The following is a 223,203-nucleotide window of genomic DNA, read 5'->3' on the forward strand; positions in this document are numbered from 1 at the left end:
GCTTTCGGGCGCGTACCGCGAACAGGTGGGGCGGCAGCTGTTCGGCGCGGTGGCCCGGCTCACCGAGCTGGCCGGCTACATGGCGGTCGACACCGGCCAGCCCGGTCTCGCCCAGCGCTACTACATCCAGGCGCTGCGGCTCGCGCAGGCGGCGGGCGACCGGGCGTACGGCGGCTATGTGCTCGCCGCCTCGATGAGCCATCTCGCCGCCCAGCTCGGCAACCCCCGCGAGATCGCCCAACTGGCCCGCGCCGCACAGGAAGGCGCCCGGGGCCAGGTCACCCCCCGCGCCCAGGCGATGTTCTACGCGGCGGAGGCCCGGGGCCACGCGCTGCTCGGGGACGCCCGGACCTGCAACGCGGTGGCGGGGCGGGCGGTCGCCGCGCTGGAGCAGGCGGGCCCGGACTCCGGCGACGACCCGGTCTGGATCGCGCACTTCGACGCGGGCTACCTCGCGGACGAACTGGCCCACTGCCACCGGGACCTGGGGCAGCCGGAGCCGGCCGCCCGGCGGGCCAAGGAGGCGCTGGCCGCGCTGCCGGAGACCCGGGCCAGGCGGCGGGGCATCGCGCTGGTGCTGCTGGCCTCGGCCCAGGTGCAGCAGCGCGAGGTGGAGCGGGCGTGCCACACGGGGACCCGGGCGATGGAGCTGCTGTCGACGGTGCGCTCCAGCCGGGGCGCCGAATATCTCGACGACCTCCAGCAGCGGCTCACGCCCTTCGCCCAGGAGCCCGCGGTACGGGAGTTCGGCGAGCGGCTGGAGCTCCAGGCGGCCTGAGCCGAAGGCCGTCGCCGACGCGGTCCGGGCCGTGTCCGCGGCGGTCCGGCCGCCCGGCCACCCCTTAACAGCGTCGCCGGGCCGCCGGATGTTACCGGCCCTGTGAAGGGGTCGTGAGGGGCACCACGCGCTTGGCGGAGGCGGGCGGCCACCCGATAGCGTGAGCCGACGATTCCGTAGGTTCACACGTAGGAGTCCCGGTGACGCAGAGCGGACAGGGCGGACAGGGCGGCGAGCACCAGCTCCCCGCCGCACGACCCGCGCACGAGGGTGTCGTGCTGCCTGCCGACGGCGGCGCCCCCTGGACCCCGGGTGCGCCCGCGGCCGGGCAGGGCGGACAGCAGGGCGAGCAGGGCGCGCCCGCGGGCGGTCAGCCGTGGGGCGGGCAGTGGGGGCCGCAGTCCGCCGGACCGCCGCAGCCGGACCAGCAGGCACAGGGGCACTACGGCTACCCGCCGGCGCAGCCCCTGCCGCCCGCGCAGCAGTCACCGGGCGCCCCGGAGACGTATCAGCAGCCGGGGGCGTACCAGCAGCCCCAGCAGCCCCAGCAGCAGCCCGGCGGCTACCTGCCGCAGCCGCAGCAGTCCCAGCAGCCCGGCGCGTATCAGCCGCAGCCGTACGGGCAGCACGAGCAGCAGCACCAGCAGGCCCAGCAGCACCAGCCGCAGCCGTACGCGCAGCCGCTGCCGCCGGAGGCCGGGCCGGGCGGTCAGGCCGGTCCGGGTGTTCCCGGCGGTGACGCGGACGCCACGCAGTACATCGCGCCCATCCCGGGCGGCCCCGGCCCCGTGGCCCCCCAGCCGGGCGGGGACGCCGACGCGACCCAGTACATACCCCCGGTGCCCGGAGGAGCCCCGTACGGGATCAGGCCGGGCGCGCCGGGGGACCGGCAGCCGCCCGCGGAGTTCGACAACCTGTTCCGTTCGGAGGAACCGGCGGGCGCCACCCAGCAGATGCCGCAGTTCGACGCGGGGCAGCAGCAGCCCCCGCAGCCGTACCAGCAGCAGCCCCCGCAGCCGTACCAGCAGCAGGGCTACCAGCCCCAGCAGCAGCCCCAGGGCGGCGCGTTGCCGCCGCAGGCCACCGGGGGCTACCAGTCCGGTCTCCAGGGCCTCCAGGGCCGCGCGGAGCAGGACGGGCCGCCGCCGCGGCAGGACGAGGCTCCGCGCCGGCGGGGCGCGCACGTGCCGCTGATCGCCGCGGTCGTCGTGGGCTGCGCCGTCATCGGGCTCGGCGCGGGCGCGCTCATGAGCGGCGGCGACGACTCCGGCAAGGACGACAAGCAGCCGGTCGCCGCGCAGAGTTCACCGGCCGAGGCCGAGCCCACCGCCAAGGCGGCGCCGGACCCGGCGAAGCCGCAGGCCGAGGCGTTGGACAAGCTGCTGGCCGACAGCAACAACAGCCGGGCCGCGGTGATCAGCGCGGTCGAGAAGATCAAGTCCTGCAAGGACCTGGATCAGGCCAACACCGATCTCAAGGGCGCCGCCCAGCAGCGCCGGGACCTGGTGACCCGGCTCGAAGGCCTGACCGTCGACAAGCTTCCGCAGCACGCCGAGCTGACCTCCTCGCTGAACCGGGCGTGGAAGGCGTCGGCGGCCGCCGACGAGCACTACGCGACCTGGGCCCGGCAGGCCAAGAAGAACAAGTCCGTCTGCAAGGGCGGCCAGGCCCGGTCGACGAACGAGACGGCCAAGGCCAACCAGCAGAGCGGGGTGGCCACCCAGGCCAAGCGCGAGGCGTCCAAGCTGTGGAACGCCATCGCGGTGAAGTACGGCCTGACCAAGCACACCTACGTGGAGCTCTGAGCCCACAAGACCCTGACAGGCGCCCCGGAGGCTACGACAGGCCCCTAGCTGCGCGGGGCGTCCGTCAGGGCGTCGGCGACGTCCACGAAGCCCTTCTTCTGGGCGGTGAGACGGCCCTCGCGGACCACCTGGAACGTCACCTTCGTGTTGACGATGCGCGGGTAGCTCAACGTGCCGACCAGGTCCTTGAAGCGCCAGCGGAGCTTCGGGGTCAGGCCGCCGGTGTCGACCTCGACGCCCCGGTTGAGGGCGGCCACGACCCGCCCCGACGTGACGTCCTCGTCGCCGAGCGCCCGGACGGCCGCCCGCAGTGCCGTGTACGCGATCCACGTCGTCTGCACGGCTGTGTCGTCCACGTCGATGCGGTTGTCGCCGAAGGCGTACTTCCCGACCACCTCGCGCATCTCCGTCCAGCGCGCGTTCTTCGCGTCCGGGTACCAGCCGGTGACGTACGCGCCCTCGAAGGGGCTGTTCCGGCCGCCCGTGCGGTCGATGAGCGGCTGGCTGACGCTGCCCAGCACGGAGGAGATCCTGACCCGCTCGCCGTCCGGCTCCAGCCGGCGGAAGGAGTCGAAGAACGTTTCAGTACGGGCCCCGAGCACCGCCGTCACACAGCTGCCGGCGGACCGCTCCAGCGCCTGCGTGGCCTGCTCGTCGTAGGACGTGGCGTCCTCGGGGGCCACGATGTCGGTGGAGGCGGGCCGGTCGGCGGCCAGCAGCCCGTTGTTGAGGAGCGGCGGCATGCCGTCGCCGCCGATCGAGTCGGGCCGCACCAGCGAGACCCGCTCGCAGCTGCCGCCCAGCTGCCGCCCGTGACCGGCCAGCAGGGCCGGCTGGCCGCCGTTGACCGGGTACGAGAGATAGCTGCTGAACTCCTCGGTGGAGGCGCCGTAGCCGCCGATGTACGGGACGCCGCCCGCCTCCAGCGCGGGCATGAAGCTCTGCCCGTGGCGGCTGTACGAACCGACGACGGCCGCCACCTTCTTCTCGACGGCCTCCCGCGCGCACCGCTCGGCGCCGATCGCGGTGTCGCCCTCGTCGCAGACGATCACCCGCAGCTCGCGCCCGTCGATGCCGCCGGTGTCGTTGACCCAGCGGGCGTAGGTCTGGGCCATCGCCGGCACCCCGGACATCTTCACCGCGTTGATGTCGTCCGAGCGGTCGGGCGCCCACGTCATCACGGTGACGGGCTCCCTGGATCCCCCCGAGACTCCAGGGAGCACACCGCAGCCGGACAGCAGCACCGCCCCCGCCGCCGCCGCGCTGATGACGCCCGGGAAGGGGCGGGGAAAGGTGGGGCGTCGCCGTCCGGTCATGAACCAGGACACTTCCGGGCCCCGGGTAACGGCGCGGTGTGCTGTTCTCAACGCACGGTGACGTCCAGGTGAATTACGGGGGCCTGTGCGGGGGCGGTGTGAAGGAACGTACGATCGAACACCGTGCAGCAAGGTTCGGAGAACTCTTCCCGTCGCGGCCGTCGCTCCTCCACCATGGGCGGCATGCCGCTCACTGACATGCCGTGGTGGCGCTGGCGCACCAACGTGCGCTCGGCGCTGCACATGCTCTCCGACCCCGTCTTCCACCACGAGTGCTGGCTCGCCGGCCGGGAAGGGTACGGGGACGTCACCGACGCCGTGTACCGCCTGGTCGAGGACACCTGGCTCGACAACTGGTCCGCCGAGAAATACGTCGGCACCATATTCAGGGACTCTGCCGAGGCCGCCGCCGTGGACGCCGCCGCCCTGCGGGTGCTGCGGATCATGCACCAGGTCGGCGCGGACGCCCCCGTCTCCGCCTATCTGGAGCACCACGGCTGGCCCGAGGCCGTCCACGCGGCCCGCGAGGCCCATGTGATGCTCGCCACCAACGACGCGGAGGATCCGGACATACCGCCGCGCTCGCTGGACGTCATCCGCATCATGACCAGAGCGGCCTGACGCCGGGCGGGTGTGGCACCCTACGAGGATGACCGCGCAGCAGCCCGCCCCCTCCGCCACCTCGGACGCCGCCGCGACCGAGCAGTACGTCCTCACGCTCTCCTGCCCCGACAAACAGGGCATCGTGCACGCCGTGTCGAGCTATCTCTTCATGACCGGCTGCAACATCGAGGACAGCCAGCAGTTCGGGGACCACGACACGGGCCTGTTCTTCATGCGCGTCCACTTCTCGGCGGACGCCACCGTCACCGTGGACAAGCTGCGCGCCAGCTTCGCCGCGATCGGGGAGGCCTTCCGCATGGAGTGCAGATCCACCGGTCCGCGGAGCGCATGCGGATCTTGCTCATGGTCAGCAAGTTCGGCCACTGCCTCAACGACCTGCTGTTCCGCTCCCGTACCGGCGCCCTGCCGGTCGAGATCGCGGCCGTCGTCTCCAACCACACGGACTTCGCCGAGCTCACCGCCTCGTACGGCATCCCCTTCCGGCACCTCCCGGTGACGAAGGACAACAAGCCGGAGGCCGAGGCGGCGCTGCTGGAGCTGGTCCGCGAGGAGGACGTCGAGCTGGTCGTCCTGGCCCGCTACATGCAGGTCCTCTCCGACGACCTGTGCAAGCAGCTGAGCGGCCGGATCATCAACATCCACCACTCCTTCCTGCCGAGCTTCAAGGGCGCCAAGCCCTACCACCAGGCGCACGCGCGCGGGGTGAAGCTGATCGGCGCGACCGCGCACTACGTCACCGCCGACCTCGACGAGGGCCCGATCATCGAGCAGGAGGTCGAGCGCGTCGGCCACGACGTCACGCCGGACCAGCTGGTCGCCATCGGCCGGGACGTGGAGTGCCAGGCGCTGGCGCGCGCGGTGAAGTGGCACGCGGAGCGGCGGATCCTGCTCAACGGCCGCCGTACGGTGATCTTCGCGTAGCGCAGCCACCCACGGACGGCCCTAGAGCCTGCTGAGCGAGGCCGTCGCGAAGAGCACGTCGCGGATGGCCTCGCGGTCGCCCTCCTGGCCCGCGGCCGCTTCCACCGGCGAGATGTGGCCCGCGACGAGCCGGCACAGCTCCACCCCGTCCAGGGCCACCTGCGCCACCGCGCGGTCCGGGGAGCCGACGGCGGCCGGTGAGTCCAGCGCGATGTACCAGTCGCCCCCGCCGTGGCCCTCGATCTCCAGATGGAGCGAGCGGCCCGGCGCCCCGGCCGTGACGAGGTCCTTCGCCGGTGCGGCCAGCCCGGTGCGGCCAGCCCGGCGCGGCGGCGCCCCGCGAGGGCGGCCGGAAGCATCCGGGCCGCCAGGTCGATCATCCGGTGCAGATGGGCCGCCGACGGGTCCTGGTACGGGTAGTCGACGGCGTCGGCGATGTCCCCGCCGTGCACCCAGCACTCGAAGGCCCGCTCCAGCAGGGCGTCCTGGAGCGGCAGCGCGAAGGCCCCGTAGGAGACGGAGGCCTCGGCGACGTTCCGCCCGGCGAAGGACGCCGTACGGATCAGCTCGTGGCTCTGCGCCCGCCAGGCTTCGCGGACGGCCCGGGTGGGCGGCGGTCCGTCGGCCGACCAGTACGTCTCGGTGCGCTCGGTCGGGTCCAGCGGCACCTCGCCGCCGCCGAGCGGGTCGTCGAGGCCGAGCGCGGCGGACAGCAGCCCGTCGACCGCCAGCAGATGGCCGATCACCCCGGCGACCGTGGTCCGGCGGCTGACCGCGCGCTCCTCCTCGAACCACCGCAGACGCACCGGCGCATGCCATTCGGAGTCGCCGATGTCGCGGAGCAGCGCGTCGAGCCGGGCGGTCTCGGCGTCGTACGGGGCGGCCCATTCCGGCACCGGGATCCTGGCCGGGCGGCGGCCCAGGCAGCCGTCGATCACCCGGGTGCGCAGCGTCGGATCGAGGTCCAGCGAGCCGTCGGTGTGCAGCAGCCCCACCGCGTCCCGCAGCCGCAGGGCCTCGTCCGCGCACGGGGCGCACTCGGTGAGGTGGTCCTCCACGGCGGCGGTCTCCTCCGCCGAGCACGCGGACAGCGCCCAGGCGCCGAGCAGGGCCTTGAGGACGCGATGCGGGAGGACCGGGGCGGCGGAGCTCATGAGCGGCTCCGGGGCTTCCGCGTCGGAGGGCTCCGGCGCAGCGTCCGGAACCGCCTGCCCCTCCGCCGCCCCGGCCTGCTCCGGCACGGTCTCGGCGGAGGCGTTCGCGGAGGCGTTCCCGCCGGGCGGCGGCAGCGGAGGCAGCGGCACCGACTCCAGGTCGAGGTCGTCCGCCGCCCCGCGCGGCCCCGGTATCCGGCGAGCGCCGCGCACCTCCTCCTCGCCGCCCTCGCTCTCGCGTCCGTCGCCACTCACCGGACCCGTCCGTAACCGGGTGGCGAGGACCCTTCGAGCGGGCGGGCGTTCGCGGTGGACAGCAGCTGGAGGCCGAGCCGGAGCCGGCGGCGCGCCTCGTCCTCGGTGACCCCGAGATCGGCGGCGGTCTGCCGGTAGTCCCGGCGCTGGATGTACGCCAGCTCCAGGGCCTGCCGCAGCGGTGCGGGCATCGAGGAGACGATGTAGTCGGCGCGGGCGGCGGCCGTGGCGCTGCGCACCCGCCGCTCCAGCTCCTCCGGGTCGGGCGCCGTGCCCTCGCCGTGCTCCTCCTCGTAACGGGAGGCCGCGGCGCGGCGCAGCCGCTGGACGGACTGGCGGTGGGTGAGACGGGCCACCCACGAGCGCATCGAGCCCTGCTTCGGGTCGTACGCCTCGGGGTTCTCCCAGACCTGGGCGAAGACCTCGCGGGTCACCAGGTCGGCGGCGTCCTCGTCGTCGAGCATCCGGTGCGCCTGGCTGTGGACGAGGGCCGCGAACCGGTCGTAGAGCTCGCCGAGCGCGGCCGCCTCGCCGCGGGCCAGCCTCTGCTGCATCCTGCGGTCCCAGCGGGGTGCCGTGTCCTTCGCCATGAACCCCCCAGCCCCCGGCCTGTCTGCCCAGCTCCGTGATCCACCCTGTGCCCGTGAGGACCGAATGTAGTCCGCCCGGTGTGCGACGCACGCGCCTTTGCGTCAACTCTCTTCCCGCGACGCGTGGCCGACGACGGTAGTCGATTTTCGGCCCGAATGCCTCCCCGGCCGTTCTGATCAGCGGAAACGGGCCGAAGTGCGCCTTTCCACCGGAAACCTCCTGGGCTTGGATGGGCGCGTCGGTGTTTCATGGAGGTGCGGTTGGGCAGCCGCGAGGAGGAACGGAAACTTCCGGATTGCCGGAAGCCCCGGAACGAGAGGTCCAGTCGCGTGACGCTGAAGGTGGACGAGGCGGAGCAGGGCTCCTGGACCGTGCTGCGCATGAGCGGCGAACTCGATCTGGTGACGTCACCCGTCGTGCGCCAGTCCGTCCACGAGGCGGTGGCGGAGGGACAGCACGATGTGGTGCTCGATCTGTCCGAGGTGTTCTTCTGCGACTCCAGCGGCGTCGGTGTGCTGATCGCCTCGCGCCGGCTGATGAAGTCCTGCGGCGGCCGGCTGCGGCTGATCCTCCCGGCCCGGGGCGCGGAGGACGGTTCGCACGTCAACAAGGTGCTCGGCGCGCTCGGCGTGCGCCGGCTCTTCGACGTCTACCCGGACGCGCTGTCGGCCACCGACGAGGAGTGCAGGCCGCTCAGCGCCTGAAGCCGCGGGCGCCGATGCGAGGTTGTCACACAGGAAGAGCCGCGCGGTGACACGTGAGCGCTCCGGGCGTCGTACGCTCCCCGCATGGACAGCGCAGAGTACGAGCGAAAGATCGCGCACCGCTTCGCCGCCTTCGACCAGGACGGCAACGGCTACATCGATCGCGCCGATTTCAACGCCGCAGCCGCCCGTCTGCTCACCGAGTTCGGTACGACGGCCCGCTGCGACAAGGGGCAGGCCCTCTACACCGGGGCCGAGGCCTTCTGGCAGGGCATGGCGGGGATCGCCGATGTGGACGGGGACCAGCGGGTCACCCGTGAGGAGTTCGTGGGCGGGGCGGTGAAGCGGCTCCGGGACAATCCCGAGCGGTTCGCCGAGATCGCCCGGCCGTTCCTGCGGGCGGTCATCGCGGTCGCGGACGGCGGGAACGACGGCAGAGCGTCGGTGGCGGAGGTGGAGCGGGCGCTCCGGGTCCTCGGCGCGAGCCCCGAGATCGCGGGCATCGCCGCCCAGAGCCTGGACACGGACCGGGACGGCCGGGTCGCCGAGAGCGATGTGGTGGCGGCGTTCGCCGTGTACTTCACGGTGATCGAGCCGGACGCGTAGTCGCTCCCGGCGTTACGGGGACGGCGTCACGCGGCCGGCGTCACGGGGGCGGCGCGACCGCCCCCGTAACGCCTCGCTCACCTGCTGAACCGTTCCCGCAGCTGGTACTTGAGCACCTTGCGCAGCGTCTCGTTGCGGGGCAGCTCGTCCAGCAGCTCCAGTCGCTCGGGCACCTTGTGGACGGACAGGCCCGCTTCCCGCAGGTGGGCCGAGAGCTCGGCGAGCGTCAACGGCGGCGTGCCGGGCGGCTGTTCGACCACCGCGCAGACGCGTTCGCCGCGTTCCGGGTCGGGCAGGCCGATCACCGCCGCGTCGGCGACGGCCGGGTGGGTGTGGAGCAGATCCTCGATCTCCTTGGCGGAGATGTTCTCGCCCTTGCGGATGATGATGTCCTTCAGCCGCCCGGTGAGTGTGAGATGCCCGCTCTCCCCGACCCGGCCCAGGTCTCCGGTGATCAGGAACCCCTCGGCGTCGAAGGCCGCCGCGGAGGCCGCCGGGTCCAGATAGCCCCGGCAGACCGCCTCCCCGCGCAGCCGCACCTCGCCCTCCACGCCGTACGGCAGCGGCTTGCCGTGCTCGTCGGTGATCCGGATCTCCATGCCCTCCGGCGGCCGGCCCTCGGTCAGGGCCAGGTTCTCCGTGGTGTCGTCCGGGGCGCCCATGGTGATCATCGGGACCTCGGTCATGCCGTAGCCGTGGGTGAGCCTGACCCCCATCTCCCGGACCACCGCGTGGTAGACCTCCGGCGGCTTCGGCGCCCCGCCGCCCGCGAGGAGGCGGAGCGAGGGGATGAGCGGTGTGCCCGGGGCCTTGCGCTGCTCGGCCAGGAACATCGCGTAGAACGCCGTCGAGCCGCCCGCCACGGTCACCCCGTGACGCCGGTACTCCGCCAGCGCGTCCGGCAGCGCGAACTGCTCGAACAGCACCGCCGGGAACCCGTACAGCAGCAGCATCACCGTGTAGTCGGGCCCGGCGACATGGGCGTACGGGAACGCCATCGAGCCCACGTCGTCCGCGTCGAGCTTCAGCGCGTGGGCGAGGCAGGAGCCGCCCGCGATCAGGGAACGGTCGGTGTGCAGGACGCCCTTGGGATCGGAGGTGGTGCCCGAGGTCCAGTAGATCCAGCGGACCTCCTCGCCGCAGGCCGGTTCCGGCGGGGGCGGCAGCAGTGCCGGGTCGCCGTCGGGCAGGGCGTCGTACGCCTCGAAGACGCGTGGCGGGTCGGGGAGTTCGGCGGCGATCCGTTCGGCCATCGCGGTGTGGTCGAAGCCCCGCCAGACGCCGGGCACGGCGAAGAACGCGGCCCCCGACTCGCGCAGCGCGAACCGCACTTCGCGGTCCCGGTAGAACGGGATGACCGGGGTCTGCACGGCCCCGAGCCGGGTCAGCGCGAAGGAGAGCAGGGCCGTCTCCAGCCGGGTCGGCAGCTGCCAGGCCACCACGCTGCCCGCCCGTACGCCCATCCCGTACAGCCCGGCGGCCACCCGCTCCGCCCGGTCCCGCAGCTCGCCGAAGGTCAGGCTCCGGTCCTCCTGGAGCAGGACCGGGCGGTCCGGGGTGAGGGCGGCGCGGCGTTCGATCAGCTCCCAGAAGGTGCGGGAGGCGCCCAGGGCGTGGGCGGTCGCGGTCACGTCGTTCACGGCGGTCACAGGGATCCCTCCGAACTGACGGCCAGTCAGATATTGCGCAGAGCGTAGGGCTCCGCGCCTTGTCGGTCCAGGGGTGCGGGGCTAGCCTGAGTTCCGCAATCGCATCTGACGGACCATCAGAAAGCGTCCGGGGCCTGGAGTTCGCCGGGCGCTCCGGGTGCGCGGAGGGGACGGCACACACCATGACGGACACGGAACTGCCTCGGATCGTCAGCGTCGACGACCATGTGATCGAGCCCGCGCACCTCTTCTCCACCTGGCTGCCCGCGAAGTACCGCGAGCGCGGCCCGCAGCCGCTCACGGCGGGCATCGGGGAGCTGGCGTACACCGGCGGGAAGTACGTCATCACCATGGACCCGGACGGGCCGCCCACCGACTGGTGGATCTACGAGGACCTGAAGTTCCCGTACAAGCGGAACATCGCCGCCGTCGGTTTCGACCGCGACGACATGACCCTGGAGGGCATCACCCGGGCCGAGATGCGCCCCGGCTGCTGGGACCCGGCCGAACGCCTCAAGGACATGGACCTCAACCACGTCGAGGCCTCCCTCTGCTTCCCGACCTTCCCGCGCTTCTGCGGGCAGACCTTCGCCGAGGCGCACGACAAGGAGGTCGCCCTCGCCTGTGTGCGCGCCTACAACGACTGGATGGTCGAGGAGTGGTGCGGCGACAGCGGCGGCCGGCTGATCCCGCTCTGCATCATCCCGCTCTGGGACATCGACCTGGCGGTGGCGGAGATCAAGCGGAACGCGGCGCGGGGCGTGCGCGCGGTCACCTTCTCCGAGATCCCCACCTACCTCGGCCTGCCGTCCATCCACACCGGCTACTGGGACCCGTTCTTCGCCGTCTGCCAGGAGACCGGCACGGTCGTCAACATGCACATCGGGTCCAGCTCCCAGATGCCCGCCGCGTCCCCGGACGCACCCCCCGCCGTGCAGGCCTCGCTCTCCTTCAACAACGCGATGGCCTCGATGATGGACTTCCTCTTCAGCGGTGTGCTGGTGAAGTTCCCGACGCTCAAACTGGCGTACAGCGAGGGCCAGATGGGGTGGATCCCGTACGCCCTGGAGCGCGCCGACGACGTCTGGGAGGAGCACCGGGCCTGGGGCGGGGTGCGCGATCTGATCCCCGAGCCGCCGTCCACGTACTACTACCGGCAGATGTTCTGCTGCTTCTTCCGCGACAAGCACGGCATCTCCGCGCTGGACGTCGTCGGCCGCGACAACGCCACCTTCGAGACCGACTACCCGCACGTGGACTCGACCTTCCCGCACACCAAGGAGGTCGCCCTCGACCACGTCAAGGGACTGGACGCGGAGACCGTCCACAAACTGATGCGCGGAAACGCGATCCGCATGCTCGGCCTGGACCTGGACACGTAGGCGGGGACGGCGGTGGATCTCGCGTACACGGAGGCCGAGGAGGAGTTCCGGCGGCGGCTGCGGGAGTGGCTGGCCGGTGTCCTCCCCGGGCTGCCGCCGAAACCCTCGCCGGACGACTGGCCCGCGCGCCGGGCGTACGACACCCGCTGGCAGCGAATGCTGTACGACGCCGGGTACGCGGGTCTGCACTGGCCGGCCGACGCGGGCGGGCGGGGCGCCACCCCGACCCAGCACCTGATCTATCTGGAGGAGACGGAGAAGGCCGGGGCGCCCTATGTCGGCGCGAACTTCGTCGGGCTGCTGCACGCCGGGCCGACGATCGCCGCCGAGGGGACGGCCGGGCAGCGGGCCCGCTGGCTGCCGCCGGTGCTGCGCGGCGACGAGATCTGGTGCCAGGGGTTCAGCGAACCGGACGCGGGCTCGGACCTGGCCGCGCTGCGGACGCGGGCGGTGCGCGACGGGGACGACTACGTGGTCAGCGGGCAGAAGATCTGGACCTCGCACGCGGAGGTGGCCGACTGGTGCGAGCTGCTGGTGCGGACGGACCCGGACGCGCCGAAGCACCGGGGGATCAGCTGGCTGGCGATGCCGATGGACGCGCCCGGCATCACCGTCCGGCCGCTGCGCACGCTCGCCGGGTCCACGGAGTTCGCGGAGATGTTCCTCGACGAGGTCCGGGTGCCGGTACGCAACCGGGTCGGGGCCGAGAACGACGGCTGGCGGGTCACCATGGTCACCCTCTCCTTCGAGCGCGGCACCGCCTTCGTCGGCGAGGTCGTCGCCTGCCGCCGCACCCTGGACGCCCTCGCCGACGAGGCCCGGCGCAACGGGCGCTGGGACGACCCGGTGCTGCGCCGGCGTCTCGGTCGGCTGAACGCCGAGTTCCGGGCCCTGTGGCGGCTCACCCAGTGGAACGTGGCGGAGTCGGAGCGTACGGGCGGCGTCCCCGGCACCGGCGGCTCGGTCTTCAAGCTGCGCTACTCCGGGGCCCGTCAGGAGCTGTACGAGGCGGCGGCGGAGGTGCTGGGCGCGGAGGACGCCTTCGACCTGGACCGGGAATGGGCGCTGGACCGGCTCTCCTCGCTCTCCTACACGATCGCCGCCGGCACCTCCCAGATCCAGCGGAACATCGTCGCCGAGCGCATCCTCGGCCTGCCGAAGGGGCGCTGAGGCCACCGTGGACTTCCAGCTCTCGGACGACCAGCGGGCCCTGCGGTCCGGCATGCGCGACCTGCTCGGCGCGGTGTTCGACCGGGACCGGCTGCGGGCGGCGGTGGACCGGGGCGGGGCCCTGGACCGGAGGCTGTGGCGGGAACTGGGCGCGGCCGGGTTCTTCGCGCTCCGGCTGCCGGAGGAGACGGGCGGGGTGGGCCTCGGGCTGCCCGAGGCGGCGCTGCTCTTCGAAGAGGCGGGCCGGGCGCTGCTCCCGGGCCCGCTGGTCGCCACCCACCTCGCGGCGGGCCTGGTGAAGGGCGCCGCCGAGGGCGAGGCGGTGGTGACGGCGGTGGACGGGCGTCTGCCGGTGGCGCACCTGGCGGCGGCGGACGCGGTGCTGGTGGGGGCCGAGGCACTCACCGGGGAGGCGCTGCGGGACTTCGCGGCCGCCGCCCGGCCCGTACGGTCGACGGACCCGCTCACACCGCTGCACCGGGCGCCGACGGACGCGGAACGTGCCCCGGCCGCGACGGAGCGCACCCCGGCGTACGCGGGGCGGCTGCGGTACGAGGCCGCGCTGCTCACCGCCGCCGAACAGCTCGGCAGCGCCGCCCGGACCACCGAGGCGGCCGTTCAACACGCCGGGGACCGCGAGCAGTTCGGATCGCCCATCGGATCGTTCCAGGCGGTCAAACATCTCTGCGCCGACATGCTCGCCCGCACCGAACCGGCCCGCGCCGCCGTGTACGCGGCCGCCGTGACCGGCGATCCGGTGGAGATCGCGGCGGCCAAACTGCTCGCCGACGAGGCCGCCGTACGCAATGCCCGCGACTGTCTCCAGATCCACGGCGGCATGGGCTTCACCTGGGAGGCAGATGTTCACCTCCATCTGAAACGGGCCTGGCTCCGGGCCGCCTCCTGGCTCACCGGGGCCCGGGCGGAGGAGCTGCTGGCCGCCGCGCTGGGGGCCGCGCGGCCGCTTCCCGGCAGCTCGGCGGCGTACGGCCCGGGGGCCCCGGAAGCAGGGGGCGGAGGGTGACGCAACGCATCCGTGCCGTGCCGATACCGGCTTGTGTCCTTTGCGTGATTCGTCACCGGGTGGAGTCGGGGCCCGGCTCGGGTACGCTCCGTGGGATGCGAGTGGTTCTGGAACCGGGCGATCCGGGGGCGGCCTGTGCGGCGGCTCCGGTCCGGGGCGAGGGCGCTCGCCGGAGATGTGCCGGGCCTGCCCGAAGAGCGTTTCTCGCAGTCTCTGCGCGCTCCTGTTCGACTCCCCGCAGCGTGCGTCGCACAGTATGCACCACGCGTACTCCTTCGCGCTGGAATATGCCCGAAGCGCTTGTTGCGGTGACTGTACGTCAACCATGCTGTCGCGTAAGGGAATCACGTTCCGTGACCCTGAGGAGGCGCGAGGCGATGTGTCCGCCGGTTCGGATGGTGTGAGCGGTGCAGGTGCTTCAGGTTCAGCTGGAGGTCGGTCCGGATCCCGCAGAGGTGGGGCGGGCCCGTAGGTGGGCGCGGTCGCGCCTGGTCGGTTCCGGGATAGGGGATGACGAGCCGCTCGCCGAGACGCTCATCCTGCTGATCTCGGAGCTGGTCACCAACGCCGTCGTCCACACGGGCTGTCCCGCCGTGCTGCGGATGCTCTTCGGCGGGGCCGGGTCCTCCGGCGTGGCCGGGACCGTCCGGGTCGAGGTCGCGGACGCCAGCGACCGTCCGCCGCTCCAGCGGCACGCGGAGGGCGAGGACACCAACGGCCGGGGCCTGGAGCTGGTGGACGGCCTCGCGGACCGCTGGGGCTGGCTGCCGGAGGGCGCCGGGAAGCAGATCTGGTGCGAGGTCGACCGGAGCGGTCCGGTGCGGGGCGCGGAGCCGCCCACGGTGGTCGTCCAGGGCGGCGGCGAGGTGTGCGAACCGCCCTCGTGCGTCTTCACCGACCACCTGGCCTGAACCGCTCGTCGTTCTCCTCTACAGGACCGCGACCGGGGCGACCGGCGAACCGGTGGCCCCGGCGAACGGCTCCGGTGCGGCGGTGAGGAGGAAGGCGTACCGGCCCTCCTCCGCGCACGCCTCGGACAGCGCTTCCAGGTTCCAGTTCTGGCCCTGGAGCAGGCCCATCTCGACCAGATGCAGGGCGTGCACCGGCAGCCACAGGTCCTCGATCTCCGGCGGGAAGATCTCGAAGGTCAGGGTGTCGTTGGCGACCGCCGCCACGTCCCGGGCGTGGAACCACTCGGGGGTGCGCACCGAGAGCCCCGGCGACGGATAGCCGTACGCGTTCCGGTCCCCGGCCAGCGCGAGCCGCACCTGCCCCGTCCGTACGAGCACGATGTCCCCGGCCCGTACGGTCACGCCCCCGAACTCCTCCGCCGCCGCCAGGTCCTGTGGCGTCACGGCGTGATCGCCCGGCAGCCGGTCGACCCCCCGGGCGCGGGCCACGTCCAGCAGGACCCCGCGCGAGACGAGGTGCTCCACGGTGGCGATCGAGGAGTGCCTGGCACCGCCGTGGGCGGTGATCGTGTCCGCCGGGCGGCCGTTGTAGATCTTCCCGCTGTGCGAGACATGGGTCAGGGCGTCCCAGTGGGTGGCCGCCTGGAGCCCCATCGTGACGGCGTCGTCGCTGGTGGCGACCGTACCGGGGCCGAAGATCTCCTGGTTGATCTGGACCATCGTGTGCAGCGGATTGATCCGGCCCGGGATGAGCCCGCTCTGCACCCCGTCCTGCCGGAGCGGCAGCGCGAGCGGAATCCGGCGGCCGGTGCGGACGGCTCCGACGGCCTCCCGTACGACGGCGTCGGTGATCAGGTTCAGCGTCCCGAGTTCGTCGGCCTCTCCCCAGCGGCCCCAGTTGTTGACGCGCTTGGCGATCTCGTGGAACTCGGCCGGCAGGGACATGGGGACCTCCTGGGTCTTGTGCCGGAGTATCTGACTGCCCGTAAAATCTAACGGTCCGTCAGAAACCGCGGGAAGGGGCCGGGCATGGGGAACTTCTTGACAGGCAGGGTGGTCGCCGTGACCGGGGCCGGCCGGGGCATCGGGCGGGCGGTCGCGCTCGCCGCGGCGGCGGAGGGGGCGCGGGTCGTGGTCAACGACTACGGCGTCTCCGTCGAGGGCTCCGAACCGACCAGCGAGATCGCCCGGTCCGTCGTCAAGGAGATCGAGGCGGCGGGCGGCGAGGCGGTCGCGGTGGCCGACGACATCTCCACGATGGCGGGCGGGCAGCGGATCGTGGACACCGCGCTGGCGGAGTACGGGCGGCTCGACGGGGTGGTCTGCGTGGCCGGGATCCTCCGTGAGCGGATGCTGTTCAACATGTCCGAGGAGGAGTGGGACCCGGTGCTGGCCACCCATCTCAAGGGCACGTTCACGGTCTTCCGGGCCGCGTCGGCGGTGATGCGGAAGCAGGAGGGCGGCGGCACGCTGATCGGCTTCACCAGCGGCAACCACCAGGGCAGCGTCTCGCAGGCCAACTACAGCGCGGCGAAGGGCGGGATCATCTCGCTGGTCCGCAGCGCGGCGCTCGGCCTGCACAGGTACGGCGTCACGGCCAACGCGGTCGCGCCCGTCGCCCGGACCCGGATGTCGGCCGGCGTACCGATGGAGCTGAAGGAGATCGGGGAGCCGGAGGATGTGGCGGCGCTGGTCGTCTATCTGCTGAGCGAGCGGGCGCGGGCGGAGGGGATCACCGGGCAGGTCTACACGATCGCGGGCCCGAAGATCGCGGTCTGGGCCCAGCCGAGGGAGTTGCGGGCGGGGTACGCGGAGGGGGCGGCCTGGACCCCGGAGCGGATCGCGGACTTCCTGCCGGGGACGGTGGGGGTGGATCCGATGCCGATGCTGGCGCGGGTGGCGGAGATGGCGGCAGCGGCGAAGTCGGGCGACCGCCCGAACCGGTGACCCCTCGGGGGCTCCGCCCCCGAACCCCCGCTCCTCAATCGCCGGAGGGGCTTGGTTTTCCAGCCCCTGCGGCGATTGAGCAGCGGGGGTCTGGGGGCGGAGCCCCCAGGGACAGGAGGAACTCATGGACTTCCGTACCGAGGTGCGCGCCTGGCTGGCGGGCCGCCTCGCCGAGACCCCCGCCCCCGACCCCCGCGCGTGGGAACGCGAGCTGGGCAAGGCCGGCTGGATCGGGATCGGCTGGCCCGGCGCCGACGGCGAGACGTACGGCAACCGCCGCGCCACCCTCCCCGAACAGGTCGTCTGGGCCGAGGAGTACGCCCGCTCCGGAGCCCCCGCCCGGATGGGCCACATCGGCGAGAACCTCCTCGCGCCGACCCTCATCACCTACGGCACCGAGGAGCAGAAGCACCGCCATCTGCCCCCCGTCGCCCGGGGCGAGACCCTCTGGTGCCAGGGGTACAGCGAACCCGGCGCGGGCTCCGACCTCGCCGGTATCCGGACCACCGCCACCCCGGACACCACCACCGGCGGCTACACCGTGACCGGGCAGAAGATCTGGACCTCGCTCGCCCTGGACGCCGACTGGTGCTTCGTCCTCGCCCGCACCGACCCCGGCTCCACCCGCCACCACGGGCTGTCGTTCCTGCTGGTGGAGATGGATCAGCCGGGGCGGATCGAGGTGCGGCCGATCCGGCAGCTGACCGGCACCAGCGAGTTCAACGAGGTCTTCCTCGACGGGGCGCGGGCCACCGAGGCCGTCGGCGGCGAGGGCAACGGCTGGCAGGTCGCCATGGGCCTCCTCGCTCTGGAGCGCGGGGTCTCCACCCTCGCCCAGCAGGTCGGGTTCGCCGCGGAGCTGGAACAGGTGGTGGCCGCCGCCGTGGCGAGCGGGGCCGCCGAGGACCCGGTCATCAGGGCCAGGATCGTCCGCCAGTGGGCCGAGCTGGACACCATGCGCCGCCACGCCCTGCGCACCCTCGGCACCACCGGCGACCCGGGCGCGCCCAGCGTGGCGAAGCTGCTGTGGGGCGGCTGGCACCAGCGGCTGGGGGAGCTGGCGGTGGAGGTCGCCGGGGAGGCGGGGGCCGTCGGCCCGGAGCCCTGGACGACGCGGAGACCGTACGAACTCCACCCCGCACAGCACCTGTTCCTCTTCAGCCGGGCCGACACCATCTACGGCGGCTCCGACGAGATCCAGCGGAACATCATCGCCGAGCGGGTGCTCGGCCTACCGAGGGAGCCGAGATGAGAGGCGTCGTCTTCGACGGCACACGGACCGAGGTCGTCGACGACCTGGAGATACGCGAACCGGGCCCCGGCGAGGTGCTGGTGGCGGTCGCCGCCGCCGGGCTCTGCCACAGCGATCTGTCGGTGATCGACGGCACCATCCCCTTCCCGGTCCCGGTCGTGCTCGGCCACGAGGGCGCGGGCGTGGTGGAGGCGGTCGGGCCCGGCGTCGGCCACGTACGGCCCGGTGATCATGTCGCGCTGTCCACCCTCGCCAACTGCGGGGCCTGCGCCCAGTGCGACCGGGGCAGGCCGACCATGTGCCGCAAGGCGATCGGCCGGCCCGGGCGGCCGTTCTCGCGGGGCGGGAAGCCGGTGTTCCAGTTCGCCTCCAACTCCGCTTTCGCCGAACGTACGGTGGTGCGCGCCGTCCAGGCGGTCAGGATCCCGGCCGACCTGCCCCTCACCTCCGCCGCCCTGATCGGCTGCGGGGTGCTCACCGGCGTCGGGGCGGTCCTCAACCGGGCGAAGGTCGACCGGGGCGACAGCGTCGTGGTCATCGGCACCGGCGGCATCGGCCTCAATGTGCTCCAGGGGGCCCGGCTGGCCGGTGCGCTCACCGTCGTCGCCGTCGACAGCAACCCGGCGAAGGAGGCGGTGGCCCGGCAGTTCGGCGCCACGCACTTCCTGACGAGCGCGGAGGGCGTGCGCGACATCCTCCCCGACGGGGCCGACCACGCCTTCGAGTGCGTCGGCCGCACCGAGCTGATCCGCCAGGCGATCGACCTCCTCGACCGGCACGGGCAGGCCGTGCTCCTGGGCGTACCGGCGGCGAGCGCCGAGGCGTCGTTCCTGGTCTCCTCGATGTACCTGGACAAGTCGATCCTCGGCTGCCGCTACGGCTCCTCGCGGCCGCAGCGCGACATCGCCCTGTACGCGGACCTCTACCGGGAGGGCCGGCTGCTGCTGGACGAGCTGGTGACGGAGACGTATCCGGTGGAGGACTTCGCCAAGGCGGCCGACGACGCGCACCACGGGCGGGTGGCCCGGGGGGTGCTGGTCTTCTGACCGGTCACGGGGTCAGCAGGGCCGGGCCTCGGCGGCGGTCTTCAGCTCGGCGAGCCAGGCTTCGAGGCCCTGCTTCAGGATCTCGGTGGCGTAGGGGACGTTCGCGTCGACCTGTTCGCCGGTGTGGGTCTCCTCGGTACGGACGAGGACGCCGCCCCGGACCCGGGTGAAGGTCCACACGTGTACGCCGTCGATGTGCAGCCCCTCGCCGACGGCGGGTCCGGTCCAGCGGATGCAGGAGCCGCGCTTCAGCTGCTCGACGGTGGAGGTGATGTCCAGGCTGGTGGCGGGGGTCGCCGGGTTGGGCGGGACCGGGGTCGTCCACCGGAACGCCGAACCGGGGCGGAAGGGCCCGTGGTCGAGGCGGTCCATGCTCGTGACATGGGTCTGCCAGTCCGGCCAGCGCTCCACCTCGGTCTGGAGCTTCCACACGGTGCTCAGCGGCGCGTCGATGACGGTCTCGGTCCGGGCGCGGACCAGGGCGTCGGGGTCGACGCCCCGGCCCTGGCAGGTGAGCGACGGGGCCGGGCGCGCGGTGGCGGCCCCGGCGGGCGCGGCGGCGGCGCCGAGGAGTCCGGCGACGGCGAGCGGGAGGGCGAGCAGGGCAGCGGTGGCGGTGGCGGCGGTGGCGGCGGTGCGCGTCCGGGTCATCAGGGCTCCAGGTGTTAGTTCCTCATGTGTTCGTTAGAAGTTGTAACTCCTCGCGGGGTGAAGGGTCAAGGGGTGGGCGAGGGGTTCCGTGATATCTTCTAACGGAAATTTGAGTGAGTAGCTGACGTGGTGACGGAAGGCGGCACCCCATGGCGAAGTCCGACGCCGCGACCCCCCGGGAGCGCTACCGCGCCCAGGTCCGTACGGAGATCAAGCAGCACGCGTGGGAGCAGATCGCCACGGCCGGGGCGTCCGCGCTCTCGCTCAACGCGATCGCCAAGCGGATGGGGGTCAGCGGGCCCGCGCTCTACCGCTACTACGCGGGGCGCGACGAGCTGATCACCGAGCTCATCCGGGACGCGTACCGCAGCCTCGCCGACGCCGTCCGCGCGGCGGCCGCCACCGGCGCCGACCTGGCCGGACTCGCGCACGTCCTGCGCGACTGGGCGCTGGCGGACCCGCAGCGGTACTTCCTCATCTACGGCACCCCCGTCCCCGGCTACCACGCGCCCGAGGAGATCACCGGCATCTCGCAGGAGATCATGGCCGACCTGCTGACCGCCTGCGCGGCCCTCGAACCGGACGCGCCCGCCACCCCGTTCGCCGCCCATCTGGCCGGCCACCGCGACTGGGCCGGTGACCACCCCGCCCCGCCCGGGGCCCTGCACCGGGCCCTCGCGTTCTGGACCCGGCTGCACGGTGTGCTGTCCCTGGAGCTGGCCGGTCACTTCACCGGCATGGCCTTCGACCCCGCCCAGCTCTTCCAGGCCGAACTGGACGACCTGGTGGGGCGGCGCGGCTGAGGCCGGAGCCCTGGGAGGGGCCTCAGGAAACGCTGTCCGCCGAGGACCGGAACGTACGCCGGTAGACCGTCGGCGGCACGCCCAGGGCCGCCTGGAGGTGCTGGCGCAGCGAGGTCGCCGTGCCGAAGCCCGCGTCCCGGGCCACCTGGTCGATCGACAGGTCCGTCGACTCCAGCAGATGGCGGGCCCGCTCCACCCGCTGCTGGGTGAGCCACTGGCCGGGGCTGATCCCGACCTCCTCGCGGAAGCGGCGCGTGAACGTCCGTACGCTCATCGCCTCCTGCTCCGCCATGTCCCGCAGCAGGATCGGCCGGTCCAGCCGGGCCAGCGCCCAGGCCCGGGCGCCGGTCGTGGTCGCGAACTGCGGCTCGGGAACGGGCCGGTGGATGTACTGCGCCTGCCCGCCGTCCCGGTGCGGCGGCACGACCGTGCGGCGGGCGATCTCGTTGGCGACGGCCGTGCCGTGGTCGCGCCGCACCAGATGCAGGCAGAGGTCGATCCCGGCGGCGACCCCGGCGGAGGTGAGGACATCGCCGTCGTCGATGAACAGGACGTCCGGGTCGACGCGGACCTGCGGGAACGTCCGCTGGAAGTGGTCGGCGGACGACCAGTGCGTGGTGGCGGGGCGGCCGTCGAGGTAGCCGGCCGCCGCCAGGACGTAACTGCCGGTGCAGATGGAGACCATCCGGGTGCCGGGCCGGACCAGGGCGAGCGCGGCGGCCAGCTCCTCGGTGAGCCTGCCCTCCTCGAAGACCGGGCCCAGTTCGTAGGAGGCGGGGACGACGACCGTGTCGGCGGTGGCGAGCACCTCCGGGCCGTGCTCCACGAGGACGGAGAAGTCGGCATCGGTCCGGACCGGGCCCGGCGGCCGGACCGAGCAGGTCACCACGTCGTACAGCTTCCGGCCCGGGCCGCCCGCCTCCGTGCCGATGCTGCGGCCGAAGATCCGCTGCGGAATGCCCAGTTCGAAGGGGAGCAGCCCGTCGAGGGCCAGGACGACGACGCGGTGCGGCACGACGGCCTCCTCGAAGATCACAGGGGAATCCTGTAGCTGGTATAGACCACGAGCTGATACAGGTTAGCGACGTGAAGAAGAAGCCGACAGGGCGCGCGTCCATTCCCGGTGCCGTGCGCGACACCCGTACGTCCCCGGACCCGGACCCGGACCTGTATCCGGACCGGGGCCCTGACCGGGGCCCGAGCCCGAGCCCGGTCCCGCTCGATGGCGGCGGGTCCGCCGGGCTCGCCGGGCTCGCCGACCTCGCCGACCTCGCCGGGCCCGCAGGGTCCGCCCGGTCCGCAGGGCTCTGGAACCGTAACTTCCGCTACTTCTTCGTGGCCCGTACGGTCGCGCTCTTCGGCGACGGCATGATCCCGGTGGCCCTGACCGCCGGACTGCTGGGCGCGGGACGGCCCGCCTCGTCGGTCGGCTTCGCGCTCGCCGCCTGGATGGGGCCGCTGGCGGTGTTCGTCCTGTTCGGCGGGGTCCTCGCCGACCGCTTCACCCCGCGCCGCATGATGATCATCGCCGATGTGCTGCGGCTGATCGGCGCCTCCGTGCTGGCCGTGGCCTTCGCGACCGGCAACCCGCCGCTGTGGGTGGTGTACGTCCTCAGCTCGGTGGCCGGTGTCGGCGCGGCGCTCTTCCAGCCCGGGGTCGCCTCGACCGTGCCGCGCGTCTCCACCGACGTCCAGCGCGCCAACGCCGTCCTACGGGTCGCCGAGGCGCTGATGACCATGGCCGGGCCCGCCTTCGCCGGGGCGCTCGTCGGCCTCGCCAGCGCCGGGGCCGTCTACGCGGCCAACGCGGCGACCTTCGCGGTCTCCGGCGTCTGCCTCTTCCTGATGCGGCTGGCCCCGGCCCCGCACGACGACGCGGTACGCGGCACGTTCACCGCCGAACTGGTCGACGGGTGGCGGGAGTTCCGGGCCCGGTCCTGGCTGTGGGGCGTGATCGCGGTCTGGACGGTGTACGGCTTCGCGGTCCTCGGCCCGATGCTGCCGCTGACCGCCGTCCTGGTCACCGAGGCGCACGGCTCGGGGGCGTACGGAATGCTGATGGCGGTGAACGGCGCTGGCAGCGTCGTCGGCGGTCTCCTCGCTCTGCGGCTGCGCCCGTCGCACCCGCTGGCGGCGGGCGCGGTGGCGCTGCCGCTGGTGGCGGTGAGCCTGCTGGTGCTGGCGCTCGGGATGCCGGTGCCGGTGCTGGCGGCGGGGCAGCTGCTGGCCGGCGGGGCGGCCGCGTTCTGGCTGGTGATGTGGTCCACGACGGTCCAGACGCACGTTCCGCCGCAGGCCCTGAACCGGCTGCACGCCTACGATGTGGCGGGCTCGCTCCTGATGGTCGCGGCGGGCCGCGCGCTGGCGGGCCCGGTGGCCGAGGCGGTCGGGGCGCCGGAACTGCTGGTGGCGGCGGCCGTGATCAACATGGGGGTGGTGGCGGTGCTGCTGGTGGCCCGGCCGATCCGGCGGCTCAAGCGGATCGGGCACGTATGAGGCGCTCGACACGGCCACCCACGAAGCCCGCGTCCACGCCAACGCGTACGCCAACACCGACGCGTACGCCAACGCCCGTGCCACGTGCGGTCGCGGCGGTGGCGGCCGTCGCCACCGTCGCCGCGGGCCTCGGCGTGCGCGCCGGGGCGGACGGCGCGTTCGCCAAGTACGCCGGGAGCGCGCTCTACACGGTGCTGCTCTGCGCCCTCGTCGCCTTCTGCGCGCCCCGCGCGCGGCCGGCCGTGGTGGCGGGCGCGGCGCTGGCGGTGAGCTGGGCGGTGGAGTTCGCGCAGCTCACCGGCGTACCGGCGGAGCTGTCGGCTCACAGCACGGCGGCCCGGCTGGTGCTCGGTTCGACCTTCAACGCACCGGATCTGCTCTGGTACGCGGTGGGCGCGGCGGCGGCCTGGTCCGTCCACGCGGGGGTCACGAGGCTCCGCCGCTGACCGGTGGCGCCGCTGTGCGCGAAGCTCCGGCCCTCCGCACGCCGGACCGTGGCCCGATCCCTGCGAACCATGTCCTTCCGGCCACTCGCAGGGGGAGTCGCAGGCCAAGAAGCTGGTCCACGTGACCGAGACCATCGAAAGCGCCGCGCAGGACGACCGGCGGCCGCCCCGCGAGGCGCGCCGCCGCTTCCCCTTCTCCGTCCACCGGGCGTGGATCGTCGCCGCCGTCACCTTCGTGACGATCATCGGCGGCGCGGCCTTCAACTCCCTGCCCGGACTGCTCATCGAACCGCTCCACAGCGAGTTCGGCTGGTCGCGGGGCGAGATCGGGCTCGCGGTCTCCATCGACATGGCGCTGTACGGGCTGACCGCGCCGTTCGCCGCCGCACTCATGGACCGCTTCGGCATCCGGCGGGTCGTGGCGGTCGCGCTCACCATGGTGGCGGCCGGGGCGATCGCCAGCGTCTGGATGACCGCCTCCTGGCAACTGATGATCTATTGGGGCCTGTTGGTCGGCCTCGGTACGGGTTCGATGGCGATGGCGTTCGCCGCGACCGTCACCAACCGCTGGTTCGTGGCCCGCCGAGGGCTGGTCACCGGCATCCTCACCGCGGCGGGCGCCTCCGGGCAGCTCGTCTTCCTGCCGCTCTGCGCCTGGATCGTCGACCGGCACGGCTGGCAGCCCGCGTCGGTCACCGTCGCGCTGGCCGCCCTGGTCGTCGTCCCGTTCGTCTGGCTCCTGATGCGCGACCACCCGGCCGATGTGGGGCTCGCCCCGTACGGCGGTACGTACGTGGCGAAGCCGGCCCCGGCCCGGGGCGCCGCACGCCGGACGGTGCGGGTGCTGTTCGACGCGGCCCGCACCGGCCCGTTCTGGCTGCTCGCGGGCACCTTCGCGATCTGCGGGGCCTCCACCAACGGCCTGATCCGCACCCACTTCGTCCCCTTCGCCCACGACAATCACATGCCCATCACCGTGGCGGCCTCGCTGCTCGCGGTGATCGGGGTCTTCGACGTCATCGGCACGATCTTCTCCGGCTGGCTCACCGACCGCTTCGACGCCCGCAGACTGCTCGCCGTCTACTACGCGCTGCGCGGCATCTCGCTGCTGTTCCTGCCGCTGCTGATCGGCCCCGAGGTGCAGCCGCCGATGATCTTCTTCATCGTGTTCTACGGTCTAGACTGGGTCGCCACCGTCCCGCCGACCCTGGCCCTCTGCCGCGAGCAGTACGGCGAGGACAGCGCGATCGTCTTCGGCTGGGTGCTGGCCTCGCACCAGGTGGGCGCGGCGGTCGTGGCGTTCCTCGGCGGGGTCGCGCGGGACGTGTTCGGCAGCTACGACGTGGTCTGGTACGCGTCGGGGGCGCTGTGCGCGATGGCGGCGCTGATGTCGCTGGTGATCCGGCGGGTCCGGCAGCCGGAGGCCGGGCTCGGCCGCTGAACCGCCCGAGCTCCGGGCCCAGCCGCTGAACCGCCCGAGCTCCGGCTCAGCCGCTGAACCGGCCGAACGCGCCCCGGTGGAAGAGCAGGGGCTCGCCCTCCTCCGTCGCCCCCAGCGCCTCCACCCGGCCGACCACGATGAGGTGGTCGCCGCCGGTGTGGACGGCGTGGATACGGCAGTCGATCCAGGCGGGTACGGAGTCGAGCAGCGGTGAACCGGTCGCCGGGGCGTCCTCGTGGGCCACGCCCGCGAACTTGTCGGCCCCGCTCACCGCGAACCCCCGGCACAGCGCGCCCTGTCCGGCCCCCAGGATGTTCACGCAGAACGTCCCGGCGCGGGCGATGCGCGGCCAGGTCGTCGACGTACGGGCGACCATGAAGGACACCAGGGGCGGGTCCAGAGAGAGCGAGGCGAAGGACTGGCAGGCGAAGCCGGTCGGACCGGCCGCGTCGCGTGCGGTGATCACGGTGACGCCGCTGGCGAAGTGGCCCAGCACGCGCCGGAATTCGTCGGGTGCGACGGGTGGCCGCTCGTCGTCCCGGACCGCCCTCAGGTCCGGCCGGGGCAGCGCCTCGGCGCGTGCCCGCGGTGCGGCTGTCGTGGCGGCGCCGACGGACCTGAGGTACCGGACGGCGGTGGCGGCCATGCCTGCGTGTCCCATCACGCCGTCCATTAGAACTGACGGCTCGTCAGATGTGAAGTCGCGGGCGCGGGACGGGCGTCAGCTTCCGGAGCGCTTGGCGTAGTGGCGCTGGGCCTTCGCGCGGTTGCCGCAGCCCGCCATGGAGCACCAGCGGCGCGTGCCGTTCTTGGACACGTCGTAGAAGTGCAGGATGCACGCGTGGTTCGCGCAGGCGCGGATGCGGTCGGGTCGGTCCGCGATCAGGTGCAGCCAGTTCTCCGCCGCGTACCAGGCGGGGATCCAGGACGGGTCGTCCACCTCCACCACGGACTCCGGAACTCCGTCGGGCTTCAGTGTGCGGCGGATGCGCCCGTGGGAGAGGACCTCGTTGAGGTGGCCGGCGTCCTCGGGGGTGGCCGGATCCGGGCCGGTGGACGCGGCGGCCAGGGTGTCGAGCGCCGTGCGGGTCAGGAGCAGGCGGTCCAGTGCGGTGCGGTCGGCGGGCGGGGGCGGGGCGGCTTCCGTGGGGCGGAGGTGTTCGCGTACCGGCGGGCTGTCCAGCCAGAGGGTCAGGCCGGCCACGGAGTCCAGCAGGTCGTGCCGCCCGTCGCCGTCGATCCAGCGGGTGTTGAGCAGATCGAGGGCGAGCGGCTCGCCGGTCAGCGGCCGGGGGTCGGCCCCGGAGGGGTGTGGCACGGCTGGGCTCCTTCCGTGGGTGAGGGCGGCTGATCCAGCGATCATAACCAGTCAAGTGAAGATCACCGGTTGACGTCCGCCACTCTAACCCTCAAAATCGATATCAACGGTTACGAGATCACCTCGCGGCCCTGACCGAAGGAACGGGATCGACCATGGGCAAGGCGAAGAACCTCCAGACGGGTCATGTCGGCCTCAACGTCACCGATCTGGAGCGCTCGGCCGCCTTCTACCGCGAAGTCTTCGACTTCGAGCTGCTGGCGGAAGGCAAGGACGCCGATCGCCGCTGGGCCTTCCTGGGGCGCGATTCCCGGCTCGTGGTGACCCTGTGGCAGCAGAGCGAGGGCACGTTCGCGACGGCCCTCCCCGGTCTCCACCACCTCTCGTTCCAGGTGGACTCCGTCGAGGAGGTCCGGGCCACGGAGGACGTCCTGCGCGGGCTGGGCGCGGAGTTCGCCCATGAGGGCGTCGTGCCGCACGGCGAGAGCGGCACCTCGGGCGGCATCTTCTTCACCGACCCCGACGGCATCCGCCTGGAGGTCTACGCGCCCACCGGGGCCGACCCGGCGGACGCACCGACCACCGGTGCTCCCACCTGCGGGTTCTTCTAGACGACGAGCTGCGATCCGGCGGAAAGGCGGGCAGAGGCATGAACGGATATCACCGGGGTGAGGTCGCCGTGCAGGAGCGGGCGGGGCTCGCCCGGCGGGCGGCGGGTGCGGAGCGGGCCATCCGTTCCGACATTCCCGAGATCGCGGCGGACTTCCTCGGCCGGCAGCCCTTCCTGGTGGTGGGCGGTGCGGACGAGCGGGGGCGGATCTGGGCGACCCAGCTCACCGGCGAACCGGGGTTCCTGAGCGTTCCCGCGCCGGACACCCTGGTCGTCGGGGCCCTGCCCCGGCCCGGCGATCCGCTGGCCGGCCTGCTGTCCGGCGCCGGTGCGGGCGGTGCCGCCCCGGCCCGGATCGGCATGATCGCCATCGAACCGGCCACTCGCCGCCGGATGCGGATGAACGGCCGGGCGGTCCGCGCCGGCGACGGGCTCCGCGTCGAACTCGACCAGGCCGTCGCCAACTGCCCCAAGTACATCCAGGAGCGCCACCACCACCGCATCGCACCGGGCGAGGAGCGCGGGCAGCGGCACACGGTCACGGACGGCGACGCCCTGAGCCCCGCGCAGCAGGACGCGGTGCGGGCCGCCGACACCTTCTTCGTCGCCACCGCGTCCGACCGGGGCGACGCCGACGCCTCGCACCGGGGCGGCAACCCGGGCTTCGTCCAGGTGGTCTCGGACCGGCTGCTGCGCTGGCCCGACTACGCGGGCAACGGCATGTTCCTGACCCTGGGCAACCTCGAACTCAACCCGGCCGCCGGGCTCCTGGTGCCCGGCTGGGACACCGGGGTCGCCCTCCATCTGACCGGTCGCGCCCGCACCGTCTGGGACGCGGACGAGGTGGCACGGGTGCCGGGGGCGGAGCGGCTCGTGGAGTTCGAGGTCACCGCCGTACGGGAGGTCGCCGCCGCCTCCCCGCTGCGCTGGTCGGCCCCCGAGTTCCACCGCTTCAACCCGCCGGTGGCAGCCTGAGGTTCGGTGCTCCGGTCGGAGCCGCGGTGCCCCGGGGCTGCGGTGCCCCGGGGCCGCGATCAGTGGTTCCAGTACTCCGGTCAGTACCCCCGGTACTCCGGCGACCGGCGCTCGACGAAGGACGCCACGCCCTCGTTCGCGTCGCGCGTGGTCATGTTGATCTCCTGGGCGGCCGCCTCCGCCGCGAACGCCGTGGCCCGGTCGCCGTCCAGGGAAGTGTTCACCAGCTGCTTGGTCAGGGCCAGGGCCCGGGTGGGACCGGTGGCCAGCCGGCCCGCCCACTCCTTGGCCAGCGCCTCCAACTCCCCGCCCGGCACCGTGCGGTTGACCAGGCCGAGCCGCTCCGCGTCCGCCGCCGTGAGGGTGTCGCCGAAGAACATCAGCTCCTTGGCGCGCTGCGGGCCCACCAGCCGGGGCAGCAGATACGCGCCGCCGCCGTCCGGGACGAGCCCCCGGCGTACGAAGACCTCGATGAACGTCGCCGTGTCGGCCGCCAGGACCAGATCGCAGGCGAACGCCAGATGCGCGCCGATGCCGGCCGCCGTCCCGTTGACGGCGGCGATGACCGGCTTCTCGCAGTCCAGGACGGCCGCGATCAGCCGCTGCGCGCCCAGCCGGATCGTCCGGGCCACGTCCCCCGGGACCCGTTCGCGTGCGGGGGCCGGGGCGCCGCGCAGATCGGCGCCCGCGCAGAAGCCCCGGCCGGTGGCGGTGAGCACCACCGCCCGTACGCCGGGGTCGGCGGAGGCGTCGGCGAGGAGGGCGACGATCCGCTCGCGCTGGTCCCAGGTGACGGCGTTCATGGCCTCGGGCCGGTTGAGGGTGATCCAGGAGACGCCGCCGTCGAGGGAGTGCAGGACGGTGGCGTCCCGGGGGGCGGCCTCCGCCGCCTCCCCGCTCACCGGCACACCGCCAGCGCGTCCAGGGCCACCGCGCCCTGTCCGCGGCCCAGCACCACCAGCGGGTTGATGTCCAGCTCGGTCAGGTCGTCGCCCAGCTCCAGGGCCATGCGCTGCACCCGCAGCACCACTTCGACCAGCGCGTCCACATCGACCGGGGGGCCGCCCCGCACCCCCTCCAGCAGGGCCCGGCCGCGCAGTTCGCCCAGCATGTCCCGGGCCTGCTGCTCGCCGAACGGCGGCACCCGCACCGCCGCGTCGTGCAGCACCTCCACCAGGACCCCGCCGAGCCCCACCGTGACCGTCGGGCCGAACAGGGCGTCGTGGGTGACCCCGACCATCATCTCGACGCCCCGGTCGATCATCTGGCAGACCAGGATGCCGTCCAGGTCCACCGACTCGTACCGGGCGATGTCGGTCAGCTCGCGGTAGGCGTCGCGGACCTGGCTGGCCGAGGTGAGGCCGACCTTCACCAGGCCCAGCTCCGTCTTGTGGGCGAGCCGGGGGCCGGACGCCTTCATCACCACCGGGTAGCCCACCGGACCCGCCGCCCGGACCGCCGCCGCCGCGCTGGTCACCAACTGCTCGCGCGGCACCCGGATCCCGTACGCGCGCAGCAGCTGCTTCGCCGCGTGCTCGCTGAGCTGCTGCCCCGGCCGCAGCAGGCCCTGCGCCTTGCGGAAGGAGGGCGACGGGGTGCGCGGGGCGTCCTCGAAGGGGGAGCGGTAGCGGTCGGTGAAGCGGTGGTGGTCCAGATAGGCCTTCACGGCGGTGACGCAGTTGCGGGCGGTACGGAACGTGGCGAGGCGCGAGGAGCCCAGCAGGGTCGTCCGGTAGGCGTCCTCGGTGCCGACGGGGGAGCCCCAGACCACGCAGACCAGCTTGTCGGTGGCCTCCGCCGCGTCCGCCAGGTCCTGGGCGAGGCGGTCGCTCATCGGCGGGAAGGGGCCGGTGATCGGGCAGATCAGCACCCCGACGGACGGATCGGCGAGGATCGCGTCGATGATCTTCCGGCCGCGCCAGTCGCCGACCGGATGGCCGCCGTTGTCGATGGGGTTGGCGACGGTCAGGTACTCCGGTATCCAGGTGTGCAGCTCGTCCTGCTTGGCGGGGGAGAGCGTGGGCAGGGTGAGGCCCGCCGCCGTCGCCAGGTCCGCGAAGTGCGCGCCGGTGCCGCCGGAGATGGAGTAGACGGCCACCCCGTCGGCCTTCGGCGGGCGGGCCCGGGCCAGCAGGGCGGCGGTGTCCTGGAGCTCGTCCAGGCCGTCCACCCGGATCACCCCGAACTGCCGCATCGCCGCGTCCACCACCTGGTCCGCCCCGGTCAGCTTGCCGGTGTGCGAGGCGGCGGTCCTGGCCCCGGCCTCCGTACGGCCCACCTTCACGGCGACGACCGGCACCTTGGCGCGGGCGGCCCGGTCGGCGGCGAGCAGGAAGGAGCGGCCGTCCTTGAGCCCCTCGACGTAACAGGCGATGGCCCCGACCTCGGGGAGCTGGGCGAAGTACGCGAGGAAGTCCGCGGTCTCCAGATCGGCCTCGTTGCCCGTCGGGGCCCAGTGCGAGAGCCGGATGCCCAGCTCCTGGAGGGCGTGGAGCGGGCGGCCCTGGTGCCCGGACTGGGTGATCAGGGCGATGGCGGGGCCCGCCAGGTCGTCCCGGAACCGCTCGAAGGCGTTCAGGTTGGTGTTCGGTCCGAGCAGCCGCAGCCCGGAGCGTTCCACGGCCGCCGCCAGCCGGTCCTGGGCGGCCGCGCCCGCCTCCCCGGTCTCGGCGAACCCGGAGGCGAAGGCGACGGCGAAGGGCACCTTGGCCTCGCCGAGCTCCTCGATCACCGGGAGCGGGTCCGCGACGAGGAGGACCGCGAGGTCGACCGGCTCGGGGATCGCGGCGACCGAGGCGAAGCAGTCGCGGCCGAACACGGTTTGCCGGGTCGGGTGCACCGGGTGCAGCCGGGCCCCGACCCGTCCGGCCCAGTCGACGAGCTGCCGGGTGATGCCGGTGTTCGGGCGGCCCTCGGCGTCGGAGGCGCCGACGACGGCCACCGACCGGGGCCGGAAGAAGCGGTCCAGGTCGGGCACGGTCAGGTGCAGCGGTCGCCCGCTGACGTCGAGGCCGCCCGGGGCCGAGGCCGTCGGCAGGCTGACGACGGCGGCGTGCGGCTCCTCGCCGCAGGCCACCACCCGGGCGCGGAAGCCGGTGGTGAGGGTGCCGTGAGTCGATCCAAGCATCGTTCCGCCCACTCCTGCTCGATGGCCCGCCGGTGAACGGGCGGGGCCGGCCGGTTAACTGACACCCTGTCAGGTTACTGAACTGACGCTGCGTCAGGAATGGGTGTGCAGGCAAAGGCTCACATGGTCACGCAGGGCGATTCCGTGGCGTAAGGTGGTGTTCACCGACGCGGGGTGGAGCAGCTCGGTAGCTCGCTGGGCTCATAACCCAGAGGTCGCAGGTTCAAATCCTGTCCCCGCTACTGAAGAAGTACGCGACCGAGGCCCGGATCCACGAGGATCCGGGCCTCGGCCGTGTTCGTCTCCCCCCGGCCCTCCGACCCCCGTCTTACCGGCCGGCGGCGGACGTTCGGACATCCCTCCCGGACGCTGGGCCATGGGCGCGGGCCGCCCCGCCGCGTGAGGCTGGTGCCATGACGCAGACAGACGCGACCGCAGCAACGACCTCCGCGCAGGGCCCCGTACTGGTGACCGGCGGCACCGGCAAGACCGGCCGCCGGGTGGTGACCCGCCTCCGTGAGCTGGGAGTGGAGACCCGGGCGGCCTCCCGGTCCGGAGACACCCCGTTCGACTGGTCTGACCCCACCACCTGGCAGGCCGCCCTGGACGGCGCCGCCGCCGTCTACATCGTCCCGCTCGACGTCTCGCCCTCCCCGACGCCCGCCTTCGTCGAACAGGCCGTCGCGAGCGGGGTGCGGCGGCTGGTGCTCCTCTCGGCCCGGGGCACGGAGGTGCCCGGCTACTTCGGCCCCGCCTACGAGGACGGCGGACCGCACGGCGAGGGCGAGCGGGCGGTGCGCGCCTCCGGGGTGGAGTGGACGATCCTGCGGCCGGGCTGGTTCGCCCAGAACTTCAGCGAGGGCGTCTTCCTCGACGGCGTACGCGCCGGGGAACTGGCGCTGCCCACCCGGGACGGGAAGGCCGCGTTCATCGACGCCGACGACATCGCGGACGTGGCCGTCGCCGCGCTCACCGAGGACGGCCACGCGGGCGAGGAGTACGGACTCTCGGGCCCGCGCGCGCTCGGCATCGCCGACGTCCTGGACGAGATCGCGAAGGAGACCGGGAAGCGCGCCGCGTACGTCCCCGTCGAGGCGGCCGTCTTCCGGGCCGGGCTCCTCGCCGACCAGGGCTTCACGGACCAGGAGGCCGACCTCTGGACCGACGCGCTGGAGCCGATCACCACGAGCCGGGAGGCGCCCGTCCTGGACGGGGTGCGCCGGGCGCTCGGCCGGGAGCCGCGCGACTTCGCCGACTTCGTCCGGGACGCGGCGGCACAGGGGGTGTGGGGCTGAGGGACCCGGGGCCCCCACCCGGCGCCCGCCCCGGAGGCCCGCCGGGGCGGGCGGGGCGGCTCACCCCGCCGGGCGGCTCACCCCGCCGGGGCGGCCGCCTCCACCGTGTCGACGGCCGACGCCTCCTGCCGGAACGCGCTCGGGCTCCGGCCGCGCAGCCGCTTGAACGCCGCGCTGAAGCCGAACGCGTCCGCGTAGCCGACCCGCCGGGCCACGGCCGCCACCGTCAGCTCCGGGCGGGTCAGCAGGTCCGCCGCCAGCGTCATCCGCCACTCGGTGAGGTAGGCCACCGGGCCGTCCCCGACCAGCTCGGTGAACCGCTTCGCCAGCGTCGTCCGCGACACCCCCGCCCGGCTCGCCAGCTCCGCCGTCGTCCAGGGGTACGCCGGATCCTCGTGCATCGCCCGCAGGGCCGGCCCCGCCACCTCGTCGCCGAGCGCCCCGTACCACCCCGGCGGATCCGCCTCGGGCCGGTCGAACCAGTCCCGCAGCGTGCACACCAGCATCCAGTCCAGCAGCCGGTCGAGCACGATCTGATCGCCGGGCCGGCCGACGCCGATCTGCGCCTCCAGGTAGTCCCGCAGCGGCGCGCAGTCCTCCTCGTCGGGGACCACGAGGGCCGGGGGCAGCGCCCGCAGGAGCCGTTGGGGAAGCTGCTCCTGCACGTCATAGGTGGCGGCCAGCAGCACGGTGGGGCAGTCGAATTCGGGGCCGCGTTCCGGCGGGGCCCCGGCGTCCCGGACCTGGTCCCAGCGCACCTCCCGTACGCCGCCGGCCCGCCCCGGCCGCGTACCGTCCACCGGGTCGTCGGTGAAGACGAACGGGGCCGGGCCCCGGACGATCGCCGCCTCGCCGACCTCCACCCGCAGCGGCTCGCCGCCCTCCGGCACGATCCACCCCGCACCCCGCAACGGCAGGCACAGGGTCAGATACGCCCCGTCCGTGAACCGCAGCGACCACGGTGCGCACAGCACCGAACGGCCGAACACCGCGCCCCTGCCCCGCACGCCCCGCAACAGCTCGTCGAACACGTCCATGAGACCCAGCCTAGGCAGAGTCGCGGGCGTACCGGACGTTCACCTATGGACGACGGACGGTCACCCATGGGCCGGGACGGGCCGCGGCGACGGACGGGGCCCAGGGCGGCCGAATCCCGCCCCGGCCAGGGCGGCCGATGCTCGCCCCGGCCGTGGATTGACCCATGATTCCGCCCCGGAAATGCACCCTGTGCCGGGTCGCCTCCGCGCCTACGGTCGGTGCATGACCACGTACCAGGTACCTCAGCGCATGAATTTCTCCACCGTCGCCCCCAAGGTGTTCAAGGCCGTCCTCGCCCTCGACGCCGCCGCCCGCGAAGGGCTCGACCCCGCTCTGCTGGAGCTGGTGCAGATCCGCGCCTCGCAGATCAACCGCTGCGCGTACTGCATCGACTACCACGTCTCCGACGCCCGGAAGGCGGGGGAGTCGGAGGACCGGATCCACCAGCTCGCCGCCTGGGAGGAGTCGAGCCTGTTCACCGGGAAGGAGCGGGCCGCGCTCGCCCTGGCGGAGGCCGTCACCCTGCTGCCCGGGGGCGTGCCGGACGCGGTGTACGAGGAGGCCGCGCAGCACTTCGAGGAGAAGGAGCTCGCCCAGCTCATCGCGCTGATCTTCACCACCAACGCGTGGAACCGCATGAACGTCGCCACGCGCAAGACGCCCGGCACCCCGTGACCACCGTCGAGACCACGACGTCCACCGCGGCCGGGCGTTCACCGGTCAAGGGCTGGCTCGCCGTCCTGGCGGTGACCCTGGGCATCTTCTCGCTGATGACCTCCGAGCTGCTGCCCGTGGGCCTGCTCACCCCCATCGGTCACGCCCTGGACGTCTCCGAGGGCACCGCGGGGCTGATGATCACGGTGCCCGGACTGGTCGCCGCCGTCTCGGCGCCCCTCGTCACCGTCGCCACCGGACGTATCGACCGCCGCATCGTCCTGGTGGTCCTCATCGGCCTGATGGGCGCGGCCAATCTGGCCTCCGCCTTCGCCACCGGCTTCACGGTGGTCCTCGTCGCCCGGTTCCTGATCGGTGTCAGCGTCGGCGGCTTCTGGTCCATCGCCGGAGGCATCGCCCTGCGACTGGTGCCGGCCAGGCATGTCGCCCGGGCCACCGCCGTGATCTTCGGCGGTGTGGAGACCGCGTCCGTCCTGGGCGTGCCCACCGGAACGTTCATCGGCGACCTCAGCGGCTGGCGCACCGCGTTCGCCGTCGTGGGCGTCCTCGGGCTGATCTCCCTGACCTGCATGCTCTTCCTCATGCCGAAGGTCCCGGCCGGGCAGAGCCTCACCTTCTCCGCCCTGCCGAAGGTGTTCCGGGGCAACGCGGGTGTCCGTGCGGGGATCGCCCTGACCTTTCTGGTCATCACCGGCCACTTCCTGGCCTACACGTTCGTCCGGCCGATCCTCCAGGGCGACGGGGTCGACGACGGCTCGATCAGCGTGCTGCTGCTGACGTTCGGAGTCGCCGGCGTCTGCGGCAACTTCATCGCCGGAGCGCTCGTCGCCCGGCGGCTGCGGGCCTGTGTCACGGGCATCTCGGTGGTCCTCACCGTGGCCATGGCCGTACTCGCGCTCGCCGACACCGACGCCCTCTCGGCGGGCGCCGTTCTGGTCCTGTGGGGGCTGGGCTACGGCGCGGTGCCGGTCACCTTCCAGACCTGGATACTCGACGCCGCACCGGACGCCACCGAGGCGGCCACCTCGCTGTACGTCTCCGCCTTCAACCTGTCCATCGCGCTGGGCGCGCTCCTCGGCGGCTTCGCCGTCAACGGCGTCGGCACCACCAGCGTGCTGTGGACGGGCGCCGCCCTGACCGCGCTCGCGCTGGTCGTCGTGGGCGGCGCCCGTCGCGGCGGACCTCAGGCGGGGTGCACGAGCTGACCCACCTGGTAGCCCCCGGCCGGCTGCTGGAGGATCACGTTCAGCCGGTTGAAGGCGTTGATCAGCGCGATCAGCGAGGTCAGGGCGATGAGCTGCTCCTCGTCGTAGTGCTTGGCGGCGTTCGCCCAGACGTCGTCCGGGACCCCGCCCGCCGCGTCCGCGATCCGGGTGCCCTGTTCGGTCAGCTCCAGCGCGGCGCGCTCGGCGTCGGTGAAGACGGTGGCCTCCCGCCAGGCGGCGATCAGGTTGAGCCGCAGCGAGGTCTCACCGGCCGCGGCGGCTTCCTTGGTGTGCATGTCCAGGCAGCCGCCGCAGCCGTTGATCTGGCTCGCGCGGATCTTCACCAGCTCCTGCGTCGCCGCGGGCAGCGCCGTGCCCTCGACGACCTTGGCCGCCGAGACCAGGTGCTTGACGAGCTTTCCCGTGACGGGGCTGGCGAAGGCGTCGATACGGGCGTTCATGGTGTGCTCCTCTGCTGTCGTCAGTGGCTACACACACAGGACGGAACCGGGCCCGGAGGATGTGACATCCGGAAGCGTGACGGGCGTCACCCGACTCCGTGCCCGTATTGCATTCGTCGGCTCAGCGGTGGCCCAGCACATTGACCACCCGGCCGTTGGGGTCCCGGACGAAGAACCTCCGTACGCCCCACTCCTCGTCCTGCAGCGGGTGGACGATCTCCGCGCCGCTCTCCCGTACCGCCGCGTAGGCCGTGTCCACGTCGTCCACCTCGATGCTCATGTCGGGCACCACCGGGGCGGTCAGGTCGTGGGTCATGAAGCTGACCTGCTCCTGCGGACGGGACGGCGAGGCGACGGTCGTGATCCAGCCGAGGTTCATGACCTCCTCGAAGCCGAGCAGGCCGTAGAACTCCCGGCTCTCCTCCACCGCCTCCGAACGGACGTTGGGCACGACACGGCGAACGGTCATCATCGACTCCCCGGAAGAAGGTCCTGCGGCAGGTTGACCCGGCCGTCGCCGACCGGCAGCGCGCTCGGCGTCGGGTCCTCGTGCGCACGGTAGTGCCCGATTCCCGGAGCCGCGCTGTCAGCGGTGCGTCCGGGCCACCCGCTTGGCGATCTTCTCGGCGTCCAGGGCCAGTTCGCGGAGCATCCCGCTGATCGGGTTGGTGAAGCCGGTGAAGTAGAGCCCCGGGGCCCGCTTGGGCGAGCGGCCGCCGTGGGCGACCGGGCGGCCGCGTCCGTCCAGGACGTCCAGGTGGCCGAGCAGCGGCTCCAGGGCGCGGTCGTAGCCGGTGGCCGCGATGACGGTGTCCGGGGTGAGGCGGGTGCCGTCGGCCAGGACCACCGTGTCCCGGTCGAAGGAGGCGACTGTGGCGACGGGGGTCACCCGGCCGCTCCTCACCGCATCGATCAGGCCGACGTCCTGGACCGGGATCGCGCCCTGGCGGACCCGGGAGTAGAGCCCGGTGGCGGGGCGCGGGAGTCCCTGGGCCGCCAGGTCGGGCACGGCGATCCGGTTCATCACGGCCCCCGCGCGGTCGACGAGCCGTACCGGCAGCCGGCGGACCAGGATGCCGGTGGCCTGGGCCGGCCAGCCGGCGGTGGAGCGGCGGACGATGTGCGGGGCCGTCCGGACCGCGATGCGCACGGCGGACGCCCCGCCCTCCGCCAGGTCCGCAGCGATCTCCGCGCCCGTGTTGCCGATGCCGACCACCAGCACGTCCCGGTCCGCGTACGGGGCCGGGTTGCGGTACTGCGCCGCGTGCAGCAGCTCGCCCGTGAACGTGTCGCGGCCCGGCCAGTCGGGGATGCGCGGGGTGTGGTTGAAGCCGGTGGCGACGACGACCGCGCGGCCCCGCAGGACCCGGCCGCCCGTCGCGGTGAGCCGCCAGTCGCCGGAGCCGTCGGGGGCCGGGTCGATCCGGGTCACCTCGACGCCGGTCACCACCTCCAGCTCATGGTGCTCGCTGTACTTCTCCAGATACCGCACGACGTCGTCCCGGCCCACCCAACGCCCGAACCTGCGCGGCATCTTCAGCCCCGGCAGCGCCGACCAGCGCCGGGTCGTGTGCAGATGCAGCCGGTCGTAGTGGCCGCGCCAGGAAGCGCCGACCCGGTCCGACTTCTCCAGGACTACCGCCCGTACGCCCCGGGCGCGCAGCGCGGCAGCGGTGGCGAGACCTCCGGGGCCGCCGCCGATGACGTAGACGGGACGGTCGTCCGTACGGTCGGTGAGGGCGACGGCGTCGTGACTGGCTGCGGTGGAGGGGCTGTTGGGCATGGTTCGGAGCGTAATCGCCCACTCTGTTGATGGGTCTCGGTCAAGAGGGAAAACGATTGCGAATTGATCACGGGGGCCGTGATGCGGCACTTGACGGCTATTCGCACCGATTGTTCGTTCTAAGGTAAGGCTAACCTTGCTTGGGTTGATCGTGGAGTGACCTCGGGGGGCAGTCGCGCGGCGCCGTGCCGCGCGCCCACCCGGCGGTCGAAGGGGTGGGACGTACATGAACGGCAGACAGCTGGCCCGGACCGTGACCGGCCGTGGGGGATCCGGTGGGCTCCGGGCCCGGTTCAGGGGCGTGGCGGTGCTCGCCGCCGGTGTTCTCGCGCTGACCGCGTGCGGTGGCGGGGAGAGCGGCGCGGACGCCAAGGGCGGCGACAAGGCGGCCGCCGCCACCCGTTCCGTCAAGCACGACGCCGGGACCACCGCGAAGGTGCCCGCCCAGCCGAAGCGGATCGTCTCGGTCAGCGTCACCATGACCGGCCATCTGCTGGCCCTCGACGCCCCGGTCATCGCCTCCCAGGCCACCCCGCCCTCGGTCATCACCGACAAGCAGGGCTTCTTCACCCAGTGGTCCGAGGCCGCCGCGAAGAACAGCGTCAAGGTCGCCTACCAGGGCTTCGAGCCCGACGTGGAGAAGGTCCTCGCGCTGAAGCCGGACCTCATCGTGGGCGCATCCTCCGGTGCGGAGAACGCCGAGAAGTTCTACGACAAGCTCTCCGCCGTCGCCCCCACCCTCCTCTACCGCCACGACGACGTCTCCTGGCAGGACCTGACCGCCCGCCTCGGCAAGGACCTCGGCCTGGAGAAGCGCGCGGGCGAGGTCGTCGCCGCCCACGAGAAGCGGGTCGGCGAGGTCAAGGCCGCCATCACCGTGCCGAAGCAGTCCGCCGCCCTCGTCCGCGACAACCAGTCCGCGATGACCGTCTTCACCCCGGAGTCCGCCCAGGGCCGGCTGCTGACCGCCCTCGGCTTCACCGTCCTCGAACCGCCCGCGGGCAAGGGCCAGACACAGGGCGGGCGTTCGGACTTCGCGGAGTTCAGCCAGGAGAAGGTCGCCGACACCGCGAAGGACAGCTCGCTCCTCTTCGTCAGCCACACCCCCGAGGAGATCACCGCCGCCACCGCGCGCCCCGTCTGGAAGGACCTGGCCGCCGTCGAGGACAAGCGCGTGTACGACCTCGGCCTGGACACCTTCCGGCTGGACTACTACAGCGCGGGCAACCTGATCGACAAGATCGAGAAGGCCTTCGGCTGACAGTGGTCCGCCAGACAACCACCGCACGCGTGCGGTACGCCGCCGGGCTCACGGCGGGGCTGATCCTCCTGGCCCTCGCCGTGGCCGGCGGCCTCGCCGTGGGCGCGCAGCCCGTGCCGCCGGCCGACGTGCTCGCCGCGCTGCTCGACCCGGACGCCCCGCACGCCTCGATCGTGCGCGAGGTCCGGGTGCCGCGCACCCTGCTCGCCGTCACCGCCGGGGCCGCGCTCGGCCTCGCCGGAGCGGTGATGCAGGGGCTGACCCGTAACCCGCTGGCCGACCCCGGCATCCTCGGCGTCAACACCGGGGCCGCCTGTGCCGTGGTCGCCGCGACCGTGCTGCTCGGGACGCGTTCGCTGCACGCCGTCGTCTGGTGGGCGCTGCTCGGCGCGGCCCTCGCGGTGGTGGTCGTGTATCTGCTCGGCGGCCGAGGAGCGGGACGCGGCACCCCCGAAGGGCTCGTGCTCGCCGGGGTGGCCGTCACCGCCGTGCTCGGCGCGGTCGTCAGCGGCCTCGGAGTCCTGGACGCCGACGCGTACGGCACCCTGCGCATCTGGTCCGTCGGCACCCTCGCCGGCCGCGAACTCCCGGTGCTGTGGAACGTGTTGCCCTTCCTGCTGGTGGGCGCGGGGCTCGCGCTCGCCGTCGCGCCCGCCCTCAACGCCTTCGCCCTCGGCGACGAGGCGGGCCGTGCGCTGGGCGTCGCGCCGGGGCGGGTGCGTCTGCTCGGCACGCTCGCCACGGTGCTGCTCAGCGGCGCGTCCACCGCCGCCATCGGCCCGGTCGGCTTCATCGGCCTCGTCGCCCCGCACTGCGCCCGCCTGCTGACCGGCCCCGACCACCGCCGGCTGATGCCGTACGCGGTCCTCATCGGGGCCGGACTGCTGCTCGTCGCGGACATCGTGGGCCGGGTCGTCGCCCGCCCCGCCGAGATCCAGGTGGGCATCGTGACGGCGTTCGTGGGCGCGCCCGTACTGATCTGGCTGATCGGCCGCAACCGGCGGAGCCGACGCGGTGCTCCCCGGAAGGCGGGCCGGAAGGACCGGAAGGAAGTCCGGAAGGAGGTGGCGACGGCATGAGCGCTCCCGGCAGGCCCGTGGCCGTACGGGACCGGGTTCAGGGCCGAGGCCGGGTTCCGGGCCGGGGTCGGTCCCCTGCCCCCGCCCCCGCCCACCGCACCCTCCGCCTCGCCCCCGGCCGCCTCTCCCTCCGCGTCCGCCCCCGCCCCCTCGCGGTCACGCTGCTCCTCGTCCTCCTCGCGGCGGGCAGCGGGGCGCTCGCGCTGACCAGGGACGGTCTCGTACCGCCCGCCGAGGTGCTGGGCGCCCTGTTCGGCGCGGGCTCGGAGCAGGCCGCGTTCGTCGTCCTGGAGCTGCGGCTGCCCCGGGTGGCCCTCGGCCTCGTGGTCGGCGCGGCGCTGGGCGCGGCCGGGGCGCTGTTCCAGCAGCTCTCCCGCAACCCGCTCGGCAGCCCCGACATCGTCGGCTTCAACTCCGGTGCGGCGACCGGGGCGTTGCTGGTCCTGCTGCACGGCGACCCGGCGTACGTGGCGGCGGGCGCGACGGGCGGAGGCCTTGCCACCGCCGTCGTCGTCCAACTCCTCGCCCGACGCGGCTCGTTCCGGGGCAACCGGCTGATCCTCGCCGGGATCGCGGTGGGCTCGCTGCTCGCCTCGGTCAACGCGTATCTGCTCACCCGGGCCGCCCTCGACCACGCCCAGTCCGCCCAGCTCTGGCTGATCGGCAGCCTCGGCGGCGCCGAACGCCACCAGGTCCCGCCCGCCCTGATCGCCCTGGGGGTCCTCCTCATGGCCGCCCTCCCGGTCGTCCGCCGCCTGGACCTGCTGGAGATGGGCGACGAGGCGGCGGGGGGCCTGGGCGTGGACGCGGGCCGGACCCGGGTGCTCGTCCTCCTGATCGCGGTCGGGCTGAGCGCGGTGGCGGTCTCGGCGGCGGGACCGATCGTCTTCGTCGCCCTCTGCGCGCCTCAGCTGGCCCGCCGGCTCGCCCGCGGTACGGGAACGGGGCTGCTGCCCGCCGCCGCGATGGGGGCCCTGCTGCTCTCCGCGTCCGACCTGCTCGCCGTCACCCTGCCGACGGCCGGCCCGCTCCCCGTGGGCGTGGTCACGGGGGCGCTCGGCGGCCTCTATCTGGCGTGGCTGCTGGGGCGCGGACGGCGGCGGCCGAGGCGCGGCCCACGCGTGCCACAGGTGCGTGCGCGCCTCTTGCGCGGGACGGCCGGCATCCGCTGAACTGACGTACCGTCAGATATCTGAGGTGACCGGAGGCTGTCCGATGCAGACGATCTGGCTCAGCGGTGCGGAATGGCTCGCCGTCCTGCGCATAGGACTCGGCCTGTGGTGGCTGGAGAGCTGGCGGCACAAGGACCGGAAGGGCTGGTTCGAGCGCGGTACGGGCATCGCCTGGGCGGCGGACGTCGCGGGCAAGCACCGCTGGGGCGTGGTGCGTTCGGGCTTCCGGCGGGTCGTCGAACCGCGCCCGAAGGTGATGGCCTACCTCGTCGTCTACGCCGAACTCGCCCTCGGACTCGGCCTGGTGACCGGATTCCTGACCCCGGTCGCGCTCGTCGCGGGCCTGCTCCTCAACCTCCTCTACCTGACCCTGATGATCCACGACTGGGCCGAGCAGGGGCAGAACGCGATGATGGCGCTGATCTCGCTGGTGGCCCTGTTCGCCATGGCCTGGCAGACCTGGTCGCTGGACGCGGCGTTCGGGCTGTTCCTGTGAGCCCGCGCTTCGATCTGCCCGAGCCGGACGCCTTCACCCGCCCCTACTGGGACGCGGCGGGGGAGGGGCGGCTGCTGATCCGCCGCTGCGCCGGGTGCGGCCGGGCGCATCACTATCCGCGCGAGTTCTGCCCGTACTGCTGGAGCGAGGACGTGGGGTGGGAGCGCGCGAGTGGGGACGCCACGCTCTACACGTGGTCCGTCGTCCACCGCAACGATCTGCCGCCCTTCGGCGGGCGCGTGCCGTACGTCGCGGCCGTCGTCGACCTCGCCGAGGGGCCCCGGATGATGACGGAGATCGTGGAGTGCGCGCCCGGGGCGCTGCGCGTCGGGATGCGGCTGACCGTTGCCTTCCGGGAGGCGGGGGAGGACGGCGGGGAGACCGTGGCGGTGTTCCGGCCCGGCGGGCTCCGGTGACGGGCGAGCGGTTGGGGCCTGCTGCCCGCCGGTCATGAGGGCGCCCCGCCCACCGGCTCACGTACGTCGAGGCCACCCCACGGCATCACGCTGGACGCATGACGCCCGCAGGTCACAGACGCTGGACGCATGACGTCCGCAGGTCACAGATTCTGGACGCATGACGCCCGCGGGTCACAGCCCCGGTGCGCCCCACACCGGGAACCACCGCGACAGGTCCTTCTCCACCCGGAGGTCGTCCCCGAGCGCGCCCCGCACCTGGAGCTCCAGCTGGTTGTCCCGCTTCTCGGCGTCGCCGGGCAGCGGCGCGAACGGATAGAACGTGCCGCGCTTGTAGAGGTAGACGAGCGCCAGCGCCCGCCCGTCCGCGTTCCGGAAGCCGATCAGCGAGCAGAGCAGATGCGGGCCGAATCCGCCGTCCTGGAGCAGGGTGTTCACCGCGTGCAGGTCGTTGACCAGCCCCGCCGTGTCGTCGGCCGGGTGGCGGGCGAGCAACCAGGTGTAGCCGTACGTGTCCCGGCTGAACTCCACCGGGATGCCGCCGCGATCCGTGTCCGCGTCCAGCAGTTCGCGCACGTCCTCCTGGAGCCGGGCGAAGCCGCCGCCCTCGACGCCCGCGAAGCAGACCGAGCCCAGGCCGGTCGGCGTGAAGCCGGCGGCGGCCTGGAGGGTGAGGGCGGCGGAGGGCACCGCGAAGAGCTGGTCGAGGTCGGGGCGGACCGGTTTGCTCCGGCCGAGGATCGCGTCGAGCAGGCCCACGGACGTAACTCCTTCAACGCTCGATGGTTCGGGATCGGTTCAGCGGGACAGGTCGGTGGAGATCCGGGCCAGCTGGTCGAGGCGCTGTTCCAGCGTCGGGTGGGAGGAGAACAGCCGGCCCAGGCTCTCCTTCGCGGAGAACGCCGGCATGAAGTAGAAGGCGTTGTACGGCTCCGCCTTCCGCAGGTCCTCGGTCGGGATGCGGGCCATCTGTCCGCTGACCTTCGTCAGGGCGGAGGCGAGGGCGGAGGGCCGGCCGGTGAGCAGGGCGGCGGCCCGGTCGGCGGACAGCTCGCGGTAGCGGGAGAGCAGCCGGGTGAGCAGGAAGCTGATCGCGTACACGACGGCGCTGATCAGCGGGATCAGGAGGAGCAGGATGCCCGCCGGGTCGTTGCCCGGCCGGCTGCGGGCGAAGCCGCCCCACAGGGCGATCCGGGTGATGACGCCCGCCAGGACGCCGAGGAACGAGGCGATCGTCATGACGGCGACGTCCCGGTGCGCGACGTGCGACATCTCGTGGGCGAGGACGCCCTCCAGCTCCTCCGGCTCCAGTCGGCGCAGCAGGCCCGTCGTCGCGCAGACCAGGGCCGTCTTCTCGCTGCGGCCGGTGGCGAACGCGTTCGGTACGTCGCTCTCGGCGATGGCCACCTTGGGCTTCGGCATGTCGGCCAGCGCGCAGATGCGGTCGATCGTGCCGTGCAGTTCGGGGGCCTGCTCGGGGGTGACCTCCCGGGCGCCCATGCCGTACGCGGCGATGCGGTCGCTGAACCAGAACTGGGCGATGAACATGCCGCCCGTGATGATCAGGATGATCGGCCAGGAGCCCCGCAGGGCCGCGAGGAGCACGCCCACGAAGACGACGTAGAGCAGACCGATCAGGAACATGGTGGTGACCATGCGACCGGTCAGGCCCCGGTCGGGGGCGTAGCGCGAACGGGATCGTGGCATCGGTGCCTCCTGACGGCTCACCTCTCACCTGACTCCCATAGTGCCCCTTGACGGTGAGAACCGGATAAAAGTGCCGCCTACACCGGTCGTGGCGGGGCGGCTCCGGCCCGGCCCGGAGCCGCCCCGTTCAGGGCCAGAGCAGCTCGCGCGTCCAGTCGCCGCCTCCCGTACGGCGGTAGCGCAGCCGGATGTGGCGTCGCCGGGCGTCGCCCTGGAAGAACTCGGCCTCGGCCGGCTCGACCACGTACCGGGTCCAGGTCGGGGCCTCCGTGTCCGGCTCCGCCCGGGCCCGCTCCCAGGCGGCGTCCGCCGCCCGGTGCAGCTCCGCCACGGAGCCGACGACCTCGCTCTGGGCCCCGGTCAGCGCGGCGGCGAGCGCCCCGGTGGACCGGGCGTGCAGGTCGGCGTGGCTCTCGGCGGGCGTGCAGCGCAGGACGGGGCCCCGGACCCGTACCTGCCGCCCCTGCGCGGGCCAGTAGAAGCCGAGCGCGGCGTGCGGCCGGGCGGCGAGCTGGTGGCCCTTGGCGCTGGTGGCGTGCGAGGCGAAGTGGAAGCCCCGCTCGTCGGCCCCGTGCAGGAGCAGGATGCGCACGTCGGGCAGCCCCTCGGCGTCGGCCGTGGCCAGCGACATCGCGTGCGGCTCGGGCTGCCCCGCCGCGACGGCCCCGGCGAACCAGGTGCGGAAGAGGAGGACCGGGTCGGGCGGGGCGTCCGCCGGGTCGAAGTCCGGCAGCTCGACGTCCCAGACGCGCTGGGCGTGCAGGAGGTCGCGGAAGCCGGGGGAGGGGGGCTGGGCGGGCGCGGCGGTGTGGTCGGTCATGGAGGCCATTGGACCGTACGGGGCCGCCGACGGGCACGCACGCCGGGCCCACCCGCGGCTCGCCCCGGGACCGCCGGGCCCGGCGCACCCCCGGCCCCGGCTCACCGCGGGGCCGCTCCGGGCCCACCCGCTGTCGGCCCTCCGCTCACCCGCGCCCCAGCACCACCGTGCCCGACGAGCAGAACCAGCCGCCCGTCCCGGAGGCCACCGCCAGCTCCGGCAGGCCGCCGCCCGGCCGGTGGACCTGGCGTTCGCCGGCCTCGCCGCGCAGTTGTCGTACCGCCTCCACGAGCAGGAACAGCCCGCGCATCCCGGGGTGGCAGGCGGACAGGCCGCCGCCGTCCGTGTTCACCGGGAGCTCGCCGCGCAGCCCGGTGCGGCCCTTCTCGACGAACGCGCCGCCCTCGCCCTTCGCGCAGAAGCCCAGGTCCTCCAGCGTCACCAGCGTCATGTACGTGAACGCGTCGTAGATCTCGGCCAGGTCGATGTCGGCGGGCCGCACCCCGGCCCGTTCGAAGGCCAGGCGGCCGGAGACGGCGGCGGGGGAGACCGTGAAGTCCTCCCACTCGGACATCGTGGAGTGCGAGACGTGCTCGCCGGTGCCGAGGACCCACACCGGATGCTTCGCCGTGTCGGGCACGTACTCCTCGGCGGCCAGCAGCACCGCGCAGCCGCCGTCGCTGCGGATGCAGCAGTGCAGCTTGGTGAACGGGTCCGCGATCATCGGGCCGGAGAGCACGTCGTCCACCGTGATCGGCTCCCGGAACATCGCCTCCGGGTTCGCCGCCGCGTTCGCCCGCGCCGTCACCGCCACCTCGGCGAGCTGCTCCAACGTCGTGCCGTACTCGTGCATGTGGCGGCGGGCGGCCATCGCGTACTTGGCGATCAGCGAGTGCCCGTACGGCACCTCGAACTGCGCCGGCCCCCGCGCCCCGAACGACAGGTTCGACGTACGGCGGCCCGCCCTGATGTCGGCCCGGGCCGTCGACCCGTACACCAGGAGCACGGCACGGGCGCGGCCCGCGGCGATGGCGTCCGCCGCGTGTGCGGCCATCACCTCCCAGGTGGCGCCGCCCACCGCCGTGGAGTCGACCCAGGTGGGCCGGAGCCCCAGATACTCCGCGACCTCCACCGGGGCGAGCGTCCCGAGCCCCGCCGAGGCGAAGCCGTCGACGACCGAGCGGTCGAGGCCGGAGTCGGCCAGGGCGCGGCGGGCGGCCTGGGCGTGCAGGGCGTACGGAGTGGCGTCGTCGACGCGGCCGCAGTCCGCGAGTGCTACGCCGACGGCGGCGACCCTGCGCGGACGAGGGGAGGAGGCCCGGGCTGGCAGCATGAATCTGACGGTACATCAGATGACGGCCTCCGCAACCTCGTGCGTGCGACCTCTTCCTTCGGTCCCGGCGTGTGCGCGACCCTGGGAATTCCCCTGCCCCGCACCTAATATGACGGCTCGTCAGATCGGGAGCCGCCAGGCCCCCGGGTGGAAGGAGCCCGCAGATGGACGCCGCCTTCACCGCGGAACAGCACGAGATCCGCCGCACCCTGCGCGAACTGCTGGCCCGGGCCGCCGGACCCGGCGCGATCCCCACCGCCGTGGGCACCGCCGAGGGCTACGACCCGGTCCTGTGGCGCAGGCTCGCCCGGGAGCTCGGGCTGCCGGGCCTCGCGCTCGCGGAGGAGTACGGCGGGGCCGGCTGCACGGCCACCGAGCTGGCCCTCGCCTGCGAGGAGACCGGGCGCGCGCTGCTGCCCTCACCGCTGCTCGCCACCGCCGCCCTCGCCGCACCCCTGATCGCCGCCCTCGGCACTCCGGAGCAGCGCGCCGCCCTCCTGCCCCGGATCGCCGAGGGGGCCCTGACCGCCGCACTCGCCGTCCCCGGCGGCTCACTCGCCACCGCCCTCGGCCTCACCGGCGACAACCGCGACGGGGCCTGGGCGGGCGGCGGCCGGGCGGGCGGCATCCAGGCCCGCAGATCCGCCGACGACGGCGAGGGTGGCGGTGGCTGGCGGCTCTACGGGCAGGCCGAGCGGGTCCTGGACGGCCACGGCGCGGGGCTGCTGCTGGTCGCCGCGCACACCGGGGGCTATCCGCGCAGCCGTACGCTCCTGTTCCTGGTCCCCCGTGACACGGCGGGCCTGGTGCGTACCCGGCTCACCGCCCTCGACGAGACCCGCCCACTGGCCCGCGTCGAACTCCGCGACACCCCCGCCACGCTCCTCGGCGCGGACGACACCGCCGACACGGCCGACGCGCTCGCCGCCGTCGGGCGTACCGCCGCCGCGATCCTCGCCGCCGAGGCGGTCGGGACGGCGGCGAGCGCCCTGGAACGCACCGTGGAGTACGTGAAGACGCGCGAGCAGTTCGGCAGGGCCGTCGGCTCGTTCCAGGCCGTCAAGCACCGCCTGGCCGACCTGTACGTACGGGTCGAGGCGGCCCGCTCCGCCGCGTACCACGCCGCCCGGGAGCCGGAGGCCGGTCCGCTCGCACTCGCCCAGGCCCTGGAGGCGGCCCGGATCACCACCGGCGAGGCCGTCCAGCTGCACGGCGGCATCGGCTTCACCTGGGAGCACGAGGCGCACCGCTACCTCAAACGGGCGGCGGGCGACGAGCTGCTGTTCGGCCCGGTCCACCGGCTGCGCGACCACGCGGCACAGCGGGCCGGCCTCTTCGCGCCCGCACGGATGCCGCTCGCCGCAGCGCCCGGGGCGGGCGTCCGATGACCGGCGCCCGGGGCGCGCGCCTGATCCAGAAGGTCTCCTCCACCCGGGCCTTCGGGCGGATCGCCCCGCATGTGGTCCCCGTGCTGGACCGGTCCGTGCACCGGCTCACCCGGGGCAAGGTGCTGCTCAGCGCCCGGATGCTGCCGGGGCTCGTCCTCACGGTGCCCGGGGCGCGCACGGGCCGGCCGAGGACCACCCCGCTGGCCTGCATGCCGGAGGGCGCGGCGGAGAGCGGCTGGATCCTGGTCGGCAGCAACTTCGGCCGTACGGGGCATCCGGCCTGGACCGCGAATCTGCTGGCCCGCCCGGACGAGGCCGTCGTCAACTGGCGCGGCCGGGACATCCCGGTGCGCGCGACCCTGCTGGAGGGCGAGGAGCGGGCCCGGGTGTGGGAGGCCGCGCTGGCGTTCTGGCCGCCGTACGCGGCGTATCAGCGACGGGTGGAGCGGCAGATCCGGCTCTTCCGGCTGGAGCGGCGGTAGCGGCGGCACGGGCGTAGCGGCCGCGGTCGCCCGCCGGGAGGTATGCCGAAGCCGGTCAGGTCCTGCGGGAACGCCGACGGCGGACCACCCGCAGGGGTGCGTGGGTGGACCGCCGTCGGTGAGACAGGACGTGGGGCGTCCGGGCGAACGGGTGCCCGCCCGGTGGCGCGGGGCGTCCGGGGCCGGTGGGCCTCCGGCGCCCCGGCCTACTTCGTCGGCTTCTTGCCGGTGATGCCGAGGTGGACCAACAGGGCCAGGTTGGGCCGCAGTTCGGCCTGCTTCACACCCCAGGTGGTGAAGCCCTTCTGGTGCGAGGCGACCGCGGCCAGCATCGCCACCAGGGAGCCCGCCATCGCCGCGGGGCTGACGTCCTTGTCGACCTTGCCCTTGCTCTGGAGCTCCTTCACGGAATCCGTGAGGGAGTTGGTGACCGAGTTCAGGATCTTCATGCGGATCTTGTAGAACCGCTTGTCCCCCTCGGCCGCGCCGAGGTCGATCACCCGGAGGATCGCGTCGTTGTGCCGCCAGAAGTCGAGGAATCCCTCGACGAGTTGCTCGGAGGTCGCCCAGCCGGCCTTGCCGATCCAGGAGCGTCCGGCGACCAGTTCGGTCAGTCCGGCGCCCTCCTTGGCGACTTCCTCGGCGATTTCGAGGACGGCGCCCTCCACATCGGGGAAGTACTGGTAGAAAGTCGCGGGTGAAGTCCCGGCCTTCCGGGCGACGTCGATGACTTTGACGTCCCGGTACGGCGAGGAGCTGAGCATCTCGCTGAGGCAGTCGAGCAGCTTCTGCCGCGTCGCCTGACCGCGTCGACCGGCCACGCGGCCGTCGACGGTGCGTACTTGTCCTGTCATGCCGTCAGCTTACCGAGGGGTGCTGGGAGCGCGATTCGGCCGACTGCAAATGGGGAACGCCGCAGGACCGGCGGGGTGTGCGGGGGCGGTGAGCGGCGGTTTTCGGCCGCGGTGCGGGAGGCACCGGAGCTTGCGGGAGCCCTCGGAGCCGGGGTGCTGCCCGGTGTAAATGTTATCAACAGCCTGTGGACAACTTCGGTGGACAACTTTCGTCCACATGGTGGGCGCACCCTTCATCAATCGGTCAAAGGTTCTCTTTGGGTGCACCCGCCGCGCTTCGGGGCGCGCCGGGCCGGAGGCGACGTTACGTTGACTGTGACGGGCGTCACTGCTACGGAAGGACCCGGTTCCATGGCCGTATTCGCGCATTCCGCGCCGTGCTGGGCGGACGTGCAGCTCTCCGACCTCGAAGCGGGCAAGCGCTTCTACGGCGGGCTCTTCGGCTGGACCTTCCGGGCGGGCGACGGCATGCCCTTCGCGGACGCGCTCAGCGACGGCCGTCTGGTCGCCGCGCTCGCCGCCAAGAAGGACGGCCGGATGCCCACGGCCTGGGGCGTCTACTTCGCCACCGACGACATCCGGGCCACCGTCGCCGCGATCCGCGAGCACGGCGGCCAGATCATCACCGACCCGGTACGGGCGGGACGCGCCGGGATCGTGGCCCAGGCGGCCGACCCCGGGGGCGCGGTCTTCGGGCTCTGGCAGCCGGAGGAGCGCGCGGGCTTCGAGAAGCAGAACGACCCCGCCTCCTTCTGCTGGACCGAGGTCTACACCCGGCAGCCGGACCGGGTGGATCCCTTCTACGAGAAGGTCTTCGGCTTCCACGGCACCGACCTGGACGAGCCGGGCCACGACCTCGCCGGCGACTCCGAAGCGCTGGTGGACTTCCGGATGTGGTCCCCCGAGGGCGCCGAACCGGGCCCGGACACCGCCGTCGGCGGCCGCAGCGTCATCACGGACGCCTTCCCGGCCGAGATGCCGAGCTACTTCCTCGTCTACTTCGCCGTCGCCGACTGCGACGCCGCCGCCGAACTCGCCGTACAGCTCGGCGGCCGGGTCGCCCAGCCGCCCTTCGACATCCCCTCCGGCCGGATGGCCGTCCTGCACGACGACCAGGGGGCCGCCTTCGCCGTACTGCAGCCCGACGAACTGCTTCCGTGACCGTGCGGCCGACCGGTGCGGCCGACCGGTACGGCTGAACCCGGTGTGGACGGATACGGGATGAAGTGACATGGGACACCCCGATCCGCCCCCGGGTTCGCAACCGGAGCCCGAGCCAGGAAGAATCGGGGTGCGTACCGCCAGGTGATGCCCAGTGGTGAGACCCTGCACAGGGCGCGCTGCGCAGGGCGGGATTCGGCCGGGCAGCAACGGGCGGTAATTCGCGGACTTCGTCGCCGAGGTCCGGTGACGGGGAGGTGGCAGGCAAGTGGTGGAGCAGCTGACGCAGCACGACCCGAGACGGATCGGCCCGTTCGAGGTGCTGGGACGGCTCGGGGCCGGCGGCATGGGGCTGGTCTATCTCGCGCGCTCGGCGTCCGGCCGACGGGTGGCGATCAAGACGGTGCGGACCGAGCTCGCCGAGGACCAGCTCTTCCGGGTCCGCTTCACGCGCGAGGTCGAGGCCGCCCGTGCGGTCAGCGGGTTCTACACCGCCGCCGTGGTCGACGCCGACCCGCGGGCCGCCGTGCCCTGGCTCGCCACCGCCTATGTGCCCGCGCCCTCGCTCGAAGAGATAGTGAACGAGTGCGGCCCCATGCCGACCCAGGCCGTGCGCTGGCTGGCCGCCGGTATCGCCGAGGCCCTGCAGTCCATCCACGGCGCCGGCCTCGTCCACCGCGACCTGAAGCCGTCCAACGTGCTCGTCGTCGAGGACGGCCCCCGGGTGATCGACTTCGGTATCGCGTCCGGCGTCTCCAACACCCGGCTGACCATGACGAACGTCGCCGTCGGCACCCCCGCGTACATGTCGCCCGAGCAGGCCAGGGACTCCCGCAGCGTCACCGGGGCCAGCGACATCTTCTCGCTGGGCTCCACGCTCGTCTTCGCCGCCACCGGCCACGCCCCCTTCCACGGGGCCAACCCGGTCGAGACGGTGTTCATGCTGCTGCGCGAGGGCCCCGACCTGGAGGGCCTGCCGGACGACCTGCGGCCGCTGATCGAGTCCTGCATGCAGATGGACGCCACCCAGCGGCCCAGCCCCGCCGACCTCCAGGCGCAGCTCGCCCCGCACCTCTTCGCCTCCGGCAGCGACGACAGCGGCACGGCCTCGGCCTGGCTGCCGTCCCGGGCCACCGCGATGATCGAGCGGCGCAGGGGCGGCGGGCGCACCGCCCCGCCCGCCCCGGTGTCGCCCCCGCCGCCCCCGCGGCAGCCCCCCAGGGCCCCGGAGCGGGACACCGCCTGGCGCAGCGGGGCCGACCTCCGCTCGCCCTCCCCGCTGGCCTCGCCCTCGCCGATGTCCGGCGCGTCCGGCCCGGCCCCCTCGGCGGGCCCGTCCGCGGCCCCCGACAGCGGGCCCGTCCAGCTGCCCGGCGCCAAGGTGCCGATCGGACCGGGACCGCGTGCGGGGGAGGTGCGGGGCGCCGCCGCCGCGCACCCGGCCGCCGCCACCGGCTGGGTCCGCCCGCCCGCCGGAGTGAACGGTTCGCCGTCGGCGGCCATGGCGCCCACCGCGCCCGTCCCGGCCCCCGGGCCCGCCCAGGACGGCGCGGCCCCCGCCCCCGACCGCTGGCGGCCCTGGCGTTTCCGCATGTCCAACGACGTGTGGGGCACGCCCGTCGTCTCCGGCGATCTGCTGTACGTGACGTCCTTCGAGGTCCACGCGCTGGACGTGGGCAACGGCCGCCGCCAGTTCAAGACCCGGGACGTGGCCTGGGCGATGGCCGTCGAGGGCGGCCGCATCCACGCCTCGGACGGCCCGTCGCTGTACGCGCTGGACGCGGCGAGCGGCGCCGAGCAGTGGCGGCTGTCGACCGACGCCTGGGTGTACGCGCTCAAGGCCGACCGGGGCACGGTGCTGACCGCGACCCGGGGCGGCGGTGTCCAGGGCTGGGAGGCCTCCAACGGCGAGAAGCTGTGGGAGATCACCGGTGCGCAGAGCGACTTCGAGACGGCGGAGGCCGGGCCGGTCATCCACGACGGCACGGTGTACGTCTGGCAGGACGCCCGGCTGCGTGCGCTGGACGCGCGTACGGGCATCGAGCGCTGGTCGTACCCCATCGGCGACGCGGCCTCCTGCGGCGGCGTCCCGGTCCGGGTCACCCCGGCGCCCGACGGTTACGTCTACATCGCGGCGGGCACCCGGGTGCTGGCCGTGGAGACCGGCTCCGGGCGGGTGCGCTGGCACTTCGAGTCGCCCGCGGTCTTCCTCTCCCCGCCCGCGTTCGCGCCGGGCCCGGCGGTGACCGGCGGCGGGGTGTACCTCGCGGACTACCTCGGCACGGTGTACGCGCTGGACGCGGCGACCGGCAAGGACCGCTGGCGCATCGCCACGGAGGCCCGCTCCTCGATCGAACCGGTGCTGGTCGCGGTGGGCAACGTGCACGTCGGCAGCGGCAGCGCGCTCTACACCCTGGACGCGGTCACCGGCACCCCGAAGTGGCGCTTCGCGGCGGGCGGCGACGTGGTGGGCTCCCCGGTGGTGGCGGACGGCCGGGTCCACTTCGGCTCGGCGGACCACGTGCTGTACACGCTGGACGCGGCGGGGGGCCAACTGCGCTGGAAGCTGGCGACGGGCGGCGAGATCACGGGCTCGCCCGTGGCCCAGGCGGGTGTGGTGTACGCGTGCAGCAAGGACCGCTGCGTGTACGCGCTGGACGCGCTGAAGGGCACGGGCACGGGCAACAGAGCGAGAACCTGAGCCCTGTCTTCTGTCCTCAATCGCCGGACGGGCTTGGAGGGGCGTCCTCAAACGCCGGACGGGCTGAAAAGATGTCCTCAATCGCCGGACGGGCTTGTTTTCCCCGCCTGTCCGGCCCACTCCAGCCCGTCCGGCGTTTGAGGACGGAACCGTTGCTCGGTGGGGCGGCGACCAAGCGGATTTCCCCGCCCGTCCGGCCCGCCCCAGCCCGTCCGGCGTTTGAGGACGGAACCCTTGCTCGGTGGGGCGGCAACCGTGCGGACTACCAGCCCGTCCGGCGATTGAGGACGGAACCCTCGACGTGGTGGCCGTCAGATCTGGGGCGGCCGGTGCGGTGGATGTACCGGATCCCGGGGGTCGTCCTCCGGGTACGACCGCGTACGGGCGTCACGCGGATCCGGCCCCGTGTACGGCTCCACCTCCGGCTCCGGCCACGGCGACTGCTGCACCGACATCCCCGGCTCCTGCGTGGGCGGCCACGTGTCCACCTGATCCGCCGCCGGCGCGGCATACCGCTCCACCGGCTCCCGCCCCGCCCCCCGCCGGCTCCGCCGGCCACTCATCAACAACGCCCCGATCACCATCAGCGCCCCACCCGCCAACGCATTCGCCACCCCCACCTGCAACCCCGCCCCGTCCCCGCCCACCACCAGCGAACCCGCCGCCTGCCCCTGGCGGACCATCCACAGGATCGTGAAGCCCAGCACCACCACGCCCGCGAGGGCGACCACGAGCCGCGAGCGGAGCACCACGCCCGCGATCACCAGCAACGCCGCGACCAGGAACGGCAGCAGGATCGAGACCAGCACCCCCGACTCCGTGGCGGTGATCCCCTCGAACAGGTCCCGCACCCGGTACTCGTGCCCGGCCCGCCCGGCGTACCAGTCGCGGAACGGGCTCAGCACGGCGGAGGCCGCCCCGGCCAGCGCGACGACGGAGCCGAGGATGTTGCGGATCATCGTCAGGCCTCCAGGGGCGTACACGCACGGCCCCCGCCACCGACGCTACGCCGGGACGATCACCCCCGCCACGCAGACCATGACCGGACCGTGACAGGGTCATGACCTGAACGTGGAGTCCCGCACGGCATGCTGAGGGTCACAACGCACGCCACCGGCTCGACAAACGGCAACGAAACTCAAGGGGGGCTGCATCCATGATGCGGCGACAGATGAAGCTCGCGGCGGTCCTGGTCGTGGTGGTGCTCGCGCTCACCGGGTTCTCCACCTCCACCAGCGGCGGCAAGAGCGGCAAGAGCAGGAGCGGCAAGAGCAGCAGTTCGGGCGGCGGCTGCTCCAGCTCGAAGAAGAGCAACAACGGCTACCGCGACCACGACTACGACGACGACAACGACAGCTCGTCCTCCGGCTCGTCCGGCTCCTACGGAACCCCGACGCCCACCGCGTCCGACGCCCCCGCCGTCCGGGTCATCCGCTGTGCCGCGCCGCGCAAGGGCAAGCGCAAGGCGGTCACCGCCTCGCTGGTCGAGCTGCGGGCGAACGAGCCGGGCTCGCAGGCGTACGAGATCGACGTGCGGTTCGTCGACGCCCTGGGCCAGACCGTGGACACCGCCGAGACCACCACGAACCTGGACGGCGGCGAGGTGCGCACCCTCACCGTGCGGATGGACAGCCCCGGCAAGGTCTCCCGGGTCAAGCGCTGCGAAGTGACCGCGGTGGCGCTCTAGAGCCGGCCGGGGGCGGCCGCACCCGGGTCACCGCACCCGCGGCTGCCCGCCCCCGCCCCGCCCCGCGAACAGCTCCGCCTGCCGTTCCGGGGGCAGGTTGCCGAGGGCGATCAGCGCCGGGGCCTGGGCCATCGCCTGGGTCCTGGCCGCCTCCTTCGCGGACCACACCGCCCGGACCGTGCCCTGCACCGCCTCCGTCGGATATCCGGCGACCACCTCCGCCGACCGCAGCGCCGCCGCCACCGCGCGGCCCGGCTCCGTCACCTCGCTGACCAGCCCGACCGCGTACGCCCGCGCCGCGCTCACCCGCTCCGCGGTGCCCATCAGCGCCATCCGGGCCACCTCCCCGAACGGCATCCGCTGGGCCATCGCGATGGCCTCGTACGCCGAGACCATCCCGTACGTCGTGTGCGGGTCGAAGAACGTCGCCTCCCGGGACGCGACGACGAACTCCGCCTCGCCCAGCAGATAGAACGCCCCGCCGCACGCCATCCCCTCCACGGCCGCGACCACCGGCTTCCACAGGTCGTTGGCCTTGGGGCCGATACGTAGCAGCGGATCGTCGAGGGCGTACGGGGAGGGAGGCTGCGGGACCTCGACGCCCCGGTCGATCCCGGTACAGAAGGCCCGCGTCCCGGCCCCGGTGAGAACCACCGCCCGGATCGCCTCGTCGAACCGCAACTCCAGCCACAGTGCGGCCAGTTCACCGGCCGTCTCCAGGTCGATCGCATTGAGCTTCGCCGGCCGGTCCAGGGTGACGAGCGCGACCCCGGTCCGCTCGTCCCGCTCGGTGCGCAGGGCCATCGCTCACCGCTCCAGGACCCAGCGCACGAGCGTGACGTCGCCCCCGGGCCCGGCCGGGCAGAAGACGGCCCGCACCGGAGCGCCGATCCGCAGCCGTGCCGGATCCACCGAGTTCAGCGGCGCGTCGGGCGAGGCGACGACGTTCCCGGCGAGCCGGATCCGCGGGGCGTCCGCCAGCTCGACCAACACCGCGTTGTACGGGGCCTGTTCGGCGTAGGCGGGGAGCAGGGGCGGGTGCGGGATCACATACGACCAGAGCCGGCCGCGTCCGCTCATCAGCCGCCACGCGCTGTCGAAGGAGCCGCAGTGCGGGCAGCAGGGCCGGGGCGGGAAGCGCAGTTCGCCGCAGGCGGGGGCGGCGCAGGCCTGGACGCGGAGTTCGCCGCGCGCGGCGTACTCCCAGAAGGGTGCGCCGTCCTCGTCGACGACGGGCAGCAGCAGGGCGTCGGACATGCTCATGGGATCGCCTCAACTCCTCAGCAGGACAGCGGATGTCGGCACGCCCTCGCCCGCCGTGACCAGGCAGGTGGCGGCGTCGGGCACCTGGGCGGTGGAGGTGCCGCGCAGTTGCTTCACGCCCTCGGTGATGAGGTTGAAGCCGTGGACGTACGCCTCGCTCAGCCCGCCGCCGCCGGTGTTGACCGGCAGCCGCCCACCGCTCTCCAGCGCCCCGCCCTCGGTGAACGCCCCGCCCTCGCCGCGCCCGCAGAAGCCGTAGCCCTCCAGCGAGAGCGGGACGAGCGGGGTGAACGCGTCGTAGATCTGGGCCACATCGATGTCGTCCGGCCCGAAGTCGGCCTGTTTCCACAGCTGTCGGGCGGCCGTCCAGGCGGGGCCGGTGAGCGGGTCGTCGTTCCAGTAGTTGACCATTCCGTGGTGCTGGGCGGGCAGTCCCTGGGCGACGGAGTGGAGGTAGACGGGCCGCTGTCGGCAGTCGCGGGCGCGCTCGGCGGAGACGATGACGCAGGCCAACGCCCCGTCGGTCTCCAGGCAGTTGTCGAAGAGGCAGAGCGGTTCGCTGATCCAGCGGGAGTTCATGTACATCTCGCGGGTCAGCGGGCGTTCGTACATGATCGCGTCCGGGTTCTGGTTGGCCCGGTTGCGGCAGGCGAGGGCGACGTTGAAGAGGTGGTCGCGGGTGGCCCCGTACTCGTGCATGTAGCGGCGGGCCAACATGCCGATCTCGTCGGCGGGCCGGAGCAGTCCGTAGGGCCGGGTCCACTGGGCGGGGGTGGGGAGTTGGACGGCGGTGTTCTTCCACGGCCGGGGGCCGGATCCGCGTTTGCGGGACCGCCAGGCGACGCCGACGCTCGCCTGTCCGGTGGCGACGGCGGCGGCGAGGTGGGCGAGGGTGGCGCAGGAACCCCCGCCCCCGTACCCCACCTTGCTGAAGAAGGTGACGTCCCCGGCCCCGATCGCCTTGGCGACCTCGACCTCGTCGGTCTCCTCCATGGTGTACGAGGCGAAGCCGTCGACCTCCGAGGGGGCGATGCCCGCGTCGTCGAGGGCCGCCAGGATCGCCCGGCAGGCGAGCGTCTTCTCGGATTCCGGGAGCCGTTTCGCGAACGCCGTCTGCCCGATCCCGGCTATCGCCGTCGCGTCCTTGAGCGTTGCCATCCGCTGACCTCCCGCACCGTCGCGCCTGCTGACAGCGGCAGAGGCTACCGCTAATCTGACGGATAGTCAGCTAGTGCGGCGGCGGAAGGCGGGCGCGTGATGCGGGGCGACGAGGAGTGGGGCAGCATCCCGGGGCTGGTGCGGGCGGCGGCGGAGCGGTACGGCCCGGCCGAGGCGGTGGCCGACGGCCGCACCCGGCTCTCGTACGCCGAGCTCGGCGACCGGGTGGAGCGCGCGGCGGCCGCGTGCATCGCCTCCGGAGTGGAGCCGGGCGACCGGGTCGCGATCTGGGCCCCGAACACGACGGAGTGGATCGTCTCGGCGCTCGGGGCGGTGAGTGCGGGCGCGGTGCTGGTCCCTCTCAACACCCGCTTCAAGGGCACGGAGGCGGCGTACATCCTGCGCCGCAGCCGGGCCAGGCTGCTGTTCGTCACCGGCACGTTCCTGGGCACCTCGTACGTGGCGTCGCTGCGGCGGGCGGAGGTGAAGCTGCCGGATCTGGAGCGGGTGGTGGTGCTGGCGGACACGGCCCCGGAGGACTACACGAGCTGGCCGGACTTCCTGGCGGCGGGGGAGGGGGTGGCGCCCTCCGCCGTACGGGAACGAGCGGCGGCGATCGCCCCCTCGGACCCCTCCGACATCATCTACACCTCCGGCACCACGGGCGCCCCCAAGGGCGCGGTGATCACCCACGCGCAGACACTGCGCGCGTACGCGATCTGGAGCGACCTGGCGGGCCTGCGCGAGGGCGACCGCTACCTCATCGTCAACCCCTTCTTCCACACCTTCGGCTACAAGGCGGGGATCATCGCCTGTCTGATGCGGGGGGCCGTGATGGTGCCGCAGCCGGTGTTCAACGTGGACACGGTGCTGGCGAACATCGCGGCGGAACGGATCTCGGTCCTGCCCGGCCCGCCCACGCTCCACCAGTCGCTGCTGGACCACCCGGCACGCGAGGCGCACGACCTGTCGGCGCTGCGCCTGGTGGTGACGGGCGCGGCGGTGGTCCCCCTCCAGCTGGTGGAACGCCTGCGCAACGAACTGCACATCACGACGGTGCTGACGGCGTACGGCCTCTCCGAGGCGAGCGGCATCGTGACCATGTGCCGCCGGGGCGACGCGCCGGAGGTCGTGGCCACCACCTCCGGCCGGGCGATCCCCGGCACCGAGATCCGCGTCCTGGCGGAACCGGGCGTTCCGGGCGAGGTCCAGGTCCGCGGCTTCACCGTGATGAGCGGCTACTTCGAGGACCCGGACACGACGGCCGCCACGATGACCGAGGACGGCTGGCTCCGCACCGGCGACGTGGGCGTCCTGGACGGGGCGGGCAACCTGCGGATCACGGACCGGATCAAGGACATGTTCATCGTGGGCGGCTTCAACGCCTACCCGGCCGAGATCGAACAGCTCCTCGGCCTCCACCCGGACGTGGCCGACGTCGCGGTCATCGGCATCCCGGACCCGAGGCTGGGCGAGGTCGGCAAGGCCTACGCGGTCCGCCGCCGCGGCGCGACGCTCACCGCGGACGACCTGATCGCCTGGTCCCGCCGCGAGATGGCGAACTTCAAGGTCCCCAGGGCGGTGGAGTTCGTCCCGGAGCTCCCGCGCAACGCGAGCGGCAAGGTGGTGAAGGGGGAGCTGCGCGGACGGTAGCCGCCCCCCCCGGGACACGCGTGAGGGGCCCGAGCGCTTCCCCAGTGCTCGGGCCCCTCACACATTCCCCCGTACCGCGACCGCGGCGGCTCCCCCTCGGCGTCGCCGCGGTCGCTTCCCCCGTATCCCCGTCGGGAAGGTCTAGGCGGGCTCGCCCGTGGCGTGGTTGTCGAGCGGCTTGACGGTGCCGCCGGTCGCGTGGTTGTCGAGCGGCTTCACGGTGCCGCCCGTCGCGTGGTTGTCCTGCGGCTTGGCTTCCCCGCCGGTGGCGTGGTTGTCGAGCGGCTTGACGACCGGGTTCTTCTTCGCATCGCTCATGGTGTTCTCCAGCTTCCTGAATAGCTGTGCAACGGACTCGACGAGCCCGCCCGGCAACTCCCCCGTCGGGTTGCCGGGCGGGTGTCATCTGGCCGTTCAACGTACCTCTACGGCCACAGCCGGCCCGTCTGCCCCCCGACGCGACGGAACGACTGGGACCACAGTGTCGGGAAGCGATAAACGAATGATGAACGCTCACCACCGGCTCAGCCGGGCAGCGTTGGCACGAGCAACTTCCGTACGCTCTCGATCTCCGCCGAGCCGAGCGTCTCGTATATGTCCAGCGCCTCGCGCCAGCACACCTGGGCCCGGCCCGGCTGCCCGATCTCGCTCAGCGCCCGGCCCAGCACGGTCAGGACGTTGCCGCGCCGCCACTCGCCGCCGATGCCGCGCAGGATCGCCAGCGCCTGTTCGGACTTGGTGGCCGCCTGCGCCGGAAGGCCGGCCGCCAGGTCCACCTCCGCGAGACGGAACGTGGCCATACCCTCCCAGAGGCGCTGCCTGCTGTCCCGGAACACCGCCAGCGCGTCGTGGAGTTGCTCCGTCGCATCGGCGAACCGGCCGCTCTGCGTGAGAGCCAGGCCGAGAGCGTAACGGCCGTTCGCGCCGCGCAGCGCGTGGCCCAGCTCGTCGTAGATGTCTATGCCCTGCTGGGCCAGGGCCACCGCGCTCGTGGTGTTCCCCATCGCCAGATGGATACGGGAGAGGTTGCACAGGGCGCTCGCCTCGCCCGGGCGGTTGCCGTCGGCCCGGAAGTTGGCGATGGCCTGCTCCAGATACGCCTCTCCCTCGGCGTGGCGGTTCTGGTACAGCGCGATGATGCCGAGGTCGTTCGGAGCCCAGCAGCTCGGCAGCGGGTCGTCCACGGCGCGGGCGAGCCGCATGGCCCGCTGCGCGTCCCGCTCCGCCTGGTCGAAACGGCCCGCGACCAGACGTGCGTTGGTGAGGGTGATCAGCGCCCGCCCCTCGGCCCGCGCGTCGTCGCTGGACCGCGCCAGATCGCGCATCGTGATCGCCGCGGCCTCGTACTGCTTGGAGTTCGCGCCCGACTCCGCGAGGTCCTTGGTGGCCCAGAGCAGATCGACCGCCCGGCGCACCGCACCGGGCCCCGACGACTGACGTACGCAGGCGAGCAGGGAGTTGGCCTCCGTGTAGAGCCAGTCCTGAGCGCTGTGCCGGTCGGCGAACGTCAGCCCGCTGTACTGCGTGGGCTCCCGGTGATCGGCCAGCCGGTCCCCCGGCCGCTCCAGCGCGTACACCCCCGCCGCCGTCGCCAGATAGAAGTCCAGCAGCCGCGACAGCGCCGACTCCCGCTCCACCGGCTCCTCGTCCCGTTCCGCGCACGCACGCGCGTAGAGGCGCACCAGGTCGTGGTAGCGGTAGCGGCCCGGGGCCGCGGACTCCACCAGGCTCGTGTCGACCAGGGCCTCCAGGAGGTCCTCCGCCGTGTGCGGGTCCAGGTTCAGCAGGGCCGCCGCGGCGGCCAGCGAGATGTCCGGGCCGTCCGCGAGGCCCAGGAGGCGGAAGGCGCGGGCCTGGGCCGGTTCCAGCTGGCCGTAGCCGAGTTCGAACGTGGCCTTCACCGCGAGGTCGCCCGCCTGGAGCTCGTCCAGCCGGCGGCGTTCGTCGGCGAGCTTGGCGGCGAGGACCGAGACCGTCCAGGTGCGGCGGGCCGCGAGGCGGGAGGCGGCGATGCGGATCGCCAGGGGCAGGAAGCCGCACGCGGCCACCACGTCGAGGGCCGCCTCGCGCTCCGCGCCGACCCGCTCGTCGCCGACGATCCGGGTGAAGAGCTGCAGCGCCTCCTCCGGCGACATCACGTCCAGGTCCACCAGATGCGCCCCGGCCAGGTCCACCATCCGCACCCGGCTCGTCACCAGGGCCGCGCACCCCGGCGTACCGGGCAGCAACGGGCGGATCTGGGCGGCGTCGTGGGCGTTGTCGAGGAGGATCAGGACGCGGCGGCCGTCCAGCGTCGAGCGGTACAGCGCGGCCCGCTCGTCCAGGGTGTCCGGGATCGCCGAGTCCGCCGTGCCGAGCGCGCGCAGGAACGAGCCGAGGACCGTCTCCGGCTCCGCCGCCCTCGCCCCCGCGCCCTGGAGGTCGACGTAGAGCTGCCCGTCCGGGAAGTGCCGGCGGGCCTGGTGCGCGACGTGCACCGCCAGGGTCGTCTTGCCGACGCCGCCGATCCCGGCCACCGCGGAGACCGCCATCACCGAGCCCTCGGCGGTGGCCAGTCGGCCGCCCAGCTCGGAGACGAACGCGGACCGGCCGGTGAAGTCGGGCACGGTGGCGGGGAGCTGGGCCGGCTTCAGCGGCGCGGGCGCGGGCGCCGGTTCGTCCGCCGGGCGGGCCAGCTCCTCGTCGGCGCGCAGGATCCGCTGCTGGAGCTGGGCCAGTTCGGGGCGCGGGTCCACGCCCAGCTCCTCCGCGAGGAGCCGGCGGGTGTCCGCGTACACCGCGAGGGCCTCGGCCTGCCGACCGCTGCGGTACAGCGCCACCATCAGCAGTTCGCGCAGCCGCTCGCGCAGCGGGTGCGCGGCGGTCAGCGCGGTCAGCTCGGAGACGGCCTCCGCATGGCAGCCGACCTCCAGGTCCAAATCCAGCCGCGTCTCGGTGAGCTGGAGCCGCCACTCCTCCAGCCGGGTGCGCTGATTGTCCGCGTACGGGCCGGGCACGGAGGCCAGCGCCTCGCCGTCCCACAGACCCAGCACCTTGTTGATCAGGGTGCGCGCCTGGCAGCGGTCCCCGGCCGCCCGCGCCTTCTCGGCCTCGGCCGACAGGTCCTGGGCCAGGGTGAGGTCCAGCGTACCCCGGTCGGTGCGGATCGCGTATCCGCCGGACTCGCTCACCAGGGTGTCCTGGCCCAGGATCTTGCGCAGTCGGGAGGCGTACGTACGGATCGTGGCCAGCGCCTGCGAGGGCGGGTCCTCGCCCCAGAAGGCGTCGATCAGCTCGCCCGCGGTGGCCGTCCGGCCCTCGCGCAGCAGCAGCGCGGCGAGCAGGGCGCGTTGCTGGGGCGAGCCCGAGGAGAGCAGCTCCGAGCCCCGCCAGGCCCGTACGGGGCCGAGCACGGTGAACCTGAGGGCGTCCGCCGTACCCGGTTTCTCCGGAGCACGCTGCTCCGGTACGCGCACGCGTGGCCCGCTGTCACGGTCCATTGATGCCCCCTGTCCTGCTCGCCTGCCGGTCCCGCTCGTCTGCGGATCCTGCCGGTGGTGCCCGCGCCCGCATGTCCGCCCGTGCGTCATGTGCGGTGTGCATCCGGATGGCGCGGTACCGCTGGTATCGCGCTCAACAGTCTGCCTTGTCCCGGGCGGACTCGTCAGCAGTGGGTGACGCTCTGCACAAGCCCTCGACAACGATTCGGGAACCGAGCCCCGTGCCGGACCCGGCGCGAATGCCCGCACGCTAGCTGACGGTTCGTCAGATCGGCGCTACCGTGGAACACATGGAGACCTTCCCGAAGATCATCTCGGTGGACGACCACACGGTGGAGCCCGCTCATGTCTGGCGGGACCGGCTCCCGTCCAGATATGCGGACTCCGGTCCGCGCGTCGTTCGCGCACCGCTGAAGGAAATGACCTTCATGGGCGGAAAGTTCGCGCCCGTGATGGGTGCGAAGGGCGACGACGGGCCGGTCGGCGACTGGTGGGTGTACGAGGATCTGCACCGCCCGCTCACCCGTCTCGACACCGCCGTCGGCTACGACAGGGACGAGATCAAGCTGGAGATCATCACCTACGAACAGATGCGGCCGGGCTCCTTCTCGGTCCCGGACCGGCTCGCCGACATGGACGTCAACCATGTGCAGTCCGCGCTCTGCTTCCCGACCTTCCCGCGCTTCTGCGGGCAGACGTTCACCGAAGCGAAGGACCGCGAGCTGGGGCTCCTCGGCGTGCGCGCCTACAACGACTGGATGGTGGAGGAGTGGTGCGGCCCCGAGGCGCACGGCCGCCTCATCCCGCTCACCCTCGTCCCGCTGTGGGACGCGGAGCTCGCCGCCGCCGAGGTCCGGCGCAACGCGGCGCGGGGCGTGCGCGCGGTCGCGTTCTCCGAGATACCTCCCCATCTCGGACTTCCGTCCATACATGCGGACGACTGGGATCCGTTCCTCGCGGCCTGCGACGAGACCGGCACCGTGATCGCCATGCACATCGGCTCTTCGTCGAAGATGCCGTCCACCTCCGCCGACGCCCCGCCCGCCGTCGGCTCCACCATCACCTTCGCCAACTGCTGCTTCTCGATGGTCGACTGGCTGATGAGCGGCAAGTTCGAACGCTTCCCCAACCTGAAGATCATGTACGCGGAGGGCCAGATCGGCTGGATCCCGTACATCCTGGAACGCGCCGACGTGGTCTGGGAGGAGAACCGGGCCTGGGGCGGCGTCGCCGAGAAGGTCCACCGCCCGCCGTCCGAGCTGTTCGCCGAGCACGTCTACGGCTGCTTCTTCGACGACGCCTTCGGGCTGAAGAACCTCGACGCGATCGGCGTCGGCAACGTCCTGTACGAGACGGACTACCCGCACTCCGACTCCACCTGGCCCCGCTCCCGCGAGGTCGGCGAGGAGCAGATGGGCCATCTGGCTCCGGACGTCGTCGACCGGATCGTCCGGGGCAACGCGATCGACCTGCTGGGGCTCACGGAGGACGGGCTCTGGGCGGGGGCGTAGAGGCCAGGGCCTGCGTACGGGGAGGGGGCGGCGTGCCCCTCCCCGTACGCATCGGGCCGGTCAGGCCTTCGCCACCGGCTCCTGGAGCTCCGTCACCCACGCGCTCCGGTCCGCCGGGCACTCCAGGTTCACCTCGCGGGTGTAGCCCGTGGAGCGGTAGCCGTTGGCGTCCAGCCAGCGGGCCAGGGCGTGGGCCGTCGGCAGGACGTCGTCCATCGCGCCCCGGTGCACGATCGTCGCCGCCTCGAACGGCGGCAGCTCCACCACCCGCACCCCCGTGTCCCCGACCGCGCCCGCCGGGGCCGACACCGTCACCCCGGCGTGCACCGTGATCGCGCCGGAGCCCCCGGGGGCGTCCTCGTACCGGGCGATCCCGGGACCGGTGGGCCGGAGGCCGGCGCCCTCCAGGAGCGGGAAGAGCCTGTCGTACAGCGGGCCGATCACCGGACCGATGTCCTCCGGCTGGTAGCTCGCGGCCGTCCCGGTCAGCTCGGCCACCCGGACCGCCGGAACGGTCTTGATCACAACGTCGTCGGCAGGCATGCGCCCCTCGCTCTCGATCGACCGGAGCCTCGCCTCGACCCGGGCCAGCCGCGTCGACGCGGCCGCCACCGCCTCCGCCAGCTCGGCCCGGCGCAGCCGCAGCATCCCGCGCAGCTCCTCCGGGCCCACCTGCTCGTCCAGGACGGCCCCCACCTGCTGGAGCGTGAAGCCGAGGTCCTTGAGCGCGATGATCCGGTTGAGCCGTGCGAGCTGGGCCGCGCCGTAGCGGCGGTAGCCGGTGGCGGGGTCGGTGCGGTCGGGGTGCAGCAGCCCGATGGCGTCGTAGTGACGCAGCATCCGGGGCGACACCCGGCCGTACCTGGCGAAGTCTCCGATGGTGAACATGATGGCTCCACTGCACCCCTTCACACGGGGTCAAGGTCAAGCGGTACCGGGGTGCGGGCGTATACAGGCAGGAGCCCCGTTCCTCCGCCGAAGCGGGGGAGCGGGGCTCCTTGGGTACTGCTATGTACGGCCGCGATCGACCGACCCGGGCAACTAGGCCGGGGTGACGTTCTCAGCCTGCGGACCCTTGGGTCCCTGAGTGACGTCGAAGTTCACGACCTGGTTCTCCTCGAGGGAGCGGAACCCGGACGCGTTGATCGCGGAGTAGTGAACGAAGACATCCGGGCCGCCGCCGTCCTGGGCGATGAAGCCGAAGCCCTTTTCAGCGTTGAACCACTTGACGGTTCCGGTAGCCATAAGCCCTCCTTGGGCCAAAGGGTTGCCCTGCTCCAGAACCTGCAAACAAGTCTGAAAACTACAAAAGCCTGCGGGTTACATGCTCCGCAGGCTCTGTACTGCAAGGGAAACCAAACTGCAACTTGCGGGCGAGCCTAGCACGCAGTCTCTGGAGAGCGGTAGAGGGAAAGATCACTTCACCCGAATGTTTGACTGCCTCGTCGGGCATCCGGAGGAAGACCGCCCGAGAGCCTCCCGAAGAGGGGCGCGGAGCGGAGTGCGGGCGGGGGCGCGGGGCGGGGCGCGCGGGCCCCGGTGGTGCTCGTGGCCGGATGCGGGTCTAGCCTCGCGATGTGGACAATTCAACCGTCTCCCCCCGTGAAGGCGACGACGACCGTCGCAGCCGGCCCCGCGTCGGCCACATCCAGTTCCTGAACTGCCTCCCGCTGTACTGGGGCCTGGCCCGGACGGGAACCCTGCTCGACCTGGAGCTCTCCAAGGACACCCCGGAGCGGCTCAGCGAGCAGCTGATCAGGGGGGATCTGGACATCGGCCCGGTCACCCTCGTGGAGTACCTGCGCAACGCCGACGACCTGGTGGCGTTCCCGGACATCGCGGTCGGCTGCGACGGACCCGTGATGTCCTGCGTGATCGTCTCCCAGCTGCCGCTGGAGCAGCTCGACCGGGCCCGGGTGGCGCTCGGCTCGACCTCCCGCACCTCGGTGCGGCTGGCCCAGCTGCTGCTGGCCGAGCGCTACGGCGTCCGGCCCGACTACTACACCTGCCCGCCCGACCTGGGCCTGATGATGCAGGAAGCGGACGCCGCCGTGCTGATCGGCGACGCCGCGCTGCGCGCCAACCTCCACGACGCCCCCCGGCTCGGGCTCCAGGTCCACGACCTGGGTCAGATGTGGAAGGAGTGGACGGGGCTGCCGTTCGTCTTCGCCGTCTGGGCGGCCCGCAAGGACTTCCTGGCCGCGCACCCCGAGACGGCCGCCAAGGTCCACGAGGCGTTCCTGGCCTCCCGGGACCTCTCGCTGGAGGAGGTCACCAAGGTCGCGGAGCAGGCCGCCCGCTGGGAGGCCTTCGACGCGAAGGTGCTGGAGCAGTACTTCACGACGCTCGACTTCCGCTTCGGCCCGGACCAGCTGGCCGGCGTCCGCGAGTTCGCCCGCCGGACGGGACAGGACACCGGCTACCCGGCCGATGTCCGGGTGGAGCTGCTCGGCGGCTGAGCCAGGGCCCGGGAAAGGGCGGGAATTCCCTTTCCCGTTCCTGGGCAGGGAATTGACGGCGGGCGCCGGAACAACACATTCGCGCCTTTCCCCGGGGCGAAATGATCCCCTCCTGACCGGAGAGGGGGGAATGGTCCGGCCGTTTCCCGGTGACCGCGCCGGTGGCGCCCCCTAGGCTTCGGTCCGGGTCCGGACCGTCCACAGGGATTCCGGAGCGTCCAGAGGGATTGCCGTCCACGGGTTCACCGCCCGCAGGGTTCACAGGGGGAGTCCATATGCAGCCGCTGGAAGCGGGCGAACCGCACACCATCGGTGCCTACCGGCTGCTCGGCAGGCTCGGCGCGGGCGGCATGGGCCGGGTCTATCTGGGGCGCAGCGCGGGCGGCCGTACGGTCGCGGTCAAGGTCGTCCACCCCCACTTCGCCCTCGACGAGCAGTTCCGCGCCCGGTTCCGGCGCGAGGTGGAGTCCGCCCGGCGCATCGGCGCCCAGTGGACCGCCCCGGTCCTGGACGCCGACCCGGACGCGCCGGTGCCGTGGGTGGCGACCGGGTACGTCGCCGGGCCACCGCTCTCCCAGGCGATCACCGAGCACGGCCCGCTGCCCGAACACGCGGTGCGCACCCTGGGCGCGGGTCTCGCCGAGGCCCTCGCGGTCGTCCACGGCCAGGGCATCGTCCACCGCGACGTGAAGCCGTCCAACGTGCTGCTCGCCCTCGACGGCCCCCGCCTCATCGACTTCGGCATCGCCCGGGCCCTCGGCGCGACCGTCTCGCTCACCTCCACCGGCGTCTCCGTCGGCTCGCCCGGCTACATGGCGCCCGAGCAGATCCGGGGCCGGGACGTCTCCGGCGCGGCCGACGTCTTCTCGCTGGGCGCGGTCCTCGCGTACGCGGCGACGGGCGCGGCCCCCTTCCCGGGCGACTCCTCGGCCGTCCTCCTCTACAAGGTGGTCCACGAGGAACCCGAACTGGGCGAGCTGGAGGGTGAGCTGCACGAGGTGGTCGCGGGCTGCCTCGCCAAGGACCCGGCGGACCGCCCCGCCCCGGCCGACCTCGCCCGCGCACTCGCTCCCGAGGGGGCGGCGGCGATGGTGGCGGGCGGCTGGCTGCCGGGCCGGCTGGTGCGCGAGGTCAGCCGGTCCGCGGTGGCCCTGCTGGACCTGGAACCGCAGGACGCGCCGGTGCAGTCGGGTCCGGTGCCGTTCAGCAGCGCGTCTCTGGGGGCGGGGGCCGGGCCCCGGCCCTGGCCGGGGGAGGCCGCACCGGTCCGGCCCGGGGAATTCGGCCCACCCGCCCCGAACCCGCAGGAAGCGCCGTACGGGACGCCCCGTGCGCAGGAAGCCGCGCAGGAAGCGTTGCGGGAAGCACCGGGTCGGACACCGCAGCCGCAGGAAGCGCCGCGTGAAGCGGCGCAGGACGACGTGCCGTACCGGACCCCGCATCCGCAGGACGACGCGTACGGGACGCCGCATCCGCAGGACGAGTACGGGACGCCGCCCCCTCCGCCGCCGCCGATGCCGCCGCGCGCCAAGTCCGCCCCCACCGCACCCCCGCCCCCCGCGCACGCCGGGACCTACCGGCAGGGCGGCGACGGGACGCACAGCCCGCACGGCGCGAGCGGCCTGCCGGGGCAGCGCACCGGCGACCCCCGCCTCTCCCTGACCGTCAGCGCCGAGAACCGGCAGACCACCGGGGAGCGCCGCGGCCGCCGGGTCAGCTGCACGGTCGCCCTGGCCGTGGCCGGCGCGCTCGCCGTCGTCACCCTCGGCACGGGCCTGCTCGACGGACTCTTCCCGGGCGGCGGCGCCGACCAGGACCGGGGCAACGACGCCGCCGCGACCCCGTCGAGCTCCGCCTCCCCGCCCGCCTCCGGGAAGCCCTCGCCCGCCGAGTCCGACGACGCCGCGAGCGAGGCCCCGGCGGCCGCGCTGCCGAAGGCGTACGTGGGCACCTGGAAGGGTCCGCTCACCGAGAGGACGACCGGCCAGCCGCACGGCACCCTCACCGCCGTCTTCACCGAGGGGAAGCGCGGCGAGCGGGTCGTCCGGATGAGCACGACGATCTCCCAGCTCGGCATCACCGTCACCTGCAACAGCGTCGGCACCCTCGCCTCCGGCACCGCGAAGGAGCTGAACATCCGCGAGGCCACCGACCCGGACCGCCCCAGCACCCCCGGCCTCTGCACCACCACCGAGGCCGACCTGGTCTTCCGGCTCGCCGACGACGGCACCCTGGACTACCGCTCGAAGGAACGCGCCGCCGGTCTCCCGTACGGGAAGCTCACCAGGTCCGGCGGCTGACGGCGCACCGGGCTGGCGTACGCTGGATCGGTCCGAGGATCCGTAGAAAAACCGCCGAAAGGTGACAGCCCGGTGACCGAGAAGGCCGACCTTCAGCCCGTCCTCGACCGAGCCGCCGAAGGCGGTCGGATCACCCCGGAGGAGGCGCTCGACCTCTACCGGTCCGCGCCGCTGCACGCGCTGGGCGCCGCCGCCGACGCCGTACGCCGCCGCCGCTACGCCGGTACGGAGCACATCGCGACGTACATCATCGAGCGCAACATCAACTACACCAACGTGTGCGTGACGGCCTGCAAGTTCTGCGCCTTCTACGCCCCGCCCAAGGCCACCGACAAGGGCTGGACCCGCGACCTCGACGACATCCTGCGCCGCTGCGCGGAGACCGTCGAGCTCGGCGGCACCCAGATCATGTTCCAGGGCGGCCACCACCCGGACTTCGGCGTGGAGTACTACGAAGAGCACTTCTCCGCGATCAAGAAGGCGTTCCCGCAGCTGGTCATCCACTCGCTCGGCGCCTCCGAGATCGAGCACATGGCCCGGATCTCGAAGGTCTCCGCCGAGGAGGCCATCAGCCGGATCCACGCCGCCGGGCTCGACTCCTTCGCCGGTGCGGGCGCCGAACTGCTGCCCGCCCGGCCGCGTACCGCCATCGCCCCGCTCAAGGAGTCCGGCGAGCGCTGGCTGGAGATCATGGAGATCGCGCACGGCCTCGGTGTCGAGTCCACCTCCACCATGCTGATGGGCACCGGCGAGACCAACGCCGAGCGCATCGAGCACCTGAAGATGATCCGGGACGTCCAGGACCGCACGGGCGGCTTCCGCGCCTTCATCCCGTACACCTACCAGCCGGAGAACAACAAGCTGAAGGGCCGCACCCAGGCCACGCTCTTCGAGTACCTGCGGATGATCGCCATCGCCCGGCTCTTCCTCGACAACGTCGCCCACATCCAGGGCTCCTGGCTGACCACCGGCAAGGAGGTCGGCCAGCTGTCGCTGCACTACGGCGCGGACGACCTCGGCTCGATCATGCTGGAGGAGAACGTCGTCTCCTCGGCCGGGGCCAAGCACCGCTCCAACCGGCTGGAGATCATCGACCTGATCCGCAAGGCCGACCGCGTCCCGGCCCAGCGCGCCACGACGTACGAGCACCTCGTCGTGCACGACGACCCGGCGAACGACCCGGTCGACGAGCGCGTCGTCTCGCACATCTCGTCCACCGCGATCGAGGGCGGTACCGCCCACCCGGAGCTGAAGCTCCTCAGCGCCAACTGATCCTGCCGTGCTGACGATTCACGCCGCGCCCCTGGTCCTCCCGGTGGGCGCGGCGGCCGTCGCGGACGGGGCGGTCGCGGTGGACGGCGACCGGATCGCGGCCCTCGGCCCGTACGAGGAGGTCGCCGCCGCGTACCCGGCCGCCCGGGTCCGCCGCTGGCCCGGCCTCCTCACGCCCGGACTGCGCCAGGACCGGGCCCGTGAACTGCTCACCCGCTGCTACCACCCCGACCCGCGTGAGGCCGACGAGCTGGGCGAACTCCCTTTGTGGGGCGAGGCGTTCGAGCGGATCGCGGCGACGGCGGACGCGACCCGGCGGGCCGGCAGCGTGCGACGCGGGCTCCAGCGGATGCTGCGCCACGGCACCACCCAGGTGGCGGGCCCGTTCGGCGCGGACGACCCGGCGCTGCGCACGGCCGTCGCCCGGTCGGGTCTGGTCGTCCGGGTCGCGCCGTCGCCCGTTCCGGTACGGGAGGAGTCCGGGGAGCCTTTGCCCGTACGCGAAGGGGTGCCGGACCTGGACCCCTTCGCGGCGGGCGGCGATCTGGCCCGTACGGCACACGGACCGCTGACCGTGGGCGGCCGGGCCGACCTCGCCGTCTTCGACGTGCCCGACGAGGCGGCGCTGTACGGCGGAGGCCCTCGGCCCTGCGTGGCGACCGTGCTCGCGGGGCGGCTCGTGCACCGCGAGCGCTGAGGCCGCTTCCCCGGCAGGCGTCAGGGCACCTTCGGGCCGCCCAGGTAGCGCCCCTTCGCGTCGTACGGCCAGGCGTTGGCGACGCAGCCCTTCAGCCCGTCGATCTGCTGCATCATCGCGGGCGCGGGGCGGCCCTTCCCCGGGCAGGTCTCGTGGCCGCGCCCCAGCCAGTGGCCGACCTCGTGGTTGATGATCAGCGCCCGGTACTCCGCGACGGGCCCGTCGAACTGCGGCGAACCGAGCTGCCAGCGCTTCAGGTTGACCATCACCTTCTCGCCGCCCCGGCAGTTGACCTCGCCGCGCGTGTTCAGGCCGTACGCGCCGCACATCCGGTCCGTGGTCGCCGGGGTGGCGATCCTGATCACCAGCCCGGCCGATCCGTCGGCGACCTGGCGGAACGAGCGCTCGCCGCCGTGGCTCCAGCCGCGCGGATCGGCGAGCACCGCGGCGATGCCGGCGGCGGCCCGGTCCGGGTCGACGCCGATGCCGTCCTCCACCTCGACCCGGTAGGCGCTGCCCTTGCCCTTCGCCGTGACGCCCGCACGGGCCACGGTGAACGTGCCGGGCCCCGAGGCGGGGATGTCCTCGGCCCGGACGTCGTCCGGCTCCACCTCCGCTTCCTCGGTGGCGGACGGGGTCGGGGCCGGCGGGGGAGTGGGCTCGGGGGCGTTCTCCAGCGGCTCGGACGCGTTGTCCGGTCCGCCCTCCGGCGCCGTACGGGAGGGGGCCGGGGCGGCGTCCGCCGGGCCGCCGTCCTGCCAGGGGCGGCCGACGAGAAGCGCCGCGCCCGCGGCCACCGCGAGCGTCAGCACGACGAGGCCCACCGCCCGGCGCCGGTTCCGCTGCCGCCGCCGCACCCGGGTCCGCGCCGCGGACCGGGACCGGGGAGCGGACCGCGAGCCGCGCCGCGAGCCGTTCCGGGAGCCGCGCCCCGAGCCGTCCCCGGATCCGTCCCGGGAGCCGCTCCTCGGACCGCTCCCGGTCCGTTCCGGCGTCCGGGGCGGCGGCACGCGCAGCCGGAAGGTGTCCTCGTCGCGGTCCGGCTGCCCGTACCCGGGCGGCAGCGTGCCGGTCGTGCGGCGGCGCGTCACGAGGCGGCCCCGCTCCACGCCACCGGGTGCTCGCCGGCGTACGCGATCAGCTCCCGGAACCGCGGGCTCTGGGCGACCCGCACCAGGTCCCCCGCGGTGACGGCCGCACCGTCCGCCCCGGACCGCGCGGGCGCGACGGACAGCGCCACCGTGCTGCGGCCGGACCGGTAGTGGAGCGAGACCTCCGTGCCCGGCCGGTCCGCGCCGGGCTGCCGGAACGCCCGGGCCGGCGTGCCGTCGTCCAGGGTGACGGGCTCGCAGGTCAGCCCCTTCTCCGGGAGGTCGCGGCAGGCGGGCTCGGGGCTCCCCGGGTCCGGGCGCACCGACAGGCGGACGGTGTGCACGATGCCACCGCGCCGCCCCTCGTAGCGCTCCGGTCCGTCGCCGACGGGCCGGACGGCGCCGACCGACGCGGGCAGCAGGGCGTCCAGGGCCCGGGCCGCCTGCCGCCGGAAGTCCTCCAGCCGCCAGGCTTCTTGGGGGCCGAGCCCGGGCGGGACCGACAGGGCCGGCTCGGGCGGCCCGGGGGGTACGGGCGGCACGGCCGCGGACTCCGTCGGCACGGGGACGGCGGTGGGGCTCGGCATGTCGGTGGGGTGCTCCGTACGTCGGGGGGACGGGGTGGGCGTGGTGGCGGGCAGGGAGAGGGACGGTCCGGCGGGCGCGGCGGGTTCCGGGCCCGGCCCGGCCGACAGCCAGGGGCCGAGCACGGAGAGGCCCAGGGTCACGGCGGTGACCGCGACGAAGGCGCCCGCGACCGCGAACGCCCGGGCCCTGGCCCGCCGCCGGTGGCCCTCCCGTACGGCGTCGGCGACCAGATCCGGCTGGAGGGACAGCGGGTCGACGGTCCGGTGCAGGGCGTCCCGGAACAACTCTTCGTCCCGGCAGAGCTCTTCGTCGCGGTACAGCTCTTCGTCGCGCGTGCGGGGCGACGGGCGCTCGTACGGTTCAGGGGTCATGACCGGCCCTCAGCTTCCGGTGGAGTAGAGCTGGACGTCGCCCATCCGGGCGCGCAGACGGAGGAGCGAACGTGAGCACTGGCTCTTCACCGTCGACTCGCTGCACCGCAGCAGCGAGGCCACGGTCTCCACGCTCAGGTCGTCCCAGTAGCGCAGGACGACCATCGCCCGTGCCCGGGGCGGGAGTTCGGCGAGCAGGGCGAGCAGCGTGACCCGGAGGTCGGCGCCCGGTGCGGGATTGGGCTGCGGGCGGGGCGCGTTGCGGTTGTGGGCGAGCAGATCGCGTACGGTGCGGCGGCGTTCGGCCACGAAGGTGCGCACCAGCACGGTCTTGGCGTAGGCGTCGAGGTTGTCCGCCCGGCTCGCCCTGCGCCATTGCTGGAACAGCTTGGCGAGCGTCGTCTGCGTCAGGTCCTGCGCGCCCTCGACGTCCCCGCACAGCAGGTAGGCCGTCCGGTACAGCCGGCGCTGCCCGGTCCTGGCGTACGCCTCGAACGCGGCGCGCTCGCCGTCCGCCATGGCGGGCTCAGCCCCTGCCGGCATCCGCCCTCCCCTCTCTCCTCGACCCCCACCCCTTACAGAGCGCCCGTGTGCCGGAAAGGTTGAAGAGAAGTGAAGATCGGTTCGCGACGGTGTGTGCGCCGGTCCGGTACCCGTCCACGGACCGGTCCGAAGGCGTCTCACTCCCTGGCGGATCCTGGTGCCCGCGCGAAACGCTGTGCTAGAACAGCGCCCGTGCCAGTCGATCGTTTTCTGGTGGAGTGCCTCCACATCGATCTCTGCCGCGTCTCCAGCGCATCCTGTTGATGCCGGCCGCGGCATCCTCCGCGATGCCCACGTGATGCCTGCGCGCGTCCCCGGTATCCGCTTCCCCAGCGCCTGATCCCCTCCGGGTCCCGTCCCTCGCATCGTCGCGTACTCGCGTTCTCGCGTCCCCAGCGCCGCCCGCTCTGTGTCCTACCGGCCTGTTTCCGCAGGTCCGGCGAGGCTCCATGACCCCGGAGACACCTTCATGCCGACCACCCCGTCCGTGCGGGAACGGACCGCCGAACCCGCCGCACCCGTGACCCCGGGCCCGCCGGTCGCGGATGGTGGCCGCCGCCGTCCCGAACGCGCCGCCCTGCTGCGCCGTGTCGGACTGCGGGTCCTCGCGCTCGCCGTCCTGCTCGGCCTCTGGCAGCTGGTGACCGCGCTCCAGCTGTGGTCGCCGGTGCTGGTGCCCTCGCCCGCCGCCGTGTGGCGGGCGCTGCTGGAGACCTCCGGCACGCACGACGGCGTCCGGGGCTATCAGGGGCACACCCTGATCGAGCACCTCGGGATCAGCCTGCGCCGGATCTTCATCGGAGCCGGTGCGGGCGTGGTCGCGGGGCTCGTGCTCGGCGTCCTCATGGGGACGCTGCCGTGGGTGCGCGTCGTGCTGGAGCCCGCGGTGGCGTTCCTGCGCACCCTGCCCCCGCTCGCCTACTTCAGCCTGCTGATCATCTGGTTCGGCATCGACGAGGCGCCCAAGCTGTGGCTGCTGGCCATCGCGGCGATGCCGCCGGTCGCCGTCGCCACCGCGTCGGCCGTGGCGTCCGCGCCGACGGCCCTGGTCGAGGCGGCCCGCGCGATCGGGGCCCGGCGCGGACAGGTCGTCACCTCGGTCGTCCTGCCCTCCGCACTGCCCGAGATCCTGATCGGCGTCCGGCTCGCCTTCGGCATCGCGTACTCCTCCGTCGTCGCCGCCGAGACCGTCAACGGACTGCCGGGCATCGGCGGTCTGATCCGGGACGCGCAGCGCTACAACCAGTCCGACACCGTCGTGCTCGGCCTCTTCGCCATCGGCATCTCCGGCCTGCTCATCGACGCGGCCCTCAGGGTCCTGTCGGACCGGGTCGCCCCCTGGCGCAGCCACACATGACCGGCCCCCTCCTTCCGCCCGCCGACTCCCTCTCCCACGCCCATGCCCCCGTTCACTCTCGTACGAAGGACACCCACATGCCCCGATCACGCGGCCTGCTCCGCATCACCTCCCTCGCCGCGGCCCTGGGCTCCCTGCTGGTGATGACCGCGTGCGGCCAGGGCGGCGGCTCCGGTGACGGGGACGGCGGCAAGACGATACGCATCGCCTACCAGGCGTTCCCCAGCGGCGACCTGATCGTCAAGGAGAAGGGCTGGCTGGAGAAGGCGCTGCCCGGATACGACATCAAGTGGACCAAGTTCGACTCCGGGGCCAGCATCAACACCGCCTTCGTCGCCGGGTCCGTGGACCTCGCGGCCATCGGCTCCAGCCCGGTGGCCCGGGGGCTCTCCGCGCCGCTGAACATTCCGTACGAGGTCACCTGGGTGCTCGACGTCGCCGGGGACAACGAGGCGCTGGTCGCCCGTAACGGCTCGAAGATCTCCTCGGTGAAGGACCTGGAGGGCAAGAAGGTCGCCACCCCGTTCAGCTCCACCTCGCACTACAGCCTGCTCGCCGCGCTGGACAAGGCCGGGGTGGACGCCTCGAAGGTCCAGCTCCTCGACCTCGAACCGCAGGACATCCTGGCCGCCTGGACGCGCGGCGACATCGACGCCACGTATGTCTGGCTGCCGACGCTGGAGGAGCTGAAGAAGACCGGCGAGGTCATCGTCTCCAGCCGTGAACTCGCCGCCGGCGGCAAGCCCACCCTCGACCTCGGGGTCGCCTCCACCAGCTTCCTCAAGTCCCACCCCGATGTGCTGCCCGCCTGGCGCAAGGCCCAGGCGCAGGCGCTCGACCTGATCCACGACGACCCCGACGCCGCGTCGGCGGCCGTGGGCAAGCAGCTCGGCATCAGCCCGGCCGAGGCGGGGGCCCAGATCGAGCAGGGCATCTTCCTCAAGCCCGCCGAGCAGGCCGACGCCAAGTGGCTCGGGACCACCGGCAAGGTCGGCGGTCTGGCGGACAACCTCCACAGCGCCGCGCAGTTCCTCGTCGACCAGAAGCAGATCGACGCCGCACCGGACATCGAGGCCCTGCGCAAGGCCATCCACGTGGAAGGGCTCAGCGATGCCGTCAGCCCCTGACCTGAGCAAAGCCCCCGAGGCGGCGGCCGGTCCGCAGGAGAGCGCCGCGCCCGTCGTCTCCGTGACCGACGTCCGGCACTCCTACGGCCGGGGCGCGGACGCGGTGACCGCCCTCGGCCCGCTCTCGCTGGAGATCCCGGCCGGTGAGTTCCTGGTCCTCGTCGGCCCCTCCGGCTGCGGCAAGAGCACCCTGCTGCGGCTGATCGCCGGCTTCGAGCACGCCACCGAGGGCGCGGTGGAGGTGTTCGGCGAGCGCCCGGACCCGGGCAGCCAGGCGGGCATCGTGTTCCAGCAGCCGCGCCTCTTCCCCTGGCGCACGGTCGGCGACAACATCGGCCTGGCGCTGAAGTACGCGGGCGTGCCCCGGGCCGAACGGCCGGAGCGGACCGCCGAGCTGCTGGAGCGGGTCGGCCTCGCGGACACCGCGGGCCGCCGCATCTGGCAGATCTCCGGCGGCCAGCAGCAGCGCGTCGCCATCGCCCGCGCGCTGGCGGGCGGCAAGCGGCTCCTGCTGCTGGACGAGCCGTTCGCCGCGCTCGACGCCCTCACCCGGGAACGGCTCCAGGAGGACCTGCGCACGGTGAGCGCCGAGACCGGGACCACCTCGGTCTTCGTCACCCACAGCGTCGACGAGGCGGTCTTCCTCGGCACCCGCGCGATCGTCCTCACCAACCGCCCCGGCACGGTCGCCCTGGACATCCCGATCGACCTGCCCCGCACCGGCGCCGACCCCGACGAACTGCGCGGACTGCCCGCGTACGCCGCGCTGCGCGCCGAGATCGGCACGGCGGTACGGAACGCGGCCCGCTGACACCCGCGTACAGCGACCCGTACAACGGCATGCCCCGTCCAACGAGAGGAGAAGGATCATGACCACCGCGACGACGCCCGTCCTGCGCGAGGCCCGCATCCCCGCCGACGGTCTCTACGAGGGGCCGCGCGAGCTGCGCCGGGTCCCGGAGGGCTGGACCGACCGCCCGTACGAGCGCTTCCGGCTGGTCCCGCTCGGCCGGGTCATCGGCGCGGAGATCCACGGTGTCGACCTCTCCCGCCCGCTGGAGGCGGCCGTGCGCGCCGAGCTGGACCGGGCGCTGCTGGAGTGGAAGGTGCTGTTCTTCCGCGGCCAGCACCTCACCTCGCTCCAGCAGCGGGCGTTCGCCGGGCTCTGGGGCGAGCTGGAGACCAACCCGCTGCTCGCCACCGGCGACGACCCCGAGGTCGCCCGCCTCGACCGTGCCACCGTGCCCACCTTCGAGAACGTCTGGCACACCGACGTCACCTTCCGCGAGCGCCCCGCCCTCGGCGCGGTCCTCCAGCTCCGTGAGGTGCCGCCGGTGGGCGGCGACACGCTGTGGGCGGACATGGCCGCCGCGTACGACAACCTCGCCCCGGAGGTGAAGGAGCGCATCGAGGGGGCGCGGGCGGTGCACGACTTCATCCCCGGCTTCGCGCGCTTCTATCCGCCGGAGCGGCTGGCGGCGCACCAGGAGGAGTTCCCGCCGGTCGAGCACCCGGTGGTGCGCCGCCACCCGGTCACCGGCCGCCGCACGATCTTCGTCAACGCCTCGTTCACCACCCGGATCGTCGGTTTCGCGCAGGAGGAGAGCGACCGGCTGCTGCGGCTGCTGTTCCAGCAGGCGCACGCCCCGGAGTTCCAGGTGCGGTTCTCCTGGCGCGCGGGCGACGTCGCGTTCTGGGACAACCGGGCCACCCAGCACTACGCGGTCAACGACTACGCCCCGCACCGCCGGGTCGCGGAGCGCGTGGCCATCGCGGGCGACCGCCCTCACTGATCCCGGTGGTGCGGCTGCTTGAATGGAAGGGTGACCCGAGCCTCCCTGGAAAAGCAGCCGCACGAAGTCGCCTCGATGTTCGACGGTGTGGCGGCCAACTACGACCTGACCAACGACGTGATCTCGCTCGGCCAGGCCCGGCTGTGGCGCAAGGCGGTCGCGGCGGCGGTCGACGCCCGCCCCGCGCAGAAGATCCTCGACCTGGCGGCGGGCACCGCGACCTCCTCGCAGCCCTTCGTGAAGGCGGGCGCCTATGTCGTGCCGTGCGACTTCTCGCTGGGCATGCTCAAGGTCGGCAAGGAGCGCCACCCGTGGATGCCGTTCACGGCGGGCGACGGTATGCGGCTGCCGTTCAAGGACGAGACGTTCGACACCGTGACGATCTCCTTCGGACTGCGCAACATCCAGGACACCGATGTCGCGCTGCGCGAGCTGTACCGGGTGACGAAGCCCGGCGGCCGGGTCGTGATCTGCGAGTTCTCCCAGCCGACCTGGACCCCGTTCCGCACGGTCTACACGGAGTACCTGATGCGGGCGATCCCGCCGGCCGCCCGCGCGGTGTCCTCCAACCCGGACGCGTACGTCTACCTCGCCGAGTCCATCCGCGACTGGCCCGACCAGCCCGCCCTCGCCGCACTGCTCCAGAAGGCGGGCTGGTCGAACGTCGCCTGGCGCAACCTGACCGGCGGCGTGGTGGCCCTGCACCGGGGCACCCGCGCCTGAGTCACCCGCGGGTTCTCACAGCTCCAGCCGGAAGCAGACCGCCTCCTGGCCGCGCGGGGTGTCGTACGACTCCGCGCGCCGCATCCCGAGGCGCTCCGCCACCGCCATGGACCGGGCGTTGCGCGAGTGCACCATCGCGACCACCTCGCCGACCTCCGCCGCCCGCAGCCGCTCCAGCGTGATGCGGGCGGCGGCGGAGGCGTATCCGCGGCCCCACGCCGCACGCCCCAGCCGCCAGCCGATCTCGGTCGCGCCGACCGGCCCGTAATGCGTGTGCGGCCACGGCTGTGCCCCGGTGAAGCCGAGCACGGCGTCCTTCTCGTCCAGGACGGTCCACAGGCAGTAGCCGAGCTCCGCGTCGTGCCGGCGCTGGCGCGCGGTGAGCTCCTCGTACACGGAGAAATCCGCCCGCCGGCCCCCGAAGAACTCCATCACCTCGGGGTCGTCGAAGACCCGGTGCCAGGTCAGGGCGTCCTCGTCGGTCGGAACACGGAGGCGTACGGCGGGGGCCGAAGCATGGGGCGTGGCAGGCGCGATCGACATGAGGGAGCCCTTCGGAGGGTTGGTTCGCAGGCCCCCATAGACTGCACGGGACATGTGCCGCGCGGCACGCGAATTCGAGTCTTCGGGAGATCCGACCGTGACCGAGCCCCTCTCCGAGCACAGCGCGGATGTCATCGTCGTCGGAGCGGGCCCTGCCGGCTCCACGACCGCGTACTACCTCGCCAAGGCCGGACTGGACGTCCTGCTCCTGGAGAAGACCGCCTTCCCCCGCGAGAAGGTCTGCGGCGACGGGCTCACGCCCCGCGCCACGAAACAGCTCGTCGCCATGGGGATCGACATCTCCGAGGAGGCGGGCTGGCTGCGCAACAAGGGCCTGCGCATCATCGGCGGCGGCGTCCGGCTCCAGCTGGACTGGCCGGACCTCGCCTCCTACCCGGACTACGGACTGGTCCGCAAGCGCGACGACTTCGACGAGCAGCTGGCCCGCCAGGCGCAGAAGGCCGGCGCCCGGCTGTACGAGCGCTGCAACGTGGGCGCGCCCATCCGCGACGAGCGCACCGGCCGGATCACCGGCGTCGAGGCGAGGATCGGCGAGGAGAAGACCCCGGTCACCTTCCACGCCCCGCTCGTGGTCGCCGCCGACGGCAACTCCACCCGGCTCTCGCTGGCGATGGGCCTGCACCGCCGCGAGGACCGCCCGATGGGCGTCGCCGTCCGTACGTACTTCACCTCGCCCCGCCACGACGACGACTACCTGGAGTCCTGGCTGGAGCTGTGGGACAAACGCGGCGCCGAGGACCGGCTGCTGCCCGGCTACGGCTGGATCTTCGGCATGGGCGACGGCACCTCCAACGTGGGCCTCGGCATCCTCAACTCCTCCTCCGCCTTCAAGGAGCTGGACTGGCGCGAGGTCCTCAAGGCCTGGTGCGCCTCGATGCCGGAGGACTGGGGCTACACCCCGGAGAACATGACGATGCCGATCCGCGGCGCCGCCCTCCCGATGGCCTTCAACCGCCAGCCGCACTACACCAAGGGCCTTCTGCTCGTCGGCGACGCGGGCGGCATGGTCAACCCGTTCAACGGCGAAGGCATCGCGTACGCCATGGAGTCGGGCCAGATCGCCGCCGACGTCATCGTCCAGGCCCACGCCCGCGCCACCCCCGCCCAGCGTGAACTGGCCCTGAACAACTACCCGAAGGTGCTCAAGGAGACCTACGGCGGCTACTACACGATGGGCCGCGCCTTCGTGAAGCTGATCGGCAACCCCAAGATCATGAAGCTCGCCACCCAGCGCGGTCTGACCCACCCGCTGCTGATGAAGTTCACCCTGAAGATGCTGGCCAACCTGACCGACCCGCAGGGCGGCGACGCGATGGACCGCATCATCAACGGCCTGTCGAAGGTGGCCCCGAAGGCTTGAGGCCGCTCGGGACGTTTTACGAGGGGTCCGCCGCGCGGGTGCGTTCGTAGTGGCGGGCCACCCTCGCCCGGTTGCCGCAGGACGGCTTGCACCACTCCTGCCGGCCGTGGCTCCTGACGAAATACCGTACGCAGCGCGGCGCGTGGCAGGCCCGTAGCCGCTCGCGCTCCGGCCCGCTCAGGAAGTCGACGGCGTCGCGTGCCAGCGCCGCGACCAGCCGTACGCGTGGATCGGCCTCGGCCGACAGCAGCCCGGCCGTGGGCGGGCCTTCGGTGGGCCAGCGCAGTTGCGGGGCCACGGGCTCCCGGGCGGCGGCCGCGTTGAGGAGGGCCAGGGCCTCGTCGGCGGGCATCAGACGGTGGGCGTCGGCCGGGCTGGGCGGGGCCGGGCTGACCACCCGCGCGAACAGGGCCCGTACGGCCCGCCGTACACCGATGACCGCGTCCCTGAACTCCTCGTCGACGGCGAACTCCGGGGCGTGTACGGGCTCCTCGGCGCCGAGGGGCTCTCCGGCCGGGGCGAGGCCGCCCAGCGGCCCGGTCTGCCGCCGGATCCACCGGGCCGCCCCTTCGAGCGTGCCGAGGTCGTCGAGGACGCCGCCGTCCCCGTCGTGGCGGATGGTGCCCGCCAGTTCCATCACGGGCCGCTCGCTCACCGGCCGCTCCTCTCACGCCTCTTGAACGTCTGTCGCCTCTTGAACGTCTGCGCTCCCCACCCTAGAGTCCTAATGGAAGAAATGGGAATGAGCGTTAGAGGGGGAGGGGCTGCTCATGTTGCTCGCTCAGATCAGCGATCTGCACCTGGACGGCAGCGAACGCGCTACGCGGCGGGCCGTCCGCGTCATGGACCATCTGCGGGCGCTGCCCCGGCCGGTCGACGCGCTGCTGGTCACCGGGGACATCGCCGACCACGCGACCGAGGCCGAGTACGAGGAGGCCGTACGGCTGCTGGACGCGCCGTTCCCCGTGCTCGCCTGCCCCGGCAACCACGACGCCCGCCCCGCCTACCGCAAGGCCTTCCTCGGGGAGGCCCCGGACACCGCGCCCGTCAACCGGGTCCACCACATCGCCGGAACCGCCGTCCTGATGTGCGACTCCACGATCCCGGGCCGGGACGAGGGCCGCCTCGACGCCGGGACGCTCGCCTGGATCGACGCCACGCTCACCGGGCTGCCCGACGGCGTTCCGGCGCTGATCGCCTTCCACCAGCCTCCCGTCGCACTCCACCACCCGCTGCCGGACGCCGGGATGCTCCAGGAGCCCGAGCGGCTCGCCGCCCTGCTCACCGCCCATCCGCGGGTCGTCGCCGTCCTCACCGGACACGCCCACACGGCCGCCGCATCGGTCTTCGGCGGCCGCCCCCTGATCGTCGGCCCCGCCGTCACCTGGACCCTGCGCATGCCCTGGGAGGGCGACCGGCCGGCGGACCGGGACCAGCCCCCGGGGCTGGCCTTCCACGTCCTGGGCGAGGACCGGAGGCTGACCACCCACTTCCGTGTCGTCCTCTGATCCGGACCACAGGCTTTAATCCTCGGCCCCCCGGGTGATCGTGTGCGATGATTTGCGCGCCCCCGGTCGTCGGCAGTCCGGACCGGGCGGCGCCCGCCCGCCCCCGCCCACCGTGGCGGCACGCGGTGCGTGCCACTCTCTTTGACGCACTCTCATATCGAAACCATCGAACGCAGGCCGGCGGGGCACGGAACAAGCCGCTACAGCGCTGCTCGACCCCAAGGACTGACAGCCATGACCACCGCCTCGCTGCCCCAGCACCAGGACCTCTTCCTGGAGCCCCGCTTCGCCGTGGACCTGACCACGCCGGACGACGACGAGGACTTCGACGCCGCGTACGAAGCGCTTCCCGCGCCCACCACCTCGGCCAAGGAGCCGGAGCGGCCGAACCGCCGCCCGCGCCGCCGCTGATCCGGCAGCCTCCCGTCCCATGACCTGCCCCGAGTCCGACAGACTCCGGCCACCGGTGCGCCGGTGGCCGTGTCCGTGCTGAGCTCCACCGACTGACCCCTCGGGTCGCCGGTCCCTCCATCACGGTTCCACGCCCCGCCGGATCACCGCGGGCACGGGCCGTTCTCTTCCGCGTACGTGCCGAACCACCGCCGTACGCGGTTCGTGCCACCGGCCGATCGACGCCGGGCACTTCTTCGCGCCATGCCGCCGCCGGATCTCCGGCGGGGGCCGTCCGCGCGGCCCTCATCCCCGCACACCGGTCTGTCTGTCCATCCGACGGTTCCGTCCAAGGGGCTACTCACCCATGCCATTCGCCGTCTACGTCCTCGGGCTCGCGGTCTTCGCCCAGGGCACCTCCGAATTCATGCTGTCCGGGCTTCTCTCGGGCATCGCCGCCGACCTCGGCGTCTCCCTCTCCGCCGCCGGCCTCCTCACCTCCGCCTTCGCCGTCGGGATGGTCGTCGGCGCACCCCTGATGGCGCTCACCAGCCGCACCTGGCCGCGCCGCCGCGCCCTGCTCCTCTTCCTCGCCGTGTTCGTCGCCGTCCATGTGATCGGCGCACTCACCCCGCACTACGGCGTGCTCCTCGCGACCCGGTTCGTCGGAGCCCTCGCCAACGCGGGCTTCTGGGCGGTGGCCCTGACGACGGCCGTCGCGCTGGTCCCCGACCGGCTGAAGGGCCGCGCCACCGCCGTGGTGGTCGGCGGTGTGACCGTCGCCTGCGTGGTGGGCGTACCGGCCGGGGCGGTGCTGGGGGAGCACTGGGGGTGGCGGTCGGCCTTCTGGGCGGTCGCGATCGTCTCGCTGCCCGCCGTCCTCGCCGTCCTGCGCTGCATCCCGGGCGGCCGGGGTACGGGCGTGGCGGCCGCTCCCGTACCCGTACGGGACGAACTGCGCGCGCTGACCGGCCCCCTGCTGCGGCCGACCCTGCTCATGATGGCCCTGGTGCAGGGGGCGACCTTCTGCACGTTCTCCTACCTGGAGCCGCTGCTGACCCGGGTGACGGGACTGGGCGCGGGGTGGGTGCCGGTGGCCCTGGCGCTCTTCGGGGCGGGCTCGTTCGCCGGGGTCGCGGTGGCGGGCCGGTTCGCCGACGCCCGTCCGGTCGCCGTCGCCGCCACCGGCATGACGGCCCTCACCGCCGGCTGGGCGGCGCTCGCCCCGGCGGCGGGCAGCCCGGTGCTCGCCCTGGCCCTGATCCCGCTCCTCGGCATGCTCGCCTTCGGTACGGGCACCGCCCTGATCACCCGGGTGCTGGGCCTCGCCCCCGGGGCCCCGACGCTGGCCGGCGCCTTCTCGACGACGGCGTTCAACCTGGGGGCGACGGTGGGTCCGTGGGCGGGCGGACTGGCCCTGGACGCCGGGTTCGGCTACCGGTCGCCGGTCCGGGTGAGCGCCCTGCTGATGGTCCTGGCGCTGCTCGTCGCCGCGACGACGGCGAAGGGCCGCCGCCCCCGAGCGGGGGAGCGGCGGCCCTCAGCCGTGCACCGAAGCGCCGACGGGCGCTTGTGAATCAGAGAACGCGGACCGCGCCGGTCGGCCGGTCGTAGTCCAGGGAGCGCTGCACCGTGCCGGTGCTGGAGTTCTGCGCACCGACGAACTCGCCGCCGCCGACGTAGATCGCGACGTGGTACGCGCTGCCCGCGCCGCCCCAGTACAGGATGTCGCCGGGCTGGAGGTTGTCCAGGGAGACCTGGGTGCCGGCGGTCGACTGGGACTGCGAGACGCGCGGCAGGTCGATGCCCGCCGTGCGGTAGGCGGCCTGGACCAGGCCGGAGCAGTCCCACGCGTTGGGGCCGGTGCCGCCGGAGACGTACGCGTCGCCGACCTGGGCCTTGGCGAACGCCACGATGGAGGCGGCGGAACCGCTCACGTTCGAGGAGGAGGACGGGGCGGAGGCGGAGCTGCCCGTGGAGTCCGAGGAGCCGGAGGAGGCGCTGAGCGTCGTGCGCTCGGCGGTCCGGGAGGCGCGCTCGGCGCGCTCCTTGGCCTCCGCCTCGGCCCTGGCCTTGGCGGCGGCTTCGGCCTTCTTCTTGGCCTCGGCCTTGCGGACGGCCTCGGCGTGGGCCTTCTTGGCCGTCTTCGCGGCCTTCTCGGCCGCGGCGTCCTCGTCGGCCTGGGTCTCCAGGTCGAGGGCGACCTGCTGGGTGGCCTGAGCGGAGGCGGCCACAGCGGTGGAGAAGCCGGACGTGATGGTGGGCATCTCGATCGTCTGGGTCACCGGCTCGGCCTGGGCCGGACCGGCGGCACCCGCGACCGCGATGGTGCTGAGGACGCCACCGGCAACTCCGGCTCGCAGTGCCGACTTCGAGGCGCGCTGGCGGGGCTTCCGGTGGCTGGGTATGTGAGCGGTGTGGGACATGAGTACTAGCGCTATCAGGGCTGTAGGGGTCCCATCAAGAAACGTGTGTTGCGACACAGTTACGTTCGGAATCTGTGAATCCGCTTTCTGAGCGCCTTTATTGACGCCGTAACGGGCAAATCGGGCGGCCGTGATCAGGCCCGTGATCACTGCCTTTCGGTAATACGCCCGAATTGCCCGTCGCTTACCATCCGTTCACACCGATGGCCAAGCCCGGTTTCCCGGGGCGCGGGGTCGAGTGGCGCAGGTCACAGTGTGGGTCCATCGCGACGGGCAACCCTCGCGCCCGCGACCCGCGTGGGCGCCCGTGGCCGGAACCGGGGTGCGGCACATGGCCGGAACCGGAGCGCGGGGCGTCGTCGAATCCGTCGTGCCGGCGTCGTCGGGTGCCCGATCCGGAAGTTCGTGAATGCGGGCACATGTCCCCTTCGGTCCCGACCGCCCCTCGTCCGGGTGAGCATCGGGATCGGACAGCGCTCTTATCACCTCCGGGCCGTCCACCGCCAATTTGCTTGTACAGGCCGTCGATTGATAGCGCCGCGCGCCTTTGACCAGCGGTAACACCATCGAATGTCACGTCTCGTGATCACTCGGCCGCTTCGCGTACGAAGATCACCGCTCATACGACTTCATGATCCTTCGTCAGGTGGTGGAGATCACAAAGCCGTTGTCGTACCCCGTGTCGCAGATCACAGGGGACCAGGCATAGGATGCGGGGCAGTCGGGCTTGTGAACTGCCTCACATGTGCACGATCTTGGTGAGGTGGCGAGCCGGTCGCCCGATGCGGTCCAAAGGTCAAGGACGACTGGAAGGAGCGAGGAGCGTGAATGCCTACGCGCCCATCCTCGTGCTCGGCGCCCTCGGGGCAGGGTTTGCGATCTTCTCCGTGGTCATGGCCACGCTTATCGGCCCCAAGCGCTACAACCGGGCAAAGCTCGAAGCGTACGAGTGCGGTATCGAACCCACCCCGACTCCGGCCGGTGGCGGCCGCTTTCCCATCAAGTACTACCTGACGGCGATGCTTTTCATCGTCTTCGACATCGAGATCGTCTTCCTCTATCCCTGGGCGGTCTCCTTCGACGCCCTGGGGATCTTCGGGCTCGTGGAGATGCTGCTCTTCGTGCTCACCGTCTTCGTCGCCTATGCGTATGTATGGCGTCGCGGCGGCCTGGAATGGGACTGAGGGGCTGAGGGGCACACCATGGGACTCGAAGAGAAACTGCCGAGCGGCTTCGTTCTGACCACGGTCGAGCAGGCCGCGGGCTGGGTGCGGAAGTCCTCCGTCTTCCCGGCCACGTTCGGACTGGCCTGCTGCGCCATCGAGATGATGACGACCGGCGCCGGCCGCTACGACCTCGCCCGGTTCGGGATGGAGGTCTTCCGCGGGTCGCCGCGACAGGCGGACCTGATGATCGTCGCGGGGCGGGTGAGCCAGAAGATGGCACCCGTCCTGCGCCAGGTCTATGACCAGATGCCGAATCCCAAGTGGGTCATTTCCATGGGGGTTTGCGCGTCATCGGGTGGAATGTTCAACAATTACGCCATTGTGCAGGGTGTTGATCACATTGTCCCGGTCGATATCTATTTGCCGGGTTGTCCGCCCCGTCCCGAGATGCTGCTGGACGCCATCCTCAAGCTCCACCAGAAGATCCAGGACGGCAAGCTCGGGGTCAACGCGGAGGAAGCCGCCCGCGAGGCCGAGGAAGCGGCCCTCAAGGCACTGCCCCTGATCGAGATGAAGGGGCTGCTGCGGTGAGCGACCACACCCACGGCGAGGGACAGAACGGCAACGCCGTACCCGCCCCGCGCGACACCGGCGGCGAGGTCATCCGCGTCCGCAAGGGCATGTTCGGCGCCAACAACGGCGGCGACACCTCCGGCTACGGCGGCCTCGTCCGCACCGTCACCCTGCCGGGAGCCTCCTCCCGGCCGTACGGCGGCTGGTTCGACGAGGTGGCCGACGAGCTCGAAGGGGCCCTGGAGGAACAGGACCTGCTGCCCGAGAACGCCATCGAGCGGACGGTCGTCGACCGCGACGAGCTGACCTTCCACATCGCCCGCGAGCACCTCGTCCAGGTCGCCCGCACCCTGCGCGACGACCCCGCCCTGCGCTTCGAGCTCTGTACGGGCGTGAGCGGCGTCCACTTCCCGGGCGACAAGGGCCGCGAGCTGCACGCCGTCTACCACCTGCGCTCGCTCACCCACGGCCGGCTGATCCGGCTGGAGGTGTCCGCCCCGGACAGCGACCCGCACATCCCGTCGCTCGTCGAGATCTACCCGACCAACGACTGGCACGAGCGCGAGGCGTACGACTTCTTCGGGCTCGTCTTCGACGGGCACCCGGCCCTCACCCGGATCATGATGCCGGACGACTGGCAGGGCTTCCCGCAGCGCAAGGACTACCCGCTCGGCGGCATCGCCGTCGAGTACAAGGGCGCCCAGATCCCGGCTCCGGACCAGCGGAGGTCGTACTCCTGATGACCACTCCCCACGCAACACCTCGCGCCACGACCGAGGGGACTGTATATACAGTCACCGGCGGCGACTGGGACGAGGTCGTCGAATCCGCGGTGAAGTCCGACGACGAGCGCATCATCGTCAACATGGGCCCCCAGCACCCGTCCACGCACGGGGTGCTCCGCCTCATCCTGGAGATCGACGGCGAGACCGTCACCGAGGCCCGCTGCGGCATCGGCTATCTCCACACCGGCATCGAGAAGAACCTCGAATTCCGCAACTGGACCCAGGGCACCACCTTCGTCACGCGGATGGACTACCTGACGCCGTTCTTCAACGAGACGGCGTACTGCCTGGGCGTCGAGAAGCTCCTCGGCATCGAGGACCAGATCCCCGACCGGGCCACCGTCATCCGCGTACTGCTGATGGAGCTCAACCGGCTCGCCTCGCACCTGGTGTGCGTCGCCACCGGCGGCATGGAGCTCGGCGCGACCACGATCATGATCTACGGCTTCCGCGATCGTGAACTGGTTCTCGACCTCTTCGAGCTCTTCACCGGCCTGCGGATGAACCACGCGTTCGTCCGTCCCGGCGGCCTCGCCCAGGACCTGCCCCCGGGCGCGGTCGACCAGCTGCGCGAGTTCATCAAGACCATGAAGAAGAACCTGCCGGAGTACGACAAGCTCGCCACCGGCAACCCCATCTTCAAGGCCCGGATGAAGGACGTCGGCTACCTCGACCTCACCGGCTGCATGGCACTCGGCGCCACCGGCCCGGTGCTCCGCTCCGCCGGACTCCCGCACGACCTGCGCAAGAGCGACCCGTACTGCGGCTACGAGACCTACGACTTCGACGTCCCGACCGCCGACACCTGCGACTCCTACGGACGCTTCCTCATCCGGCTGGAGGAGATGCGCCAGTCGCTGCGCATCATCGAGCAGTGCATCGACCGGCTGGAGCCCGGTCCGGTCATGGTCGCCGACAAGAAGATCGCCTGGCCCGCCCAGCTCGCGCTCGGCGCCGACGGTCTCGGCAACTCGCTCGACCACATCAGGAACATCATGGGCACCTCCATGGAAGCCCTGATCCACCACTTCAAGCTGGTGACCGAGGGGTTCCGGGTCCCCGCCGGACAGACGTACACCGCCGTCGAGTCCCCCAAGGGCGAACTCGGCGTCCATGTCGTCTCCGACGGCGGCACCCGCCCCTACCGGGTCCACTTCCGCGACCCGTCCTTCACCAACCTGCAGGCCATGGCGGCGATGTGCGAAGGCGGCCAGGTCGCCGACGTCATCGTCGCCGTCGCGTCCATCGACCCCGTGATGGGAGGCGTCGACCGGTGACCACCTCACGCCAAGACGTCAGTCTGGGGATGCCGCAGCTCCCCGCCACCCCCTACCCGGCCGAGGTGCGCGCCCGGCTCGACGCGGACGCGAAGGAGGTGCTCGCCCGCTACCCTGGCAGCCGCTCCGCCCTGCTGCCGCTGCTGCACCTCGTGCAGTCCGAGGAGGGCTACGTCTCCCGTACGGGCGTCGCCTTCTGCGCCGAGACGCTCGACCTCACCACCGCCGAGGTCACCGCCGTCGCCACCTTCTACTCCATGTACCGGCGCAGGCCGAGCGGCGACTACCAGGTCGGCGTCTGCACCAACACCCTGTGCGCGGTCATGGGCGGCGACGCCATCTTCGACACGCTCAAGGACCACCTCGGCGTCGGCAACAACGAGACCACCGAGGACGGCAAGGTCACCCTCGAACACATCGAGTGCAACGCCGCCTGCGACTTCGCGCCCGTCGTGATGGTCAACTGGGAGTTCTTCGACAACCAGACGCCGGAGAGCGCCACGCAGCTCGTCGACGACCTGATCGCCGGCCGGACCGTCGAGCCCACCCGCGGCGCGCCGATCTGCTCGTACAAGGACACCGCCCGCATCCTGGCCGGCTTCCCCGACGAGCGCCCCGGCGCCGTCGAGGCGACCGGCGGCGCGGGCCCCGCCTCCCTCGTCGGGCTGAAGCTCGCCAAGGGCGAGGCGCTCCCGAAGGCGCGCGTGGTCTCCCCGCGCGCCGGGCAGCCGCAGGACGCGCAGCCGCACGACCCTTCGCCGTCCGAGCACCTCAGCTCGCACGACGCACCGCAGCAGACCTCGGCCTCCGACCCGGAGCACCCGGCCGGGCCCGCAGCCGAGGAGGGGGAGTGATGACCTTGGCCGCCGAGATCGACCACAACGGGACGAGCCCCGAGAAGCTGCTCGCACCCGTCCTCTCCGCCTTCTGGGACCAGCCCGAGTCCTGGACGCTGGACACCTACCGCCGCCACGAGGGCTACGAAGGGCTGCGCAAAGCGCTGGCCATGGACCCCGACGACCTCATCGCGTACGTCAAGGACTCCGGTCTGCGCGGCCGCGGGGGCGCGGGCTTCCCCACCGGGATGAAGTGGCAGTTCATCCCGCAGGGCGATGGCAAACCGCACTATCTGGTGGTCAACGCCGACGAGTCGGAGCCGGGGACCTGCAAGGACATCCCGCTCCTCTTCGCGAACCCGCACAGCCTCATCGAGGGCATCGTGATCGCCTGTTACGCGATCCGTTCCTCGCATGCGTTCATCTATCTGCGCGGTGAGGTCGTCCCCGTGCTGCGACGACTGCACGAGGCCGTACGAGAGGCGTACGAGGCGGGCTATCTGGGGACGAACATCCTGGGTTCAGGACTCGATCTGGAACTCACGGTGCACGCGGGCGCCGGTGCGTACATCTGTGGTGAGGAAACCGCGCTGCTCGACTCTCTCGAAGGACGGCGTGGCCAGCCCCGGCTGCGGCCCCCCTTCCCCGCGGTCGCCGGTCTGTACGCCTGCCCCACTGTGGTGAACAACGTCGAGTCCATCGCCTCGGTTCCCGCGATCCTGAACAAGGGCAAGGACTGGTTCAAGTCGATGGGCAGCGAGAAGTCCCCGGGCTTCACGCTCTACTCGCTCAGCGGCCATGTCACCAGCCCCGGCCAGTACGAGGCCCCGCTCGGCATCACGCTCCGTCAGCTCCTCGACATGAGCGGCGGCATCCGGGCCGGTCACCGCCTCAAGTTCTGGACCCCGGGCGGCTCCTCCACCCCGATGTTCACCGAGGAGCACCTCGACGTCCCCCTCGACTACGAGGGCGTCGGCGCCGCCGGGTCCATGCTCGGCACCAAGGCGCTCCAGTGCTTCGACGAGACGACCTGTGTCGTGCGGGCCGTCACCCGCTGGACCGAGTTCTACGCCCACGAGTCCTGCGGCAAGTGCACACCCTGCCGCGAAGGCACGTACTGGCTGGTCCAGCTGCTCCGCGACATCGAGGCCGGCAAGGGCGAGATGGCCGACCTCGACAAGCTCAACGACATCGCCGACAACATCAACGGCAAGTCGTTCTGCGCGCTCGGCGACGGCGCCGCCTCGCCGATCTTCTCCTCGCTGAAGTACTTCCGCGAGGAGTACGAGCAGCACATCACCGGCAAGGGCTGCCCCTTCGACCCCGCCCGGTCCACGGCCTGGGCCGACGACAAGAACACCGACGGCAAGAACGCTCACCGGGGGGTGAACGCATGACAGTCACCACGAGTGCGCCCTCCGGGGGCGGCGAGGCGGCGGTTCCGCCCGAGGACCTGGTCACGCTGACCATCGACGGCATCGAGATCAGCGTCCCGAAGGGGACCCTGGTCATCCGGGCCGCCGAACTCCTCGGCATCGAGATCCCGCGCTTCTGCGACCACCCGCTCCTCGACCCCGCGGGCGCCTGCCGCCAGTGCATCGTCGAGGTCGAGGGCCAGCGCAAGCCGATGGCCTCCTGCACCATCACCTGCACCGACGGCATGGTCGTCAAGTCGCAGATCACCTCTCCTGTCGCCGAGAAGGCGCAGAAGGGCGTGATGGAGCTGCTGCTGATCAACCATCCGCTGGACTGCCCGGTCTGCGACAAGGGCGGCGAGTGCCCGCTGCAGAACCAGGCGATGTCGCACGGCGGCGCCGACTCCCGCTTCGAGGGCAAGAAGCGGACCTTCGAGAAGCCCGTCCCGATCTCCACCCAGGTGCTGCTGGACCGCGAGCGGTGCGTGCTCTGTGCGCGCTGTACCCGGTTCTCCAACCAGGTGGCGGGCGACCCGATGATCGAGCTGATCGAGCGCGGCGCCCTCCAGCAGGTCGGCACCGGCGAGGGCGACCCCTTCGAGTCGTACTTCTCCGGCAACACCATCCAGATCTGCCCGGTCGGCGCGCTGACCTCGGCGGCGTACCGATTCCGCTCCCGCCCCTTCGACCTGGTCTCCACCCCCTCGGTGTGCGAGCAGTGCTCGGGCGGCTGCTCGACCCGGACCGACCACCGGCGCGGCAAGGTCATGCGACGCCTCGCGGCCAACGAGCCCGAGGTCAACGAGGAGTGGATCTGCGACAAGGGGCGGTTCGGCTTCCGTTACGCCCAGCAGCGCGACCGGCTCACCACCCCGCTGGTCCGCAACGCCGAAGGCGTCCTGGAACCGGCGAGCTGGCCCGAGGCGCTGGAAGCCGCGGCGGCCGGACTCCTCGCCGCCCGCGGCCGCACCGGTGTTCTGACCGGCGGCCGGCTGACCGTCGAGGACGCCTACGCGTACAGCAAGTTCGCCCGGGTCGCCCTCGACACCAACGACATCGACTTCCGCTCCCGCGTCCACAGCGCCGAGGAGGCCGACTTCCTGGCCGCCCGCGTCGCCGGACGCGGCCGGGACCTCGACGGCGAGGGTGTCACGTACACCGCCCTGGAGAAGGCCCCCGCGGTCCTGCTCGTCGGGTTCGAGTCCGAGGAGGAGGCGCCCGGCGTCTTCCTGCGGCTGCGCAAGGCCCACCGCAAGAGCGGCCAGAAGACCTTCGCGCTCGCCTCGCACGCCACCCGGGGCCTGGTGAAGGCGGGCGGCACCCTGCTGCCCGCCGCCCCCGGCACCGAGACCGAATGGCTGGACGCGCTCGCGGGCGGCGTCGGCCTGGAGGCCGAAGGAGCGGCGGCCGCCGAGGCGTTGCGCGGTGAGCATGCGCTGATCATCGTCGGCGAGCGGCTCGCGGGCGTGCCCGGCGCACTGTCCGCCGCGATCCGCACCGCCACCGCCACCGGCGCACGCCTGGTGTGGATTCCGCGCCGGGCGGGCGACCGGGGCGCGGTCGAGGCGGGCGCACTCCCCTCGCTGCTGCCCGGCGGCCGCCCGGCCACGGACCCGCGGGCCCGCGACGAGGTCGCGGAGCTGTGGCGGGTGGCCGAACTGCCCACCCGTCACGGCCGCGACACCGGCCAGATCGTCGAGGCCGCGGCCACCGGCGAACTGGGCGCGCTGCTCGTCGCCGGGGTCGGCGTCGAGGACCTGCCCGACCCGAACCGTGCCCTCCAGGCGCTGAACGAGGTCGGCTTCCTGGTCTCGCTGGAGCTGCGGCCGAGCGCGGTCACCGCCCGCGCGGACGTGGTCTTCCCGGTCGCCGCCGTCGCGGAGAAGTCCGGCACCTTCCTCAACTGGGAGGGCCGGGTCCGGATGTTCCAGGCGGCGCTGAAGCCCGAGCAGATGTCCCGGACGCTCGCGCCGACGGACTCCCGGGTCCTGCACATGCTGGCCGACGCCATGGACGTGCACTTCGCCCTGCCGGACCTGACCGCCGCCCGCCGCGAGCTGGACCGGCTCGGCGGCTGGGAGGGCGGCCACGCGGACGACCCGCGCGAGAGCGCGCGGCCGCTGCCCCGGCCCGGCGACGGCGAGGCGGTCCTCGCGGGCCACCGGATGCTGCTCGACCTGGGCCGGCTCCAGGAGGGCGACACCGCGCTCGCCGGTACCCGGCACGCGGCCGTCGCCCGGCTCTCGGCGGTCACCGCCGCCGAGTCCGGCGTCAAGGACGGCGACCTGCTCGCCGTCACCGGCCCCGCGGGCACCGTCGAACTGCCCCTCGCGGTCACCGACATGCCGGACCGGGTGGTCTGGGTGCCGCTGAACTCGGTGGGGCGCGGCATCCCCGCCGACACCGGCGTGAACCCGGGCGGCCTGGTGCGGATCGGCCCCGCCGCCGCACCGGGTGCTCCCGTCGAACCATCGGAGGTACGAGCGTGACTGGCCTCGCCGCACTCACGACGGCGCCCGAGCGCGCCGTCCTCGCCGCCGAGGATCTCTCGATGTTCGGCACCGACCCCTGGTGGCTCGTCGCCATCAAGGCGGTCTTCTGCTTCGCGTTCCTGATGCTGATCGTGCTGTTCTCCATCGTGTGGGAACGCAAGGTCGTCGCCTGGATGCAGCTGCGCATCGGACCCAACCGGCACGGCCCCTGGGGGCTCCTCCAGTCGCTCGCCGACGGCATCAAGCTGATGCTGAAGGAAGACGTGATCGTCAAGCGCGCGGACAAGGCGGTCTACGTCCTCGCGCCGATCCTCGCCGCGATCCCGGCCTTCATGGCGATCGCCGTGATCCCCTTCGGCCCGGCGGGCAACGAGGTCTCCATCTTCGGGCAGCGCACCGCGATGCAGCTCACCGACCTCCCGATCGCCGCGCTCTACATCCTCGCCGTCGGCGCGGTCGGGGTGTACGGCTTCGTGCTCGGCGGCTGGTCCTCGGGCTCGACGTACCCGCTGCTCGGCGGAATCCGTTCGTCCGCCCAGATGATCTCGTACGAGATCGCCATGGGCGCCGCCTTCGCCTCGGTCTTCCTCTACTCCGGCTCGATGTCCACCTCGACGATCGTGGAGGCGCAGGCGGACCGCTGGTACATCATGCTGCTGCCGGTCTCCTTCATCATCTACATGGTGACCATGGTCGGTGAGGCCAGCCGGGCCCCGTTCGACATGCCGGAGTCCGAGGGCGACCTGGTCGGCGGGTTCAACACCGAGTACAGCTCCATCAAGTTCGCGATGTTCATGCTCGCCGAGTACATCCACATGGTGACCGTGTCGATGATCGCGGTGACGCTGTTCCTCGGCGGCTGGCGGGCCCCGTACCCGGTCTCCGCCTTCTGGGAGGGCGCGAACCACGGCTGGTGGCCGATGCTCTGGTTCTTCCTGAAGCTCCAGCTGCTGATCTTCTTCTTCATCTGGCTGCGCGGCACCCTTCCCCGGGTGCGCTACGACCAGTTGATGAAGCTGGGCTGGAAGGTCCTCATCCCGGTCTCGGTGGTCTGGCTGATGCTCGTCGCCACCGTCCGCGCCCTGCGCAACGAGGGCTACGACTTCTCCCGGATCGTGCTGTACGTCGCCGCCGTCGTGATCTCGATCCTGCTGATCTCCTTCGTCGTCGACATGTACCGCGACCGCAGGCGCAGGACCGAGGAGGAAGCGGCCGGACCCGAGCCCGCCTTCGACCCGATGGCGGGCGGGTTCCCGGTGCCGCCGCTGCCCGGACAGACGCTGCCGCCGGTGCCCAGGCGCAGGCCACGACGGGACCGGGAGCTCGTTGTCAGTGGCGGGGCGGATACTCAGAGTGACGAAAGCGCGAGTGACGGAAAGGAGGCCGGCGGTGTCTGAGAAACCAGAGCTCACGGGCTCATCGGGATCCGCCGAGCCCTCGGGGGGCTCGGGCGACAAGTTCCAGAACCCCGTGGCCGGCTTCGGCGTGACCTTCAAGGCCATGTTCAAGAAGCGGCTCACCGAGCAGTATCCGGAGACGCCGAAGGTGACGGCGCCCCGATTCCACGGCCGCCACCAGCTCAACCGCCACCCGGACGGCCTGGAGAAGTGCGTCGGCTGCGAGCTGTGCGCCTGGGCGTGTCCGGCCGACGCGATCTACGTGGAGGGCGCGGACAACACCGAGGAGGAGCGCTACTCCCCGGGAGAGCGCTACGGCCGCGTCTACCAGATCAACTACGCGCGCTGCATCCTGTGCGGACTCTGCATCGAGGCGTGCCCCACCCGGGCGCTCACCATGACCAATGAGTTCGAGCTCGCCAACACCACCCGCGAGAGCCTCATCTACACCAAGGACGAGCTGCTCGCGGGCCTGGACGAAGGCATGGTCGACAGCCCGCACGCGATCTTCCCCGGCATGGACGAACAGGACTACTACCGGGGCGTGGTCACCGAGGCCGCCCCCGGTACGGTCCGTCAGACGGCCGTGTCCAAGGGCGAGAGCGACAAGCCCGACGAGGACCCCATCGAGTCCACCCGGGCCGCCGACGCCCGGCAGGACAAGGGGGTGGAGGCATGAACGCCCTGGCCGCGGCCACCACCACCTCGACCGGCGAGGCCATCCAGTTCTGGATCCTGGGCACCGTCGCCGTGATCGGCGCGCTCTCCACGGTGCTGATGAAGAAGTCCGTGCACAGCGCCCTGTCGCTCGCCGGGACCATGATCATCCTCGCGGTCTTCTACCTCGCCAACGGCGCGTATTTCCTCGGCATCGTCCAGATCGTCGTCTACACCGGCGCGATCATGATGCTGTTCCTCTTCGTCGTCATGCTCGTCGGCGTCACCGCGGCGGACTCCCTCAAGGAGACCCTCAAGGGCCAGCGCTGGCTGGCCCTCGGGTGCGCCCTCGGGTTCGCCGTCCTGCTGATCGCGGGCATCGGCAACGCCTCGCTGAGCACCTTCAACGGGCTCGGCGCGGCCAACGCCCTGCACGGCGGCAACGTCGAGGGAATCGCCAACCTCATCTTCACCAAGTACGTCTTCGCCTTCGAGATCACCGGTGCCCTGCTGATCACCGCGACCGTCGGGGCGATGGTGCTCACGCACCGCGAGCGCACCGAACGGGCCAAGACCCAGCGGGAGATGTCCGAGGAGCGCGTGCGCGGCAAGCACCTCCCGCCGCTCCCCGCCCCCGGCGTCTACGCCCGGCACAACGCGGTGGACATCCCCGGTCTGCTCCCCGACGGCACGCCGTCCGAGCTCACCGTCATGCAGACCCTGCGCGAACGCGGTCAGATCCGCGACGTCTCGCAGCAGTCCCTCGCCGATCTCAAGGCGCTGGAGCAGCGCTCCGGGGAGCGGCTGGGGCGCAAGGACGTGGAGAATTCGGAGGCCGCCCAGTGAACCCGGTCAACTACCTCTATCTCGCGGCCCTGCTGTTCTCGATCGGCGCCTCCGGGGTGCTGATCAGGCGGAACACGATCGTGCTGTTCATGTGCGTCGAGCTGATGCTCAACGCCTGCAATCTGGCGCTCGTCACGTTCTCGCGGATGCACGGCAACCTCGACGGGCAGATCGTCGCGTTCTTCACGATGGTCGTCGCCGCCGCGGAAGTCGTCGTCGGACTCGCGATCATCGTGTCGTTGTTCCGCTCCCGCCACTCGGCCTCGGTCGACGACGCCAGCCTGATGAAGCTGTAAGGGGTCGGAAACGTGGAGAACCTGATTGCGCTGCTCGTCGCGGCGCCCCTGCTCGGAGCGGCGGTCCTGCTCTGCGGCGGCCGCCGGCTGGACCGGACGGGCCACTGGCTCGGCACCGCACTCGCCGGCGCCTCGTTCGTCGTCGGACTGATCCTCTTCACCGACATGCTGGGGAAGGGCGCCGAGGACCGGGCCCTGCACCAGCATCTGTTCAGCTGGATTCCGGTGGAGGGCTTCCAGGCCGACATCGCCTTCCAGCTCGACCAGTTGTCGATGACGTTCGTCCTGCTCATCACCGGTGTGGGCACGCTGATCCACATCTACTCCATCGGCTACATGGAGCACGACGAGCGCAGGCGCCGCTTCTTCGGCTATCTCAACCTGTTCCTCGCGGCGATGCTCATCCTGGTCATCGCCGACAACTACCTGCTGCTGTACGTCGGGTGGGAGGGCGTCGGTCTGGCGTCGTTCCTGCTCATCGGCTTCTGGCAGCACAAGCCCACCGCGGCCACCGCCGCGAAGAAGGCCTTCCTGGTCAACCGGGTCGGCGACATGGGCCTGTCGATCGCCATCATGCTGATGTTCACCACCTTCGGCACCTTCGCCTTCGGGCCGGTGCTGGAGTCGGCGGGCGAGACGAGCCAGGGCAAGCTGACGGCCATCGGTCTGATGCTGCTGCTGGCCGCCTGCGGCAAGTCGGCGCAGGTGCCGCTGCAGTCCTGGCTCGGCGACGCGATGGAGGGCCCGACCCCGGTCTCCGCCCTCATCCACGCCGCGACCATGGTCACCGCCGGTGTCTATCTCATCGTCCGCTCCGGCGCGATCTTCAACGCCGCCCCGGACGCCCAGCTGGTCGTCGTCATCGTCGGCGCGGTCACGCTGATCTTCGGTGCGATCGTCGGTTGCGCGAAGGACGACATCAAGAAGGCCCTCGCCGGGTCCACGATGTCGCAGATCGGCTACATGATCCTCGCCGCGGGCCTCGGCCCCATCGGCTACATCTTCGCGATCATGCACCTGGTGACGCACGGCTTCTTCAAGGCCGGGCTGTTCCTCGGCGCGGGCTCCGTCATGCACGGCATGAACGACGAGGTCGACATGCGTAAGTACGGCGGCCTGCGGAAGTACATGCCGGTCACCTTCGTCACCTTCGGTCTCGGCTATCTGGCCATCATCGGCTTCCCGGGTCTGTCCGGCTTCTTCTCCAAGGACAAGATCATCGAGGCGGCCTTCGCCAAGGGCGGCACCGAGGGCTGGATCCTCGGCTCCGTGGCCCTGCTGGGCGCCGCGATCACCGCGTTCTACATGACGCGCGTGATGCTGATGACCTTCTTCGGCGAGAAGCGCTGGCAGCCCGACGCCGAGGGCCACGAGCCGCATCCGCACGAGTCCCCGAAGTCGATGACGATCCCGATGATCGTGCTGGCCTTCGGCTCGGTCTTCGCCGGCGGGTTCTTCGCGATCGGCGACCGGTTCATCAACTGGCTGGAGCCGGTGACCGGTTACGACCACGGCCACGCCCCGCTGAGCGCGGCCACGGTCACCGGAGCCACCGTGGTGGCCCTGGTCCTCGGCGTCGGCATCGCCTGGGCGATGTACGGGCGCAAGCCGGTCCCTGTGGTCGCCCCGCGCGGCTCGGTCCTCACCCGGGCCGCCCGCCGCGATCTCCTCCAGGACGACTTCAACCACGTGGTCCTGGTCCGCGGCGGCGAGCACCTCACCCGGTCGCTGGTCTACGTGGACCACTCCCTGGTGGACGGCGTCGTCAACGGCACGGCCGCCTCGGTCGGCGGGCTCTCCGGCCGGCTGCGCAAGCTGCAGAACGGCTACGCCCGCACCTACGCGGTCTCGATGTTTGGCGGTACGGCGGTCGTCATCGCCGCGACCCTGCTGATGAGGGCGGTCTGATCACATGTCCTTTCCCCTCCTGACCGCGACGGCGGCGCTCCCGGCGATCGGCGCCATCGCCACCGCCGCCGTCCCCGCCGCACGGCGCACCGCGGCCAAATGGCTCGCGCTGCTCTTCTCGCTCGGCACGCTCGTCCTGGCGGCCGTCGTCTTCCTGCGCTTCGAGCCGGGCGGCGACCGCTACCAGCTCACCGAGTCCCGTTCCTGGATCGCCGACTTCGGCGTCCGCTACGAACTGGGCGTGGACGGCATCGGGGTGGCGCTCCTCGGCCTCACCGCGCTGCTGATCCCGTTCGTCATCGCGGCCGGCTGGCACGACGCCGACCCTCTGGAGACGAAGTCCTCGCGCTGGCGTCCGACACAGGGCTTCTTCGCCCTGATCCTCATGGTCGAGGCCATGGTGATCCTGTCGTTCGTCGCGACCGACGTCTTCCTCTTCTACATCCTGTTCGAAGCCATGCTCATCCCGATGTACTTCCTCATCGGCGGCTTCGGCGACCGGGCCCACGCGGGCACCGACGAGAGCGCCGCGACCCAGCGCTCGTACGCGGCGGTCAAGTTCCTCCTCTACAACCTGGCCGGCGGCCTGATCATGCTGGCCGCCGTCATCGGGCTGTACGTGGTCGCGGGCACCTTCTCGCTCTCCGAGATCGTGGAGGCCCGCGCCAACGGCTCCCTGGAGATGGCGACCAGCACCGAGCGGTGGCTGTTCCTCGGGTTCTTCCTCGCCTTCGCGATCAAGGCCCCGCTGTGGCCGCTGCACACCTGGCTGCCCAACGCGATGGGTGAGGCGACCGCCCCGGTCGCCGTGCTGATCACCGCGATCGTCGACAAGGTCGGCACCTTCGCGATGCTCCGCTTCTGCCTCGGGCTCTTCCCGGAGGCCAGCAAGTGGGCGACGCCGGTGGTGATCGCCCTGGCGCTCGTCTCCATCGTGTACGGGGCGCTGCTCGCGGTCGGCCAGCGCGACATCAAGCGGCTCATCGCCTACGCCTCGATCTCGCACTTCGGCTTCATCATCCTGGGCATCTTCGCGATGACGAGCCAGGGCCAGTCGGGCGCCACGCTCTACATGGTCAACCACGGGATCTCCACGGCCGCGCTGCTGCTGGTCGCCGGATTCCTCATCACCCGGCGCGGATCGCGGCTCATCGCCGACTACGGCGGGGTCCAGAAGGTCGCCCCCGTGCTGGCGGGCACCTTCCTCATCGGCGGTCTGGCGACCTTGTCGCTGCCGGGGCTCGCCCCGTTCGTCAGTGAGTTCCTGGTCCTGGTCGGCACGTTCAGCGCGTATCCGGTGGCCGGCATCATCGCCACCACCGGCATCGTGCTCGCCGCGCTCTACGTCCTGGTCCTCTACCAGCGCACGATGACCGGGCCGGTGAAGGAATCGGTCCGGTCCATGCCGGACCTCAAGGCCCGTGAGCTGGCGGTCGCGCTTCCGCTGATCGCCGTGCTGATCTTCCTGGGCGTCTTCCCGAAGCCGCTCACCGAGGTCGTCAACCCGGCGGTCGAGCACACCATGTCCGACGTACAGAAGAAGGACCCCCAGCCCGAGGTGGAGGCCGCCAAGTGAGCGCAACAGCTGTCCACAGTCTGTGGACGACGGCGAGCGGGGTGACATCGGCGGCACCGGGCACCTCGTTCACGGCGCCGAAGATCGAGTACACCCAGCTGATGCCGGTCCTGATCATCGTGGGCGCCGCCGTCCTGGGCATCCTGGCGGAGGCCTTCGTGCCGCGCCGGGCCCGCTACCACGCCCAGCTCTTCCTGACCGTGGTGGCGGTCGCCGCCTCGTTCGCCGCGATCGTCGGCCTCGCGGCCGGCGGCTACGGCACCACGAAGGCCCAGATCGCGGCCATGGGCGCCATCGCGATCGACGGCCCCACGCTGTTCCTCCAGGGCACCATTCTGCTGGTCGCCATGGTGGCGGTGTTCACCTTCGCCGAACGCCGGCTGGACCCCACCGCCCACGGCAACCGGGTCGACTCCTTCGCCGCCCAGGCCGGAGCCGTACCGGGCGGTGAGGGCGAGAAGGCCGCGGTCCGGGCCGGCTTCGCCACCACCGAGGTCTTCCCGCTGCTCCTCTTCTCGGTGGCGGGGCTGCTGGTCTTCCCGGCCGCCAACGACCTGCTGACCCTGTTCATCGCGCTGGAGGTCTTCTCCCTCCCGCTCTACCTGCTGTGCGCCGTGGCCCGCCGCAAGCGGCTGCTCTCGCAGGAAGCCGCCGTGAAGTACTTCCTGCTCGGCGCGTTCTCCTCGGCGTTCTTCCTCTTCGGGATCGCCCTCCTGTACGGCTACGCGGGCTCCCTCGCGTACGCCGACATCGCCAACGTCGTCGACGGCTCGGTCCTGGAGATCGACCCGGCCCTCGCCGACACCATGGGCAACGACGCGCTGCTGCTCATCGGCGGCGCGATGATCCTGGTCGGCCTGCTCTTCAAGGTCGGCGCGATCCCGTTCCACATGTGGACCCCGGACGTCTACCAGGGCGCCCCGACCCCGGTGACCGGCTTCATGGCCGCCGCCACGAAGGTCGCGGCGTTCGGCGCGATGCTGCGCCTGCTGTACGTGGCGCTGCCGGGCCTCACCTGGGACCTGCGGCCGGTCATGTGGTCCGTGGCCATCATCACGATGCTGGGCGGTGCGATCGTCGCGATCACCCAGACCGACATCAAGCGGCTGCTGGCCTACTCCTCGATCGCGCACGCGGGCTTCATCCTCGCGGGTGTCATCGCGGCCAGCCCGGAGGGCATCTCCTCCGTCCTCTTCTACCTGCTGGCCTACTCCTTCGTGACGGTCGGCGCGTTCGCCGTCGTCACGCTGGTTAGGGACGCGGGCGGCGAGGCCACGCATCTGTCGAAGTGGGCCGGGCTCGGCCGCCGCTCGCCACTGGTCGCGGCGGTCTTCGCGGTGTTCCTGCTGGCCTTCGCCGGCATCCCGCTGACCTCCGGGTTCTCGGGGAAGTTCGCGGTGTTCAAGGCGGCCGCCGAGGGCGGTGCGGGCGGACTGGTCGTCGTCGGTGTGCTCTCCTCGGCCGTCGCGGCGTTCTTCTACATCCGGGTGATCGTCCTGATGTTCTTCAGCGAGCCGAAGGCGGACGGCCCCACGGTCGCCGTCCCGTCCCCGCTGACCATGACGACGATCGCGGCCGGCGTCGTCGTCACCCTGGTGCTGGGCCTGGCCCCGCAGTACTTCCTGGACCTGGCGAGCCAGGCGGGAGTCTTCGTGCGGTAGCCCGCGCGGATCCCCCGCAGTATGAGCGACAGCAGCGCCGGACGGTCGGTTATCCACAGACCGTCCGGCGTTGTCGTAGGAGCCGCCTATCGTGGACGGGGACGAGAGCAGGACGGACAGGGCCGGGCGTGCGGACCCTCGGGGGACAGAGCATTGGGCGTGACCATGGATGAGACCACCGGGACGGTGACCGGCACCGGCACCGACACGGGCGGCGAGAGCGAGGCGCAGCGGACGCTGCACCGCGTCTTCGGGTACGAGTCGTTCCGCGGCGAGCAGGGCGCGGTCATCGAGCATGTGGTGGCGGGCGGCGACGCGGTCGTGCTCATGCCCACCGGCGGCGGAAAGTCCCTCTGCTACCAGATCCCGTCCCTGGTCCGCCGGGGCACCGGTGTGGTCGTCTCGCCGCTGATCGCCCTCATGCAGGACCAGGTCGACGCCCTGCGGGCGCTCGGCGTCCGGGCCGGCTTCATGAACTCCACGCAGGACTTCGACGAGCGGCGCTCGATGGAGGCGCAGTTCCTCGCGGGCGAGCTGGACGTCCTCTACCTGGCCCCCGAGCGGCTGCGGCTGGACTCCACGCTCTCCCTCCTGGCCCGGGGCGAGATCTCCGTCTTCGCGATCGACGAGGCGCACTGCGTCGCCCAGTGGGGCCACGACTTCCGCCCCGACTATCTGGCCCTGTCGGTGCTCGGCGAGCGCTGGCCGGACGTGCCGCGCATCGCCCTGACGGCGACCGCGACGAACGCCACGCACGAGGAGATCACCCGCCGCCTCGGCATGCCGGACGCGAAGCACTTCGTCGCGAGCTTCGACCGGCCGAACATCCAGTACCGGATCGTGCCGAAGTCCGACCCCAAGAAGCAGCTCCTGACCTTCCTCAAGGAGGAGCACGCCGGGGACGCGGGCATCGTCTACTGCCTCTCGCGCAACTCCACCGAGAAGATCGCCGAGTACCTCTGCCGCAACGGCGTCGAGGCCGTTCCGTACCACGCGGGTCTGGACGCCTCCACGCGCGCCACCCACCAGGCGCGGTTCCTCCGCGAGGAGGGGCTCGTCGTCGTCGCGACGATCGCGTTCGGCATGGGCATCGACAAGCCGGACGTCCGCTTCGTCGCCCATGTCGACCTCCCCAAGTCCGTCGAGGGCTACTACCAGGAGACCGGCCGCGCGGGCCGTGACGGGGAGCCGTCCACGGCCTGGATGGCGTACGGACTCCAGGACGTCGTCCAGCAGCGCAAGCTCATCCAGGGCGGCGAGGGCGACGAGGCCCACCGCCGCCGGGCCGCCGCCCACCTGGACTCGATGCTGGCGCTCTGCGAGACGGTCCAGTGCCGCCGGGCGCAGCTGCTCACCTACTTCGGCCAGGAGCCCACGGCCGCCGCCTGCGGCAACTGCGACACCTGCCTGACCCCGCCGGAGACCTGGGACGGCACGGTCGTCTCGCAGAAGCTGCTCTCCACGGTGGTGCGGCTGAAGCGCGAGCGGAACCAGAAGTTCGGCGCGGGCCAGATCATCGACATCCTGCTCGGCCGCAAGACCGCCAAGGTCATCCAGTTCGACCACGACCAGCTCTCCGTCTTCGGCATCGGCGAGGAGCTGGCCGAGGCGGAGTGGCGCGGCGTGGTGCGCCAGCTGCTGGCCCAGGGCCTGCTCGCGGTCGAGGGCGAGTACGGCACGCTGGTCCTCACCGACGAGAGCGCGACGGTGCTCGGCCGCGAGCGGGACGTGCTGCTGCGCAAGGAGCCCAAGAAGCCCACATCCCGCTCGTCGTCCTCCGCGGGCGGAGCCAAGGGCCGGGGCAAGGCGGCCGCCGCCGACCTCCCCGAGTCCGCCGTCCCGGTCTTCGAGGCGCTGCGCGCCTGGCGCGGGGCGACGGCGAAGGAGCAGGGCGTCCCGGCGTACGTCATCTTCCACGACGCGACGCTGCGGGAGATCGCGACGCTGCACCCGGCCTCGCTCGCGGAGCTGGGCGGCGTCAGCGGCCTGGGCGAGAAGAAGCTCGCGACCTACGGCGAGGGCGTGCTGGAGGTCCTGGCCCAGACGCCCCCGGGGGCGCCGGAGGCCCCCGCACCCGCGGCCCCGGCATCACCTACGACGGCCCCCGCACCGCGTACCCCGGCCCGCACCAAGGCCCCGGCCCCGCAGCACAGCGACCCCGAGTTCGGCTGGGACGAGGAACCGCCCGAGTACGAGTGAGTCGCGTACCGGGCGGCGAGGAGGAGGGCGGCCGGACCTATCCCAGGTCCGCCGCCCGGCGGCGGGCCATGATCGCCGTGAGGTCCAGGTCGACGGGGAAGGGCACCGACACCTTCATCCGGTCGTGGAAGATCCCGGTCGAGGTGTAGGCGCCGGTGGCCGGCTCCCGCTCGAAGACGTACACCACGGCACGCCCGTCGTGGTTCTCCACCCGCCAGTAGTGGGGGATCGTCGCGCGGGCGTACTTCACGGGCTTGGTCTCCCGGTCGCGGGACCGGGATTCCGGGGAGACGACCTCGATGGCGAGGTGCACCGACTCGGCGGGAAACCGGGTCTGGTTCGGGTCCTGGATGACGTCACCGTCGATGACGATCACATCGGGCTCGGGCCGGTTGTAACGGTCGATGTCGATGGTGAACTCGCGCACGACCTCCAGCTCGGGCGGCGCCAGGGACTGCAGCTGCCACTCGAAGAAGCTGACCGCTCGCGAATGGAACAGGGTCTGCGGACTCACGAAAACGAGGCTCCCGTCGATCAGCTCCGTGTGCGGAGGCAGATTCGGGAGTGTGTCCAGGTCATCGGCGGTCCAGCCGCCCTCGGGCGGGACCGCCCACCGCGGCTCGGAGGCCTCGGGTTCGATGCTCATCATTGCTCCCATGGGGAGGAGTCTCGCGGGCCTGGCCAGCGTATCCGCCGTGAACCGGATCCGGATGCCCCGAACGCGTGAACGCCTCTCGCGCCGCTGACCTGCACCGCACCCCAGCGCACCGCCTAGTCCCCGCCTCCTCCTCCGCAACTGCTTCCTCCGCAGCTGCTTCCGCCGTCGCTGTCGCCCAGTCCGCCGTCGCCCCAGCCGCCGCCACCGCTGTCGCCGCCGCTGGACCGGGTCTGGCGGACGTTGTGGTGGACGGCTGTGGCGGCCCACTGGGTGCGGCGGATCGCCTTCATCGTGGTGCGGCCCGCGCGGCCGTCGGGGCTCAGGGTGCCCGCGAGGCCGATCGCCGAGATCAGGGAGGCCAGGGCGCGGTTGCGCCGGTCCGGGAAGCCCAGGGCTTCCGCCTGGTTGAAGCGCCGCCGGGCCGCACCGGTCAGGTCCGGGTCGGCCGGGAAGTGGCGCTGGTAGGGGAGTATGCCGAGGAAGCGGCGGGTCTCGCGGCGCAGGAGGCCGCGCTCGATCAGGGTGTCGAGGTGACGTTCCTCCGCGTCGCGGCCGTACTGCCGTATCCAGGCCTTGGCGCTGGTCCCGGAGCGGAAGCGGCTCTTGGACGGCGGGTTCAGCGTGCGGAGCAGCGAGGCGAGCAGCGGGTGGGCCGGGTCCAGGGGGTTGACCACCTGGACCCGGCCCCGCTTCTCGCTTATCCGGCCCTGGAGCTCCAGCTCGGCGAGGACCGCGCCGGCCGTGCCGTACCGCAGATACGTGCGGTCGCAGAGCGGCTTGCCGCGCAGCGGGTCCAGCGTCAGCAGGAGCAGTTCCTCGGGCAGTGTCAGCTCGGAGGCGTCGTGCGTCATGGCGCGGTGACGATCCTTCCGGTCACATCGCCGAGGCCCACGCGGGTGCCGTGCGGGCCCGGGGCCCAGGCGGTCAGCGTGACCGTGTCGCCGTCCTCCAGGAACGTCCGCTTGCCCTCGGGGAGTTCGAGCGCGTCGCGGCCGTTCCAGGTGAGCTCCAGGAGCGAGCCGCGCTGGGCGGGCTCGGGTCCGCTGACGGTGCCGGAGCCGTACAGGTCGCCGGTGCGCAGCGAGGCGCCGTTCACCGTCATGTGCGCGAGCTGCTGGGCCGCCGTCCAGTACATCGAGGCGAACGGCGGCTCGGCGACGACCTGGCCGTTGATCTCGACGGTGATCCGGATGTCGAAGCCGCCCGGCTCTTCCTCGTTCGCGTCGTCGAGGTAGGGCAGGAGCGGGAAGTCGCGGGCCGGGGGCGCGGTGCGGGCGGCGTCCAGGGCCTCCAGCGGGGTGACCCAGGCGGAGACGGAGGTGGCGAAGGACTTGCCGAGGAACGGGCCGAGCGGCACGTACTCCCAGGCCTGGAGGTCGCGCGCGGACCAGTCGTTGAGGAGGAAGAGCCCGAAGACGTGCTCGCGGAAGTCGGCCAGCGGCACCGGGGCGCCGTGCGCGGAGGGGACGCCGACGACGAAGCCGACCTCGGCCTCGATGTCCAGCTTCACCGAGGGCCCGAAGACGGGGGCCGGGTCGGTGGGCGCCTTGCGCTGGCCGCTGGGGCGTACGACGTCGGTGCCGGAGACCACGACGGTGCCGGAGCGGCCGTGGTAACCGATCGGCAGGTGCTTCCAGTTGGGCGTGAGCGCGTCGCCGTCCGGCCGGAAGATCTTTCCGACGTTGGTGGCGTGGTGCTCGCTGGCGTAGAAGTCGACGTAGTCCGCCACCTCGTACGGCAGGTGCAGGGTCACCGCGTCCACCGGGTGCAGCAGCGGCTCGATGTCCGCGCGGTGGGCGGGGACGGTCAGCCAGGCGGTGAGCGCGCGGCGCACGTCCCGCCAGGCGGTGCGGCCCGCCGCGAGCAGCGGCGTCAGGCTCGGCTGCGCCAGCAGCCCCGCGTACGGGGAGCCCAGCGCGTGGGCGGCGGCCCCGGCGTCCAGGACGTGGTTGCCGATGCGGACGCCGACCCGGCGGACGTCGGGGTGGTCAGGGGTGGAGAACACACCGTACGGAAGGTTGTGCGGGCCGAAGGGGTCGCCCTCGGCCAGATCGAGCGGGCTGCTCTGCTCGGGCATGTGGTGCTGCCTCGCTTTCCAGGTCGCGTGGAGGACACGTTACGTCGGGGCTCCTACCCAGCGGCAGTGCCCTGACCATCCCCAACTGTGCGTATTGCCCGGAAAGTTCACCGGTTACCGTCGGTTCCCCCGGAAATCCGGGGGAACCGAGCGGGAAACACGCGCGCCGATCAGCCCGCCGTGCGCGGGATGCGCTTCTCCCAGGTGCGGTGGAAGACGACTTCTCCGCCGTCCTTGCAGATCACCTCGTCGGAGGTGATGAAGTCCTGGCCGTCGGCGGCGATCTCGGAGCGGGTCTCGATCTCCACGTCCCAGGCCATCTCCGGGCGGTGCAGCCGGATCCGCCAGTCGGAGCGGGTCCGCGCGGAGAGCGGGTCGTCCTGCTGGATCGTGTACGTCTCCAGGGCGTCCTCGGTGAATTCGAGGCCGTCCGGGTAGACCCGCGTACCGCCGTAGCGGGGGTCGACCTCCAGGCGCCATTCACCCTTGGCGACATCGCGGACCACGAGGCGTTCGGGGCGCGGCTCCTCCAGGGTGACCGGGTAGACCACGCCGAGCGGTTCGGACTGTTCCGGTTCGCCGAAGGTGATCGCCGGGTCCTCGGTGTGGCGGCGCACCGGCAGTTCGACGAAGCTGCCGTCGGCGTCCAGGGTGAAGCCCGCCGAACCGGCCTGCGGCCAGATCCACGGCCAGTACGAGGAGGAGACGGCGAGCCGGATGCGGTGGCCGGGCGGGAAGGTGTGGCCGATGCCGTTGAGGTCGAAGACGACGTCCTCACTCTCGCCGGGCGTCCAGTCGTCGGTGCGGTCGCGGCCGTGCCGGGCGGCGAGGTTGAGGACGCCCCGGGTGACGAGCGTCGAGGAGCCGTCCGGGGCGACATCGCAGAGCCGGGCGATGGCCTGGCCGCGCGGCACGTCCATCCGGATGCGGAGCTTCACCCGGGGACGGCCGAGGATCTCGATCGGCGCCTCCGTGACCGGGAATTCGAACGACACCGACTTGGCGTCCTCGTCGCGCTGGTCCGGCGGCAGGTCCGCGTCGTTGCCGAACGGGAAGAAGCGGCCCGCGTCCAGGCCGGTCTGCTGCGGCGAGGCGACGATCCGCTCGCCGCCCTGGAGGGCGTACGCCACCGGGTTCACGTTCTCCGACGGCCAGGAGGCGTCCCCGACCCAGCGTCCCGGAAGCGTCTCGTACATCGTGGCGGGCGGGTGCGAGCCGCTGATCCAGGACCGCAGCAGCGGCTCCCGCATCACGCCCGTCTCCTTGCCCTTGAGGTGCTGGTCCCACCAGCGCAGCGTCTCCTGGAGGAAGCCGACCGCGGGCCCCGGCGGCAGCCCCCGGTCCGGATACTGGTGCGACCACGGCCCGATGATCCCGCGCACCCGCCCCGGGTCGAGGTGCTCCACCAGCCGCAGGACGGTGTCGCGGTACGGGTCGTGCCAGCCGCCGACCGCGAGGACGTTCGCCTTGATCGCGCCGTAGTCCTCGCAGACGCTGCCGTGCTTCCAGTAGGCGTCGCGGCTCTGGTGGGCCAGCCAGGTGTGGATGAAGGGGTCGACGGCCTCCAGCCGCTTCAGCCACATCTCCTTCCAGTCGTCGCCGACCTGCGCCGGGTCCGGCGGCCGGCTGACGAAGGCGAGCATGGTGGCCGCCCAGGCGTGCATGTCCACGGCGAGGACCGAGCCGCCCATGTAGTGGACGTCGTTGTCGTAGCGGTCGTCGGCCGAGCAGACGGTGACGATCGCCTTCAGCGGCTCGGGGGCGAGCGCGGCGATCTGGAGCGAGTTGAAGCCGCCCCAGGAGATGCCGAACATCCCGACCCGGCCGGAGCACCACTCCTGCTGGGCCAGCCAGTGGATGACGGCGACCCCGTCCTCCAGCTCCTGCGCGTCGTACTCGTCGCCCGGCAGCCCCTCGCTGTTGCCGTGGCCCCGGACGTCGACCCGTACGGAGGCGTAGCCGTGGCCCGCGTACCAGGGGTGGCGCTGCCAGTCGCGCGGTGCGGTCCAGTCGCCGAGCCGGTACGGCAGGTACTCCAGCAGGGCCGGGACCGGTTCGTCGGTCAGCGGCCGCCAGATCCGGGCGTAGAGCCGGGTGCCGTCGGGCAGCGGGATACGGACGTCCTCGCGGGTGGTCTCGTACGGGAACTCGGTCGTGATGTTCATGGGTCACCTCGGTGGGGGACGGGGTGCTTTCAGGCGTACGGGTCAGTGGACGGGGTGCATCGTGCGCTTCAGCCAGGGCGCGGCGAGGATCATCGCCACACCGGCCGCCACGGCGATGGCCCCGTTGACGCCGAAGTACGCGGGGTTGGAGACCTCGCCGTACAGCTTCACCGTCTGGGCCTGGATGCCGTTGGCGACGGCCAGGGAGAGGAACCACAGGGCCATGGTCTGGCTGGCGAAGGCCTTGGGAGCGAGCTTGCTGCTGGCCGAGAGGCCGGAGGTCTCCAGCAGGACGTCGCCGAGGCCGAGCAGCAGGTAGGAGCCGACGATCCACCAGACGGCCATCTTGTAGGTGTCGTCCGCGTGCCCGGAGGTCGGCAGCACCATCAGCAGGAACGACAGTCCGCCGAGGATCACACCGAAGGCGATCTTGTTGGAGGCGTGCGGCTGGCGGCGGCCCATCCGCACCCAGGTGGCGGCCACCACCGGCGCGAGCGCCACCTCGAAGGCGCCGAGCGCGGAGGCGTACCAGCTGGCCGGGAAGGTGAAGCCGAAGATCTCGGTCCGGGCGTTGGTCGACGCCAGCAGGATCATCGTCGAGTAGGCCTGGAAGAGGATGAAGTTGAAGAAGACCGAACCCAGGAAGAGCACGACGTACGGCCGCAGCCTGCCGCGCTCCTCCGCGGTGACCCGGGGGCTCTTGAACATCACCACGAAATAGGCGATCGGGGCGATGATCGAGATCACCGTCAGCACGTCCACGAACCGGTCGATGGTCAGCCATCCCACCAGCGCCAGGACGGTCGCGACGAGGGCCACCGCGACGGCCCCGCCGATGATCAGGCGCACCGCCCGCCGCATCGCGTCGGGGGCCAGCGCGAATTCCGCGCCCTCCTTGCGGCCGACCAGGTGACGGCGGCCCGCGACGTACTGGATCAGGCCGAAGGTCATGCCGATCGCGGCGGCCGAGAAGCCCCAGTGCCAGCTCCAGTGCTCGCCGAGCCAGCCGGTGATCAGCGGGCCGGCGAACGCGCCGATGTTGATGCCCATGTAGTAGAGGGCGAAGCCGGCGTCGCGCCGTTCGTCGTCGGTGCGGTAGAGCTTGCCGACCATGGAGGCCACATTGGGCTTGAGCAGGCCCGTTCCGGCGCTGATCAGGCCGAGGCCCACCCAGGTCATGGCGTCGGTGGGGACGGCCATGCAGTAGTGGCCGCAGGCGATGAGGATGCCGCCGTACAGCACCGCCCGGTACGAGCCGAGGATCCGGTCGGCCAGCCAGCCGCCCGCCACGGAGACCAGATAGACCAGCGTCCCGTAGGCGGCGGAGACGGAGGCGGCGGTGCCGGGGTCCATGTCCATGCCGCCGTTCGCCACCGTGTCGGCGAAGAACAGCACCAGGATGGCCTGCATGCCCAGGAACGAGAACCGCTCCCACACCTCCAGGCCGGACAGGGTCATCAGCCCCCGTGGCTGCCCGAAGAAGGCGTGATCGTCCTCGGGCGGGGGCTTGGCCGGCTCGGTGTCGGCGGTGCTGTGGGACAAAGCGGAGACTCCTGATCGTATGAGCTGATCCCGAACATACCGGCGGTGATGGGAAGCCGCCCACGGTGATCCATAGCGGACCGGATACGCTGAAGTTGCTAGGAGAGACAGCGACACATCGACATTGCGTGTGATCGTCAGCAGACAGGAGATGCCCTCGTGACCGTCGTCGGGCCGTTCGGACTGCACGTGCGGGACCAGGCTCTTGAGGCCGGTGTCCAGTCGGGCCTGGCAGCTGTCGAGGCGGGTCTGCTCGAAGCCACCAAGAGCGACGTGCCCTTCATCACGGACGCCGCCCAGCACCTGGTGCGGGCGGGCGGCAAGCGGTTCCGTCCCTTGCTGGTCATGCTCGCGTCACAGTTCGGCGATCCGGACGCGCCGGGAGTCGTGCCCTCCGCCGTCGTCGTCGAGCTGACCCACCTGGCCACGCTGTACCACGACGACGTGATGGACGAGGCCGACGTGCGGCGCGGGGTGCCCAGCGCCAACGCCCGCTGGGGCAACTCCGTCGCCGTCCTCACCGGCGACTTCCTCTTCGCCCGCGCCTCCCACATCCTGGCCGACCTCGGCCCCGAGGCCGTCCGCATCCAGGCCGAGGCCTTCGAGCGGCTCGTCACCGGCCAGATCCTGGAGACCGCGGGCCCGCGCGACGGCCGCGATCCGGTCGACCACTACCTGGACGTGCTCAGCGGCAAGACCGGCTCGCTGGTCGCCGTCTCCGGCCGGTTCGGCGCGATGATGTCCGGGGCCGACGAGCGGACCGTGGACATCCTCACGCAGTACGGGGAACGGCTCGGCATCGCCTTCCAGCTCGCCGACGACGTCCTCGACATCGCCTCCGACTCCCACGAGTCCGGCAAGACCCCCGGCACCGACCTGCGCGAGGGCATCCCGACCCTCCCGGTCCTGCGGCTGCGCGCCCAGGCGGCGGAGGACGGCAAGCCCGACGACCTGGAGCTCGTCGAGCTGCTCGACTCCGACCTGAGCGGCGACGACGCCCTGGCCGAGGTGCTGCGCCGGCTGCGCGCCCACCCGGCGCTGGAGCAGGCCCGCCAGGACACCGTGCGCTACGCCCAGGAGGCGCGCGCCACGCTCGCGCCGCTGCCCGAGTGCTATGCGAAGTCGGCGCTGGAGGAGCTGTGCGACGCGGTGGTGCACCGCGCGGGCTGAGTCCGTACGGTGCTGTGAGGCGTCGTTCCGGCGCGGGGTGACGTGGCGTCACCCGGTGGCCTACCCCTACTGGATGGCCCGGGTGCCCCGTCCGGTTGTCATACCGGAGCAGTAGGCGGAGTTGATCCCCCGGGCTGACGCTTCAAGCCGTCCGTTTTGGTCAGATGGATACCAACGGAAGCGCCGACCACGGAGGTAGGGCACACATGGACCCGAACGACAGCGCACAGACCACCGGCGAGGCCACGGGCACTGTCGTGGGCCGCCGGAAGGCGGCGCGCTACATCGTCCCCGTCGCGGTCGCGGGGGTGGCGGCCGCGACCATCGGACTCGTCCCGGCGCTCGCGAACTCCGGCGACCCGGACCTGCCGAAGATCAGCGCACAGGAACTCATCGAGAAGATCGCCGCTTCCGACGAGGAGCAGCTCTCCGGCACGTTCAAGATCAGCACCGATCTGGGCCTGCCCCTCGACGGCCTCGCGGGCTCCTTCGTCCCGGGCGGCAAGGGCGGCGACAAGGACGGCGGCGCGGCGGCTCCGCAGGACAAGCTCATGGAGCTGACGTCCGGCACGCACACGCTGCGGGTGGCCGCCGACGGCCCGGAGCGGCAGAAGCTCTCCATCCTCGGCGACGCGTCCGAGTACAGCCTCATCCACAACCAGGGCGAGGTCTGGGCGTACGACAGCAAGTCCGACGAGGTCTACCACGCCGAGGCCCCCGAGGGCCGGGACGGCGGCGGCCACGCCGAGAAGGCCCCGAAGGCCCCCAAGGGCGCTCCGGCGACCCCGAAGGACTTCGCCGAGCAGGCGCTGGCGGCGGCCGGGGACACCACATCGGTCACCGTGGACGGCACGGCGCAGGTCGCCGGGCGGGACGCGTACCAGCTGCTGATCAAGCCGAAGCAGTCCGGTTCGACGATCGGCTCGGTCCGGATCGCCGTGGACGCCGAGAACGGCGTACCGCTGAAGTTCACCCTGTCCGCGGCGAGCGGCGGCAAGGCCGTGGTCGACGCCGGGTTCACCAAGGTCGACTTCTCCCGGCCCGCCGCGTCCACGTTCTCCTTCACCCCGCCCAAGGGCGCCAAGGTGACCGAGGCCGACGAGCTGGAGACCGGCAAGGACGAGCACGGCGCGGCACAGAAGGCGCTGCCCGGCCAGCTGGCCGAGCTGGACGGCTTCGAGGGCCTCAACGTCATCGGCAAGGGCTGGACCTCGATCGCCGAGATCAGGACCCCGGGCGGCAAGGGCCTCCCGGCGGCCGGCTCCGACGAGGTCCCGGCCGAGGCGCAGGGCTTCCTCGACGCGCTGGGCGACAAGGTCACCGGGAAGTTCGGCTCGGGCACGGTCTTCAAGACGCGCCTGGTCAACGCCCTGCTGACGGACGACGGCTCGGTGTACGTCGGAGCGGTGACGAAGGACGCGCTGGTGCGCGCCGCCGACGCGGCCTCGAAGTAGGAACCACGTAGGACACGCCGGGCAACCGGCGCCGGACACCCGCCCCGTCGCACACTGTGCGGCGGGGCGGCGACGCCGTAAGGACCTGGCAGCCGCGCGGACGGAGAGGTGCGACCGGGATGACGACGGAGACGACGGGCACGGCAGGGGACGTCGCGGCGGATGCGGTGGGCGTGGCGGATGCGGTGGACGGGGCGGGCGCGCCGGTCATCCGTACCCGTGGCCTGACCAAGCGCTACCGGGGCGGCCAGCTCGCCGTCGACGGCCTCGACCTGGCGGTGCCCGCCGGCAGCGTCTTCGGCTTCCTCGGCCCCAACGGCTCCGGGAAGACCACCACGATCCGGATGCTGATGGGCCTCATCGACCCGACGTCCGGCACCGCCGAGGTGCTCGGCCGCCCGATGCCGGCGGCCGCCCGTACGGTGCTGCCGGAGGTCGGCGCGCTGATCGAGGGGCCCGCGCTGTACGGCTTCCTGAACGGCCGCGACAACCTCCTGCGGTACGACCGGGCCGACCCGACCGCCGACCCGCGCACCCGCCGGGCCCGGGTCGAGACGGCCCTGCGACGGGTCGGGCTCGCCGCCGCCTCCGGCAAGAAGGCCAAGGCGTACTCGCTCGGCATGAAACAGCGCCTCGGCCTGGCCGCCGCCCTGCTACGGCCGCGCCGGCTGCTGGTCCTGGACGAGCCGACCAACGGCCTCGACCCGCAGGGCATGCGGGAGATCCGCGCCCTGGTCCGGGAGCTGGCTGCCGAGGGCACCACGGTGTTCCTCTCCTCCCACCTGCTGGACGAGATCGAGCAGGTCTGCACGCACGCCGCGGTGATGGCCCGGGGCCGGCTGATCGTCCAGGGCCCGGTCGCCGACCTCGCGGCGGGCGCCCGCGGCCGGCTAGCCGTCACCACCCCGGACCCCGGGGATGCCGCCCGCATCCTCCGGGAACACGGGCTCACCGGCCTGAGCGCCGACGGCGACCGGCTCACCGCCGACGCCCCGCCCGCCGCCGTGGACCTCGCCGACCTCAACGCGGCGCTGGTGACCGGCGGGGTGCGGGTGCGGTTCTTCGGCGTCGAGCGGGGTTCGCTGGAGGACGCCTTCGTCGCACTCACGGGAGAGGGATTCGATGTCGCAGGCTGAAGCCGAACAGGTGCGCTCCCGCAGTCCGCTGTGGACGCTGGGTCTCCTCCGCTCCGAGATCACCACACTGCTCCGCCGCCACCGCACCTACGCCCTCCTCGGCGTGCTCGCCGCCGTACCCGTCCTCATCGGGATCGCGGTCCGGATCGAGACGGGCGGCGGCGGTGGCGGCGGTGCGGGCGGTCCGGACGGCGGGGCGGGGCCGGCGTTCCTCGCCCAGGTCACCAACAACGGCCTCTTCCTCGTCTTCGCCGCCCTCGCCGCGACCCTGCCGGTCTTCCTGCCGATGGCCGTCGGCGTGGTGGCGGGCGACGCCGTCGCGGGCGAGGCGAGCAGCGGCACCCTGCGCTATCTGCTGGTCGCCCCGGCGGGCCGGACCCGGCTGCTGCTCGTGAAGTACGCCTCCGTCCTCGTCTTCTGCCTGGTCGCGACCCTGGTCGTGGCGGCGTCGGCGCTGGCGGTGGGCGCGCTGCTGTTCCCGGTGGGGGAGGTCACCACGATCTCCGGCACCCGGATCGGCTTCGGCGAAGGGCTCGTCCGGGCGGCGCTGACGGCACTGGTCGTCGCGGTGTCCCTGACCGGGTTCGCCGCGCTCGGGCTGTTCGTCTCGACGCTGACCGGCAGCGGGATCGGGGCGATGGCGGCCACGGTCGGGCTGCTGATCACGGTGCAGATCCTGGACAGCATCCCGCAGCTGAGCGGCGCGCATCCGTATCTGTTCTCGCACTACTGGATGTCCTTCGCGGACGTCCTGCGCGAACCCGTCCACTGGGACGACCTGGTCAAGAACTTCCAGCTGCAGGGGCTGTACGTCGCGGTGTTCGGCTCGGCGGCCTGGGCCCGCTTCACGGCCAAGGACATCACGGCCTGAGAGGTCCTGAGCCTTCCGGAAGGGAACGCAAGGGGCCTGGCCGGATCGGATCGGCGGAGGCCGCACGCGCCGTCGGCCGGGCGAGCCGTCCCCCGATCGGCTCGTCGCGGCACGAACGGCACGAACGGTGCGGACAACGGGAACGACACGACACGGTACGTTCCGTTTCCGCCTGGGTATGGTGCGGTCTTTGACGACGAGATGTCAACAAGAGATTGGCTGGAACCCCCCTATGCTCACCGAATGATCACATCGCCGAGCAGTGTGCGACGCAGCGAACGATCACGCCGCGCGATCCTGCGGTCCGCTCTCGACCTCTGTACGGAGCGGGGATACGGGCACGTCACGATAGAGGCCATCGCGGCCGAAGCGGGGGTCAGCAAGAAGACGATCTACCGCTGGTGGCCGTCGAAGGGCGCGGTGCTGCTGGAGGCGTTCACGGACGCCCTGATCGACGCCACCCCGTTCGTGGACACCGGCGACATCGGCGCCGACCTGCGCACCCATGTCGCCGGCGCGGTGAACCTGCTCTCGGTCCCGCCGTTCGGCCCGGCCTACGCGGGCATCCTCTCCGAGCTGCACCACGACGAACTTCTGGCCCAGCAGTTGCGGGAACAACTGGTCGACCCGCGCGTCGAGGAGGCGATCGGCCGGCTGCGCAGCGCCCAGGAGCAGGGCCAGATCCCGCCCGACGCGGACCTCCCGCTGGCCGTCGAGATGCTGTACGGCCCCGTCTACTACCGCCACGTCCTGCGCAAACCCATCCAGGACGAGGCGACGATCGCCACCCTCGTGGACCACGTCCTGCGCTCGCTGCGCGCGCCGGGGTACTGAGGCGCTACCGGAAGCACACGCCGATACGTTCCGGCAGCCCGCCGCCGTCCGCCCCGTGCACCATGAGGCTGAACGCCCCCTGTGATCCGGCGGTTCAGTATGCCGCAGGCCACCGGGGCGCCCCGGCGGCAGTCTTTGCCGAACGGTCGACCACACGCGGCCCCGCCCCGGATAGCGTCCCCGTATCTCTTGAGCAGTTCCCTTCAATTCCCTTCCCTTCCCTTCCGTTCGAGGCGCGGGCCTCTCCGGCATGCCCGGAGCGCCCGCCGAGAGGTGTGTGCGATGAGTGTGGTCACGGTGTCGGAAGCGGCGGCGGCCCTGCCCCGGGCGTGGAGTTCGGCGGTGCTCGGCCGGGTGGGGACGGCCGCGGTCAAGGTGCTGCGGATGGACGCGCTGCCGGTCGAGGAGGAGCGGCACGACGAGGCCGAGGTGCTGCTCGTGCTCGACGGCCGCCTCGAACTGTCCGTGGCGGGGGCGGCGGTGTCGGTGGGGCCGGGCGAGATGTACGTGGTGGGCGCGGGCGTCGCCCACGCGGTGCGGCCGGGCAGCCGGGGGACGCTGATCATCGTGGAGCGCGGCTCCCGCACGGCTGAGGCGTGAGGGCAGGGCCCGCCCGCCTCCGTTGGCCGTCCACCGGTGGCCGGGCCCCGGGAGCCGGGTGATGCTGGACCGGCGCGCGCCGGCTCCGGTGCGACGGCGCGCCGGAGCCGGAGGGCGGGTGGAGCCGTGTCGGACGCCGAGACCCCGGCCGCGCCCGAAGGGCCACCGGGTGGGCCGGACCAGCTGGACGAGGCGGTGCTGGCCACGCTGTTCGCCCAGTCCGCCGTCGGCCTGGTCGTCCTCGACCCGCAGCTCCGGCTCGTACGCGCCAACTCGCTCGTCGAGGGCGTGGAGACCGGGGAGTTCATCGGCCGCCGGTTCACCGAGGTCTTCCGGCTCGACGACCCGGACGGCGCCGAGCAGATCATGAAGCGGGTGCTCGCCGGTGAGGGGCCGATCCGCGACCACCTCGTCCGGGGCCGGCTGCGCCAGGTCCCCGGCGACCGGGAGTTCCTGGTCTCCGCGTACCGCATCGACGGCTCCAGGATCGGCCTCGGCGGCTCCGGTGACGGGCCCGCCGGACCCCCGGCCCTCGGCCTGCTGACCGCGGTCGTCGACGTCACCGAGCGGGAGCGGGCCCGCGCCCGGGAGGCCGCGCTCGCCGCCGTGCGGGACGCGGTCGGCGGCTCCCTCGACATCGCCGCCACCTGCCGCGCCTTCTCCGACGCCCTGGTGCCCGGTTTCGCCGACCTCGCCGTCATCGAGGTGGTGGACGAGGTCCTGCGCGGCGCCGACCCGCCGGTGGGCCCGCTGCCGCCCGACACCCCGCTGTGCCGTGCGGCGAGCGGCCGGTGCGACGCGGTGCGGGACGCGGTGGAGGCCGGGAGCGGGCCCGGGGCCCGGCGGGCGCGGGCCGGGGTGACCCGCCGCCTCCCCGCCCGTACGCCGTACGCGCTCGCCGTCACCGATCTGCGGCCCCGGCTCGTCGCGATCGGCCCCGACACCCCGTGGCTGGACGCCGACCCGGACGGGGCGGGAGCCGTCGCGCAGGCCGGTGCGCACTCCCTGATCGTCGTGCCGCTCACCCTGCGCGGCGCGGTCCTCGGGCTGGTCAGCCTCTACCGCTGCGCGGCGGCCGAGCCCTTCGACGAGCACGACGTCACCCTCGCCACGTCGGCGGCCACCCGCGCGGCGCTCGCCGTCGACAACGCCCGCCGCTACGAACGCGAGCACGTCATCGCCTCGACCGTCCAGCGGCGGCTGCTCCCGCAGGCCGAGCGGCAGCAGGCGGCCGTCGACACCGCGCACGTCCTGCTGCCCGGCCGGGACAGCGGCTGCTGGTTCGACGCCATCGCCCTGTCCGGCGCCCGTACCGCGCTCGTCGTGGGCGGCGTCGACGGCGAGGGCCTCCAGTCGGCCATCGCCATGGGCCAGTTGCGTACGGTCATCCAGGCGCTGGCGGGTCTCGACCTGGAGCCGGAGGAGGTCCTCGCCCGGCTCAAGGACACCGCCGACCGTCTCGCCGGCGAACGCGCCGCCCTGCCCCCGGACGACTCGCTCCACGGCGAACCCCTGAGCGCGGGCTGTGTGTACGGGGTCTACGACCCGTTCACCCGCACCTGCACCGTCGCCCGTGCCGGACACCCCGCGCCGCTGATCGTCGGCCCCGACGGGCGGACGGTCGACCTCGACGTACCGGAGGGGCCCGGACTCTTCTCCGCCGACAGCGCCCTCTTCGCCCCCGCCACCGTCACCCTGGAGGAGGGCAGCCTGCTCGCGTTCTGCACCGCCGAACTGCTCTCCGGCGACCGGGCCGTCGAACGCATCACGCAGACCCTCGCCCGGCCGGGCCGGAGCCTTCAGGAACTGGGCGACGACATCGTGTACGCACTGCCGGACGACACCCGCTCCGCCGGTGCGGCCCTGCTCCTGGCCCGTACGGGTACGGTCTCCGAACACCGGGTCGCCACCTGGGATCTGGCCCAGGACCGCGCGACGCCCGCCACCGCCCGGGTGCTCGTTCGCGACCGGCTCCAGGGCTGGGGCCTGGACGAGGACACCGTCGACGCGACCGAGCTGATCGTCAGCGAGCTCGTCACCAACGCCGTCCGCTACGGCACCCCGCCGCTGCGGCTGCGCCTCCTGCTGGACTCCACGCTCACCTGCGAGGTCCACGACGGCTCCACGGCCGCCCCGCACCTGCGGCACGCCCGGACCGTCGACGAGGGCGGCCGGGGCCTGTTCATCGTCTCCCGTCTCGCCTCGCACTGGGGCGCCCGGCACGGGCCGGACGGCAAGGTGCTGTGGACCGAACAGGAGCTGTCGAGCGACGACTTCGAGCCGCCCCGGCCACCGCCACCGCCGGGCTGAGTGCGTGCGTACGGGCATGTCGGCCGCGCCGATCGAGCAGAGTGGTCCGTATGACGACACCCGCAGAGCTGCTTCGCTCCTTCGCCCGCACCCGCGCCTCCCTCGACGGCGAGGAGGTGACGTACTGGTGGTCCGGAGATGTGTACTCCTGGGCCCCCGACGAGCCCTACCAGCGCGTCTTCGGCTTCGAGGGCCTCAATGTCTCGCGCCTGGTCCAGGACGCGGAGGCCGGTCCTGACGCGTATCAACTGCTCACCCGTGAGGCCGCGTTCTACCTGGATCCGGTCAGCCGCGAGATCCTGGAGACCTGGCAGGACCTGCCGGTGGTGCATGTCTGGAACGACCCGGCGAACCAGAAGTGGCGCCCCTTCCCGATCCCGACGACCGACCTCGGGGACCAGGTCTGCTTCAGCCTGGAGATCCCGCTCGCCTACCCGTCGCCGCTGCCGGTGGCCGAGTATCCGGTGCACTCGGCGGGGGACACGTACAAGGCCCTGGAGCTCTTCCAGTTCTTCGCGGACCGCGCCGATCTGGCGGGAGCGGCGCCCAGTGTTCCGGCCACCATGTCGTGGAGCCGGATGTCGCCGTGGCTGCCCTGGATGGCCCGGGGGCAGCGGCCCGGCGGTCTCACCTTCCACTGCCGGGGCCGCAAGCTCGGCGCGTACACCGAGGTGCCCGAGCGCACCCGCGCCCATATCGCCGACCGCCACCCGGAGTTCGCCCACGCCCCGGAGAAGTGGAGCGAGCCGAACGAGACCAGCTGGACGTACTTCCGCAAGCTCAACCCGCCCCAGGGGTAGGGCCGTTCCCGGGGGCCGTTTCCCAGGGGCCGTTCAGGGGAGTGTGATGTTCCGGCCCGGGCCGCCGTTGACCGTGTCCTTGCCGGGGCCGCCGACGATCAGGTCGTTTCCGTCCTCGCCGTGCAGCATGTCGTCGCCGGAGCCGCCGAACAGGAGGTCGTCGCCGTCCCCGCCCATGACGTGGTCGTCGCCCGGGCCCGCGTACACGACGTCGTCGCCGTCGTACGCCTCGATCATGTCGTCGCCCCGGCCGCCCCACAGCCACTGGTCGCCGTCGACGGCCATCAGGTGGTCGTCGCCGTCGCCGCCGTCGAGGACGACGCGCCCCATGACCATGTCGTCGCCCTCGTCGCCGCGCACGGTGTGCGCGGTGTGGGCGTGCAGCATGTCGTCGCCGGGGCCGCCGCTGACGGTGGCGACGCCCGGGTCGCTGGTGGCGATCTCGTCGTCGCCGTCGCCGAGGAAGACGTCGATCCGGTCCGGCCGGGCGCTGTCGGTGGGCAGTTCGCAGACGACGTACGTCTCGTCGCCCGGGGTGAGGTACGTGCAGTGGTCGCCGGGCAGGAGCGGCACCGCGTCGCGGAAGCCGATGCGCCGGACCCCGTCGCCCTGGTCCATCGGGACCACGTGGAGGTCGTTGACCTGGCCCGGGGCGGCGGTGAAGGTGATGGACTGCTTCGCCCAGTCGGCGCCGACGCGGGCCTTGCCTTCGGCGGAGGCGGAGGCGGCAGCGGGGGCCGCGACTGCCGGGGACGCGGCGAGGCCGGTGGCGAGCAGGGCCACGACGGCGGACATCATCTTGCGCTTCACGACAGCTCCTCGGTGGGTCCGTGGGGGTCTCCCGCCCGCAAGGAGTGGGGCGGGCAGGTGCATGTCAAGCAGCACGCGTGGCGGTGGGGTCGCCACGTCGGCGACCGCAGCCTACCCGTCTTGGTCTAGACCAAACTAGGGTCCGTTACGTCACTCGGGGGCCGGTGCGACCCCGGCGCCGAACAGCCGCTCCAGGACCACCGCGACCCCGTCCTCCGCGTTCGACAGGGTCACCTCGTCGGCCGCCGCGCGCAGCTCCGGATGCGCGTTGCCCATGGCCACCCGGTGGCCCGAACCGGCGAACATCGGCAGGTCGTTGGGCATGTCGCCGAACGCGATCGTCCGCTCGGCCCCGATCTCCAGCAGCTCGGCGGCCAGCGCCAGCCCCGTGCCCTTGTCCACCCCGCGCGGGGCCAGCTCCACCGTGCCGGGCCCCGCCATCGTCACCGTCGCCAGCTCGCCCACGGCGGCGCGCGCGGCGGCGGTCAGCTCGTCGTCGCCCAGCTCCGGGTGGCGCACCAGCACCTTGATCACGGGCTGCGCCCACAACGCGTCGCGGGAGCCGACACGTCGGGCGGGAAGCGTCGGGTTCGGCATCCGGTACCCGGCCTCGATCAGGGTCACCCCGTCCACGCCGTCCTGGTCCACGGCGGCGAACACCGCCCCGACCTCCGCCTCGATCTTGCCGAGCGCGGTGTCGGCGGCCTCGCGGTCCAGGGTGGCGGACCGCAGCAGCCGCCCGCTCCCGGCCTCGTACAGCTGGGTGCCCTGCCCGCAGACGACGAGCCCGGTGTACGCGAGGTCCGCGAGCAGCGCCCGTATCCCGGGGACGGGCCGCCCGGTGACGATCAGATGCCGGGCGCCCGAGGCGGCGGCGCGGGCGAGCGCCGCGCGGGACCGGGCGCTCACGGTGTCGTCCGGGCGGAGCAGGGTGCCGTCCAGGTCCGTGGCGATGAGGGCATATGCGGGTGGCGTGGGCATGGGCCATAGCCTAGGAGCCCCCGGACGGCCGCTTGCCCGCCAGGGGCGGATCGGCTATACGGACCGGCCGGGCGGGGGCGCGGGGACCGCTGTCAGGCGGCCGTCCCGCCGGCGTTGCGGATGAGCCGCTGCAGCACCTTCACCGTGGTGACGTAGTCCGCGTCGGAGATGCCCTCGTGGAGCGCAGCGCGGATCGCGGGTGCGTTGCGCGCGAGATCGACCCGCGCCTGTTCCCCCGCCTCCGTGAGCCACAGCCTGCCGCCCGTGTCCCGGTTCAGCCAGCCCCGCTCCACGAGCGCCTCGGCCTCGACCGCCAGGTCGTCCTCGGGCCGGATGTACGAGGCCATGGCCTGCTGGAGCTCGGGGAGGGCCATCCCTTCGCCGTCGGGCGAGATGTCGTTCGCCGACAGATGGCGCAGAAGCCAGAACTGGGGCTGGGTGTAGCCCTTCTCGGCCTGCCGGTCCCGGGTGTACGTGATCAGTGCCTCGTAGGCGACGCCGGTCCAGTAGGCGGCGGGCTGCCCGGCGAGTTCGGCATCGGAAAGCTGGTGATCGGTCATGACGTCTTCTCCCTCATGCGCTTCGGGGGCCTTGCGGTGGCCTCGCGGCAACCGTAGAACCTCAAGCGTTGTTGAGGGCAAGAGGATCGTCTTGCCCGGCCGGCGGGGGACCGTGTCGGCCCGGTCCCCCGCCGGCCCCGGCCCAAGCCCGGCCCGGCGCGGGCGTCAGGCGAAGATCCCGCTGTAGGCGTTCAGGGCCGGCTGGCCGCCGAGGTGGGCGTACAGGACGTTGGAGTCCTTGGGGATCTCGCCGCCGCGCACCAGGTCGATGAGTCCGGCCATGGACTTGCCCTCGTAGACCGGGTCGATGATCATCCCTTCGAGCCGGCCGGTGAGCTTGATGGCGTCCACCGTGGACGGCACGGGTATGCCGTAGAGCTCGCCGGCCCAGCCCTCCAGGACGGTGATCTCGTCGTCCTTCAGATCCCTGCCGAGGCCGATGAGTTCGGCGGTGGCGCGGGCGATCCTCGCCACCTGGTCACGGGTCTCGGCGAGCTTCGCCGACGCGTCGATGCCCAGGACCCGGCGAGGCCGGTCCTGGCCCGCGAACCCGGCGATCATGCCCGCCTGGGTGCTGCCGGTGACGCTGCACACCACGACGGTGTCGAAGAACACGCCCAACTCCTCCTCCTGCCGCTGCACTTCGCGCGCCCAGTTCGCGAAGCCGAGGCCGCCGAGGGGATGGTCGGACCCACCGGCCGGAATGGCGTACGGGGTGCCGCCCGCGGCCCGTACGTCGTCCAGGGCCTGACGCCAGCTGTCCTTGACGCCGATGCCGAAGCCCGCCTGCACCAGGCGCACGTCCGCGCCCATGATGCGGGACAGCAGGATGTTGCCGACCTTGTCGTTGACAGCGTCGGGCCAGTCCACCCAGCTCTCCTGGATCAGGACCGCCTTCAGGCCGGCGCGGGCGGCCACGGCCGCCACCTGCCGTGTGTGGTTGGACTGCACGCCGCCGATGCTGACGAGCGTGTCCGCGCCCTGCCGCAGCGCGTCGGGAAGCAGGTACTCCAGCTTGCGGGTCTTGTTGCCGCCGTACGCGAGACCGGCGTTGCAGTCCTCCCGCTTGGCCCAGATGCGCGCACCGCCGAGATGCTCGCTGAGCCGGTCCAGCGGATGCACCGGGCTGGGGCCGAACAGCAGGGGGTAACGCTCGAAGTCGTCCAGGGACATCGCGGGCTCCTCGTGTGCGTGGGCGTGGGCGGTAGGAGTGGATAGGTCCGGCGCGGCCCGGTGACGAGCCGCGTGGCACGGGCGTTCAGGAAACTTCGGTTGCGCCGCTCGCCGATCTGCCGCCGGTCCCCGATCCGCCGGGCCGCGACGTGCCGGGCCCCGGCCCGTCGGCTTCCCCGGTGGCGGCCTCCGTTCCGGCCCCCGTTCCGGCCTCCGGCCAGGCGTCGAGCAGCGGCAGCAGCGTCTGCCAGTTCGCCCGGGTCGCGGCCACCGCGCCCTCGACGTCCCCGGCCGCGCACAGCGCGATGATCCGGTCGTGCTGGGCGACCGACCCGCGCCCGCTCAGCGAGGAGAAGCGCAGCCGCTCCAGGCGTCGCAGTACGGGCGTGAACTGGTCGAGAACGGTGGCGACGGCCGCGTTGGCGCAGGCGGTCACGGCGACGCGGTGGAACGCGTCGTCGGCCTCCAGAGCCCCGTCCGCGTCGTTGCGCCGCAGGGCGTCGGCGAAGCGCGCGTTCGCCTCGCGCATCGCGTCGAGTTCCACCGCGCCCAGCTGCGGGACCGCCTCGCGCACGGCGAGTTCGTGCATGGCGGAGGTGACGGACTGGGCGGCCCGGACGGCGCGCACGTCGAGCGGGCTCACGAGGGTGTGGCGGCCGGGCTTCGTCTGCACGAGCCCCGCCTGCTCCAGCCGCGCCAGCGCCTCACGCACCGGCGTACGGCTGACCCCGAGCCACTCGGCCAGGTCACCGTCGTTGAGACGCTCGCCGGGCGCGAGCGTGCCGTCGACGATGGCGTCACGGATGGCCCGGTAGGCGCTCTCGCGGAGGAGCGACCGGGAGACGAGACCTCGGTTCTGCGGAACTGGCATGCAATATATTGCATGCCGCATGGGGGTGAGCTGTCAAGGGCGGTGAGCACGCCGTCGTGCGTCGTCGTGCGCGGCGCGGGTCACGGCCCGGCCCACTGCCCGCGAACGCGCCGCGAAAGAAAACGAGTTCGCCGGAATGCAGAAACTGACGCATGCTCACCGAGCTCATTAGGAGGAAACGACCTCCTCGATTGGAGAAACCTCCCAGGTTGTGCGGCGGCTCGGATTCGTCAGTTCCCGCTGGTTGACGCAAAGACCGATGACAACGTTGTATTTGGCGCAGCCCGCGTGACCAGTGGGTCACATGAGCCCTTCTGACCAGAGGGCCAAAGGGAGTACAGAAAACACATCATGGGGGATACGCATGCTTTCCATGCGTCGCAGAACGATAGGCCAGGCTCTGGTTACCGCGTCCGCGCTCGTCGCCGGAACGCTCGCCACCCTGACACCCGCCACGGCTGCCGAGCAGCCGTCTCCGCCGTCGGCTCAGGAATACCTTTCCTGGCTCGCCGAGCAGGACGATCCCGGGGCGGCCCGGACGGCCACAGAGTTCACGGCCCTGTCCGAGGCCGACCAGAAGAAGTTTCTCGCCTACTTGGTGGACAAGGAGGCCATGGCCGCTCTCGCCCAGGCCGCTACCGGTGACCTCGACGGCGATCCCGCCGACGAAACCGGCGGCCCGGTGCAACGCAAGCGTGCCGTGCTCGCCGGCGGCGACATCGAGGTCACCTCGGAGCAGGGGGTGAAGCCGGAGTCCCCCGACGGGCAGGCTTCCACCTTCGCCGCGGCTCAGGACTGGTCCTGCTGGTACAACGCGAAGCAGAAGGTGCTCGGGGTCACCATCACGAGCCTGAACTTCAAGCAGTGGTACCACTCCACCGGAACCAAGGTGGACAAGGTCTACAACGCGTCGGCCTCGCACACGAACTACAACGTCGGTGTGTCGATCAGCCACGAACCGGAGGAGCAGTGGATCTCCGCTGCCGGTAATGCCCTGGCCTATGTGACCTGGCACGGGAACATCATCTACAAGGGGTTCGGTGTGAGCCTGGACAAGCGCCACCATCTGCGGTGCGACGAGACCGGGCTCAGGTACCACTACCTCAAGAACGTCTAAGGAGTGCCCATGGCATCCACTGCTCGACGGCTCTGGTTGTTCGTCGGCGTGGCTTTGGCCACGCTGCTGGTGATAGGCGTCGTGGGTATGGCCCTCTGGGCTCAGCTCTGACATCGGAAAGGGAGACGGTATGCCGAACGCCATTGTCCAGGCGGCCTACTGGGGGGCACCCAGAAATTCCTCTGCGGCTTCTCCGGCCGCAGTCGCAGGCTGGGTGCTGCTGGTCCTCCTGGCGCAGGTGATCTTGGCTGCCGTCCCTCTCGCCGTGATTCTGGCGTTCACCAAGCTGCGGAACAATCGGCTTTCGGTGCGCCTGGGCGTGATCGTGTGGAGTATCGCGGTCACCGTCGCCATGTTGGTCATGGCCACAACGACAGGAGTGGCCGGATCCGCTTAGCGAAGAGGAGAACGTGGTCCCCGGCCCGCCGATCCGGTGCCGGGGATTACGTGCGTATGTAGCGGCGAACCGGGGACGCGATGATCGTCTACGCCCGGTTCGACCGGCGATCGGCGGACTGGGGCCGTGTCCCCGTTCGGCCACGCACGCGTCGTCGTGCGCGGTGCGGTCATGATTCGGTCATGATCCGGTCCGCCGCTGTGGGCAGGGCAGTTCGGGTGCGCTGCGGTTCGGGGAGCAGGTCACCAGGGCGACGGAGTGGAAGACCGTGCCGTTGAGGTAGTGGCCGAGGGACACGTCTCCGCCCCACGCGATCCGTTCGACCGCCGCCCTGACGAGCAGCACCAGCCTCGTCGCCTCCCGGTCCTGCGCGGAGGCGAACCGGGGTGCGAACTCGGTGAGTTGCCGCCCCAGCCACGCGCCGGCCTCCTTCGGCTCCTCCCAGGTGCCCCGAATCATCGAGGCCGGTTTCATGAGCCAGTGCGCCGTCTGGATCGGCGGTACGTCGGAGCCCGGGAACACGGCCACCGCCTCCCGGTACCGCTCGTGCACGTCCTGCTCACTGGTCGCCGTCGGCGCCTGGCCCGGTGGCCTGCGGATGCTCTCCTTGTCGAACGTCCGCTTCTCCCCGAGCCAGGCGTAACCGTGGTGGTGCACGGCGGCTCAGGCGGAGAGGTCGAAGCGGGCGGGGTCGATGCCCGCCGCATCCAGCTCGGCCGTCGTGAACCGCAACGGCTCGGCGTCGTCGATGGGGAGGTCGTACAAGTCGGTCATTGCTCGCGCCTTTCCCGGTCCGTGGCGGCCCCGAGGAGGCCGTCGACTGGTCGCATCGGCAGCAATGGTCTCCGAATGAGGACTCGGGTCCTAGCCGGTTTCCTGCTCGCGCAAAAACTCGTCCCGGATGCTTTCGAGCCGAGCGCGCATGTCGTCACCGGAAAGGGCGGATCTGCCGAACCCGTCGAACTTGTCGATGTACTGAGAAACATCCCTCGGGTCCGTCACCACGGTCTCTGCGTGAACCAACTCGACGGTCACCGTCCGGGTGTCCTTGATGGAAAAGGAGTGTCCGGGGAAATCGTGTTGAGGGACGGAAAGCGGTACGACGCGGATGTCGACGGAGGGCAGGCGGGAGGTCGAAATCATCCGGTCGATCTGTACCGCCATCGGAAGGGGAGGGAGAATCCGCCAGCGAAGAACAGGCTCGGTGACGATGAAACGGAATTCCTTTCCCTCCGCGTACAGGGCGGATTGTCGTGCCAGCCTGGCGCCGATGGTGCGCTCCAGCTGTATGGCCGGGAGGTTCTTGCGAGCGAATACGGCGCGTGCGTACTCGGGAGTCTGGAGCAGTCCGGGAACGAGCGAGGGCTGAAACAGGCGTAGCAAGGCTGTCCGGGACTCCAGGGCCTGGACCTGCTGCTGCTTGCGGCTGTAGCCCAGGCGGCGCACGAGCCGCCAGGCCGTGACCTCCGTGCCGGCCGCTCTCGCGGCCTCCATGTACTGCCCCTTGACGTCATCCGATACGCCTACGGCCGAAAGGATGCAGTCGACGTCCGTGATGCTCGGTATGACGTTCCCGGTCTCGATCTTGGAGAGCTTGGACCGGGACATGGCAGCGCCACGGGCAACCGCTTTGGCTTCCATACCGGAAGACTCCCGCAGTTCCCGCAGTGCTGCTCCGAGGTCGGACCTGTTCACTCGCCGTACTTCGCCCACCAGTCGGAGAACGGCACGGCCTGGGCCATGGCGGTGTCCCTGTACGCCAGGAGCCCGGAGACCTGATCGCCCTCGACGAGTTCGGAACCCAGGAAACGGCCTTCGCCGTCGTATTCCATGACCCCGGCGACCTGCTCATCGAATAGCCAGAAGTCCGGCGCTTCCGGCATGGGGTGCTCTCGATCGGTCACGTCCAGGATGAAGAACTCTTCCCCGGCCGTCATGTTCGTCGTGTAGCCCCAGCCCAGTTCGTACCGCAGATAGGGCGTGAGCGGGCGTGATACCACGTGCACGCGGTACATCCTCCGTCCGGCGTCGACATGCTTGCGTACCTCGTCGAGCCAGTCGGAGTTGTAGCCCTGAGGCTTCGGCTGCGCGTCGAGGAACAGCCGGTAAGCATCCGCGTTGCCTGACCGGCCGTAATCGTCGAGCGTTTCCAGCCGGAACGCCTCGTGCGTGAAGTCGTCGAACATGTCTCCCAAAGTCTTAGGCACTTGGCTGCTCTCCGGACGCTTTGCGGATCAGTTCCATGGTGATCTCGACGAGGGTTTCGTGGGCCGGAATCGTCAGCCCATGGCCGGTGGTGATGTTTCTCCCGATCGTTCCGGTCTGCGGAGCCGGGAGCAAGACCTTCTGGTTTCCGGAACGGGAAACCGGGACGCTGCTCGCTGCTCGGGCACCAGCAAGCCCCACCGTGCCTGCACGGTGGGGCTGTTGTTCTGTCGGCTCGCGTGGCTCAGGCGGTGCCGAAGTCTCCGGCGCGGACGCCCGCCACGAAGGTGGTGAACGCGGTGGCGGGGATGGTGAGGGCCGGGCCGGTCGGGTTCTTGGAGTCGCGGACGGGGACGATGCCGTGCGGGGCGGCGAGGTTGGTGGCGACCTCGACGCACGCGCCGCCGTTTTCGCTGTAGGAGGACGTGAACCAACGGGGGGTCTCGGTTGTCACGGGGTGCCCTTTCGCAACTGCCTGAACATGTCTACGGACGCGGCCTGGGAGGGGGCCAAGGCCTGCATCTGATGGTAGGCCGTCAGATGCTGCACCACCGAGCCACTTTCGCGCTCCAGATAGCCCTGTTGCGCCGACTTCGCGTACGACATGAGCGAGCGGTCCGGCAGGGTCAGGATGTAGAGCGGCAGGCTGAACGGGCGGTGCTCTCCCATGGTGAACGGCACCACCTGGATCACGGTGTTGGGCTGCTCGGCGAACTCGATGAGGCGGTCCATCTGCGCCTTCATGACCTCCGGCCCGCCGACCGGCCGGAGGAGGCAGCTCTCGTCCAGCAGCGCGAAGACCAGCGGCGGCTTCTCCCGGACCAGGGCCGCCTGGCGTTCCGCGACCAGAGCGACCCGCTCCTGGGCCTGGTCCGCGGTGATCACCTGCCGCCTGATGACGCTGTCCGCCAGGACCGTCGCGTACTCCGGGGTCTGGAGCAGCCCCGGGATGACGCCGACCTCGTACAGCCGGATCTCCGCCGCCCGGCGCTCGTAGTTGAGGAACTCCGGGAAGCCCTCCAGCAGACTGCCGTGCTTGATCTGGCTCAGCTCGCGCTCGAACGACGCCTCGGTTCCGGTGAGGCCCAGCGCCCGGTCCGTACTACGCGAAAAGCGCAAGGTCGCGAGTTTGCGACCAGTTTCCACGGACGAGATGTGCGTGCTGGAGTAGCCGTTGTGGCTGCCCAGCTCCTCCTGCGTCCAGCCCCGCTTCTCCCGTAACTCGCGCAGACGTGCACCGTAGGCCGCCTGCGCGGAGCTTTCCGGGTTCAGTTCCTTGACGTTCACGGACCCCGCCCCGATCTTCCGTGCCGAATAGGCAAGTTGAATGGCTCCTCACGGTAGGTCACGCTGAATCGCCCCGGTAGTCATACGGCTACAGAGAGGAGCGATAGGTGTACGGCGAGAACGTTTGCCCGAATGCGCAGCAGCCTCCCGAACTCCCGGCCCTCGGCGCGCTCATGGTGGACGCCGGGCACGGTGACCGTGTGGGCGAGTTCCGTGGGGTCGCCGGCGCCCGCTGGTCGCTGCGGCCCGTGGGTGGCGGGGTCGAGTGGGAGGCCGAGCCGCGCCGGGTCCGGCCCGCGCTCCTCATAGAGCAGCTTCGGGCCAGGACCGCCCGGCTCAACGCCCGCAGCCGGGGTGAGGTCCTGTGAACACCCGGCAGCGGCACGCCACTTGGTACGTCGCCGAGAGTCATGGCGGCGACGCGGCGCGGTCCGTCCGGCTCGGCGGGGTCCTCGTACCGACGCGGCGGCTGGCGCTGCGCTGGCTGCGGCGGCAGGCCCGGCGCTTCGCGGACGCGCTCGATCCGGACCCGTACGCCCCGTGGGTTCCGGGCCGGGCGCTGTACCCGGTCGGCGCGGCCGGCCGGCGCGACGCACCGGCCGAACTCCGTTCCTGGGTAATCAGTTTCCGTGAGCACGACTACGCGCTGGGGCGGCTCGCGGACGGGCTGCCGTACGAGTTCGTCGCCCGGGACGCCACGGCCTGGTACGGGCTCGTCATGCGCCCGCTGGTCGCCGCCGCCCGTACCCCCTCCCCTTCTCACCGGCAAGGATGAGCGCCATGTTGCAGTGCACCGCCTTCACCGAACTCCCCGAGATGGGCGCGCGGGTCGCGCTCATGGGCCTGGAGGATGAGCCCGGCGAGGCGACGGAAGCCCCCGAACTGGACGAGTTCCTGCTGTGCGAGCTCGGCGAGCACGAGGAGGGGGTCGAACACGCGGCCCAGCTCCCGTCGGTGTCGGCTTCCGGCGGGCGTGACCTGTGGATGTTCTGGAGCGAGGGCGACGGACGCCGGAAGTTCCGGTTCAAGGAACTGCTGCCGTGCCCGGCCGTCATCCACCGGCTGTCCGTCAAGGACGGCGAAGCCTGCGTGCTGTACGACCGGCACCCGGCCGCGCACTCCTGGGACGTCACGGATCCGCTCGCCGATCTGATGGCGGAGCGGATCCGGGAGGACGTACGGCGCGACCGGGAGGGCGGCGGGGCCTCCTCCTAGGGCCTGTCCGGCGTGCAGAGGGTCCTGGTCAGCGCCATCAGCCGCTGCCGGGCCCCGGTGTCGTACGCCTGCTCATGGGCCCGGGCATCGGTGAACTGGTCGAAGTAGCGGCCGGTGGTCGTCTCCAGATCCGGATGGAGGAGCAGCCGCACCGTCGGCCGTACGCCTTCGTCGACCGTGGTCGCAGGGGTCAGGCCGTAGGCACGGACCCCGCCGGTGTCCATCAGGTGGGCGGGATGAAGCGCGTTGACGGTGACGCCGGTGCCGTCCAGTTCTGCGGCCAGCTCGAAGGTGGCCATGATCAGGGCGAGTTTGCTCCTGCAGTAGGCGCGCAGCCCTTCATAGCCCAGCTCCAGCATGACGTCGTCGAAGTCGATGGCCTCCTGCCCGATCGAAGCGATGTTTACCACGCGGGCCGGAGCCGAGTCGGTCAGCAGCGGCAGCAGGCCGCGGGCGAGTGCGTAGGGGGCGAGGTGGTTGACCGCGAAGCGCAGTTCGTGGCCCTGCCGGCTGAGCTGCCGCACGTGCGGATCGGGGCCGCCGCCGACGACGGCGTTGTTCACCAGAGCGTCGAGCCGCGGTTCGGCCTCACGGATCCGCGCCGCGAGCGCGTGTATCTGGTCGAGGTCGGCAAGATCGGCGAGATACGTGCGTACGGTCGCATCCGGCGCGGCAGCCCGCACCTCGGCCGCGACGGCGTCCAGCCGGGCCCGGTCGCGGCCGTGCAACAGGACGGTCTGGCCACGGGCGGCCAGGTCGAATGCGATGCCGCGGCCCAGCCCCTGCGTGGCCCCGGTGATCAATGTCGTGCGTCGGTTCATGGCATCAGCCTGGCAGCGCCTCACCGAAACACCGGGGAGTGCGTTGACCCTGGTGTTCCCGCCACCAGGCAACCGGCCTCGCCGTGGTCCGAGAGAGAGGCCGCCGGACAGGTCTCGGGATATCTGCCGATCGGCAGATGTACGCAGGGGGCCCCGCGCGACAGCCTTGGTCTTCCGACGGCAGATGCGGATGCAGATGCCGCAAGACCAGGGGGAGTTCGTCATGTCCGACACCGTCACCGAGACGTCCGCCGAGGCCTCGGGAAGGGCCGCCCCGGACTCCGGGCCACGGCGTCGCCGCTGGTGGTCCCGGTGGCCGGACCTGGCCGGGTATCTGGCGGTCGCGTGGTCCGCACTCTACGGGACGGCGGCGCTGTACTGGGCCCTGGGCGGCGGCGGTTACCCCTTTCGGCGGGTCGACGAGGACCGTTCGTCGGGGTCGATCCTGGAGCCGAGCCGGGCCGAGGCGGTCGCCCCGGTGCTGGCCGTGTTCTGCGCCCTCGGTGTGGTCGCCGGACTGCTGATGGTGCGGAAGCTCGGCACCGGCCGGGTCCGCACGGCCCTGCTCGGCTACGGGTGGGTGGCCGGAATCGCCCTGACCCTCCTGATCCCCGACTACTCGCTGCTCGGCCTGCTGGCCTTCTCGCCGGTGCTGCTCGTGTTCGTCTTCACCGGGGTGCCGGGGCCGCAGGACATGGGCGACATCCTGTACTGGCACCGCGGGAACCTGATGATCGTCTTCATCGGCGGGCTGCTGTGGGTCGCCGCGACGCTCGCGTACCAGCGGCGCACCGGCGGGCGGTGCGTCCACTGCGGCCGGGCCCCGCACGGATCGGGACGGCGGAGTGACCCCGTCAGGCTGCGGACCTGGGGGCGTCGGGCGGTCTGGGTGGCCGTGCTCTCGACCCTCCCGTACGACATCACCCGTATCGCCTGGTATTTCGACGTGCCGCTCGGCATCACCGACGCGTTCCTGAAGGAGATGCGGGACACGCCGAACATGCTGGAGATCGGGCTCGGGCTGGGCGTGGTGTCGACCCTGGGCAGCCTGCTGATGCACGGGCTGATCGCCAGGTGGGGCGAGGTGTGGCCCCGTTGGGTGTGGTGGAGGAAGGGGCGGACGATCCATCCGGCGACCGCCGTCGTGCCGGCCGGGTTCGTCGCGGTGGTGCTCATTCCGGGCGGCCTGATGGCGGTGCGCGGCTTCGAGGCCGCCTCGTGGGGGATCACGGGGCCCGCGATCCTCTGGGTGGTGTGGGGCGCCGCGCTCGGCGCCGCCACCTTTCTGTACTACCTGCGCCGCCGGGGCGTCTGCGGCAGCTGCGGGCAGGGGTGAGGTCGAGGCCCGGCCCCGGTACGAGGTGCTGCCCGCCGCCCTGCGCGGCGAGCTGCACCTCGTACCGTCGCCCCGTCCTCATCCCTCCTTCGACTCGACCCGGCCGAACGCGTCCGGGCCCGACGTCAGCGCCTCGCGGGCCGTCTGCCAGTCGGTGTCGTCCGCGTACAGCCGGCTGCGCAGATAGGCCCAGCTGAGACGCGCGAGCGCGGCCACCCGCGCCGGGCTCTCGTCGGTCGTCTCGGCGACGTCGTATCCGGAGATCCCGCCGAGTCCGTGCTCCGCGCCGAAGAGGGTGAGCAGGGTCTTGGGGCCGGGGGAGAGGGTGTAGGGGTCGGTGTGCCAGGCCGGGCCCCGGACCGTCAGATGGGTGGATCCGTCCTTCTCGCCGTTGACCACGAGCGTGGGTGTCGCCATCCGGGAGAAGTCCGTGGTGGTCAGGAAGGGCAGCATCTCGGCCATGGCCGGTACGAGGGCGTCGCCGCCCCGGCCGGGCCCGGCCAGCAGGACGCCCGCGCCGATCCGGGAATCGGCCAGGTCCACCTCCGTACCGTCGTCCGGATCGGTGAGGCGCGCGCCCAGCAGGAGGCTCGCGGTGTGGCCGCCCATGGAGTGTCCGGCGACGGCGATCCGGTCCCGGTCCAGGCGGCCGGCGAGGCCGGGCACCGCCGCCTCGATCTCGTCGAGCCGGTCGATGAGGCGCGAGATGTCCTCGGCCCGGGAGCGCCAGTGCATGGGCGCGCCGGGGGTGTCGGCCGGCAGCTTCAGCGTCGTCGAGCTGAGGTGGGTCGGCTGGATCACGGCGAACCCGTGCGCCGCCCAGAAGCTGACGAGCGGTGCGTAGCCGTTGAGCGAGGAGAGGTTGTTGGAGAAGCCCTGGCCGTGCGAGAGCAGGATGACCGGAAGCCTGCCCTCTCCGGTCAGGGGTACGGAGACGCGGACCTGGAGGTCCACGGCCCGGTCGGGGGCGGGCAGCGTCACCGGGGCGACGGACAGGACGGGGGAGGCGGGCCCGAAGGCATGGGTGGTGCGGGGTGTCGGCGTGCTCATGGGGGAGAGAGTTCCTTCCCGGGGGTCCCTGCCACGGGTCCGAACGGGGACGGGGCAGGGGAGGTGGAAGCGTCCGGCTTCGGCTAAAGTGAAGCGGAGCGTTGTTCCATTTACGATACGGAGCACTGTTCCGCTTTGTCAACGGCTCGCTGTGCGGTGCCGGCGGAACGGGCGAGGAAAGGGGTGTGCGGTGGCTGCCGCCGATGAAGCCGCAGGGGCGTCGGCCCGACCCAGGAGGGCCGACGCGGTACGCAATCAGCAGACGCTGCTCGCCGCCGCCTCCGAGGTCTTCGTGGCCTCCGGGGTCGACGCGCCGATCCGCGAGATCGCCAAGAAGGCCGGCGTCGGCATGGGCACGATCTACCGGCACTTCCCGACCCGGGCGGACCTGGTGGTGGCCGTCTACCGCCACCAGGTCGAGGCCTGCGCCGAGGCGGGCCCGGCGCTGCTGGCCGAGGAGGAGTCGCCGTTCGTCGCGCTGGAGAAGTGGGTGGACCTCTTCGTCGACTTCCTGGTCACGAAGCACGGGCTCGCCGACGCGCTGCGCTCCGACAGCGGCGGCTTCGAGGCGCTGCACGCCTACTTCCTCGACCGGCTGGTGCCCGTCTGCGGGCAGTTGCTCGACGCGGCGGTCGCGGCGGGAGAGGCCCGGCCCGGCATCGAGCCGTACGAGCTGATGCGGGGCGTCGGGAACCTCTGCGTCGGGCGGGACGACGATCCGCGCTACGACCCGCGCCGGCTGGTGGAGCTGCTGCTGCGCGGGCTGCGGCCCTGAAGCCTGTCGTCGTGGCTGCTCGGTGGTGACGCTCGTCGTGGTCGCTCGGTGGTGGCGGGGTCAGTTCAGGCAGAACTCGTTGTCCTCGGGGTCCGTCATGACGATCCAGCTCCCGCCCTGCTCGTCGACCGTACGCAGCACCCGCGCGCCCAGTCCCACCAGCCGGTCCGCCTCCGCGTCGCGCTGCCCCGGCGCGGAGTGCACATCGATGTGGAGGCGGTTCTTGACCGTCTTCGGCTCCGGCACCCGCTGGAACAGCAGCCGCCGCCCCTGACCCGTACCGCTGACCTCGTCGTACGGGTCGTCGGGATGCCGGGCCGCCGCGAGGTCGAGCCAGGCGCGGCGGCCGTGGGCGTGGGTCGTGATGGCCTCGGGCACGGCTCCGGCCGCGAGCAGCCGCTCGACGAGCGGGCTGTTGTCCTCGATCAGGTAGCCCAGGGCCTGCGCCCAGAATCCGGCCTGCGCGTGCGGGTCGGCGCTGTCGATCACGAGCTTCCAGGATAGGGGCTGTGGCCGGGGCTGGGGCTCTGTCTGTGCCTGTGCCTGTGGCGGTGTCTGTGCCTGTGGCGGTGTCTGCGTCATGGAAACCGTTTATAGTGGTTACATGAGTGAAAAGGCAACGGACGCGCCGGGGTTGCTGCTGCGGCATCCGGACGGCAGTTCGTTCCGGTTCGATCCGGGCGCGCTGTGTCTGGAGCTGCTGCCGACCGGCGGCCCGGGCCCGCTGGCGTACTTCGAGGTGCTGCGCGAACCGGCCGATCTGGTGCGCTGGGCGGAGGAGAGCCGGCTGCCCGACGGGCTCGCTGCCGGAGTGGGCCACGGGCTTGCGGTGACCAGGGCCGAGGTGGCGGACGCGCGTGCTCTGCGCGATGCGCTCTGGCGGCTGACGGAGGGGCACGTGCGCGGTGCGCCGCCCGGCCCGGACGACCTCGCCACCCTCAACGACGCGGCGGCGCACCCGCCGCTGACGGCCCGGCTGACCGCGGACGGCGGCCGGGCCTGGGCTCCGGGGAGTACCGGGACCGGGCTGCTGTCCACCGTCGCCCGTGATGCGGTCGACCTGTTCACCGGGGCGCACGCCCACCGGATCCGTACCTGCGGCGCGCACGACTGCCGCCTGCTGTTCGTCGACACCTCACGCCCCGGCAAGCGCCGCTGGTGCTCGATGGAGCGCTGCGGCAACCGCGCCAAGGTCCGGGCCCACCGCGCCCGGCTCACCGCCGCCGACGAGTGAGGCTCTTACGCCTCGCGCGGGGGAGGGGCGGGGCAGGCCGGGCAGGCCAGGTATTGGTGCCGGTCGATCGCGGCGAGCAGGCGCGCGGCGGCCGTGCGTACGGCTTGCGCGCCGGGTGTGTCCGCTGAGCCCGGCGCTTCCGGTGCGCCCGGCACATCCGGTGCTTCAGGTGCGGCGGCCAGGCGGGCGGCCGTGGCGCGGCCCGCCGCCACCGCGTCGTGCGCCGCGCGGGTCCACGCCGGGTGCTCCGCGTTTCCGGCGGCCAGGATCGTGGCGAGCAGGTCCAGGACGCCCGCCCGGTCCCGGACCGTGTCCGTCGCCGCCAGCTCCCAGAGGAACGGCACCGTCGCCGCCGTCGAGTCGAAGACGGGCGGGGTGCCGATCCACCGTTCCAGATCGCTCAGGGCCTCGTCCGAGGTCGGCGCGTCCCCCCAGGCGATCCGCGACAGCACGCCGGGAACCTGGGACGCGGAGCCGTACGCGTGCTGCAGCTCGTGCCACCGCACGTTCCTCATGGCCCCCAGCACAGTCCCCATCCGGGCACTCAATCAGCCTTTACCGCACGGCGTCCACCATGCCGGGTGACCCGTCCGTGGGCCGGTCCGGTGACTGGTCCGGTGACCGGTCCGGTGTCCGGTCCGTGCGCGTGCCTTCGGGACGGCCCGCGGACGCGCCCGTTCCGTGGAGCCGGCGCAGATACTCCCGTACGGCATCGGCATCGTCCGCCGGTGCGTACACGCCCACATGGTGGTCGGGCCGGACGACCACGACGGTGCCCGCGCCCGTCTCGCCGGAGGTTCCCGTTCCGTACGCGGCGGCCGCGTGGCCCGCGTCGTCGACCACCGCGCCCGGTTCCGCTTCGGCCCGCTCCTCGTGCGCCGCGTACACCCGGCAGGTCCGCACCCCGGCCTCGCCGTACGCGGCCGCCACCTCGCGCAGGACCGCCGCGCCGCCGGGGCCGAAGCCGAGCACGGTCGTGCCGGGCCCCGCGAGAACGCGGTGCAGCCGGGTACGGGCTCCGGTCGCGGCATCGGTGCAGGGGGCGTCCGGCGCGCGGTCCCCGGCGTGCGGGGCGCCGTCCTCCGCCTGCGACGTGTCGGTGCGGGCGGCGGCCAAGGAGCTCCAGCGGTAGCCGACGCCCAGGCCGGTGGTGTCCGAGGTGATCGCCGCGTCCAGGCCGCCGCCGGGCCGGCGGATCGCCTCCAGCGTGGCCCGCAGCCGCTCCGATGTGAGGTCCAGGGTCCGGGCGGCCACCGGAAGCCGCTCCTCCTCATAGCTGTCCAGCAGCCTCGCGTCCGTGTGACCGGCGAGCACCAGGCCCAGCTTCCAGCCCAGGTTGAACGCGTCCTGGATGCCGGTGTTCATCCCGAGGCCGCCCGCGATGGCGTGCACATGCGCCGCGTCGCCCGCGAGGAAGACCCGCCCCGCCCGGAACCGGTCCGCCATCCGCGCATTGACCCGGTACGTCGACAGCAGCTCGGCCCGCGTCAGGTCCTCGCCGGACAGCGCGGTGTGGTGGGCGAGCAGCCGGCGGAACCCGTCGGCGTCGGGCGCGAGCGGCCGCCCCCGCCCGTCCCGCTCCGGCCCGGCCTGGAACCACCAGCCCGTCCGCGTACCGGGGATCGGGCAGAGCATCACCGCGCCGTCCTCGTCGAACCACTGGTGCCAGCGGGCACGGTCCAGGGCGCCCTCGGCCAGGTCGACATCGCCGCAGACCATCACCTGGTCCTCGTCGGTGGTGCCGTCGAACCCGATCCCGAGCAGTTTCCGTACGGAGCTGTGGGCGCCGTCGCAGCCGACGACGTACCGCGCGCGTTCCGTCCGGCCCTCCGCGAACGTCACGTCCACCCGCCGCCCGTCGGCCCCCTCCGCCAGCCCCACGACCTCGCGGCCCAGCTCGACGTGGACGCCGTGAGCGGCCAGCCGGTCGCGGAGGATGCCCTCCAGCCGCCACTGGGCGATCAGCCACCCCCGGTCGTAGTGCGCGCCCGGGGCCGGGGCGGAGTCCGCCCACGGATCGGCCTCCGCGACCGGGAGGCGGTCGCGGTACTTGAGCATCGGCAGCGGCGCCGAACCGGCGGCGAGCACCTCCTCGGCCACCCCGAGATCGTCCAGGATCTCCAGCGACCGGGGGTTGGGGCCCTTGGCGCGCGAGGTGCGCGGCGGCGCGGGGGACCGGTCCACGATCCGTACGGCGACACCGCGCCGGGCCAGATCGCAGGCCAGCACCAGCCCGGTGGGTCCAGCTCCCACGACGAGTACGTCGGTCATGCCCATGCCCATACCCATGCCCATGCCCGTGTCCACGGCTCTCCTTCGGTCACACTTCGGGTCGTCCAGGACCAGAGAAACGTAACCGAGTTAGAAAAGCAACTAGGTAATCTTTTGTTGTGCGGGGTCCGGGGCCGTGGTCGCCGGGGTTGTGGTCGTCGGCGTCGTGGTCGGGGGCGGGGTCGCGATCGTCGGCGTCGCGGTCGCCGGGGCGGCGGCCGCCGTCGCCAGCAGCTCCGCCGCCAGCGCCCGGTTGCGGCGAGCGGTCCGCAGCGCGTCCCAGGTCAGCAGCGACAGCGCCAGCCAGACCAGGGCGAACCCGGCCCACCGCTCGGGCGGCATCGACTCGTGGAAGTAGAGGACGCCCAGGCCGAACTGGAAGACCGGGGCCAGATACTGGAGCAGCCCCAGCGTGGACAGCGGCACCCGGATCGCCGCCGCGCCGAAGCAGATCAGCGGGACCGCGGTGACGATGCCCGTCGCCGCGAGCAGGAACCCGTGCCCCGCGCCCCCGTACGTGAACGTCGACTCGCCGGTCGCGGTCAGCCAGAGCAGGAAGCCGAGCGCGGGCACGAACAGCACGGCGGTCTCGGCGGCCAGGGACTCCAGGCCGCCCATGTTCACCTTCTTCTTCACCAGGCCGTACGTGGCGAAGGAGAAGGCCAGCGTCAGCGAGATCCACGGCGGCCTGCCGTAGCCGATCGCCAGCACGAGCACGGCGGCCAGACCGGTGGCGACCGCGACCCACTGGACCGGCCGCAGCCGCTCGCCCAGCAGCAGGACGCCCATGGCGATGGTGACCAGCGGATTGATGAAGTAGCCGAGCGAGGCCTCGACGACCTGGCCGTTGTTCACGGCCCAGATGTAGAGGCCCCAGTTGACGGTGATGGTCGCCGCCGCGACCGATATGAGACCCAGCTTGCGCGGATCGCGGGCCAGTTCGGCGATCCAGGCCCAGCGGCGTACGACCAGCAGGGCGACGGCGACGACGCCGAGCGACCAGACCATCCGGTGGGCGAGGATCTCGATCGCCCCGGACGGCCTCAGCAGCGGCCAGAAGAGGGGGACCAGGCCCCACATCCCGTAGGCGCCGACTCCGTACAGCAAGCCTGCCCGCTGTTCGTTCTTCCCCTTCACGTGCCCTCCCGGCCCACCCGCGCCGGCGCGACCGCCGACGGCACGACGGTAGCGCCGGAAGAGCGTCGTGTCATAGCCGTCTCACGGAAACACTCATGACAGTGCTGGGTGCGGGCGGGGCGTGCGGAGGCGCGGCCGGGGTGCGTCGGGGCTCAGGCGGCGGACAGGGCGGCGCGTACGGTCTCGGCGAGCGGCGTTGTCGGGCGGCCGATGAGCCGGGCGAGGTCGCCGCTCGTCCCCGCGAGCCGGCCGCGCCCGATCGCCTCGTCCACGTCGACGAGGATCGCCGCGAAGCCCTCGGGCAGTCCCGCGCCGACCAGGACCTCCTGGTGCGCGGCGGCCGGGACGTTCTTGTACGCGATCTCCTCGCCGGTCAGCTCGGACAGCAGCGCGGCGTACTCGGCGAGCGACCACGCGGTGTCGCCGCTCAGCTCGTAGGCGGTGTTCAGGTGGCCGTCGCCGGTCAGTACGGCGGCCGCGGCGGCGGCGTAGTCGGCGCGGGAGGCGGAGGCGATGCGCCCCTCGCCCGCGTTGGCGACGACCGCGTGGTGCGCCAGGACCGGGGCCAGGTTGGCGGTGTAGTTCTCGGTGTACCAGCCGTTGCGCAGGAAGGTGTACGGCAGTCCGGAGTCGAGGATCAGCTGCTCGGTGGCCCGGTGCTCGTCGGCCAGTGTGAAGTCCGCGTCCGGGCCGCCGAGGATGCCGGTGTACGCGAGCTGGGCGACGCCCGCCGCCTTCGCCGCGTCGATGACCGCCGCGTGCTGCGCCACCCGCCGGCCCACCTCGCTGCCGGAGATCAGCAGCACTCGGTCGCCGGACCGGAAGGCTCCGGCCAGCGTCTCGGGGCGGCTGTAGTCCGCGATGCGCAGCTCCACGCCCCGGGCGGCGAGCGCGGCGGCCTTCTCCTTGTCGCGCACGACCGCGACGACCTCGTCGGCCGGAACGGTGGTCAGCAGGGTGTCGACGACGAGACGGCCGAGTGCGCCGGTGGCTCCGGTGACAACGATGCTCATGGGGGGTTCTCCGATGCAGAGGTGGGCCGGGCGGTTCCGCCCTTCGGTCGTTGCCACCCTACGCACAGCGCTAACTGTAAGAAAGTACCCACTTTGAAGTAAGGTACGGGTATGGGAGTAAGTGCAGACGCAGCCACATCACGTCGTCCGGACGTCAACCAGCGCATGTGCCCGTCCCGGCTGATCCTGGAGCACGTGACGAGCCGCTGGGGCGTACTCGTCCTGGCGGCGCTGCTGGAGCGCTCGCACCGCTTCAGCGAACTGCGCCGCGCGGTGGGCGGCGTCAGCGAGAAGATGCTGGCCCAGACCCTCCAGACGCTGGAGCGCGACGGCTTCGTCCACCGGGACGCGAAGCCGGTGATCCCGCCGCGGGTGGACTACACGCTCACCCCGATGGGCATCGAGGCGGCCGAACAGGTGTGGGCGCTCGCCCGCTGGACCGAACGGCAGGTGAACGCGGTGCGGACGGCGCGCGAGGCATACGACGAGGCCCGGGCCTGATCCCGTGAGGGACCGGACCCGGGCCGGCCCGGGAGCGGTTCCGCTTCCGGTCGTTCCGTTCAGCCGTTCTGTTCTGCGGTTCTGTTCTGCCGTTCCGTGCTGGTTCCGTTCGGCTGTTCCGTGCCGTTCCGCCGTGCCTCAGCCGACGACCGTCCAGGTGTCGTTGCCCGCGAGGAGTGAGGCGAGGTCGCCCTTGCCCTCGCGCTCGATGGCGGCGTCCAGCTGGTCCGACATCAACGTGTCGTAGACGGGCCGCTCCACGCTGCGCAGCACCCCGATCGGGGTGTGGTGCAGGGTGTCCGCGTCGGCGAGCCGCGACAGCGCGAACGCCGTCGTGGGCGATTCGGCATGGGTGTCGTGGACGAGGATCTGCGAGCGGTTCTCCTCCGTGACGGCCACCACCCGGAGATCGCCGGTCGCCGGATCGCGGACGACGCCCTTGGGCTCCTGGGAGCCGAAGAGGATCGGCTGGCCGTGTTCGAGGCGGATGACGGCCTCGGCGGCCTGCTCCTTGTCCTTGAGGACCTCGAAAGCGCCGTCGTTGAAGATGTTGCAGTTCTGGTAGATCTCCACCAGCGCCGTGCCCGAGTGCTCGGCGGCCGCGCGCAGCACGCTCGTGAGGTGCTTGCGGTCGGAGTCGACCGTGCGCGCCACGAACGTGGCCTCCGCGCCGATGGCGAGCGACACCGGGTTGAAGGGCGCGTCGAGCGAGCCCATCGGCGTCGACTTGGTGATCTTGCCCAGCTCGGAGGTGGGGCTGTACTGGCCCTTCGTCAGCCCGTAGATCCGGTTGTTGAACAGCAGGATCTTGAGGTTGACGTTGCGGCGCAGGGCGTGGATGAGGTGGTTGCCGCCGATGGAGAGCGCGTCGCCGTCACCGGTGACCACCCACACCGACAGATCGCGGCGGGAGGTGGCGAGCCCGGTCGCGATGGACGGGGCGCGGCCGTGGATGGAGTGCATCCCGTAGGTGTTCATGTAGTACGGGAAGCGGGAGGAGCAGCCGATGCCGGAGACGAAGGTGATGTTCTCCTTCGCGAGCCCCAGCTCCGGCATGAAGCCCTGGACGGCGGCGAGGACCGCGTAGTCGCCGCAGCCGGGGCACCAGCGCACTTCCTGGTCCGACTTGAAGTCCTTCATGGACTGCTTCGCCTCGGCCTTGGGCACCAGCTGCAGCAGTTCGTTGTGCCGCAGTTCGTCGGTGTCAGGCATCGATGGCCTCCTTGAGAGCCGTGGCGAGCTGCTCTGCCTTGAACGGCATTCCATTGACCTGGTTGTAGCTGTGGGCGTCCACCAGATACTTGGCCCGCAGCAGCATCGCGAGCTGGCCGAGGTTCATCTCCGGCACGACGACCTTGTCGTAGCGCTTCAGCACCTCGCCGAGATTCTTCGGGAAGGGGTTGAGGTGGCGCAGGTGGGCCTGGGCGATGGGCGCCCCCGCGGCCCGCAGCCGGCGTACGGCGGCGGTGATCGGCCCGTACGTCGACCCCCAGCCGAGCACCAGCGTGGCGGCCCCGGCCGGGTCGTCGACCTGGAGGTCGGGGACCTCGATGCCGTCGATCTTGGCCTGGCGGGTGCGGACCATGAAGTCGTGGTTGGCCGGGTCGTAGGAGATGTTGCCGGTGCCGTCCTGCTTCTCGATCCCGCCGATGCGGTGTTCGAGGCCGGCCGTCCCAGGGACCGCCCAGGGGCGGGCCAGGGTCTGCGGGTCGCGCTTGTAGGGCCAGAAGACCTCGGTGCCGTCGGCCAGGGTGTGGTTCGGGCCGGTGGCGAAGGAGGTCTTCAGATCGGGCAGGGCCGCCGTCTCCGGGATGCGCCAGGGCTCGGAACCGTTGGCCAGATAGCCGTCGGAGAGCAGGAAGACCGGAGTCCGGTACGTCAGGGCGATCCGGGCCGCGTCGATCGCGGCGTCGAAGCAGTCCGCCGGGGTCTGCGGGGCCACGATCGGGACCGGGGCCTCGCCGTTGCGCCCGAACATCGCCTGGAGCAGATCCGCCTGCTCGGTCTTGGTCGGCAGCCCGGTGGACGGTCCGCCGCGCTGGATGTCGATGATCAGCAGCGGCAGCTCCAGGGAGACCGCGAGCCCGATCGTCTCCGACTTCAGCGCCACCCCGGGGCCGGACGTCGTCGTGACGCCCAGCGCCCCGCCGAACGCGGCACCCAGCGCCGCCCCGATCCCGGCGATCTCGTCCTCGGCCTGGAAGGTCCGTACGCCGAAGTTCTTGTGCCGGGACAGCTCGTGCAGGATGTCCGAGGCCGGGGTGATCGGATACGACCCCAGGTAGAGCGGCAGGTCCGCCAGCTGCCCGGCGGCGATCAGGCCGTAGGACAGGGCGAGGTTCCCCGAGATGTTGCGGTAGGTGCCGGTGGGGAAGGCCTGCGACGCCGGGGCGACCTCGTAGGAGACCGCGAAGTCCTCGGTCGTCTCCCCGAAATTCCACCCGGCCCGGAAGGCCGCCACATTCGCCTCGGCGATCTCGGGTTTCTTCGCGAACTTCTGCCGCAGGAACGTCTCCGTCCCCTCGGTCGGCCGGTGGTACATCCACGACAGCAGCCCGAGCGCGAACATGTTCTTGGAGCGCTCGGCCTCCTTGCGGGGGAGCCCGAACTCCTTCAGCGCCTCCAGCGTCAGCGTCGTCAGCGGCACCGGGTGGACGTTGTAGGCCTCCAGCGAACCGTCCTCCAGCGGACTGGTCGCATAGCCCACCTTCGCCATCGGCCGCTTGGTGAACTCGTCGGTGTTCACAATGATTTCCGCGCCGCGCGGTACGTCGTCGATGTTCGCCTTCAGGGCGGCGGGGTTCATCGCGACCAGGACGTTGGGGGCGTCGCCGGGGGTGAGGATGTCATGATCGGCAAAGTGGAGCTGGAAGGAAGAGACCCCCGGCAGCGTGCCTGCGGGGGCACGGATCTCGGCGGGAAAGTTCGGCAGGGTGGAGAGATCGTTGCCGAAGGAGGCGGTCTCCGAGGTGAACCGGTCACCGGTGAGCTGCATACCGTCACCCGAGTCACCCGCGAAACGGATGATCACCCGATCCAGGCGGCGGATCTCCTTGCCGTCGCCGCCCGTGGTTCCCGTCGTACCTGACAGGGGGGCTCGCTGACCCCCGAGGACGGCGTCATTGGCCTCATCGGCCTTCTCTGCCGCGCTACTGACCTGGCTCGTCACTGAACTGGACCTCCCTTGGGGCGGCGGTTCGGAACCGTCCGGCCAGCCGGCGATCCCAGAGGCCACCCTACGTCCGCGTAAGGGGCCCTCCAGGGACCGATCATATGGTGGACGCTGTTTTGAGACACCCTTTTGGTGCGGTTTGTCACCTTTCTCAAGCCCCCGATCGTGGGATGGAAGCGGCCGCGCTCTGCGTCTTTGGTCCTAAGCCCCGCGGTTGTCTCTACCGCCCCCCGGTCGTTTCCTGGTGGACCCGCCGTCGTCCTTGCTCCTCGGTCGTCTCTTGATCAGAGGTGCCCGTCCGGTGCTCGCCGGACACCCCCGGGCCTGCGCAATGCCCCCGGAGCGCTCCCGGTGCGCCCCCGAAGTGCCGCAAGTGCCGCGGGTGCTGCGGCCGCCGCATCCAGCACTATCTGACAGAGTGTCAGATCGCTAGGAGTTCAGATAGGTCAGCACGGCGAGGACGCGCCGGTGGTCCCCGTCGCTGGGCGAGAGCCCCAGCTTCAGGAAGATGTTGCTGACGTGCTTCTCGACCGCCCCGTCGCTCACCACGAGCTGCCGGGCGACGGCGGAGTTCGTCCGGCCCTCGGCCATCAGACCGAGGACCTCCCGCTCGCGCGGCGTCAGCCCGGCCAGCACATCCTGCTTACGGCTGCGGCCCAGCAACTGCGCCACCACCTCCGGGTCCAGCGCCGTCCCGCCCTGCGCCACCCGGACCACGGCGTCCACGAACTCGCGGACCTCGGCCACCCGGTCCTTCAGCAGATACCCCACCCCGCGGCTGCTGCCCGCCAGCAGCTCGGTGGCGTACTGCTCCTCCACGTACTGGGAGAGGACCAGCACCCCGATGTCCGGATAGTCCTTCCGCAGCCGCACCGCCGCGCGCACGCCCTCATCGGTGTGCGTCGGCGGCATCCGCACATCGGCGACCACCACATCGGGAAGGGCCTGCTGCCCGTCGAGCTCCGCCACGGTCTTCAGCAGCGCCTCGGCGTCCCCGACCCCGGCGACCACCTCGTGCCCGAGATCGGTGAGCAGACGGGTCAGCCCTTCCCGGAGCAGGACCGAATCCTCGGCGATGACCACGCGCACCCTGTTCTCCACGTTCTCCACGACTGCGAGTCCCCCACTGTTCCGAATATGCCGCGTTCCCCACGACCTCGCACGCACCACGCCCGACCACCGCGCACCGCGCCCCGACCGCTCAAGCATCCCAGGACCCGGACACGGATGGGGAGCCTGTGGATAACCCACCCGACACGCCCCGTCGCCCGGACCGAGGGTCCGGGCGACGGGGCACAGGTGAGAGGCACAGGTGAAGGGGAGAGCCGGAAGGTGGAGGAGGGCGGCGGAGCCGGGGTCTCGGCCCCGCCAGGGCAGTTCGCGGGGCCTCAGCCCCGCCAGGGCAGCTCGGCGGTGACCGTCGTCGGACCGCCGGCCGGGGAGTCGACGACCAGGACCCCGTCCACCGCGTCCAGCCGCTCCGTCAGCCCGGCCAGGCCACCGCCCGCGGCAGACGATGCCCCGCCCCGGCCGTTGTCCGTGACCTGGAGCATCAGCCGGTCGGCCGCCCGCCACACGTCGACCGTGGCCCGGGTCGCCCGGGCGTGCTTGCTGATGTTCTGGAGCAGCTCCGAGACGGTGAAGTACGCGATCCCCTCGATCGCCTGCGCGGGCCGTGAGTCCAGGTCCACCTCGACCGTCACGGGCACGGTGCAGCGGGAGGCGATGGCGGAGAGGGCGGCGTCCAGGCCCCGGTCGGTGAGGACAGCGGGGTGGATCCCGCGGGCCAGGTCGCGCAGCTCCTGGAGAGCCACCTTCACCTCGCCGTGCGCCTCGTCCACCATGCGGGCCGCGGCCTCCGGGTCGTCGGTGAGCTTCTCCTTCGCCAGGCCCAGATCCATGGCGAGGGCGACCAGGCGGGCCTGGGCGCCGTCGTGCAGGTCGCGTTCGATGCGGCGCAGGTCGGCGGCGGCGGTGTCCACGACGACGCCCCGGTCCGACTCCAGCTCGGAGACCCGGGTGGCCAGCCGGGACGGGCCCAGCAGACCGGTGACCATCAGCCGGTCCACGCTCAGCAGCCCCCGCACGATCCAGGGCGCCGCCAGCACGAGCACCAGGCCCACCGCCCCGGTCACCGCCAGCTCACCGGGCGAGTCCAGATACTCCTGATGGGTGCGGTCCCCGTACAGCTGGAGGCCGCCCTGCCCGCCGAACACCGGGAAGAGCCAGAACCACAGCGGGTACGTCAGCGCCGCCAGGCCGTACGTCCAGAACGAGATCGCCACGACGAACGTGAACGTCGCCCACGGGAAGTGCAGCAGCGCGTACAGCAGGTGCCGCCAGGACGCCCCGCTCTTGAGGATCGCGCCCATCCAGGACATCGGGCCGCCGGTCTTCCCCCGCACCGGCTCCGGATCCGCCACCTCGACCCGCAGCAGCCCACGCGCCCGGTGCCGCTCCAGCGCACCGAAGCCCCGGCAGACGGCGAGACCGACCGCGAGGACCGGTATCCCGATGAAGGTGACCAGCAGGCCCGCGCTCATCGACGTCATGGTGACCGCGAAGACGAACATCACCGTGCTGAGCGGGAAGCTCAGCAGCGCGTAGAGAAGCTCGCGCCAGGCGCGGGCCTCCAGCGGGGCCCGCAGCGGCGCCGGGAGGAAGTGCTTCGCCGGGGTCCTCGCCCCGAAGCCGGGGCCGGAACCCTGATGCTCCCGGTCCCGCGTGTCCGGTCCGTATGCCGTGGCCATGAGTTCCGTCCGTTCCGTCTCTGTTCTCAGTCTCTCAGTGGGCTGTGCGGTGGTGCGCGGGCAGTGGTGCGTGGGACGTGGGCGTGGGGCGTGCGGCGCGGTGGCGCCGGGGCGGCCGGTCACCACGGACCGTTCTCCCTCAAGAGTGCTGGCCGGCCGTCTTCCGCACCATGAGGCCCCTCTCCGTATCCGACCGGGGGTTTTCCCCACCCCCGGGCCGTGCCGGGCATCGGGAACACGGCCGGTCAGGCGCTGCGGTCGCGCCAGGGCAGCTCGGCGGTGACGGTCGTCGGCCCGCCCTCCGGCGAGTCCAGGACCAGCACCCCGTCGACCGCGTCGAGCCGCTCGGCGAGCCCCGCCAGCCCCGTACCGCCGCCGTCCGTCCGGGCTCCGCCCCCGCCGTCGTCCGTGACCTGGAGCATCAGCCGGTCGGCCGAACGCCACACGTCGACGGAGGCCGACCGCGCGCCGCTGTGCTTGCTGATGTTCTGGAGCAGCTCGGAGACGGTGAAGTACGCGATCCCCTCGATCGCCTCCGCCGGACGCTTCCGAAGCCCCACCGACACCTTGACCGGGACCGTGCAGCGGGAGGCGATGGCGGAGAGGGCGGCGTCCAGGCCTCGGTCGGTGAGGACGGCGGGATGGATGCCGCGGGCCAGGTGGCGCAGTTCCTGGAGGGCCACCTTGATCTCGCCGTGCGCCTCGTCGACCATGCGGGCGGCGGCCTCGGGGTCGTCGGTGAGCTTCTCCTTGGCGAGGCCGAGCCCCATGGCGAGGGCGACCAGGCGGGCCTGGGCGCCGTCGTGCAGGTCGCGTTCGATGCGGCGCAGGTCGGCGGCGGCGGTGTCCACGACAACGCCCCGGTCCGACTCCAGCTCGGCGATACGCCGCTCCAGCTCGTCCGAGGGCGACAGCAGCCCGCGCACCATCGCCCGGTCCACCGTCGTCAGCCCCCGCGCGATGAACGGCAGCACCGGCCACAGGACGAACAGGCTCACCAGCGTCACCGCGAACGTCAGCACCCCCCAGGGCAGTCGGATGAACCCGTACAGCAACGTCCGCCAGCCCACCGGGTCCTTCAGCCCCGCCCACAGCCGGGCGAAGAACCCCTGGTCCCGGTGGCCGCGCGCCAACGGACTCGGCTCCTCCACCCGTACGCCGAGCATCCCGCGCGCCCGCCGCCGTTCCAACCGGCCCAGCAGCCGGGCGCCCTGGAGCCCGGCGACCAGCAGCGGCAGACCGATCACCGTCACGGAGAGCCCGACGCCGACGGCGATCACGAGGACCGTGTAGACGAACCCGACGACGGCCAACGGCAGATCGGCGAGCAGATGTGCGATCTCCCGCCAGGTCCACCGGTCGATGGCGAAGCGGGCGGGCGGCAGCCGGCCGGGGTCCGGAACGGAAGGGCTCATGGTCATACCCACAGCCTGCCGGGCCGCACCCGCGCACACCATGGGGCTCATGGGCGGGTCGAAGTAGGGATAACCCCACCTGATGCCCGACGCGGCTGCTTACGCTCCGTTTAGCAGGCCCTAGACTCCCGTGCGTAACTCCCGCGCGTACAGAACGGGCACGTGGGACCGATGCGGCCGAAGTGGCGGCAGCAGCGGCGGACGAAGCAGCGGACCAAGCGACGGACGAAGAGGGAGCGAGGGGCGGACGTGGCCGACGTTACGGACGTGACCGGCGTGGCGGACGCGGCGGGAACGACCGGCGTGTCCGGCGTGTCCAGCGGTACGGGTGTCCTGGGCGGCCAGGGTGCCCAGGGCGTTTCGGGTGTCCCGGGTGTCCCCGGTGTCCCGGCGGACGGACCCACCGCACTCGCCTCGGAGTACTTCCAGAGCTACTCGGTCATCGGCCTGCTCGCCCTGATCGGCGTCCTGTTCGTCGCCGTGGCCTTCGGGGCCGGGCGGCTGCTGCGCCCCGTCGTCCCCACCCCGGAGAAGCTCCTCACCTACGAATGCGGCGTCGACCCGGTCGGCGAGGGCTGGGCGCACACCCAGGTCCGCTACTACGTCTACGCGTTCCTGTACGTGATCTTCGCGGTCGACTCCATCTTCCTGTTCCCGTGGGCCACGGTGTTCGCGGCGCCCGGATACGGCGCGACGACCCTGGTCGAAATGTTCATCTTCCTCGGCTTCCTGGCCGTGGGACTGCTCTACGCATGGAAGAAGGGCGTCCTCGCATGGGCCTGACGAGCCGGCCGACCCCCGCCCCCGGGTCGCAGCAGCCCGCGTCCCCGCCCCCGTCCGATCCGGTCCTGCTCCCCGAGCCCAAGCGCCTGGGCGTGCTCTCCCGGCTGGCACCGGAACCGATGAAGGTCGTCCTCAACTGGGGCCGCCGCTACAGCCTCTGGGTCTTCAACTTCGGACTCGCGTGCTGCGCCATCGAGTTCATCGCCGCGTCCATGGCACGCCACGACTTCATCCGGCTCGGCGTGATCCCGTTCGCCCCCGGCCCCCGGCAGGCCGACCTCATGATCGTTTCCGGCACGGTGACGGACAAGATGGCCCCGGCCGTGAAGCGGCTGTACGAGCAGATGCCCGAACCGAAGTACGTCATCTCCTTCGGCGCCTGCTCCAACTGCGGCGGCCCCTACTGGGACTCGTACTCCGTGACCAAGGGCGTCGACCAGATCATCCCCGTCGACGTGTACGTACCCGGCTGCCCGCCCCGGCCCGAGGCGCTGCTCCAGGGCATCCTCAAGCTCCAGGAGAAGATCGCGCGCGAATCCCTCGCCGAGCGGTACGCCTCCGGGGCGACGGGCGGCGGTCCGTCCACCGATGCCCTGCGCAGCGGCCTGGTCGCCGCACCGGCACCGGCTTCGCGACCGGATGGGGAGGGGCGGCGATGAGCGACCGCGACCAGCACGCGGAATCCGCAGCGGCCGCGGTGGCCCAGGCGGCCGAGGCGTTCGACCGGCTGCCGGACGCGGTCACCGACCTGTTCGGCGACGAGGCCACGGCGGAGTCCGCGTACGACCTGCTGACCGTCGACGTCCCCGCCGCCGCCTGGCTCACCGCGCTGCGGACCGCCCGTGACGAACTCGGGTGCACGTACTTCGACTGGCTCAGCGCCGTGGACGAACCGGGCGTCGGCTTCCGCGTCTGCGCCCATGTCGCGGCCCTGGGCACGGGTACGGTACGGCGGCTGATGGTACGGACGACCGTGCCGCACGACGCGGCGGTGCTGCCCAGCGCCATCGACGTGTACGCGGGGGCGGCGTGGCACGAGCGCGAGACGCACGAGATGTTCGGCGTCGCGTTCGAGGGCCACCCCCATCTCGTACCGCTGCTCCTGCCGGAAGGCTTCGAGGGCCACCCGCTGCGCAAGGACTTCGTCCTGGCCGCACGGGTCGCCAAGGCCTGGCCCGGGGCGAAGGAACCGGGGGAGCCGGCGGAGGGCCACACCGGCCCCAAGCGCCGCGCGATGCTCCCGCCCGGAGTCCCCGACCCGAACGAATGGGGCCCCCTGAAGGGCCAACTCCCCCCGGCAGCCGCCCGCCCGGCCCGAGCCGCCCGCACAGCAGCCGACCGCCCACCCCGCCGCACACGCACGGCGAGCGAGGGCTCAGCGGCACAGCGGCCTGTGCCGCCGCCCGGCACGGAGGCCGCGACACCGTCTGGTGCGGAGACCCCCACCTCCGTGTCTCCGGAGACGCCCGAGGCACCGGGAACGCCGGGTACGCCGGAGACACCCGCGGCGGCCCGCCCGCGTCGTTCCCGGTCGGCGTCGGAGGGTTCGGCGAGCCAGCGCCCGGAGCCGGACGGGCCGGGGACCACCCCTGCCCGGCCTGCCCGCCGTTCCCGCTCGGCGTCCGACGGCTCGGCCAGCCAGCGCCCGGCGTCGGACGACCGGCCCGCGCCCCCGGCGCCGGACGCCCCCGAAGGCTCGCCGTCGCGTCCGCCCCGGGTACGCAGCACGGACGCCCCGTGGCACGACGCGCAACCGGCCTTCGACGAACCGGAGGGCCCGGAGACCGAGTCCCCGGACGAGCCTTCTCAGCCCCTCCGGCGTTTGAGGAGCGGGGGCACGGGGGCGGAGCCCCCGGTTCGGGAAGGGGCGGGCAGGGGAGAAGCCCCGCGCAGCGGCCCCACCCCCACCGAAGCCACCCCCACCGAAGCCACCGACTCCGAAGACGAACCCGCACCCACCCCCGACAAGCCCACCCCAGAGCACCCCACCCCAGACCACCCCGCCGGAGGCGATCCCGAGTGAACGACGTACTCGACATCGCCCTCCGCCTGGCCATCGTCTTCGTCGTGTTCCTGGTCGCCCCCCTCCTCGTGGGCCAGACGGAGCACAAGGTGATGGCCCACATGCAGGGCCGCCTGGGCCCCATGTACGCAGGCGGCTTCCACGGCTGGGCCCAGCTCGTCGCGGACGGCGTGAAGTTCGCGCAGAAGGAGGACGTGGTCCCGGCCGCCGCCGACCGCCGCGTCTTCCAGCTCGCCCCCGCCGTCGCCCTCCTCCCGTACCTCCTCGTCCTCGTCGTCATCCCCGTCGGCCCCGACGGCGCGGTCGGCCAGGCCGTCGACGCGGGCATCTTCTTCGTGCTCGCCGTCATGGGCATCGGCGTCCTCGGCTCGCTCATGGCGGGCTGGGCCTCCGCCAACAAGTTCTCGCTCCTCGGCGGCCTCCGTACCGCCGCGCAGCTCCTCTCCTACGAGCTGCCGATGCTCCTGGCCGCCGCCTCCGTGGCCATGGCGGCCGGTACGGTCTCGCTCACCGGCATCCTCGACGCCTTCGCGTGGTGGTGGCTGCCCTGGCAGATCGTCGGCGCCCTGGTCTTCTTCGTGGCCGGTCTCGCCGAACTCCAGCGCCCGCCGTTCGACATGCCGGTGGCCGACTCCGAGATCATCTTCGGTGCGTACACCGAGTACACCGGTCTTCGCTTCGCCCTGTTCCTCCTCGCCGAGTACGCGGGCATCGTCATCCTCTGCGCCCTGACCACCGTCCTCTTCCTCGGCGGCTGGCACGGCCCGTTCGGCGCCGACGGACTCGGCTGGCTCTGGACCCTCCTCAAGACCGCCCTCCTCGCGTTCGTCGTCATCTGGCTGCGCGTCAGCTACCCGCGCCTGCGTGAGGACCAGTTGCAGAAGCTCGCCTGGACCACCCTCGTCCCGCTCGCCCTCGCGCAGATCGCGCTGACCGGCATCGTGAAGGTGGCGATCAACTGATGCCCCCGATCCCCGGATCCGGCCTGGCCAAGGGCCTTGCCGTCACCCTGCGCACGATGACGAGGAAGACCGTCACCGCGCAGTACCCGGACACCCAGCCCGAACTCCCGCCCCGCTCCCGCGGCGTCATCGGGCTGTTCGAGGAGAACTGCACGGTCTGCATGCTCTGCGCCCGTGAGTGCCCCGACTGGTGCATCTACATCGACTCCCACAAGGAGACGTCGCCGCCCGCCGCCCTCGGCGGCCGTGAGCGCAGCCGGAACGTCCTCGACCGTTTCGCCATCGACTTCTCCCTCTGCATGTACTGCGGCATCTGCATCGAGGTGTGCCCCTTCGACGCGCTGTTCTGGTCGCCGGAGTTCGAGTACGCGGAGACGGACATCCACGAACTCACCCACGAGCGCGACAAGCTCCGCGAGTGGATGTGGACCGTGCCGGAGCCGCCCGCCCTCGACCCCGGGGCCGAGGAGCCGAAGGAGATCGCCGCCGCCCGCAAGGCCGCGGACAAGCTCGCCGCCCAACGCGCACAGGAGCAGCGGGAACAGCAGCTCATGCAGGAGAAGCAGCAGGAGCAGCCGGAGAAGCAGGAGCAGCAGGACCAGCCTGACGAGAAGGGAGGAACCCCGTGACGCTGCACACCGCATCCCCGCTGCTCACCGCGACCGCCGCAGCCACGGGCGACCACCCCGGTTTCCTCTCCCCGTCCGGCGTGGAGATCGCGTTCCTCCTCGTCGGCCTCGCCACCCTCGGCGCAGCCGTCATCACCGTCACGACCAAGCAGCTGGTGCACGCCGCGCTCTGGCTCGTCGTCGCGCTCGGCGGACTGGCCGTCGAGTACCTCCTGCTCACCGCCGAGTTCATCGCCTGGGTGCAGGTACTGATCTACGTCGGTTCCATCGTCGTCCTCCTCCTCTTCGGCCTGATGCTCACCCGGGCCCCCATCGGCCGCTCCCCGGACGCCGATTCGGGCAACCGGTGGGTCGCGCTCGGGGTGGCCGCCGCCGCGGCGGCCGCTCTCGTCTGGGTCGTGGTCGACGCCTTCCGCACCACCTGGATCGACCTCGACGGGCCGGCCCAGGGCTCCACCGAAGTCACCGGCGCCTTCCTGTTCCGGAACTGGGTCCTGCCCTTCGAGGCGCTCTCCGTCCTGCTGCTCGCCGCCCTCGTCGGCGCGATCGTCCTGTCCCGCAAACGCGACACGGACACCACGGTCCGCCCCGGCCCGTCGAGCCCGTCAGGCCCGTCGAACTCGCTCGGCTCATCCGGCCCGTCCGGCAAGGAGGAGCAGCGCTGATGCACCTCGCCTATCCCGCCGTACTCGCCGCCCTCCTCTTCTGCGTCGGCCTCTACGGCGTCCTCGCCCGCCGCAACGCGATCCTGGTCCTGATGTCCGTCGAGCTGATGCTCAACGCCGTCAACCTCAACCTCGTCGCCTTCGACGTCTGGCTCCGCGACACCCTCCACTCCGGCCAGGCCCTCACGCTCTTCACCATCGCCATCGCCGCCGCCGAGATCGGCATCGGCCTCGCGATCGTCCTGGCCGTCCACCGCAACCGGGGCACCTCCGACATCGACCGGCTCCGCGACACCGCCGAGACCGACGAGGCCGAAGCGCTCCCCGACACCGCAGAGACCGACGACGCAGAGACCGACGACGCAGAGACGGCCCCCGGCCGGGCGGACGGGAAAACGGGAAAGACCAAGAAGGCAGAGGCCACCACGTGACCACCACGACCCTCGCCGCCCTCGTCCCCCTCCTCCCGTTCCTCGGCGCCCTCGCCGGGCTCGCCGTCGGCCGCACCGCCCCCGGCTTCGTCCGGCCGCTGGCGATCCTCCCGACCCTCACCGCGGCCGTACTCGCCGTGCTCGTCGCCGTCCGGCAGGGCGGCGGCCGGGCCATCGACGCCGCGACCCAGCTCACGCCCACCGGCTCGGTCCCGATCGACCTGGCCCTGCACCTCGACGGCTTCGCCGTGCTGGTCGCCGTCCTCGTCACCGTCGTCGCCACCTGCGTACAGCTCTACTCCACGGCCTACCTCCGCGACGACGCCCGCTACCCCTCCTACGCCGCCCTCGTCTCCCTCTTCACCTCCGCGATGCTGCTGGTCGTCTACTCCGGCGACCTGATGGTGCTCCTGGTCGGCTGGGAGATCATGGGCATCTGCTCGTACTTCCTCGTCGGCCACTACTGGGAGACGCCCGAGGCCCGGGCCGCCTCCCTCAAGGCCTTCCTGGTCACCAAGCTCGGCGACGTCCCCTTCCTGATCGGCCTGTTCGCGCTCGCCGCCGACACCGGCAGCTTCCGGATCACCAAGATCCTCGCCGCCGTCGGCAACGGTGGACTCGACCACCCCACCCTCATCGCCCTGCTGCTCCTCGCGGGCGTCGCGGGCAAGTCGGCGCAGTTCCCCCTGCACACCTGGCTGCCCGACGCGATGGCCGGCCCCACCCCCGTCTCCGCGCTCATCCACGCCGCGACGATGGTCGCCGCCGGCATCTACTTCGTGGCCCGCCTGCTGCCCGTCTTCGCCGCCTCCGGCGCCGCGCTCGTCGTCCTCGCCGTGATGGCCGCCGTCACGATGATCGGGTCCGGGCTCGCCGCCCTCGCCCAGGACGACATCAAGCGCGTCCTCGCCTACTCGACGATCGGTCAGCTCGGCTACATGTCGGGCGCCCTGGCCGTCGGCGACCGGGGCGCCGCCGTCTTCCACCTGATCTCGCACGGTGCGTTCAAAGCCGTCCTCTTCCTCGCCGCGGGCGTCGTCATCCACGCCGCCGGCACCAACTCACTGGCCGCCATGTCCCGGATGGGCGGCCTGGCCCGCCGTGTCCCGGACGCCTACTGGACGATGACCGTCGCCCTTCTCGCGCTGGCCGCCATCCCGCCGTTCGCCGGCTTCTTCTCCAAGGAAGCCGTCCTCGTCGCCGCCGAGCACACCGCCCTCGGCGACCGGACCGTCGCCCCGGCCGCCGCCGGCTGGACGATCCTGATCGCCGGGCTCCTCGCCGCCGTCCTGACCGCCGCCTACGCCGTACGCCTCTGGCTCCTCGCCTTCCGCGGCCGCGGGGCCGAAGTCCCCGACCACGGCAGGCAGCCCCTCGCCATGACCTCCGTCCTGTGGATCTTGGCCGTCCCCACCATCGGCTTCGGCCTCACCGCCGGCATGCTCGGCGACTGGTTCGACGGACACGCCCTCACGCCGTCGCTCACCACCGCCGTCCTGTCCACCGGCGTCGGCCTCGTCGGCGGCCTCGTCACCTACGGCGCGTGGCGGCACACCACCGCCCTCGCCGCCCGCACCCCCATCGGCGCCGTCGCCGCCCACCCCGGCGCCGAACCCGCCCTCGTCGAAGCCGAGGCCATGACGTCCCATACCGCCGCCTACGGCACCATCGCGGACGCCCCCGACCCGGCCGACCCCGGCAGGCTCCTCCTCGGGCCCCTGCACCGCCACGCGGTCACCGGCTTCCACCTCGACGCCCTGTACACGGCGCTGTTCGTCCGGCCCGTCCAGGAAGCCGCCCGCCTCGTCCGCTTCCTGGACCGCGAGGTCATCGACACCTACGTCAACGGATCGGGCGCCGTCACACGCCTCCTCGGCACCGCCGTCCGCCGGGCCCAGACCGGCAATGTGCAGACCTACGCCGGCGCCCTGCTCGCCGGGTCACTCGTCCTGGCGATCGCCGCCGTCGTCTTCGCCAACGTCAACGCGGGGTCGTGACCGTGATCGATATCAGTGCGTCCGTGATGCAGTTCCTTCTGGCGTTCATCGTCGTCGCCCCGCTCCTCGGCGCCGTCGCGGCCCTGCTCCCCGCCCCGCCCGGGCTCAAGGGGAAGAACCCCGACCAGGCCGTGCTCCGCCACGGCGTGACCGTCACCGGCGCCGTCCTCCTCGCCGCGATCGTCCTGGCCGTCGGCTTCGACCACGACCACCCCGCCACGATGCAGGCGACCACCGACATCAGCTGGATCCCGGCGCTCGACGTCCGCATCCACCTCGGCATCGACGGCATCTCCCTCCCCCTCCTGCTCCTGACCGCGCTGCTGACCTTCCTCTGCGCGCTGTACAGCTACTTCAAGCTGCCCGCGGGCCCCTCACCGAAGGCCTTCGTCGCCCTCGTCCTCGTCCTGGAGTCCGGCACCCTCGCCACCTTCGCCGTCCTCGACCTGCTGCTCTTCTTCCTCGCCTTCGAGATGGTCCTCATCCCGATGTACTTCCTCATCAATCGCTGGGGCGGCGGCCAACGGCAGGCGGCCGCCTGGAAGTTCATCCTCTACACGCTGCTCGGCTCGGTCGTCATGCTGCTCGGCCTCCTCCTCATCGGGCTGAAGAGCGGCACCTTCGACATGGTGGCACTCGCCACTGACAACGGCCGGGGCCTCACCACATCCGTGCAGGTCATCGCCGTACTCGCGATCGGTATCGGCCTCGCCGTGAAGACCCCGATGTGGCCCCTGCACAGCTGGCTCCCCGACGCCCACACCGCCGCCCCCACCGTCGGATCCGTGCTCCTCGCGGGCGTCCTGCTGAAGATGGGAACGTACGGATTCGTCCGGATCCTGCTCCCCGTCGCCCCCGACGGCATGCGGACCTTCGCGCCCTACCTCGCCGCGTTCGCCGTCGTCGGCATCGTCTACGGATCCCTCGCCTGCCTGGCCCTGGCCCGTACCGGCGCCAAGGGCGACCTCAAGCGGCTCATCGCCTACTCGTCCGTCGGCCACATGGGCTTCGTCCTCCTCGGCATCGCCACCATGACCCCCACCGGAGTCAACGGCGCGCTCTTCGCCAACATCGCCCACGGCCTCATCACCGGCCTGCTGTTCTTCCTGGTCGGCGCCATCAAGGACCGCTACGGCACCGCCGACCTCGACACCCTCGCCGGAGCGACCGGGGCCGCCCTCTACGGCCGGGCCCCCCGCCTCGGCGCGCTGCTCGCCTTCGCCGCCATCGCCTCGCTCGGGCTGCCCGGACTCGCCGGATTCTGGGGCGAGATGCTCACCCTGTTCGGCGCGTACAGCCCCGCCGAAGGCCTCAGCCGCCCCGCGTTCCGCACCTTCATGGCCATCGGGGCGTTCGGCACCCTGCTCACCGCCGCGTACATGCTCATCGTCGTCCGGCGCGTCTGCATGGGCGAACACACGCCCCACTCCCGGCTGTCGCCCGACGACCCGGCCCGGCGAACGGCCGACGGCCCCGAGCCGTCCGCAGCCCCCGACGGCCCCGAGCCGTCCGCGACCGCCGGAGCCCGGCCGGCCACCACCCCGCAGCTCGCCGACATCCGGACGTACGAAGCCGTCGCCTGGACCCCGCTCGCCGCGCTCACCGTCCTCGCCGGTCTCTGGCCCGCCGTCCTCCTCGGCCTCACCGACCCGGCCGTGCAGCAGCTCCTCGCAGGAGGCAAGTCGTGACCGCGGACATCGCCACCACCGCTGGAAGCCCCGTCGCGTACACCGCCGCGGCCGACGCCCCCAGCCTCGTCCAGTCCATCGACTGGCTCGCCATCGCGCCGCCCACCCTGACCGCGCTGGCCGCCCTGGCCGTCCTCGTCGCCGACCTGTTCCTGCCCGCGCACCGCAAGCGGCTCCTCGGCCTCGGCGCGCTCACCGCCCTCGCCGCCGCCCTGGCCCTGCTGCTCCCCCTGCGCGCCGGGGACCGGGCCACCTTCTGCGTCACCACCGGCACCCGGGCCTGCAGCTACACCGCCGACCACTTCACGCTCGTCATCCAGGCCCTCGTCCTCGGCGGCGCGTTCCTCACCGTCCTGCTCTCGCTCGACGACACCCGCAAACTGCCGGCGGGGGAGTACTGGTTCCTGCTCCTGGCCTCCGCCGCCGGGGCCGCCCTGCTGCCCGCCTCCCGCGACCTCGCCACCCTCGTCGTCGCCCTGGAAGTCGCCTCGCTGCCCGCGTTCGCCCTCGTCGGCATCAAACGCGGTGACCGGCGCTCCTCCGAGGCCGCGCTGAAGTTCTTCCTCTCCTCCGTCGTCGCCACCGCCGTCATGCTGCTCGGCGTCAGCTTCGTGTACGCGACCACCGGCACCCTGCACCTCACGGAGATCGCCGTCCGCCTCGACGACGTGTCCCCGGTGCTCGACACCCTCGCCAAGACCGGGGTCGCGCTCACCCTCGTCGGCTTCGCCTTCAAGACCGCCGCCGCGCCCTTCCACTTCTGGGTCCCCGACACCTACGTCGGCGCGCCCCTCCCGATCGCCGCCTATCTCTCCGTCGTGGGGAAGGCCGTCGGGTTTTCGGGGCTCATCCTGGTGAGCGTCATCGCGTTCCCCTCCTATGCCGACGTCTGGGGGCCCGCGCTCGCCGTCCTGGCCGCGCTCACCATGACCGTCGGCAACGTCGCGGCCCTCCGTCAGAGGGCCGACCGCGCCCGCAGCGCCGTCCGCCTCCTCGCCTGGTCGTCGGTCGCCCAGGCCGGCTACCTTTTGGTCCCGATCGCCGCCGCCGCGTACTCCAGCGACGAACAGATCGGCTCCACGGTGGCGTACGCCCTGATGTACGCCGTCGTGAACCTGGGCGCGTTCGCGGTCGCCGCCCTCGTCGCCCGTACGCACCCCGGCAACCGGCTCTCCGACTACCGGGGTCTGTACGCCACCCGGCCCCTCGCGGCCCTGGCGCTCGGCTTCTTCCTGCTCTGCCTGGCCGGACTGCCGCCCGGCATCATCGGGCTCTTCGCGAAGGTCACCGTCTTCTCCGCGGCGGTCGACGCGGGCCTCGGCTGGCTCGCCGTCGTCATGGCCGTCAACGTGGTGATCGCTCTCTACTACTACCTTCAGTGGACCGCGATCCTCTTCCGTACGCCGGACGGAGCCCCGGAAACGGCCGGGGAGGCCACCGCTGCGGCGGCCTCGGCCCCGCCGCGCCGATTCCGCGCCCCCGCCCCTCTCACCACGGCGATCGTCCTCACCACCGTCGCCGGAATCCTGCTCTCCGGGGCTCCGCAGACCGTCCTGCGCTTCGCCTCCGTGAACCTTTTCTGAGCCCTCAGGGGCCCGCAAGATCGGTTTGCCCACGGCCCCCGCCACAGGGCATGGTCTTGGCTGCACACGTCACGTAATAGGCGTGGACGTGTCAAGAACAAGAGGGAGAGAAAGCAGTGCTGAACGGGTTCAAGGACTTCATCCTGCGCGGGAACGTCATCTCCATGGCGATCGGTCTCGCGGTCGGGGCCGCGTTCACCGCCGTCGTCACGGGCTTCAGCAACGCCTTCATCACCCCGCTGATCGGCCTCGCCACCCGCGGCACCGGCGACTTCAGCAAGTCCGCCTACACCGTCGACGGCGTCAAGTTCCCCTACGGCCTCTTCGTCAGCGCCACCATCGCCTTCCTGATCACCGCCGCGGTCCTCTACTTCTGCGTCGTGGTCCCCATGGCCAAGGTGCAGGACCGTTTCGCGAAGCAAGAGGCCGTCGACATCAAGGCCGCCCTCCGCGACTGCCCGCGCTGCTTCAGCGAGATCCCCGCCGTCGCCTCCCGCTGCGGCCACTGCACCAGTGAGGTCGAGCCCGACCCCGAGGCGCTCTCCCTCGCCAAGCTCCCCGCACAGCAGCACTGACCGCACAGCAGCACTGACCGCACAGCGGTACCGCACCTCCGCATCACCCCGCACCACCAGGACGGCCCGCCGCCACCCGTACGGCCCAGCGTCACTCCGTACGGGGCCGGGGGCCCGACCGGCGCGAACACGCGGCACAGCCCCCGCCCTCCGGCCGCACGCACAAGGGAACTAGCTCCTCTCGCCTGGCGTTGACCAGTACGGGAGGCTCCACTGGGGAGTGGAGCACCACCATGCAAAGGGTTCCCCTGCTGCACCACTTGGAGGGCGTACCGTGCACCGCCGGCACAACGGGCTGAAGACCGCCGTACTCCTCGGGGGACTGTCCGCACTCATCATCGTCATCGGCAGTTTCTTCGGACGTACGGGCCTCGTCGTCGCGCTCCTCGTAGCCGTCGGCACCAATGCGTACGCGTACTGGAACAGCGACAAGCTCGCCCTGCGGGCCATGCGCGCCCGCCCCGTCAGCGAATTCGAGGCGCCGCAGCTCTACCGCACGGTCCGCGAGCTCTCCACGGCGGCCCGTCAGCCCATGCCGCGCCTCTACATCTCCCCGACGCAGGCGCCCAACGCGTTCGCCACCGGCCGCAATCCGCGCAACGCCGCCGTCTGCTGCACCGAGGGCATCCTCCAGATCCTCGACGAGCGCGAGCTGCGCGGCGTCCTCGGCCACGAGCTGAGCCATGTCTACAACCGGGACATCCTCATCTCGTCCGTCGCCGGAGCACTCGCCTCCGTCGTGATGTTCCTGGTCAACTTCGCCTGGCTCATCCCGGTGGGCCGCTCCAACGACGACGAGGGCCCCGGCCTCCTCGGCATGCTCCTGATCATGATCCTGGGGCCGCTCGCCGCGTCCGTCATCCAGCTCGCCGTCAGCCGCTCCCGCGAGTACGAGGCCGACGCCTCCGGGGCCCAGCTCACCGGCGACCCGCTGGCTCTCGCCAGTGCGCTGCGCAAGCTCGACGCCGGTACGAAACAGCTCCCGCTGCCGCCCGAGCCGAGGATCGAGACCGCGAGCCACATGATGATCGCGAATCCCTTCCGTCCCGGCCAGGGGATGGCGAAAATGTTCTCCACCCACCCGCCGATGGCGGAGCGCATCGCCCGACTAGAACAGATGGCAGGTCATCGCCCGTGAAAACCATCCTGAACATCATCTGGCTGATCCTCTGCGGATTCTGGATGTTCCTCGGCTACTTGCTCGCGGGCGTCCTGCTCTGCATCACCATCATCGGGATCCCGTTCGGCGTGGCCGCCTTCCGGATCGGCGTCTACGCCCTCTGGCCGTTCGGCTACACCGTCGTCGACCGCCGGGACGCCGGCTCGCCCTCCTGCGTGGGCAACGTCCTCTGGCTGATCCTCGCCGGATGGTGGCTCGCCCTCGGCCACATCACCACCGGCATCGCGCTGTGCATCACGATCATCGGCATCCCCCTGGGCATCGCCAACTTCAAGCTGATCCCGGTTTCCCTCATGCCCTTCGGCAAGGAGATCGTCCCCACGGACCAGCCCTTCGCCACCCGCTAGCCGCCGAGCGAGCCCGCCGAGTCCGGCGAGCGCGAGAGCAACCGAACACCTGCCCGCCGCGTCTTGGATTTCAAGACGAAACAAGGGGTAGGTGCAGCGACATGGGCATCATCAGTTGGATCATTCTCGGCCTGCTCGCCGGCCTCATAGCCAAGATCCTCCTCCCGGGACGTGACCCGGGCGGCATCATCGGCACCACTCTCATCGGCATCGCCGGGGCCTTCGTCGGCGGCTGGCTCTCCAGCCAGTTCCTCGACCGGCCCATCAGCAACGACTTCTACGACACCGCGACCTGGATCGCCGCCATCGCCGGTTCGCTGGTCCTGCTCATCGCCTACCGGCTGTTGTTCGGCAACTCCCGCGACCGCCGCTGACCGGGGGGCGAGCCCCGCCTTCCTAGGCGTCCTCCGACGCCATCCCGGTCTCCCGCAACGTCAGATTCAACCGGCCGGCCCGCAGCCCAGCGGCCGGGTCGGCCGGTCCCGCATACACCTTCGGCACCCCGTGGAACGCGTAACGCGACGGCCCGCCGAAGACGAACAGATCCCCGGACGCCAACTCCACGTCCGTGTAGGGCTGCCCGCGGCCTTCCGTGTTCCCGAAGCGGAACACGCACCTCGCCCCGATGCTCAACGACACCACAGGAGCGCTCGACCGCTCCTCCTTGTCCTGATGCATGCCCATCCGCGCCGTGTCGTCGTAGAAATTGATCAGCGCGGTATCCGGGGCGAACGCCGCCGCCGCACCCTCGTCCCCGTACGCCTCGGCCACCGCCGCCCGCCCCAGATCGCCCAGCCACTCCGGGAACGCGGCCACCCGGGCGCCGTTCACATCGTCCGCCGTGCGCGCGTACCGGTACGGCTGCCAGTGCCACCCCAGGCACACCGTCCGCACCGACATCACCCCGCCGCCCGGCAGCACGGTGTGCCGCAACGGGACCGGCCCCCGCGCCCACCGACGGCACGCCGCCACCAACTCCGCCCGGCGCTCCATCGGCAGCCACTCCGGCACATGCACGGCCCCCGGCGCGACCACCTGGCGTGGCCGCCGGAACAGCCCGTCCGAGGAGAGCGGAGGATCCTGCTCCACGGCTCAGCCCACCGGAGCTTCGACGCCTTCGAGCCCCAGCAGCAGCTTCTTGCGCTCCAGGCCGCCCGCGTACCCCCGCAGCGCCCCGTCCGCCCCGATCACCCGGTGGCACGGCCGCACGACCAGCAGCGGATTGCGCCCGATCGCCGTGCCCACCGCCCGTACCCCCGCGCCCGATGCGCCGACCTGCGCCGCGACCTGGCCATACGACACCGTGCTCCCGTACGGGATCGACTCCAGCACCGCCCAGACCCGCCGCTGGAACTCCGTGCCCGCGCCCTCGGCCACCGGTACGTCGAACCGCGTCGAGCGTCCCGCGAAATAGGCTTCCAACTGCCGGGCGACCTCCGCGAACGCCTCAGGAGCGTGCCTCCAGCCGTCCTGGACGACCACGCCGCCCTTCTGACCGGGCATCGACAGCGACCGCAGCCGGACACCGGCGCCTCCGGCCGAATCCGGCCCCTCCACCGCCGCCTCGCCGACCAGCAGCAGTTCGCCCAGCGGGCTCTCCACCCGCGCGTACACCGTCGTCGTCATGGCCTCTCACTTCCCCGGTCCGTACGGCCAGTCTGCGCTGCTCGCCGCAGCGCCACCGGCGGTATTCGGACATCGCGCCCGCACGCCCCGCACGACCGCACGGGCCGGAAACACGAAGAGGCACGCCGTCGAGGTCGGCCTCGGCGGTGTGCCCCGTTGCGTGTGGCAGTCGGCTGCCGCGACTACCGGTAGTTCACGAACTGCACCGCGAAGTCGAAGTCCTGACCCTTCAACAGCGCCTGCACGGTCTGCAGGTCGTCCCGGCTCTTCGAGCTGACCCGCAGCTCGTCGCCCTGGACCTGCGCCTTGACGCCCTTCGGGCCCTCATCGCGGATGATCTTCGCCACCTTCTTGGCGTTCTCCTGGGAGATGCCTTCCTCGATCGTGGCGAAGATCTTGTACTCCTTGCCGGAGAGCTGCGGCTCACCGGCGTCCAGCGACTTCAGCGAGATGCCGCGCTTGATCAGCTTGGACTGGAAGATGTCGAGGATGGCCTTGACGCGCTCCTCGCCGTTCGCCTCCATCAGAATCTTCTCGCCCGACCACGAGATCGAGGCGCCCGTGCCCTTGAAGTCGTAACGCTGGGAGATCTCCTTGGCGGCCTGGTTGAGGGCGTTGTCGACCTCCTGCCGCTCGACCTTCGAGACGATGTCGAAACTGGAGTCGGCCATGACGTGTGGCTCCTTGCGTCGAATGCTGGGTTACAGCTGCTGGGGATACAGCCCAAAGCCTAGCCACCGCCACACGCTCCGGTCGCTGATCAATCAGGTGGCGGAGCACCCCTGGCCATCAGGTATTGTTTACGTCGTCGCCAAGGAGCTCACCACGAGATCCAACGCGTCGTTCGAGGCGGTGTGCCCGAGTGGCCAAAGGGAGCAGACTGTAAATCTGCCGGCTCAGCCTACCCAGGTTCGAACCCTGGCGCCGCCACGCGAACGAAGCCCCCGACCAGTCTTCTGGCCGGGGGCTTCCTCGTTGTCCGGGCGGCGTTCTCGGCGCGGAGTCCCGGTGCGGATCAGTTGCCCGCGACGTCCTTCACGGCCACCGTCACCGGCACGTTCCCGGAGATCGCCTCCAGGGTGAGGCCCGCCGTCGCCGGGGTGTCCAGCAGCTCCAGCAGCGTGGCCGCCACATCGTCGCGGGGGATCGGGCCGCGGCCCGTCGAGGAGGCCAGCAGGACCTGCCCGGTGCCCGCGTCGTCGGTCAGCATGCCGGGGCGCAGGATCGTCCAGTCCAGCGCGGTACGGGAGCGTACGTCGGCGTCGGCGGCGCCCTTGGCCCGGAGGTACACGTCGAAGACCTCGTCGCCGGGGTGGTCGGGGTCGGCGCCCATCGAGGAGACGACGAGATAGCGGCGGACGCCCGCCGCCTCGGCCGCGTCGGCGAACAGCACGGCCGCGTCGCGGTCGACGGTGTCCTTGCGGGCGGTACCGCTGTTCGGCCCCGCGCCCGCCGCGAAGACGGCCGCGTCCGCGCCGCGCAGCACCTCCGCGGTCTGCTCCACGGTGGCCGATTCGAGGTCCAGCACGGCGGGTTGGGCGCCGGCGTCGGTCAGGTCCTGACTCTGTTGGGGGTTGCGGATGATCCCTACGGCTTCATCCCCGCGTGCGGCGAGCAGCCGCTCCAGCCGCAGTGCGATCTGTCCGTGTCCACCTGCGATGACAATGCGCATACCTCCGACCGTACGCCCGGGGGCGGGCTTCCGCTCAGTTCCTGGGCCCGGGACCGGAGTCGGGTCGTCCCTGGCGCGGAAGGCCGCCGAGGCCCGCGGTGGCGTCGGCGTCGGAGTCGCAGTACTCGCGCACGGCGCTGGTGCGGGCGACGATCCGGCCGCGGTGGATGACGATGCGGCTGTAGGCGAGGGAGAGCACTCCGGAGAGCCGTTCGCCGCGTACGGCGAGGAGTTCGGCGGGAAAGCCCGCCTCGACGCGTACGTCGGGAAGGCCGATGGCCGCGCGCGCGGTCGTGGAGACCAGGGCGTACGCCTGTTCGGCGCGTAGCCCGGCCTGCGAGGCGAGGAGGTAGGCCGCTTCGAGCGGATCGCCGCGGCCGACCGGATTGGCCGTGTCCCGCAGCGCGCCACTGCCCGCCGCGACACGGACGCCGGCGGAGCGCAGCAGGCGTACGGGGGCGGTCGTACGGCGCTCCGCACCGGCGCAGCCGCCCTGGGGCAGGCAGACCACGGTGATCCCGGCGGCGGCCAGCCGGTCGGCGGCGCGGGTCGCGGCGTCCAGCGGCAGATGGGCCAGACCGGCGCACGGGCCGAGGGTGACACCGGGGCGCAGACCGGCGGCCATCGCGGCGAGCCGGGCCAGCCGGGCGGGGTCGTCGCCGTCGGTGTGCAGGTCCACGGGGCAGCCGTGCTCGGCGGCGATCTCCAGGACGGCCTCGGTGTAGCCCGTGGGGTCCGGGTCGAGGTCGGGGCAGCCGCCGACGACGGCCGCGCCCATCTTCACCGCGTCCCTGAGCATCGCGAGGCTGTCCGCCCCGGCGACGCCGGTGAGGATCCGGGGGACCGCGACGGGCATCACGTCGGCGAGGCCGCGCAGGGCGCGCCGGGTCTGCAGGACGGCTTCGAGCGGGACGAGGCCCTGGACGTCGCCGACGCGGACGTGGGTGCGCAGGGCGGTCGCGCCGTGGCCGAGCTGGAGGAGCGCGGCCTCGGTGGCGCGGCGCTGGATGTCCTCGGCGCGGTGGGAGGCCGGGCCCGGGCTGTCGGGGCCCGCGCTGTCCGCCGTGAGGGCGGTGTCGCTGTGGGCGTGGGGTTCGGCCGGGGCGGGGAGCAGGAGATAGCCGCGGAGGTCGATGCGGGGGCCGCGGGCGGTGAGGCTGCCTGCGGTGCCCACGGCCTCGATCCGGCTGCCGCTCAGGCGTACGTCGACGGCCCGGCCGTCGGCGAGGCGGGCGCCGCTGAGGACGAGGGCGGGGGTGTCGGCGGTGGTGGCTGCGTCGGCGCTGTCGGGCGCGTTGTCGTCGGGCCGCCGTGGCTGGCTGTCAGGCATCGCGCTCCTGGGAGGGGTGCAAGATCACACGGAGTGACCACACCCTAGGGGCGTGCGGGGGCGGCTTCCGGGAGGAGCGGAATAGTCGTACCGGTGCGCCTGTGCTGTCGGCCGGCCGGGCCCGGTCCTGAGGCGGATGCGGCCTGGATCAAGGCCTGATCAGGGGGTGTGGGCGGCCCCGGACTGAGGGCCGGAGCGTGCGGAACAAACGGATTTGGGCAACCGGCGGGGGACCGTGTAATGTCTTCATCGCTCGCCCCAATAGCTCAGTCGGTAGAGCGTCTCCATGGTAAGGAGAAGGTCTGCGGTTCGATTCCGCATTGGGGCTCTGGTGATCGGGAAACCCCGCTTCGGCGGGGGGACTCATTCATCAAAGCGGTGTAGCTCAGTCGGTAGAGCAAGCGGCTCATAATCGCTGTGTCACCGGTTCAAGTCCGGTCACCGCTACTAACGGTAGCCGATTGTTGGGTCGGTCCTTCGATCGGCTACCCTTTCATGCGTTCATCCGTCCATCGTCCGTCCAAGGAGCACTCACGTGGCTGCCACCGACGTCCGCCCGAAGATCACGCTGGCCTGCGTGGAGTGCAAGGAGCGGAACTACATCACCAAGAAGAACCGGCGTAACAACCCGGACCGTCTTGAGATGAAGAAGCACTGCCCGCGCTGCAACTCGCACACCGCGCACCGCGAAACGCGCTGAATCAGGCTCGTACACGAGGCCGTCCCCTCTGGGGGCGGCCTCGTGTCGTTGTGTTCGTCTTTCACCAGGTTTCTCAGGAGGTAGCGAGCTCATGGCGCTCGACCAGTCCTTCGTGGGGCGGACCTATCCGCCCACTCCGGCGTACGAGGTCGGCCGGGAGAAGATCCGCGAGTTCGCCGAGGCGGTGGGCGACCCCCACCCGGCGTACGTCGACGTGGAGGCCGCCCGAGCACTCGGTCACGCCGATGTGATCGCGCCGCCCACCTTCGTCTTCTCGATCACCTTCCGGGCCGCCGGAGAGGTGGTGCAGGACCCGCAGCTGGGCCTGGACTACAGCCGGGTGGTGCACGGGGACCAGAAGTTCTCCTACGTGCGTCCGGTGCGGGCGGGGGACCTGCTGACGGTCACCTCGACGATCGAGGCGATCAAGTCCCTCGCGGGCAACGACATCCTGGACGTCCGCGGGGATGTCCACGACGAGGCCGGCGAACTGGTCGTCACGGCGTTGACGAAGCTGGTGGCGCGCGCCGCCGAGGAGGCGTGATGACGGCGAAGGTCTCTTACGGGTCGGTCGAGGTCGGCACCGAACTGCCGGCGCGGTCGTTCCCGGTGACGCGGGCCACGCTCGTGCAGTACGCGGGCGCCTCGGGTGACTTCAACCCCATCCACTGGAACGAGAAGTTCGCGCGCGAGGTCGGGCTGCCGGATGTGATCGCGCACGGCATGTTCACGATGGCCGAGGCGATCCGGGTGGTCACGGACTGGGCCGGCGACCCGGGCGCGGTCGTCGACTACGGGGTGCGTTTCACCAAGCCGGTCGTCGTGCCCAACGACGACAAGGGCGCGCTGATCGAGGTCAGCGGCAAGGTCGCCGCGAAGCTGGACGACAACCTGGTCCGGGTGGACCTGGTCGCCGTGTGCGACGGCAAGAAGGTGCTGGGCATGTCCCGCGCCGTGGTCCGACTCGCCTGAGACGTACCGGCGCGTCGGCCGGAGCCGGTGGCCGTCCGAGCCCCGGACCCCGGCGTACGGTCCGTGGCCCGGCACCGGCGGCCGGGCCACGGACCGTACTCTTGTCCCCGTGCAGGAACTCCACGACGCCCCCCTCGCCCCCCTGACCACCTTCCGGCTCGGCGGCCCCGCGGCCCGGCTGCTGACCGCCACGACCGACGCCGAGGTGATCGCCGCCGTACGCGAGGCCGACGCGAGCGGCACCCCGCTGCTGGTGATCGGCGGCGGCTCCAACCTGGTCATCGGGGACAAGGGCTTCGACGGCACCGCGCTGCGCATCGCCACCCAGGGCTTCGCACTCTCGGGTACGTCCCTGGAGCTGGCGGCCGGCGAGGTGTGGACCGACGCCGTCGCCCGGACCGTCGAGGCGGGTCTGGCGGGCATCGAGTGCCTGGCCGGAATCCCCGGCTCCGCCGGCGCGACGCCCATCCAGAACGTCGGCGCGTACGGGCAGGAGGTGTCCACCACCATCACGGAGGTCGTCGCCTACGACCGGCGCACCGAGGAGACGGTGACGATTCCGAACGCGGAGTGCGCGTTCTCGTACCGCCACAGTCGCTTCAAGGCCGAACCCGACCGCTTCGTGGTGCTGCGTGTCCGATTCGAGCTGGAAGAGGCCGCCGGGCTTTCCGCGCCCCTCAAGTACCCCGAAACGGCCAGGGCCATGGGCGTCGAGCAGGGCGACCGCGTCCCGCTGGAGGCCGCCCGCGAGACCGTGCTGCGGCTGCGGGCAGGCAAGGGCATGGTGCTGGACCCGGAGGACCACGACACCTGGTCGGCGGGGTCCTTCTTCACCAACCCGATCCTCGAACCGGCCGCGTTCCAGGACTTCCTCGACCGGGTCCGCGAACACCTCGGCCCGGACGTGACGCCCCCCGCCTTCCCCGCCGAGGACGGCCGCACCAAGACCTCGGCGGCCTGGCTGATCGACCGGGCCGGATTCACCAAGGGCTACGGCAGCGGCCCCGCCCGGATCTCCACCAAGCACACCCTCGCCCTCACCAACCGGGGCGCGGCCACCACCGAGGACCTGCTCGCCCTGGCCCGCGAGGTCGTCGCCGGAGTGCACCGGGCCTTCGGCGTCACCCTGGTCAACGAGCCGGTGACGGTCGGCGTCAGCCTCTAGGAACGTACGTACGCGGTCAGCCTCCGGGAACGTGACCACGCGGTCAGTACGCGACGCCCACGCCCTGCCGCACGGCCGCCGGGTCGTCGATCAGCGCGAGCATCGCGTGCGCCACGTCCGCCCGGGAGATGGACCGGCCGCTGCGCGGCGTACCGCCCACGACCTTCCGGTAGACGCCCGTACGCGCCCCGTCCGTCAGCTTCGGCGGGCGCACCGAGGTCCAGTCCGTGGCGCTGCGGGCCAACGCCGCCTCCATCCGGGCGAGATCGGCGTACAGCTCCGCCAGGACCGCCCCGATCGCCCGGCGCATCAACCGGTCCACCAGCGGATCGTCCGCCGGCTCCGGCCCGACCGGCGCCGCGCTCACCACCAGCAGCCGCCGGACGCCCTCCGCCTCCATCGCCGACACGATCCGGCCGGTCAGCCGCTCGGCGACGCCGTTCGCCTTCCGGCCGCGCGAGCCGAGCCCCGAGAGCACCGCGTCCCGTCCCGCCACCGCCGCCCGCACCGCCGCCGGATCGTCCAGCCGCACGACGGCGTGGAGCGCCGCGCGATCCAGCGACGCGGGCAGCCGGTCCGGGTCGCGGACCACGGCCGTCACCTCGTGCCCCGCCGAGAGTGCCTGCCCCACGACCTCCCGGCCGACACCGCCGGTCGCTCCGAACACGGTGATTCTCATGGTGCGCCCCCTGGTGGGTGAGTGTTCACTAACCTCTAGGATGGGTGGCTTCCCACCCGGGCGTCAAGATTTCCGGGTCCCGGCCGGTTGGAGCACGCATGGACCAGAAGCCCGCCCGCGTCCGGATCGTCGACGCGGCGCACGAGCTGATGCTCTCCATCGGCCTCGCCCGGACCACCACCAAGGAGATCGCCAAGGCGGCCGGCTGCTCGGAGGCGGCGCTCTACAAGTACTTCTCCGGCAAGGAGGAGCTGTTCGTCACCGTCCTCGCCGAGCGGCTGCCCCGGCTCGGCAATCTGCTCGGCGAACTGAAGGCCGGCGAGGGCAGTGTCGAGGGCAACCTCACCGAGATCGCCCGGGTGGCCGCCCTGTTCTACGAGCAGACCTTCCCCATGGCCGCGTCCCTCTACGCCGAGCCCCAGCTCAAACGCCGCCACGAGCAGGGCGTGGGCGGGCTGGAGGCCGGGCCCCACCTGCCGATCCAGTGGCTCGACGCCTATCTGCGCGCCGAACAGGGCGCGGGCCGCATCCGGGCCGACGCGGACACCTACGCCGCCGCCTCCCTGCTGATGGGCGCCTGCGCCCAGCGGGCCTTCGCCTACGCCGCGCTCCCCGGCGGCGAGCCCCCGCAGCCCCTGGACGACTTCGCCGCCTCCGTCGCCCGCACCCTGCTGGGCGGAATCAGCTAGCCAGCCAGTCGTCGATCCCGGACAGCAGCTTCTCCCGTACGTCCACGGGGGCCGCCGAGCCGCGCACCGACTGCCGGGCCAGCTCGGCCAGCTCCTCGTCGGTGAAGTCGTGGTGGCGGCGCACCAGCTCGTACTGGGCGGCCAGCCGCGAACCGAACAGCAGCGGGTCGTCCGCGCCCAGCGCCATCGGCACGCCCGCGTCGAACAGAGTGCGCAGGGGGACGTCGGCGGGCTTCTCGTAGACGCCGAGCGCCACATTGGACGACGGGCAGACCTCGCAGGTGATCCCGCGCTCGGCGAGCTTGCGCAGCAGCCGGGGGTCCTCGGCGGCCCGGACACCGTGGCCGATGCGCGAGGCGTCCAGGTCGTCGAGGCAGTCGCGCACGCTGGAGGGCCCCGACAGCTCCCCGCCGTGCGGAGCCGCCAGCAGACCGCCCTCGCGGGCGATGGCGAAGGCCCGGTCGAAGTCGCGCGCCATCCCGCGCCGCTCGTCGTTGGAGAGCCCGAAGCCGACGACGCCCCGGTCCGCGTACCGCACGGCGAGCCGGGCCAGGGTGCGGGCGTCCAGCGGGTGCTTCATCCGGTTGGCGGCGATCACCACCCGCATGCCCAGGCCGGTGTCCCGGGCGGCGCTGTCCACGGCGTCGAGGATGATCTCGATGGCCGGGATCAGCCCGCCGAGCAGCGGGGCGTACGAGGTGGGGTCGACCTGGATCTCCAGCCAGCCCGAGCCGTCCGCGACATCCTCCTGGGCGCTCTCGCGCACCAGGCGGTGGATGTCCTCCGGGGACCGCAGGCACGACCGGGCGATGTCGTAGAGGCGCTGGAAACGGAACCAGCCGCGCTCGTCGGTCGCCCGCAGCTTCGGCGGTTCACCGCCGGTCAGGGCGTCCGGGAGGTGGACCCCGTACTTGTCGGCGAGTTCGAGCAGGGTGGTGGGCCGCATCGACCCGGTGAAGTGCAGGTGCAGGTGGGCCTTGGGCAACAGACGTACATCACGCTCCATTGGAAGATCCTGCCGCACGGGCGGGCCGGAGCGGTAGCCGCTTTCCCCTACGGAGGGCGGCTCGAACAAAAAAGTGCCCCCGGCCGGTGGTGTTCCGGCGGCCGGGGGCACTTCCCGTGAGCGGCTGTGCGCGACCGGTCAGGCCTTGGCCTCGCCCAGCAGCTTCTGGATCCGCGAGACGCCCTCGATGAGGTCGTCGTCGCCCAGGGCGTAGGAAAGGCGCAGGTAGCCGGGGGTGCCGAAGGCCTCGCCGGGCACGACGGCGACCTCGGCCTCGTCCAGGATCAGGGCGGCCAGCTCGACCGAGGTGGCCGGGCGCTTGCCGCGGATCTCCTTGCCGAGCAGGTCCTTCACCGTCGGGTAGGCGTAGAACGCGCCCTCGGGCTCCGGGCAGAACACGCCGTCGATCTCGTTGAGCATCCGCACGATGAGCTTGCGGCGGCGGTCGAAGGCGGTGCGCATCTCGGCGACCGCGTCCAGCGGGCCGGAGACCGCGGCGAGCGCGGCCACCTGGGCGACGTTGGAGACGTTGGAGGTGGCGTGCGACTGGAGGTTGGTCGCGGCCTTCACGACGTCCTTCGGGCCGATGACCCAGCCCACCCGCCAGCCGGTCATCGCGTACGTCTTGGCGACGCCGTTGACGACGATGCACTTGTCGCGCAGCTCGGGGACGATCGCCGGGAGCGAGGTGAACGTGGCGTCGCCGTAGACGAGGTGCTCGTAGATCTCGTCGGTGAGCACCCACAGACCGTGCTCGACGGCCCAGCGGCCGATGGCCTCGGCGTCGGCCTCGCTGTAGACGGCGCCGGTCGGGTTGGACGGCGAGACGAAGAGAACGACCTTGGTCTTCTCGGTGCGCGCGGCCTCCAGCTGCTCGACGGAGACCCGGTAGCCGGTGGTCTCGTCGGCGACGACCTCGACCGGGACACCGCCCGCGAGCCGGATCGACTCGGGGTAGGTGGTCCAGTACGGGGCGGGGACGATGACCTCGTCGCCCGGGTCGAGGATCGCGGCGAAGGCTTCGTAGATGGCCTGCTTACCGCCGTTGGTGACCAGGATCTGGCTGGCGTCGACCTCGTAGCCGGAGTCGCGCAGCGTCTTCTCTGCGATGGCGGCCTTGAGCTCGGGGAGCCCGCCGGCCGGGGTGTAGCGGTGGTACTTCGGGTTGCGGCAGGCCTCGACCGCGGCGTCGACGATGTAGTCGGGCGTCGGGAAGTCGGGCTCGCCGGCCCCGAAGCCGATCACCGGACGCCCGGCGGCCTTGAGGGCCTTGGCCTTGGCGTCGACGGCGAGGGTCGCGGACTCGGAGATCGCACCGATGCGGGCGGAAACCCGGCGCTCGGACGGTGAAGTTGCAGCGCTCATGGCCCCATGCTCCCAGACCGTAAAAGCCGTCGGCACAGGGGTTTCAGGGACCGGACAGGACCCGGACAGCATCCGGACAGGACCGGTCGGTAGTTGTCTGTTCGACGCAGCGGCCCTGAACACGTACACTCACCTGTCGTTGGCCTTCACCAGCCGCACCGTTCCTGCACCCGGTCACCGGGAAAGATGCGGTAGGTTGGTGGAAACCACAAAGGGTCGTAGCTCAATTGGTAGAGCACTGGTCTCCAAAACCAGCGGTTGGGGGTTCAAGTCCCTCCGGCCCTGCTACACACTCCTTCGCCAGGATGTGTGCGCATGTACGTACTTCATTGCACAGCCGTGCGGCTCCACCGGGCGCGGCACGGCCACGACCCGGAATCAGGTGAGTAGCGTGACGGACGCCGTGGGCTCCATCGACATGCCTGATGCCGATGATGAAGCTCCTGAGTCGAAGAAGAAGACTCGGAAGGGCGGAAAGCGCGGCAAGAAGGGCCCTCTGGGCCGTCTCGCGCTGTTCTACCGCCAGATCGTCGCCGAACTTCGTAAGGTTGTCTGGCCGACGCGTAGCCAGCTGACGACGTACACCTCCGTGGTGATCGTGTTCGTCGTCGTCATGATCGGTCTTGTTACCGTTCTCGACATGGGCTTCGCCCGGGTCATCAAGTACGTCTTCGGCTGATCTCGCGGAAGGCGTCCGACCCGGCGCCCCTTTCGCACGTTCCACCCTTTGTATCCAGGAAGAAGCAGCCATCGTGTCTGACCCGAACCTGAACGACGCCGTCGAGCCCGAGGCCGGCGCCTCAGAGTCCGCCAAGGACGAGCTCGACATCGTTGAGGCTGCTGACTCCGTGGACCCGGACCAGGCCGAAGCCGCCGACCTCGCCGCGGGCGAGCCCGCCGAGCAGGCCGCCGTGAACGCCGAGGCGGAGGAGTCCGACGAGGACATCGCCGCCGAGGACGCCGTCGCCGAGGCCGACGACGAGAGCGCCGACGAGGAAGAGGCCGAGCCGGCCGCCCCCGTCGACCCCGTCACCGCCCTGCGCGAAGAGCTTCGCGGTCTCCCCGGCGAGTGGTACGTCATCCACACGTACGCCGGTTACGAGAAGCGCGTGAAGGCCAACCTGGAGCAGCGCGCCGTCTCGCTGAACGTGGAGGAGTTCATCTATCAGGCCGAGGTGCCTGAGGAGGAAATCGTCCAGATCAAGAACGGCGAGCGCAAGAACGTCCGGCAGAACAAGCTCCCCGGCTACGTGCTGGTGCGCATGGACCTGACGAACGAGTCCTGGGGCGTCGTGCGGAACACGCCGGGCGTCACCGGCTTCGTGGGCAACGCCTACGACCCGTACCCGCTGACCCTGGACGAGATCGTCAAGATGCTCGCCCCGGAGGCCGAGGAGAAGGCCGCCCGCGAGGCCGCCGAGGCCGAGGGCAAGCCGGCTCCGGCCCGCAAGGTCGAGGTCCAGGTGCTGGACTTCGAGGTCGGCGACTCGGTCACCGTCACCGACGGCCCGTTCGCCACGCTGCAGGCCACGATCAACGAGATCAACGCCGACTCGAAGAAGGTCAAGGGCCTCGTCGAGATCTTCGGCCGCGAGACCCCGGTCGAGCTCAGCTTCGACCAGATCCAGAAGAACTAGCGCTTCCCGCCGGTTTCTGGACACATGCCTACCCAGCAGGTCAGAGGGGCTTCGCGGCCGCTCTGACCTGCTTGGTTTTTGGTCGCACAGCTATACCCGTTATCGTTGTGCGGTATGCCTCCATCCGGATGACCGGAATCGGCGGCGAAACACTCTCACTAGGACCCGGAGAGAGCAATGCCTCCCAAGAAGAAGAAGGTCACGGGGCTTATCAAGCTCCAGATCAACGCCGGTGCGGCGAACCCGGCCCCGCCGGTCGGCCCCGCGCTCGGTCAGCACGGCGTCAACATCATGGAGTTCTGCAAGGCCTACAACGCCGCGACCGAGTCGCAGCGTGGCATGGTCGTGCCGGTGGAGATCACGGTCTACGAGGACCGCTCCTTCACCTTCATCACGAAGACTCCGCCGGCCGCCAAGCTGATCCTCAAGGCCGCGGGTGTGGACAAGGGCTCCGGCGAGCCGCACAAGACCAAGGTCGCCAAGCTGACGGCCGCCCAGGTCCGCGAGATCGCCACGACGAAGCTCCCCGACCTGAACGCCAATGACCTCGACGCCGCGTCGAAGATCATTGCCGGCACCGCCCGCTCCATGGGCATCACGGTCGAAGGCTGATTCAGCCCCGTAGCCCTCAGTGGTAGGACCAAGCGCTGGTCCGCACCACGACTCCACACTCTGAAACCACAGGAGTAGAAGTGAAGCGCAGCAAGAACCTCCGCGCTGCGGACGCCAAGGTCGACCGGGCGCGTACCTACGCCCCGCTCGAGGCCGTCCGTCTCGCCAAGGACACCTCGTCCACGAAGTTCGACGGCACCGTCGAGGTCGCCTTCGCGCTGGGTGTCGACCCGCGCAAGGCCGACCAGATGGTCCGCGGCACCGTGAACCTCCCGCACGGCACCGGCAAGACCGCCCGGGTCCTGGTCTTCGCGACCGGTGACCGTGCTGCGGCCGCGGAAGCCGCCGGAGCCGACATCGTCGGCGCCGACGAGCTCATCGACGAGGTGGCGAAGGGCCGTCTGGACTTCGACGCCGTCGTCGCGACCCCGGACCTCATGGGCAAGGTCGGCCGCCTGGGCCGCGTGCTCGGTCCGCGTGGTCTGATGCCGAACCCGAAGACCGGCACCGTCACCCCCGATGTCGCGAAGGCTGTCAACGACATCAAGGGCGGCAAGATCGAGTTCCGCGTCGACAAGCACGCGAACCTGCACTTCATCATCGGCAAGGTCTCCTTCGACGAGACCAAGCTGGTGGAGAACTACGCAGCGGCGCTGGAGGAGATCCTCCGTCTGAAGCCGTCCGCCGCCAAGGGCCGCTACATCAAGAAGGCCACCCTGGCCACCACGATGGGCCCCGGCATCCCGCTGGACTCCAGCCGCACCCGCAACCTCCTCGTCGAGGAGGACCCGGCCGCCGTCTGAGCCACCGTGCTCACCCGGTAGCCGCGTCGCACGCGTGCACTGTGTGAACGGGCCCCGCAACCTTTCGAGGTGCGGGGCCCGTCCTCGTTTCCGTAAGACCCCATGCCTGTCAGTGCCCTATGACACTGTTGTGCGGGGGACGAAAGACGAATACGAGGGGTGGACGGGTACATGAGGACGAGCACGGCACGACGCATGGGTACGGCGCTGGCCGCCGCGGCGGCACTGACGTCGATAGCGGCCTGCAGTGGCTCCGACAGCTCGGGCGGATCCGGTTCGGACAAGGCGGGCGCCGTCTCCAAGGCGAGCCCCGTGGCCGCGCTGAAGCAGGTGCAGCAGAAGACCGGCGGCGCTCAGTCCGCGAAGGTCGAGGGCACCACCGAGATGGGCGACACCATGTCCATGAAGCAGTCCGGGGCCATCGGCTGGTCCGACGGCCTCTCGGGCGCGCTGACCATCACGTACACCGGCGGCACCATGGGCGACGCCCTGAAGCAGGCCGGCGGCGACGGATCGGTGGAGGCCCGCTACTTCAAGGACGAGTACTACGCCAACATGGGCGACGCCATGGCGGCCAACCTCGGCGGGAAGCACTGGATCCGGTATTCCTACGAGGACCTCGCCGAGCTGGGCGGCGCCTCCGGCGACGTCATGAAGGACCAGATCCAGAACAGCACGCCCGAACAGGGTGTGAAGGCGCTCCTGGCCTCCGGGGACGTCAAGAAGGTCGGCCAGGAGGACGTCCGCGGGGTCTCCGCGACGCACTACTCCGGCACGGTCGACGTGGCCGACCTGACCGCGAAGAACAGCGAGCTGGACGCGGAGCAGCTGGCCGCGTTCAAGGAGCAGCTCGCGCTGGCCGGGGTGACCACCCAGACCGTCGACATCTGGGTCGACAAGAACGACCTGCTCGTGAAGAAGACCGAGCGCGGCGAGATGAAGACCGGCACGTTCAACTCGACGCTCTTCTACAGCGACTACGGCACCGAGGTCCCCTCCGAGAAGCCGGCGACCTCGGACACCGTGGACTTCAAGGAGATGCTGAAGCAGGGCGGTACCCCGGGCGGCACCGCCTGACACCTCCCGCAAGGGACGAACAGGGACGGATTTGCTCGTCCCCCTTCCGGTCGCGTACTCTCACCAGGAAGCCAAAGACCGCTGGTCGTCACTGTGTCTCGTCAGAGGGACGGTGACCGAAGGTTCCGCTAGATCGGACGACCTGCGCAGGTGACTGTGGAACGCTCCCGGACTCTGTTCGGTCGAGCTGCGCCCTGGCACTTGTGCTGGGGCGTTTCGTCTTTCCCGGCCCCTTCTGAGCGGTCCTCATCACCCGGAAGGAGGCCGACGCTCATGGCAAGGCCCGACAAGGCTGCCGCGGTAGCCGAGCTGACGGACCAGTTCCGCAGCTCGAACGCCGCCGTGCTGACCGAGTACCGGGGTCTCACCGTGGCACAGCTCAAGGAGCTGCGCCGTTCGCTCGGTGAGAACGCCCAGTACGCCGTGGTGAAGAACACGCTGACCAAGATTGCGGCCAACGAGGCCGGGATCGACACGCTGGACGACCTGTTCTCGGGTCCGACGGCGGTTGCCTTCGTCACCGGTGACCCGGTGGAGTCGGCGAAGGGTCTTCGTGACTTCGCCAAGGACAACCCCAACCTCATCATCAAGGGCGGTGTCCTTGACGGTAAGGCGCTGTCCGCCGATGAGATCAAGAAGCTCGCGGACCTCGAGTCCCGCGAGGTTCTGCTCTCCAAGCTGGCCGGTGCTTTCAAGGGCAAGCAGACGCAGGCGGCGCAGGTCTTCCAGGCCCTGCCCTCCAAGTTCGTCCGCACCGCGGAAGCTCTTCGCGCCAAGAAGGAAGAGCAGGGCGGTGCCGGTACTCCGGCTCCCGCCGAGGCCGCCGAGTAATTTCGCTCAGCGGTCCAGCGGGCTCCACGTACGCCCGCCGACACATACACCCGGCACCTGCCGAATAGTGGAAGGACGCCTGTCATGGCGAAGCTGTCCCAGGAAGAGCTGCTCGCGCAGTTCGAAGAGCTGACCCTCATCGAGCTCTCCGAGTTCGTCAAGGCCTTCGAGGAGAAGTTCGACGTCACCGCCGCTGCGGCCGTCGCCGTCGCCGGTCCCGCCCAGGGCGGCGCCCCGGCCGAGGCCGAGGCCGAGCAGGACGAGTTCGACGTCATCCTCACCGGCGCCGGCGAGAAGAAGATCCAGGTCATCAAGGTCGTGCGTGAGCTGACCTCGCTGGGTCTGAAGGAGGCCAAGGACCTCGTCGACGGCACCCCGAAGCCGGTCCTCGAGAAGGTCGCCAAGGAGGCCGCCGAGAAGGCTGCCGAGTCCCTCAAGGCCGCCGGCGCTTCCGTCGAGGTCAAGTAACACCTCGGGAGTCCTCCGGACTCCCTGGGCACGTCACGTGCCCGCGCCAAGGGCGATCACCCATCCGGGTGGTCGCCCTTCGGCGTGCCCGGGGCGGGTGCCTTGCTCTTCCGCCGACGACGAGTAGGGTGATCTTCGCCGTGCGCCTCTCGCGGGGCCCCTCAGGGGCGTCCTGCGGGTATCCCGGGGGTGGCCGGTGAAGGCTCCTGGAGGTCCGATCGGACCGGCGGGCCTTGACGAACCGGACGCGGCGCGCAATTCTCAGGACGCGTCCTCACTTCGATCCGTATCCGAGGCATGGATCGAGAGTGAAGAGGGCAGTAAAGAAGAGCGCACCCCGCGCGAGGGCTAGGGCTAGACATAGGTGTTGAGAACAGCTGTTGAGAGCAACGTGGGTCTCTGAGAACCCCGACTGGACATCAGTGTGCCGCTTGGCTACACTGACCCTTTGCGCTGCCTGTTAGCTGCCTCCTGCCCGTCACCAGGGGCATGCCCACGCTGAAGCACCGATGACCGACCCCCTCCGACCTGGTCGTTTGCGACCGATTCGGAACGGCCTGTCTTTGTGTCCAGAGTGGGACCGGTACGCGCGTAGTGAGTCCGAGCCCTCGGAAGGACCCCCTCTTGGCCGCCTCGCGCAACGCCTCGACCGCGAATACGAACAACGGTGCCAGCGCCGCCCCGCTGCGCATCTCTTTTGCAAAGATCAAGGAGCCCCTCGAGGTTCCGAACCTCCTCGCGCTGCAGACCGAGAGCTTTGACTGGCTCCTGGGCAACGCCGCCTGGAAGGCTCGCGTCGAGGCTGCTCTGGACAGTGGACAAGACGTCCCCACCAAGTCCGGCCTGGAGGAGATCTTCGAGGAGATCTCACCGATCGAGGACTTCTCCGGGTCGATGTCGCTTACGTTCCGCGACCACCGCTTCGAGCCCCCGAAGAACTCGATCGACGAGTGCAAGGAGCGCGACTTCACGTTCGCCGCGCCGCTCTTCGTCACGGCCGAGTTCACCAACAACGAGACCGGCGAGATCAAGTCCCAGACGGTCTTCATGGGCGACTTCCCGCTCATGACCAACAAGGGCACCTTCGTCATCAACGGCACCGAGCGTGTCGTCGTGTCGCAGCTGGTCCGCTCGCCGGGTGTCTACTTCGACTCCTCCATCGACAAGACGTCCGACAAGGACATCTTCTCGGCCAAGATCATCCCGTCCCGGGGTGCCTGGCTGGAGATGGAGATCGACAAGCGCGACATGGTCGGTGTCCGCATCGACCGCAAGCGCAAGCAGTCCGTCACCGTCCTCCTCAAGGCTCTCGGCTGGAGCACCGAGCAGATCCTGGAGGAGTTCGGCGAGTACGAGTCGATGCGCGCCACCCTGGAGAAGGACCACACCCAGGGCCAGGACGACGCACTGCTCGACATCTACCGCAAGCTGCGTCCGGGCGAGCCGCCGACCCGCGAGGCCGCTCAGACGCTGCTCGAGAACCTCTACTTCAACCCGAAGCGCTACGACCTCGCGAAGGTCGGCCGCTACAAGGTGAACAAGAAGCTCGGCGCCGATGAGCCGCTGGACGCCGGGGTGCTCACCACCGACGACGTCATCGCGACCATCAAGTACCTGGTCAAGCTGCACGCCGGCGAGACCGAGACGACCGGCGAGTCGGGCCGGGAGATCGTCGTCGAGACCGACGACATCGACCACTTCGGCAACCGTCGTCTGCGTAACGTCGGCGAGCTCATCCAGAACCAGGTCCGTACGGGCCTGGCGCGGATGGAGCGCGTCGTGCGTGAGCGCATGACCACCCAGGACGTCGAGGCGATCACGCCGCAGACCCTGATCAACATCCGGCCGGTCGTCGCCTCCATCAAGGAGTTCTTCGGCACCAGCCAGCTGTCGCAGTTCATGGACCAGAACAACCCGCTGTCGGGTCTCACCCACAAGCGCCGTCTGTCGGCTCTTGGCCCGGGTGGTCTCTCCCGTGAGCGGGCCGGCTTCGAGGTCCGAGACGTGCACCCGTCCCACTACGGACGCATGTGCCCGATCGAGACCCCCGAAGGCCCGAACATCGGTCTGATCGGTTCGCTCGCCTCGTACGGCCGCGTCAACGCGTTCGGCTTCATCGAGACGCCGTACCGCAAGGTCGTCGACGGCCAGGTCACCGACGACGTCGACTACATCACGGCCGACGAGGAGGACCGCTTCGTCATCGCCCAGGCGAACGCGACGCTCTCCGACGAGCTGCGCTTCACCGAGCCCCGCGTCCTGGTCCGCCGTCGTGGCGGAGAGGTCGACTACGTGCCCGGCACGGACGTCGACTACATGGACGTCTCGCCGCGCCAGATGGTGTCCGTCGCCACCGCGATGATCCCCTTCCTGGAGCACGACGACGCCAACCGTGCCCTCATGGGCGCGAACATGATGCGGCAGGCGGTGCCGCTGATCAAGTCGGAGGCCCCGCTGGTCGGCACCGGCATGGAGTACCGCTGCGCCACCGACGCCGGTGACGTCCTCAAGGCCGAGAAGGACGGTGTGGTCCAGGAGGTCTCCGCGGACTACATCACCGTCACGAACGACGACGGCACGTACACCACGTACCGCATCGCCAAGTTCATGCGCTCCAACCAGGGCACCTCGGTCAACCAGAAGGTCGTCGTCTCCGAGGGCGACCGGATCGTGGCCGACCAGGTGCTCGCCGACGGACCGGCCACCGAGAACGGTGAGATGGCCCTCGGCAAGAACCTGCTCGTGGCGTTCATGCCGTGGGAGGGTCACAACTACGAGGACGCGATCATCCTGTCGCAGCGCCTCGTGCAGGACGACGTCCTCTCCTCGATCCACATCGAGGAGCACGAGGTCGACGCCCGTGACACCAAGCTCGGCCCGGAGGAGATCACCCGGGACATCCCGAACGTCTCCGAAGAGGTCCTCGCCGACCTCGACGAGCGCGGCATCATCCGGATCGGTGCCGAGGTCGTCGCCGGCGACATCCTCGTCGGCAAGGTCACGCCCAAGGGCGAGACCGAGCTGACCCCCGAGGAGCGCCTGCTCCGCGCGATCTTCGGCGAGAAGGCGCGCGAGGTGCGCGACACCTCGCTGAAGGTGCCGCACGGTGAGATCGGCAAGGTCATCGGCGTCCGCGTCTTCGACCGCGAAGAGGGCGACGAGCTGCCGCCGGGCGTGAACCAGCTGGTCCGCGTCTACGTCGCGCAGAAGCGCAAGATCACCGATGGTGACAAGCTCGCCGGCCGTCACGGCAACAAGGGCGTCATCTCCAAGATCCTGCCGATCGAGGACATGCCGTTCCTGGAGGACGGCACCCCGGTCGACATCATCCTCAACCCGCTGGGTGTCCCGTCCCGAATGAACCCGGGACAGGTCCTGGAGATCCACCTCGGCTGGCTCGCCAGCCGCGGCTGGGACGTCTCCGGCCTCGGTGACGAGTGGGCCCAGCGCCTGCAGGCCATCGGCGCCGACCAGGTCGCCCCCGGCACCAACGTCGCCACGCCCGTCTTCGACGGTGCGCGCGAGGACGAGATCACCGGCCTCTTCCAGGCCACGATCCCCAACCGCGACGGCGACCGGCTGGTCCAGCCCTCCGGCAAGGCCCAGCTCTACGACGGCCGCTCCGGCGAGCCGTTCCCGGACCCGGTCTCGGTCGGGTTCATGTACATCCTCAAGCTGCACCACCTGGTCGACGACAAGCTCCACGCGCGTTCGACCGGCCCGTACTCCATGATCACCCAGCAGCCGCTGGGTGGTAAGGCGCAGTTCGGTGGTCAGCGCTTCGGTGAGATGGAGGTGTGGGCCCTTGAGGCATACGGCGCCGCATACGCCCTCCAGGAGCTCCTGACGATCAAGTCCGACGACGTGACCGGCCGCGTGAAGGTCTACGAGGCCATCGTCAAGGGCGAGAACATCCCCGAGCCCGGCATTCCCGAGTCCTTCAAGGTGCTCATCAAGGAAATGCAGTCGCTCTGCCTCAACGTGGAGGTGCTGTCCTCGGACGGCATGTCCATCGAGATGCGCGACACGGACGAGGACGTCTTCCGCGCGGCGGAGGAACTCGGTATCGACCTGTCCCGGCGCGAGCCGAGCAGCGTCGAAGAGGTCTGACGGGCCGGCCGGCCGCCTCATCCCGAGGCGGCCGGCCCTCCCCGGACCCGTTCAGACCATTGATTGAGACGAGACCCCGAAAGAGGGATTGACGACAAGTGCTCGACGTCAACTTCTTCGACGAGCTGCGGATCGGCCTTGCCACCGCGGACGACATCCGGACCTGGTCGCACGGCGAAGTCAAGAAGCCGGAGACCATCAACTACCGCACGCTCAAGCCCGAAAAGGACGGACTCTTCTGCGAGAAGATCTTCGGTCCGACCCGGGACTGGGAGTGCTACTGCGGCAAGTACAAGCGTGTCCGCTTCAAGGGCATCATCTGTGAGCGCTGCGGCGTCGAGGTCACTCGCGCCAAGGTGCGTCGTGAGCGGATGGGCCACATCGAGCTTGCCGCTCCCGTCACCCACATCTGGTACTTCAAGGGCGTTCCCTCGCGCCTCGGATACCTGCTGGACCTCGCGCCGAAGGACCTCGAAAAGGTCATCTACTTCGCCGCGTACATGATCACGTTCGTGGACGAGGAGCGTCGTACCCGCGACCTGCCGTCCCTGGAGGCCCACGTCTCCGTCGAGCGCCAGCAGACCGAGAACCGCCGCGACTCCGACCTGGAGGCCCGCGCCAAGAAGCTCGAGACCGACCTGGCCGAGCTGGAGGCCGAGGGCGCCAAGGCCGACGTGCGCCGCAAGGTGCGCGAAGGCGCCGAGCGTGAGATGAAGCAGCTGCGCGACCGTGCGCAGCGCGAGATCGACCGCCTCGACGAGGTGTGGAGCCGCTTCAAGAACCTCAAGGTCCAGGACCTGGAGGGCGACGAGCTGCTCTACCGCGAGCTGCGTGACCGCTTCGGCACGTACTTCGACGGCTGCATGGGCGCCGCCGCGCTGCAGAAGCGGCTGGAGTCCTTCGACCTCGACGAGGAGGCCGAGCGCCTCCGCGAGATCATCCGTACCGGCAAGGGCCAGAAGAAGACCCGTGCGCTCAAGCGCCTCAAGGTCGTCTCCGCGTTCCTGCAGACCAGCAACAAGCCCAAGGGCATGGTGCTCGACTGCGTGCCGGTCATCCCGCCGGACCTGCGTCCGATGGTGCAGCTGGACGGTGGCCGCTTCGCGACCTCCGACCTGAACGACCTGTACCGCCGTGTGATCAACCGCAACAACCGCCTCAAGCGTCTCCTTGACCTCGGCGCCCCCGAGATCATCGTGAACAACGAGAAGCGGATGCTGCAGGAGGCCGTCGACGCGCTGTTCGACAACGGCCGCCGCGGTCGCCCGGTCACCGGTCCCGGTAACCGCCCGCTGAAGTCCCTGAGCGACATGCTCAAGGGCAAGCAGGGTCGTTTCCGTCAGAACCTCCTCGGCAAGCGCGTGGACTACTCCGCGCGTTCCGTGATCGTCGTCGGTCCGCAGCTCAAGCTGCACCAGTGCGGTCTGCCGAAGGCGATGGCGCTGGAGCTCTTCAAGCCGTTCGTGATGAAGCGCCTGGTGGACCTGAACCACGCGCAGAACATCAAGTCGGCCAAGCGCATGGTCGAGCGTGGCCGCACCGTCGTGTACGACGTCCTCGAAGAGGTCATCGCCGAGCACCCGGTGCTGCTGAACCGTGCGCCCACCCTGCACCGCCTCGGCATCCAGGCCTTCGAGCCGCAGCTGGTCGAGGGCAAGGCCATCCAGATCCACCCGCTCGTCTGCACCGCGTTCAACGCGGACTTCGACGGTGACCAGATGGCCGTGCACCTGCCGCTCTCCGCGGAGGCGCAGGCCGAGGCCCGCATCCTGATGCTGTCCTCGAACAACATCCTGAAGCCGGCCGACGGTCGTCCCGTCACCATGCCGACCCAGGACATGGTGCTGGGTCTCTTCTTCCTCACCACGGACGAAGAGGGCCGCAACGTCAAGGGCACGGACCGCGCGTTCGGCTCCACGGCCGAGGCCACCATGGCCTTCGACGCCCGCGAGCTGTCGCTCCAGGCGAAGGTCGACATCCGCTTCCCGGTCGGCACCATGCCGCCGCGTGGCTGGGTGCCGCCGGTCGCCGAGGAGGGCGAGCCGGAGTACCAGCCCGGCGACACCTTCCGGCTGCGAACCAGCCTGGGCCGTGCGCTCTTCAACGAGCTGCTGCCCGAGGACTACCCGTTCGTCGACTACTCGGTGGGCAAGAAGCAGCTCTCCGAGATCGTCAACGACCTGGCCGAGCGCTACCCCAAGGTCATCGTGGCGGCGACGCTCGACAACCTGAAGGCGGCGGGCTTCCACTGGGCGACCCGTTCGGGCGTCACCGTGGCCATCTCCGACGTCGTCGTGCCCGAGGCCAAGAAGGCCATCGTCAAGGGCTACGAGGACCAGGACGAGAAGGTCCAGAAGCAGTACGAGCGCGGTCTGATCACCAAGGACGAGCGCACGCAGGAGCTCATCGCGATCTGGACCAAGGCGACCAACGAGGTTGCCGAGGCGATGAACGCGAACTTCCCGAAGACGAACCCCATCTTCATGATGGTCGACTCGGGTGCCCGAGGAAACATGATGCAGATGCGTCAGATCGCGGGTATGCGTGGTCTGGTGTCGAACGCCAAGAACGAGACGATTCCCCGTCCCATCAAGGCGTCCTTCCGCGAGGGCCTCACCGTTCTGGAGTACTTCATCTCCACGCACGGTGCCCGTAAGGGTCTGGCGGACACCGCCCTGCGTACCGCCGACTCGGGTTACCTGACCCGTCGTCTGGTGGACGTCTCGCAGGACGTGATCATTCGCGAGGAGGACTGCGGCACCGACCGCGGCCTCAAGCTGAAGATCGCGGTCAAGGGCGCCGACGGCGTGCTCCGCAAGACGGAGGACGTCGAGACCTCGGTCTACGCCCGCATGCTCGCCGAGGACGTCGTGGTGGACGGCAAGGTCATCGCGCCTGCCAACGTCGACCTCGGTGACGTCCTGATCGACGCCCTGGTGGGCGCCGGCGTCGAGGAGGTCAAGACCCGCTCGGTCCTGACCTGTGAGTCCGCGGTCGGCACCTGTGCCTTCTGCTACGGACGCTCGCTCGCCACCGGCAAGCTGGTCGACATCGGTGAGGCGGTCGGCATCATCGCCGCCCAGTCCATCGGTGAGCCCGGTACCCAGCTGACGATGCGTACCTTCCACACCGGTGGTGTGGCCGGTGACGACATCACCCAGGGTCTGCCCCGAGTCGTCGAGCTCTTCGAAGCCCGTACGCCCAAGGGTGTCGCCCCGATCTCCGAGGCCAAGGGCCGCGTGCGGATCGAGGAGACCGAGAAGACCAAGAAGCTCGTCGTCACCCCGGACGACGGCAGCGACGAGACGGCGTTCCCGATCTCGAAGCGTGCCCGTCTGCTCGTGGGCGAGGGCGACGCGGTCGAGGTGGGCCAGAAGCTCACCGTCGGTGCGACCAACCCGCACGACGTGCTGCGCATCCTCGGCCAGCGTGCGGTCCAGGTCCACCTGGTCGGCGAAGTCCAGAAGGTCTACAACTCGCAGGGCGTGTCGATCCACGACAAGCACATCGAGATCATCATCCGGCAGATGCTCCGCCGTGTGACGATCATCGAGTCCGGCGACGCGGAGCTGCTTCCGGGCGAGCTGGTCGAGCGGTCGAAGTTCGAGACCGAGAACCGTCGTGTGGTCACCGAGGGCGGTCACCCCGCCTCCGGCCGTCCGCAGCTGATGGGTATCACCAAGGCCTCGCTCGCCACCGAGTCGTGGCTGTCGGCGGCGTCCTTCCAGGAGACGACCAGGGTTCTGACCGACGCGGCGATCAACGCCAAGTCGGACTCCCTGATCGGCCTCAAGGAGAACGTCATCATCGGTAAGCTCATCCCGGCCGGTACGGGCCTGTCCCGCTACCGCAACATCCGGGTCGAGCCGACCGAGGAGGCCAAGGCCGCGATGTACTCGGCCGTCGGCTACGACGACATCGACTACTCGCCGTTCGGCACCGGCTCCGGCCAGGCCGTTCCGCTGGAGGACTACGACTACGGTCCGTACAACCAGTAAGCGAGTGCTCGTCGCTTGAACGACCGGAGGGCGGTCACCCCGTGCACAACGGGGTGGCCGCCCTCCGGCGTGTGGGCCGCCAGGAGCCGCTGGGCGCCCTCTACCGGCCGAGCAGGGCGTGGTGCACCCGGAGCAGGGCGCGGGTGCCCACGGCCAGCAGAGGGGGCACGTCGGGCAGCGGGACCCTGCGGGCGAGGGCCAGCACGTCGACGACGATCGCGTAGTCGTCGACGACGGACCGCGGCAGTCCGGGAGCGGTCATGGCCGGGGCGTAGGCGGAAGCGGCGTCACCGTATTCGATGACGGCCAGACTGACGTCGGTGTCGAGCGCGCTCGGTGCCGGGGATACGGGGTCACGGCGGTCGGCTGTCATGTGGACCTCCTTGGGCCGGGCCGGTCCGGGGACCGGTCGGGCTGGTCGGCTGACCGCATTGTCCGGCATGATGGGGTACGGCGGCAGGGCGCAAGTACGCTGTCTCCGCGCCGCTTGACTGCCGGGATCCGGCAAGTGCGTCAGCCGCCGGCCGTACGGCTCCGGGGCCCGTCCCGGGTGGTCGGCGGGCGGGGCCCGTCCGCGTGGACAGCATTTGTTTTGACCCAGCTCCGTGAGGTAGGTACGCTCAAGCCTTGTGCCTGGGGTGTGCCTGGGTTCGTGTGCGTGTCCTCAACCGCATCGCGAGTCCGTCAGTGGCCACCGCAATCTGCGCCCCTTCTGTCCCCAGGGCGGAAGTCCGCAGTATTCGACACACCCGACCGCGTGGGTCGGCGATGTTCCAGGTTAGTTTCACGAACGGCACACAGAAACCGGAGAAGTAGTGCCTACGATCCAGCAGCTGGTCCGGAAGGGCCGGCAGGACAAGGTCGAGAAGAACAAGACGCCCGCGCTCGAGGGTTCGCCCCAGCGTCGCGGTGTCTGCACGCGTGTGTTCACGACCACCCCGAAGAAGCCGAACTCGGCGCTCCGTAAGGTCGCGCGTGTGCGTCTGACCTCCGGCATCGAGGTCACGGCCTACATCCCGGGTGAGGGACACAACCTGCAGGAGCACTCCATCGTGCTCGTGCGTGGTGGCCGTGTGAAGGACCTGCCGGGTGTTCGTTACAAGATCATCCGCGGCTCCCTTGACACCCAGGGTGTCAAGAACCGCAAGCAGGCCCGCAGCCGCTACGGCGCCAAGAAGGAGAAGTAAGAATGCCTCGTAAGGGCCCCGCCCCGAAGCGCCCGGTCATCATCGACCCGGTCTACAGCTCTCCTCTTGTCACCTCGCTGATCAACAAGATCCTCCTCGACGGCAAGCGTTCCACCGCCGAGCGGATCGTGTACGGCGCCATGGAAGGCCTCCGCGAGAAGACCGGCAACGACCCGGTCATCACGCTGAAGCGCGCGCTTGAGAACGTCAAGCCCTCGCTCGAGGTCAAGTCCCGCCGTGTCGGTGGCGCCACCTACCAGGTGCCGATCGAGGTCAAGCCCGGTCGCGCCTCCACCCTCGCTCTGCGCTGGCTCGTCGGTTACTCCCGCGCCCGCCGCGAGAAGACCATGACCGAGCGCCTCATGAACGAACTGCTCGACGCCTCCAACGGCCTCGGCGCTTCGGTCAAGAAGCGTGAGGACACCCACAAGATGGCCGAGTCCAACAAGGCCTTCGCGCACTACCGCTGGTAGTCGCTACCCCCATCGAGACCGAGAGAAGATTGAGCCTTATGGCCACCACTTCGCTTGACCTGGCCAAGGTCCGCAACATTGGGATCATGGCCCACATCGACGCGGGGAAGACGACCACCACTGAGCGGATCCTCTTCTACACCGGTGTGAGCTACAAGATCGGTGAAGTCCACGACGGCGCTGCCACGATGGACTGGATGGAGCAGGAGCAGGAGCGCGGCATCACGATCACGTCCGCCGCGACGACCTGTCACTGGCCGCTCAACGATGTTGACCACACCATCAACATCATCGACACCCCGGGTCACGTCGACTTCACCGTCGAGGTGGAGCGTTCGCTCCGCGTCCTCGACGGCGCTGTCACCGTGTTCGACGGCGTCGCCGGCGTCGAGCCGCAGTCCGAGACCGTTTGGCGTCAGGCGGACCGCTACGGCGTGCCGCGTATCTGCTTCGTCAACAAGCTCGACCGCACCGGCGCCGACTTCTTCCGTTGTGTGCAGATGATCATCGACCGCCTCGGCGCGACCCCGATCGTCATGCAGCTCCCCATCGGCGCCGAAGCGGACTTCACGGGCGTCGTCGACCTCGTGTCGATGAAGGCCTTCGTGTACCCCGAAGAGGCCGCCAAGGGCGAGATGTACAACGTCGTCGAGATCCCGGACAACCTCAAGGAGTCGGCCGCCGAGTGGCGCGGCAAGCTCCTGGAGGCCGTGGCCGAGAACGACGACGCCATGATGGAGCTGTACCTGGAGGGCAACGAGCCCACCCAGGAGCAGCTGCACGAGGCCATCCGTCGCATCACGCTGGCGTCGAAGGGCAGTGCCGACTCCGTCACCGTCACCCCGGTGTTCTGTGGCACCGCGTTCAAGAACAAGGGCGTCCAGCCCCTGCTCGACGCGGTCGTGCGCTACCTGCCTTCCCCCCTGGACGTCGAGGCCATCGAGGGCCACGACGTGAAGGACCCGGAGAAGGTCATCGCCCGCAAGCCCTCGGACGACGAGCCGTTCTCCGGCCTGGCGTTCAAGATCGCGAGCGACCCGCACCTGGGCAAGCTCACCTTCGTCCGGATCTACTCCGGTCGCCTGGAGGCCGGCACCGCGGTGCTGAACTCCGTCAAGGGCAAGAAGGAGCGCATCGGCAAGATCTACCGCATGCACGCGAACAAGCGTGAGGAGATCGCATCGGTGGGCGCCGGCGACATCATCGCCGTCATGGGTCTCAAGCAGACCACCACCGGTGAGACGCTGTGCGACGACAAGAACCCGGTCATCCTGGAGTCCATGGACTTCCCGGCGCCGGTCATTCAGGTCGCCATCGAGCCGAAGTCCAAGGGTGACCAGGAGAAGCTGGGTGTCGCCATCCAGCGCCTCTCGGAGGAGGACCCCTCCTTCCAGGTGCACTCCGACGAGGAGACCGGCCAGACCATCATCGGTGGTATGGGCGAGCTTCACCTCGAGGTGCTCGTCGACCGCATGAAGCGCGAGTTCCGCGTCGAGGCGAACGTCGGCAAGCCCCAGGTCGCCTACCGCGAGACGATCCGCAAGACCGTCGAGCGCATCGACTACACGCACAAGAAGCAGACTGGTGGTACCGGCCAGTTCGCGAAGGTGCAGATCGCCCTTGAGCCCATCGAGGGTGGCGACGCCTCCTACGAGTTCGTCAACAAGGTCACCGGTGGCCGCATCCCCCGTGAGTACATTCCCTCGGTGGACGCGGGTGCTCAGGAAGCCATGCAGTTCGGCATCCTGGCCGGTTACGAGATGGTCGGCGTCCGCGTCACCCTTCTCGACGGTGGTTACCACGAGGTCGACTCCTCGGAGCTCGCCTTCAAGATCGCCGGTTCGCAGGCGTTCAAGGAGGGTGCCCGCAAGGCGTCCCCCGTGCTCCTCGAGCCGATGATGGCCGTCGAGGTCACCACGCCCGAGGACTACATGGGCGATGTCATCGGCGACCTCAACTCCCGCCGTGGCCAGATCCAGGCCATGGAGGAGCGCAGCGGCGCTCGCGTCGTGAAGGGCCTCGTGCCCCTCTCGGAGATGTTCGGCTACGTCGGAGACCTCCGCAGCAAGACCTCGGGTCGCGCAAGCTACTCGATGCAGTTCGACTCCTACGCCGAGGTTCCGCGGAACGTCGCCGAGGAGATCATCGCGAAGGCCAAGGGCGAGTAACTCTCCCGAGCTCACGCTTTAGGCTTGTCACCGGAGCCGGGCGGGCATTTCGCACAGCGCGCGAGCACTGTGCGAAATGCCCCCGGCCCCGGCACCCCAGCAAAGATCACCTGGCGCCGATGAAGCAAGGCGTACAGAACCACTCAGGAGGACCCCAGTGGCGAAGGCAAAGTTCGAGCGGACTAAGCCCCACGTCAACATCGGCACCATCGGTCACATCGACCACGGTAAGACGACCCTCACGGCCGCCATTACCAAGGTGCTGCACGACGCGTACCCGGACCTGAACGAGGCCTCGGCCTTCGACCAGATCGACAAGGCTCCCGAAGAGCGCCAGCGCGGTATCACCATCTCCATCGCGCACGTCGAGTACCAGACGGAGTCGCGTCACTACGCGCACGTCGACTGCCCCGGTCACGCGGACTACATCAAGAACATGATCACGGGTGCCGCGCAGATGGACGGCGCCATCCTCGTGGTCGCCGCCACCGACGGCCCGATGCCGCAGACCAAGGAGCACGTCCTCCTGGCCCGCCAGGTCGGCGTCCCCTACATCGTCGTCGCCCTGAACAAGGCCGACATGGTGGACGACGAGGAGATCCTGGAGCTCGTCGAGCTCGAGGTCCGTGAGCTCCTCTCCGAGTACGAGTTCCCGGGCGACGACGTTCCGGTCGTCAAGGTCTCGGCGCTCAAGGCGCTCGAGGGCGACAAGGAGTGGGGTGAGTCCGTCCTCAACCTGATGAAGGCTGTCGACGAGGCCATCCCGCAGCCCGAGCGTGACGTCGAGAAGCCGTTCCTCATGCCCATCGAGGACGTCTTCACGATCACCGGTCGCGGTACGGTCGTCACCGGCCGCATCGAGCGTGGTGTCCTGAAGGTCAACGAGACCGTCGACATCGTCGGTATCAAGACCGAGAAGACCACCACCACGGTCACCGGCATCGAGATGTTCCGCAAGCTGCTCGACGAGGGCCAGGCCGGTGAGAACGTCGGTCTGCTCCTCCGTGGCATCAAGCGCGAGGACGTCGAGCGCGGCCAGGTCATCATCAAGCCCGGCTCGGTCACCCCGCACACCGAGTTCCAGGCGCAGTCCTACATCCTGTCGAAGGACGAGGGTGGCCGTCACACCCCGTTCTTCAACAACTACCGCCCGCAGTTCTACTTCCGTACCACGGACGTGACGGGCGTTGTGACCCTTCCCGAGGGCACCGAGATGGTCATGCCGGGTGACAACACCCTCATGGACGTCGCGCTGATCCAGCCGGTCGCCATGGAAGAGGGCCTGAAGTTCGCCATCCGTGAGGGTGGCCGGACCGTGGGCGCCGGCCAGGTCACCAAGATCATCAAGTAGTTTCTGCTTGGTCCTTGGACCTGGTGGCTCACTGAGCTGCAAGAAGGGCCCCGCACCTCGAAAGAGGTGCGGGGCCCTTCGGCGTACGTACGTACGGGCGGCCGCGCCGGACATGGTTGTAGGGCCCCGGTACCTCAGGGCGGAGAGGTACGGGGGCCCTACGGTTCAGGGGGACGGCGGGTCGGTCAGGTGCCCGCCGTCCCGGGTGGGGCGTCCGGTCAGACGCCCGCGACCGACTGGATCCAGGAGCGGTAGGCGGTGACGTTGGTGTACGCGGTCGTGGTCTGGCGGTCGCTGGTGGAGGCGACGCCGACCTGGATGCCGTTGGCCGTCATCGGGCCGCCGGAGTCGCCGCCGGCGGTGATGCCGTTGCCCCGGCGGGCGCAGATCGCCGAGCCGCCGTACGCGTCACCGCAGCCGCCGGTGACCGTCACGTTGGCCACCTTCAGGTAGCGCGACTGGCAGTTCGCCTCCGAGCCGCACTGCGAGGTCGCGCCCCAGCCCCAGACCTGGACGCTCTGCCCGACGCTGACCGAGCCCGGCTGGCCGAGGCGGGAGTAGGTGGCCTGCACCGAGCGGTCCAGCCGGACGAGGGCCAGGTCCGCGCTGTGGGTGTACGTCTGGACGCCGTTGGCGACCACACCGCCGCTGTGCTGGTCGAGGCTGCCGATCCGGAACGACAGACCGCCGCCGGTGACGCAGTGCTTGGCGGTGAGGATCCAGGTCGGCGCGATGATCGTCGCCGAACAGGTCTCGCGGCCGTTCGAGAAGAGGCGCGCGGCCCAGGGGGCGTTGGTCGCCTGGCCGCCGCCGATGATCTGGGTGGTCGGGGGCGGGGCGTCCTGCAGAGGAGCCTCGGGGGCGGCCGAGGCGGACGGTGCGAAGAGGGCGAGGACGCAGGCCGCTGCGGCGGCGGCAGCGGGCACGAGTCTGGATATACGCATGATTCCTCGTTTCGCGCGACACGCTGGGTGGGCGTGTCCGTGGGGGATGGTGGGCAACAGGGTGCCGGAGCGCGACGAGGCCGGGGTACTAACGTTTGGGGATAACGCGGCGTTATGGGGCGGCAGTTGGGCCGGGCGCGGCAGCTGCTACGGCCGCCAGGTCCAGGGCGCGCCGTCCGGCCCGAACCCCACGACGACGGGCCGCCCGCCCGCCCCGAGGTGGAGAGCCGCGCCGTCCAGGGCGACCGGGCCCTGCGACCGTACGGCAGTGCCCTCGGCGGTACGCAGCTGGATCCGGCCCTCCGCGGTCCGGCCGAGCAGGACCGGGCCGCCGCTCGGCGCGGCGGCGGCGGTCACCGGACCGTACCCGCCGAAGCGGGGCGCGGGGGCGGGGTCGGTCCGGACGGCGGTGAGCCGTTCCCGTGCGGCCGGCCGGTAGTACAGCTCCACGGACCCGTCGGGCGCCGGGAGTGCGCCGGGCGCGTGCGCGGGAACGGGGGAGTCGGTGAGCTGGGTACGGGCGGTGACATCGGTGCCCGGGGCGTCCTGGGTCCAGTGGTGCACGGCGTGGTGCCCGGCCGCGTACACATGGACGCGCCCCGCCGCGTCCACGACCGCGCTCAGCCCGTCCTGCACCTCGCCGCCGCCCATGTCGCGCCAGCCGCTCCAGCGGCCGGTGACCGCGTCGCGCACCCGGGTGCTGAGCCCCTTCTCCGCGTTGCGTACGAAGAGGTGGACGCGGCCGTCCGGTGCGGTGACGGCGACCGGTATCCCTATGCGGCGGCCGTGGTCGCGGCCCGCCGCGGGGTTGCCGAGCCCCCGCCAGGCCAGGAAGGGGCCGTCCGGTGAGCGCTGTTCCAGGAGCACGATCTCGCGCTCGTTGGGCGTGCCCTGTCCGCCGAGCGCCGCGAACCGCAGCCCGAACAGCAGTTGCCGCCCGTCCGCCGTCGTCGCGGAGCCCAGCACCGGGGCGAGCGGACCGCCGCCGAGGTCGTCCGGCGCGTCCCGGAGCCCGCTGCCGGGCGCGCTCTCGCTCCACCGCACGGCCCGCAGCCCCAGCACCCCGTAGACGGTGAGCCGCCCGTCCGGGGCGGCGGCGACGACGGCCCGGGGGCCCGGGTAGCGGTGCTGGGTGGAGCGGACCCAGCCCTTGCGGTTGGTCAGCGGCCGGTCGCCGCCGACGTTGTAGTCGCCGCAGCCGGACGGGTTGCCGCACTCCCAGTCGGGGGCGCCGCCGTACGGGACGAGGTGGGCGGCCTTCCGCTCCAGCACCGCGGGCGGCAGGTTCTTGGGCCAGTGCCGGTTGTAGTACCCGCGGAACGAGGCGACGACGAACCCGGGCACCGGCTCCCCGCGCCCCGTCGTGGCCGCCACCCAGCGGATCAGGGCCGCCCAGGCGAAGCTCGCGGCGGCGGTGTGGTCGGCGTGGTCGGAGTACCCGTGCTGCTCGCTGTCCCGGCGGCGCTCGTACTCGCTGCTGAACTGGAGGTCGGGGTCCGGGTCGAGGGTGTGCACGAGCGTCGGCCGGTACTCCGCCAGCAGCCCCACGAGAACGTCGACGAGGGAGTCGTACGTGTAGGAACCGGCCCGCTCCAGCGGCGAGTCGTCGGCGACGACGGTACGCAGCACGAGCCGGCGGTCCTGCCAGAGACTGGGCAGCCCGAGGCGGCCGCGCGCGGTGTGCATCGCGGTGTTCAGGAAGACCAGCTCGACCCGGCGCACCCCGTCGACCAGGATGTTCAGCTCGGCCCGGTGGCCGCCGCGCAGGGAGATGACGGACTTCTGCCAGGGCGTGAACCGGTCGAGCCCGAGCAGCTCGGCGTACGCCTGGCGCAGCCCCTGGTGCCGGGCGGAGGAGTACGCGGCGCGGTCGGGGGCCGGGCGCGGGGCCCCGGGAACCTTGTTCAGCCCGTCGGCCTCGCCCGCCGTGAGGTAGACGCAGACCACGGGCGTCCCGGCGTCGAGGGCCTCCCGGGTGTCCGGGTTCATGAAGTAGAGGTCGTCGTCGGGGTGGGCCAGCAGCTGCATCAGCAGCGCCCGCCGCGCCCTGCTGATCGCCAGCCCGGGCGCGGGATCGGGCACCGGGCCCCGGCGGCGGGGCGCCGGCACGGAACATCCGGCGAGCGCGGCCGCCGCGGCGGTGGCCCCGGCGGCGAGCAGAGCCGTGCGCCGGGGCGGGCCGGTACGCCGGGGCAGGTCTGTCCGAGGCAGGGCAGATCGATCCGTCACGCCGCGTACTCCGTCCGCTTCCCCCGCAGCGGGCGAACGGTCGCCCTGTCCTGCGTACTCCTTGGTCGTGCGCAGGTCAGCGGCGGTCGAGCCGCGCCTGCGGGGGAGTAGACGGAGGGAGGGGCGGGCGGGTTGCCCGGTCAGGGCGTGGGGTTGCGCACCGGACACGCGTCGACGGTGTCGTCAGGTCCGTGGGGGCTTCGGCTCCGCCGGATGCGCGCCCGCGTTTGAGTACTCGCTCGGCCGGGGTAGGATTCCCGACTCGATTGGCCAGGCCCGCGCCCCGTATGGCACACTGACCAGGTTGCTCGGTTGAGTGTCAATGCTGCGCGCCTCCCGCCGGGAGGACCGGAAGCGAGTCCCACAGTACTCGTCGGCCCCCAGGGCCGGACGTACGGGAATCTTCCGGGAAGCAATGCAGGGCGCCGGCCAGGCACCCGGTGGGTGTTCCGCCCCCGGTTCCGCGGTCTCAGGGTCCGCACCCCCTTGGTTGGGATCTCCTTCGGGAGATTTTCGTAGAGGGGATGCGACACGCCCGACCGCGTGGGTCGGAGGAGGAGTCCAGAGAACCCCCGGGTTCCAGAGCGTTACGAGAGACAGGACTACTAGTAGCCATGGCGGGACAGAAGATCCGCATCCGGCTCAAGGCCTACGACCACGAGGTCATCGACTCCTCGGCGAAGAAGATCGTCGAGACGGTGACCCGCACTGGTGCGTCGGTCGCGGGCCCGGTGCCGCTGCCCACTGAGAAGAACGTGTACTGCGTCATCAAGTCGCCGCACAAGTACAAGGACTCTCGCGAGCACTTCGAGATGCGCACGCACAAGCGCCTCATCGACATTCTCGACCCCACGCCGAAGACGGTTGACTCGCTGATGCGCCTCGACCTGCCGGCTGGCGTCGACATCGAGATCAAGCTCTGAGGGGACGGGCCGAGATGAGCAAGAACATCAAGGGCGTCCTGGGCGAGAAGCTCGGCATGACCCAGGTCTGGGACGAGAACAACCGGGTTGTCCCGGTGACCGTCGTCAAGGCCGGTCCGTGCGTCGTGACGCAGGTCCGTACGAACGACAGCGACGGCTACGAAGCGGTCCAGATCGCCTTCGGCGAGATCGACCCGCGCAAGGTGAACAAGCCCCTCAAGGGTCACTTCGCCAAGGCCGACGTCACCCCGCGCCGCCACCTGGTGGAGCTCCGCACCCCTGACGCCAGCGAGTACACGCTGGGCCAGGAGGTCACTGCCGAGGTGTTCGAGTCCGGCGTCAAGGTCGACGTCACGGGCAAGAGCAAGGGCAAGGGCTTCGCCGGTGTCATGAAGCGTCACAACTTCAAGGGCCTCGGCGCCGGGCACGGCACCCAGCGCAAGCACCGTTCCCCCGGTTCCATCGGTGGCTGCGCCACCCCTGGGCGTGTCTTCAAGGGCATGCGCATGGCGGGCCGCATGGGTAACGAGCGCGTCACCACCCAGAACCTGACCATCCACGCGGTTGACGCGGAGAAGGGTCTGCTCCTCATCAAGGGCGCGGTCCCCGGTCCGAACGGCGGCCTCGTCCTGGTCCGTACCGCGGCCAAGGGGGCTTGAGGTAATGAGCACCATTGACATCCTTTCGCCGGCAGGCGACAAGGCCGGTACCGTCGACCTCCCCGCGGAGATCTTCGACGCGAAGACCAGCGTTCCGCTGATCCACCAGGTCGTTGTCGCTCAGCTGGCGGCTGCCCGTCAGGGCACGCACAAGACCAAGCGCCGCGGCGAAGTCCGCGGTGGTGGCAAGAAGCCTTACCGCCAGAAGGGCACCGGCCGCGCCCGTCAGGGTTCGACCCGCGCCCCGCAGTTCGCCGGTGGTGGCGTCGTCCACGGCCCGCAGCCGCGTGACTACTCGCAGCGGACCCCGAAGAAGATGAAGGCCGCCGCCCTGCGCGGTGCCCTCTCGGACCGGGCCCGTCACTCCCGTATCCACGTCGTCACCGGCGTGGTCGAGGGTGCCGCCTCCACGAAGGCCGCCAAGACGCTGCTCGGCAAGATCTCGGAGCGCCAGAACCTGCTCCTGGTCGTCGACCGCGCCGACGAGGCCGCGTGGCTGTCCGCGCGCAACCTGCCCCAGGTGCACATCCTGGAGCCGGGCCAGCTCAACACGTACGACGTGATCGTCTCTGACGACGTGGTCTTCACCCAGGCCGCTTTCGAGTCCTTCGTGTCTGGCCCCCAGACCGCTGAGACCGAAGGGAGCGACGCCTGATGAGCGAGGCGACCGTTACCAGCAAGACGTACTCGGACCCGCGTGACGTTCTCGTCAAGCCCGTGGTCTCCGAGAAGAGCTACGCGCTGCTCGACGAGAACAAGTACACGTTCATCGTCGCGCCCGGCTCCAACAAGACCCAGATCAAGCAGGCCGTGGAAGCGGTCTTCTCGGTCAAGGTCACCGGGGTCAACACGATCAACCGGCAGGGTAAGCGCAAGCGCACCAAGACCGGCTTCGGCAAGCGCGCCGACACGAAGCGCGCCATCGTGACCCTCGCCGAGGGCGACCGTATCGACATCTTCGGCGGCCCGACCTCCTAGTGAGGTCGAGTCGTCCGGAATCGGACGAGGACTGAGAAATGGGTATCCGCAAGTACAAGCCGACGACCCCGGGCCGTCGTGGCTCCAGCGTCGCCGACTTTGTCGAGATCACGCGGTCCACGCCGGAGAAGTCGCTGGTCCGCCCCCTGCACAGCAAGGGCGGCCGTAACAACGCCGGTCGTGTGACCGTTCGCCACCAGGGTGGTGGCCACAAGCGCGCCTACCGCGTGATCGACTTCCGTCGTCACGACAAGGACGGCGTGCCGGCCAAGGTCGCGCACATCGAGTACGACCCGAACCGCACCGCGCGCATCGCGCTGCTGCACTACGCGGACGGCGAGAAGCGTTACATCGTCGCTCCCCGTGGCCTGTCGCAGGGTGACCGTGTCGAGAACGGTCCGACCGCCGACATCAAGCCCGGCAACAACCTGGCGCTGCGCAACATCCCGGTCGGTACGACCATCCACGCCATCGAGCTGCGGCCCGGCGGCGGCGCGAAGTTCGCCCGTTCCGCGGGTGCCTCCGTGCAGCTGCTGGCGAAGGAGGGCACCATGGCCCACCTTCGTATGCCGTCGGGTGAGATCCGCCTGGTCGACGCGCGCTGCCGCGCGACGATCGGTGAGGTCGGCAACGCCGAGCAGTCGAACATCAACTGGGGCAAGGCCGGCCGCATGCGCTGGAAGGGCGTTCGCCCGACCGTCCGCGGTGTCGCGATGAACCCGGTTGACCACCCGCACGGTGGTGGTGAAGGCAAGACCTCCGGTGGACGTCACCCGGTCTCGCCGTGGGGTCAGAAGGAGGGTCGTACTCGTTCTCCCAAGAAGGCGAGCAACAAGTACATCGTCCGCCGCCGCAAGACGAACAAGAAGCGCTAGGAGCGGGTTTAGATGCCGCGCAGTCTCAAGAAGGGGCCCTTCGTCGACGGCCACCTCATCAAGAAGGTGGACGTACAGAACGAGGCAGGCACCAAGAACGTCATCAAGACCTGGTCCCGTCGCTCGATGATCGTCCCGGCCATGCTGGGTCACACCATCGCGGTGCACAACGGCAAGATCCACGTCCCGGTGTTCGTCACCGAGTCGATGGTCGGCCACAAGCTCGGCGAGTTCTCGCCGACTCGCACCTTCCGCGGCCACGTCAAGGACGACCGGAAGTCGAAGCGCCGCTAAGCGCGGGGTGGAAACGACTATGACTTACACCGAAGGGACAACCATGGAAGCCAGGGCCCAGGCGCGGTACATCCGCGTCACGCCCATGAAGGCCCGCCGAGTGGTGGACCTCATCCGTGGCATGGATGCCACGGAGGCTCAGGCGGTCCTGCGTTTCGCCCCGCAGGCCGCGAGCGTGCCGGTTGGCAAGGTGCTGGACAGCGCCATCGCCAACGCTGCACACAACTACGACCACACCGACGCCTCTTCGCTGGTCATCAGCGAGGCGTACGTGGACGAGGGCCCGACCCTGAAGCGGTTCCGTCCGCGTGCTCAGGGCCGTGCCTACCGGATCCGTAAGCGGACCAGCCACATCACCGTGGTCGTCAGCAGCAAGGAAGGAACCCGGTAATGGGCCAGAAGGTAAACCCGCACGGGTTCCGGCTCGGCATCACCACGGACTTCAAGTCCCGCTGGTACGCCGACAAGCTGTACAAGGACTACGTCAAGGAAGACGTCGCCATTCGTCGCATGATGACGAAGGGCATGGAGCGGGCCGGCATCTCGAAGGTCGAGATCGAGCGCACCCGCGACCGCGTCCGCGTTGACATCCACACCGCCCGCCCGGGCATCGTCATCGGTCGCCGTGGCGCCGAGGCCGATCGCATCCGCGGCGAGCTGGAGAAGCTGACCGGCAAGCAGGTCCAGCTGAACATCCTCGAGGTCAAGAACCCCGAGGTGGACGCTCAGCTGGTGGCCCAGGCCGTCGCCGAGCAGCTCTCCTCCCGCGTCTCCTTCCGTCGTGCCATGCGCAAGAGCATGCAGAGCTCGATGAAGGCCGGCGCCAAGGGCATCAAGATCCAGTGCGGCGGTCGCCTCGGCGGCGCCGAGATGTCCCGCTCGGAGTTCTACCGCGAGGGCCGCGTGCCCCTGCACACGCTCCGTGCGAACGTGGACTACGGCTTCTTCGAGGCCAAGACGACCTTCGGCCGCATCGGCGTGAAGGTCTGGATCTACAAGGGCGACGTCAAGAACATCGCCGAGGTTCGCGCCGAGAACGCCGCGGCCCGCGCCGGTAACCGTCCGGCTCGTGGCGGCGCTGACCGCCCGGCCGGCCGCGGTGGCCGTGGTGGCGAGCGTGGCGGTCGCGGCCGTAAGCCGCAGCAGTCGCCGGCAGCCGAGGCCCCCAAGGCCGACGCTCCCGCCGCCGCTGCTCCGGCTGCTGAGAGCACCGGAACGGAGGCCTGACCGAAATGCTGATCCCCCGTAGGGTCAAGCACCGCAAGCAGCACCACCCGAAGCGCAGCGGTATGTCCAAGGGTGGCACGCAGGTTGCGTTCGGCGAGTACGGCATCCAGGCGCTGACCCCGGCGTACGTGACGAACCGTCAGATCGAGTCCGCTCGTATCGCGATGACCCGTCACATCAAGCGTGGCGGCAAGGTCTGGATCAACATCTACCCGGACCGTCCCCTGACGAAGAAGCCCGCCGAGACCCGCATGGGTTCCGGTAAGGGTTCTCCCGAGTGGTGGATCGCGAACGTCAAGCCCGGTCGGGTGATGTTCGAGCTGTCCTACCCGAACGAGAAGATTGCTCGTGAGGCGCTCACCCGCGCTGCTCACAAGCTTCCGATGAAGTGCCGGATCGTTCGGCGCGAGGCAGGTGAGTCGTGATGTCGGCCGGTACCAAGGCGTCCGAGCTGCGCGAGCTGGGCGACGAGGAGCTCCTCAACAAGCTCCGCGAAGCCAAGGAAGAGCTGTTCAACCTCCGCTTCCAGGCGGCGACGGGCCAGCTCGAGAACCACGGCCGGCTCAAGTCCGTCCGTAAGGACATCGCCCGGATCTACACCCTGATGCGTGAGCGCGAGCTGGGCATCGAGACGGTGGAGAGCGCCTGATGAGCGAGAAGACTGTGACTGAGACGAACACCGACCGCGGTTTCCGCAAGACCCGTGAGGGTCTGGTCGTCAGCGACAAGATGGACAAGACCGTCGTCGTCGCTGTCGAGGACCGCGTCAAGCACGCGCTGTACGGCAAGGTCATCCGCCGTACCAACAAGCTCAAGGCCCACGACGAGCAGAACTCTGCGGGCGTCGGCGACCGCGTCATCATCATGGAGACGCGTCCGCTGTCGGCCTCGAAGCGCTGGCGCATCGTCGAGATCCTCGAGAAGGCCAAGTAATTCCTGAGGGATTCTCCCCTCAGGTCAGTTCCGCCAGGCTCGGTGGGGTGCCTCCCCGGTAACGGAGAGGCACCCGCCGGGAACCGGCAGACGATCAGGAGATAGACGTGATCCAGCAGGAGTCGCGACTGCGCGTCGCCGACAACACGGGTGCGAAGGAAATTCTCACCATTCGTGTTCTCGGTGGCTCGGGTCGCCGCTACGCGGGTATCGGTGACGTCATCGTCGCCACCGTCAAGGACGCGATCCCCGGTGGCAACGTGAAGAAGGGTGACGTCGTCAAGGCCGTCATCGTTCGCACCGTCAAGGAGCGTCGTCGTCAGGATGGCTCGTACATCCGCTTCGACGAGAACGCCGCCGTCATTCTGAAGAACGACGGCGACCCCCGCGGCACCCGCATCTTCGGCCCGGTGGGCCGGGAGCTGCGCGAGAAGAAGTTCATGAAGATCATCTCGCTCGCGCCGGAGGTGCTGTAAGCATGAAGATCAAGAAGGGCGACCTGGTTCAGGTCATCACCGGTAAGGACAAGGGCAAGCAGGGCAAGGTCATCGTGGCCTACCCCGCTCAGGACCGCGTCCTCGTCGAGGGTGTCAACCGGGTCAAGAAGCACACCAAGGCCGGTCAGACGGCTCGCGGTTCGCAGACGGGTGGCATTGTCACCACCGAGGCCCCGATCCACGTCAGCAACGTTCAGCTGGTTGTGGAGAAGGACGGCAACAAGGTTGTCACCCGCGTCGGCTACCGCTTTGACGACGAGGGCAACAAGATCCGCGTTGCCAAGCGGACCGGTGAGGACATCTGATGACTGCCACCACTGCGCCGCGTCTCAAGACGCGCTACCGCGAGGAAATCGCCGGCAAGCTGCGTGAGGAGTTCTCGTACGAGAACGTCATGCAGGTTCCCGGTCTGGTCAAGATCGTGGTCAACATGGGTGTGGGCGACGCCGCCCGCGACTCCAAGCTGATCGACGGTGCCGTCAAGGACCTCACCACGATCACCGGCCAGAAGCCGGCCGTCACGAAGGCCCGCAAGTCCATCGCGCAGTTCAAGCTGCGCGAGGGCCAGCCGATCGGCTGCCACGTCACCCTCCGCGGTGACCGGATGTGGGAGTTCCTGGACCGTACGCTGTCGCTCGCGCTTCCGCGTATCCGTGACTTCCGTGGCCTGTCGCCGAAGCAGTTCGACGGCCGTGGCAACTACACCTTCGGTCTCACGGAGCAGGTCATGTTCCACGAGATCGACCAGGACAAGATCGACCGGGTCCGGGGCATGGACATCACCGTGGTCACCACGGCGACCAACGACGACGAGGGTCGTGCCCTCCTTCGTCACCTCGGCTTCCCGTTCAAGGAGAACTGACCGTGGCGAAGAAGGCTCTGATCGCTAAGGCCGCCCGTAAGCCGAAGTTCGGCGTTCGCGGGTACACCCGCTGCCAGCGCTGCGGCCGGCCCCACTCCGTCTACCGCAAGTTCGGCCTGTGCCGCGTGTGCCTTCGTGAGATGGCTCACCGTGGCGAGCTGCCGGGCGTGACCAAGAGCTCCTGGTAACTCCCCTCCGCCCTCGGGCAAAGGGAAGTTCCGGAGACTCTCGGTAAGCATCTGGGTCGGCAGGAGCCCGTCCTTTCATGCCGTAGGCTTGAAGGGTTGGGCGCCTGCCGCCCAAGACCGACTTACTACGCCGTAGGTCCCCGCACCGCACCCGTCCCGCCACTGAGTGGGGAGAGGGATGGCGCATACAGGAAACCCCGGCGAGAGAGGCCGAAGGCCAACTCATGACCATGACTGATCCCATCGCAGACATGCTCACGCGTCTGCGTAACGCGAACTCGGCATATCACGACGATGTCTCGATGCCGCACAGCAAGATCAAGTCGCACATCGCGGAGATCCTCCAGCAGGAGGGCTTCATCACCGGCTGGAAGGTCGAGGACGCCGAGGTCGGCAAGAACCTCGTCCTCGAGCTGAAGTTCGGCCCGAACCGCGAGCGCTCGATCGCCGGCATCAAGCGGATTTCGAAGCCGGGTCTGCGTGTATACGCAAAGTCCACCAACCTGCCGAAGGTTCTCGGCGGCCTGGGCGTGGCGATCATCTCCACGTCCCACGGCCTCCTGACCGGCCAGCAGGCAGGCAAGAAGGGCGTAGGTGGGGAAGTCCTCGCCTACGTCTGGTAGTCGGGAAAGGAAGGAAAGCTCATGTCGCGAATCGGCAAGCTCCCCATCCAGGTTCCCGCCGGTGTGGACGTCACCATCGATGGCCGTACGGTCGCCGTGAAGGGCCCCAAGGGTTCCCTCACGCACACCGTTGCCGCGCCGATCGAGGTCTCCAAGGGTGAGGACGGCGTGCTCAACGTCTCCCGCCCGAACGACGAGCGTCAGAACAAGGCCCTCCACGGCCTGTCCCGCACGCTGGTGGCGAACATGATCACCGGTGTGACCACGGGTTACAGCAAGGCGCTCGAGATCAGCGGTGTCGGTTACCGCGTCCAGGCGAAGGGCTCCAACCTGGAGTTCGCCCTGGGCTACAGCCACCCGATCCTCATCGAGGCTCCGGAAGGCATCACCTTCAAGGTCGAGTCGCCCACGAAGCTCAGCGTCGAGGGCATCGACAAGCAGAAGGTCGGCGAGGTAGCCGCCAACATCCGCAAGCTGCGGAAGCCCGACCCGTACAAGGCCAAGGGCGTCAAGTACGCGGGCGAGGTCATCCGCCGCAAGGTCGGAAAGGCTGGTAAGTAGCCATGGCATACGGTGTGAAGATCGCCAAGGGCGACGCGTACAAGCGCGCTGCTCGCAAGCGGCGCCACATCCGCGTCCGCAAGCACCTGTCGGGTTCGCCGGAGCGTCCCCGTCTGGTCGTGACGCGTTCCAACCGCCACATCGTGGCCCAGGTCATCGACGACATCGCGGGCCACACGCTCGCGTCGGCGTCGACCCTGGACACCTCGATCCGTGGTGGCGAGGGTGACAAGAGCGCCCAGGCCCAGCAGGTCGGCGCCCTTGTCGCCGAGCGCGCCAAGGCCGCAGGCGTCGAGGCCGTCGTGTTTGACCGCGGTGGTAACCAGTACGCCGGGCGGATTGCCGCTCTGGCTGACGCCGCCCGTGAAGCCGGGCTGAAGTTCTAAGCCCCGGTTCCTACGCACAGCGGACGTAACAGAGAGAGGTAAATCCAATGGCTGGACCCCAGCGCCGCGGAAGCGGTGCCGGTGGCGGCGAGCGGCGGGACCGGAAGGGCCGTGACGGTGGCGCTGCCGCCGAGAAGACCGCGTACGTCGAGCGTGTCGTCGCGATCAACCGCGTCGCCAAGGTTGTGAAGGGTGGTCGTCGCTTCAGCTTCACCGCGCTGGTCGTGGTGGGCGATGGTGACGGCACCGTCGGTGTCGGATACGGCAAGGCCAAGGAAGTTCCCGCGGCCATCGCCAAGGGTGTCGAAGAGGCCAAGAAGAACTTCTTCAAGGTCCCGCGCATCCAGGGCACCATCCCTCACCCGATCACGGGCGAGAAGGCTGCGGGCGTCGTCCTGCTCAAGCCGGCTTCCCCCGGTACCGGTGTTATCGCCGGTGGCCCGGTGCGTGCCGTGCTCGAGTGCGCCGGCGTTCACGACATCCTGTCGAAGTCGCTTGGTTCGTCCAACGCGATCAACATCGTGCACGCGACCGTGGCGGCCCTCCAGGGCCTGCAGCGTCCCGAGGAGATCGCGGCCCGCCGTGGTCTGCCCCTCGAGGACGTCGCCCCCGCGGCTCTGCTTCGTGCACGTGCGGGAGCGGGTGCGTAATGGCTCGCCTCAAGATCACGCAGACGAAGTCGTACATCGGCAGCAAGCAGAACCACCGCGACACCCTGCGTTCGCTCGGGCTCAAGCGCCTGAACGACTCGGTTGTCAAGGAGGACCGCCCCGAGTTCCGCGGAATGGTGCACACCGTCCGCCACCTCGTGACGGTTGAGGAGGTTGACTGACATGGCGGAGAACAGCCCGCTGAAGGCCCACAACCTCCGGCCTGCCCCGGGCGCCAAGACCGCCAAGACCCGTGTGGGTCGTGGTGAGGCGTCCAAGGGTAAGACCGCAGGCCGTGGTACCAAGGGTACGAAGGCCCGTTACCAGGTTCCGGAGCGCTTCGAGGGTGGCCAGATGCCCCTCCACATGCGTCTCCCGAAGCTCAAGGGCTTCAAGAACCCGTTCCGCACGGAGTACCAGGTCGTGAACCTGGACAAGCTCGCGACGCTCTACCCCGAGGGTGGAGAGGTCACGGTGGCCGATCTGGTCGCCAAGGGCGCTGTGCGCAACAACCACCTCGTCAAGGTCCTCGGACAGGGCGAGATCTCCGTGGCACTGCAGGTTTCGGTTGACGCCGTCTCCGGCTCCGCCAAGGAGAAGATCACCGCCGCCGGCGGTACGGTCACCGAGCTCGTCTGAGCCGCGGGACAGAACTGGGCCTGGCCGGCCGCCTCTTCGGAGGTGGCCGGCCAGGCTTTTCCGTGTTTACGGCGCTGTACGGGAACCGTAAAGGCTCGGGAAAGGTTGAACGAGTGTCCACCGCACCGGCGGTGGGGGAGTCCGAGGTCGTTCACGTCCCAAATGGTGTGGCTTGGCCGGTCTTTCACGGCGCGGGCCGGGAGACGGGCGGTGCACCGGTGTGCGGCGCGTGTTTCCTGCTCAGTCCCGGGCCGGGTAGGGTGGCGCCGTTAATCTTTTGTGGCCTCCTTACGATGTAGGGCTGCCTTGTACCCGATCCCATCCAGACCCATCCAGACCCGTCGCCTCTGACGCATAGCGCGGGGGTCGCAGGAGGCACCGTGTTCACCGCGTTCGCCCGAGCGTTCAAGACGCCCGACCTGCGCAAGAAGCTGCTCTTCACGCTCGGCATCATCGTGATCTACCGGCTCGGGGCGCACATCCCGGCCCCGGGCGTCGACTACTCGAAGGTGCAGCAGTGCATCGACCAGGCCGACTCGGGTGGTCTCCTCGGTCTGATGCAGATGTTCAGCGGTGGCGCTCTTCTGCAGATCACCATCTTCGCGCTCGGCATCATGCCGTACATCACGGCCAGCATCATTCTCCAGCTGCTGACCGTCGTGATCCCGCGCCTGGAAGCCCTGAAGAAGGAGGGGCAGTCCGGCACGGCGAAGATCACGCAGTACACGCGTTATCTGACAGTCGCGCTCGCCGTCCTCCAGGGCACCGGCCTCGTCGCCACCGCCCGCAGCGGTGCGCTCTTCCAGAACTGCTCCGTGGGCGACCAGATCGTCGCGGACAAGTCGGTCTTCACCACGGTCATCATGGTCCTCACCATGACCGCCGGTACGGCCGCCGTCATGTGGCTCGGCGAGCTCATCACCGACCGCGGCATCGGCAACGGCATGTCGATCCTCATGTTCATCTCGATCGCCGCCACGTTCCCCGGCGCCCTGTGGGCCATCAAGGAGAGCGGCAAGCTGGCCGACGGATGGATCGAGTTCGGCACCGTCATCCTCATCGGCTTCGTGATGGTCGGCCTCGTCGTCTTCGTCGAGCAGGCCCAGCGCCGGATCCCGGTGCAGTACGCGAAGCGCATGATCGGACGCCGGTCCTACGGCGGTACGTCCACGTACATCCCGCTGAAGGTGAACCAGGCCGGTGTGATTCCGGTCATCTTCGCCTCGTCGCTGCTCTACATCCCGGCGCTGATCGTCCAGTTCTCCAACTCCCAGGCAGGCTGGGCGACCTGGATCCAGGACAACTTCGTGACCGGTGACCACCCGTACTACATCGCGACGTACTTCGTACTCATCGTGTTCTTCGCCTTCTTCTACGTGGCCATTTCGTTCAACCCCGACGAAGTCGCCGACAACATGAAGAAGTATGGTGGCTTCATCCCGGGTATCCGGGCAGGTCGACCTACTGCCGAGTATCTGAGCTACGTGCTCAACAGGATCACTTGGCCGGGCTCGCTGTACCTGGGCCTGATCGCTCTGGTGCCGACGATGGCGTTGGCAGGCTTCGGCGGTGCGAACCAGAACTTCCCGTTCGGCGGGACGAGCATCCTCATCATCGTGGGTGTGGGTCTGGAAACCGTGAAGCAGATCGAGAGTCAGCTCCAGCAGCGCAATTACGAAGGGTTCCTCCGCTGATGCGAATCGTCCTCGTCGGGCCTCCGGGCGCCGGCAAGGGAACGCAGGCTGCGTACCTTGCTCAGAACCTCTCGATTCCGCACATCGCCACGGGCGACCTCTTCCGCGCCAACATCAGCCAGGGCACCGACCTTGGCAAGCAGGCCCGCGCCTACATGGACGCGGGGCAGCTGGTGCCGGACGAGGTCACCATCGGGATGGCCAAGGACCGCATGGGCCAGTCGGACGCCGTGAACGGCTTCCTGCTGGACGGGTTCCCGCGGAACGTGGGCCAGGCCGAAGCCCTGGACGTGATGCTCAAGGACGAGGGCGTGAAGCTGGACGCGGTCCTCGATCTCGAGGTCCCCGAGGACGAGGTCGTGAAGCGGATCGCGGGTCGCCGGGTCTGCCGCAACAACAGCGCGCACGTCTTCCACCTGACGTACAACCCGCCGAAGACCGAGGGCGTCTGCGACGCCTGCGGCGGCGAGCTGTACCAGCGGGACGACGACAGCGAGGAGACCGTCCGCACCCGGCTGGAGGTCTACCACACGCAGACCGAGCCGATCATCGACTACTACCGGGCCCAGGGCCTCGTGGTGACGATCTCCGCGCTGGGCAAGGTCGCGGATGTGACCGCCCGCGCCATGGAGGCGCTCAAGGCCTCCGACAAGGCCTGAGCCCCACCCCCGTACCACACACGCGTAGTGCAAGCCGGCCGCGGCGCCTCAGGGCGCCGCGGCCGACTGCTTGCGCCCGTATCGTTGAACACGCCGAGCCGTACCCGTCACCGTCGATGCAGAGAGGCGCCGAGCAATGGTGCAGATCAAGACCCCCGAGCAGATCGCGAAGATGCGCGAGGCGGGCCTGGTGGTCGCTGCCATTCACGCCGCCACCCGTGAGGCGGCCGTTCCCGGGGCCACCACGCGGGATCTGGACCAGGTCGCCCGGAAGGTGATCGCCGACCACGGGGCGAAGTCGAACTTCCTCGGGTACGGCGGGTTCCCCGCGACCATCTGCACCTCGGTCAACGAGGTCGTCGTCCACGGCATCCCGGACGAGAAGACCGTTCTCAAGGACGGCGACATCATCTCGATCGACGCCGGCGCGATCGTGGACGGCTGGCACGGTGACGCGGCCTACACCGCCTTCGTGGGCACCGGTCACGCTCCGGAGCTGATCGAGCTCTCCCGGGTGACCGAGGAGTCGATGTGGGCCGGGATCGCCGCGATGAAGGCGAACAACCGCCTCGTCGACATCTCCCGGGCCATCGAGACCTACATCCGCCGCCAGCCCCGGCCGGCGACCGGCAAGTACGGGATCATCGAGGACTTCGGCGGCCATGGCATCGGCACCGAGATGCACATGGACCCGCACCTGCTGAACTACGTCTCCCGCAAGCGCGGCAAGGGCATCAAGCTGGTCCCGGGCGTCTGCCTGGCGATCGAGCCGATGGTGTCGCTGGGCACGGCCCGCACGGAGACCCTGAGCGACGACTGGACGGTCATCACGACGGACGGCACCTGGTCCTCGCACTGGGAGCACTCCATCGCGCTGACCGAGCAGGGCCCGCTGGTCCTGACCTCGCCGGACTGCGGGAAGGCGAAGCTCGCGGAGTACGGGATCACGGCCGCGCCCGACCCGCTGGGCTGATGCAACCCTTCCGGTAGGTCTAAGGATCACCGGGAGTGGGCAAACTTGACGGATTCGTCTTTTGGAGTCCGCTGACGTAGACTGACTCGTCGGCTCTCGTGCATCAGTGTGCCCGTATGCGGCACTCCGGTGAAACAGGAGCCGATCAAGGTAGCCGATTCGAAGGGCGAAGCGTGGCCAAGAAGCAAGGTGCCATCGAGATTGAGGGCACCGTGATCGAGTCCCTCCCGAACGCAATGTTCAAGGTGGAGCTCCAGAACGGTCACAAGGTCCTGGCGCACATCAGCGGCAAGATGCGGATGCACTACATCCGTATCCTCCCCGATGACCGGGTTGTGGTGGAGCTCTCTCCGTACGACCTGACGCGTGGCCGGATCGTCTACCGCTACAAGTAGATCTTGCCGGCACCCCGTTTCGGCGGGTGATGGCACTGACCCGGAGAACCTGACATCCCATGAAGGTCAAGCCGAGCGTCAAGAAGATCTGCGACAAGTGCAAGGTGATCCGCCGTCACGGTCGGGTCATGGTCATCTGCGACAACCTGCGCCACAAGCAGCGCCAGGGCTGACGCACGACCGCCTGCATCTCGCAGTTCTTCGCGCGACGCACGTAATACGTACATACGCAGAGCCCGTCCAAGCCACGGCTGACGACACCTCCGGCGGGGGCCGGGGACCCGGACGTACCACTGCTCCTCAGGAGCGGTCGGCGGTCGGGAGTGGCACTGCGGAAGACCCCCGATCTAACAACTGGAGCCATTGAATGGCACGCGTTTCAGGTGTTGACATCCCGCGCGAAAAGCGCGTGGAGGTTGCCCTCACCTACGTCTTCGGTATCGGGCGCACCCGGTCCAAGGAGATCCTCGCCTCCACCGGCGTGAACCCGAACACCCGCGTTCGCGACCTGGCCGAGGAAGACCTCGTCAAGATCCGCGAGCACGTGGACGCCAACCTCCGCACCGAGGGTGACCTCCGCCGTGAGGTCCAGGCGAACATCCGCCGCAAGGTCGAGATCGGCTGCTACCAGGGCATCCGCCACCGTCGTGGCCTGCCCGTCCACGGTCAGCGCACCAGCACGAACGCGCGTACCCGCAAGGGCCCGCGTCGCGCCATCGCCGGTAAGAAGAAGCCGGGCAAGAAGTAGTCCTCAGCGGACGCACTGCGGACCTCCGGTTCCCCGGAACCCGCAGCAACCAGCGGTCTTCGCTGTAGGACCGATCACCTCCCCTCTCCATCTGGAGTCAAGACATGCCCCCCAAGGGTCGTCAGGGCGCAGCCAAGAAGGTGCGTCGCAAGGAAAAGAAGAACGTCGCTCACGGCCACGCGCACATCAAGAGCACGTTCAACAACACCATCGTCTCGATCACGGACCCCTCGGGCAACGTGATCTCTTGGGCCTCCGCCGGCCACGTCGGCTTCAAGGGCTCGCGCAAGTCCACCCCCTTCGCCGCGCAGATGGCCGCCGAGTCGGCCGCCCGCCGCGCGCAGGAGCACGGCATGCGCAAGGTCGACGTCTTCGTCAAGGGTCCCGGCTCCGGCCGTGAGACCGCGATCCGCTCGCTCCAGGCCACCGGCCTGGAGGTCGGTTCGATCCAGGACGTCACCCCGACGCCGCACAACGGCTGCCGTCCGCCGAAGCGTCGTCGCGTCTGACCCGCTACGGCCGGTGACGGCCGTGCGTCAGTAGCGCCGGGTCCGGGCGGTACACCTCTTACGGGGCGTACCGCCCGTACCCTTGTTACATCTGTCGGGCATCAAATAGTGGGTGCCCACGACTGAAGGATCACCGCATGCTTATCGCTCAGCGTCCGTCGCTGACCGAAGAGGTCGTCGACGAGTTCCGCTCCCGGTTCGTGATCGAGCCGCTGGAGCCGGGCTTCGGCTACACCCTCGGCAACTCCCTCCGCCGCACCCTCCTCTCCTCGATCCCCGGTGCCGCTGTCACCAGCATCCGGATCGACGGTGTCCTGCACGAGTTCACCACCGTGCCGGGCGTCAAGGAGGACGTGACCGACCTCATCCTCAACATCAAGCAGCTGGTCGTCTCCTCGGAGCACGACGAGCCGGTCGTGATGTACCTGCGCAAGCAGGGCCCGGGTCTGGTCACCGCCGCCGACATCGCGCCCCCGGCCGGTGTCGAGGTGCACAACCCCGACCTCGTTCTCGCCACGCTCAACGGCAAGGGCAAGCTGGAGATGGAGCTGACCGTCGAGCGCGGTCGCGGCTACGTCTCCGCCGTCCAGAACAAGCAGGTCGGCCAGGAGATCGGCCGGATCCCGGTCGACTCCATCTACTCGCCGGTGCTCAAGGTCACGTACAAGGTCGAGGCGACCCGTGTCGAGCAGCGCACCGACTTCGACAAGCTGATCGTCGACGTCGAGACCAAGCAGGCCATGCGTCCCCGTGACGCCATGGCGTCGGCCGGTAAGACCCTGGTCGAGCTGTTCGGTCTGGCGCGCGAGCTCAACATCGACGCCGAGGGCATCGACATGGGCCCGTCCCCGACGGACGCCGCTCTCGCCGCCGATCTGGCTCTGCCGATCGAGGAGCTGGAGCTCACGGTCCGTTCGTACAACTGCCTCAAGCGCGAGGGCATCCACTCCGTGGGTGAGCTCGTGGCGCGTTCCGAGGCGGACCTGCTCGACATCCGCAACTTCGGTGCGAAGTCGATCGACGAGGTCAAGGCGAAGCTGGCCGGTATGGGCCTCGCGCTGAAGGACTCGCCTCCCGGCTTCGACCCGACCGCCGCGGCGGACGCCTTTGGCGCCGATGACGATGCGGATGCGGGTTTCGTGGAGACCGAGCAGTACTGATCGCCTCCGGCGGGGGTGCCCGGGTTTCCTGGGTGCCCCGTGCCGGGATGAGGCTTTGTCCTCAATCGCCGGACGGGCTTGAATTTGGCTGATGTCCGGCGCGAACGTCGGACGGGCTTGAATTTGGCTGATGTCCGGCGCGAACGTCGGGCGGGCTTGAATGCCGTCCGGCAGCTATGACTTCCGTGAGGCGTCCGCCTTGCGGGAACTGACATCGGTACCTGATACGGCCGGTGCAGCACACAAGGAGAATCACCATGCCGCGTCCCGCCAAGGGTGCCCGTCTGGGCGGCAGCGCCGCGCACGAGAAGCTGCTCCTCGCCAACCTGGCGAAGTCGCTGTTCGAGCACGGCCGCATCACGACGACCGAGGCCAAGGCCCGCCGCCTGCGCCCCGTCGCCGAGCGCCTCGTCACCAAGGCGAAGAAGGGCGACATCCACAACCGTCGCCTGGTGCTCCAGACGATCACGGACAAGAGCGTCGTCCACACGCTCTTCACCGAGATCGCTCCCCGGTACGAGAACCGCCCCGGTGGTTACACCCGTATCACCAAGATCGGCAACCGTCGTGGCGACAACGCCCCGATGGCCGTCATCGAGCTGGTCGAGGCGCTGACCGTGGCCCAGCAGGCCACCGGTGAGGCCGAGGCCGCGACGAAGCGTGCGGTCAAGGAAGACGCCCTCAAGAAGGACGAGGCCCCCGCGGCCGAGGCCGTCGAGGACGCCAAGCCGGCCGACGACGCGGAGTCCAAGGACGCCTGAGCGTCTTAGCGACCACGGGACGGGCCCGCATCACCCTTCGGGGCGGTGCGGGCCCGTTTCGCTGACCAGGGTGTGGAGAGGGAGACGCGGTGAGTGACGAGGCCGAGCCCGGTTTCGTACGGGTACGACTGGACCTGTCCTACGACGGCAAGGACTTCTCCGGCTGGGCGAAGCAGACCAGCCGGCGCACGGTGCAGGGCGAGATCGAGGACGCGCTGCGGACCGTGACCCGCTCGGCGGTGACGTACGACCTGACGGTGGCGGGGCGCACGGACGCCGGGGTGCACGCGCGCGGCCAGGTGGCCCATGTGGATCTGCCGGAGGCGGTCTGGGGCGAGCATGAAGAGAAGCTGCTGCGGCGGCTGGCCGGGCGGCTGCCGCTGGACGTACGGATCTGGCGCGCGGCTCCCGCTCCGGCGGGGTTCAACGCCCGGTTCTCCGCGCTGTGGCGGCGGTACGCGTACCGCGTCGGCGACCGGCCCGGTGGCGTCGATCCGCTGACGCGTGGTCATGTGCTGTGGCACGACCGGCCGTTGGACGTGGACGCGATGAACGAGGCGGCCGCGCTGATGGTCGGCGAGCACGACTTCGCCGCGTACTGCAAGAAGCGCGAGGGCGCGACGACCATCCGTACGCTCCAGAAGCTGAGCTGGGTACGGGACGAGGAGTCCGGGGTCCTCACGGCGACCGTGCAGGCGGACGCGTTCTGCCACAACATGGTGCGGGCCCTGATCGGGGCGGCGTTGTTCGTCGGCGACGGGCGGCGGCCGGCCTCCTGGCCCGCCGAGGTGCTGGCCGCGAAGGTGCGCGATCCCGGGGTGCATGTGGTGCGGCCGCACGGGCTGACGCTGGAGGAAGTGGCGTATCCGGCGGACGACTTGCTGGCGGCGCGGGCCGAAGAGGCCCGGAACGTACGGACGTTGCCGGGGGCGGGCTGCTGCTGATCCCCGATCCCCGATCCCCGACCGCCCGGACTCCGGTCGGGTCAGCTGTTGGGTTCCGCCGCGGCCTGGGAGGCCTGGAGCTGGCCGCGGCGGTGGATCTGGCGGAAGGCGAAGTTCGTGAGGTCCTTGCTGACCGCGTAGACGTCCTTGTCGGCGGTGGTGACCCGCTTGCCGTTCAGGAAGCCGCCGACGCTGAAGTAGGCGTAACGGCCGTAGGAGTTGGCGGTGCGCAGGCAGACCGTGCCGCCCCGGCAGAAGGTGTCGACGCCCCCGCCGCTGAGGGAGGCGAGGCCGCCCGAGGCCTGGTCGGCGGTCTTCTTCGCGCGGGCCTCCGTCTCGAAGACGGCGATGCCGACGGTGACGGCCACCCCGTCCTTGCGGTAGGTGGCCCGGATGAGCTGGGTGCAGCCGTTGTTCGCGAGGATCGAGCCGAGGGCGCCCTGGGTGCCGTTCGCGCAATTCGCTGAGCTGCTCGTCGCGCCCTTGAGGTGGACGCGGTCGCCCATCGTGAGCTTCTTGCCGGGGAAGAACCCGTCGACGGTGATCGGCGCCTTGTCCTTCTCGGCGCTCGATATGAACTCCTTGGGGTCCGGCGGGGGCGGCGGTGCGACCGAGGAGAAGGAGGGCTCGGGCGCCGAGGTGTCCTCGGGGAGCTCGGCGGGTGCGGGCAGTTGGCTCGCGTTCTTGTCGGCCTTGCCCTTGCCGCCGTTCGATGTGACCACGGCCGTGGTCACGATCGCGCCGATCGCCACGGTGGCCAGCACGCCGCCGCCGATCATCAGCAGTTTCTTCCGGCGGGCGCGCGCCGCGGATTCCTCCGCCAGCGCCGCCCAGTCCGGAGTCCCGTCGCCCCCGGGCCCCCAGGAGGCCCCCCCTTGCCCAAAGCTCATGCGCGCAGTTTAGGGCTATCGGTAAACCGGTTGGGTCAGAGCTTCGCGGACCGTGACAATGCTCTGTATGGGACATCTCGAAGCAGGCCACCTGGAGTACTACCTACCGGACGGGCGGGTGCTGCTCGGCGATGCCTCGTTCCGGGTGGCCGACGGGGCCGTCGTCGCGCTCGTCGGGGCGAACGGGGCGGGCAAGACGACCCTGCTGCGGCTGCTGGCCGGTGAGCTCCAGCCGCACGGCGGCACGGTGTCGGTGAGCGGCGGCCTCGGTGTGATGCCGCAGTTCGTGGGCTCGGTGCGGGACGAGCGGACCGTGAGGGACCTGCTGGTGTCGGTGTCGCAGCCGAGGATCAGGGAGGCCGCGAAGGCCGTCGACGCGGCCGAGGAACGCATTCTCACCGTCGACGACGAGGCCGCGCAGATGGCGTACGCGCAGGCGCTGAGCGACTGGGCGGAGGCGCGCGGGTACGAGGCCGAGACGGTCTGGGACATGTGCACCATGGCCGCGCTGGGCGTCCCGTACGAGAAGGCGCAGTGGCGCGAGGTGCGCACGCTCAGTGGCGGTGAGCAGAAGCGGTTGGTGCTGGAGGCGCTGCTGCGCGGGCCCGACGAGGTCCTGCTGCTCGACGAGCCGGACAACTATCTGGACGTGCCGGGCAAGCGGTGGCTGGAGGAGAAGCTGAAGGAGACCCGTAAGACGGTCCTCTTCGTCTCCCACGACCGGGAGCTGCTGTCCCGGGCCGCCGAGAAGATCGTCAGCGTCGAGCCGAGCCCGGCGGGCAGTGACGTCTGGGTGCACGGTGGCGGCTTCGCCACGTACCACGACGCCCGCAAGGAGCGGTTCGCGCGCTTCGAGGAGCTGCTGCGGCGCTGGCAGGAGGAGCACGCCCGGCTGAAGGCGCTCGTCCTGCGGATGCGGCAGCAGGCGGCGAACAGCCCCGACATGGCCAACCGCTACCACGCGATGCAGACCCGCTTCAAGAAGTTCGAGGAGGCCGGGCCGCCGCCGGAGCCGCCGCGCGAGCAGGACATCAAGATGCGGCTGCGCGGCGGGCGGACCGGGGTGCGGGCGGTGACCTGCAAGAACCTGGAGCTGACCGGGCTGATGAAGCCGTTCGACCTGGAGATCTATTACGGGGAGCGGGTCGCGGTCCTCGGTTCCAACGGGTCGGGCAAGTCGCACTTCCTGCGGCTGCTGGCGGGGGAGCCGGTGGCGCACACGGGGGAGTGGAAGCTCGGGGCGCGGGTGGTGCCGGGGCACTTCGCCCAGACGCACGCGCATCCGGAGCTGCTGGGGAAGACCCTGGTGGAGATCCTCTGGTCGGAGCACGCCAAGGACCGGGGCGGGGCGATGGGGGTGCTGCGGCGGTACGAGTTGGAGCGGCAGGGGGACCAGGACTTCGAGCGGCTGTCGGGTGGGCAGCAGGCGCGGTTCCAGATCCTGCTGCTGGAGCTGGCGGGGACGACGGCTCTGCTGCTGGACGAGCCGACGGACAACCTGGACCTGGAGTCGGCGGAGGCGTTGCAGGACGGGCTGGAGGTGTACGACGGGACGGTGATGGCCGTCACGCACGACCGGTGGTTCGCGAAGTCGTTCGACCGGTATCTGGTGTTCGGGTCGGACGGGGTGGTGCGGGAGAGTTCGGAGCCGGTGTGGGATGAGCGGAGGGTCGAGCGGGTGCGGTGAGCTTGGCGTGCGGCGCCGTTGCGGGGGCGCTGCCCCCGGGCCCCCGCGCCTCAAGCGCCGGCGGGGCTGGGTGGGGTGCGGCGGGGCTGAGAAAGCAGGGGCGTTTTGACCTGTGTGGGGGGCGGCCGGTAGGGTTCAGGTTTGTTATACGTATTGGCTTCGTCGTTCTCACGCGAAGGGCCTTACGTAGGTTCCCTGGAGCAGTTACCAGTGGCTCGCATACGGGCAGCGTCCCCGGCATTGTGAGCCTCAGCTGCATGATCGCTTCAGAGGTGCCGTGTGTCTGGATCCCATCCACTGAAGAAGCGAAGGCTGCGAAGTGCGTACGTACAGCCCCAAGCCCGGCGATGTCACGCGCCAGTGGCACATCATTGACGCTCAGGACATCGTCCTGGGCCGTCTGGCCACCACGGCTGCGAACCTCCTCCGAGGCAAGCACAAGGCGATCTACGCCCCCCACATGGACATGGGCGACTTCGTCATCATCATCAACGCCGACAAGGTTCACCTGTCCGGCAACAAGAAGACCCAGAAGATGGCGTACCGCCACTCCGGCTTCCCGGGCGGTCTCCGTTCGGTGCGCTACGACGAGCTTCTTGCGAAGAACCCCGAGAAGGCCGTCGAGAAGGCCATCAAGGGCATGATCCCCAAGAACACCCTGGGCCGTCAGATGCTCTCGAAGCTCAAGGTCTACGCGGGCGACCAGCACCCGCACGCTGCTCAGCAGCCGGTCCCGTTCGAGATCACCCAGGTCGCGCAGTAGTTCCGGCCACCCCCTAAGACGTACAGAAAGATCTGAGGAGAATCGTGGCCGAGACCACTGTTGAGACCCCCGTCGAGGGCACCGAGGGCGAGGAGACCTTCGCCGAGGTCACCACCTTCGAGTCCGAGGTCCCCGTCGAGGGTGAGTACACCTCCGAGTCGCTCGCGGGCCGCTTCGGCGACCCGCAGCCGGCGGCCGGCCTTGGCCGTCGCAAGAACGCCATTGCCCGCGTCCGGATCGTTCCGGGCACCGGCAAGTGGAAGATCAACGGTCGCACCCTTGAGGACTACTTCCCCAACAAGGTGCACCAGCAGGAAGTCAACGAGCCCTTCAAGGTGCTCGAGCTCGACGGCCGCTACGACGTCATCGCCCGCATCTCGGGTGGCGGCGTCTCCGGTCAGGCCGGCGCCCTGCGCCTCGGCGTGGCCCGCGCGCTGAACGAGGCGGACGTGGACAACAACCGCGCCACGCTGAAGAAGGCCGGCTTCCTCTCCCGCGACGACCGTGCGGTCGAGCGCAAGAAGGCCGGTCTCAAGAAGGCCCGTAAGGCCCCGCAGTACAGCAAGCGCTAAATATCGCCTGCTCGACTGTCACGTTCGCCCCGGCGGCACGCTCTGTGCTGCTGGGGCGTTCGTTTATCAGCCCCCGCGGGCGTATAACGGCATAAGACGTTCATCGGCCCGCACGGGACCGCGAACCGGTGAGCGCTGTCGCGCATCTCGCAGGTCGGTCGCGCCACGCCATCCGACGTGCCCTTTTGCGTTTTTGCGTTGCTTTCGTTGCATGTGTTGTTTGGTTGCCAGTTCGTTTGCTGTGCAGTGGTTTGTGGTTTCGGAGCACTTCGGAGGACACCAGTGGGACGACTCTTCGGTACGGACGGAGTACGCGGTGTCGCCAACGCCGATCTGACGGCCGAGCTCGCGCTCGGACTCTCGGTCGCGGCGGCGCACGTCATCGCCGAGGCGGGCACCTCCGCGGGCCATCGCCCGACCGCCGTGGTCGGACGTGATCCGCGGGCATCCGGAGAGTTCCTGGAGGCCGCCGTCGTGGCGGGCCTGGCCAGCGCCGGTGTGGACGTGCTGCGCGTCGGCGTGCTGCCGACGCCCGCGGTGGCGTATCTGACCGGCTCGCTCGGCGCGGACATCGGCGTGATGCTCTCCGCCAGTCACAACGCGATGCCCGACAACGGCGTCAAGTTCTTCGCGCGCGGCGGCCACAAGCTCGCCGACGAGCTGGAGGACCGGATCGAGACGGTCTACGAGCAGCACCGCACCGGCGCGCCGTGGAACCGCCCGACCGGCGCCGGCGTGGGCCGGGTCACCGACTACACGGAGGGCTTCGACCGTTACGTCGCCCACCTGATCGGCGTCCTGCCCAACCGGCTCGACGGCCTCAAGGTCGTCCTGGACGAGGCGCACGGCGCCGCCGCCCGGGTCTCGCCCGAGGCGTTCGCGCGGGCCGGGGCCGAGGTCGTCACCATCGGGGCCGACCCGGACGGCCTGAACATCAACGACGGCTGCGGCTCCACCCACCTGGAGCTGCTGCGCGCCGCCGTCGTCGAGCACGGGGCCGACCTCGGCATCGCGCACGACGGTGACGCCGACCGCTGCCTCGCCGTGGACGCGGCGGGCGAGGAGGTCGACGGCGACCAGATCCTCGCGGTGCTGGCCCTCGCGATGCGGGACGCCGGTCAGCTGCGCAAGGAGACCGTCGTCGGCACCGTGATGTCGAACCTCGGCTTCAAGCTGGCCATGGAGCGCGAGGGCATCCGGCTCGTCCAGACGGCGGTCGGCGACCGGTACGTCCTGGAGTCGATGAAGGCCGAGGGCTTCGCGCTCGGCGGCGAGCAGTCCGGGCACGTCATCGTCCTGGACCACGCCACGACCGGCGACGGCACGCTGACCGGCCTGATGCTGGCGGCCCGCGTCGCCGCCACCGGCCGCAGCCTCACCGAGCTGGCCGGGGTCATGCGGCGCCTGCCGCAGGTCCTCATCAACGTCCCCGACGTCGACAAGACCCGGGTGAACACCTCTGCCGAGCTGGCCGCAGCGGTCGTCGAGGCGGAGCGCGAGCTCGGCGAGACCGGGCGCGTGCTGCTGCGCCAGTCGGGTACGGAGCCGCTGGTGCGGGTCATGGTCGAGGCCGCCGACATCGAGCAGGCCCGGGCCGTCGCCGGCCGGCTGGCCGATGTGGTGAAGTCCGCGCTGGGCTGAGGCGTAGCGTCCCACGGCACGAGCCCCCGGCCCGGATCGCCGGGGGCTCTGCCGTGGGCCCGGAGCGGCGCGCTCACGCCCGGAGGAGGAGGCGTGCTCAGGTCCGGGCGAGGAGGCGCGCTCACGTCCGGGGCAGGGCGGGGCGGGTTACGGCGATCATGGCGGCGTCGTCGTTCAGGTGTCCGCCGACGTGGTGCAGCAGATCGCGCCGGAAGCGGTCGAGGAAGGCGTCGGGGTCGCTCTCGCGCCACCCGGTGATGCGGTCGGTGAGCGGGTAGAAGGCGCCGGTGGCGTCGCGTGCCTCGGTGACGCCGTCCGTGTACAGCAGCAGGACGTCTCCCGGCTCGAACGGGAAGCTCTCGACGTGGTAGCGCGGATGTGCCAGTTCGCCCAGGCCCAGCGGGGGCGCGGGCCGGCGGGCTTCCATCGTCGTCGGCCGGCCGTCGCGCAGGACGACCGGCGGCGGGTGCCCGCAGGAGACCATCCGGACCGGGCCGCTCCGGTCGGGGATGTCCACGACGGTGGCGGTGATGAAGGTTTCTCCGAAGCGGCCCGCCTCGCCCGGTTCCACCAGGTCCCAGCACACGCTGCGGTCGAGGTAGGTCACCAGTTCGGGCAGGCCCGCCCGGCGGTGGGCGGCGACGCGAAAGGCGCCGAGCAGCAGGGCGGCGTCATTGACCGCGGTCATCCCCTTGCCGCGCACATCGCCGATGATCAGCCGGGTGCCGGAGCCGGTGCGCACCGCGGCGTACAGGTCTCCGCCGATCCGGGCCTCGGCCTCCGCGGCGAGGTAGAGGGCGGCGGCGCGCAGGGGGCCGAGCTTCCCGGGCAGCGGGGGCAGGACCACACGCTGGGCGGCCTCGGACACGTACCGCACCTGCGTCAGCTCCTTCGCGCGGCGCTCCCGTACGACGCAGAAGATCACCAGGCTCGCGCCGACCAGGATCAGGGCGATGATCTGTGCCTCGTGGTTGGCCGAGAACAGCTCATCGGGATCGCGGATGATCCCGATGAGCGTCTGCGCGAGGACCGCCAGTGCGGCGACCAGGCCCACGGTCCGGGGCCCGCCGAACGACGGTGTGATCGCCGGGGCCGCGACGAGCAGCGGACCGAGATGGATGTCGGGCGGCGCGAAGACATCGATCACGAACACCGCGACGATCCACGCGATCGGGATGGTGACCAGCGCCCACCGAGGGCGGGGTCCTGCGCGGCGCCGGGACATGCTTCCTCTCTACACCGCCCCTGCCCGGTTCGCACTCAGAGCTTGCGCAGGGACAGCTTCCGGACCTTGTGGTCCGGGCCCTTGCGGAGCACCAGGGTGGCGCGGCCGCGCGTCGGGGCGACGTTCTCCAGCAGGTTCGGTTTGTTGATGGTCCGCCACATGGTGCGCGCGTAGTCCAGCGCCTCCTCCTCGGAGACCTGGGTGTACTTGCGGAAGTACGAGGACGGGTCCTGGAACGCCGTGGCGCGCAGCTTGCGGAAGCGGTTCAGGTACCAGGTCTCGATGTCCTCGGCGCGGGCGTCCACGTACACGCTGAAGTCGAAGTAGTCGGCGAGCCCGACCCTGGTGCGGCCGTCGCTGCCGGGGAGCGCGGGCTGGAGGACGTTGAGGCCCTCGACGATGAGGATGTCGGGGCGGCGTACGGTGAGCCGTTCGCCGGGGACGATGTCGTAGATCAGGTGGGAGTAGACGGGCGCGGTCACCTCGTCCTTGCCCGCCTTGATGTCGGCGACGAAGCGGGTCAGGGCGCGCCGGTCGTAGGACTCCGGGAACCCTTTGCGCGAGGTCAGCCCGCGCGCCTGGAGCTCCTTCATCGGCAGCAGGAACCCGTCCGTGGTCACCAGCTCGACCCGCGGGTGCTCCGGCCAGCGGGCCAGCAGCGCCTGGAGGATACGGGCGCTGGTGGACTTGCCGACGGCGACACTGCCCGCGACCCCTATGACGAACGGGGTACCGCGCTGCGCGCCGTGGCCGTTCCCGGCGTCCCCGAGGAAGGTGTTCAGCGCGCCGCGCAGCCCGGAGGTGGCCTGGACGTACAGGTTGAGCAGCCGGGAGAGCGGCAGATAGACGTCCCGCACCTCGTCCAGGTCGATGACGTCCCCGAGCCCCCGCAGCCGCTCCACCTCGTCGGCGGTCAGCGGCAGCGGCGTCTTGTCCCGCAGGGCGCTCCACTCGTCGCGCGAGAGGTCGACGTAGGGGGTCGGCGCAGGCTCGGTGCGACGCTGGGGGCTCCGTGCGGGTGAGGTGATCACCTGTTCATTGTTGCGGGAGTTTTAACGGAGCGGGGGGTGGGGTCGGTCACGTGGGTGCCGGGGCGGTGCGGGCCGCGCCCCGGATACGGCCGCGGCCCCGGTGTCCGCTCCCCTGTGCCGGACACCGGGGCCGCGCCCGGGCTTCGTACGAGGCGTACGGGCTGTCGTACGGTCAGGGCTTCCGGCCCTTGGCGTCGACGACGGCCGCCCTGGTCCTCGCGATGTCGATCAGGACGTCGCCGCGCCGGTAGACCGTGGACGGCAGGCCGTGGGGGTCGGAGATCTCGTGTGTCCTGGTGACGACGTCACGTTCGCCCGCGTAGCTGTAGTCCACCGGGTCGATGAGGATCTCGCGCCGGGTGTTCCCCTGGTCGTGGTCGCGGGTCACGGCGATGACCTGGCGGCCGGAGGCGTCCCGGATCAGGTGGTCGGTCACCTCCACGCCGTCGACCGTGGCCATCGCCCGGTAGATCCTGGCCAGCGCGTCGGGCGGGATCGGGTACGACTCCAGCAGTACCGACAGGGCGCGGAAGCTGTGCTCGTCCTCGGCCTCGGGGGCGCCGTCGGGGCCGCTGCCGGTGGGGAAGACCTTCCGCAGCTTCGCGAGGAGCGCCTCGGGGTCCTCCGGCAGGCCGGCGGCGAGCCGGTAGGACGCGCGGGCCGTCTGGTAGTCGGTGTCGGACGCGTCGTTCTCCGCGGCCTTGTCGTCGTACGGGATCCAGGAGTCCGGGGTGTAGGTGGGCTGCACCTTCTTCCGGATCTCGGCCGGCAGCTCCGCCCACTGCCTCTCCTGCTGGGCATCCACCTCCCGGAGGTAGATCCACTGGTCGGAGCGCGGCTCCAGAGGGACCTCCTGCCGGTCCAGGAAGTCGGCGGCCCGCCCCAGGGCGGCGGCCGGGCCGGACAGGTCGAGGTCGCCCGCCACGGTCGCCGGTCCCGACTGCCGGGGGTCCGAGGTGTCGACGACCTGGGTGACGAAGAGCGCCGCAGCGGTGATCGCCACCACCGCGCCGAGCGAGGCGATCCGCCAGTCGGCCCGCGCCCGGAAGGTGCTGCGGCGGCCCGTGCCCGCGATGGCGTCGGTCAGCCGCTCGCGGCCCGGGGCGAGGGCGGCACGGTCGGGTACGGGGGCGTCGGCGCGCAGCTCCCGCAGTCGGGTCATTTCGTCCATGACGGGGTCAGCTCCTGTTCGGCCGAGACGAACGCGGGGTCGGTGCTCAGGGACGCGCGGACCTTGCGGCGGGCCCGGTTCAGCCGGGACCTCACCGTGCCGAGCGGTATCCGGAGCGCCTCGGCCACCTCCTGGTAGCCGAGGTCCGCCCAGGCGACCAGCAGCAGAACGTGCCGGTCGCCGGGCGAGAGCGCGGCAAGTGCCCCCGCGAGGGGCGCCTGGACGGCGATCCGGTCGTCGGAGCGGTCGCTCCAGGACGCGGCGACCGGGTCGTGCCCCGTCCGGGCCAGCGCCTTCAGCGCGCGCACCTCGGTACGGCGGTGCTTGCCGATCAGGTTGGCCGCGATGCCGTACAGCCAGGGCCGGGCCAGCCGGTGGGCGGTGTCGTAGCGGTCCCGGGTGCGGAACGCGATGAGGAACGTCTCGGCCGTGATGTCGTCCGCCGCGCCCTCCCCGAGGCGGCGGGCGGCGTAGCGGTGGATGTCCGGGGCGTGCCGGTCGTACAGCCCGGCGAACAGCTCGGGCTCGTCGAGGGACTGCGTGATGACGTCGGCGTCGTCCCTGCCGTCGTCTCTCCCGTCACGTTCGGTGCCCGGGCGGGCCGGAGGTGGTGGTCCGGTCACTGCGCCTCCAGGGTGCGTCGGTCGGTGTGGCTGTCACCCCTGTTGCCCGCAGTGGGCGGAAAGGTTCACGGGCGGCCCGTGGAGCGGGAAGGCCGGGCCGCCGCCCTGCCCGGCCCCGCCCCTCAGCCGCGTCCCGGGCGCAGCGAGCGCAGCATCCCCAGCGCGCGGTCCTTCAGCCCGCCGCGTCGTTCGGCCGGCTGCGGGATCCCGTCCGGGTCGCGCTCCGGCATCGGGACGACGGCGGCGGCCGGGACCGCCGCGTCGATGACCGCCATCCGGTCCGGGGTGAGCTTGGCGTACAGCGTCGGCTCCACCTCCACCACGAACGCGTCGAAGCCGATGAGGTGCCGGGCCCCGTCCGGGAAGACGCGCATCGCGGCGCACGCGTCGTACCGTACGGAGATCCGCCCGTGGGGGGTGACCAGGGTGACGGCCTCCGGTCCGACGGCCAGGCTCACGGCGTCGCTCGCCCGGGACCGGTGCACGGTGCCCGCCGGGTCGGGGCCGGACGACGGGCCCGACCACTGGGGCGCCTCGCTGAAGCCCGCCCAGTCCACGGCCCGCCCCGGCACCTGGATCAGCGCGGAGTCGTACAGTTCGCGGGCCACGTCGCGCAGGTCCTCGACGGTGACGTCGGCCAGGAGCGCCCGGTGCTCGTCCGGGGTGAGGTTCTCGTGCCCCGTGAGCATGTTCAGCGCGTACGAGGGGAGGGCGGCGGCGCCGAGGTCCGGGATCTCGTACTGCTTGAGGAACTTCGCCCGCGCCGAGTCCAGTTCGGCCTGTTCGATGGTTCCGGCCCGCAGCCGGGCCAGGACGTCGATGAACCCGCCGACCACCGCGTCCTGCTTCTGCGGCAGCGCGTCCGCGTAGGCGGTGACGGTCGCGTGGTCGTTGTCGCGCGGGTGGTAGCCGCAGTCGGCGGTGTAGGAGTAACCGCCCTTCTGCCGCAGGTCGGTGAAGAGCGCCCGGCTCAGCACCTCCGCGAAGAGCGAGGCCGCCGTGCTGCGCCGCACGATGCCGTCCAGGACCACTCCGCCGCTGCCGCCCGTGAGGTAGGCGGGGGTGACGGGCAGGGCCGAGGTGGGCGCGGGCAGCGGCTGTCGCCGCCCGGCGGGCAGGGTCAGGTCCAGGCCCTCCGGCACGGTGTCGCCGGTCATCCACAGGACCGCGTTGTCCCGGGTGAACCAGGTCGCGGCCCAGTCGCGCACCGCGTCGGCCGTCAGGTGCAGGGTGCCGTACTCCGGGTAGCTGACGAGGCCGTAGCCCCGGGCCCCGTAACGCCACAGCGGCAGTTGGTGGTTGGGGCCCCGGCTGCGGCCCGCCTGCTCGGTGCGCAGGATCTCCCGCTCGGTGGCGAGGCGTTCGACCGGCAGGTCGCGCAGGGAGGCGCAGACCCCGTTGAGGTAGGCGACGACCTCCTCGGCGGTGCCGGAGACCACGAAGTGGGTGTGGGTGGCGGCGGTGGACCCGTTGTAGTGCAGGTCCGAGACGCCGTGCCGGTGCAGCGCCAGGTGCTCCACGAGGTGGGTGAGGCCGGCCGTGGCCAGCGTCTCGTCGGCGGCCCCGACCCGGAAGTACAGCCCGGCGGTGACCGGGCCGCCGCCGGACGTGGGCGCGAGCAGGGTCGGGATGCGGTCGACCTCGGTGCTGGTGATGAACCCGGAGCCGGTGGTTATGTCGTCGGGAGTCACGGCGGCGGGGCCGTCGGTCTGCTGTGTCATCGTCGGTTCAGCCCTTCGCCATCGCGCGTCTGCGGTGCTTGAGGAATTGCACTTCCCGGTCGCCCCAGTAGCCCCAGGGGTACTCGGTGGCCTTGTCCCCGAGCGTGCGGAAGAACGGGGCGGCCTCCCGGTGGTGACCGCCCAGGCTCAGCGCGCCCGCGAAGTCGTTGTGGTCGCCCACCCAGTGGAAGCCCGGCCGGTAGTCCGGGTGCCGTACGGAACGGTCGGCCGCGGCCAGGACCTCGTCGCGGACCTCCGTCGCGCGCAGGTAGTCGCTGGGCCGGTCGTCGCTGTCGTCCAGCCAGCGTTCCAGGTGCGCCTGCGCCACCAGCCGGCCCGTGTGGCTTCCGGCCGGGGCCGCCGCCGTGCACTCCCGGGCGAAGCCGAACGCGTCCTCCCAGCGCCCGCCCCACTTGGGGCACAGCTGCTGGAGCAGCAGGATCTGGCCCTGGATGTGGTGCGGGTGGTGCTCCGCCAGCCGGTCGTACCGCCGTCGCGCCTCGCTCGCCCCGAGCTCAAGACCCCGGGCGGTCGTCAGCCGGGACGTCCACGCGAGGGCGTACGCGGGTTCGTCGGCGCACACGCCGATCAGCAGCTGCTCGGCCCGCCGCAGCCAGCCGTGGAACTGCTGGAACTGCTCCCGCGACACGTGCTCCGCCGTGTACCCGCTGCGGATGTCCCAGCCGACGACGATGTAGCGCGCGGCGAGCAGTGTGCGGGCCAGCGGCGATCCGTGGTCGGCGACCGCGCGTTCCAGGAAGCGTTCGGAGGAGCTGAGGTCGGCGACGAGGTTCGCGGCCACGGCCCGCTCGTCCTCGTCGTCCAGGAAGTCGAAGTACGCCTCCACGGTGTCCCAGTCGTTCCCGCGTACGGCGGTGCGGAGGTCCACGAGGGAGGGGATCTGGCGGCAGAGGTCGAACTCCGCGCGGATCAGTTCGGGGGCGGTCGGAGACACGTCGGTCCTTGGATTCGGGCTGCGGACGCGACCGGTGGGGGGCCGGGCGCGGGCAGTGCGCGCGGCGTGTCGACGAATGGGCAGGTGGAGGCGGTGGGGACGAGCGGCGGGGCGATCGGAACGGGAGGCTAGCACCCGGTGCGCGGTGTGCGCCGGGGAGTTTCGCGCGGGCCGGTCCCCCCGGAGAGCCCAGGGGGACCGGCGGTACGGACGGGGCTCAGGCCTCCGACGCGTACGTGACGAAGTCGTTCCAGGCGGCCGGGGTGAAGCCGAGGTGGGGGCCGCCGGTGGGGAGTTGCTTGGAGTCGCGTACGTGGACGGTGGTGGGGGCGGTGGCGACCTCGACGCAGTCGGGGCCGTCGTTGGTGCTGTAGCTGCTCTTGAACCAGA

General features: G+C 71.2%; 224 protein-coding genes, 5 tRNA genes and 3 pseudogenes (2 of these 232 cut by a window edge). 151 read left to right on the plus strand and 81 right to left on the minus strand.

The window, feature by feature from the left end:
- Positions 1-778 carry the 3' portion of a transcriptional regulator gene (locus tag ACSMXR_RS21655; protein WP_137234811.1) on the plus strand. The gene continues 605 nt to the left of window position 1, outside the view, so only the last 778 of its 1,383 coding nucleotides appear in the window; the start codon falls outside the window, past its left edge; its stop codon occupies positions 776-778.
- Positions 779-978: 200 nt separating this feature from the next.
- Entirely contained in the window at positions 979-2,583 is a 1,605-nt protein-coding gene (locus ACSMXR_RS21660; protein WP_473169718.1) for a hypothetical protein, read from the plus strand.
- A 44-nt stretch (positions 2,584-2,627) separates the two neighbouring features.
- Here ACSMXR_RS21660 and ACSMXR_RS21665 read toward each other — a convergent pair whose 3' ends face one another.
- On the minus strand, positions 2,628-3,899 hold the full coding sequence (locus ACSMXR_RS21665; protein ID WP_137234812.1) for an ABC transporter substrate-binding protein: 1,272 nt from the start codon (positions 3,897-3,899) through the stop codon (positions 2,628-2,630).
- Positions 3,900-4,073: 174 nt separating this feature from the next.
- On the opposite strand from ACSMXR_RS21665, the gene ACSMXR_RS21670 reads away from it, so the two are divergent.
- Together ACSMXR_RS21670 and purU are read left to right on the plus strand one after the other, a co-directional pair.
- Positions 4,074-4,520 carry an SCO4402 family protein gene (locus ACSMXR_RS21670; RefSeq protein ID WP_032764190.1) on the plus strand — a complete coding sequence of 149 codons (447 nt, stop codon included), beginning with the start codon at positions 4,074-4,076 and terminating at the stop codon, positions 4,518-4,520.
- Between the two features lie 28 nt (positions 4,521-4,548).
- Positions 4,549-5,444: pseudogene (gene purU, locus ACSMXR_RS21675) on the plus strand (formyltetrahydrofolate deformylase).
- 21 nt (positions 5,445-5,465) lie between these two features.
- Here the strand turns inward: purU and ACSMXR_RS21680 are convergent.
- Positions 5,466-6,853 (minus strand): annotated as a pseudogene (locus ACSMXR_RS21680) (zf-HC2 domain-containing protein).
- A complete protein-coding gene (locus ACSMXR_RS21685) occupies positions 6,850-7,443 on the minus strand; it encodes an RNA polymerase sigma factor (RefSeq protein WP_137234815.1) in 594 nt (197 codons plus the stop codon). Before ACSMXR_RS21685 ends, ACSMXR_RS21680 begins: the two are co-directional and overlap by 4 nt.
- Before the next feature lie 330 nt (positions 7,444-7,773).
- Here ACSMXR_RS21685 and ACSMXR_RS21690 point away from each other — a divergent pair, with 330 nt between their 5' ends.
- On the plus strand, positions 7,774-8,148 hold the full coding sequence (locus tag ACSMXR_RS21690; protein WP_030083270.1) for an STAS domain-containing protein: 375 nt from the start codon (positions 7,774-7,776) through the stop codon (positions 8,146-8,148).
- Positions 8,149-8,232: 84 nt separating this feature from the next.
- Positions 8,233-8,754 carry an EF-hand domain-containing protein gene (locus tag ACSMXR_RS21695; RefSeq protein ID WP_030083272.1) on the plus strand — a complete coding sequence of 174 codons (522 nt, stop codon included), beginning with the start codon at positions 8,233-8,235 and terminating at the stop codon, positions 8,752-8,754.
- A 77-nt stretch (positions 8,755-8,831) separates the two neighbouring features.
- Here the strand turns inward: ACSMXR_RS21695 and ACSMXR_RS21700 are convergent, their stop codons facing one another.
- A complete protein-coding gene (locus ACSMXR_RS21700) occupies positions 8,832-10,403 on the minus strand; it encodes a class I adenylate-forming enzyme family protein (RefSeq protein WP_473169719.1) in 1,572 nt (523 codons plus the stop codon).
- A gap of 182 nt (positions 10,404-10,585) precedes the next feature.
- Between ACSMXR_RS21700 and ACSMXR_RS21705 the strand changes: the two genes are divergently transcribed.
- From ACSMXR_RS21705 to ACSMXR_RS21720, 4 genes are all read left to right on the plus strand, one after another.
- Complete coding sequence (locus tag ACSMXR_RS21705; protein WP_376185403.1) at positions 10,586-11,785, plus strand: amidohydrolase family protein; 1,200 nt, start codon at positions 10,586-10,588, stop codon at positions 11,783-11,785.
- A gap of 12 nt (positions 11,786-11,797) precedes the next feature.
- Complete coding sequence (locus tag ACSMXR_RS21710; RefSeq protein WP_473169720.1) at positions 11,798-12,955, plus strand: acyl-CoA dehydrogenase; 1,158 nt, start codon at positions 11,798-11,800, stop codon at positions 12,953-12,955.
- Between the two features lie 7 nt (positions 12,956-12,962).
- The gene (locus tag ACSMXR_RS21715) at positions 12,963-13,979 is read left to right on the plus strand and encodes an acyl-CoA dehydrogenase family protein (protein WP_473169721.1); all 1,017 of its coding nucleotides are present in this window, start codon (positions 12,963-12,965) and stop codon (positions 13,977-13,979) included.
- A 407-nt stretch (positions 13,980-14,386) separates the two neighbouring features.
- Positions 14,387-14,890 (plus strand): ATP-binding protein, encoded by a 504-nt coding sequence (locus tag ACSMXR_RS21720; RefSeq protein ID WP_137234820.1) that lies wholly within the window; start codon positions 14,387-14,389, stop codon positions 14,888-14,890.
- An 18-nt stretch (positions 14,891-14,908) separates the two neighbouring features.
- Here the strand turns inward: ACSMXR_RS21720 and ACSMXR_RS21725 are convergent, their stop codons facing one another.
- On the minus strand, positions 14,909-15,835 hold the full coding sequence (locus ACSMXR_RS21725; protein ID WP_137234821.1) for a cyclase family protein: 927 nt from the start codon (positions 15,833-15,835) through the stop codon (positions 14,909-14,911).
- Between the two features lie 84 nt (positions 15,836-15,919).
- On the opposite strand from ACSMXR_RS21725, the gene ACSMXR_RS21730 reads away from it, so the two are divergent.
- The 3 genes from ACSMXR_RS21730 to ACSMXR_RS21740 all read left to right on the plus strand — a co-directional run bounded on the left by ACSMXR_RS21730 (position 15,920) and on the right by ACSMXR_RS21740 (position 19,135).
- Entirely contained in the window at positions 15,920-16,837 is a 918-nt protein-coding gene (locus ACSMXR_RS21730) for an SDR family oxidoreductase (protein ID WP_364888526.1), read from the plus strand.
- Positions 16,838-16,961: 124 nt separating this feature from the next.
- On the plus strand, positions 16,962-18,089 hold the full coding sequence (locus tag ACSMXR_RS21735) for an acyl-CoA dehydrogenase family protein (protein WP_473169722.1): 1,128 nt from the start codon (positions 16,962-16,964) through the stop codon (positions 18,087-18,089).
- Positions 18,086-19,135 (plus strand): Zn-dependent alcohol dehydrogenase, encoded by a 1,050-nt coding sequence (locus ACSMXR_RS21740; protein ID WP_137235729.1) that lies wholly within the window; start codon positions 18,086-18,088, stop codon positions 19,133-19,135. Before ACSMXR_RS21735 ends, ACSMXR_RS21740 begins: the two co-directional genes overlap by 4 nt.
- Positions 19,136-19,147: 12 nt before the next feature.
- On the opposite strand, the gene ACSMXR_RS21745 is transcribed toward ACSMXR_RS21740, so the two are convergent.
- Positions 19,148-19,786: an SRPBCC family protein gene (locus ACSMXR_RS21745; protein ID WP_376185713.1), complete on the minus strand. Its 639-nt coding sequence runs from the start codon at positions 19,784-19,786 to the stop codon at positions 19,148-19,150.
- A gap of 149 nt (positions 19,787-19,935) precedes the next feature.
- Here ACSMXR_RS21745 and ACSMXR_RS21750 point away from each other — a divergent pair, with 149 nt between their 5' ends.
- Positions 19,936-20,589, plus strand: coding sequence for a TetR/AcrR family transcriptional regulator (locus tag ACSMXR_RS21750; RefSeq protein ID WP_473169723.1), 654 nt, complete (start codon positions 19,936-19,938; stop codon positions 20,587-20,589).
- 22 nt (positions 20,590-20,611) lie between these two features.
- Here the strand turns inward: ACSMXR_RS21750 and ACSMXR_RS21755 are convergent, their stop codons facing one another.
- Entirely contained in the window at positions 20,612-21,604 is a 993-nt protein-coding gene (locus ACSMXR_RS21755; protein WP_473172425.1) for a GlxA family transcriptional regulator, read from the minus strand.
- A 71-nt stretch (positions 21,605-21,675) separates the two neighbouring features.
- Here ACSMXR_RS21755 and ACSMXR_RS21760 point away from each other — a divergent pair, with 71 nt between their 5' ends.
- The 3 genes from ACSMXR_RS21760 (at position 21,676) to ACSMXR_RS21770 (ending at position 24,972) form a co-directional block, all read left to right on the plus strand.
- Positions 21,676-23,085 carry an MFS transporter gene (locus ACSMXR_RS21760; RefSeq protein WP_473169724.1) on the plus strand — a complete coding sequence of 470 codons (1,410 nt, stop codon included), beginning with the start codon at positions 21,676-21,678 and terminating at the stop codon, positions 23,083-23,085.
- Positions 23,082-23,531 (plus strand): ribosomal maturation YjgA family protein, encoded by a 450-nt coding sequence (locus ACSMXR_RS21765; protein WP_473169725.1) that lies wholly within the window; start codon positions 23,082-23,084, stop codon positions 23,529-23,531. Before ACSMXR_RS21760 ends, ACSMXR_RS21765 begins: the two co-directional genes overlap by 4 nt.
- A gap of 121 nt (positions 23,532-23,652) precedes the next feature.
- Positions 23,653-24,972 carry an MFS transporter gene (locus ACSMXR_RS21770; protein WP_473169726.1) on the plus strand — a complete coding sequence of 440 codons (1,320 nt, stop codon included), beginning with the start codon at positions 23,653-23,655 and terminating at the stop codon, positions 24,970-24,972.
- A gap of 46 nt (positions 24,973-25,018) precedes the next feature.
- On the opposite strand, the gene ACSMXR_RS21775 is transcribed toward ACSMXR_RS21770, so the two are convergent.
- On the minus strand, positions 25,019-25,618 hold the full coding sequence (locus ACSMXR_RS21775) for a flavin reductase family protein (RefSeq protein ID WP_364888591.1): 600 nt from the start codon (positions 25,616-25,618) through the stop codon (positions 25,019-25,021).
- A 75-nt stretch (positions 25,619-25,693) separates the two neighbouring features.
- Positions 25,694-26,290, minus strand: a complete 597-nt coding sequence (locus tag ACSMXR_RS21780) for a CGNR zinc finger domain-containing protein (RefSeq protein WP_473169727.1) — start codon at positions 26,288-26,290, stop codon at positions 25,694-25,696.
- Positions 26,291-26,445: 155 nt separating this feature from the next.
- On the opposite strand from ACSMXR_RS21780, the gene ACSMXR_RS21785 reads away from it, so the two are divergent.
- Together ACSMXR_RS21785 and ACSMXR_RS21790 are read left to right on the plus strand one after the other, a co-directional pair.
- Positions 26,446-26,901 (plus strand): VOC family protein, encoded by a 456-nt coding sequence (locus ACSMXR_RS21785; protein WP_359138240.1) that lies wholly within the window; start codon positions 26,446-26,448, stop codon positions 26,899-26,901.
- Between the two features lie 38 nt (positions 26,902-26,939).
- On the plus strand, positions 26,940-27,875 hold the full coding sequence (locus tag ACSMXR_RS21790) for a pyridoxamine 5'-phosphate oxidase family protein (protein ID WP_473169728.1): 936 nt from the start codon (positions 26,940-26,942) through the stop codon (positions 27,873-27,875).
- 80 nt (positions 27,876-27,955) lie between these two features.
- Here the strand turns inward: ACSMXR_RS21790 and ACSMXR_RS21795 are convergent, their stop codons facing one another.
- Together ACSMXR_RS21795 and ACSMXR_RS21800 are read right to left on the minus strand one after the other, a co-directional pair.
- Positions 27,956-28,783: an enoyl-CoA hydratase/isomerase family protein gene (locus tag ACSMXR_RS21795; protein WP_473169729.1), complete on the minus strand. Its 828-nt coding sequence runs from the start codon at positions 28,781-28,783 to the stop codon at positions 27,956-27,958.
- Positions 28,774-31,002, minus strand: coding sequence for an acetate--CoA ligase family protein (locus ACSMXR_RS21800; protein WP_137235739.1), 2,229 nt, complete (start codon positions 31,000-31,002; stop codon positions 28,774-28,776). The genes ACSMXR_RS21795 and ACSMXR_RS21800 overlap by 10 nt, the downstream gene beginning before the upstream one ends.
- Positions 31,003-31,170: 168 nt before the next feature.
- On the opposite strand from ACSMXR_RS21800, the gene ACSMXR_RS21805 reads away from it, so the two are divergent.
- Both ACSMXR_RS21805 and ACSMXR_RS21810 read left to right on the plus strand, forming a co-directional pair.
- Positions 31,171-31,244, plus strand: a tRNA-Met gene (locus ACSMXR_RS21805).
- A 171-nt stretch (positions 31,245-31,415) separates the two neighbouring features.
- Positions 31,416-32,297 carry an NAD(P)H-binding protein gene (locus ACSMXR_RS21810; RefSeq protein WP_137235740.1) on the plus strand — a complete coding sequence of 294 codons (882 nt, stop codon included), beginning with the start codon at positions 31,416-31,418 and terminating at the stop codon, positions 32,295-32,297.
- 77 nt (positions 32,298-32,374) lie between these two features.
- Here the strand turns inward: ACSMXR_RS21810 and ACSMXR_RS21815 are convergent, their stop codons facing one another.
- Positions 32,375-33,334 (minus strand): AraC family transcriptional regulator, encoded by a 960-nt coding sequence (locus tag ACSMXR_RS21815; protein ID WP_473169730.1) that lies wholly within the window; start codon positions 33,332-33,334, stop codon positions 32,375-32,377.
- Between the two features lie 223 nt (positions 33,335-33,557).
- Between ACSMXR_RS21815 and ACSMXR_RS21820 the strand changes: the two genes are divergently transcribed.
- Entirely contained in the window at positions 33,558-34,010 is a 453-nt protein-coding gene (locus ACSMXR_RS21820; RefSeq protein ID WP_473169731.1) for a carboxymuconolactone decarboxylase family protein, read from the plus strand.
- Positions 34,007-35,215, plus strand: a complete 1,209-nt coding sequence (locus ACSMXR_RS21825; protein ID WP_381852463.1) for an MFS transporter — start codon at positions 34,007-34,009, stop codon at positions 35,213-35,215. Before ACSMXR_RS21820 ends, ACSMXR_RS21825 begins: the two co-directional genes overlap by 4 nt.
- On the opposite strand, the gene ACSMXR_RS21830 is transcribed toward ACSMXR_RS21825, so the two are convergent.
- The 3 genes from ACSMXR_RS21830 to ACSMXR_RS21840 all read right to left on the minus strand — a co-directional run bounded on the left by ACSMXR_RS21830 (position 35,194) and on the right by ACSMXR_RS21840 (position 37,459).
- A complete protein-coding gene (locus ACSMXR_RS21830; RefSeq protein ID WP_218525153.1) occupies positions 35,194-35,676 on the minus strand; it encodes a carboxymuconolactone decarboxylase family protein in 483 nt (160 codons plus the stop codon). The two genes, ACSMXR_RS21825 and ACSMXR_RS21830, sit on opposite strands and share 22 nt — an antisense overlap.
- 121 nt (positions 35,677-35,797) lie before the next feature.
- Positions 35,798-36,145, minus strand: a complete 348-nt coding sequence (locus ACSMXR_RS21835) for a VOC family protein (protein WP_473172426.1) — start codon at positions 36,143-36,145, stop codon at positions 35,798-35,800.
- A gap of 117 nt (positions 36,146-36,262) precedes the next feature.
- Positions 36,263-37,459 carry a flavin-containing monooxygenase gene (locus tag ACSMXR_RS21840; RefSeq protein WP_473169732.1) on the minus strand — a complete coding sequence of 399 codons (1,197 nt, stop codon included), beginning with the start codon at positions 37,457-37,459 and terminating at the stop codon, positions 36,263-36,265.
- A 226-nt stretch (positions 37,460-37,685) separates the two neighbouring features.
- On the opposite strand from ACSMXR_RS21840, the gene fepB reads away from it, so the two are divergent.
- Genes fepB through ACSMXR_RS21865 form a run of 5 tightly spaced genes read left to right on the plus strand, consistent with a single transcriptional unit; the run spans position 37,686 to position 41,883 of the window.
- The gene (gene fepB / locus ACSMXR_RS21845; RefSeq protein WP_137232572.1) at positions 37,686-38,720 is read left to right on the plus strand and encodes a Fe2+-enterobactin ABC transporter substrate-binding protein; all 1,035 of its coding nucleotides are present in this window, start codon (positions 37,686-37,688) and stop codon (positions 38,718-38,720) included.
- A 29-nt stretch (positions 38,721-38,749) separates the two neighbouring features.
- The gene (locus ACSMXR_RS21850) at positions 38,750-39,799 is read left to right on the plus strand and encodes a FecCD family ABC transporter permease (protein WP_473169733.1); all 1,050 of its coding nucleotides are present in this window, start codon (positions 38,750-38,752) and stop codon (positions 39,797-39,799) included.
- Complete coding sequence (locus tag ACSMXR_RS21855) at positions 39,796-40,971, plus strand: FecCD family ABC transporter permease (RefSeq protein WP_473169734.1); 1,176 nt, start codon at positions 39,796-39,798, stop codon at positions 40,969-40,971. The genes ACSMXR_RS21850 and ACSMXR_RS21855 overlap by 4 nt, the downstream gene beginning before the upstream one ends.
- A 43-nt stretch (positions 40,972-41,014) precedes the next feature.
- Positions 41,015-41,467, plus strand: a complete 453-nt coding sequence (locus ACSMXR_RS21860) for a DoxX family protein (RefSeq protein ID WP_364888484.1) — start codon at positions 41,015-41,017, stop codon at positions 41,465-41,467.
- Entirely contained in the window at positions 41,464-41,883 is a 420-nt protein-coding gene (locus tag ACSMXR_RS21865; RefSeq protein ID WP_473169735.1) for a Zn-ribbon domain-containing OB-fold protein, read from the plus strand. The genes ACSMXR_RS21860 and ACSMXR_RS21865 overlap by 4 nt, the downstream gene beginning before the upstream one ends.
- Before the next feature lie 174 nt (positions 41,884-42,057).
- Here ACSMXR_RS21865 and pspAB read toward each other — a convergent pair whose 3' ends face one another.
- The 4 genes from pspAB to ACSMXR_RS21885 form a co-directional block, all read right to left on the minus strand.
- Positions 42,058-42,642 carry a PspA-associated protein PspAB gene (gene pspAB / locus ACSMXR_RS21870; protein ID WP_473169736.1) on the minus strand — a complete coding sequence of 195 codons (585 nt, stop codon included), beginning with the start codon at positions 42,640-42,642 and terminating at the stop codon, positions 42,058-42,060.
- A gap of 39 nt (positions 42,643-42,681) precedes the next feature.
- Entirely contained in the window at positions 42,682-43,590 is a 909-nt protein-coding gene (gene htpX, locus ACSMXR_RS21875) for a zinc metalloprotease HtpX (protein ID WP_376185684.1), read from the minus strand.
- 127 nt (positions 43,591-43,717) lie between these two features.
- On the minus strand, positions 43,718-44,410 hold the full coding sequence (locus tag ACSMXR_RS21880; RefSeq protein ID WP_473169737.1) for a pyridoxine/pyridoxamine 5'-phosphate oxidase: 693 nt from the start codon (positions 44,408-44,410) through the stop codon (positions 43,718-43,720).
- Positions 44,411-44,555: 145 nt separating this feature from the next.
- On the minus strand, positions 44,556-45,743 hold the full coding sequence (locus tag ACSMXR_RS21885) for a thiolase C-terminal domain-containing protein (protein ID WP_473169738.1): 1,188 nt from the start codon (positions 45,741-45,743) through the stop codon (positions 44,556-44,558).
- Between the two features lie 164 nt (positions 45,744-45,907).
- On the opposite strand from ACSMXR_RS21885, the gene ACSMXR_RS21890 reads away from it, so the two are divergent.
- Complete coding sequence (locus tag ACSMXR_RS21890; protein ID WP_473169739.1) at positions 45,908-47,131, plus strand: acyl-CoA dehydrogenase family protein; 1,224 nt, start codon at positions 45,908-45,910, stop codon at positions 47,129-47,131.
- The gene (locus ACSMXR_RS21895; RefSeq protein ID WP_137232565.1) at positions 47,128-47,613 is read left to right on the plus strand and encodes a nitroreductase family deazaflavin-dependent oxidoreductase; all 486 of its coding nucleotides are present in this window, start codon (positions 47,128-47,130) and stop codon (positions 47,611-47,613) included. Before ACSMXR_RS21890 ends, ACSMXR_RS21895 begins: the two co-directional genes overlap by 4 nt.
- Before the next feature lie 206 nt (positions 47,614-47,819).
- Here the strand turns inward: ACSMXR_RS21895 and ACSMXR_RS21900 are convergent, their stop codons facing one another.
- The gene (locus ACSMXR_RS21900) at positions 47,820-48,467 is read right to left on the minus strand and encodes a TetR family transcriptional regulator (protein ID WP_103507184.1); all 648 of its coding nucleotides are present in this window, start codon (positions 48,465-48,467) and stop codon (positions 47,820-47,822) included.
- A 351-nt stretch (positions 48,468-48,818) separates the two neighbouring features.
- Here ACSMXR_RS21900 and ACSMXR_RS21905 point away from each other — a divergent pair, with 351 nt between their 5' ends.
- Both ACSMXR_RS21905 and afsK read left to right on the plus strand, forming a co-directional pair.
- A complete protein-coding gene (locus ACSMXR_RS21905) occupies positions 48,819-49,628 on the plus strand; it encodes a VOC family protein (protein ID WP_137232564.1) in 810 nt (269 codons plus the stop codon).
- Between the two features lie 268 nt (positions 49,629-49,896).
- Complete coding sequence (gene afsK, locus ACSMXR_RS21910) at positions 49,897-52,329, plus strand: protein serine/threonine kinase AfsK (RefSeq protein ID WP_170994555.1); 2,433 nt, start codon at positions 49,897-49,899, stop codon at positions 52,327-52,329.
- 311 nt (positions 52,330-52,640) lie between these two features.
- Here afsK and ACSMXR_RS21915 read toward each other — a convergent pair whose 3' ends face one another.
- Positions 52,641-53,288: a hypothetical protein gene (locus ACSMXR_RS21915; RefSeq protein ID WP_473169740.1), complete on the minus strand. Its 648-nt coding sequence runs from the start codon at positions 53,286-53,288 to the stop codon at positions 52,641-52,643.
- Positions 53,289-53,485: 197 nt separating this feature from the next.
- On the opposite strand from ACSMXR_RS21915, the gene ACSMXR_RS21920 reads away from it, so the two are divergent.
- Positions 53,486-54,016, plus strand: a complete 531-nt coding sequence (locus ACSMXR_RS21920) for a hypothetical protein (protein WP_030628434.1) — start codon at positions 53,486-53,488, stop codon at positions 54,014-54,016.
- 27 nt (positions 54,017-54,043) lie between these two features.
- Here the strand turns inward: ACSMXR_RS21920 and ACSMXR_RS21925 are convergent, their stop codons facing one another.
- From ACSMXR_RS21925 to ACSMXR_RS21935, 3 genes are read right to left on the minus strand one after another with little or no spacing between them, the layout of a single operon-like run.
- The gene (locus tag ACSMXR_RS21925) at positions 54,044-54,820 is read right to left on the minus strand and encodes an enoyl-CoA hydratase/isomerase family protein (protein ID WP_473169741.1); all 777 of its coding nucleotides are present in this window, start codon (positions 54,818-54,820) and stop codon (positions 54,044-54,046) included.
- 3 nt (positions 54,821-54,823) lie between these two features.
- Positions 54,824-55,279: a Zn-ribbon domain-containing OB-fold protein gene (locus ACSMXR_RS21930; RefSeq protein WP_376185673.1), complete on the minus strand. Its 456-nt coding sequence runs from the start codon at positions 55,277-55,279 to the stop codon at positions 54,824-54,826.
- A 9-nt stretch (positions 55,280-55,288) separates the two neighbouring features.
- Entirely contained in the window at positions 55,289-56,437 is a 1,149-nt protein-coding gene (locus ACSMXR_RS21935; protein ID WP_218525138.1) for a lipid-transfer protein, read from the minus strand.
- 99 nt (positions 56,438-56,536) lie between these two features.
- On the opposite strand from ACSMXR_RS21935, the gene ACSMXR_RS21940 reads away from it, so the two are divergent.
- Positions 56,537-58,090: a FadD3 family acyl-CoA ligase gene (locus ACSMXR_RS21940; protein ID WP_381906781.1), complete on the plus strand. Its 1,554-nt coding sequence runs from the start codon at positions 56,537-56,539 to the stop codon at positions 58,088-58,090.
- A 141-nt stretch (positions 58,091-58,231) separates the two neighbouring features.
- Here ACSMXR_RS21940 and ACSMXR_RS21945 read toward each other — a convergent pair whose 3' ends face one another.
- Positions 58,232-58,408: a hypothetical protein gene (locus tag ACSMXR_RS21945; protein WP_170994554.1), complete on the minus strand. Its 177-nt coding sequence runs from the start codon at positions 58,406-58,408 to the stop codon at positions 58,232-58,234.
- A gap of 206 nt (positions 58,409-58,614) precedes the next feature.
- Complete coding sequence (gene afsR, locus ACSMXR_RS21950; protein ID WP_473169742.1) at positions 58,615-61,569, minus strand: SARP-family global regulator AfsR; 2,955 nt, start codon at positions 61,567-61,569, stop codon at positions 58,615-58,617.
- 290 nt (positions 61,570-61,859) lie between these two features.
- On the opposite strand from afsR, the gene ACSMXR_RS21955 reads away from it, so the two are divergent.
- The gene (locus ACSMXR_RS21955; protein ID WP_473169743.1) at positions 61,860-63,080 is read left to right on the plus strand and encodes an amidohydrolase family protein; all 1,221 of its coding nucleotides are present in this window, start codon (positions 61,860-61,862) and stop codon (positions 63,078-63,080) included.
- Between the two features lie 60 nt (positions 63,081-63,140).
- Here the strand turns inward: ACSMXR_RS21955 and ACSMXR_RS21960 are convergent, their stop codons facing one another.
- A complete protein-coding gene (locus ACSMXR_RS21960; RefSeq protein ID WP_473169744.1) occupies positions 63,141-63,968 on the minus strand; it encodes a MerR family transcriptional regulator in 828 nt (275 codons plus the stop codon).
- A gap of 153 nt (positions 63,969-64,121) precedes the next feature.
- The gene (locus tag ACSMXR_RS21965) at positions 64,122-64,325 is read right to left on the minus strand and encodes a cold-shock protein (RefSeq protein ID WP_003967102.1); all 204 of its coding nucleotides are present in this window, start codon (positions 64,323-64,325) and stop codon (positions 64,122-64,124) included.
- Between the two features lie 332 nt (positions 64,326-64,657).
- Between ACSMXR_RS21965 and ACSMXR_RS21970 the strand changes: the two genes are divergently transcribed.
- The 4 genes from ACSMXR_RS21970 (at position 64,658) to ACSMXR_RS21985 (ending at position 69,808) form a co-directional block, all read left to right on the plus strand.
- A complete protein-coding gene (locus ACSMXR_RS21970; protein ID WP_030083389.1) occupies positions 64,658-65,539 on the plus strand; it encodes a menaquinone biosynthetic enzyme MqnA/MqnD family protein in 882 nt (293 codons plus the stop codon).
- Positions 65,540-65,814: 275 nt separating this feature from the next.
- Positions 65,815-67,839, plus strand: a complete 2,025-nt coding sequence (locus ACSMXR_RS21975; protein WP_473169745.1) for a serine/threonine-protein kinase — start codon at positions 65,815-65,817, stop codon at positions 67,837-67,839.
- 72 nt (positions 67,840-67,911) lie between these two features.
- Positions 67,912-69,111: a cyclic dehypoxanthinyl futalosine synthase gene (mqnC, locus tag ACSMXR_RS21980; RefSeq protein WP_137232553.1), complete on the plus strand. Its 1,200-nt coding sequence runs from the start codon at positions 67,912-67,914 to the stop codon at positions 69,109-69,111.
- 7 nt (positions 69,112-69,118) lie between these two features.
- Entirely contained in the window at positions 69,119-69,808 is a 690-nt protein-coding gene (locus tag ACSMXR_RS21985) for an imidazolonepropionase-like domain-containing protein (RefSeq protein WP_218525134.1), read from the plus strand.
- 20 nt (positions 69,809-69,828) lie between these two features.
- Here ACSMXR_RS21985 and ACSMXR_RS21990 read toward each other — a convergent pair whose 3' ends face one another.
- The 3 genes from ACSMXR_RS21990 to ACSMXR_RS22000 are packed head-to-tail and all read right to left on the minus strand — an operon-like array spanning position 69,829 to position 72,377.
- A complete protein-coding gene (locus ACSMXR_RS21990) occupies positions 69,829-70,899 on the minus strand; it encodes a DUF3152 domain-containing protein (protein WP_473169746.1) in 1,071 nt (356 codons plus the stop codon).
- A complete protein-coding gene (locus ACSMXR_RS21995; protein WP_473169747.1) occupies positions 70,896-71,858 on the minus strand; it encodes a hypothetical protein in 963 nt (320 codons plus the stop codon). The genes ACSMXR_RS21990 and ACSMXR_RS21995 overlap by 4 nt, the downstream gene beginning before the upstream one ends.
- A gap of 9 nt (positions 71,859-71,867) precedes the next feature.
- The gene (locus ACSMXR_RS22000; RefSeq protein WP_473172427.1) at positions 71,868-72,377 is read right to left on the minus strand and encodes a SigE family RNA polymerase sigma factor; all 510 of its coding nucleotides are present in this window, start codon (positions 72,375-72,377) and stop codon (positions 71,868-71,870) included.
- 493 nt (positions 72,378-72,870) lie between these two features.
- Here ACSMXR_RS22000 and ACSMXR_RS22005 point away from each other — a divergent pair, with 493 nt between their 5' ends.
- The 5 genes from ACSMXR_RS22005 (at position 72,871) to ACSMXR_RS22025 (ending at position 77,401) form a co-directional block, all read left to right on the plus strand.
- The gene (locus ACSMXR_RS22005; protein WP_381906772.1) at positions 72,871-73,758 is read left to right on the plus strand and encodes an ABC transporter permease; all 888 of its coding nucleotides are present in this window, start codon (positions 72,871-72,873) and stop codon (positions 73,756-73,758) included.
- Between the two features lie 77 nt (positions 73,759-73,835).
- Positions 73,836-74,885, plus strand: a complete 1,050-nt coding sequence (locus ACSMXR_RS22010) for a taurine ABC transporter substrate-binding protein (RefSeq protein ID WP_473169748.1) — start codon at positions 73,836-73,838, stop codon at positions 74,883-74,885.
- Positions 74,869-75,696 (plus strand): ABC transporter ATP-binding protein, encoded by an 828-nt coding sequence (locus ACSMXR_RS22015; protein WP_137232548.1) that lies wholly within the window; start codon positions 74,869-74,871, stop codon positions 75,694-75,696. Before ACSMXR_RS22010 ends, ACSMXR_RS22015 begins: the two co-directional genes overlap by 17 nt.
- A gap of 58 nt (positions 75,697-75,754) precedes the next feature.
- Positions 75,755-76,678, plus strand: coding sequence for a TauD/TfdA dioxygenase family protein (locus ACSMXR_RS22020; RefSeq protein ID WP_364888436.1), 924 nt, complete (start codon positions 75,755-75,757; stop codon positions 76,676-76,678).
- A 30-nt stretch (positions 76,679-76,708) separates the two neighbouring features.
- Complete coding sequence (locus tag ACSMXR_RS22025; protein ID WP_473169749.1) at positions 76,709-77,401, plus strand: demethylmenaquinone methyltransferase; 693 nt, start codon at positions 76,709-76,711, stop codon at positions 77,399-77,401.
- Positions 77,402-77,416: 15 nt separating this feature from the next.
- Here the strand turns inward: ACSMXR_RS22025 and ACSMXR_RS22030 are convergent, their stop codons facing one another.
- On the minus strand, positions 77,417-77,944 hold the full coding sequence (locus ACSMXR_RS22030) for a GNAT family N-acetyltransferase (RefSeq protein ID WP_376185656.1): 528 nt from the start codon (positions 77,942-77,944) through the stop codon (positions 77,417-77,419).
- A gap of 97 nt (positions 77,945-78,041) precedes the next feature.
- Here ACSMXR_RS22030 and ACSMXR_RS22035 point away from each other — a divergent pair, with 97 nt between their 5' ends.
- On the plus strand, positions 78,042-79,325 hold the full coding sequence (locus ACSMXR_RS22035; RefSeq protein ID WP_030083410.1) for a geranylgeranyl reductase family protein: 1,284 nt from the start codon (positions 78,042-78,044) through the stop codon (positions 79,323-79,325).
- 16 nt (positions 79,326-79,341) lie between these two features.
- Here ACSMXR_RS22035 and ACSMXR_RS22040 read toward each other — a convergent pair whose 3' ends face one another.
- Entirely contained in the window at positions 79,342-79,962 is a 621-nt protein-coding gene (locus ACSMXR_RS22040; protein WP_473172428.1) for a CGNR zinc finger domain-containing protein, read from the minus strand.
- Between the two features lie 133 nt (positions 79,963-80,095).
- Between ACSMXR_RS22040 and ACSMXR_RS22045 the strand changes: the two genes are divergently transcribed.
- The 3 genes from ACSMXR_RS22045 to ACSMXR_RS22055 all read left to right on the plus strand — a co-directional run bounded on the left by ACSMXR_RS22045 (position 80,096) and on the right by ACSMXR_RS22055 (position 82,799).
- Positions 80,096-80,833, plus strand: a complete 738-nt coding sequence (locus ACSMXR_RS22045) for a metallophosphoesterase (RefSeq protein WP_364888434.1) — start codon at positions 80,096-80,098, stop codon at positions 80,831-80,833.
- A 234-nt stretch (positions 80,834-81,067) separates the two neighbouring features.
- Positions 81,068-81,244, plus strand: coding sequence for a hypothetical protein (locus tag ACSMXR_RS22050; protein ID WP_170994552.1), 177 nt, complete (start codon positions 81,068-81,070; stop codon positions 81,242-81,244).
- A gap of 346 nt (positions 81,245-81,590) precedes the next feature.
- Positions 81,591-82,799 carry a Cmx/CmrA family chloramphenicol efflux MFS transporter gene (locus ACSMXR_RS22055; protein ID WP_473169750.1) on the plus strand — a complete coding sequence of 403 codons (1,209 nt, stop codon included), beginning with the start codon at positions 81,591-81,593 and terminating at the stop codon, positions 82,797-82,799.
- A gap of 1 nt (position 82,800) precedes the next feature.
- Here ACSMXR_RS22055 and ACSMXR_RS22060 read toward each other — a convergent pair whose 3' ends face one another.
- Positions 82,801-83,649, minus strand: coding sequence for a C40 family peptidase (locus ACSMXR_RS22060; RefSeq protein ID WP_137232542.1), 849 nt, complete (start codon positions 83,647-83,649; stop codon positions 82,801-82,803).
- Positions 83,650-84,473: 824 nt separating this feature from the next.
- On the opposite strand from ACSMXR_RS22060, the gene ACSMXR_RS22065 reads away from it, so the two are divergent.
- The 15 genes from ACSMXR_RS22065 (at position 84,474) to recQ (ending at position 102,733) form a co-directional block, all read left to right on the plus strand.
- On the plus strand, positions 84,474-84,833 hold the full coding sequence (locus ACSMXR_RS22065; RefSeq protein WP_003967084.1) for an NADH-quinone oxidoreductase subunit A: 360 nt from the start codon (positions 84,474-84,476) through the stop codon (positions 84,831-84,833).
- An 18-nt stretch (positions 84,834-84,851) separates the two neighbouring features.
- A complete protein-coding gene (locus ACSMXR_RS22070; RefSeq protein WP_018490715.1) occupies positions 84,852-85,406 on the plus strand; it encodes a NuoB/complex I 20 kDa subunit family protein in 555 nt (184 codons plus the stop codon).
- Positions 85,403-86,128 (plus strand): NADH-quinone oxidoreductase subunit C, encoded by a 726-nt coding sequence (locus tag ACSMXR_RS22075; protein WP_218525126.1) that lies wholly within the window; start codon positions 85,403-85,405, stop codon positions 86,126-86,128. The genes ACSMXR_RS22070 and ACSMXR_RS22075 overlap by 4 nt, the downstream gene beginning before the upstream one ends.
- Positions 86,128-87,450, plus strand: coding sequence for an NADH-quinone oxidoreductase subunit D (locus ACSMXR_RS22080; RefSeq protein ID WP_473169751.1), 1,323 nt, complete (start codon positions 86,128-86,130; stop codon positions 87,448-87,450). Before ACSMXR_RS22075 ends, ACSMXR_RS22080 begins: the two co-directional genes overlap by 1 nt.
- Positions 87,451-87,479: 29 nt before the next feature.
- Positions 87,480-88,304: an NADH-quinone oxidoreductase subunit NuoE gene (nuoE, locus tag ACSMXR_RS22085; RefSeq protein WP_030083422.1), complete on the plus strand. Its 825-nt coding sequence runs from the start codon at positions 87,480-87,482 to the stop codon at positions 88,302-88,304.
- Positions 88,301-89,683 carry an NADH-quinone oxidoreductase subunit NuoF gene (gene nuoF / locus ACSMXR_RS22090; protein ID WP_170994551.1) on the plus strand — a complete coding sequence of 461 codons (1,383 nt, stop codon included), beginning with the start codon at positions 88,301-88,303 and terminating at the stop codon, positions 89,681-89,683. Before nuoE ends, nuoF begins: the two co-directional genes overlap by 4 nt.
- On the plus strand, positions 89,680-92,190 hold the full coding sequence (locus tag ACSMXR_RS22095) for an NADH-quinone oxidoreductase subunit G (protein ID WP_473169752.1): 2,511 nt from the start codon (positions 89,680-89,682) through the stop codon (positions 92,188-92,190). Before nuoF ends, ACSMXR_RS22095 begins: the two co-directional genes overlap by 4 nt.
- Positions 92,187-93,590, plus strand: a complete 1,404-nt coding sequence (gene nuoH, locus ACSMXR_RS22100; RefSeq protein ID WP_137232538.1) for an NADH-quinone oxidoreductase subunit NuoH — start codon at positions 92,187-92,189, stop codon at positions 93,588-93,590. Before ACSMXR_RS22095 ends, nuoH begins: the two co-directional genes overlap by 4 nt.
- The gene (gene nuoI, locus ACSMXR_RS22105; protein ID WP_137232537.1) at positions 93,583-94,269 is read left to right on the plus strand and encodes an NADH-quinone oxidoreductase subunit NuoI; all 687 of its coding nucleotides are present in this window, start codon (positions 93,583-93,585) and stop codon (positions 94,267-94,269) included. The genes nuoH and nuoI overlap by 8 nt, the downstream gene beginning before the upstream one ends.
- On the plus strand, positions 94,266-95,093 hold the full coding sequence (locus ACSMXR_RS22110) for an NADH-quinone oxidoreductase subunit J (protein ID WP_364888421.1): 828 nt from the start codon (positions 94,266-94,268) through the stop codon (positions 95,091-95,093). Before nuoI ends, ACSMXR_RS22110 begins: the two co-directional genes overlap by 4 nt.
- On the plus strand, positions 95,090-95,389 hold the full coding sequence (gene nuoK / locus ACSMXR_RS22115) for an NADH-quinone oxidoreductase subunit NuoK (RefSeq protein WP_473169753.1): 300 nt from the start codon (positions 95,090-95,092) through the stop codon (positions 95,387-95,389). Before ACSMXR_RS22110 ends, nuoK (ACSMXR_RS22115) begins: the two co-directional genes overlap by 4 nt.
- A gap of 12 nt (positions 95,390-95,401) precedes the next feature.
- Positions 95,402-97,297 (plus strand): NADH-quinone oxidoreductase subunit L, encoded by a 1,896-nt coding sequence (nuoL, locus tag ACSMXR_RS22120; protein ID WP_137232535.1) that lies wholly within the window; start codon positions 95,402-95,404, stop codon positions 97,295-97,297.
- Positions 97,298-97,301: 4 nt separating this feature from the next.
- On the plus strand, positions 97,302-98,873 hold the full coding sequence (locus ACSMXR_RS22125; RefSeq protein WP_030628487.1) for an NADH-quinone oxidoreductase subunit M: 1,572 nt from the start codon (positions 97,302-97,304) through the stop codon (positions 98,871-98,873).
- Positions 98,870-100,534 (plus strand): NADH-quinone oxidoreductase subunit NuoN, encoded by a 1,665-nt coding sequence (gene nuoN / locus ACSMXR_RS22130; protein ID WP_473169754.1) that lies wholly within the window; start codon positions 98,870-98,872, stop codon positions 100,532-100,534. Before ACSMXR_RS22125 ends, nuoN begins: the two co-directional genes overlap by 4 nt.
- A 165-nt stretch (positions 100,535-100,699) precedes the next feature.
- Positions 100,700-102,733 (plus strand): DNA helicase RecQ, encoded by a 2,034-nt coding sequence (recQ, locus tag ACSMXR_RS22135; protein WP_473169755.1) that lies wholly within the window; start codon positions 100,700-100,702, stop codon positions 102,731-102,733.
- A gap of 37 nt (positions 102,734-102,770) precedes the next feature.
- Here the strand turns inward: recQ and ACSMXR_RS22140 are convergent, their stop codons facing one another.
- The 5 genes from ACSMXR_RS22140 to ACSMXR_RS22160 all read right to left on the minus strand — a co-directional run bounded on the left by ACSMXR_RS22140 (position 102,771) and on the right by ACSMXR_RS22160 (position 109,175).
- Positions 102,771-103,379: a Uma2 family endonuclease gene (locus ACSMXR_RS22140; protein WP_473172429.1), complete on the minus strand. Its 609-nt coding sequence runs from the start codon at positions 103,377-103,379 to the stop codon at positions 102,771-102,773.
- A gap of 125 nt (positions 103,380-103,504) precedes the next feature.
- A complete protein-coding gene (locus ACSMXR_RS22145) occupies positions 103,505-104,242 on the minus strand; it encodes a GOLPH3/VPS74 family protein (RefSeq protein WP_473169756.1) in 738 nt (245 codons plus the stop codon).
- Positions 104,239-105,468, minus strand: coding sequence for a fumarylacetoacetase (fahA, locus tag ACSMXR_RS22150; protein ID WP_242741575.1), 1,230 nt, complete (start codon positions 105,466-105,468; stop codon positions 104,239-104,241). The genes ACSMXR_RS22145 and fahA overlap by 4 nt, the downstream gene beginning before the upstream one ends.
- A 170-nt stretch (positions 105,469-105,638) precedes the next feature.
- The gene (locus ACSMXR_RS22155) at positions 105,639-107,633 is read right to left on the minus strand and encodes a CocE/NonD family hydrolase (RefSeq protein ID WP_473169757.1); all 1,995 of its coding nucleotides are present in this window, start codon (positions 107,631-107,633) and stop codon (positions 105,639-105,641) included.
- Positions 107,634-107,675: 42 nt separating this feature from the next.
- Positions 107,676-109,175, minus strand: coding sequence for a peptide MFS transporter (locus tag ACSMXR_RS22160; protein ID WP_137232529.1), 1,500 nt, complete (start codon positions 109,173-109,175; stop codon positions 107,676-107,678).
- A gap of 159 nt (positions 109,176-109,334) precedes the next feature.
- Between ACSMXR_RS22160 and ACSMXR_RS22165 the strand changes: the two genes are divergently transcribed.
- The 8 genes from ACSMXR_RS22165 (at position 109,335) to ACSMXR_RS22200 (ending at position 118,350) form a co-directional block, all read left to right on the plus strand.
- Entirely contained in the window at positions 109,335-110,345 is a 1,011-nt protein-coding gene (locus tag ACSMXR_RS22165; RefSeq protein WP_381906758.1) for a polyprenyl synthetase family protein, read from the plus strand.
- A gap of 206 nt (positions 110,346-110,551) precedes the next feature.
- Positions 110,552-111,799: a LolA family protein gene (locus ACSMXR_RS22170; protein ID WP_137232527.1), complete on the plus strand. Its 1,248-nt coding sequence runs from the start codon at positions 110,552-110,554 to the stop codon at positions 111,797-111,799.
- A 119-nt stretch (positions 111,800-111,918) separates the two neighbouring features.
- The gene (locus ACSMXR_RS22175) at positions 111,919-112,935 is read left to right on the plus strand and encodes an ABC transporter ATP-binding protein (protein ID WP_381906754.1); all 1,017 of its coding nucleotides are present in this window, start codon (positions 111,919-111,921) and stop codon (positions 112,933-112,935) included.
- Positions 112,922-113,806 (plus strand): ABC transporter permease, encoded by an 885-nt coding sequence (locus ACSMXR_RS22180; protein ID WP_473169758.1) that lies wholly within the window; start codon positions 112,922-112,924, stop codon positions 113,804-113,806. The genes ACSMXR_RS22175 and ACSMXR_RS22180 overlap by 14 nt, the downstream gene beginning before the upstream one ends.
- 243 nt (positions 113,807-114,049) lie before the next feature.
- Positions 114,050-114,640, plus strand: a complete 591-nt coding sequence (locus ACSMXR_RS22185; RefSeq protein WP_218525118.1) for a TetR/AcrR family transcriptional regulator — start codon at positions 114,050-114,052, stop codon at positions 114,638-114,640.
- 282 nt (positions 114,641-114,922) lie between these two features.
- The gene (locus ACSMXR_RS22190) at positions 114,923-115,240 is read left to right on the plus strand and encodes a cupin domain-containing protein (protein WP_137232524.1); all 318 of its coding nucleotides are present in this window, start codon (positions 114,923-114,925) and stop codon (positions 115,238-115,240) included.
- Between the two features lie 126 nt (positions 115,241-115,366).
- Complete coding sequence (locus ACSMXR_RS22195) at positions 115,367-117,550, plus strand: SpoIIE family protein phosphatase (RefSeq protein WP_473169759.1); 2,184 nt, start codon at positions 115,367-115,369, stop codon at positions 117,548-117,550.
- 50 nt (positions 117,551-117,600) lie between these two features.
- Positions 117,601-118,350 carry a DUF1838 family protein gene (locus ACSMXR_RS22200; RefSeq protein WP_218525115.1) on the plus strand — a complete coding sequence of 250 codons (750 nt, stop codon included), beginning with the start codon at positions 117,601-117,603 and terminating at the stop codon, positions 118,348-118,350.
- A gap of 33 nt (positions 118,351-118,383) precedes the next feature.
- On the opposite strand, the gene ACSMXR_RS22205 is transcribed toward ACSMXR_RS22200, so the two are convergent.
- From ACSMXR_RS22205 to ACSMXR_RS22225, 5 genes are all read right to left on the minus strand, one after another.
- Positions 118,384-119,145, minus strand: a complete 762-nt coding sequence (locus ACSMXR_RS22205) for a calcium-binding protein (protein ID WP_381852766.1) — start codon at positions 119,143-119,145, stop codon at positions 118,384-118,386.
- Between the two features lie 165 nt (positions 119,146-119,310).
- Entirely contained in the window at positions 119,311-120,141 is an 831-nt protein-coding gene (locus ACSMXR_RS22210) for an HAD family hydrolase (protein WP_381790498.1), read from the minus strand.
- Positions 120,142-120,233: 92 nt separating this feature from the next.
- Positions 120,234-120,701: a MarR family transcriptional regulator gene (locus ACSMXR_RS22215; protein WP_473169760.1), complete on the minus strand. Its 468-nt coding sequence runs from the start codon at positions 120,699-120,701 to the stop codon at positions 120,234-120,236.
- A 165-nt stretch (positions 120,702-120,866) separates the two neighbouring features.
- Positions 120,867-121,874, minus strand: a complete 1,008-nt coding sequence (locus tag ACSMXR_RS22220; RefSeq protein ID WP_218525113.1) for a 1-aminocyclopropane-1-carboxylate deaminase — start codon at positions 121,872-121,874, stop codon at positions 120,867-120,869.
- Positions 121,875-121,959: 85 nt separating this feature from the next.
- Positions 121,960-122,745 carry a GntR family transcriptional regulator gene (locus tag ACSMXR_RS22225; protein WP_240805926.1) on the minus strand — a complete coding sequence of 262 codons (786 nt, stop codon included), beginning with the start codon at positions 122,743-122,745 and terminating at the stop codon, positions 121,960-121,962.
- Positions 122,746-123,118: 373 nt separating this feature from the next.
- Here ACSMXR_RS22225 and ACSMXR_RS22230 point away from each other — a divergent pair, with 373 nt between their 5' ends.
- On the plus strand, positions 123,119-123,862 hold the full coding sequence (locus ACSMXR_RS22230; protein ID WP_473169761.1) for a hypothetical protein: 744 nt from the start codon (positions 123,119-123,121) through the stop codon (positions 123,860-123,862).
- Positions 123,863-123,992: 130 nt separating this feature from the next.
- Entirely contained in the window at positions 123,993-124,259 is a 267-nt protein-coding gene (locus ACSMXR_RS22235; RefSeq protein WP_218525111.1) for a hypothetical protein, read from the plus strand.
- Positions 124,260-124,439: 180 nt separating this feature from the next.
- Here ACSMXR_RS22235 and ACSMXR_RS22240 read toward each other — a convergent pair whose 3' ends face one another.
- From ACSMXR_RS22240 to ACSMXR_RS22265, 6 genes and pseudogenes are all read right to left on the minus strand, one after another.
- Positions 124,440-124,916, minus strand: coding sequence for a hypothetical protein (locus ACSMXR_RS22240; protein ID WP_381790482.1), 477 nt, complete (start codon positions 124,914-124,916; stop codon positions 124,440-124,442).
- Positions 124,917-124,922: 6 nt separating this feature from the next.
- Positions 124,923-125,003, minus strand: a pseudogene (locus tag ACSMXR_RS22245) (DUF397 domain-containing protein); the annotation flags it as partial.
- A gap of 120 nt (positions 125,004-125,123) precedes the next feature.
- Positions 125,124-125,954, minus strand: a complete 831-nt coding sequence (locus ACSMXR_RS22250) for a helix-turn-helix domain-containing protein (protein WP_473169762.1) — start codon at positions 125,952-125,954, stop codon at positions 125,124-125,126.
- The gene (locus tag ACSMXR_RS22255; RefSeq protein WP_473169763.1) at positions 125,951-126,445 is read right to left on the minus strand and encodes a DUF6879 family protein; all 495 of its coding nucleotides are present in this window, start codon (positions 126,443-126,445) and stop codon (positions 125,951-125,953) included. The genes ACSMXR_RS22250 and ACSMXR_RS22255 overlap by 4 nt, the downstream gene beginning before the upstream one ends.
- 263 nt (positions 126,446-126,708) lie before the next feature.
- Positions 126,709-126,918 carry a DUF397 domain-containing protein gene (locus ACSMXR_RS22260; protein ID WP_364888391.1) on the minus strand — a complete coding sequence of 70 codons (210 nt, stop codon included), beginning with the start codon at positions 126,916-126,918 and terminating at the stop codon, positions 126,709-126,711.
- A complete protein-coding gene (locus tag ACSMXR_RS22265) occupies positions 126,915-127,751 on the minus strand; it encodes a helix-turn-helix domain-containing protein (RefSeq protein WP_473169764.1) in 837 nt (278 codons plus the stop codon). The genes ACSMXR_RS22260 and ACSMXR_RS22265 overlap by 4 nt, the downstream gene beginning before the upstream one ends.
- A gap of 107 nt (positions 127,752-127,858) precedes the next feature.
- Between ACSMXR_RS22265 and ACSMXR_RS22270 the strand changes: the two genes are divergently transcribed.
- The 3 genes from ACSMXR_RS22270 to ACSMXR_RS22280 are packed head-to-tail and all read left to right on the plus strand — an operon-like array spanning position 127,859 to position 128,966.
- Positions 127,859-128,119, plus strand: coding sequence for a hypothetical protein (locus tag ACSMXR_RS22270; RefSeq protein WP_473169765.1), 261 nt, complete (start codon positions 127,859-127,861; stop codon positions 128,117-128,119).
- Complete coding sequence (locus ACSMXR_RS22275; RefSeq protein ID WP_473169766.1) at positions 128,116-128,526, plus strand: hypothetical protein; 411 nt, start codon at positions 128,116-128,118, stop codon at positions 128,524-128,526. Before ACSMXR_RS22270 ends, ACSMXR_RS22275 begins: the two co-directional genes overlap by 4 nt.
- Before the next feature lie 5 nt (positions 128,527-128,531).
- Positions 128,532-128,966 carry a hypothetical protein gene (locus tag ACSMXR_RS22280; RefSeq protein WP_473169767.1) on the plus strand — a complete coding sequence of 145 codons (435 nt, stop codon included), beginning with the start codon at positions 128,532-128,534 and terminating at the stop codon, positions 128,964-128,966.
- Here the strand turns inward: ACSMXR_RS22280 and ACSMXR_RS22285 are convergent.
- Complete coding sequence (locus ACSMXR_RS22285; RefSeq protein WP_473169768.1) at positions 128,963-129,787, minus strand: SDR family NAD(P)-dependent oxidoreductase; 825 nt, start codon at positions 129,785-129,787, stop codon at positions 128,963-128,965. The genes ACSMXR_RS22280 and ACSMXR_RS22285 overlap by 4 nt on opposite strands.
- A gap of 223 nt (positions 129,788-130,010) precedes the next feature.
- Here ACSMXR_RS22285 and ACSMXR_RS22290 point away from each other — a divergent pair, with 223 nt between their 5' ends.
- Positions 130,011-131,123, plus strand: a complete 1,113-nt coding sequence (locus ACSMXR_RS22290; protein WP_473169769.1) for an NYN domain-containing protein — start codon at positions 130,011-130,013, stop codon at positions 131,121-131,123.
- Positions 131,124-131,201: 78 nt separating this feature from the next.
- On the opposite strand, the gene ACSMXR_RS22295 is transcribed toward ACSMXR_RS22290, so the two are convergent.
- Positions 131,202-132,173: an alpha/beta hydrolase family protein gene (locus tag ACSMXR_RS22295; RefSeq protein ID WP_473169770.1), complete on the minus strand. Its 972-nt coding sequence runs from the start codon at positions 132,171-132,173 to the stop codon at positions 131,202-131,204.
- 190 nt (positions 132,174-132,363) lie between these two features.
- Here ACSMXR_RS22295 and ACSMXR_RS22300 point away from each other — a divergent pair, with 190 nt between their 5' ends.
- Positions 132,364-132,948, plus strand: a complete 585-nt coding sequence (locus tag ACSMXR_RS22300) for a TetR/AcrR family transcriptional regulator (RefSeq protein WP_137232505.1) — start codon at positions 132,364-132,366, stop codon at positions 132,946-132,948.
- A gap of 60 nt (positions 132,949-133,008) precedes the next feature.
- Here ACSMXR_RS22300 and ACSMXR_RS22305 read toward each other — a convergent pair whose 3' ends face one another.
- Positions 133,009-133,437 (minus strand): VOC family protein, encoded by a 429-nt coding sequence (locus tag ACSMXR_RS22305; RefSeq protein ID WP_473169771.1) that lies wholly within the window; start codon positions 133,435-133,437, stop codon positions 133,009-133,011.
- 115 nt (positions 133,438-133,552) lie between these two features.
- Here ACSMXR_RS22305 and ACSMXR_RS22310 point away from each other — a divergent pair, with 115 nt between their 5' ends.
- The gene (locus ACSMXR_RS22310) at positions 133,553-134,182 is read left to right on the plus strand and encodes a CGNR zinc finger domain-containing protein (RefSeq protein ID WP_473169772.1); all 630 of its coding nucleotides are present in this window, start codon (positions 133,553-133,555) and stop codon (positions 134,180-134,182) included.
- 5 nt (positions 134,183-134,187) lie between these two features.
- On the opposite strand, the gene ACSMXR_RS22315 is transcribed toward ACSMXR_RS22310, so the two are convergent.
- The 4 genes from ACSMXR_RS22315 to ACSMXR_RS22330 all read right to left on the minus strand — a co-directional run bounded on the left by ACSMXR_RS22315 (position 134,188) and on the right by ACSMXR_RS22330 (position 138,603).
- Positions 134,188-134,718 carry a hypothetical protein gene (locus tag ACSMXR_RS22315; RefSeq protein WP_473169773.1) on the minus strand — a complete coding sequence of 177 codons (531 nt, stop codon included), beginning with the start codon at positions 134,716-134,718 and terminating at the stop codon, positions 134,188-134,190.
- A 19-nt stretch (positions 134,719-134,737) separates the two neighbouring features.
- A complete protein-coding gene (locus ACSMXR_RS22320) occupies positions 134,738-136,459 on the minus strand; it encodes an FAD-dependent monooxygenase (protein ID WP_473172430.1) in 1,722 nt (573 codons plus the stop codon).
- A gap of 96 nt (positions 136,460-136,555) precedes the next feature.
- Positions 136,556-137,590 carry an EamA family transporter RarD gene (gene rarD / locus ACSMXR_RS22325; protein WP_473169774.1) on the minus strand — a complete coding sequence of 345 codons (1,035 nt, stop codon included), beginning with the start codon at positions 137,588-137,590 and terminating at the stop codon, positions 136,556-136,558.
- Positions 137,591-137,742: 152 nt separating this feature from the next.
- Positions 137,743-138,603 carry an SDR family oxidoreductase gene (locus ACSMXR_RS22330; protein WP_473169775.1) on the minus strand — a complete coding sequence of 287 codons (861 nt, stop codon included), beginning with the start codon at positions 138,601-138,603 and terminating at the stop codon, positions 137,743-137,745.
- Between the two features lie 111 nt (positions 138,604-138,714).
- Between ACSMXR_RS22330 and ACSMXR_RS22335 the strand changes: the two genes are divergently transcribed.
- The gene (locus ACSMXR_RS22335) at positions 138,715-139,104 is read left to right on the plus strand and encodes a winged helix-turn-helix transcriptional regulator (protein ID WP_473169776.1); all 390 of its coding nucleotides are present in this window, start codon (positions 138,715-138,717) and stop codon (positions 139,102-139,104) included.
- Between the two features lie 138 nt (positions 139,105-139,242).
- Here the strand turns inward: ACSMXR_RS22335 and ACSMXR_RS22340 are convergent, their stop codons facing one another.
- The 5 genes from ACSMXR_RS22340 to ACSMXR_RS22360 form a co-directional block, all read right to left on the minus strand.
- Positions 139,243-140,316, minus strand: a complete 1,074-nt coding sequence (locus ACSMXR_RS22340; RefSeq protein WP_473169777.1) for a 2-oxoacid:ferredoxin oxidoreductase subunit beta — start codon at positions 140,314-140,316, stop codon at positions 139,243-139,245.
- Positions 140,309-142,273 carry a 2-oxoacid:acceptor oxidoreductase subunit alpha gene (locus ACSMXR_RS22345; RefSeq protein WP_381852312.1) on the minus strand — a complete coding sequence of 655 codons (1,965 nt, stop codon included), beginning with the start codon at positions 142,271-142,273 and terminating at the stop codon, positions 140,309-140,311. The genes ACSMXR_RS22340 and ACSMXR_RS22345 overlap by 8 nt, the downstream gene beginning before the upstream one ends.
- A 432-nt stretch (positions 142,274-142,705) precedes the next feature.
- Positions 142,706-143,365, minus strand: a complete 660-nt coding sequence (locus ACSMXR_RS22350; protein WP_030083520.1) for a response regulator transcription factor — start codon at positions 143,363-143,365, stop codon at positions 142,706-142,708.
- Positions 143,366-143,664: 299 nt separating this feature from the next.
- Positions 143,665-145,026 (minus strand): sensor histidine kinase, encoded by a 1,362-nt coding sequence (locus ACSMXR_RS22355; protein ID WP_376185619.1) that lies wholly within the window; start codon positions 145,024-145,026, stop codon positions 143,665-143,667.
- A 245-nt stretch (positions 145,027-145,271) separates the two neighbouring features.
- On the minus strand, positions 145,272-146,447 hold the full coding sequence (locus ACSMXR_RS22360) for a sensor histidine kinase (RefSeq protein ID WP_473169778.1): 1,176 nt from the start codon (positions 146,445-146,447) through the stop codon (positions 145,272-145,274).
- A 297-nt stretch (positions 146,448-146,744) separates the two neighbouring features.
- On the opposite strand from ACSMXR_RS22360, the gene ACSMXR_RS22365 reads away from it, so the two are divergent.
- From ACSMXR_RS22365 to ACSMXR_RS22430, 14 genes are all read left to right on the plus strand, one after another.
- Entirely contained in the window at positions 146,745-147,224 is a 480-nt protein-coding gene (locus ACSMXR_RS22365; RefSeq protein WP_381907673.1) for an NADH-quinone oxidoreductase subunit A, read from the plus strand.
- Positions 147,215-147,883: an NADH-quinone oxidoreductase subunit B gene (locus tag ACSMXR_RS22370; RefSeq protein ID WP_473169779.1), complete on the plus strand. Its 669-nt coding sequence runs from the start codon at positions 147,215-147,217 to the stop codon at positions 147,881-147,883. The genes ACSMXR_RS22365 and ACSMXR_RS22370 overlap by 10 nt, the downstream gene beginning before the upstream one ends.
- Positions 147,880-149,247, plus strand: coding sequence for an NADH-quinone oxidoreductase subunit C (locus tag ACSMXR_RS22375; protein WP_473169780.1), 1,368 nt, complete (start codon positions 147,880-147,882; stop codon positions 149,245-149,247). The genes ACSMXR_RS22370 and ACSMXR_RS22375 overlap by 4 nt, the downstream gene beginning before the upstream one ends.
- Positions 149,244-150,209 carry a complex I subunit 1/NuoH family protein gene (locus tag ACSMXR_RS22380; RefSeq protein ID WP_381906710.1) on the plus strand — a complete coding sequence of 322 codons (966 nt, stop codon included), beginning with the start codon at positions 149,244-149,246 and terminating at the stop codon, positions 150,207-150,209. The genes ACSMXR_RS22375 and ACSMXR_RS22380 overlap by 4 nt, the downstream gene beginning before the upstream one ends.
- The gene (locus ACSMXR_RS22385; protein WP_473169781.1) at positions 150,209-150,838 is read left to right on the plus strand and encodes a NuoI/complex I 23 kDa subunit family protein; all 630 of its coding nucleotides are present in this window, start codon (positions 150,209-150,211) and stop codon (positions 150,836-150,838) included. The genes ACSMXR_RS22380 and ACSMXR_RS22385 overlap by 1 nt, the downstream gene beginning before the upstream one ends.
- A complete protein-coding gene (locus ACSMXR_RS22390) occupies positions 150,835-151,503 on the plus strand; it encodes an NADH-quinone oxidoreductase subunit J family protein (RefSeq protein WP_364888963.1) in 669 nt (222 codons plus the stop codon). Before ACSMXR_RS22385 ends, ACSMXR_RS22390 begins: the two co-directional genes overlap by 4 nt.
- Entirely contained in the window at positions 151,503-151,934 is a 432-nt protein-coding gene (gene nuoK, locus ACSMXR_RS22395; RefSeq protein ID WP_218525089.1) for an NADH-quinone oxidoreductase subunit NuoK, read from the plus strand. Before ACSMXR_RS22390 ends, nuoK (ACSMXR_RS22395) begins: the two co-directional genes overlap by 1 nt.
- Positions 151,931-153,931, plus strand: coding sequence for an NADH-quinone oxidoreductase subunit 5 family protein (locus ACSMXR_RS22400; RefSeq protein ID WP_376185613.1), 2,001 nt, complete (start codon positions 151,931-151,933; stop codon positions 153,929-153,931). The genes nuoK (ACSMXR_RS22395) and ACSMXR_RS22400 overlap by 4 nt, the downstream gene beginning before the upstream one ends.
- Positions 153,928-155,619 carry an NADH-quinone oxidoreductase subunit M gene (locus ACSMXR_RS22405; RefSeq protein ID WP_473169782.1) on the plus strand — a complete coding sequence of 564 codons (1,692 nt, stop codon included), beginning with the start codon at positions 153,928-153,930 and terminating at the stop codon, positions 155,617-155,619. Before ACSMXR_RS22400 ends, ACSMXR_RS22405 begins: the two co-directional genes overlap by 4 nt.
- Positions 155,616-157,202 carry an NADH-quinone oxidoreductase subunit N gene (locus tag ACSMXR_RS22410; RefSeq protein WP_473169783.1) on the plus strand — a complete coding sequence of 529 codons (1,587 nt, stop codon included), beginning with the start codon at positions 155,616-155,618 and terminating at the stop codon, positions 157,200-157,202. Before ACSMXR_RS22405 ends, ACSMXR_RS22410 begins: the two co-directional genes overlap by 4 nt.
- Before the next feature lie 116 nt (positions 157,203-157,318).
- Complete coding sequence (locus tag ACSMXR_RS22415; protein ID WP_473169784.1) at positions 157,319-157,777, plus strand: MscL family protein; 459 nt, start codon at positions 157,319-157,321, stop codon at positions 157,775-157,777.
- 274 nt (positions 157,778-158,051) lie between these two features.
- Positions 158,052-158,915 (plus strand): zinc metalloprotease HtpX, encoded by an 864-nt coding sequence (gene htpX / locus ACSMXR_RS22420; RefSeq protein ID WP_103511055.1) that lies wholly within the window; start codon positions 158,052-158,054, stop codon positions 158,913-158,915.
- The gene (locus ACSMXR_RS22425) at positions 158,912-159,304 is read left to right on the plus strand and encodes a YccF domain-containing protein (protein ID WP_137232487.1); all 393 of its coding nucleotides are present in this window, start codon (positions 158,912-158,914) and stop codon (positions 159,302-159,304) included. Before htpX (ACSMXR_RS22420) ends, ACSMXR_RS22425 begins: the two co-directional genes overlap by 4 nt.
- Positions 159,305-159,405: 101 nt before the next feature.
- Positions 159,406-159,678 carry a GlsB/YeaQ/YmgE family stress response membrane protein gene (locus tag ACSMXR_RS22430; protein WP_030084276.1) on the plus strand — a complete coding sequence of 91 codons (273 nt, stop codon included), beginning with the start codon at positions 159,406-159,408 and terminating at the stop codon, positions 159,676-159,678.
- A gap of 22 nt (positions 159,679-159,700) precedes the next feature.
- Here ACSMXR_RS22430 and ACSMXR_RS22435 read toward each other — a convergent pair whose 3' ends face one another.
- The 3 genes from ACSMXR_RS22435 to ACSMXR_RS22445 form a co-directional block, all read right to left on the minus strand.
- Positions 159,701-160,297: an alpha-ketoglutarate-dependent dioxygenase AlkB family protein gene (locus ACSMXR_RS22435; RefSeq protein ID WP_473172431.1), complete on the minus strand. Its 597-nt coding sequence runs from the start codon at positions 160,295-160,297 to the stop codon at positions 159,701-159,703.
- Positions 160,298-160,396: 99 nt separating this feature from the next.
- Positions 160,397-160,930: a methylated-DNA--[protein]-cysteine S-methyltransferase gene (locus ACSMXR_RS22440; protein WP_137232485.1), complete on the minus strand. Its 534-nt coding sequence runs from the start codon at positions 160,928-160,930 to the stop codon at positions 160,397-160,399.
- Positions 160,931-161,112: 182 nt separating this feature from the next.
- Positions 161,113-161,601: a YajQ family cyclic di-GMP-binding protein gene (locus ACSMXR_RS22445; protein ID WP_137232484.1), complete on the minus strand. Its 489-nt coding sequence runs from the start codon at positions 161,599-161,601 to the stop codon at positions 161,113-161,115.
- Between the two features lie 177 nt (positions 161,602-161,778).
- Between ACSMXR_RS22445 and ACSMXR_RS22450 the strand changes: the two genes are divergently transcribed.
- Positions 161,779-161,860 (plus strand) — tRNA-Tyr (locus ACSMXR_RS22450).
- A gap of 85 nt (positions 161,861-161,945) precedes the next feature.
- Here the strand turns inward: ACSMXR_RS22450 and ACSMXR_RS22455 are convergent.
- The gene (locus tag ACSMXR_RS22455) at positions 161,946-162,602 is read right to left on the minus strand and encodes an SDR family oxidoreductase (RefSeq protein ID WP_137232483.1); all 657 of its coding nucleotides are present in this window, start codon (positions 162,600-162,602) and stop codon (positions 161,946-161,948) included.
- Positions 162,603-162,636: 34 nt separating this feature from the next.
- Positions 162,637-163,932, minus strand: a complete 1,296-nt coding sequence (locus tag ACSMXR_RS22460) for an amidohydrolase family protein (RefSeq protein ID WP_137232482.1) — start codon at positions 163,930-163,932, stop codon at positions 162,637-162,639.
- Positions 163,933-164,187: 255 nt separating this feature from the next.
- On the opposite strand from ACSMXR_RS22460, the gene ACSMXR_RS22465 reads away from it, so the two are divergent.
- The 6 genes from ACSMXR_RS22465 (at position 164,188) to ACSMXR_RS22490 (ending at position 166,769) form a co-directional block, all read left to right on the plus strand.
- Positions 164,188-164,260 (plus strand) — tRNA-Thr (locus tag ACSMXR_RS22465).
- 46 nt (positions 164,261-164,306) lie between these two features.
- Positions 164,307-164,379: transfer RNA gene (locus ACSMXR_RS22470), tRNA-Met, on the plus strand.
- Between the two features lie 88 nt (positions 164,380-164,467).
- Positions 164,468-164,632: a 50S ribosomal protein L33 gene (gene rpmG / locus ACSMXR_RS22475; RefSeq protein ID WP_003956487.1), complete on the plus strand. Its 165-nt coding sequence runs from the start codon at positions 164,468-164,470 to the stop codon at positions 164,630-164,632.
- A gap of 91 nt (positions 164,633-164,723) precedes the next feature.
- Positions 164,724-165,176 carry an FAS1-like dehydratase domain-containing protein gene (locus ACSMXR_RS22480; protein WP_473169785.1) on the plus strand — a complete coding sequence of 151 codons (453 nt, stop codon included), beginning with the start codon at positions 164,724-164,726 and terminating at the stop codon, positions 165,174-165,176.
- Entirely contained in the window at positions 165,176-165,604 is a 429-nt protein-coding gene (locus ACSMXR_RS22485; RefSeq protein WP_218525081.1) for a MaoC family dehydratase, read from the plus strand. Before ACSMXR_RS22480 ends, ACSMXR_RS22485 begins: the two co-directional genes overlap by 1 nt.
- A gap of 109 nt (positions 165,605-165,713) precedes the next feature.
- A complete protein-coding gene (locus ACSMXR_RS22490; protein ID WP_137232481.1) occupies positions 165,714-166,769 on the plus strand; it encodes a UDP-N-acetylmuramate dehydrogenase in 1,056 nt (351 codons plus the stop codon).
- 43 nt (positions 166,770-166,812) lie between these two features.
- Here ACSMXR_RS22490 and ACSMXR_RS22495 read toward each other — a convergent pair whose 3' ends face one another.
- Positions 166,813-167,448 carry an NAD(P)-dependent oxidoreductase gene (locus ACSMXR_RS22495; protein ID WP_473169786.1) on the minus strand — a complete coding sequence of 212 codons (636 nt, stop codon included), beginning with the start codon at positions 167,446-167,448 and terminating at the stop codon, positions 166,813-166,815.
- A gap of 98 nt (positions 167,449-167,546) precedes the next feature.
- Between ACSMXR_RS22495 and ACSMXR_RS22500 the strand changes: the two genes are divergently transcribed.
- On the plus strand, positions 167,547-168,137 hold the full coding sequence (locus ACSMXR_RS22500; protein WP_030084298.1) for a TetR/AcrR family transcriptional regulator: 591 nt from the start codon (positions 167,547-167,549) through the stop codon (positions 168,135-168,137).
- Here ACSMXR_RS22500 and ACSMXR_RS22505 read toward each other — a convergent pair.
- Together ACSMXR_RS22505 and ACSMXR_RS22510 are read right to left on the minus strand one after the other, a co-directional pair.
- Positions 168,130-169,143, minus strand: coding sequence for an adenosine deaminase (locus tag ACSMXR_RS22505; protein WP_381790411.1), 1,014 nt, complete (start codon positions 169,141-169,143; stop codon positions 168,130-168,132). The genes ACSMXR_RS22500 and ACSMXR_RS22505 overlap by 8 nt on opposite strands.
- Before the next feature lie 138 nt (positions 169,144-169,281).
- Positions 169,282-170,508: a pyridoxal phosphate-dependent aminotransferase gene (locus tag ACSMXR_RS22510; protein WP_218525079.1), complete on the minus strand. Its 1,227-nt coding sequence runs from the start codon at positions 170,506-170,508 to the stop codon at positions 169,282-169,284.
- A gap of 212 nt (positions 170,509-170,720) precedes the next feature.
- Between ACSMXR_RS22510 and ACSMXR_RS22515 the strand changes: the two genes are divergently transcribed.
- The 10 genes from ACSMXR_RS22515 (at position 170,721) to ACSMXR_RS22560 (ending at position 184,044) form a co-directional block, all read left to right on the plus strand.
- Positions 170,721-170,793, plus strand: a tRNA-Trp gene (locus ACSMXR_RS22515).
- A 106-nt stretch (positions 170,794-170,899) separates the two neighbouring features.
- Complete coding sequence (gene secE / locus ACSMXR_RS22520) at positions 170,900-171,187, plus strand: preprotein translocase subunit SecE (RefSeq protein WP_030084301.1); 288 nt, start codon at positions 170,900-170,902, stop codon at positions 171,185-171,187.
- A 73-nt stretch (positions 171,188-171,260) separates the two neighbouring features.
- Complete coding sequence (gene nusG / locus ACSMXR_RS22525; protein ID WP_137232478.1) at positions 171,261-172,145, plus strand: transcription termination/antitermination protein NusG; 885 nt, start codon at positions 171,261-171,263, stop codon at positions 172,143-172,145.
- 177 nt (positions 172,146-172,322) lie between these two features.
- The gene (gene rplK / locus ACSMXR_RS22530; protein ID WP_010058817.1) at positions 172,323-172,757 is read left to right on the plus strand and encodes a 50S ribosomal protein L11; all 435 of its coding nucleotides are present in this window, start codon (positions 172,323-172,325) and stop codon (positions 172,755-172,757) included.
- A gap of 80 nt (positions 172,758-172,837) precedes the next feature.
- The gene (rplA, locus tag ACSMXR_RS22535; RefSeq protein WP_381790408.1) at positions 172,838-173,560 is read left to right on the plus strand and encodes a 50S ribosomal protein L1; all 723 of its coding nucleotides are present in this window, start codon (positions 172,838-172,840) and stop codon (positions 173,558-173,560) included.
- Positions 173,561-173,731: 171 nt separating this feature from the next.
- Positions 173,732-174,637 carry an SCO4651 family lipoprotein gene (locus ACSMXR_RS22540; protein ID WP_400910697.1) on the plus strand — a complete coding sequence of 302 codons (906 nt, stop codon included), beginning with the start codon at positions 173,732-173,734 and terminating at the stop codon, positions 174,635-174,637.
- Between the two features lie 273 nt (positions 174,638-174,910).
- Positions 174,911-175,468, plus strand: a complete 558-nt coding sequence (gene rplJ / locus ACSMXR_RS22545; RefSeq protein ID WP_003966997.1) for a 50S ribosomal protein L10 — start codon at positions 174,911-174,913, stop codon at positions 175,466-175,468.
- A gap of 84 nt (positions 175,469-175,552) precedes the next feature.
- On the plus strand, positions 175,553-175,936 hold the full coding sequence (gene rplL, locus ACSMXR_RS22550; protein ID WP_137232475.1) for a 50S ribosomal protein L7/L12: 384 nt from the start codon (positions 175,553-175,555) through the stop codon (positions 175,934-175,936).
- Between the two features lie 624 nt (positions 175,937-176,560).
- The gene (gene rpoB / locus ACSMXR_RS22555) at positions 176,561-180,046 is read left to right on the plus strand and encodes a DNA-directed RNA polymerase subunit beta (protein ID WP_473169787.1); all 3,486 of its coding nucleotides are present in this window, start codon (positions 176,561-176,563) and stop codon (positions 180,044-180,046) included.
- A 98-nt stretch (positions 180,047-180,144) separates the two neighbouring features.
- Complete coding sequence (locus tag ACSMXR_RS22560) at positions 180,145-184,044, plus strand: DNA-directed RNA polymerase subunit beta' (RefSeq protein ID WP_030084311.1); 3,900 nt, start codon at positions 180,145-180,147, stop codon at positions 184,042-184,044.
- Between the two features lie 100 nt (positions 184,045-184,144).
- On the opposite strand, the gene ACSMXR_RS22565 is transcribed toward ACSMXR_RS22560, so the two are convergent.
- Positions 184,145-184,417 carry a hypothetical protein gene (locus ACSMXR_RS22565; protein WP_473169788.1) on the minus strand — a complete coding sequence of 91 codons (273 nt, stop codon included), beginning with the start codon at positions 184,415-184,417 and terminating at the stop codon, positions 184,145-184,147.
- 442 nt (positions 184,418-184,859) lie between these two features.
- Between ACSMXR_RS22565 and rpsL the strand changes: the two genes are divergently transcribed.
- The 4 genes from rpsL (at position 184,860) to tuf (ending at position 189,223) form a co-directional block, all read left to right on the plus strand.
- Entirely contained in the window at positions 184,860-185,231 is a 372-nt protein-coding gene (gene rpsL, locus ACSMXR_RS22570) for a 30S ribosomal protein S12 (RefSeq protein ID WP_003948652.1), read from the plus strand.
- Positions 185,232-185,233: 2 nt separating this feature from the next.
- A complete protein-coding gene (gene rpsG / locus ACSMXR_RS22575; RefSeq protein WP_003966970.1) occupies positions 185,234-185,704 on the plus strand; it encodes a 30S ribosomal protein S7 in 471 nt (156 codons plus the stop codon).
- 38 nt (positions 185,705-185,742) lie between these two features.
- On the plus strand, positions 185,743-187,872 hold the full coding sequence (gene fusA, locus ACSMXR_RS22580) for an elongation factor G (RefSeq protein ID WP_137232474.1): 2,130 nt from the start codon (positions 185,743-185,745) through the stop codon (positions 187,870-187,872).
- 157 nt (positions 187,873-188,029) lie between these two features.
- Complete coding sequence (gene tuf, locus ACSMXR_RS22585; RefSeq protein WP_003966968.1) at positions 188,030-189,223, plus strand: elongation factor Tu; 1,194 nt, start codon at positions 188,030-188,032, stop codon at positions 189,221-189,223.
- Positions 189,224-189,441: 218 nt separating this feature from the next.
- Here tuf and ACSMXR_RS22590 read toward each other — a convergent pair whose 3' ends face one another.
- Positions 189,442-190,167, minus strand: a complete 726-nt coding sequence (locus ACSMXR_RS22590; RefSeq protein WP_137232473.1) for a S1 family peptidase — start codon at positions 190,165-190,167, stop codon at positions 189,442-189,444.
- A gap of 147 nt (positions 190,168-190,314) precedes the next feature.
- The gene (locus ACSMXR_RS22595) at positions 190,315-192,396 is read right to left on the minus strand and encodes a PIG-L family deacetylase (protein ID WP_473169789.1); all 2,082 of its coding nucleotides are present in this window, start codon (positions 192,394-192,396) and stop codon (positions 190,315-190,317) included.
- 614 nt (positions 192,397-193,010) lie between these two features.
- Between ACSMXR_RS22595 and rpsJ the strand changes: the two genes are divergently transcribed.
- The 31 genes from rpsJ to truA all read left to right on the plus strand — a co-directional run bounded on the left by rpsJ (position 193,011) and on the right by truA (position 210,534).
- Positions 193,011-193,319 (plus strand): 30S ribosomal protein S10, encoded by a 309-nt coding sequence (rpsJ, locus tag ACSMXR_RS22600; RefSeq protein WP_003948644.1) that lies wholly within the window; start codon positions 193,011-193,013, stop codon positions 193,317-193,319.
- A gap of 14 nt (positions 193,320-193,333) precedes the next feature.
- The gene (rplC, locus tag ACSMXR_RS22605) at positions 193,334-193,978 is read left to right on the plus strand and encodes a 50S ribosomal protein L3 (RefSeq protein ID WP_003966960.1); all 645 of its coding nucleotides are present in this window, start codon (positions 193,334-193,336) and stop codon (positions 193,976-193,978) included.
- A 4-nt stretch (positions 193,979-193,982) separates the two neighbouring features.
- Positions 193,983-194,633 carry a 50S ribosomal protein L4 gene (gene rplD, locus ACSMXR_RS22610; RefSeq protein ID WP_003966959.1) on the plus strand — a complete coding sequence of 217 codons (651 nt, stop codon included), beginning with the start codon at positions 193,983-193,985 and terminating at the stop codon, positions 194,631-194,633.
- Positions 194,633-194,956: a 50S ribosomal protein L23 gene (rplW, locus tag ACSMXR_RS22615; RefSeq protein ID WP_014154589.1), complete on the plus strand. Its 324-nt coding sequence runs from the start codon at positions 194,633-194,635 to the stop codon at positions 194,954-194,956. Before rplD ends, rplW begins: the two co-directional genes overlap by 1 nt.
- A 38-nt stretch (positions 194,957-194,994) precedes the next feature.
- Complete coding sequence (gene rplB / locus ACSMXR_RS22620) at positions 194,995-195,831, plus strand: 50S ribosomal protein L2 (protein ID WP_003966957.1); 837 nt, start codon at positions 194,995-194,997, stop codon at positions 195,829-195,831.
- Between the two features lie 12 nt (positions 195,832-195,843).
- Positions 195,844-196,125 (plus strand): 30S ribosomal protein S19, encoded by a 282-nt coding sequence (gene rpsS / locus ACSMXR_RS22625; RefSeq protein ID WP_003966956.1) that lies wholly within the window; start codon positions 195,844-195,846, stop codon positions 196,123-196,125.
- A gap of 43 nt (positions 196,126-196,168) precedes the next feature.
- Positions 196,169-196,516 (plus strand): 50S ribosomal protein L22, encoded by a 348-nt coding sequence (gene rplV, locus ACSMXR_RS22630; protein ID WP_004571827.1) that lies wholly within the window; start codon positions 196,169-196,171, stop codon positions 196,514-196,516.
- Complete coding sequence (gene rpsC, locus ACSMXR_RS22635) at positions 196,516-197,352, plus strand: 30S ribosomal protein S3 (protein ID WP_007446736.1); 837 nt, start codon at positions 196,516-196,518, stop codon at positions 197,350-197,352. Before rplV ends, rpsC begins: the two co-directional genes overlap by 1 nt.
- Positions 197,353-197,357: 5 nt before the next feature.
- The gene (gene rplP, locus ACSMXR_RS22640) at positions 197,358-197,777 is read left to right on the plus strand and encodes a 50S ribosomal protein L16 (RefSeq protein WP_003966953.1); all 420 of its coding nucleotides are present in this window, start codon (positions 197,358-197,360) and stop codon (positions 197,775-197,777) included.
- Positions 197,777-198,001 carry a 50S ribosomal protein L29 gene (gene rpmC, locus ACSMXR_RS22645; protein WP_003966952.1) on the plus strand — a complete coding sequence of 75 codons (225 nt, stop codon included), beginning with the start codon at positions 197,777-197,779 and terminating at the stop codon, positions 197,999-198,001. The genes rplP and rpmC overlap by 1 nt, the downstream gene beginning before the upstream one ends.
- Positions 198,001-198,285 (plus strand): 30S ribosomal protein S17, encoded by a 285-nt coding sequence (gene rpsQ / locus ACSMXR_RS22650; RefSeq protein ID WP_018960204.1) that lies wholly within the window; start codon positions 198,001-198,003, stop codon positions 198,283-198,285. The genes rpmC and rpsQ overlap by 1 nt, the downstream gene beginning before the upstream one ends.
- Positions 198,286-198,392: 107 nt before the next feature.
- Positions 198,393-198,761, plus strand: a complete 369-nt coding sequence (gene rplN / locus ACSMXR_RS22655) for a 50S ribosomal protein L14 (RefSeq protein WP_003966950.1) — start codon at positions 198,393-198,395, stop codon at positions 198,759-198,761.
- A gap of 2 nt (positions 198,762-198,763) precedes the next feature.
- On the plus strand, positions 198,764-199,087 hold the full coding sequence (gene rplX, locus ACSMXR_RS22660; protein ID WP_003966949.1) for a 50S ribosomal protein L24: 324 nt from the start codon (positions 198,764-198,766) through the stop codon (positions 199,085-199,087).
- Complete coding sequence (rplE, locus tag ACSMXR_RS22665) at positions 199,087-199,644, plus strand: 50S ribosomal protein L5 (RefSeq protein WP_003966948.1); 558 nt, start codon at positions 199,087-199,089, stop codon at positions 199,642-199,644. The genes rplX and rplE overlap by 1 nt, the downstream gene beginning before the upstream one ends.
- Positions 199,645-199,646: 2 nt before the next feature.
- Positions 199,647-199,832, plus strand: a complete 186-nt coding sequence (locus ACSMXR_RS22670; RefSeq protein ID WP_003948630.1) for a type Z 30S ribosomal protein S14 — start codon at positions 199,647-199,649, stop codon at positions 199,830-199,832.
- A gap of 224 nt (positions 199,833-200,056) precedes the next feature.
- Positions 200,057-200,455 carry a 30S ribosomal protein S8 gene (gene rpsH, locus ACSMXR_RS22675; RefSeq protein ID WP_007446728.1) on the plus strand — a complete coding sequence of 133 codons (399 nt, stop codon included), beginning with the start codon at positions 200,057-200,059 and terminating at the stop codon, positions 200,453-200,455.
- Between the two features lie 21 nt (positions 200,456-200,476).
- Complete coding sequence (rplF, locus tag ACSMXR_RS22680; RefSeq protein WP_093693506.1) at positions 200,477-201,016, plus strand: 50S ribosomal protein L6; 540 nt, start codon at positions 200,477-200,479, stop codon at positions 201,014-201,016.
- A 2-nt stretch (positions 201,017-201,018) separates the two neighbouring features.
- On the plus strand, positions 201,019-201,402 hold the full coding sequence (rplR, locus tag ACSMXR_RS22685; RefSeq protein WP_003966945.1) for a 50S ribosomal protein L18: 384 nt from the start codon (positions 201,019-201,021) through the stop codon (positions 201,400-201,402).
- Positions 201,403-201,449: 47 nt separating this feature from the next.
- Positions 201,450-202,052 (plus strand): 30S ribosomal protein S5, encoded by a 603-nt coding sequence (gene rpsE, locus ACSMXR_RS22690; RefSeq protein WP_030084329.1) that lies wholly within the window; start codon positions 201,450-201,452, stop codon positions 202,050-202,052.
- On the plus strand, positions 202,052-202,234 hold the full coding sequence (rpmD, locus tag ACSMXR_RS22695; protein WP_003966943.1) for a 50S ribosomal protein L30: 183 nt from the start codon (positions 202,052-202,054) through the stop codon (positions 202,232-202,234). The genes rpsE and rpmD overlap by 1 nt, the downstream gene beginning before the upstream one ends.
- 1 nt (position 202,235) lies before the next feature.
- The gene (gene rplO / locus ACSMXR_RS22700) at positions 202,236-202,691 is read left to right on the plus strand and encodes a 50S ribosomal protein L15 (protein WP_003966942.1); all 456 of its coding nucleotides are present in this window, start codon (positions 202,236-202,238) and stop codon (positions 202,689-202,691) included.
- A 380-nt stretch (positions 202,692-203,071) separates the two neighbouring features.
- Complete coding sequence (gene secY / locus ACSMXR_RS22705) at positions 203,072-204,385, plus strand: preprotein translocase subunit SecY (RefSeq protein WP_030084331.1); 1,314 nt, start codon at positions 203,072-203,074, stop codon at positions 204,383-204,385.
- Entirely contained in the window at positions 204,385-205,044 is a 660-nt protein-coding gene (locus ACSMXR_RS22710; RefSeq protein WP_137232472.1) for an adenylate kinase, read from the plus strand. The genes secY and ACSMXR_RS22710 overlap by 1 nt, the downstream gene beginning before the upstream one ends.
- A 136-nt stretch (positions 205,045-205,180) precedes the next feature.
- Positions 205,181-206,017 carry a type I methionyl aminopeptidase gene (gene map, locus ACSMXR_RS22715; RefSeq protein ID WP_218525077.1) on the plus strand — a complete coding sequence of 279 codons (837 nt, stop codon included), beginning with the start codon at positions 205,181-205,183 and terminating at the stop codon, positions 206,015-206,017.
- 173 nt (positions 206,018-206,190) lie between these two features.
- Positions 206,191-206,412, plus strand: coding sequence for a translation initiation factor IF-1 (gene infA / locus ACSMXR_RS22720; protein WP_003956442.1), 222 nt, complete (start codon positions 206,191-206,193; stop codon positions 206,410-206,412).
- Positions 206,413-206,471: 59 nt separating this feature from the next.
- The gene (gene rpmJ, locus ACSMXR_RS22725; RefSeq protein WP_003956441.1) at positions 206,472-206,585 is read left to right on the plus strand and encodes a 50S ribosomal protein L36; all 114 of its coding nucleotides are present in this window, start codon (positions 206,472-206,474) and stop codon (positions 206,583-206,585) included.
- Positions 206,586-206,779: 194 nt separating this feature from the next.
- Positions 206,780-207,160 carry a 30S ribosomal protein S13 gene (gene rpsM / locus ACSMXR_RS22730; protein ID WP_003966938.1) on the plus strand — a complete coding sequence of 127 codons (381 nt, stop codon included), beginning with the start codon at positions 206,780-206,782 and terminating at the stop codon, positions 207,158-207,160.
- A 104-nt stretch (positions 207,161-207,264) separates the two neighbouring features.
- On the plus strand, positions 207,265-207,669 hold the full coding sequence (gene rpsK / locus ACSMXR_RS22735; RefSeq protein WP_003956432.1) for a 30S ribosomal protein S11: 405 nt from the start codon (positions 207,265-207,267) through the stop codon (positions 207,667-207,669).
- 137 nt (positions 207,670-207,806) lie between these two features.
- On the plus strand, positions 207,807-208,829 hold the full coding sequence (locus tag ACSMXR_RS22740) for a DNA-directed RNA polymerase subunit alpha (protein ID WP_003966937.1): 1,023 nt from the start codon (positions 207,807-207,809) through the stop codon (positions 208,827-208,829).
- A 257-nt stretch (positions 208,830-209,086) separates the two neighbouring features.
- Complete coding sequence (rplQ, locus tag ACSMXR_RS22745; protein ID WP_030628623.1) at positions 209,087-209,590, plus strand: 50S ribosomal protein L17; 504 nt, start codon at positions 209,087-209,089, stop codon at positions 209,588-209,590.
- 89 nt (positions 209,591-209,679) lie between these two features.
- Positions 209,680-210,534, plus strand: coding sequence for a tRNA pseudouridine(38-40) synthase TruA (truA, locus tag ACSMXR_RS22750; RefSeq protein WP_137232470.1), 855 nt, complete (start codon positions 209,680-209,682; stop codon positions 210,532-210,534).
- 41 nt (positions 210,535-210,575) lie between these two features.
- Here the strand turns inward: truA and ACSMXR_RS22755 are convergent, their stop codons facing one another.
- Positions 210,576-211,424 carry a hypothetical protein gene (locus tag ACSMXR_RS22755; protein WP_381852262.1) on the minus strand — a complete coding sequence of 283 codons (849 nt, stop codon included), beginning with the start codon at positions 211,422-211,424 and terminating at the stop codon, positions 210,576-210,578.
- A gap of 67 nt (positions 211,425-211,491) precedes the next feature.
- Between ACSMXR_RS22755 and ACSMXR_RS22760 the strand changes: the two genes are divergently transcribed.
- From ACSMXR_RS22760 to glmM, 4 genes are all read left to right on the plus strand, one after another.
- Positions 211,492-213,111: an ABC-F family ATP-binding cassette domain-containing protein gene (locus ACSMXR_RS22760; protein ID WP_137232468.1), complete on the plus strand. Its 1,620-nt coding sequence runs from the start codon at positions 211,492-211,494 to the stop codon at positions 213,109-213,111.
- A gap of 319 nt (positions 213,112-213,430) precedes the next feature.
- Positions 213,431-213,874 (plus strand): 50S ribosomal protein L13, encoded by a 444-nt coding sequence (gene rplM / locus ACSMXR_RS22765; RefSeq protein WP_003966932.1) that lies wholly within the window; start codon positions 213,431-213,433, stop codon positions 213,872-213,874.
- A 44-nt stretch (positions 213,875-213,918) separates the two neighbouring features.
- Positions 213,919-214,446: a 30S ribosomal protein S9 gene (gene rpsI, locus ACSMXR_RS22770; protein WP_014154572.1), complete on the plus strand. Its 528-nt coding sequence runs from the start codon at positions 213,919-213,921 to the stop codon at positions 214,444-214,446.
- Positions 214,447-214,728: 282 nt separating this feature from the next.
- The gene (glmM, locus tag ACSMXR_RS22775) at positions 214,729-216,087 is read left to right on the plus strand and encodes a phosphoglucosamine mutase (protein ID WP_473169790.1); all 1,359 of its coding nucleotides are present in this window, start codon (positions 214,729-214,731) and stop codon (positions 216,085-216,087) included.
- Between the two features lie 121 nt (positions 216,088-216,208).
- On the opposite strand, the gene ACSMXR_RS22780 is transcribed toward glmM, so the two are convergent.
- The 7 genes from ACSMXR_RS22780 to ACSMXR_RS22810 form a co-directional block, all read right to left on the minus strand.
- Positions 216,209-217,312: a PP2C family protein-serine/threonine phosphatase gene (locus ACSMXR_RS22780; protein WP_218525074.1), complete on the minus strand. Its 1,104-nt coding sequence runs from the start codon at positions 217,310-217,312 to the stop codon at positions 216,209-216,211.
- Positions 217,313-217,347: 35 nt separating this feature from the next.
- Positions 217,348-218,343 (minus strand): type I pantothenate kinase, encoded by a 996-nt coding sequence (coaA, locus tag ACSMXR_RS22785; RefSeq protein ID WP_137232465.1) that lies wholly within the window; start codon positions 218,341-218,343, stop codon positions 217,348-217,350.
- 172 nt (positions 218,344-218,515) lie between these two features.
- Positions 218,516-219,514 (minus strand): CU044_5270 family protein, encoded by a 999-nt coding sequence (locus tag ACSMXR_RS22790; RefSeq protein ID WP_473169791.1) that lies wholly within the window; start codon positions 219,512-219,514, stop codon positions 218,516-218,518.
- A complete protein-coding gene (locus ACSMXR_RS22795) occupies positions 219,502-220,137 on the minus strand; it encodes an RNA polymerase sigma factor (RefSeq protein WP_218525072.1) in 636 nt (211 codons plus the stop codon). Before ACSMXR_RS22795 ends, ACSMXR_RS22790 begins: the two co-directional genes overlap by 13 nt.
- Positions 220,138-220,259: 122 nt before the next feature.
- The gene (locus ACSMXR_RS22800; protein WP_473169792.1) at positions 220,260-221,858 is read right to left on the minus strand and encodes a M16 family metallopeptidase; all 1,599 of its coding nucleotides are present in this window, start codon (positions 221,856-221,858) and stop codon (positions 220,260-220,262) included.
- A 7-nt stretch (positions 221,859-221,865) separates the two neighbouring features.
- Positions 221,866-222,813: a hypothetical protein gene (locus ACSMXR_RS22805; RefSeq protein WP_364888906.1), complete on the minus strand. Its 948-nt coding sequence runs from the start codon at positions 222,811-222,813 to the stop codon at positions 221,866-221,868.
- Between the two features lie 217 nt (positions 222,814-223,030).
- A protein-coding gene (locus ACSMXR_RS22810; protein ID WP_381852246.1) for a DUF397 domain-containing protein crosses the window boundary here: on the minus strand, positions 223,031-223,203 show its 3' portion. 19 nt of this gene lie beyond the right edge of the window; 173 of the gene's 192 nt are visible here — the last part of the coding sequence; the start codon falls outside the window, past its right edge; its stop codon occupies positions 223,031-223,033.

Source organism: Streptomyces sp. DSM 106670 (assembly GCF_055792845.1).

Coding starts and splice junctions, on each gene's coding strand:
- ACSMXR_RS22220 (WP_218525113.1), bottom strand. CDS start 121,874: ATGTCCCTGGACGACTTCGAGCGTTACCCCCTGCTGTTCGGCCCCAGC.
- rpsC (WP_007446736.1), top strand. CDS start 196,516: ATGGGCCAGAAGGTAAACCCGCACGGGTTCCGGCTCGGCATCACCACG.
- rpsJ (WP_003948644.1), top strand. CDS start 193,011: ATGGCGGGACAGAAGATCCGCATCCGGCTCAAGGCCTACGACCACGAG.
- rplJ (WP_003966997.1), top strand. CDS start 174,911: ATGGCAAGGCCCGACAAGGCTGCCGCGGTAGCCGAGCTGACGGACCAG.
- ACSMXR_RS21745 (WP_376185713.1), bottom strand. CDS start 19,786: ATGACCCGGACGCGCACCGCCGCCACCGCCGCCACCGCCACCGCTGCC.
- rpsG (WP_003966970.1), top strand. CDS start 185,234: ATGCCTCGTAAGGGCCCCGCCCCGAAGCGCCCGGTCATCATCGACCCG.
- fahA (WP_242741575.1), bottom strand. CDS start 105,468: ATGCCCGAGCAGAGCAGCCCGCTCGATCTGGCCGAGGGCGACCCCTTC.
- ACSMXR_RS21830 (WP_218525153.1), bottom strand. CDS start 35,676: ATGAACGCCCGTATCGACGCCTTCGCCAGCCCCGTCACGGGAAAGCTC.
- ACSMXR_RS22190 (WP_137232524.1), top strand. CDS start 114,923: ATGAGTGTGGTCACGGTGTCGGAAGCGGCGGCGGCCCTGCCCCGGGCG.
- ACSMXR_RS21785 (WP_359138240.1), top strand. CDS start 26,446: ATGGGCAAGGCGAAGAACCTCCAGACGGGTCATGTCGGCCTCAACGTC.
- ACSMXR_RS21670 (WP_032764190.1), top strand. CDS start 4,074: ATGGGCGGCATGCCGCTCACTGACATGCCGTGGTGGCGCTGGCGCACC.
- ACSMXR_RS21835 (WP_473172426.1), bottom strand. CDS start 36,145: ATGACCGTTCGCCGTGTCGTGCCCAACGTCCGTTCGGAGGCGGTGGAG.
- ACSMXR_RS21750 (WP_473169723.1), top strand. CDS start 19,936: ATGGCGAAGTCCGACGCCGCGACCCCCCGGGAGCGCTACCGCGCCCAG.
- ACSMXR_RS22215 (WP_473169760.1), bottom strand. CDS start 120,701: ATGACCGATCACCAGCTTTCCGATGCCGAACTCGCCGGGCAGCCCGCC.
- rplR (WP_003966945.1), top strand. CDS start 201,019: ATGGCATACGGTGTGAAGATCGCCAAGGGCGACGCGTACAAGCGCGCT.
- ACSMXR_RS22540 (WP_400910697.1), top strand. CDS start 173,732: ATGAGGACGAGCACGGCACGACGCATGGGTACGGCGCTGGCCGCCGCG.
- ACSMXR_RS22045 (WP_364888434.1), top strand. CDS start 80,096: ATGTTGCTCGCTCAGATCAGCGATCTGCACCTGGACGGCAGCGAACGC.
- rplE (WP_003966948.1), top strand. CDS start 199,087: ATGACTGCCACCACTGCGCCGCGTCTCAAGACGCGCTACCGCGAGGAA.
- rplO (WP_003966942.1), top strand. CDS start 202,236: ATGGCGGAGAACAGCCCGCTGAAGGCCCACAACCTCCGGCCTGCCCCG.
- ACSMXR_RS22110 (WP_364888421.1), top strand. CDS start 94,266: ATGAACGCCCTGGCCGCGGCCACCACCACCTCGACCGGCGAGGCCATC.
- ACSMXR_RS22565 (WP_473169788.1), bottom strand. CDS start 184,417: ATGACAGCCGACCGCCGTGACCCCGTATCCCCGGCACCGAGCGCGCTC.
- ACSMXR_RS22590 (WP_137232473.1), bottom strand. CDS start 190,167: ATGCGTATATCCAGACTCGTGCCCGCTGCCGCCGCCGCAGCGGCCTGC.
- rplC (WP_003966960.1), top strand. CDS start 193,334: ATGAGCAAGAACATCAAGGGCGTCCTGGGCGAGAAGCTCGGCATGACC.
- ACSMXR_RS22280 (WP_473169767.1), top strand. CDS start 128,532: ATGTTGCAGTGCACCGCCTTCACCGAACTCCCCGAGATGGGCGCGCGG.
- recQ (WP_473169755.1), top strand. CDS start 100,700: ATGGATGAGACCACCGGGACGGTGACCGGCACCGGCACCGACACGGGC.
- ACSMXR_RS21925 (WP_473169741.1), bottom strand. CDS start 54,820: ATGGCCCTGCGCACCGAGCGGGACGAGCGGACCGGGGTCGCGCTCGTC.
- ACSMXR_RS22435 (WP_473172431.1), bottom strand. CDS start 160,297: ATGGAGCGCCGGGCGGAGTTGGTGGCGGCGTGCCGTCGGTGGGCGCGG.
- rpmD (WP_003966943.1), top strand. CDS start 202,052: ATGGCTCGCCTCAAGATCACGCAGACGAAGTCGTACATCGGCAGCAAG.
- rpmJ (WP_003956441.1), top strand. CDS start 206,472: ATGAAGGTCAAGCCGAGCGTCAAGAAGATCTGCGACAAGTGCAAGGTG.
- ACSMXR_RS22780 (WP_218525074.1), bottom strand. CDS start 217,312: ATGTCCCGGCGCCGCGCAGGACCCCGCCCTCGGTGGGCGCTGGTCACC.
- ACSMXR_RS22755 (WP_381852262.1), bottom strand. CDS start 211,424: ATGAGCTTTGGGCAAGGGGGGGCCTCCTGGGGGCCCGGGGGCGACGGG.
- ACSMXR_RS21960 (WP_473169744.1), bottom strand. CDS start 63,968: ATGTTCACCATCGGAGACTTCGCCAGGTACGGCCGGGTGTCGCCCCGG.
- ACSMXR_RS21840 (WP_473169732.1), bottom strand. CDS start 37,459: ATGCCCAACAGCCCCTCCACCGCAGCCAGTCACGACGCCGTCGCCCTC.
- ACSMXR_RS21975 (WP_473169745.1), top strand. CDS start 65,815: ATGCAGCCGCTGGAAGCGGGCGAACCGCACACCATCGGTGCCTACCGG.
- ACSMXR_RS22295 (WP_473169770.1), bottom strand. CDS start 132,173: ATGAGCACGCCGACACCCCGCACCACCCATGCCTTCGGGCCCGCCTCC.
- ACSMXR_RS22050 (WP_170994552.1), top strand. CDS start 81,068: ATGACCACCGCCTCGCTGCCCCAGCACCAGGACCTCTTCCTGGAGCCC.
- fusA (WP_137232474.1), top strand. CDS start 185,743: ATGGCCACCACTTCGCTTGACCTGGCCAAGGTCCGCAACATTGGGATC.
- ACSMXR_RS21775 (WP_364888591.1), bottom strand. CDS start 25,618: ATGGCCGCCACCGCCGTCCGGTACCTCAGGTCCGTCGGCGCCGCCACG.
- ACSMXR_RS21900 (WP_103507184.1), bottom strand. CDS start 48,467: ATGACAGGACAAGTACGCACCGTCGACGGCCGCGTGGCCGGTCGACGC.
- rplL (WP_137232475.1), top strand. CDS start 175,553: ATGGCGAAGCTGTCCCAGGAAGAGCTGCTCGCGCAGTTCGAAGAGCTG.
- ACSMXR_RS22385 (WP_473169781.1), top strand. CDS start 150,209: ATGCCCCCGATCCCCGGATCCGGCCTGGCCAAGGGCCTTGCCGTCACC.
- ACSMXR_RS22330 (WP_473169775.1), bottom strand. CDS start 138,603: ATGAGCATCGTTGTCACCGGAGCCACCGGCGCACTCGGCCGTCTCGTC.
- ACSMXR_RS22005 (WP_381906772.1), top strand. CDS start 72,871: ATGCCGACCACCCCGTCCGTGCGGGAACGGACCGCCGAACCCGCCGCA.
- ACSMXR_RS22060 (WP_137232542.1), bottom strand. CDS start 83,649: ATGTCCCACACCGCTCACATACCCAGCCACCGGAAGCCCCGCCAGCGC.
- ACSMXR_RS22290 (WP_473169769.1), top strand. CDS start 130,011: ATGTCCGACACCGTCACCGAGACGTCCGCCGAGGCCTCGGGAAGGGCC.
- ACSMXR_RS22485 (WP_218525081.1), top strand. CDS start 165,176: ATGACGGCGAAGGTCTCTTACGGGTCGGTCGAGGTCGGCACCGAACTG.
- rpsE (WP_030084329.1), top strand. CDS start 201,450: ATGGCTGGACCCCAGCGCCGCGGAAGCGGTGCCGGTGGCGGCGAGCGG.
- ACSMXR_RS21730 (WP_364888526.1), top strand. CDS start 15,920: ATGGGGAACTTCTTGACAGGCAGGGTGGTCGCCGTGACCGGGGCCGGC.
- ACSMXR_RS21800 (WP_137235739.1), bottom strand. CDS start 31,002: ATGCTTGGATCGACTCACGGCACCCTCACCACCGGCTTCCGCGCCCGG.
- ACSMXR_RS22040 (WP_473172428.1), bottom strand. CDS start 79,962: ATGGAACTGGCGGGCACCATCCGCCACGACGGGGACGGCGGCGTCCTC.
- ACSMXR_RS21890 (WP_473169739.1), top strand. CDS start 45,908: ATGGACGCCGCCTTCACCGCGGAACAGCACGAGATCCGCCGCACCCTG.
- ACSMXR_RS22140 (WP_473172429.1), bottom strand. CDS start 103,379: ATGAGCATCGAACCCGAGGCCTCCGAGCCGCGGTGGGCGGTCCCGCCC.
- ACSMXR_RS22055 (WP_473169750.1), top strand. CDS start 81,591: ATGCCATTCGCCGTCTACGTCCTCGGGCTCGCGGTCTTCGCCCAGGGC.
- rpmC (WP_003966952.1), top strand. CDS start 197,777: ATGTCGGCCGGTACCAAGGCGTCCGAGCTGCGCGAGCTGGGCGACGAG.
- rpsH (WP_007446728.1), top strand. CDS start 200,057: ATGACCATGACTGATCCCATCGCAGACATGCTCACGCGTCTGCGTAAC.
- ACSMXR_RS22000 (WP_473172427.1), bottom strand. CDS start 72,377: ATGGCGGACGGCGAGCGCGCCGCGTTCGAGGCGTACGCCAGGACCGGG.
- ACSMXR_RS22445 (WP_137232484.1), bottom strand. CDS start 161,601: ATGGCCGACTCCAGTTTCGACATCGTCTCGAAGGTCGAGCGGCAGGAG.
- ACSMXR_RS21790 (WP_473169728.1), top strand. CDS start 26,940: ATGAACGGATATCACCGGGGTGAGGTCGCCGTGCAGGAGCGGGCGGGG.
- ACSMXR_RS22175 (WP_381906754.1), top strand. CDS start 111,919: ATGACGACGGAGACGACGGGCACGGCAGGGGACGTCGCGGCGGATGCG.
- ACSMXR_RS22255 (WP_473169763.1), bottom strand. CDS start 126,445: ATGTTCGACGACTTCACGCACGAGGCGTTCCGGCTGGAAACGCTCGAC.
- ACSMXR_RS22800 (WP_473169792.1), bottom strand. CDS start 221,858: ATGACACAGCAGACCGACGGCCCCGCCGCCGTGACTCCCGACGACATA.
- ACSMXR_RS22355 (WP_376185619.1), bottom strand. CDS start 145,026: ATGGCCACGGCATACGGACCGGACACGCGGGACCGGGAGCATCAGGGT.
- ACSMXR_RS21935 (WP_218525138.1), bottom strand. CDS start 56,437: ATGGCAACGCTCAAGGACGCGACGGCGATAGCCGGGATCGGGCAGACG.
- rpsS (WP_003966956.1), top strand. CDS start 195,844: ATGCCGCGCAGTCTCAAGAAGGGGCCCTTCGTCGACGGCCACCTCATC.
- ACSMXR_RS22205 (WP_381852766.1), bottom strand. CDS start 119,145: ATGTCCGCCGTCGTGGCCCTGCTCGCCACCGGCCTCGCCGCGTCCCCG.
- ACSMXR_RS22235 (WP_218525111.1), top strand. CDS start 123,993: ATGCCGAACGCCATTGTCCAGGCGGCCTACTGGGGGGCACCCAGAAAT.
- ACSMXR_RS22340 (WP_473169777.1), bottom strand. CDS start 140,316: ATGCCTGACACCGACGAACTGCGGCACAACGAACTGCTGCAGCTGGTG.
- map (WP_218525077.1), top strand. CDS start 205,181: ATGGTGCAGATCAAGACCCCCGAGCAGATCGCGAAGATGCGCGAGGCG.
- nuoK (WP_218525089.1), top strand. CDS start 151,503: ATGCACCTCGCCTATCCCGCCGTACTCGCCGCCCTCCTCTTCTGCGTC.
- ACSMXR_RS21820 (WP_473169731.1), top strand. CDS start 33,558: ATGACCACGTACCAGGTACCTCAGCGCATGAATTTCTCCACCGTCGCC.
- ACSMXR_RS21735 (WP_473169722.1), top strand. CDS start 16,962: ATGGACTTCCGTACCGAGGTGCGCGCCTGGCTGGCGGGCCGCCTCGCC.
- rpsQ (WP_018960204.1), top strand. CDS start 198,001: ATGAGCGAGAAGACTGTGACTGAGACGAACACCGACCGCGGTTTCCGC.
- ACSMXR_RS21995 (WP_473169747.1), bottom strand. CDS start 71,858: ATGACCCCTGAACCGTACGAGCGCCCGTCGCCCCGCACGCGCGACGAA.
- ACSMXR_RS21965 (WP_003967102.1), bottom strand. CDS start 64,325: ATGGCTACCGGAACCGTCAAGTGGTTCAACGCTGAAAAGGGCTTCGGC.
- ACSMXR_RS21855 (WP_473169734.1), top strand. CDS start 39,796: ATGAGCGCTCCCGGCAGGCCCGTGGCCGTACGGGACCGGGTTCAGGGC.
- ACSMXR_RS22500 (WP_030084298.1), top strand. CDS start 167,547: ATGGACCAGAAGCCCGCCCGCGTCCGGATCGTCGACGCGGCGCACGAG.
- ACSMXR_RS21695 (WP_030083272.1), top strand. CDS start 8,233: ATGGACAGCGCAGAGTACGAGCGAAAGATCGCGCACCGCTTCGCCGCC.
- ACSMXR_RS22145 (WP_473169756.1), bottom strand. CDS start 104,242: ATGACGCACGACGCCTCCGAGCTGACACTGCCCGAGGAACTGCTCCTG.
- ACSMXR_RS22430 (WP_030084276.1), top strand. CDS start 159,406: ATGGGCATCATCAGTTGGATCATTCTCGGCCTGCTCGCCGGCCTCATA.
- ACSMXR_RS22360 (WP_473169778.1), bottom strand. CDS start 146,447: ATGACCATGAGCCCTTCCGTTCCGGACCCCGGCCGGCTGCCGCCCGCC.
- rplX (WP_003966949.1), top strand. CDS start 198,764: ATGAAGATCAAGAAGGGCGACCTGGTTCAGGTCATCACCGGTAAGGAC.
- ACSMXR_RS22080 (WP_473169751.1), top strand. CDS start 86,128: ATGACCACTCCCCACGCAACACCTCGCGCCACGACCGAGGGGACTGTA.
- ACSMXR_RS22285 (WP_473169768.1), bottom strand. CDS start 129,787: ATGAACCGACGCACGACATTGATCACCGGGGCCACGCAGGGGCTGGGC.
- ACSMXR_RS22455 (WP_137232483.1), bottom strand. CDS start 162,602: ATGCGCATTGTCATCGCAGGTGGACACGGACAGATCGCACTGCGGCTG.
- ACSMXR_RS21880 (WP_473169737.1), bottom strand. CDS start 44,410: ATGACCGACCACACCGCCGCGCCCGCCCAGCCCCCCTCCCCCGGCTTC.
- ACSMXR_RS22440 (WP_137232485.1), bottom strand. CDS start 160,930: ATGACGACGACGGTGTACGCGCGGGTGGAGAGCCCGCTGGGCGAACTG.
- ACSMXR_RS21930 (WP_376185673.1), bottom strand. CDS start 55,279: ATGAGCATGTCCGACGCCCTGCTGCTGCCCGTCGTCGACGAGGACGGC.
- ACSMXR_RS22495 (WP_473169786.1), bottom strand. CDS start 167,448: ATGAGAATCACCGTGTTCGGAGCGACCGGCGGTGTCGGCCGGGAGGTC.
- ACSMXR_RS21920 (WP_030628434.1), top strand. CDS start 53,486: ATGATGCGGCGACAGATGAAGCTCGCGGCGGTCCTGGTCGTGGTGGTG.
- ACSMXR_RS22030 (WP_376185656.1), bottom strand. CDS start 77,944: ATGTCGATCGCGCCTGCCACGCCCCATGCTTCGGCCCCCGCCGTACGC.
- ACSMXR_RS22200 (WP_218525115.1), top strand. CDS start 117,601: ATGACGACACCCGCAGAGCTGCTTCGCTCCTTCGCCCGCACCCGCGCC.
- rplB (WP_003966957.1), top strand. CDS start 194,995: ATGGGTATCCGCAAGTACAAGCCGACGACCCCGGGCCGTCGTGGCTCC.
- ACSMXR_RS22225 (WP_240805926.1), bottom strand. CDS start 122,745: ATGCCAGTTCCGCAGAACCGAGGTCTCGTCTCCCGGTCGCTCCTCCGC.
- ACSMXR_RS21905 (WP_137232564.1), top strand. CDS start 48,819: ATGGCCGTATTCGCGCATTCCGCGCCGTGCTGGGCGGACGTGCAGCTC.
- ACSMXR_RS22480 (WP_473169785.1), top strand. CDS start 164,724: ATGGCGCTCGACCAGTCCTTCGTGGGGCGGACCTATCCGCCCACTCCG.
- ACSMXR_RS22740 (WP_003966937.1), top strand. CDS start 207,807: ATGCTTATCGCTCAGCGTCCGTCGCTGACCGAAGAGGTCGTCGACGAG.
- nuoE (WP_030083422.1), top strand. CDS start 87,480: ATGCCGCAGCTCCCCGCCACCCCCTACCCGGCCGAGGTGCGCGCCCGG.
- ACSMXR_RS22230 (WP_473169761.1), top strand. CDS start 123,119: ATGCGTCGCAGAACGATAGGCCAGGCTCTGGTTACCGCGTCCGCGCTC.
- ACSMXR_RS22760 (WP_137232468.1), top strand. CDS start 211,492: ATGGGACATCTCGAAGCAGGCCACCTGGAGTACTACCTACCGGACGGG.
- ACSMXR_RS21940 (WP_381906781.1), top strand. CDS start 56,537: ATGCGGGGCGACGAGGAGTGGGGCAGCATCCCGGGGCTGGTGCGGGCG.
- rpsK (WP_003956432.1), top strand. CDS start 207,265: ATGCCCCCCAAGGGTCGTCAGGGCGCAGCCAAGAAGGTGCGTCGCAAG.
- rplP (WP_003966953.1), top strand. CDS start 197,358: ATGCTGATCCCCCGTAGGGTCAAGCACCGCAAGCAGCACCACCCGAAG.
- ACSMXR_RS21685 (WP_137234815.1), bottom strand. CDS start 7,443: ATGGCGAAGGACACGGCACCCCGCTGGGACCGCAGGATGCAGCAGAGG.
- rpsM (WP_003966938.1), top strand. CDS start 206,780: ATGGCACGCGTTTCAGGTGTTGACATCCCGCGCGAAAAGCGCGTGGAG.
- ACSMXR_RS21665 (WP_137234812.1), bottom strand. CDS start 3,899: ATGACCGGACGGCGACGCCCCACCTTTCCCCGCCCCTTCCCGGGCGTC.
- ACSMXR_RS22335 (WP_473169776.1), top strand. CDS start 138,715: ATGGGAGTAAGTGCAGACGCAGCCACATCACGTCGTCCGGACGTCAAC.
- ACSMXR_RS21810 (WP_137235740.1), top strand. CDS start 31,416: ATGACGCAGACAGACGCGACCGCAGCAACGACCTCCGCGCAGGGCCCC.
- ACSMXR_RS22505 (WP_381790411.1), bottom strand. CDS start 169,143: ATGGAGCGTGATGTACGTCTGTTGCCCAAGGCCCACCTGCACCTGCAC.
- ACSMXR_RS22375 (WP_473169780.1), top strand. CDS start 147,880: ATGAGCGACCGCGACCAGCACGCGGAATCCGCAGCGGCCGCGGTGGCC.
- rplQ (WP_030628623.1), top strand. CDS start 209,087: ATGCCGCGTCCCGCCAAGGGTGCCCGTCTGGGCGGCAGCGCCGCGCAC.
- fepB (WP_137232572.1), top strand. CDS start 37,686: ATGAACGGCAGACAGCTGGCCCGGACCGTGACCGGCCGTGGGGGATCC.
- ACSMXR_RS22125 (WP_030628487.1), top strand. CDS start 97,302: ATGTCCTTTCCCCTCCTGACCGCGACGGCGGCGCTCCCGGCGATCGGC.
- ACSMXR_RS21945 (WP_170994554.1), bottom strand. CDS start 58,408: ATGAGCGATGCGAAGAAGAACCCGGTCGTCAAGCCGCTCGACAACCAC.
- rplV (WP_004571827.1), top strand. CDS start 196,169: ATGGAAGCCAGGGCCCAGGCGCGGTACATCCGCGTCACGCCCATGAAG.
- htpX (WP_376185684.1), bottom strand. CDS start 43,590: ATGCCACGATCCCGTTCGCGCTACGCCCCCGACCGGGGCCTGACCGGT.
- ACSMXR_RS22155 (WP_473169757.1), bottom strand. CDS start 107,633: ATGAACATCACGACCGAGTTCCCGTACGAGACCACCCGCGAGGACGTC.
- ACSMXR_RS21815 (WP_473169730.1), bottom strand. CDS start 33,334: ATGGACGTGTTCGACGAGCTGTTGCGGGGCGTGCGGGGCAGGGGCGCG.
- ACSMXR_RS22015 (WP_137232548.1), top strand. CDS start 74,869: ATGCCGTCAGCCCCTGACCTGAGCAAAGCCCCCGAGGCGGCGGCCGGT.
- rplK (WP_010058817.1), top strand. CDS start 172,323: ATGCCTCCCAAGAAGAAGAAGGTCACGGGGCTTATCAAGCTCCAGATC.
- ACSMXR_RS22095 (WP_473169752.1), top strand. CDS start 89,680: ATGACAGTCACCACGAGTGCGCCCTCCGGGGGCGGCGAGGCGGCGGTT.
- ACSMXR_RS22315 (WP_473169773.1), bottom strand. CDS start 134,718: ATGGGGACTGTGCTGGGGGCCATGAGGAACGTGCGGTGGCACGAGCTG.
- ACSMXR_RS22310 (WP_473169772.1), top strand. CDS start 133,553: ATGAGTGAAAAGGCAACGGACGCGCCGGGGTTGCTGCTGCGGCATCCG.
- ACSMXR_RS21955 (WP_473169743.1), top strand. CDS start 61,860: ATGGAGACCTTCCCGAAGATCATCTCGGTGGACGACCACACGGTGGAG.
- ACSMXR_RS22790 (WP_473169791.1), bottom strand. CDS start 219,514: ATGGACGAAATGACCCGACTGCGGGAGCTGCGCGCCGACGCCCCCGTA.
- ACSMXR_RS21740 (WP_137235729.1), top strand. CDS start 18,086: ATGAGAGGCGTCGTCTTCGACGGCACACGGACCGAGGTCGTCGACGAC.
- ACSMXR_RS22710 (WP_137232472.1), top strand. CDS start 204,385: ATGCGAATCGTCCTCGTCGGGCCTCCGGGCGCCGGCAAGGGAACGCAG.
- ACSMXR_RS21885 (WP_473169738.1), bottom strand. CDS start 45,743: ATGCTGCCAGCCCGGGCCTCCTCCCCTCGTCCGCGCAGGGTCGCCGCC.
- ACSMXR_RS21915 (WP_473169740.1), bottom strand. CDS start 53,288: ATGATCCGCAACATCCTCGGCTCCGTCGTCGCGCTGGCCGGGGCGGCC.
- afsR (WP_473169742.1), bottom strand. CDS start 61,569: ATGGACCGTGACAGCGGGCCACGCGTGCGCGTACCGGAGCAGCGTGCT.
- ACSMXR_RS22320 (WP_473172430.1), bottom strand. CDS start 136,459: ATGGGCATGACCGACGTACTCGTCGTGGGAGCTGGACCCACCGGGCTG.
- rplW (WP_014154589.1), top strand. CDS start 194,633: ATGAGCGAGGCGACCGTTACCAGCAAGACGTACTCGGACCCGCGTGAC.
- ACSMXR_RS22370 (WP_473169779.1), top strand. CDS start 147,215: ATGGGCCTGACGAGCCGGCCGACCCCCGCCCCCGGGTCGCAGCAGCCC.
- ACSMXR_RS21860 (WP_364888484.1), top strand. CDS start 41,015: ATGCAGACGATCTGGCTCAGCGGTGCGGAATGGCTCGCCGTCCTGCGC.
- rplD (WP_003966959.1), top strand. CDS start 193,983: ATGAGCACCATTGACATCCTTTCGCCGGCAGGCGACAAGGCCGGTACC.
- ACSMXR_RS22210 (WP_381790498.1), bottom strand. CDS start 120,141: ATGCCCACGCCACCCGCATATGCCCTCATCGCCACGGACCTGGACGGC.
- ACSMXR_RS22070 (WP_018490715.1), top strand. CDS start 84,852: ATGGGACTCGAAGAGAAACTGCCGAGCGGCTTCGTTCTGACCACGGTC.
- ACSMXR_RS22460 (WP_137232482.1), bottom strand. CDS start 163,932: ATGCCTGACAGCCAGCCACGGCGGCCCGACGACAACGCGCCCGACAGC.
- ACSMXR_RS22020 (WP_364888436.1), top strand. CDS start 75,755: ATGACCACCGCGACGACGCCCGTCCTGCGCGAGGCCCGCATCCCCGCC.
- ACSMXR_RS22180 (WP_473169758.1), top strand. CDS start 112,922: ATGTCGCAGGCTGAAGCCGAACAGGTGCGCTCCCGCAGTCCGCTGTGG.
- ACSMXR_RS22185 (WP_218525118.1), top strand. CDS start 114,050: ATGATCACATCGCCGAGCAGTGTGCGACGCAGCGAACGATCACGCCGC.
- ACSMXR_RS22170 (WP_137232527.1), top strand. CDS start 110,552: ATGGACCCGAACGACAGCGCACAGACCACCGGCGAGGCCACGGGCACT.
- ACSMXR_RS21705 (WP_376185403.1), top strand. CDS start 10,586: ATGACGGACACGGAACTGCCTCGGATCGTCAGCGTCGACGACCATGTG.
- ACSMXR_RS21765 (WP_473169725.1), top strand. CDS start 23,082: ATGAGGCGCTCGACACGGCCACCCACGAAGCCCGCGTCCACGCCAACG.
- rplF (WP_093693506.1), top strand. CDS start 200,477: ATGTCGCGAATCGGCAAGCTCCCCATCCAGGTTCCCGCCGGTGTGGAC.
- ACSMXR_RS21725 (WP_137234821.1), bottom strand. CDS start 15,835: ATGTCCCTGCCGGCCGAGTTCCACGAGATCGCCAAGCGCGTCAACAAC.
- ACSMXR_RS21895 (WP_137232565.1), top strand. CDS start 47,128: ATGACCGGCGCCCGGGGCGCGCGCCTGATCCAGAAGGTCTCCTCCACC.
- ACSMXR_RS22510 (WP_218525079.1), bottom strand. CDS start 170,508: ATGAGCGCTGCAACTTCACCGTCCGAGCGCCGGGTTTCCGCCCGCATC.
- ACSMXR_RS22010 (WP_473169748.1), top strand. CDS start 73,836: ATGCCCCGATCACGCGGCCTGCTCCGCATCACCTCCCTCGCCGCGGCC.